This window comes from Paraliobacillus sediminis (assembly GCF_003426055.1).
On the sequence record NZ_QJSI01000002.1, the window covers coordinates 1,153,429 to 1,316,633 of the forward strand.

Consider the following 163,205-nt stretch of genomic DNA (forward strand, 5'->3'; position numbering starts at 1 on the left):
GATTGATTTAGTTCTATTGTCTTGGTCTCTTTATTATAAAAATGGGTCATTAAATTGCTTAAGTTACTGGCGTACATGGCAGACGCATCAAAGGCCACTTCACCAGGGAGGTTGTCAATGCCAATCACGTTAATCCCTTCAATAGTAACGGTCTCATCCACCACAGTACCTTCAACATTACCACCAGAACCAGCAGCCAAATCAATAACAACCGAACCATCTCGCATTTGCTTCAATATTTCTTTTGTGACAATCACAGGCGCTTTTCTAGCAAACAGCTTAGCTGTGGTAATAACTAGATCGGCATTGGCACAACTTTTTACCATCGCTTGTTGTTGCATTTTTAATTGTGCTTCGGTTAATGCATTGGCATAGCCATCCTTATTTTGTCCCGTTTCACCTAAATCCACTTTAACAAACTTAGCTCCAAGCGAGACGACTTGTTCTTCCACAACCGATCTTGTATCAAAAGCTTCCACCCTTGCACCCAATCGTTTCGCCGTTGCAATAGCCTGTAAACCAGCAACCCCTGCCCCAATAACAAATACTTTTGCTGGGGCTATCGTACCAGCAGGTGTCATCATCATAGGAAAGATACGATCTAGCTTTTGCGCACCTAAAATGACAGCCACATAGCCTGCTAAGGATGCTTGGGAACTAAGTGCATCCATTTTTTGAGCCAACGTGGTCCGCGGAATCATTTCCATACTAATTGCATTTATCCCTTGTTTCATTAACCCACGAACCACTTCAGTCTGGTTATATGGATCTAAAAAACTAATGCTGATCGATCCTTTTTTCATTTTCCCGATATCTTCTAGTGATGGTGCATTCACCCATACAAATACATCACCTGTAGACAGCAACGATTCTCTAGAGTCCACAAAACTGGCACCAGCTTTTTGATATGCTTCATCAGAAATCATCGTCGTTAGATTCCTTTCAACTGCAACTTCAATCCCCTCTAGTTGAAGCAATTTTTTGATCGAATCAGGAACCATCGCAACCCGTGATTCATCATTTTCCTTAAGTGCAACTATTCTCATATACACGATTCCTTTCACTCGTTTATTTTGTTACTGCGCTAAATACCTATAAGTTATACGATTGATACCAGGCTTTTCCTACAAAAAATACTATTTAATTGTATAATTAATATATGGTGCCACATCCCGGTTTATGTTGACATAAAAAAAGGAAGCAGGGGACGGTTCTTCTCAAATCGATTATTGTTCTATCATTGTGTTAAGAGTCTTGTACGAGTATAATCTAAAAGGGTTCAAATCTAATAAAAGGTATGATTATATGGATAAACAACAAAAGAGAGAAATTGCATCCCAACAGGCTTTAGCAAAAAAGTTAAAAAAGGCTGAAATTGAGGCAAGAAAAAAAGCAATTAAAAACAGAAAACCGTTTAAAGGATTACAGATTAGACCGACAGTATCGCTTTTTGATGAAGAAGGCAAAGAGGAAGCGGGTGAAAATAACTGGAAAAGATTTGGAATTGATATCCATCCACATGTCACGATTTATTCATCGATTATTTTGATTCTCTTCATTTCTTTAACCTTACTATTCCCCAGTACTGCAGCGGAATTATTCGATAATATTTTAATTAGCGTTACTAAAAATACTGGTTGGTTCATGATCTTAGCTGCTAATATATTTATTGTTGCCGCGCTATATTTTGCTTTCGGACGATATGGAAAGATCGTCTTAGGTGGAAAGGTCGCAAAACCGGAATTCTCAAAATTCTCTTGGTATGCCATGCTCCTTAGTGCTGGTATGGGAATTGGGCTATTATTTTGGAGTGTTGCAGAACCGATCACACATTTCGGGACACCTTCTCCCATGTTTGGTGGTATTGAGCCGAATTCAGCTGCTGCTGCACAGGCAGCTATGGCGAATACCTTCTTCCATTGGGGCATCCATCCTTGGGCAATTTATGCCATCGTTGGTTTAGGACTAGCGTTCTTTTCCTATAACAGAGGGCTTCCCTTGACGATCCGGTCATTATTTTATCCACTTATCGGAAACAAGATTTACGGAATATGGGGGAATATGATTGATATCCTTTCCGTATTAGCGACCCTTATGGGACTTGCTACCTCACTAGGACTTGGTGTTTCACAAGTGAATGCTGGATTAAATCATCTGTTTGATATTAATATTAGCGTCACTGTTCAAGTTATCCTGATTGTTATCATCACTGGTTTAGCAACGGTATCCGTTTTAATGGGGCTTGATGGTGGTGTTAAAAAACTTAGTGAAATTAACATGATTTTAGCAGGAATCTTCCTGGTATTTGTTCTCATTGCCGGACCTACTGTCTTTATTTTAAGTGGATTCACACAAAATATTGGTTACTATATGTCAAACCTCCTTGAAATGAGCTTATGGACGGAGACCTTTAGAGCTACCAATTGGCAAGGTGGTTGGACTGTTTTCTATTGGGCTTGGTGGATTTCATGGTCACCATTTGTCGGTATGTTTATCGCAAGGATTTCCAAAGGGAGAACGGTAAGGGAATTTATTGTTGGTGTTATCTTTATCCCTACTTCTATTTCGTTTCTTTGGATGTCAGTATTTGGCGGAACAGCTATTTTCCAAGAAATGAATGGTATTGGCTCAATATCAACATTTGTTCAACAAAATGAGGCTTTAGCACTCTTTGCCCTGCTAGATAATTTACCATTAGCTAGTATTCTTTCCGTGATTGGCATTATCCTTGTTACGGTGTTTTTCGTTACTTCTTCCGATTCAGGTTCTCTAGTTGTTGATAACCTGACTTCAGGTGGGAAACTAAATTCACCAGTACCACAACGTGTATTCTGGGCTGTTATGGAAGGTGTTATAGCTGCCACACTACTTGTTGGTGGTGGACTCACAGCGTTACAAACTGCTTCGATCATTACAGGGCTACCGTTTACCATTATTCTTATCTTAATGATTTACTCACTAAACATGGGGCTCAAACAGGAGTATGAATTAGAAACATCGGTTGACGTGGCACTACAACAAGTCACCGATGACCATGCCATCAGTGAAGTAATTACTTCAACAGTCCATGATGATGCACTGCTTGATATTGTAACAGAAGTAAAAAAAGAAGAAACAACAACAACAACAACAGACGATGAGAAGAAAGAATAGTTATTTTTATAACAACAGACCACAGCGATTGCTGTGGTCTGTTGTTTGATTATACAAAGCTAATCCCTAAAATGAAAAAGCAAGGATTTCTATTCTCTAAAAAAGAAGAGCCCTTACTATTCCATTATTTTATAATTCAATAGCTATAATATACATTAATGTGCCCCTCATTGGAAAGCTACTATTTTCGATGTACTTAGAAAATCTTCAGTTGTATTATTCCCATTAAATCTCCAATCGCACTACTTGTTCATACAGTGTCTTTCCAATTCGATAATCATTCGCTATGAGAAGTTCAATGTACGGTTTAACCATTTCTATCTTCTTTTTTGCTTTGGCTAATCTTAGGATTCCTAGTGTCCCCATAGGTGTAAGAAAGAAGTTCTTCGCCATATTTCTTGCAGCTATCTCATCAATTAAAACAAAATCTATCTCTAGTGCCATATTTTTCAACAACAGTTGCACCGAAATTTACCACTTGCTGTCACCGTTCACCGTGTTTACCAATAGAAAAAAGGCAACGCAGTTGAAGTGAAAAAGCCTAATCCTCCTTTTCTCTACTGAGGAATTAGACTTTGGACTTCTACGATCGCCAATTTTGAATATCTTTCTATTGAACAGTATGCTTGTACTGTGAAATAAAATCATCTTTCTAAAAATAACAGGAAGTATAAAAATACCATCTTTTGTTAACTATATTAATAACTACAACGAAAGAGGTGTTGTTATTGCCGGACAAGATAGAAGCATTATTCGATTACCTAATAACAAGATTTGACACTGAACCTAGATCAAGACTCCACATTGGTGAAGCAATGGGATGCTGGCTTTACTTCACTGCGTTAGCAGAGGAAGTTCCCATACTTGAATCTGCATTAAATACAACTACTGATAATGTACTTATTGAACTTATAAAAGATGGAATAAAACTTGGTACACATCAAAAAAAAATCTTGGAAAACTTTATGATTAAAGAAGGCATTGCTTTATCTGATACCTCTGGGCATAAGCCAAATTCAGATCCTAATAGTGTTCCACTTGGTGTAAAGGCAACTGATATGGAGATTGCTAATCTGATTTCTGCTAAAGTAGCAACAAACATTATAATGTGTTCTAATAACATTAGTCAGAGTATCCGAAGTGATATAGGACTAATGTGGATTAGATTTCATTCTGAAAAAGCAATTTTAGGGATGGATGTTAAAACTAAAATGAGAGAACATGGTTGGATTAAAGTTCCGCCATATTACTATCCACCAGGGGCACCAAGTAATTAATTGGTGTTCTTTTTTGAACCTTTGTCTTCTATTTCCTGTTACGCAGTATCGGTCTACTAAGAAAAAGAGACAATTACTTAATAAACGTAATCTTTACAGTAGCCTTGAACTGTTCAATAAGCTGTTTAATTGATCTCCTGTTAAAAGTTGATTTTTGTCTATTTATATTGTTTAAATGATACAATTTACATAGCTACAAAAATTCTTGTATTTGAAAGGAGAAATATACTTGGAAAGCTTATTGCAAAAAATAAATTTATTAGATTTAGTGACTGATATAACTGAATATAAGAATTTTGTCGTGTCTGAAGTAAATGATCATGTTTTAAGAATTGCTGTGATTGATGGAGAGTTTCATTGGCATGAACATGACACAGACGAATTATTTATGGTACTCGAAGGAGAACTCATAATTGACTTAGAAAATGATAAAACATTTAAATTACTACCTGGCGAAATTTTCAATGTACCAGCACATACGCAACATAGAACACGATCTAATGGTAGAACTGTAAATCTCTGTTTTGAGAAAAAGGATAACGATATAAATGGATCTTCTTAAGTACCAATTTCATGGTGCTTTTTTAATGCGCAGTTTATGTCAAATAGACAGTAACTTATTGAATCAAATACTTTTTATGCTGCTCTCGTTTTCGCTCATGAGTAATCTTTGCATATCTAAGTGTCGTATCTGGTGAAATATGTCCTAAGAGTTCTTGAATTGCAACTAATTCAGCACCATTATTTAATGGTTAAAGTAGCAAAAGTGTGTTCTAAAACATGGGGACTTACTTTGTCTTGTAAACCTGCATTTTGAGCAATTATATCTATTTCTCTTTGTATTCCTCGTTTAGACAATCTTCTAAAAGGTTTTCTCTCTGTAACCATCAAGGCTTCACAATTATCATCAGGCTAACCCACTTCTTTGAACCTCTATCATTCAAGATTTATTCCCTCCTATTAATTTACTTCGTCCTCTAGTGACTCCGCCATTCATATAACGGGACGCTCTTAGAATAGCGTTGTGACCATATTTATCTCTTATATCATCCATGACGTATCCAATATCATTTTCCTTCGAAAATCCTAAGAAGTATAAAATTTATCAGCCTGTTCCGTATCTGTATGAAGTACCAAAATTTTATAATACCTTTTTGCATCGTCAATTATATTTTTTACCAAAAGGCTTCCAATACCGTTTCTCCTATACTCTTCTACAAGGAAACTGCAGAATTTAAAAAAGGTAAGACAAAACAAAAAGAGTTAGATAAAGCTAAACCGGAAGCTAAGAAGTTTTCATAGACAGATTTGGTGTTTGAATGGGGGATTTTTTTGTTGCCTTTTTTTCAAAAAAGGCAACATGTTGATCTTGGTGAATGAAATTCAACCTTTGTGAATAGCCAGAAAAAACGTCTTATAACGGACGCTTTTTTCTTATTTTTGACATTATACAGCACCAAGCTAGAATCTAAATATATAGACCTTAATTTGTTTCAAAAATAGATTAAGGTATTTCATTATTGACATGAGGTTTAGTTATGCACTATAATAAATTTGTGTTAGTGGCCACTAACGTCTTACTAGGAGTGATGGAATGGTAAAGCCTCAGAAGGACCATAATAGGTGTACAAGTGAGAGGATTTTATATGCTGCTATAGATCTTATTGCCGATAAAGGCTATAAATCTGTGACGACGAAGGAAATTGCCGCGGTCTCGCAAGTCAGTGAAATGACTGTCTTCCGTCACTTTGGGAACAAGCGCTCTATATTGGAGAAGGCAATCGAAAAATACTCTTCAATAAATATCGAGCACGTCTTTTCTAATCTCTTGCAATGGGAATTGCAGCATGACTTGCTGCTGATTAGTCAGACCTACATGTCCGGAATGATCAGAAATGATAAAGTCTTTTTGATCCTAATTAAAGAAGGCACTTCATTGTATGAGCTCGATCACGAGATAACCAAGCATCCAGTGCAGCTGCAAAAATCACTTTCACACTATTTTAGGCAAATGGAGCAAAAGGGAAAAGTGATTTCAGGTGATTCGGATGTGCAAGCAAGTGCTTTTATGCGGATGAATTTGGGCACTTACGCCACGCACTTAATTCATAGGCGTCATGAAAAAACAGTCATTGATGAGCAGCAGATGGAACAGCTTCTGCTAGTCAATACACAGATTTTTGCTAGGGGTTTAACACCCTAGTTTTTTAAAAAACAAAATGTTAGTTATTGCTAACTAACATTTTAAAGTTAAAAGCAAGATGTTAGTTAGTAATAACTAATAAAATAAAACTAAAATTAGAAAAGAGGTTTTTATTTTGGCTAAGTTATTGTATATTACTGCAAATCCAAAAGACGTTTCCGATTCGAACAGCTTAATGGTTGGAGAAGAATTTTTAGCTGCTTATGCAGCCCAGAATCCGGGTGATGAGATCGAGAAGCTTGATTTATTCGCAGCGGACCTTCAAGAAATCGATGCGGACATTTTAAGTGCATGGGGTAAATTTGGTCCAGGTACCGGTGATAGTGATACTGCTGTTGAAAGGGGAAAAGTGCAGAAAATGGGCGCTACTTTAGAGCAATTTTTAGCGGCTGATAAATACGTTTTCGTAACTCCAATGTGGAATTATAGCTTGCCTCCTCGTGTGAAAACATATATTGATTCACTCTTTATTCCAAACAAGACATTTAAATACACGGAAACCGGTCCAGTGGGTATGCTTGAAGGTAAGAAAGCAGTACATGTACACTCAACAGGCGATGTATATTCACAAGGTCCATCAGCTTCAATGAACTTTGGCGACCCGTATTTGAAAGCAGTATTGGGCTATCTCGGTGTTAAAGATTATTCAGCTGTACTGATTGAAGGCACGAAAATATTCCCAACTGAAGCAGAAGCTATTAGAGAAAAAGCGGTTGCACAAGCTCGCGGAGTTGCTAAATCGTTCTAAGTAAAAATCGATGACAACGAAATAGAAAATGATAATGACATTCGGATTATGTCTACTAGGGGTGCATGCAGCTTCCAAACTTGAATTAGAGCAGTAGATGTATTAAAGTGCACTCAAAATACTTTCCGAATCTAACACAATATAAATATTGTTAGATTCACAAAAACAGGGTCGCTGTTATAATTCAATACAATTCAATAGGGTAATTGAAAACTTCGAAATGAAATGATAAACTTATTGCATATCAACTTACTTTAACTTTTAATACTGAACCCATGTGGGATCGGTGATGACTAATGGAAAGCCTTTGGACCGATTGAGACACAGTTCTTTTTTTACTGTGATTAAAAATCGGGCCAGAGGCTCTTTTTGCGTTCGATTCATGGCGAGTTATCAAAGTTCGCAAGATGGAGTATCATACGAAAATCAAGAAGGATATTCCCAACAAGGAGTTATTTTGCACCCTTTTTTATTACTATTTTGCACTAAACGTAAATATAAAAAGGTTCGATTTCCCAACATTTAAATTGGGAAATTAGACCTTTTTTATTATTTCACAAACGTGCCTGATTGCTGAAGATAGAATCGATAGGAGTTAGGTACTTAAAGGAAAGGTTACTTGTTCAACTAATGCACCCGTTAGTTTAAGTGAAATGTTTCATAATAGGTTTCATATTATTTATTTTTAGAGACATTTGAAATAATTGTTGAAACAAGATATTTTGAATCCAGACTAACTCCACATATTAAGCCTGATCCTCGCTGATATTGCCAAGGTATACCTATAAAATATAGGCCATTAATATTCGTTATTCCCCTGTTGTGTATCGGTTTTCCATCATTAGAAATAACACCCTTTATATTAATCCAATCATAATAAGGAACGAAACCAGTAGCCCAGATAATACTTGTGTATTTATTCCAACTTTTATCTATAAAATGAACTTCAGTATTAACGACATGCGTAACTTTAGGTTTTACATCAACTTTTTTATTTCTAATAAGACTTTTTAGTTCTTTTCCGAAAATAGGGTCATTCTGTTTTCGAAACCATTTACCTTTTAACGTATCTGTTCCTGCATACAACAGACCAAATATTTCTAACCAACTAAAAATACTTCTTCCAAGAAACTTTAAAGGTAGGAATTTGAATTTGTGCCCAACTGCTATAGTAACATTATTATCCTTTGCTAATTCAACGGCAATTTGTGCACCTGAATTACCACCACCTACAACTAATATATCAGTCCCTTTCACTTCCTCTTATGAGTGATATTCAAAAGAGTGAAGCTGAAAAATACTCGTCTCCTTTTTTATTACATTTGGTATAAAAGGTTTCTCAAATGCCCCAGTTGCTACTACCACTTGTTTTGCATTAATCTGTCCACTGTTAGTTTCTAAGAAGAATGAACCATTGGACTGTTTATGTAATTTAACTACGTTAGTATTAAACATTATTGGAAGATCAAATTGTTTTACATAGTTATCTAAATAAGCAGCAATATCACCCTTTGTTGGAAACTCTTTTGATAAACCTTCCATCTTCATTCCAGGTAAACTACTATATCTACGTGTAGTAAATAAGATCAAAGAATCATACCTTTTTCTCCAAGAATCGCCAACTTGTTCACTTTTATCTAATATAACAAATGGTATATTTTCCTTCCTTAGATAATACCCCATCGCTAAACCTGCTTGACCTCCACCGATAATCACAACATCATAAGTTAACATCGCTTTAATTCACTCCCCTCAAAACGAGAATATATTCAAAATTCATTTGAATATAATTATAAATGATAAAAAATATAGAATTCCTCTGAATTGATTTGCTCTAATCTAACTATCACTTTCTTATCTCTCCCCTTGGAGGTTAAAATAAAGGTAGAAACTCGCTATCTTATTGAACAATTGCACCCGTTTGTTTAAGAAGGTAAGTGCCGTTAAGGATATACTCCTCTTAAATATTCATACACTTATAATTTTTTTACCAAATCGGTCTTCGATAATAAAAAAAACTCCAAGCGTTGCAAGGATTAAAAATGGAGTTGTGCCATGCGATATTAAGCCAAAGTACGGTAATATTAAAGATAAGAGTACAAGTACCGTAGCTACCATTCGAACAACCAAAAGGTTTTTAGAATATTTTTTTTTATTCAAATCACTTCCTCCTTTCTTAGTGTGTTTTACAACACTCTTCTCCGTTTGTTGAACAAACGTTAAATTATTATCCACCTATAATTTATCCTTCTTACACTAACCTGCCCGTTAGTTTAAGATCAATATTTCACAAACTAACAGTTCTTCATACCAAAATTTTACCATAAATTAGAGGTTTATTGTTCTTATTCTTTAGAAATATGGAAATAATTTCTCTATGACATTTTAAATATATTGGAGGAATAAAGCTATGCACTTAACTAAAGCTTGGGAACATTCAAAAATGAAAAACGAATTGAAGGATTTTCCACCCCACACATTAAATGCTTACCGGCTGCAATCGAACCTCTTAGTCCGTCACTTCCAAGATATCAACCCTCAATTCATTTCAACTCAGGAATTAAAGCATACTTAGCTTCATCCAGCGAAGCATTAAAACCATCAAGTCTTGATCGAGCTGGTATAGATAAAACCATGCACCATCATCAATTGCGCCAAAGTTATGCAACTCATTTGCTAAATAACGGTGCTCCACTTGATGTTATACAAAGTTTACTTGGGCATGAAAATAGTGAAACTACTCGTATCTATGCTCAGTTGAGTGGAAAATTGAGACGAGAATTATATAGAAAATACTTTTAATTCTGTTTAGATTTTTTTAATCCATTGAAATATCTTGGGCTTTTCTCTTAACTCCTTCAACAAACATACTTAATTCTGATAAATAGTCATCTAGAGTAATAGAACTCAAGCCTTTCAGTTTTTTAGCCGATAAGAATAGGCGAATTAACTAAGAAAGTTACCGAAGTTTTGAACAGAAACTTTAATATTTAATTTAGACATATTGATTCAACGATAATGTAGCCTGGCTCTGTCTTGCTTTCTATGACAAATATAGTGTTTCTTATTTTGTGACTTGCACTCTTATTTTTATAAATGAAAAAAGTCCCAATGATTGAACCATCATCAGGACTAAATATTATTATTCTATAATACTTTTTGCAGGTGATTCCTTTTTCAATGTAAAATCATAGGTGGTTTCATTTTCAAACATTGGATCCAAGTAACTGGATTGTGAATCACTAGTTGAAGCACGTTTGAACTCTTGAAAAGAAGTGAATTCTTCTTCTTTCCATACCCAAAGACCTGTTTTCCCCTTTTCTTTATGAAAGACATTTCTTGATAGTACATTATCTTGATTCGTTGTAAAAAAATTGGCGATAAAAATACGAGATGGCCCAGCTGTTAGAATATTTCTTTCTATCACATTGTTTTTTATATCATGCTGTAATAGCAGCTGCCCACCTGCTAGCCCTTTCGTATCATTTCGATAGATAATGTTTTTTGTAATGGAAGAGTTTATTGTTCCTCCCCGATTTTCGTCATATCCACCAATCGATATTCCTGTATAATGGTTGTTATACACAATGTTGTCTGTTATTTGAATGTTATCAGCATATTGTTTTGCATGCTCAGAGGTTGCTTCAATTCCGATATCGCAATTATAAATAGTATTCTTATCAATCGTTATATTTTTCCCACCATCGACATAAACCCCACCGGCATTATATTCTTCTCCATATGCTGGATTACCGTACGAGGATATTTCATACACTTCATTATTTTTAACGATACCATTCCGAACGTAGTCAGCTTTTGGATCATTTGATATACCTTCAAAACCAATTAGATCAATTCCGATATTATCATTTCTGCGAACTATGTTATTTTCAATAGTAAAACCATCGACATTCCCATTAAGAACGAGTGATTCACTCCACCCTAGTTTTAAATCCTCTATTGTATTATTTATAATATGAACATCTTTCATCGGTCCAGTTCCGTATATAGCAATCCCATGGGCATTCCCATCTTCTGCATGCGTTTCTATTTTTCGTACAACATTATTTTCTAACCTAATATGGCTACTTGAGCCTGTTACATACATCCCTATTACAGTTTCATTCGTTAAGTTAGTTGTTAATTCTTGAATAATGAGTCCACTAATCGTGATATAATTTTTATTGTCTATGCTAACAAGAGACGTATCCCCTTCTACATTCTTTACGTCATCACCAGAAAGAACAACCTTGTCTTGATTGTAGGCTTTAAACGTGATTGGTTTTAATTTTGTCCCACTATGCCTAACAATTAGCTTTTCTTTATAGGTGCCTTCTTTTATGTAGACAATCGTCCCCGCTCTTGCTTCTGAAACAGCTTTCTTTAGTGTGCGAAATGGTTTTGATTTAGTCCCATCATTTTGATCATTTCCATTTGTAGCAACGTATATAGCCTTATCATGTGTTGAATCTGTAAAACCAAAAACAATTAAAATAGCTGCTGCAAATAGGTAAAGAATCGTCTTTTTCACTACATCATTCCTTTATAGTAGTTCGTAACTTTCACTTCATATTAAAGCATAGAAATAGCCGTTCAGACAATATGTCTAAACGGCTATTTCGTTTCCCTCTCCCCACCATAACGGTATTGTAATGGTAAACACTGCCTTTTCCATATTCACTTTCTATTTCAACCGTTTCTCGGCAAAGGTCAACAATTTTTTTGACGCGTGTTAATCCGAGTTTATTCGATTAGATGGATTCTCATTCCACTATTTACTTTAAAACTATCATTTATAGGATGATTTAGGATCCTCTCATTTCCCCTGAATTTCGGGAAATACAGACTAATGGTAAACCTTCGTGCATATGAATTTTCATTGGAGTCGTCTCCTAACACCAATAATTTTTTGCTCCTCTACTTCAAGTGCTTCTTTATCAGTATGAAAAATATAGTATTCACGTGAACGTTCTGCTAGATGATGTTTTTTGTATGCTAAATAATAGGTAATTGTTGTTCGACATCATTCTCTCTACTTACATTATACTACTAATTGTAAACTGTTTCTAGACTATACTTTCTAATGCTCCTCCCCTATACTTATATATACAAATCTAAAAATATAAGAGGTGTATCAGTATGAATGACAAACAAGATGTCTTAGATAATGGTCCTTTCTTTCATGGTACTAAAGCGAAACTAAAAATTGGAGATCTTTTAGAACCGCAAAACTTATCAAATTACCAAGACAAAAAATCTAACTATATATATTTCACTGCATCATTAGATGCAGCGAAATGGGGTGCTGAATTAGCAACATCTAAATTAAAAGAAAGAATTTACATTGTAGAATCAATAGGTGATTTTGAAAATGATCCGAATTTAACTGACAAAAAATTCCCTGGAAACCCAACACGTTCTTATAGGTCTAAATCACCTTTGAAAATAATAGCTGAATTAAGTTCATGGGAAAGACATTCCGATGAAGAAATAAATCATATGCTAACATCTTTAAAAAAATTACATGAACAAGGAAAAGCTGTAATATACGATTAATCTTCAACATCTATAAAGTCATAACTTAAATGGGTAGCTTCAGAAAAATGCGGATTTGCAACATTACGCAAATTACAACATAAAAAGAATCGGTTCCTTAAAACGTTTAGGAACCGATATTTTTGATTTGTCTTATTAAGTTAACCTGCCTCGTTAGTTTAAGAATAACATTGTACAAACTAACAGTTATTCCTACTAACTTTTACCCAGTTTTCACTTGATATAATCCAACACTTTTTTCCAGTTAAAGACTTCCTTAATAATGAAAGGTTGTGTATGATAGTCTTATATAATCATGCAACCACTGTATATCTTTGCGTATCGATACTCACAAAAAAAGTATATATACTAATAATTATACACATTTACGAAGTTGTGCTTGTTTAACTATAGCGGCGGGTTAGAAAAAGACTAAAGAATAATGGAGGAATACTAAACATGAACAATATCGAGGCAGTGGTAGATTTCAAAAAGTTAATGGCTATTGAATTACAAATAAACCTTGGTGAGTTAAATTGTAATGCAAGATTTACATTTCTTACAGAATCCGCATTTATAGAAGGGGAAATGAATTTAAAAGAATCTGATTACAATGAAACCACAGCTCCATTGGGTCATTCGTTAATGACTGCTGAAAAGGAACCTAAACTTGATACAACTGGGAAAGACTTCATAAATATCAAGGCTTGTTTTTACCTAAAAGATGTAAAATTAACTCCTTTTACAAACCAAGACAACCCTATTCATCTAAAAGAATTTATTTTATTTTCAGACCATATATTAGGCGTTACTTTAACAGAAGACAATTAAAGTAAGCAGTGGATTAACGTGTAATCCACTACTAATATAAACTCCTATTTTACAGGAATCAAGATTTCTGAATATAAATCAGGACTGGATGGATCTTCATCTGAATATACCTCTAGTTCTGGTGTACCTGCGTGTTTGTAACCACTTGAAGGAAACCATTCTGAAAAAATTTGTTTCCACGCCTTTTGCATAGCATCCGGCATTGGTCCGTGAACCTCAAATACAGCCCATTTGGTTGCAGGGATTTCTAAAGTTGATAATCCATCAGGCGTATTGCCCTCATGTGCTGTACCTATCCAATAATCAATCTGTTGAGAATCTCTTTCTACACATACACCCACTAAACCTTCAACTGGACCATTGTTCAATTTAATCAATCGCTCACTAGTTCCCTCACCGTTTACCTTATCCCACATTTTTGGGATGCCCACTAGATTTTCCTTATTAACCAGTGAAAATTCCCGCTTAATCCCTACAATCTGAAATGCCTCACGTTCAATAATTTTGACCTGCATCGGCTCTGCTCCCTTCAAACTCACCTGTACTACCAGGTGGTTATAAGATTTTAGCTTTCCCGTGTACTTTCGTGCTTCACTTGGTGTTATACCATGTTGCCGTCGAAAAGCCTTTGAGAAAGCTTCAGGAGTATCGTAACCATATTTGTAGGCGAGATCAATAATCTTTGTGTTTGATCTTGTTAACTCATAGGCAGCTAATGTTAGGCGACGACGTCTAAGATAATCACCAACAGATGTATCAGTTAATATCGAAAATGTACGCTGAAAGTGAAAAACTGAAAAATTAGCCTGTTGGGCAACACTTTCTATCGAAATATCATCAAGTATATTATCTTCCATGTAGTCTATAGCTGCCTGTAATGATTCAACCCACGTCATGTTACTCACTCCTTATTTAAACCTTAACAGAGCATTATCTATTAATCCTGTCTTCCCGTGCTTTGCTCGGACAGTATGTTTGAGGTAGAATGGAACGTAAAAAATTAAAAAAAGGCTTACAGAAGCTGGTTTTACAGTGTCAAGACGTCGCATAGGTAGATTAATGCATGAGCTTGGAATCGAATCAACTTATGCACAACCGTCTTTAAACCAATGATCACACAACCAAATGAAGATGACGTTCAAAATCTTTTTAGACAGGAACTTTGATGTTGATGAAGCGATGTCGATATTAGTAAGTGATTTAACATACGTTAGAGTCGGAAAGCAATGGAACTATGTGTGCTTCTTACTAGATTTATATAATAGAGAAATGGTTACAGTGTTGGAAAGGATGCAGCTCTTGTTCGACGTGACTTCGCATCGGTTAAACCGTCATTAGGAACGGTGAAAATATTCCACACAGATCGCGGTTCTGAATTTAAGAACGTCGCCATTGATGAACTATTATGTACGTGAATGACATCCAATGTTCTTTAAGTAATAAAGGAAACCCTTATGACAAAGCAGTTTCCGAATGATTAGAGACATTTTAATTATTGATTTAAGACTTTTACTGCTCGTCGTGCTAAGTCTTTGTTATTAATGATAATAAGGGTAAGTTTTTCTTTGGTTCTCGTTGCCAACTGATAAAACATTCGTACAACATCATAATATGAACTACATGTTGCGTATAGTTTCCCCGAAGCATCATACTGAACATAATCTCCTAATGTTAAAACAACATGATTAAATTCTTGCCCAATAACTTCATGAGCGTTTAATACTGATTGGACGTTATTATAACGTTGATATTTTCTAGGTGTTATTAGATCGTCAGTAAAACTTAGAACTGTAGCCTCCCCTTTGGAGGAATCTATCAATTCCTCTATATAGTGATTTGATGTCCTAATATCATCAAAAGATATAACTTCAATGAAATCTCTAAAGTGGAGATTAGAAGCATGATTGTGCTGACTATCAAATATCTTCTTTATAAAAAGATTAATTTCTTTATTATTCCTTATTTTCCCTGTTAGAACTCTGTTTATAACTTCTGAATTTAATCCTAAAATCTTATTTGCTATATCACTTGTTTTTTCATCAAGATGTAAATATTGTTCTGGATCATAAGAAAAGTATACTTTTATTTTATTTTCTCTAGCATATTTTATTATATATTGGAGTTGATACTCTGTAAGTCTCTGGGCCTCATCGATAAAAATAGCGTTAACCTCTGTTGTCAAATATTCTTGATAGTTTTTTATAGGGGTAATATTCCATCCATAATCTTTTAATTTATAATGACCGATGTTTAATTTAGCACAATGAATAATTAAGATAGATTCTCTTTTATTTTTATAATCTTTAGCTATATCATATAATAATAGCGTTTTTCCTGTTCCCGCCTCTCCTTTAATTGCGTTGAATAATTTATCACTTTTCTCAAATTCCTTTTTAAATCTTTGCTGTAAATCATTTAAAAAGTATTTGTTTCTTATAAACTTTTCAGTATCATTAAATACTGAAACTAGGTACTGTTTCGGTTTAAAAATTTCGTTTATATCTTCCTCTTCCAAATAACTCATCTGCTTTTCTTCTAACCACTCTATAAAACTATCAAAATCTGCTATTAAGTCCAATCGATCATGTTCGGTTGTGTATTCATAAATAGAATTGCTGGATTTCACATATGTGAAAGTCCAAATTTTTCTTCCTGTACTATTCAGATAATAACTATTCTCTTTAAGTTGCTTTTTAATTTTTTCTTCTGTGCTAGTTTCTTTTAATTCAATATTAATAATATAATCACTGGCAACTTTTAAAATATCAAATTGTTTGGATATTTGAGGTATACTATAATCATAGATATAACCATTAAAGATGTTAATCTTGCTATATTTCTTTCGTATTTCCTCAACAAAACTACTTAATGTTTCTAACTCTCTATAATTAATCTTTCTATCATTCAAATAATCTTCGACTAAATTCTCTTTAAACATTAAATTCAATGTTAATAAATTCACTCTTTTAATCATCACAGTGATCTCCTCTACGTTAATAATAAAAACTAGTTTAGATATGGAATTATCCATCAGTTTAACTTACAATCATAAAACGTAATAAACAGTTTAAGATAATAGCGACTATCACATCATGCCGCCCGTGTATTAAAGGAAAAAACATTTTACAATAATTTTTAAAATACACTCAATCTTTTCAGTAAGAAAACCTGCAGAATTTTTTACGAATTCTTTCATCAATTATACTTCTGCAACTACCGGGTGGGGGTTATCAGAGACTATCAATATTATCCCATCCTGAATTTTTATAACAAGTTTATTTTCTATTAACCAATTGTAGAATTTTAATTATAATTAGCAATACAATTTAAAGTCATCAATTATTAGCTGTTCCTTTAGTTGAAGTCATTGCTTCAAAAATCAAGAAAAACTTTTTGTCGCATTTTCAGTTTGTTTCATATCCACCCCATTAGTATTTAACTCCGAAGCAACACCAATTAGTTTTGTAGCTTGTTCAAGATTTGTATCTAAAGCACTTTTTCCGGAGATTATCAAATCAAATTCTTTTAATATTTTATGCTCAAACTCTACCAACACTTTTTGTAAAGAGTGTATATTTGTATATTTATAATTTTCATGTTTTTCCTGATCTAATACCTCTTTAACTACCTTTTTAACATGGACATCATTATACCAAGGCTTCAAAGAATTATTATAGTATTGGGTTAAAAATAAAAAGCTAATTCTACCCACGAATGATTTGTATGTACTATATAATCCCCAAATGTATTCTCCTAAGTATGGTCGATATTTTTCAATTCCGTTTTGGGTTTCTAACATTTGATTCAATGATTCATAATTAACCTCTGAAATATTAAACTTATCTGCCAATCCAGGGTTATGATATTCATCCGGAAGAATAACAGAATAGAAAGTAGACAAAGGGGCAAAAAACTCTCTAGTATTTAATATATCTTCCCATAGATTTTCTATTGCATTCAACCTTTTCTCTTGTGAGTAACCACTTTCTGTTGCGAACGCAGATAATGACGTCTTTATCAATTCATTATTAATACTGATGTTCGCTTTTAATTGCTCAATATCTTCATTTGCCTTTTTTTGGCTAATTATTTTCATTTGGTCACTTGCTATTCTACCTATCCATTTAAGAATTCCAACAGTTATTGTACTACCCCCGACTACACCAAATAATGTTGTCAAAACTAATGTCCAGTCCAATAATTACACTCCTTTACCATAAAATAGGAAAAACTGTTTGATCTTTTAAATAAATACCTTTCCCTCAATTACTTTTATTAACTTTTGAACGTCTTTTTGTGAATCAACAACGTGCATTTTATCATGGCAATTTTGACATAAAGCAATCGTGTTGTAAATAGAATCATAACCCCCACGCGACAACCATTCAATATGGTGCGTATGTAAATGAGGTTCACTCTTTTTATTCTTATAAGGTGCTTCTTTCTCGAAGGTAGGACCGTTTGTTTATTCACTTATCATTTAATTCACATGGCCTCTAATGTGAAGTTAATCAGATTCAATTTCAGCTATCGCTTCCTGCCTTCTACATGAAAAACAGAGTAAAGTATATGAATTTCTAATATTATTTAAAGGTTGATTGCACTTTAGACAATTAGTTATGCCCTTTAATTCAGACTTTCCTTTATTCCCATTTTTCAACTCATTATCTCTAAATGGTATTGTAAATCCTTCCTTATTTTTTTTTAGTATTTTTTTTCCTAACTCTGTAATTACAAGTTTCTTATTGTTTTTTAATTCTACAACTTCTAAGCCTAGTAATATATTTTGAACAATGTTTTCTTTTAAGTAGTATCTTTCTTCCTCTTCATTGTTTGGCATTTTTGTGTATAATTCTATGATATGTAAACCATTTTTCACATCTTCAAGAGACTCTAATATTGTTCTTATCGAGGAGAATACTTGCCAATGATTTTACGGTAGATTTTCAACTTTGTATAAGAGGATCTTTTCTCGCAACTCAATTAAATCATTTATTAGTTGTTCTTCTATATATAAATAAAAAGCTTTCTTTGAATTACAAAGTACCCCTGAATAATCAAATTTGTCACCTATTTTATTAAAAGTTGTTATCATTTTTCCACCATCTACAGTAAAACGATAACTTTTTATTTTATTTCGGACACCAAATAGATCTGAATCTTGAATTTTTGTCTTAATATAGGACAGTTCCATAGTATCACCCCACGAAAAATAATAATTAATAATTAAATGTATTGACTACAATATTTTCATTTAAAATGAACCTTTGCCGAATCCATCATTTGTTGTGTAATAGCTTCTGTTTTATCTTTCGGACACTTACTAGCTCGAAGCTGTCGCTTTATTTTCTTACGCATTTGATCCAAGTACACATAACTTACTCAATTGGTGCGTCAAACCCAGTTAACAGCTTGATTATAGGTTTTTGTCTAAACTTCGTATAGTCTCAGGGATGGTCAATTGTTGACAAAGACCATTCTCTCGCTTCTTCAAAACTCATTGACAATTCATCAATTATCAAATCAGCTATACCAGTTAATGGGCTATCACGAAAATAATCTGATGGTCTTTCGTAGTTGGGGCTAATCCCATCATTTGCCCTTTTAGAAAAACCAGCAAGTAATGCAAAAATTACACTTAAATATTGCTTTATAGAATATCCATATGTTTGTTGGAATGGGGTATGGATATCAATATAATCATTTTTATGAAAGTTTTGAGGGTTACTTGAAATCTCATCAAAGATTAGTACTGACCTAGCTAATGAAGATCCGATTTCAGACTTCGTATTAAAAACTGCATTTGCGAATAAATCATACTTAATATTCCTCGTTCATTAAGCATTCCTTCACAAAGTCTTCGAATATTGAAGATCTTTGCTGCACAGTATTAAGTCTACTACGTAATACTAGGGTGAATCTATCGTAGGCAAGGCATTAAGTGCATTATTCCATGGTAAATCGTCTGTAATTTATCGGTACAATCTTTGGCACTCGGTGGTAAAAATATGTCAGAGGTGGTATATTTCAGTGTCCGTAATCAACTTATTACTTTGCACGAACTACATACTATCTTCTGAGTTATTCCACCATCTGGCACGTCTAGAATCAAAGCTCCCTCTATTTACGTACTTCTAAACGCATAAATCTAATATCCCTTATACCTATAAGGTAATTAAATAGAGGATAAATGCAGTATTAAGTCGAATTAACAATTAAGGAGGTGAAATATATGCCATCTACAGGTGAAAAACCAGGTAAAGGTAGATACTCCTGCCAAAAATGTTTTACAAAAGTAAATTTGGACGATGCAACCGATACATTACCACCATGTCCAAAATGTCACGGAACTGAATACAGAAAAATTTAATTATATAATCTTATGACAGAGCTCTACTTGCCCTGTCTCTTTTTTCTATAGCATATAATCCGTTCTATCATACTATAATTTTACCATATTTCGACATAAAAAAGGGTGTTTGATTAAAATTGTAAATAAACATTCGCAATCAATAAAAATCCAACAAAAAAAGTAATGAACTATCCATCTAGGATTTAGTCCATTACTTTTTAAATCTTACCTATTTAACTCTCTAAAACTTCATTCCACAATCTCCAACAATCGTTCATGTATCTTCCGCCAGTTTTGAGCTAAATCAACCGTGCATATCTTCACGTGAAATCCATGCATATGATAGCTTAGATCAATTGATTTCTGTACTTCCGGGTACAAGAGCATTCCCATTGCTTTCTGACCAGAATAATACGCATCATTATTTAAATAAGCAAAGAGTTGGTAGAGGTGTGCACTACGTACTGTTTCTTTACTCCAATGTGCAGCTAACCCGTCTTTATAAAACTTTGTATCTATTATTATTTTCCTGTCATCTAATGTAAGTGATATATCTGTCTTCATAATTGGAAGTAATTCAGTACTATCTCCTTCTGCAGGCCAGTACATCGTTTCACTTTTTGCAATAGAACCGTGAATTTCTTTTCGATAAAAGTTCTTTACGAAATTTTCAAATAGGCGTGCTACTTTCTGGTGATCACGTGAGAAATTCTGAAACACTTTGTTACTATCGCCTTCATGTAACAAGGTGTTTTCCAAGATGAATTGACAAACATCTAGTATAAACTGATAATGTTGATTGTTTCGATGTAATTTAATCAGTTTGAAAAAACGATGATTAATTTTTATTAGCGACACACTATCAAAATAGGGAAGAATCTTTTTTATCTCGTCTCTATATTGCTTTTCTACTTCTTTATTTCTAGCTAGATAATGCACCGTTGCTTTTATCAACTGATTATGCAGGATATCATGCGACATATCCTCCTCAAGAATATGCATCTTTCCTCTCTTGTGAGAAAAGGACTGAATCGATTCTTTAAAAAGGATTTTCCCACGTATGATTCCAGACTCTTCTTGATTCTCCACATACTCTTTGTAAAAACCTCTTTTGATTAATGCCTTTACCTTTATTAAGAGTACTTTACTTAACAAGTTTAATAAGTCTTTCTCATCTTCCTCATACACCGAAATAACATTCTTCTCGTAAGGATGGTCCCACGCATACACTAGCATGTAATACAGGTTCTTGACGGGAATTCTATTGATGTCGCTCGATGAGATCATCAACTTTATCCTCCTGGTCAAACCAATATTCCCTTAGCAATGGTTCAATTTCCAATCGAACGATACGTTCAAACCAGACTTGTTCATCCTTAATTTCACCATCTGGACAAAAGTAACTGTGCCCTATTTCAAACCCTTTGCCTAGATTCGCATTATCATTAAGTATTTCTTGATTAACTTCTTTCATAAAGATACTCACTTTTCCTATAAAACCATTGCTTATCCCTTTTCCTCTCAAAAATGTTGCAAATGATTCTGTATGAAAACCAGGGACCAAAGTAATAAAAGCAAATCGTCTGCGTAACGCATAGTCAACCATAGCAAGTGATCGGTCAGCAGTATTCATGGTAGCAATGATATAAATGTTTTCAGGAATACAAAACTTCTCTCCGTCATTATTACTATAGGCAAGTTTTAGTTCATGCTCTTTTCCACGTTTATCTGCTTCCATTAGCATCATCACTTCGCCGAAGATTTTAGATAAGTTCCCACGATTAATTTCATCAATAATAAAATAGAAATTTTCTTCTGGCTGTTTTTGTGCTTTTTTACAAAAAGAATAAAATAGACCATCTTGCAGTTCAAAATTCCCATGTTCATTTGGTTTAAATCCCCGAATAAATTCCTCATACGAATAGGATTGATGGAACTGTACCGTCTCAATATATTCTGGATCTTTCTTCCCCATATGTAAGTAAGCTAAGCGCTTTGCAACAAACGTTTTACCAACACCCGGAGGTCCTTGTAATATAATGTTTTTCTTATAAAATAATGATTCAATAGCATCTTCAATTTTCTCTATATCAATAAACAAGTCAGCCTTGACGTCATCAATCACATATGGAACGATTGTTTTATCTTCCGTATTATAAGCTGGTTTTAGTTCACCTATTTCTAATCGGTCAAGTATCTGCTCGACATAGCCTTCATACGAACTAACATTTGTTAATGTCTTCGTGTTAATAGGTAAGTCGGAAGCTTTCCATTTACCCGTTTTTAACCACTCCACATTTCTAAATGAATGGTGTTCACCGTTATCTGGATCATATATATACGGAGAGATTACTAAACCGTAGGCAATTAGCTCATCTTTCCCTCGTTTTATAAAAATATAGTCTCCCTCATTCATTTCTCTGAGGAATTGTTCATTTGCAAGTGCATCATTCGTTGGCGAATAGTCAATGTTATGGATCTCTTTTAGTTTTTCAGTAATTTCTCTTTTATCAGTATATTTTCTTAAATCACCAAGTTCAGACCAACCAATCGAAATTTGGTTCTTTTCTTTAAAATGCTCCCAGAGTTTTCCGTTCTCTCCAGCTGCCAGTAACCAATACTTTGGTTCTTCTATCGTAATCTCTTCGTCTTGAAAATTCAGCTTACTTTTCTCAAAGACGAAACTAAAGAACTGATCGATCTCATAATAAATCGGTAGATCTGTTTGTCTACCAATAATTGTCTCATATTTGTTGGTAATAGCATGATCTTTTAGTACATGTTGGAACTTTATAAATTTTTTCGAGAAAGTATCCCCTCGACTGTAACCTGGATCTAATTCCAATTCATTCTCTACAGCAGCACGATCTCGTTGATTATAAAAACAATATTCTTCTGGAAAGATATTTCCGATCATCTCACTTACAGCGCTCGTACCTATACCAAATAACTTATAATCTGGATTATTTAAAAACTGATCAATTCGATATTCAATCGTATCCTCGCCGTGCACTAAGTAATGAAAGCTATTTTGATACTTTTCTAACGAAGCATTTATATTCCCAAACGCACGACTGCGAGCAATTGCCATTCGATAAGCATTTACATGCGTGCCAATCTTCTGAAAATCTTCCCAAATCATATTTTTAATAAAAGCTGGATCCCGAAATTGTTGGAAAAATGTATAGCTTTCTTTTATGTAATCTAGTTCAGTTAAAAACGCCGTTACTTCGTTTTTATAAAAATACAGGTATTTCTCAAGCAATGGAAGTTCGACACTGTTATTTAAGGTATCTGGGTTATTCCAGTAATACATTAGATACTCGAATTCTTCTTCTTTTAATTTATAGTTGGTGCTCTGCGGTGCTTTAAGAATAAGCAAATTTGTAGTCTCAGGCATTTCCTTTAGTTTAGGTCTAAGCAACATACCTTCTGATTCTGTTAACCTGCACGCTTTAACCTTAAGCTCAACAGCCATATTCTCCCCATCCGTCTCATAAGGGCCATTTACAATCTCTGTTAAAGCGATAACGCCACCACTATTTTTCTCCTCACCATCAGACCGCCAAATTAGTACTTCATCACCAATTTGAATATCTTTCACAAAATGCTTTTGTCTAATAGTCCAGTCAATGACCTTACCCTTTTTAACATAATTATCAATATCATGAATATCTGGATATTTATCATTATTAATACTAAACCGCTTAGGGTTCCCTTGAAAAATCCAACTTGTCATATAATATCCCCCTGCTTTTTGATGGATAAGTATATTTTAACATAATTTAAAAGTAGTCATTATAGTTAGTTCAAATGCCGCTTATAAATGAAACATCATTCTCTTTTAATACTTTCCAATCACTTTTTAAACTTGATTTTGGTAGAACTTCATATACAAATAACCAATTTTGATCAAATTCTTCATCATCTTTTATTAGTTCTCTAGCTAACTTTTTAAATAGTTTAACTTCTGAATTAATTTGCTTCTTTTCGCAATATAAAAACCCTAATAGTAATAATATACAATGATTACTTTTCCTTATATTTTGAAAATCAATACTTAATATATCGAATCTATAAATCAAAGAAAAATAAATTGAATAAGATACGAGCTCATATTGATTATTTCTAGAACCTTCATCATATATTTTTTCCGAAAATTCTTGAATGCTCTCTTTCTTAACATTAAAAGATTCGAACACATATTCTTCTAGTAGTGTAACTAAATAAGGGTAAATTATAGTAAGGTGAAATATAGTTTTTACATAATAATTCATCGCATTATTTGTTAATTTTTTATTTGTTATAACTTTTATCGTATAATTAATAATTGCTGAATTCTCCTTATTGGTATGCATTAACTCAATAGCTAAATCTAAATATGCTTGTACATCCTTAAAGTCCATTACCTTTTTCTCAGTGAGTTTAAGATGAGTATTTAATTTTCTAACCCACCTTTCAGTAGAAGCAATTGGTAGTGGTGTTATACTAGTCTTCTTATGATTCAAGACTAACTTATATTGACGGAGTTGTTCTGATAGGTCAGTTAAAAAGTTTTTGTCCATCTTCATAATTAGTTACATAGCACGTATAATCATCAATATTTCTTATGTATTTCCACCCTTTATTACTTAATTCAAAATCAATGGAAGTCAATAAAATTTCTGATAATATATTAGAAGAATGTGGTCCAATTAAAATACCTTGAGTTTCTCCATTAGAAGTGTTTCTAACAGAAAAATCCAGCTCGTTATACCACACATTTTTGTTACCTCTATTACTTTTAGCTACATTCTTTCCAACAAGTGCCCAGGAAATTGAATGAGTATATATACTAGGAAAGCACGTAGATATATCTGCATTAACTAAATATTTTTTCCCAATAATCAAATCGAGTTCTGGCGTTCCATCCCTTTCAAAATCTTTATAACTCATATTGAAAAGTTTCTTACTGTCTTTCATTTTCCTTATATGAATTCTACTGATTTTATGATTATCATCTTTTGTATTTTTTTCAAAATGGTCAATAATTTTTTCCCAATTATTTTTTAAATTTAAACATAGCCTATGGTATGACATAGGCGTTGGTATGACATAGGCGTTGGTATGCCTAGAGATCGGGGAAGATTAATGTTTCTCATATTTTCATAATAGATATAGGAATGTTCCTTTTTAGTATTAATAAACGTAGGATTATTTGTTCGACAATATTCATAAAATGGCTTTGAAGTTAAAAATGGAGGTAATTTTTCACTAAACATTCCAAATCCCAATAGACCTTCATACAACTCATCACCTGTAATTTCATTCATAAACTCAAAGTTTTTCTTCACCTGAATTCCCTTCTTTCAATTTTTAATTTTATCAATTTATAACCAGCTATCTTCACCCTTCACTTCAACTACAAGCTTTTCATATTGATAATTAATATATTCTAACAACGTTTTATTAAGAGTGAAGAGTAGAATTTCGACCTCTACTTCATGACTATAATGATCTTGTAAAAAGGCTATCCGACAAATAGCAACCGTTTTTTCACCTGATCCAGCAACACCTTAAATTAGCAGATGTCCTGATGGTTCCAATTCGACAATCTATCGTTGCTCTATGTTTAATCTCATGCTGCTTCTCCTTCAACTATTTATAACAAAAACATGTTTTTTACATTTAATTGATTGTAATATCTATTTCTAGTGCTTTATTACCATAATACTAGGATTTCACCATATTTCGACAAGAAATAGTTTATTTGATGGAAATTCTATTAGAAGAGAATGACACAAAAATAGGGACCATCATTTAAGAATAGTCCCTTTTTTATGCTTACTCATTTTTACTCTCAAATGTTATAAACCAATTTTATATCAAGTCATAATCTTTATGTTAATTTCAATACAGGAGGAATCACGCGAAAAATTCTCAATCCCTAAAAATTTCCACAATAATACTTAACATACTATGTTAATCCAATAAGTCTATTTTAAATGATATAGTATCTACTTTATCACCAATGTCACTTATTGAATCATACATTCCATTACCTTGGACCTTCTCTAATTTTTCGTAAATGTCGCTAATGCTATTCCAAGGTCCATTTCCTTTCAACTCATCAATTTTATCATTAAGATCTGATATTGAGTTATATAATCCATTACCCTTCATTTCTTCTAATGAACTATTCATATCTCTCATTTCATCCCTAATATCCTTTAGCACCTCAAGTAATTCATTCATTGTTAAACAACTCCTATTTTATATATTTATTTTCCCACAACTTAGTAATTCATTTTCTGATTAACATCTAAATATTTTAGATGTTAATTCCCCATCCTTCACTAGAAAGAAAGTATATTTACTTATGCTCCAATACCCATATTGGCGTTGCGTCTCTATATCGTATGAGTTAAAGCAGGTTATCTGTTAATCATTCAGGAACATACATCTTCTGCAACGGTAACAACACCCTAACATCATTCGGTAAATTCTCATACCATTTTACAATCAAATCTACTAACTCCTCTAAATCAACCAATCTTACTGAATTATGCTTAGCCACTACAATGGCCTGTGAAGTATATCCACCTGTTGAAACAAATAAACTATTTGCATCAATTGGGTTTGCTCCTAACAATTGTTGAATTTCTGGTGCTGATGCAGAAACTTTTCGATGCTTTACTTGTACCTAAATAATCGGCTTTTCAAATCCAAAAGCATCTTTATATGCTAATACGTCTACACCGCCATCAGGGCCTTTAGGACTTACCTGAACATTATAGTCCATTGCTTGTAAGAGTCCCCCAACCAATTCTTGCATTTGCCATGGGTCTAGTTTATCGACTTTGTCTTGTACCATGACTAAAGCTTTACTAACCAGGTCTTCTATTATTTCACTTTCTTCCACTTCATCAGTTTCTTCAGGTTCAACAAAAGGGTATTCTAATAACTTTTCAATCTCACTTCCCCAATTATCCACACGAAATACTGTTAATATCGAGCCTAAACTATTTCTGGCTGCTTGTGATAATGTATCTCTTATAACTGTTGTTTCTTCCCAATCTACTTTAATGTTATTTGGATAAGCAGGATTACCAACTGTTTCATTATAAAAATGCCCCTCAGTTACTGTTCCTACAAGATATTCTCGTGTTTCTTTGAAGTACGATATAACCATATCACCTTTTTTAATTTCCCTACTAAAGCGCCATACTTGATTTATCCAACTCTTTCTTGTGTTCGGTTTGCTATCAGCAAAAACATCATTAGTTATAGGTGCCTTCCTGAAATATGTCGAATTCAGAAAAATTGCAAAGTGACAACTACCGTATTAATTTTATTTGATTGTAATATCTATTTCTAGTGCTTTATTACTATAATAATTGAATTTTAACATATTTCGATAAAGGATAGTTTATTTGTTGGAAATTCTATAAAAAGAGAATGACACAAAAAATGGACAATCGTTTAAGATTAGTCCATTTTTTAATCTTACTCATTTTAAAAATACATGAAATACTAAACCGGGTACTTACTATCAATCCCCTATCATCGCCCTCAACTCATCAACAGTACCCCAATAATCATCAATCCTTACGCTCTAATCTCTATTACTTTATCAGTATCCACAACCTCTCAAATTGGAAGATCCGTTTCCTCTTCTTGTTTTGGGTATAATAAAATACATCGATTAGCATCCTTGTATGCTGTTACATAAGCGTACATTTGATAGATGTCACTTTGTTGATAACGGGTTTTCCCATGATATGTTGCACTTTTCCATTTCGTATCAATAATTAAATCGTTATTAATTACAAAATCCGGCTTCAATAATACATTGTCTCTACCAGTCTTTTTATTATGTAACAGCCTCATTTCAAACAGATACTAAATCAACATTTTTTAAATGTCTTAAACAACGCTCCAATTGCAATTTCGATGATCCTAGATCCGTATATTTTATTACAATGTGTAAAGCTGCCTTGAAAAGTTGATTTAATGCATTATTCACCGTGTGTTCATCAAAACAACAATATGCTCTTGTTTTTTGAATGGCATTCTGGTGAATATGCTTCGTAAGCTCAAGTTTCCCTTTCATCATATAGAGATTCTCTTCCTGGCATTCATATGTTTTATATATACCTTTCTTTAATTCAATTTAGGTGTTTAATCTATCTAGTCATTATTAAGTTTTTTTACTATTCTTCTTGGCTAGTATTTCTTTACCGTAATTCATCATCTAGCGGTACAATTTCCTCATCTAAAACTTTCCGCCAAGTACGTTTCATCATTTGTGGATATTTGAATGGTTTGACTTCTGGATGAAGTGCTTTATAGGCATCGTAATCTTTACTCTCAATAACACTTTTCATATTCGGTATGGCATCCATACCGATGATACTTCACTAAACGTTTCAATCGTCTGGTTTTTCTTCTCCGTAAAGAATCGTCGCTTAACCGCAAAGATATCTTCTGTTTCATCAATGCCTTCTTGATCAATCGCATTTAGAATACTTCTATAAACAGCCGTGGTTCAACTTATGATGGGATACGTACGGCTGTTATCTATCAAACTGGGGTTAAGCGTAAAGTTCCCATTCCAATAAACCTTATGAAAAACATTCACGCTTTTCCAACACAATCCCCAAGTCAATTTGAATGTAAATGGATCTTCTATAATCATGTTCTTTTGATTAAACCGAATCACTCAAATTCAACTTACAAATCAATCATTACTTTTAAAAACCTTCAAGAGCTACCAATGTACGAAACATATTACGTATTAGAAAAACAGATGCACCGTACTGCAATTTCTATGTATGCTTTCGCCACTGACTAATGATAGACTCTTAATATCAAAGGCTTTTATAAACTCGGTACATCATACACACCCATGTTTATAGGATCAATTCTTTCTTTTATAAAAAGCTTTAAAGCTAGGATTGCAATATCTTCTATTTCATCTTCATAATAGATGATTGTAACCTTCTCTTGATGATCATAGACTTTAATTATACGTTTTTCTAATTCAGTATCAATTTCTGTACAAGGCATTTCAAATCGCAATTAAAATCTCCTCCTTTTTATAAAGATTAACATGAAGCCTGTCGATATAAAGGTTTATTCAAGTTTTGACACAAATTAAACATAATTAATATGTAAATATTAGCTTTTAACCTGCTAAACATTGGTACTATTTTCTTTATACTACTTAAAATTAAATTTCAAAAGAATCCTTTAATAAATAAAAAACATTTATAGCTTTGTTATTTCATTTTCCGATATTTATAAAGTATCATAGTGCAACCATAAGTCGCTTTGTCTTAACATTTACTGATATTCCATACGAATGCAGCAAATACCTAAATTGCTTCATATCTTCCTTTTTAAGTAACTCATCTATGTACCAATATCTAAGATTTTGATTTACTATAAACGGTAAATTATGGATCATAAAATAATTTACCTTAACTTATTTTCAATTTGTTTGTCTTTCATTTTAACTTTTGCCATTGAATTCGGTTTAATTAAAGTTTGAAACAAAATGTGATCTCATCAATTTCCAACTTAGTAATAGACAATATAAAATAGCAATACCCTTAAACTACAAGGGTACTGCCATTCAAATATATCTTCCAATTTGTCTATTAAAATAATAAATCGGAAAATTAATTATATAATTTCATTTGATATATCCTAATCAATTTTCTTTTTTCGTTTTCGATTCCAAAAATAAAATCCACCCAGAACTGGAAGTGCAATAACTCCTGCAGAAATAGCGGTAGTACGTTGTTTCTTTTTCTTTTCTTCTCTTATTTCCTGTCCCTCATAGAATAGTGAATCATATAAAGTTACAGCATCATCACCTACATCATATTCTTCAGTAATAACATATTCATCATTTTCTTGTCCTAATGTTTTTGCATTCTTTTTAATTTCAATTGCTATTTTATTGCTATCATACCCTTCTTTAAACCAGGTTGAGAGCTGCTCCTGTTCTTTATATGTAATATTTTCATAGTCAATTTGTTTAAATGCAAAGTTGTAACCCTCTTCATTTACTTCTTCTCTACGCTTATTAAGACCAGTGTCATACCCTTCTTCAAAGGCCTCTTCGTAAATATCCTTTTGAATGTCTTCAGGTACAACCAATTGACTAACTGTATATCCTAAGGTGTATCCTTCCTTATTGTAATTAGCAATCTCTTTTTCATCTCGTTCTTTAACTCCTATATTATATCCGCTCTCATACTCAACTTGAAGTATTTCTGTTTTAAAAGTATCAGGGATGTTCATTTCATCCAGTTTCAGTCCTTGCTTGTAACCAGTTTCATAACTTTCTTTGCTATTCTCTGCTATTTCCCAGGCGGAAACAAAAGCTGCTGTATATGCATTTACATAAGTATCAGAACTCCCACTGCTATAGGTATACTCTTTGATACTTTTTTCATTAGAAAAAGCGTTTGCACCATCGTTTCCCCCTTTCTTTTCACCATCCTTTTTATCCTTTATTTCTTTTTCTTCTTTCTCAATTTTAGCTAAACCAGCTTCTAACCCTTTAGTATAACCATCTGACCAACCTTCAAGATAATCACTATTAGACTCTGAAGAACTTATATTAGTAGAATCTCTTTTATAACCCATGGATTGTCCCTTGGCATAACCTGTATTGTAACCATCATCGTAATACACCTGTGGATTATAAACAGGCTCTGCTGGTTTAGTTGTTGATTTTGTTGCTGAACTATCTCCCCCATTATGATAGTGATATTCAGTACATAATCCTTTTGCGACAGATTTTGCAGTACAATTGTGACCCCCACTGCTATCTGTTCTACCAGAATGGGCATCTACCGCTATTTGTGATGAAAATAAGAATAATATTGCAAAAAAGTAAATGCATTTTTTCATAGGTATCCCTCTTTTTCTATTGAAATAGTTAGTAAATTAATAGTGTCTCTAATATTTCAATATTAAAATATTTTTCATACCAAATAAACTACTATCTTTCTATAATCCTATCATGATTAGCAGATTTAACATACATAAATATTCCTGTTTTTCTAAAAATTTCATTTCAAAAATTTCAAAAATAAACTGCATTCAAATTTTAGATAGTGTCTAAAATTCGAGTGCAGTTCAAATTCTTGTTTTTATAAAGATTAGAAATGAAATTGTATATTCTATACTTGATGTATATTTCACTTCACGAATAATTAATTTCACTAATCGATTTGTATCTTTTTCATAGACTTATAGCAGGAAATCAGATCAACCACTCCAAAATAATTTTGTTGATGCACGATTAAAAATATCCTAATTTATTCGAAATAATGAAAGTTTGATATCTTTAAATTAAATAAGGATTGTTACTTTTGCCCATTTTCATTTGCTGAAACAAGAAAGGTATCATTATTTTACCCTGTTGAATCATGGTAGAGTTTATATAGAAAAGACTATTTTTCCAAAGTTTAGATGATATGACCGTTAACTTCAGTTGTTCTTCTATAGACACCCATTCGCAATTTGTCATAAATATTCCAATGAAGAAAATGTTCTTTCGTTCATTTACTTTGTCTCAAAGTTCTAGAGGCTTACTCTCCAACCATCCCATCTCCATCATTATCTCGCATATAGGGGTATAACCAATGATCACTCGTTATTGGCATACTGAAACCAGCTGCTTTTGCTTCTTTAATTGTCACCTGTCCATTACCGTTAGTATCAACGCTAGAAATATCACCGTTTGTGTTTGAACTAGTTGAATCGGAAGGCTCACTGTCTGTTAAACCGAGTGATTCATTTACTTCATCAGGATTGACATTGTCAAATGTATCAGCGATTTCGTTACCAATTAAAGTATAGGTATACTGATAACTTGAAGGAATCTGTGTTTCCGTATTGGGATATGTGATAATTGCTTCAAAATTAGTGGCTTCACCTGCGCTACGGATCCCATTTTCCATATAAGCTTGATCACCATGTCGGTTAAGCGTACTCTCTTGTGGTGTAATATTATAAGCATTCGATACCCCTCCGAGAGAATCAGCAATAATATGTCCTTCATCTAAAACGTCACTTTCGACACCAGGAACCTTTGCCTCATCAGAGTAGTATCTACCAGACGATAATACAGGTTCGTTACTGTCATTTTGTAGAATGATTTCTTCAGCAATCACACGTACTAGTTGCCCGTATTCATTAGTAAATGCCCAATATTCACGGTCCCCATATCCAATGTCAACGACGACATCAGATTCACGATCTCCAGACAAATCACCACCATCAACTTCAATATGTTTGTATCCTGAGAACAGGTCATCATTTGTTTCGGTTGGTGTTTTCTTTACTACTGGTTCATCAACAACCTTAGTGGTATCTTCTTCCTTTTCACTATTATTATTTGCATCAGCTGTGGTTACTTCTTCTGGATCTGTTTTTCCATCTGTAATGGAAGCATCTTCTACGTTAGTACAACCAACCATAAAGATGGTCGTTAAAAGTAAGATTAAATAGTTCATTTTCTTTTTCAATTTAAGACTCTCCTATAATAGTTTCAATAACATTACATACATTTTATCACATAATGTTATTAATCCTAAATCCTTGAGTTTTCTCGAAAAAGATTAAAATTGCATGTCAAACAAATAAGAGGTCAGACCCTTCATATGGACAAGTGTCCACGATGAGGGTCTGACCCCAATTCCCAAAGCTAAGTCTAGTGGCCATCAATCCTATTTCTATAAGTGATCGTGCCACAGGAAATTCTAGATTCAATTCATTTGGTGCGTAAATCGGGCAATAACCTTTTAATTTTTGCTTGTACTTATCACTAAAAATATGACCAAGCATTTCTAATTCCTTAACAGCACACAATTTATCAACTGCAAAATAGTTACTATATCCTCTAACTAAGTTTTTCCATTATATTTAGGAATCCAATGTTTAGCGGCTTGTAACCGACTTGACTGCTTCATTCTTTTATGTCGTGGTGTATACGATTTATTCTTTTTCTTTTTTTGGCCAAAACATTCACCCTTTCAATCAAACATTCATTTTAACATAGGGTTTACGTAAAAAAAAAATAAGAATCGAACAGGGACAGACTCTTCATATGACATAGGTCCCGAACCGTCCACCGCTTCCTGCATATAGTAAATAAATAGTCTAAATATCGGGAATAGGTTTCGCAACCATCCTTAAGTAATGGAGGGTTAAATTTGATAAATTTTTATTCTTTTCATGGGACCGTTACCATGATAAGTGATTTTATTATAGTACAAAATAGCGAAGGAGAAGGTTGTTATACATTAATGACCTTAGAAAATGAAATGGGAACAATAGCAAGTTTCGTGGTTTCACCTACAACTTACTTTGTAAATCCTCTAGTAGTGTCAATAGGAGATAAAATAACTGGATATTATGATGGAAATGCGCCGGTCCCTCTTATTTACCCGCCACAATACCGAGCACTTGTCGTGGTAAAACATATACCTACTCAAAGTGTAAAAGTAGATTATTTTGATAGTCAGTTAAATAGTAAAGACGGAGAATTACAATTAAATATTTCTCCATATACCCAAATAGTATTAACTAATGGCCAACCCTTTTCAAGTACCTTTACAAACCGAAATTTAATCGTTATTTACGGCCCTGCTACAAAAAGTATCCCTGCCAAAACTATACCATATAAAATCATAGTTTGGTGTTAGAAGCTTTTATTGAGAATGTTTGTTACGTCTACGTTTATCGATCTTCCGTGAAATTTGTACATGGTTTAGGTACTCGTAGTTTATTACGTGGGGATTATAAGAGCAGTAGCTTTAATATGCATGTTCTGCCGTAGGAACTTCTTCGTAAGTTCCATTTTTATAGTAATCTTGGGCTATTATCATTTCTGCGATTTCCTCAGGTGCTAAACCTCCACCCTTGTGGTTTATTTAATATTATTTCAATATTACTTTCATACTTCTTTATCAATGACTTAGCTTTTATGTTTATATTTTCATTTTTTTCAATGGAAGCAGGGGATGGATCTTCTGTCCCGCCCTTTCAACGGGTTGCGACAAGAGAGGCGTCCCTATGTCTCTCTCTTAATTGAGTAAAACTTTTCAATCTCTGTTAAAATGAACTCATAGGGACAAGGATGAAGCGTTCTATAACTTAGCAGAGGAGAAATTTAAGATGACAAAACAACGAAATTGGGCAGGCAATTATATATACAGTGCCACGAATTGGCATACACCTGAAACGGTTGCCGAAGTGCAGCAACTGGCGAAAAAATGTAACCGCTTAAAGGTAGTCGGTTCTCGTCATTCATTTAACGATATTGCTGATTCAACAGAGAATATGGTCTCCCTTGAGAAACTGAATAAAGTGGTTTCTTTTGACAGCAAGAAAAGCGAAATTACAATTGAAGCGGGGATGAAGTATAGTGAGGTTTGTCAATATCTTGATGGAACTGGTCTGGCACTCCATAACCTTGCATCACTTCCGCACATTTCTGTTGCGGGTGCTTGTGCAACGGCAACACACGGATCAGGGAATAAAAATGGAAACCTGGCTACCATTGTAAGTGCAATAGAATTCGTTAATGGGCATGGTGAGATAGTTTCCATCTCACGTGAAGAAAATGAAGAAGAATTAAAAGCGTTAGTCGTTAGTCTTGGTGCAGCTGGAATTATTACGAAACTTACCCTTGATTTAATACCATACTTTCAGGTAAGACAAGACGTTTATGAAAACTTATCCTTCAAGAATTTCTTTGAAAATGATGAGGCGATTTTCTCAAGTGGTTATAGTGTCAGTTTATTTACCGATTGGGAGAGTGAGAGTTTTAGACAAGTTTGGCTGAAGCGTGCTATTACGGACAAGGATACGGTTAAATTAACACCACAATTTTACGGTGCCAAATTGGCAACTGAAAAATTACACCCTCTTCCTGGTATCGAAACGGAACCCTGTACGGATCAATTAGGTATTCCTGGACCTTGGCATGATCGATTAGCACATTTTCGCGTAGACTTCACACCGAGCAGCGGGCAAGAGTTACAGAGTGAATATATTATCCCACGGAAATATATAGGTAATGCAGTTGAGGCATTGAGTCCATTAAGTAAGGAGATCGCAGCCTTGTTACTAGCTTCTGAGATTCGCAGTATCGCCGCTGATGATCTATGGATGAGTATGAACTATAAACAGGAATCGATAGCAATACACTTTACTTGGAAGGATGATTGGGAAGGAGTAAAGCAGGTGTTGCCAAAAATAGAAACAGCGCTTGAAGCCTTCCATGCTAGACCACACTGGGGAAAATTATTTACCATGGACCCAAAAAAGGTGCAATCATTTTATGAGAAATTGCCTGAATTTAAGAATTTAGCGCAGAAATATGACCCTGAAGGAAAATTTCGCAATGCGTTTTTAAATAAATATATCTTTGGATAAACTGGAAAAAGGGGATCAAACCCTCTGGAAGCAGGGGACGGTTCTCTGCTTCCTTTTTGGGATCTGTTATGCTAATTGGAAATACGATAAACCGAAAATGAATGTGCTGTCGTTTCAATAAATACGTTTAATAGAATCTCTTGAATATGCAATGTTCTTAGATGAGACAAGTAAAGCTCTGCAGGAAAAAGCTACAGATTTGGATGACTTAAAAAGGAATGAGATATCTGGTTTTAAAGGAGATGTAACCTTACTATTTGGTGAATTTCGTCTCCATTTTATAATGATAATGAAATGAGAATAAAGTCTTTTGGAAGCAGAGAACCGTCCCCTGCCTCCTTCCTTAACCTTTTATAACACACCTTTTCTTCTTGTAATTAGATACAAGGCTGCACCGGCAATCATCATGATGCCCAATACCATAAAGTTGAAAATTGGAGTGCTCGTATTAGGAAGTTCATTATTTTTTTCTGTATTTTTCTTTTCTACTCCCTTTTGACCACCGTTATTTACTTTATCATCGTTATTATTGTTAACTGCGTCATCCTTATTATCTTGATCGTTGTTCGAATTAGTTGGATCTGGTTTCTGGTCATCGTTGGAATCTGTCTCTGCAACAATGGATAAAGTCGTGTTTACAATCCCATCTATAAACTCAATGATAACTGTATGATCCCCTTCAGGTAGTGTTTTCAGATAACTATTTAAAATAGTTATCTTCGTACTACCTGGCTCTATCGTGTACATTTTATCGTCAACCTTAACATTGTTAAGGTAAAGATTCTTAAATTCTGTATGGTCAACATCCACAATGATAATCAGATCCTCATCGGTTCCTTGATGCCAAACAGGCTTGCCTGTAATCACATTACCTTCAAAGTCTATATTTCCGGGATCACTTTCTTTATAGTCAGATGCAATAGAACCTATAGATAAAGAGCCAACTTTTTCTCCATCTTTAAATCGATACACTGGTCTTTGTCTATCTTTGGTAAAGCTTGCCTCTGCAATTGCAAATCCTTCATTATTTGAACTAATATTGACATCATTTGCAGGCATTATATGAATTATTTCTGGTTGTTTCTCTCCATTCAATCCTATTTTTGCTGCACGATTATCATATCCATTATCCGCAACAACCCACAATACATTTTCAAACGTATCATAATCAAGCGCCATCGCTCCACCTATTTTTGCGTCAATATCAGCAATTTGTACATAACTTCCATCTTCATTTAAAACATATGCATAAACATGACCATTATCTTCTAATGCCACAAAGAACACACCACTTGAAATTGCACTTGGATAATTAGTTGCATCAAAAACTGTATTCGTATTTTGGTCATAAAGCTTACCAACAACATCTGAGTTGGATACCCATTCTACAGCTTCAATCCCCATATTAGCAGAAACCTGTGGTAATGAAGCAGTTATATCCCACTGCTGTAATGCAACTAAATCCTCGTCTTCTTTATCTGGATCAACTTTCAAAATCGTATTAAAGTTTTCACCCTTAACACTATTATCACGTTCAGAAGCAATATAAACAAAACCATCTTTATCTACTGTTATTCCTTCTGTATCCGGACCTGCTGCACTTGTGTTGTCTGCATCTTGTTGGAACCGAACACGCTTACCGTTTTCAAAACCCTCTGCAAAACTTAACTCTCCATTTTTTGAAACGTCTAAAATCCAAAACGTACCTGTACCATTATCAACGGCATATAATTGGCCATTAAAGAAATCCAAACCCGAAGAATCTTCTAAAAATGTTGGTTCATGGTCAAAAATTACAACTTCACCATTACCTGGCCATGCAATAATTTCAGGTATATCTATAAACTTATTTGGTGCACCAGGTGTTTCTTCTTGTGTATCACTATACTCACTTCCATTTATATCTGGATATACGCCCCAAGTAGGATTTGTATGATCTGTCCATGTTGTCTTGGCTATTAACCTATCATTTTCAAACAGACGTACAGAATCATTCTTTCCGAGTCCAAAATCAAATTTTTCTTCTGTTAATACCAAAAATCCATACGCTGGAATTGTTATACCTTCTGGGATAACATATTGATGTGAATCATCATTGTCTTTCATTACTATTCCAGAAATATCTAAATCTTCACCTGTTGGATTAGCAAGCTCTATCCAATCTGCTCCACCATTTAAGTCTTTTGACTGTACTTCACTCAATATAACAGGATTTATTTCCATATTTGCTTTTCCCTTAGTCGAAGTGGGAAACTCTATTAATTCGCCTGTTCCATCTGGAATACGTGCATATACACCATTTGCATGTCCTTCCCACGAATATTCTGCAATGGTCAAATCATTTTTATTAAAAATAGTGACTTGATCAGCCTTTCCTAAACCAAATGTAAAATGCATATCTGCATCAAAAACGTAATATTCGCCTGGATTAAGAACTGTTCCATCTACTACGGGTTTTATATCAGCAGCATGTCCTACTGGATCATCATCATATATATACCAACCAGATAAATCTACGCTTGTTGTTCCTACATTATAAATTTCAACCCAATCAGTTTCATCATCGTTAGACTCGACTTCATTGATTACAATCTGAGGTTTATACCAATCGTTTTTAATTCCCTTTGTTTCTTTCATTAATACAAACGAACCGGTCCCATCTGGATACCTTCCAAAAGACGCCAATGCTGCATCACCCTCATAACTAGCATGCTCAGTCCAGGAATATTCATCAAGTAAATTCCCTTCCTTGTCATATAAACGGATAGAATCTCCTGAACCAATACCAAGTGCTGCCTCGAACTCACCCGCAACATAAGCACCTGTCTGATCATCATATATCTGACCTAACGTATTTGCATCAACTACAGTCAATTCCCCTGCTTGCAGTTTTGTTCCTTCTCCAAATTTCCAACGATGGTCATTCGAATTGTCACGAATCTCATAACCAGAAAGATCGATCTCTTCTGTTCCTATGTTAATTAACTCTACCCAATCATCCGGCGAAGAATTAATCTCATTTATTAGTAATCTATGTTTAATTGCCTCTTCTTTTTCTAAAATATTTAACTCGCCCTTGGTTGGTTCTTGATCTACAAATTCCCCTGTACCGTCTGGAACTCTTGAATATGTACCAACTGCATGACCTGAATAAGCATACGAATCCAATACCTTATTACTACTATCATACAAAGTAACGCTATCATTTTTGCCCAAAGACAAATTGTCTAACACAACATCATGCTCAATAACAAGAATTTCGCCAGCTTTTAATATAGTATCCTCCCCGATGCGCCATTCCTCATTATCTGCCAGACGCTCTAAACCTTTATCATCTGTAACAAACCACCCACTGATATTTATATCTTTGTCGCCAGTATTAATAATTTCAATCCAATCGATATCTTTAACTGTATCATTGGATTCTATTTCATTAATAAAAACTGAATTATCTACATCTGAAGCCTGTACATACTGTATTGGAGATAATTGTAGCACTAAGGATGCAATAATAAACATCTTTAAAATACCAATTCTTTTCTTTCTATTATCCATTTTTACAACTCCCATTTCTTTTTTGTGATTTTATTAAAGCGTTTGTGTAACGCTATAACCACTTAATTATAAATCACCAATGTAAAATCAAATGTAGATTCATGTAAAATAAACTGATAATTCCGCAAATTATCAGTTTAATGGAAGCAGAGAACCGTCCCCTGCTTCCATATAGACAAAATTTACATCTATTGTTAATATATTTTAAACGGTTAATTATTTTTAACCGTAAAGAGAAAAGAGGGCTATAAAATGTTAGAAAGATATATAATAAAAAATTATACGCAACTTAAAACTATTTCTGATCCTTTAAGAGTGCAAATAGTTATCATGTTAATCGAAAAAGAATCGACTGTCACAGAAATTAGCAAAGAGATTGGATTAGAAAAAGCTAAAGTTTTTTATCATTTAAAAGAATTAGAGAAGCAAAACATGATTGCCATTGTAAGGAAAGAAGAAGTAAAAGGAAATATTCATAAATATTATAGAGCAACACATGAAGGCTTTAAGATTGATAAAAAGTTATTACCTCTAGCCAAGGAGGATGCAGAACATGTCTATAATTCTCTTATCGTACAACAACTTGAAAATACTAAAAAAATAGTTTCTAAAAATAGTCATTTAATAACAGATGATACCAGTATGGCTCAAACTGTACAAATCAACTGTTCAACTAAACAATTTCATTTGTGGAAGGAGAAATACATTCAACTCATAGAGGAATTAGAACAAATGAAAAGCGATAATGACAATCATATTTTTTATATCAATACGACTGCAATAGAAATAGAAAATAAGGTCTTTGAATAGAGACTCAAAGAAGGGATGGATAAAAGATGGATGTGTTAAAAAACAAAAACTTTCTTTCTCTTTTTTGGGGCCGTTTAATTACGAATGCAGGAGACAGTATTTATTACATAACAACCACTTGGTTAGCAGCTACAATAACAGATGATCCGTTTTACGTAGGTGTAACAAGTGCTGTGATTTTGATACCTAAAACCTTACAATTCTTATGGGGACCTTTAGTTGATCGCTGGAATATTAAGCCTGTTCTTATATTTACTCAACTGATTCAAGCGGCTTTGATTCTCTTAATCCCTATTCTCTATTATATGCAAATATTAACTATTTTTAACTTATTGCCTATTGTTTTTGTAGCAGCAATCGTTGCAGAACTTGGGTATCCTGTACAACTAAAAGCTCTTCCTATTATTCTACCTAAAAATCAACTTATTAAAGGAAATTCCTTGTTAGCTATGGCGAATCAATCAGCCGATATTGTCCTGAATGCATTGGCTGGTATTTTATTAGCCATTTTAGGAGTTGCGACTTTATATTTAGTTGATTCGGTTATCTTTACTTTAGCTGCTCTTACATTTTCTTTGATCAAACTTAAAAAAACATCTTCAGATACTATAAAAGTAGAAAAGTTTAGTTTAAAAAATTATGGATTAGAAATGAAAACGGGGTTAAAAATTGTTTTTAAATCGATGATATGGATTTTTCTAATAGCAAATACAATTAGTAATTTTTGTTTGGGAATTATGTATGCCATATTACCTATTTACGCAAACTCACTTGGCGGAGAAGAGAAATATGGATTTATATTAACAGCTATATCTGTTGGGACTGTTTTAGGGGCATTGATTAGCACTAAGCTGAATAAAGTTCCAATTGGGTTATTTATTGCCTCCTCCTTTATTTTAGCTTTTATTCTATGGGGTATTGCTCCTTATATGAACTTTTACGTTTTTCTTTTATTATTTACGTTATCCTGGATACCAGTAGGAGCTGCGAATATCATTATCGGTTCCATCATGCAATCCGTTATTCCTTTATCAATTATTGGAAGAACCAACACTGTTATTTCTAGTTTTTGTGCCATTGCTATGCCCTTAGGTTCTTTAGCTGGAGGATTACTTGTAAGGTATTATGATAGCGGGTTAATTCTTTCCTTATCAGCTATTGGCTATTTAGCGGTTGGGTTAACATGGTTATTAAATAAAAAACTTAGGAATCTTCCTAATAGTGAAATCATTCGTTTTACAGATTTTAATATACCTAGAGAATTAATTGATGTATATGGTGATCTACAAGTGAGCCACAATGACAATTGAAAACTTGGAAGCAGGGGACGGTTCCAAGGTGTCTACGTCCGATCAATTAGGTTGGGAAATTGAAAAAGAAACGAGTTATCCTTTGATCAATAAAAAAAGTGCCAGGTTCCACATCTGGACATATGTCCGAACGTGGTACCTGACACTGAAAACGGGTTATATTTTTCAAGTAGAGACTGACTCATTACGAACTGTGCCAGGCACTGTTCGTATAGAAAAGAGCTTCAATTGAAGGTAAAAATGCGGCGCTTAAAAGATTTCACGACCTATCCAGAGCTAGGAGGGTATGGTCTACTATTAAGCGTGTCCATACAATCAAAATTAGCTGCAATTGCAGTTAATATGAAGAAGATATCAGCAATAGTATCCTCTTCATATGCATCTATTTTAATAAAAGTGTACATTTTTAGAGTGCCATGGTCATTTGGCTAAAGATTTATTAAGGAAAATAGAAAAAACACTACTTTTTCACTGGTCCCGAAACGTCCCCAGCTTCCCATTATTTTGACTAACGTCTATTTTTTGAAATTAAGCTTAAGACGATTATAAAAATAATTGCACCAATTAATGCTGGGATGATTTGAATGCCACCCACTACTGGTCCAACAGTAAATAACCCGAGTTCTCCACCAATCCACGAACCGACAATACCTGCAATAATATTACCTGGAACTCCTCCTGGTACATTTCTTCCGAGAATGCCTCCTGCTAACCAACCAATAAGTCCACCAATAATAATATATATAATAAATTCCATTTTATTCATCTCCAGTTCGCTACTATATATTTTTTCTTGCTGTATACTTAGCTTCTACAGTAGTTGAGGTTTTATAGTGTCAAACGAAAAAAAGCCACCTTTCTTCGTTCTATTTTATGTCCAAGTATTGAATAAAAGAACAAAAAAAGGAAGCAGGGGACGGTTCTCTGCTTCCAATTTGTTTACCCATTTCCCTTATAATACCTACATATTTTTTAAAAGTAACATTGACAATCACATCTACGTTCACTTTCGTTATATCATTGCGAATTATTTCAAATGGCATAACATTACTCTCCTTTTTCGGCGTTTCGTTTTTTAATCATAGCGCACGTTCGCACTTTAGAAAAGATAAACAAATATAATGGATTAGACCCTTCATATGTATAAGTTTTTACGATGAAGATCTGCCCCACTTGTTTCACACTTAACAGTTTCTACAAAATCCATTATCTAAACAAAAAAGACCAGGCGTGAACCGCCCGGCTTTACTTATACCTAAAAGTGCAGATAGTAATGCTTTTATTTTGATATGAACCTTAACTATTCTTCCATTTCATAATATCCGCGGTCTTCTCCATAATACTTGTTGTATCGTTTCTTAAACTTATAGAAAATATAGGAGCCAATTACTTTTACGATCGCATAGCCTGGAATACCAAGAATGACACCGATAACGCCAAATAAATTACCTGCAATTAATAATACAAGAATAATGGTTAATGGATGAATTTTCATCGTTTTCCCCATGATGTTTGGAGAGACAAAATTCCCTTCTAAAAATTGCACTGCAGCCCAAACAATTACTAGCTTTAGCAACATAAATGGCGAGGTAACGATTGCAATAATGGCAGCTGGAATAATAGCGATAGTCGGTCCTAAATAAGGAACAACACTTGTTACCGCTGCGACAATAGCCAATATGAATGCATAATCGAGGCCTATGATTAGGTAACCAATAAATAATAGAATACCAATTACGGATGCGACAATAATCTGACCTTGGATATAAGAACCAACTTGCGTATCGATATTAGTTAAGATTTGCTTGGTATCATCTCTAAATTTCGGTGGAAATAATTTAACAGTAAAACGTTGAAAGCTTTTACCATCCTTTAATAAGAAAAACAAAATAAATGGAAAGGTTATAATAGATACAATCGTACTTGTAATCGTACTAGCAATACTCTGTACCCCTTGAAAACCATTAGAAATATAACTTCCAATTAATTGTGGTAATTCTCCTAATCTCTCCATTACCCAGTTATAACCCTCATCATAATAAGGACCTAAAAAAGAATTCTGCACCCAATTTGTCATGTTATCTCCAAGCTGTTTTAAGTAGTTTGGAAAAGATTGAACTAAATCTTTTATCTGTGCTTCGATAGCTGGAGCAGTTAACAAGATAATTCCAGTTAAGGCACCACTTATACCGAGAATAAGAATGATAACTCCCCAAATTCTATTAATCTTCAATTTCTCAAGTAAGTCTACAATTGGATTTAATAAATAGTAAGCAATAAATGCTAAAATTACTGGAGGTGCTATGGTAGATAAAATGACCTCAAGTGGATAAAAGATAAAAGAAATTTCAGTATAAATATATATGGTAATGCCAACCAAAATGAAAAAAGCTAATATGTAAAAAATATTCTTTCCACCAATTAATTTTAAAAATCTATTTTGTTCCTCCATTTAACACGTCCCCTTAAAAGATAATATACCATTTCTTTTAATGTACCCATAGTGTTGAATAATAAAACCTGGAAGCAGAGAACCGTCCCCTGCTTCCTGCAGACAAATATAATGTTAGAATAGTTGGTAGCGATATAGAATAACTTGAAACAAATACACAAAAATCTATATTATAAATCGAGGTTATGTATAATGAATCAACCGATAGTCACACATACAGAGTCGTGCTACCGAACCGCTGAAGAGAAGGCCACAAGCTACTTTGAAGCGTTATATAATCAAGTAATGCAGAAGACGTATGTCCCTACTCTTACAGAAGACTTTCATCTTTGGAAACAAAATCATATTCGTCATCATTTATTACGCCCGTTTTCTTTTGGACAAAAAAAAGCGGAAAGGTTAGGTTATCATGCGTATATGCAATGGTTGAATAAAACAGGTAAGCTCGATCATTACCTCGAACGAAGTATTGCCTATGTCTATATGAGAGATTTAGGAAAGGCACTCGATGAGACAGCTACACAGTTAAGTATTGAGCGTGCTGTGGAGAATATAAAAGAGCATATGCTAACAGAAATTGGAAACAACAAGAAGGAGAGTTTTAATCAGGTAGGCTTGTATCGTTGGGCTCAAAAAGAAGGATTAGAGTCAGCTACGATTTGGGTGATCAACAAACTAAAGCGCGTAGCTGATCATATTCCTAGCGGGATGGATGCAGCACATGCACAACGTAAATTGATTAAAACGATTGCTGGAGTCGTTATGCACGCTATTGAAGAAATGGATGATTCTATAACAGGAGAAGCCCGTTCGAAAAAATTGGATGAGGCAATTCGATTAGGATATTCGTATGGTCTCACGTATCCATTTATTGATGATCTTTTGGATGCCAATGTCCTTACCTTACAAGAAGAAAAGCAATATTCTAATTTAATCCGTACATCATTAATAACAAGAAATGTACCAGAGTTGAGTAATTGGACAGGTAAGAATAAAGAACTCATTTCATTTATTCATTTAGAACTAAAAGAAGCCTTTGAATATATCAAGGCGCATCAAGACCCAGAGACGATTGATGCGTTTTTTGAGCAAGCTTACGTTTTCTTTCAAGCACAAGAAGTAGATCGTGATAAAGATTTAGCTAATCCAAATTACACGAATGAGGAGCTTTTTATACCAGTCATCTTAAAGTCAGCTTCTTCTAGATTAATCATTCGTTCGGTTATAAGTGCAGAACAAGATGAAGGATTCGACCAACGCACGTTTTATTATGGGATATACAATCAGTTAGCAGATGACTTTACTGATATGTTTGATGATTTAGATGAAGGAGCGGTAACACCTTACACGTATTATTTGACCTATCACGAGAGTCGACCGGATCTGATTAACCCGTTTGAGCTATATTGGGCGGTAATCGCTCATTTAATCCACGATGTATATCACTCCGATCTTAGTACTTGTGAAGTCATTTTAGACCGGGCAATCAATGGTTTAAAACGCTATAAAAATAGAATGGGAAGTAAAGCATACAACGAAGTGATGCAATTGTTTTCTTTTGAACAACCTGAATTTAACCACGTTATTCAACAGATGGTCAAAAAAGCGGATGATGTGGATTTTTTCGATAAATTACTTCGAGATCATATTATTCTAAGTTTAAAAAAACAATCGAGGGAACAGGAAGCGTTTTTAGATACTATCAAACATGTGCGTGGACAAATAAACAATTATTTACCTATTGCTAAAAGTAGTGAATTACCTGTTGACAGTATTGTTGAGGGAGCAAATTATAGTTTAGAAGGTGATGGGAAAAGGTTAAGGCCAATCATGACATGGGTAATGGGTGTAAAAGAATTCGGTTTAGCAGAGTCTGCCATCGTTCCTTTACTGAAATCACTAGAATATATGCATACGGCGTCACTAATTTTTGATGATTTGCCATCTCAAGATAATGCTACCTTCCGAAGAGGGAATCCTACTCTTCATGAAGTACACAACGTCGCAATCGCTGAATTGACAGGACTCTTTTTAACGCAAAAGGCAATTGAAGAGCAAACACACTTAGATCAATTTGACTCACATCTAGTACTTCAATTGATTCAATATACAGCAAAAGTAACAGCGGATATGTGTAAGGGGCAAGCAATGGACTTGGATGCTAAAGGAAAGCAATTGTGTTTAAAAGAATTGAATCAGATGTGCTTTTACAAAACAGGTATTGGGTTTGAAGCAGCACTCGTCATCCCTTCTATTCTAGCTAAAGCAAGTGATGTTGAAATAGCTGCATGGAAAAAGTTTGCTTATCATGCAGGTATAGCATTTCAGATAAAAGATGATTTGCTTGATGTAGAGGGCGATCAGTCTGTAATAGGAAAACCCATTGGGAATGATGCGAACCATGATAAATCCACCTATGTTTCAGTCCTCAGCGTGGAAGGTGCCAAGAAGGAGATGTGGGATCATTACTGCATTGCCCTCGAGTTATTAGAAGAAATCAGTCCTAAAAATCCTTTTTTAAAACACTTTTTGCATTATATAGTAAATCGAGACCATTAACGGTTAGCTTAGTTGAAACTTCATACCCTACAATCCAACAATCGCGAGAAGGTTTTGCAAATTTTCTCGTGTTGGTTCTTCGAGAATAACAAAGGGCCGCTGATTAAAATAGATTAAGCCAAGTAACAGAGGGACCAGTATAATGCTGTAAACAGCAAATAACTTAAAAACAAAACGATTACGGTATTTAATCATATATAATACAAGCAATGGTACTGCTAATCCTACTGTTATGCCTAACAAATTTGCAATAGCATCTAGAAATTCGGCACTCCTATTTGGTATCATATATTGACGATACTCTTCCACCGTGCCAACCGTCACTAAAACAACCCAAGCAACACTTATTCTTTGTTTGACAGTTTGATTCTTCGACATGATCACAACAACTATCCCAACCAATAGTGAAATAACCCCATAACTAAAAAGATGCATCTGCTTATCCATACCAAACATAACATCATAATAAAATTCCATTGTCCTCATCCTTTTAAATTAAGTGTAACCACAGCCGACGAATCATAGACATAGGGACAGGTACACTGTCCCACTCTCTAACCCTTCTACAGAAACAAAGCCGCTTTCAAAACCTAGCTATTAGAGATATTGATAGGAAAAGCAAATGAGTCTCCCGCCTTCAGACAAGAGCGTAATATTATCTGTCCAAGCGCCCTGCATAGCTACTTTTCTCCTCTTCGCTACTGGGTTATCCTGATAATCTGTATAGCTTACTACTAAATTAAATTCTTCTATCATAGCGCACGTTAGCACTATAGAAAAGGTAGTGAATGTTTTAAATAAATTAGCATAAAAGAAACACTTAGAGCTAAAAGAATCTCTGAGTGTTTTTTTATGGCCTATTAAATAAGCAGCAATGTTACTATAATAAATGGAGGCATAATGTATTATTTTTTTAGTTTTATATTATCTGTCGTTCTCACTTCTCTATCATAATTTTTAGGTAGTCAGTGCTGAAGCACTCCATGTGTTTACATCAGTCTTACTTCTTCTCGGCGCTTGGTATACCAGTCCTTGATTGCTAGTGCGGAGTCTAATGGGATGTCTTTGATTTGTTCGATATGGGCTGGAACGGAACGATTTATTGTAGTAACGGAAGCAACTTGAAAATATCTTTGTAATCGTGTTTGGGAATAAGACATTTCAATTACATTTTTTCTTTTCGTTACGAACATGCGGCTTGTTAGACCTCCATGCCACCACTGGACCTGGTCTGCCGACACGGCATATCTCGTATGCATATAATCAAGAATGCGGTGTACAACAATCAAACTCAATAAGGCAATACTAACGATCCACCATGCTTGATCTATTTGAAAAATGTTAGGTTTAAAATACCATAATCCGATGGAGGCCAAAATCCATAGCCAACTCGGCCTAAACAACTTCAACCATAAAGATTTCCTCGGTAACCTCTCTAATTCCTTACTTAACTGATAGGATGGTAATAATTCTTCTATTAACTGATACGCTTTTTCGATTGGCAAAAACGGATAAAGGGAGTTTACATTTACGGAATCGTCGTCTTGATTTGGATTAGCAGTACTAATTAATTTCACTTCTGCCAAACCAAAAATTCGCTTTATCCATGTTTGATTAATTTCAAGACCCTGCACTTTCCGCTTCTCAATAGAAAAATAGCTTTCATTTAATACCCCTCGATCAATATAAATATGACTATCATTAGAAGATATCTCATACTTCCCATAGCGGATAAACGTCCTTACCATACCAAAAACAATCGCCACAACGACTGTCAAAAGGATTACCCCCACAAATACCCACGCATTCGCTAGCAAACCTTGAAACAAGCCCTCCACTTCATTCGTTTTCGGTAAAAAAGGCTGTAAATAGTCATACCCTCCTAAAACGAATGGTAGGATTGCAAGGAAACTTAATGAAGTATAGCTTGCTTTCCACAAATCTCTTCGTCTTGGTGTAAAATGAATGGTTCGATTGGATTTGTGTACTTGCTTCTGTTCTGTTTCATCGTCTTCTTCCTCCGCCTCTTCTATTACCTCTATATCTTCATTTACTTTATCCGAAATTTTGCTTTCACCTGGCTTGACTAGGTTAATCAAAGAACTAGCTTGTTTCTTTGATAACACTTCAAAGTGAATAGCATCATCTTCCCCATCCATTGCTGTTTCAAATGTCAATGAGGTTAATCGAAAGACTTTATGAAAGAGAGTTGTCTTCCTTGTTACGTTTTGTATTCTTGAAAATGGAATGGTACTTGTATGCTTAACGAAGACCCCTTTGTGAAGTTGAAACGTGCGATCCTTCCATTCGTATGTTTCAACAAACCATGCGATGATAATATAACCAATCTGCCATAGAATAGCGAGCAAAAAAGCATACCTTCCATACTCGACTAACCAAAACTCTGAATTCTTTTTTAAAATAAATAAGATTATAGCAATAAAGAGACTATTTTTCACCAAATTAAAGAGACGAAAAACGATCGATAATGGATGATACCTCATCATTCATCCACTTCCTTTAGTTTTGCATATGTTGCTAAAGTTTCTCTTAACTGAAATGCAACAGCTTCTTCTAATACTGGTATCTCGTGCGAAGAACCCATTGTTTCTATTTTGATAGAACGAGTACGATAACGCTTCATAATCGGACCTTGTACCGTAACAACTGATTGTATTTTCGTCATCGGAACAGTCACCCATTCTTTTTCAAATAAACCATAGCTTAATTGAAGATATTCGTCATCAAACTGATAACTCCAGCTCCGATGAAGTAATTCAGGTTCTATGTACGACCAAATGGCACCTAAAATGGTGAGCACAACGAAAGCAATTAGCACCCAAAAAATCCACGATGGCCAAGCAAAAAAATGATCCAACCACAGCAATACCCCTAGTACAACAATTGCGATTATGTTAGAAATTGTTTCAGAAATACGACGTATGATTGGAAATGACGGAGATAAAGAATGTTGCAACTTAATATCACTCACCTGTACCAATTCCCCCTTGCTTTATAGTAAATATATTTGATAATAGTTATACGGTATGATGCTAATAAAAGTTTCATATAAACATGGCAATGGTTCTCTCGTTTACATTCTTCTCGTTAATTTAGAATTTTTTTTAGTATGTTGGAAGCAAAGAACCGTCCCCTGCTTCTTTTCATTATTGAAACAAATGATGAAGTAGTCGATCTTTATCCTCAAAAAATTGTTTCATAATAGTATAATGATATGTATCTTCCAAACTAACTTCAGCCATTCCTTCTTCAGTCAATTGAATGATCAAAGCATTTGGATACGCCATAATGATGGGAGAATGGGTAGATATAACAAATTGAGAGCCTTGATTACAAAGCTCATTGATTCTAGATAACATAGACAATTGTCTTAATGGAGACAAAGCCGCCTCTGGTTCATCTAATATATAGAGACCATTGCCCTGAAACCTTTCCGTAAATGCTGCGAAAAAAGACTCTCCATGTGATTGTTCATGTAATGACTTTCCACCAAAGGAATCGGTGACACTAGCACCAGATGAGGGTTCATTATCTAAATCCTCTATATTGGTTGCAACATTATAAAAGGTTTCAGCTCTAAAGAAAAAATTATCTTTTGCTTTATTAACTCCCTTAACTATCCGGAGATATTGATCTAAATTCGAGTGCGAATTATAACTGGAAAAGTTAAAGTTCAGCGTTCCATCTTCTGGGTTGAAACCCAACGCAATCGCAATGCCCTCTAGTAACGTAGACTTCCCCATGCCGTTTTCTCCAATTATATACGTAACATTTGGATGGAGCTTTAACTCACTCAAGTTCTCGATTACTGGGATGTTAAACGGGAAATCTTGATAGGAAGAAATTAGTTCTTTTTTGAGAGATACTTCCCTAATATATTGCGTATCCTGAGTTAACTTCATATTATCTCAACACCTTTTAATAAGTCAGTAGCTAAAAATACAACAAGGTATTTTATATTGAAGACCCTTAGCTTCATTTTAAGTACAGTTTAACATGATTTTCCAATTAAATTAAACTAGAAAAGTAAAATGAGACAAATCTAATCCTACGTGTATTAAACAGCCGTCATAAAGGAAAGTACTTATTCGCAAGATTTCGAAAATGTGGTGGTAAAAAGCGAATCCATGATGAAAGACTTTTTTTAAACCAGAGTAAAAAAGGAGATGGTTTTTCACTATCATTCTTCCATAATTATACAGAAATGATTGGAGGATGTAACCCTTTTAATTATATTTTCTGAACACTTTATGCAATATTTATAATTCCACACTCAGTATTTTGTTCTTTGCTTACACTGTCTTTTTAGGATAGGTTCAATTGAAATTAAATTTGGGTGACTTGTTATTACTATCTTTTTTCGTTTTTGACGATTCGATTAATGATCATAGCCGAAATTTATCGAATTGGTTATCGTATGCTATTTTCCTTTACACTCATCAGATTTTCTATTTAGAAACCCGAAAACATTACAATTTTTTTGAAGCTTCATAATGGCATTAACTATTTAATTTGGAAATTTTTACAGTATGGAAATTATGTTGAAAGCAGAGAACCGTCCCCTGCTTCCGTCCGTTAATTTTTTTTAATATGACAGACCCTTGTCTTATTTAGAGTGATATAGTAGTTACAGATAGCGAAGGGGGAATTGAAAATGGAGACATGTTCCTGGCCTGGAAATAATCCAATTATGCAAAAGTACCATGACACAGAATGGTGTATACCAACCACATTCGAGCCATATATTTTTGAAATGCTAACATTAGAAGGTGCACAGGCTGGTTTGTCTTGGAGTATCGTACTAGCGAAGCGAGAAGCTTATCAAAAAGCTTTTAATAACTTTGATATTAGTTATTGTTCGACACTGACGGATAACGATTTGACGCATTTACGAGAACACTATACTGTCATTAAACATGCTGCTAAACTCAAATCTGTGAGAAGTAATGCACAAGCTGTTTTAAAAATACAGGAGGAGTTTGGAAGCTTTTCAAACTTTTTATGGCAGTATGTCGATTTTAAGCCACTGATCAATCATTGGGATAACGAAGGTCAAATCCCTGCACAATCTGCATTATCAATTCAGATTAGTAAAGACTTAAAGAAAAGAGGATTTAAATTTATTGGTCCTGTAACGATGTACTCCTTTATGCAAGCTATTGGCATGGTGGATGACCATGTAACAAGCTGTCCGTACCACACGTTAAACAAAGAAAGGAAGATTATAGAAAATGGAATTTAACAACGCATCGAATCGTTCGTTACAAATTAGAAAGGCGTATCACAAGCTTGAGGAAAAACATCATGGCTCAGAATGGTCCGTAGAGGAAGATGCACTTGCATTCCTTACCGATGCAGCACTTGTTGGAAGATTGGCAATGGCGCAACAGGAAAGATGGCCAACTGGGACTGATCCAGAAGCAGATTTAGAACATAAGATTGCGGAGTCCTTTTGGTGGCTGATGGTTTTGGCTGAGCGAATGGGTATTGATAGTGAACAAGCAATGGAGAAATTTTTAAAGAAAAAAGAAGATCAATTCTTATAAATCGAAGTAGGAGGATTTCACATGACCATTAGTAGGCATTTTGAAATCATCTATATCTTATTGGATAGAAAAGTGGTTACTGCAAAAGAACTGGCCGAAGAGTTTGAAGTTTCGACACGAACGATCTATCGAGATGTGGATGTGTTAAGTGGTGCAGGAATCCCTATCTATGCGAATAAGGGAAGAGGCGGTGGGATTTCACTTTTAGAGGGGTATTCCTTCAATGCTTCCATGTTAACGAGTGATGAACAAGAAGACATATTAGTTGGCCTGCAAACGTTAGCCGTCACTGATTTTCCAAATACAGATCTTATCTTAAAGAAAGTAGCGCGGCTGTTTAAAAAGTCTACAGCAAAATGGATTGATGTTGACTTCTCTCCATGGGGAAGTGGGGAAAAGAAGAAACAGCTATTTATTATATTAAGAGATGCCATTATCCAACAGTTCGTCATTCAATTTCGTTATTTTAATTCAAACGGTGAGCAAAGTATACGTGAAGTAGAGCCGCTTCAATTATTATTCAAACAAAATGCGTGGTATCTTTCTGGCTATTGTTTGTGGCGAAAGGAATATCGTATTTTTAAAATAAATCGCATGGATCAAGTGTCTGTTTCAGAGCAAACATTCATCTTGAGACCAACAACAGAAGCGATAAAAAATGCAGAAAACCAAATAGGGGAATCTGCCATACCGATAACGATTCGAGTTTCCGCTCAAGGAGCATATCGGGTCTATGATGAGTTTAACGACCAGATGATTACGCATAACGCAGACGGCTCATACACCGTTGCAGTAAATTTCCCGGTTGATACATGGCTAGATAGTTATCTTTTATCCTTTGGTACATTACTTAAAGACGTTCATCCTCCTTTTTTACGCAAAAGATTGGTGGAAAAGCTTGATGAATTGAAGCAAAATCTCGAATAATTACTATTGGAGGGTTTAATAAATGAACGAACATAACAAAAGTAAAGAAAACAGCAATAACACAAAAAAGACTACCTTGGAGAACATTCCAAACATAGACCATTTTCAGGCTTCTGACTTCCCAGAAATTGTGATGACTCCAGAGACCAACTATATTTCAATCTTAGGATCAGGAGCACCTGGAACTCCCGAGTTTTATCGCAAGAAATCGTTTATTTCTGATCTAGTAAGTACACTAACTTATACGGAACATGTTTCAGATACTTTCCCTATGATCGAAATACTCTACTGGTACCCAGAAGACGCACCAACAGTTGATATTGCGAAATTTTACAGTATCAATCCGATTTCATCTTTACATTATCGAATTATGGCGAAGATTAACGATCAAACTACAATGAATGACATCATACTTGCACGTCGCTCTGCTGGGAGTATAGCTGACACCAACAATGAAGCACTAGAGCTTTTTACGCTTCCAAAACAAATGGTGATTCAAGTGATGCATCATGGACCATTTGCTAACGAACTTGAAACACTCGAACGACTTGGAGCATCGGCTGACCATCACGGAGTAAGTAAAAGTGGACCGCATCACGAAATTCATATAGACCCGTTCACTCGTGATACACCCCAAGACACGCTACGCACAATCCTGCGTGATCCTGTGATCTAGATATTGTTCTTCTGTACAAGCATTTCATTATTTTCTTGTGAAAACTACTTCATTGTAGTCAATAACATGATCTGCACCAATGGAATTAAGTCAAGTAACCTTTAATTACAGCCGCAAGAATGTTCCGTATTTGCCATGTTATTTACCAGTAGTTGCCACGGAATTTACCACTTGATGTCAGTGCGTTTACCAATAGAAAAATGCGAAGAGTTAGGCTTATGGTATTTCCGCAATCATAACTGATTGCGGAATTTCATTATTATTGAACAGCATCGCTGTACTGCGTAGCAAATGGCTCTGTTATCTTTTGTCTTACTTTTTCAATCCGATAGTTTTAGCCAAAGATTCAACAATGAAATTTTTGTATGCTCATAATTGCAGCAACTATCATCTGCAAGTGTAAAATGTAATCTTGTAGCACATTGTCCTCATCACCAACATATATTAAAATATCAGTTTTCATTCATACATTACACTTACGAAATTGGTGCATTTGTAACAGATGAATTGACGACGTTCTCTGATAAAACCAGTTATTCAAAATGAAGTAAAAGCTCAGAAATAGTCTTCAAAAAAAAGCTAGATATCTAGCCCTATCTTTCTGCTACGATAAACAGCAGTTTTATTCATTTTAATCTTTAAACAATTAATTAATATTTGTTGATGTTGATTTGAACTTCTAAGAAAAGGAAAAGTGAATCTCCTGTAAATGTCTTTACTAAATCATAAAATTCTTCTTTAGTAACCTCTTTTTCTCCATTTACCATAGTCTCATATAAACACCAGCGATCCTTATATAAGAGTCCTGAACTTTCATAACCATTCCGCTCATAAAACTTTTTCCTTGTTACCCTTTGCTCAAAATTAATTGCACTTTCATCAATAACTTCTATATTGAGTATTATTTGGTTTTTTGAGTATTTCTCTTTAATTTGAGATAGTACCAGGCTACCATAGCCTTTTGACCTAACATTACTATCTATTGCTAAATACAGAACATATGTTAAATTTTTATGGGTGATTAAATAAGTAAACCCTACAAAAATATCCTTATCGTAAATAGAAAGAAAATCAACATAATTTAGGTTTGCTTTATAGAATAACAAATCCATAGGATGTCGTTCAACTTCAGGAAAAGATATATAATATAGATCTTTTACTTTTTCGATGTCTTTTGAGTTTTTACTTATTGATTCTAATAATAGTTTCATACTATTGAATCCTCCTTTATTTTTCTACTTTCTTCACATAAAAAAACTATAATCTTTATGTTTTAGGATTTCTCCCCTTCCATGTTCTCTATTTGTTTTAACCAGTTGAATACCTTCACAGACGGTGTATTCCTGCGTATTCTATAAGCAAAGTATCATTACGAATCTGGTGAATTTTCATATACTTTGCTCATTTTATTTAATATAAAACCAGTTTACATCCTGCACACGTCGGAAGTACAGAGCTTAAATAAAGTCTATTTGCTGATATAGTTTATGCCAAAATAGTCAACCCATCGTCCTACAAGTGGTGATATAAGTAGTTGTGCCACAGCATGTACGGCGACAAGATAGCCCATCGTTTTTCCCGATAAATGCATAATATTAATAAAAGACGGCATAACAGGGATGATGAGACCTACACCTAGAAATGCAATGAATATATTGCTTAAAAGAATAATTCAAGTGGCTTCTACTCTTTTAGAAGATTTCGTTTAATAAATAGCTAAGGAGCTCATGATAATCAATAATCATGAGCTCCTTGTATCACTACAGAATAAATAAATGCTTAGAAACTGCACAAAATAAAATTAAGATTCACAATTAACCTGAGTTTCTATTTAAGATCAGAACTTTATCGAACTAAAGGGTACTTTACCACAAATCGGATGCCAACAAATCTTCATTGACAATGCTAGTGGAGACAAATCATCAAGAAACGGACTAGACGATGCTTTTGATTTTTTAAGCGTGGAAGACACATTGGTTGTTTGGAAAAGTGCTTCATAAAAACGACCAACTTATTCTTAATTGGTTTCAACTGACATGATTGCCTTTCCACTCATATAAAATTAAAACTACAATTTCTGTCTCCTCTATTCTTTAAAATGAATATATTTCTCCGTCTTCAGGTACTAAAACATTCGAGGAGATTCCTTTTTCATTAATAAAGCTTTTTAATTCTTCTTTTGATAATGCCCAATGATTGACAGCTTCCATATGGACAGAAATGATTTTTGCATCTGGTGCAGCTTTATAAATTTCATAAATGTCATCTTTCCCCATAATTAGAGAACCACCTTCAGGGAATTGAACATCCCCGCCGTTGACAACAATGATTTCTGGTTTTTGTGTTTCAATTACTTCCTGAACATCTTTATACCAAACAGTATCTCCAGCTACATATAAAGTTTTCTCATTTGAGTGTTTGAACACAACGCCGCACACTAGACCAGTAACCTTTAGGATTTCGCCTCTTCCATGCTCACCTTTTGTTTTAATTAATTGAATTCCTTCAAAGACTGTATTCTCTTGTAAAACCTCTACATTTTCGAAGCCTGCATTTCGAATTTCAGTCGCGTCTTCTTCATTTTGGGAAAAGATTTTAATCTCTTTGGGCAGCGTTTCTTTAGCAGCATCATCCCAGTGGTCATAATGTAGATGAGTGACAATAACAGCATCAACATTATGAATGATATCGTCAATAGATATTGGTAAACTAACTAAAGGGTTATTTGAGTTGTTTTGTCTTAATGAAGGGAAAGGCGGGTAAGTGCCTTTTTCTGATAACATAGGATCGATTAAAAATTTCTTTCCCGCATATTCAACGACAATTGTTGCATTACGAATTTGATGTATATTCATATATATTAACCCCTTTATATTTTAAATTTCTTCTGAACAATGTATAGTCTACACTATGGACACATAACAGATACATAGATTAAGTAAAGTCTTTTGACGGTTTGACTTTATTTATGAAAGGAGTTAAATAAATGTTAGATAACACGGATATGCATATCTTGAAGGAACTAACTAAGAACAGTCGGATTACAATGAAAGAATTGGGTGAAAAGGTCCATTTGACTGGACCGGCTACTTCAGCTAGAGTGTCAAAATTAGAGGACAATGGGATTATTGAAGGGTATACCATTAAAGTGAATCAAGTAAAAATGGGGTACATTGTTCACGCAATTATACATATTTATACGAAAAACACGAATCATCAACCTTATCTATCATTTATAAAAGAACAGGTTCAATTCGTCATAAACAACTACAAAGTCAGTGGAGAAAGTTGTTACCTTCTCGAATGCAAATTCCCAAGCAATGAAATATTAGATGAATTCTTGACAGGTTTGAGCAATTTGGCGAGCTACAAATTATCCATTGTTATTAACAAATAGTATCAATAAACATGCGACATTGTGAAGGAATACAGTTAAACAAACGGAGGCATTAATCCAAGAAGGATCGATGCCTTTTAAGTTGAAGTTACTTATTAAATGTAGTGTATTGATTAGAGGAAATCAATGACCGGTCACACAAAGAAAAATCCCTTCTTAATAGACTTAGAAAAGGTTCTTATTAATCAAGAAAAGCCTTCGTTACTTCCTTAAGATAGGGTTTACATCAGTTATCCTTTCAACCTTTGTACTGTGCAGGAAAGGGAATCAATTTTTAAGACCAAAATACAATCTCAGGAATTTTCCGAATTTTAATATGAAACACCATGTAAATGGATATCATTTACTATTTCTATCTATTCAAGAAGCATGAATGGCCTTTTCCTTATAAAATACTCTTTTAAAGAAGTTTATTATTACTAAAAAAGATTGACTTCCATATAATTGGAGGTCAATCTCTTTTAGTTTCTCTTTCAAGCCTTATTTCTAACGCTCAACTTAAAACCTATCCTAGTTACCGTATTAAAGTTCTTGCCCATTTGTAGCAATAACATTTTTATACCAGTATCGATTATCTAAGTGAACACATTAGAGCGATGGGAGAAGCAGTTGACTACGGCGTGGAATTAATGAGCTATACTTCTTGTTGCTGTATTGACTTAGTAAGTCCATCTTCTGGAGAAATGTCTAAGCGTTACGGTTATATCTATGTTGATAAGCAAGAACATAGGCACCTAATCCGTTTTCAACCACGAATAAAGGCACTTGATAACGCCCATATAATTCAGTTAAAGCAATACGAAGACCAACTGGGTCAATCTCCCATCCCAAATCACTAGCTTCTAAGAATGGATTTTTCACACCACCAATTAAATTACCTTGACCGATCTCTTCAGGTGTTTTATGCTTTTTGTCAGTACGAGACATATAGTAACTTAATGAAATGAAATCAACCGTGCTCTCTTTAATTAACTCAAGGTCTCCATCATCTATTTTGAAATTTAACGGCGATTGGAATAAGTCCCCAATGCCATCCAAACATAGATGGGTAAGATACTGTTAGAGTTTACCTAATCAATATTCTAAGTTGTGGTTATTAAAAATGTAATTCCATTAATTTTTTTATAGTTAATCAAAATAAAACATAGTTCGCTTTAAGTTCCCGGCTTTCTTATTCTGTTGAGTATTTATTTTGGGGATAAGGTAAACCCAAATTACCACGTAAAGTGTTTGATTCATATTCCTTACGAAAAATCCCCTTTTCTTGTAAAATAGGTACGACTAAATCAATAAAGTCATCAAATCCTGAAGGATGCTCCTGTCTAATCAACAATAGATCGATCGCTTCTGCCTCGTACCAGTGTTGAATTTGATCTGCTACTTTTTCTGCCGAGCCAAAAAATTTCGGCTTTGGTATTCGATAGTTAGGCATGAGTGACTGTAGCTCTTGAAATTTTTCTTCTGCCTCTTTTTCTGTGCGACCTACAATCGGATTATGTGGAATCGTAATTAGGAAATCATCAGGCGAACGGCCTTCCAACTCCACTCTTCTCCTTAACTCTTTACTGAATGCTTTTGCATTCTCTAAATCATCATAAGGAACAAATACACCGTCAGCATGCTTTGAGGCAATATTCATGAAATCCGGTGATGTGCCGGCTTGGAAAATAACCGGTCTTCCTTGTCTAGAACGGCTAATATTTAAAGGGCCATCCACTGAAAAATATTTTCCTCTATAGTTTAGAGCATGCATTTTTTGTGGATCAAAGAATAGGCCGCTTTTTTTATCTCGTATAAAAGCGTCATCCTCATAGGAGTCCCAAAGACCTTCGACAATCTCTAAAAACTCTTTTTTCATTGGATACAAGTCTGCTTTAGAAAGATGCGTGCGACTATAATTCGCTAGTCCTCCTGGATTAGAAGTGACAGCATTCCATCCTGCTCGGCCATTGCTGATTTTATCAAGAGAAGCCATTTGACGGGCAACAGTGAATGGATCCGCATAGGAAGTTGCAATTGTTGCAGTAAGTCCAATAGAATGAGTCACCATGCTTAAGGCCGATAAAATACTTACACCTTCAAACATACTGAGATAATGTGGAATCATACCTGGTCCAATATGGCTAACATCAGTTAAAAAGATAGCGTCAAACTTTCCTTCTTCTAATCTTTTTGCTTTTTGTACATAGTAATCAATGCTCTCGCTGGCATTAGCTGGCATAGCTGGGTGACGCCAACCCATGTAATTCCAGCCTACCCCATCTATAGTTCCGGCTATTTTAAGTTGTTTTTTTTCTTTCAATAATTTCCCCTCCTTTTCATTTTTTAGTATGTGAAACTGCATGAACACTTAACAAATCAGGAGATGTACTGATTTGACTAGTCGTGTTGTGGTGCTCAGTGAACCAGTATCGGGTATACCCTAACTTATCGGCTAGTTGGACCATCTCTGTTGAATTATTTAGACTTTCAGTAGAATTACTGTCCTGATAAATATTGACGAAATCTAATATAGATAATTTAAAATGTTGTTCATTCATTGATTATATTCTTTCGAAATAAAAATTCAGCTATATATCTCCCTACTTGATTTGGGAAACGCAGCATAAACCGCGCATGAATGCATACCTGTCCTATCGCTACAGTTATACTGATTTTCCCTTTCATAACAGGAAATAACCGCCCCTTCTAAAAATTACGGTCATCTAATCGCATAAATCCTAAGAGGTCTTATAAATACTGACGTTCTCCAGTTTGTGCTGCTTTTTCCACTGTATCAAGAAGCTTATGAAGTTTCACCGCATCCGCAAAACTAGGTGTTAGGGATGTTCCTTCTTGTATATCTTTAGCAAACTTACTGTGCGCCTGAGCGACATTCAGAACAAACCCTGCATCGTTTTTAAGCGAGTCTGGTACCCAGTAATAAGCATCTGGAATCGTTAATTCATGAAGCTCTGCATCATTATCACCTGCACCTTGCAATAGGTGTGATCCAAATTGAATGGAAGCTGGCGCATTGAGTACGATTGTTCCTTTGTCTCCGAAAATTTCAAGAGTGAGCCCTGTTTGGTGCTTAACTCCTCCTTGTATGTGAACGCTAGCTGCTGCACCGTTTGTCAATTTTCCTGTAATCAGTATTTGATCATCTGTCGTTTTTTTAATGACTTTTTGGATATCGATCAATTCGACTTCAGGGAATTGTTGTGCCGTGACAGCTGAAAGCTCCTTAAACTCTCCAAGCATATAGGTAAATGCATCAAGATTATGTCCGCCTACTATAGTGAGCATGTTCCCTCCTATCTTCCGATCAAATAGGTACGCAGTAGACTTGTCAGCAACGCCCCCCATTCCATCAATAGAGATCTTTAAATTAGCTGACAAAACCTTTCCAACATAGCCTTCCGCCAACAAATCTTTCACATAATTGATGGCTGGTGCCTGTCTGGCCTGCAATCCAATCGCATTGGTCAATTGTCGGGACTCCACCCAATCCTGCATTTCGACCGCTTCAGTAGTATTTGAGCCCAGCGGCCATTCACAATAAATTGGTTTTCCAGCAGGAACAATAGCTTTTACTGCATCATAATGTTCCTTTACATTGATGCTAACGACAACCATATCGACATCGGAATTTTGAGCCAAATCTTCCATTTTATCAAAAGCATGCGTTGCCTTAAAGGCATCAGCGCTTTTCTTAGCACTCTCCATATTGCTGGTCCCAACTGCTTTAAGTTCAAGCTCATTCAGGTGCTCTATTGCTGGTATATGTGTCCCTCTAGCCCATCCATTATTAATTGATCCACCTATAATACCTACTCGTACTTTTTTACTCATATAAAACGACTCCTTTTTATAATTATCCTGTAAAACATTAAAATATTTTTTATCCTACTATCAATCCATACACATAAAACACTTGATAATAAGTGTCCACTTGGAAAATAGCTATCTACTTTTTAGCAAATCCTTGTTTGTTTAAATACTCAAACATAAAGGGCAGTCTGCTTCTCTCAAGATGATACTCAATATGATCTTTCCATCCCTTTACGTTCTTGACTGAGAAAGGTGCGCTGACAGGACGATCTCGGTAATATTCTCGCATCTGTTGCTCATAAGATGCTAGTGCCTTTGACAAAGTTATATTTTTCTCTAATTGTCTTTAGTTAAAAATAGAATTATTTACTAACTTAGTAAAATAATAAAGTTGTTTTTCTGTACGTTTTAAAGTTTCCTCATCAATAATTGGTATTTCTCCCTGTTTATCTATTTGTGCATCTACTAAATATATCCCTTTTAAGTTGTGTGCTTTTAACGAGGCCAAAACAGGTTTTAATGCATAGTCTAATGCCATAAGATGTGCTGGACTACCACCAGTCATTAATGGAAGCACTGGTGTTTGTTTTAGTACATCCTGTGGAAGTACGTCAATTAGCGTTTTTAGCACCCCTGAATACGCACCTTTATATACTGGTGATCCAATAATGATTCCTTTCGCATCTTGGAGTAGTGTAGCGATATTCTGAATTTCAGGACTATCATATTTCCCTTCGAACAGAACATCTTTAGATACATCTCTAACCGAAATATGACTTATTGAAAATCCTTCCTTCTCAAGAAATGTACCAAAATAGTTAAGAACCTTCTTAGTTTTTGAATTATCAGAAGGACTTCCAGAAATAATAACAATGTCACTCATAGTTTTTTATCCTTTCATTTAACAAGATTCGATATTTCTATAAATATCGAAATAATATACAAGAATTTTTTTACACATATAGATTTTATAAAAGAAATAAAAGAAAAAAATTTCAATTTGGGATTAAAGTTGGTGCGTATTTTTCTAACACATCATGTTGAAGTCAATAGTAACGATAAGTAACTTCTTTTTTAACAACCAGTAAACCACAGTCAATCAATAATTTTAAATGATGCGTTAATGTGGAACTTAACGTTCTTTGTACTCACTTTGTTAAGTCTACTTGCTCTCCATACTTCTTCCCGAATTCTTCCATCAAATCTATAATTGGAATGAATTCTTCCCTCACGCCTTCCCATGTTATTAGAATAGGGATAGAAGTAGGCAATCCTTTTTAAATCACTCCCATTTTCAACATTGCATCATTTAAAATAAATAAAGCCAACATCATCACTATTCTTAAACTTAGACTTAGACTTAAGCTTAAATACATTCGTTTAGAAAGTCACTAAAAAGTAAGATCAATTATTGCGCCGTGTGTCACATACTTAGAGAAGGTTACTTAACAAAAGTAATCATCTCTAAGTTAATTTTTCAACAGTATGGTTTTACTACGTAATAGCGCTGCTTATCATTTTCTATGCGACCCTACTGTTTTTTTATAAAAACATCAATGCGCTGAATCCCTCTCCTCGTGGTTGACTACCCGTCGAATGAAGAATGCCAGGATCAAGCCGATCAATGCTATAATCATCGTAAACCAGAATACGCTCTGTGATCCTTCCGTCATCGCGTTTGCTATTTCCGTCAGCTTAGTCGGATCAGTTGAACCGTGTAAGTATTTCTCCATACCACCCGTAAGGATACTGATTGCAACCGCTATTCCAATAGCGCCTGCAACCTGCTGCAGTGTGTTTAAGACTGCCGTACCATGCGGGTATAATTCCGGCGGTAATTGATTTAGTCCGTTCGTTTGAGCAGGCATCCAAATCATAGATACCCCTACCATGAGACCGATATGCAAAGCCACGATAAAAGCCACTGAAGAATCAGGGGATAAGGTAGTTAAACACCATAACATGACTGCAACGAGAACGAGGCCGGGGGTAACTAGCCATTTCGGTCCATATCTATCGAATAAACGGCCCACTAGTGGGGATAGGATGCCGTTCAACGCACTGCCCGGCAAAAGCATGAGTCCGGCGATGAAAACAGACAGTCCTGCCCCAGTCTGCAGAAACATCGGCAGAATAATCATGCTCGTCATAACAATCATCATACAGGATAGTATTAAAAGTAGCCCGATGGTGTACATCGGAAACTTGAAAACGCTCAGATTCAACATCGGAACATTCATTAAGTTTTGACGTAGTATGAACAATACCAGCGCAACAAGCCCAACGACAATTGATGTGACTACGACCATGCTGCTCCAACCCTCAGCTCCTTCGCCCGCCTTACTGAAGCCAAAGACAATTCCTCCGAAACCGACCGTTGACAATAAGACAGATAGAAGATCGATCCTAGGCTTTGTGACATCAGTAACGTTTTCCAAATACTTTAACCCTATCAACATTCCTATAATCAAAAGTGGAAGTGATAACCAGAAGATGTAATGCCATGATAAATATTCGATTAATAAACCGCCTATGGTCGGTCCGGTGGCTGGAGCAAACATGATAACAAGTCCGACGAACCCCATTGCCGCACCCCGCTTTTCAGGTGGATAGATGACAAGAACGGTATTAAACAAGAGTGGAAGCAACAAGCTCATACCTACAGCTTGCAAAACTCGGGCTAACATTAACATTTCAAAATTGAATGAGAGCGCCGCAATTAATGTACCAACAATTAAGCTGATGAGCGAACCTGTGAACATCTGTCTTGTCGTAAACATCTGGAGTAACACCCCGCTTATTGGCATTAAAATACCTAGAGTCAACAAGAATCCAGTTGTTAACCACTGTGCAGTTGCGGCCGAAATTTGGAATACTTCCATTAAATTAGTCATTGCAATATTGAGAGCAGTTTCACTGAACATGCCGACGAAACCGCAGATAAGCAGCGATGCCATAATGGCACGCTTATTGTATTGAGTCTTCATTTTTATATCTCCTAATAAATTCATTTAATTAATAACAGTTTATTTTTTACCAAATCCTTGTTTGTTTAAATACTCAAGCATGAATGGCAGTTTGCTTCTTTCAAGGTGATCCTCAATATGATCTTTCCATCCCTTTACTTTCTTTACCGAGAAAGGAGCTTTAACAGGTCGACCTTGGTAATATTCGCGCATCTGTTGATCGTAATTTGCTAATTTTTCTTCATCTAATGGCTGATACTGATTTTCAAACATTACCATCGATTGAGGTAAACGTGGCTTTATTCCAGGTTTCTCTCCAGCAGGATGGCCAATGCACAGTCCCACTAAAGGGATTACATACTCTGGTAAATTTAATACCTCGGTTAATTCTTCAATATTAGCTCTTACCCCACCAATATAGACACCTCCGAGTCCCATTGATTCTGCTGCAGTTAAAGCATTTTGAGCCATTAGCCCAGCATCGAATGTACCTATTAAAAGGTATTCAATATAGTCAAGATCTACCTTTGGTGCAATTTCATGATTCCGGTTAAAATCTGTACAAAAAATCCAAAACTCTGCCGCTTCTTCAATATAAGGCTGATTTACAGAGAGTTGCATCACTTTTTTTCGTAGTTCTGGATCTGTAATTCTAATAATAGAAACCACTTGTAGCAGACTGAATGATGAAGTTTGATTAGCTGCCTTAAAGATTGCATCTCGTTGTTCCTCTGACAGTGGTTGATTTGTAAAAGAACGAATGGATGTATGGCTATGAAGCAATTCAAGGGTATTATTCATTTAAATCCTCTCCTCTATTAATTATTGTTATCTTTCAGCCTTCCGTATTGATAAGGAACGCCCATATTCTCGCGCAGTGTGTTTCCTTCGTACTCCTTGTGGAACAATCCACGTTCCTGCAAAATCGGAACAACCTGTTCCACGAAATCAGCCACGCCATCGTAGGCGATATCCGGCACAACGGAGAACCCATCACTCGCACCGGCCAAAAACCATTCTTCCAGGAAGTCAGCCACTTGCACTGCGGTACCGGCAACTACCGGATGATAATTGATGACCCCATGCGCCAGAACGTCCCGAATGGAAAGTCCCTTTTTCAACAGCTGTAAGGCTCTAGGAGAACGGGGATCCTGTGGATTGGCGTATGCACGCTTCAACAAATCAGCTGGTAAAGGCTGATCAATATTCACCGAAGTCATCGATAGTTGCAATCCAACCATGGAACCAAGGTAGCTGACCCGGTTTGGAATCTCCTCGGGGTTGAAACTCATTAGTTGTCTACGCCGTTCTAACCCTTCTTCTTCAGTCGATCCTATGGAAAACATAAAACCGGCATACATCTTAATGTCATCCGGGTTTCTGCCGAAATGAGCCGCACTTTGCCGAAGTTCTTCTCGGTGTTCACGAGCAGACTTGATGTCAAAAGGATTTGCGTAGACACCAGAAGCGTACTTTCCTGCCAATTCCAACCCTTCAGCTCCTCCACCAGCTTGGAAAATCACCGGCTGTCCCTGTTCCGATGGCGGAATTGGTAATGGGCCGCGGGAAGCATAATACTGTCCTTGAAGATTGATCGGCTGAATTTTGTCCATATCGGCAAATTTACCGCCTTCTGCATCCAACGTCCAAGCGTCTGGTTTCCAACTGCCCCACAGCGCCTGGACAATTTGGACCGATTCATGAGCCTTGGCGTATCGTTCTTTTCGGCTGGCTACCTGCATACCGAAGTTCGCTGCTGCTGGAGTGGATGAGGTCACCGCATTCCAGCCTACACGTCCGCGACTGATGACATCCAGTGCTTTGAACTGGCGCGCTATATTGTAAGGGTAATTGAACGTCGTGGAGTGGGTTGCCACAAGTCCGATATGCTCTGTTTCTCTGGCCACCGCCATCAGGGCCAGCATCGGATCCATCGGAAAACTGGGCGTCTGTGGTCCCAAATCAACGGTTAAGGCCGGTGTATCCGCAATGAAAATCATCTGGAACTTTCCTTTTTCCGCTATCTTCGCCCGTTCCACATAATTGTCCATATTGGTATAGGCTGCCGGATCGGTACCCGGCATTCTCCATGCACTATATTCGCCACCATAGCCGGAAACCATTTGTAATGCCAATTGCATCTCTTTTCGTTTTGTCATGTTGGTATTCTCCTTTATTTTTGATAAGATCTAATCCTTTAAATGAGCCTGCATAGAATTATCGCGTTCACTTTTTCTGTAGAGTAAAACTTGCTAAATATAGTCTTTATGATCAATTTCTATTCCACTTATCACTCTTAGTATCTTTTCCCTAAATGAATATCACCCTTTAAAATAGATTTCTAAGAGGTTGAAAAGATTACTGGTTCATATTCTATTTAGTGCGATTCATACTGTACCAACGATCCCCTCTATTATGAACACTTCCATTTCTTTTCAACGTCCGCAATTGCTTATATATAGAAACTTCCGAAGTAAGTTCTTCCACAGATGGTAAGTTGATCGTTTTTGAGTCTATTTAAAAAACAATCTTTTTTGCACTTATTCCGGGACGTTCTTTTATGCATGTAAGAACGCTATCTTCGAGATTCATAAATTTTCCTGTCACCTATTTAAAATGATTGATGTAAAAAATGAAGTTAAATCACTCCAGTATTTATTTAGCTTACTAATTAAATAATTCCTAATCACCTTGAAATTAATGCTTAGTATTATCGCATATTATTTAGCTTGCTAAACAAATAGTTAGAGAGAACTTAAAACAAATTTCTCTCCATCCGCTTCATTAAATCTCTTAATACCAAACGTTCTTCCGGTGAAATGGCATTCAGCAATTTCTCTTGCTGTTGCTTCCATTTGAAATCAACCGGTTTTTCTAACTCATTCCCTTTGTCAGTTAGATATATCCGCATAACCCTGCCATCTTGTCCATCACGCTTACGGATTATAAAGCCGTTTTGTTCCAGCGATTTGACCATATTGGTGACCGTCGGCGGTTCACACTTCAAATGATCGCACAATTGCATTTGAGTGATTCCATCTCCTGCCCATAAACGGGCGAGCAAATTGTCCTGCCCTACATAAAGGTTAATTTCTCTTAAGCTTTCACTATAATCCCGACGCATCTTGGATGATACTTTATCTAAAGACTCACGGATATCACAATCTAGCGAGACTTTCATAGATTTCCCTCCACTAGTTAATATATATTTAGCTTACTAAATATAACATCGTGAAAATCCATTGTCAACAACTATTTAGCAGGCTAACTAAGTATTTTAATTCATTCACTTTTCAAATACAAAAAGAGACTTCTTCAAGTCATTTGACTTTTAGAAGTCTCGCAAATTTTTAATTACTAATATCGGTCACTTTTTCGGACACCAATATAGATATTTGGTAGTTAAAACGTTGATATAATAAGGTTTTGACACCTAACTTACATCATTCCGCCCGTGTATTAATCTGTTAAATACGTTGAAATACATATTATAAACCCTTTTAAATCAGTATTTTCCCTCAAATAAAATAAATAGAATATGCTGAATACACATATAAACATTAGCACTTATCCTTTATATTATTTACTGTGGACTTATTTTAAAAAGTTCATTCTTCTATTGCATGGCCTATGGTCTTCCACAATACATCCGATTCGGGAATTTCTTATTCAAATGAATAGTATGGTTGTACTGCGCAGTTTAAAAGTACAACCTGATTATAGCTTTGAAACAGCACCATTGTTTGATATCGTGATTATTCCTGGAGGGTATGGAGCTGATCATATTGAGATTGAAAATCCAGTCGTGATTAACTGGATTCAGGCACGAAGTTCACAGACGGAAATACTTGCGAGTGTCTGTACGGGTTCCTTTCTTCTTGCCAAAGCAGGGTTGTTAGATAATAGGAAGGCCACCACACACTGGATGGACATCAAGATTTTACAAATAAAGTTCCCTAAAGTGCATGTACTATCTAACGTAAAATACGTAGACGAAGGAAGCATTATTACTTCAGCCGGAATCTCAGCAGGGATACAGATGAGTCTGCATATAGTAAGACGTTTATTAAGTGAAGAAATCGTTACAAACCGTAAAATTACCTCCTAATTTCATATAAGCTTAAGCTTTTGTATAAAGTAAATTCCATATAGAAAATAGAACTGCAAACATTAAGGAACTTTCCCCTAGCATACCTGCAGTTCAATCTAGTTAAAATTTATTTAATATAATTTACACACCTTTATACACTCTAGCTTCATATGGTTGTAATGTAAAAGAAAATGGAGCATCTATATCCGAAGTCTCATAATTACTGATTAGTTTTTCTTTTACTTCAAACGATACCTTTTCTGGTAACTCAAATTTTACATTTTGATCACTAAAGTTAGTCACTACTAACAATTTTTCCCCTTCATAGTTACGAAGATAAGCATAAATCTTATCATGTTCAGGTAAAATTAACTGATAGACTCCGTATACAATTATTGGATGCGTCTTTCTTAGTTGAATCAACTGACGGTAATAATTATAAATGGAATTTTCATCATTTACAGCTTGCTCTGCATTGACGCTCGTATAATTACTATTCACCTTGATCCATGGTTCCCCATCCGTAAACCCACCATGCTTGGAATCATTCCATTGAAATGGCGTTCTCGCATTGTCTCTTCCTTTGACGTAGATCGATTCCATGACTTTATCATGATCCTCATTACCTTCGATTACTTTTTCCTTATACATGTTCAAAATCTCAATATCCTGATACTCATCGATTGAGTCAAATTGAACATTGGTCATCCCGATTTCTTCTCCTTGATAAATATAAGGTGTGCCTTGCAACATATGCAAGAAGGTCCCAAGCATTTTTGCTGATTCAACACGGTATACTTTATCATTACCAAATCGTGAAACAATCCGCGGTTGATCGTGGTTATTAAGGTATAAACTATTCCAACCAACACCTTGTAAACCGGTTTGCCACTTCGTAATGTTATCCTTTAAATCGGTTAATTCTAAAGGCTTTAAATCCCATTTACCATTTGGTCCTGAATCTAAATCCATATGTTCAAATTGGAATACCATTTGTAATTCCTCACGTTTAGGATCAGTGTATTTTTTCGCTTCTTCTACGTCCACACCAGGCATTTCCCCTACAGTTATCACATCGTAATTAGAAAGTACCTCTTGATTCATTTCATATAGAAACTCGTGGATACGTGGTCCGTTCATAAAAAATTCGCCACCACCAACATATCTTTTCCCTTTAGGATTTGGTGCATCAGGCAACCCTGGTACTTTTGAGATAAAATTGATTACATCCATTCGAAAACCATCGATTCCTTTATCTAACCACCACTTCATCATGTCATAAATTTCCTGACGAAGTTGAGGGTGTTCCCAATTTAAATCAGGTTGTTTTTTACTAAATAGGTGCAAGTAGTATTCATTAGTCGTTTCATCATAATCCCATGCGGAACCACTGAAGTTAGACTCCCAATTGTTTGCTTCTTTTCCGTCCTTACCAGGTCTCCAAATATAATAATCACGATACGGATTGTCCTTCGATTTCTTTGATTCTTGGAACCAGTGATGTTCATCAGAGGAATGATTCACAACAAGGTCCATGATTAACTTCATGTCTCGCTTGTGCATTTCATTTAATAAGTTTTCCAAATCTGTCATCGTTCCAAATTCATCCATAATTGCTTGGTAATCTGAAATATCATAACCATTATCATCATTCGGTGACTTGTAAACTGGTGATAACCAGATGACATTAACACCAAGATTTTTTAAATAATCTAGCTTTTCAACAATACCCTGAATATCCCCAATTCCGTCTCCATTACTGTCATTGAAGCTTCGCGGGTAGATTTGATAAACTACACTTTCCTTCCACCATCCTTGTTTCATGTAGATTCCCCCATTTGATTTAATTTTCCTATATATTTATATTATTCTCTTAGTTAACTTTAAAAAGAATGGCAAGTTACATTGTCAAAATTGCTATTTTAGTGAACCTCTCATAACACCACCAATAATCCATTTTTGTGCAAAGATATAAACGATAATCATTGGTAACATCGCCATTAAATAAGAAGCAAAGGCTAAATTATAATCGGTACTAAATTGTCCTTGGAATGCATATTGCACTAAGGGCAATGTGTATTGACTCGAATCACTTAATATAACGAGTGGTAACATAAAGTCATTCCAAGCAAACAATGCAGTTAAAATCGCAACTGTTGCGTGCATTGGTTTCATAATCGGAAAAATAATTTTCCAGAATACTTGCCATGTGCTTGCTCCATCAATAATGGCAGCTTCTTCTAGTTCAATTGGAATTGATTTTAGAAAACCAACATAAATGAACACGTTAAAGGCTAATTGCATCACGACATTTAAAATGGCAAGTCCGATTAAGTTATCCATTCCCCACATACTTGTTTGCTTTACAATAGGTAACATAATGATTGGAAATGGGATAAACATGGCACTAATAAAATAGAAATATAAAAACTTATAAAACTTCTTGTGCATATTTCTAGCAATTGCATATGCCACAAGTGAATGCGTTAGTAGCACTAAAACAACTGTTATTACTGTTACTAAAACACTGTTTCCTAACGCTCTAAAGAAATTAGTCATCTCAATAGCCGTGAGAAAGTTTGATATTGACCAAGATTCCGGTAATGCTAATAGATTACCAGACATTTCTTGCGGTGTTTTAAACGCTATTGTTATCGTTAAATATAGTGGAAAGAAAATAAAAAGTGATCCAAGAATTAATAACATCGTTACTTTCCAGTTCTTTTTCCCAGTCATGTTATTTCACCTCTCTTCGCTCAAGTACACGTAGCTGGATAAGAGATATTGCTACGATTACAATAAAATAGATAACCGCGTTAGCCGATTGGTAGGCAAATTCTCCACCTTGGAAACCGCCACGATAGATTAATAAAGAAATGGACTCTGTTGATTGACCAGGTCCACCACCAGTTAAGGCAACGATTTGGTCAAATGCCATCAAGAAGTTCTTCATCGCAACAACCATGTTAATCGTGAGAAATGGCGCTACAAGTGGAAAGGTGATTTTCCAAAACTTCGCCCATGGTCCAGCACCATCGATATCTGCTGCTTCATATAATTGATTATCGATCGTCGAAAGACCCGCTAAATATAATAGTGTATTGAACGCTGCAGACTGCCATACTGCTAGGATAACGACACCAATCCAGGCTAAATCAGGGCTTCCTAAGATATTCGATGATAGAAATTCAATTCCCAGAGAATCTCCTAATTCTGGTAGCATGTGTGTAAAAATAAACTTAAAAATATAACCAACAATTAATACACTTAAAATAAATGGTAAGAAATAAGTTGCGCGTAACGTTTTTCGAAACTTAATGTTTGCATTTAGCCCTAACGCAATAAGTAAACTAACAATATTAACAATAATTGTTCCAACTATTGCGAACTTAAAGGTAAATCCATAAGCACTTAGTGCACGTCCATCTTGAAATACGTTCAAGTAATTCTTTAATCCCACTAAATCCCAATTCCCATATCCCTTATAGTCGGTAAAACTATAAAATATTCCTTGTATAGCAGGGTATGTATGAAAGGTGAAAAAGATAGCAAATGCAGGAATCACCATTAATAGAAAGGTATATTTTTTTTTCATTACGATGATCTCTCCTTTATTAATAAGTAGGGTCTCTACAAGAGAGGCCCTAAAATCTTTTAGCGATTGATTACTTTGTCCCACTCAGTCTCTAAGGTTTCAAGTGCTGCGTCCTTATTTTTCTTAATAAGAAAGTCTTGTATTAGATTCTCTGCTGCCATACCAGCTGGATAGTAGTGATCAGGGAAACTTGTTAAGCTATTCTCTTCAAAGTGCACCTTAATACCTTCGAAGGTTGGATCCTCTTGAAAGACATCTTGTACTGCTGTGAATGCTTTTTGTTCGTCAATATAACGTTGTGCAGTTTCTTTGCTTGCCATAAATTCAACAAACTTTAACGCTTCTTCTTTGTGCTCAGTATCTTCATTAACGGTTAAAACAACATCAACGCCTGAAACTAGATCATTTTCTTCTGCATTATCATTTGAAGGTAGTGCAAACGTTCCTAATTCGATATCGGGATTTGCTGCTAAAATTTCAGGAATAGCCCAGTTCCCTTGAATGTAAAACACACCTTCACCGTTAGCATAAGCACTGTTTCCATCCGCATAACCAACACCAAAGTTGTCACCTTGACCATACTCTAGTAATTTCAACATTCTATCAGCTACGACATCATATTCCTCTACAAATGATGCTTCGCCAGCGTTATTACGTTCCGCAAAATCGTCGGCAACTAAGTTACCTGCAACACCATTCCAAATTGGCATTGCTGTCCATGACTCTTGTAAGGTAAAGTAAATTGGAACTTCACCAGCTTCTTGTGCTATATCTAATGTTGCAACAAACTCATCCCAAGTATTTGGAATTTCAATCCCAAGTTCCTCTGCTTTTTGCTTATTGTAAATAACAGCGTTAGCGTTCGTTGCATATGGGATACCGTATGCACCTTCTTCCTCCTGCCCTACTAACTGGCCAAGCATATCCACATAAGAAGATTGAACAGTTCCAAGCACTTCCGAATCAGTGAAGTCATGGAACACACCAGCACGAGCAAGTTCACCATAAGTAGCGTTTCCACCTAAAGACATAATATCGGGTAAGTCATCTTTAGTTAATCTTGTTTTTAAAACTGTATCCGCTTCTGGCGGTGCTTCCAATTCAATCTTAATATTCGGGTTTTGATTTTCAAATTCTTCAATTAACCCGTTATACGTATCAATACTTTCTGACTTATTGGAGAAAAGTTCCAGCGTTACTTCACCATCAGCACTTCCACCATCTCCGTTACCACAACCTGCTAATAATAAGGAAGCTCCTAATCCTATTGATACTAATCCTTTTGTTACTTTTTTCATTATTAACCCTCCATCAATCATTTTTTATTTCAACGTAAACGTTTACGTTGTTAACAAAAGGGAACTAGTCACTTAAGTTCCCTCACACTCTGTCTTTCAACTATTTCATGGGGAAATATTCGACTTTCTACACCTCTTTTTTTATCCATCATTTCAAATACCATTTCTGTTGCTTTTTTTCCCATTTCTACTAATGGTTGAGCAATAGAAGTTAGTGGAGGTATACTCATCTCTGCAATCTTAAGATTATCATAGCCAATAACGGATAACTGATCAGGAACCTTAATGTTCATCTTATAAGCAGCTGACAAGACACCTAGTGCAATTTCATCACTAGCTGCAAACACTGCTGTAATATCGTCTAACTGATGAATTAGTTTCGAGAAACCGTTTACACCATCTTTAAAACTAAAACCATTTTCAGATACAACCCATTCATCTTTCACAGGCAATTCATGTGCTTGCATAGCTTGCATAAAACCATTAATTCTTGGTTGACCAGCAATCATGTCTTCTTTATCTCCACTAATCATACCAATTTTTCGGTGACCTTTGTTAATTAAGTATTCCGTTGCACTGTAAGCAGCATGATGGTCATTAACTTTCACATATGGAACTGGAAACTCGTAAGACTCTGTTGCTAAAAGTACCATTGGTATATCCGTATCCTTAATTAGTTGGTAATAATCCTCCTTGAGTACCCCACTCGTAAAGATAATACCATCAATCTGTTTTTCTTTTAACACTTGCAGATATTGCCTTGTTTTTTGACCCATAGACTCAGTGTGACAAACAATAACGCTGGAACCATGTTGATGTGTTACTTGTTCAATTCCACTAATAAACTCTGATATCAACATACTGGAAATCTCTGGAACTAAAATTCCAATCGTATGTGTCCGTTTATTAATCAATCCTCGAGCTATTCCATTCGGGTGATAACCTAGTTCTTGTATAACCTGAAGAACTTTTTTCTCAGTTTCTTTTGTATATCCAGGTTTATTATTTAGAATTCTTGAAACAGTTGCAATGGATACATTTGCTTTTTTGGCTACATCCTTAATTGTCATATGAAGTACTCCTTAAAAATTCAGTAAACGTTTACATGAATTATAGTATCATGGTAAGGAAGCAATTTCAATAAAAATTAAATTTTTTTTAGATTAAATTCAAAAGATCTACTCTATATTAGAGATGAGAGGTTTAGAAAGTCCTACTCGTAGAGGAACGAATTGGTTAAGGTCATATTATTTGTTCAAAAATGTATATTAATCCCTTGGAACAACACATTAGTAAAATATAAGCATCTTATATGTTTTTATAACAGGTTTCTTATTCAAAACACCAGCTTCATTCAATTTTATTGACAGCCTTTCATACAGGTGTTTCTGATCAGCTTTGTTACACAGTATAAGTCAAATACGACAAAACGATCACCCTAAAAAGTGATCGTCTTGAATAAATAGCATTTATTCACGAGTAGCGTTGTACTGTGTAGTAATGACTTGGTTTATTAATTGTTTTCATCAACATAAGCACCTTAACTCTAAATAAATTAATTCACAACCTTAAAAACGCACACCTTTTTAGTACTCAAATTTACTAAATCATGTCCATAGCGGCCCCTAGTAATTTGAATAGGGATCTAATATATGGGAAAACTTAAAATAGAAAACTTAAAATATGGAGGAATAAAACATGGAGGAATTAGGGGGAAAAATAGATAAACTTACAAATCAAGTGACTGACTTACGAATGGAGTTATGGACCAAGTACACATTATTCACTTGGCAATGGTGGATGCTTCTTGCTGCCTGCATCATAATGTTGGTACTATTCTTTTTATTCATCAAGAAAGAAAGACTTCTTCCCTCCATTGCGTATCTCGGTATCATATACATATTAAATAGAAACTTAGATGATCTTGCAACAGCAATGGATTGGTATGACTATCGAATGCAACTTGAACCGATTATCCCAACAATGTTACCTGCTAATCTTTTTATCATTCCAATTGGACTTACATTAACATACGACAGATATGAGAACTGGAAATCATTTTTGATTGCTTTAGGCGTATTTTCCGCTTTTATATCTTACGTCGCTCTTCCCATGATGAAAGCCGTAAACATCTACCTTGAAAAAAGCTGGAATGCCAATTGGTCTTTTATAAGTCTAGTTATAATGGCTGTTATTTCTAAGGCTGTTATAGACAAAGTTAAATTAAAATATAATGGTTAATGATTTTTCAAAGGACAATAATAGAAAGGACTACCAAATGTCCTTTCTTATTCACAAAAAACACTATCTATAATATCTCATATACTTACTTCTCTAGTTTTTAAGTACATTCCTCACAAAGTACTCTAAAAATAAAGATCTTTGCTGCGCAGTATGCTTGTACTGCGCAGCAAAGATCTTTATTTTTATTACTCTCTCTTCACATACCCATCAAGCTAAATAAACAAATTTCCCCCAAAATGAAAAAAACGTTATTCTTTCAGTAAAATACTTGTGACTTTAAAAGATAAATTGCATTTAAAACGGATGTTAAGTGACAATAAAGTTTTTATAAACACCAAACATCTCACCTTATTAAAGATCCATTTTATGGAAAAATATTTATTGAGCGAACTGGTAGGTTACTTTAAGGAGAGATGTGTTTCAGTTAACATGGTGAATAAAGAAATATAGAGGTGAACGTTATGGTAAGACTAGAGAAAATAGCCGCCTAAAACCGATGTGTTTTTAATTTTAGGAGGTTACTTTAGTAGTATGGGAGATGTATACCTTGACAATTTATATAAAATGAGATATTATCATCTCTAATGACAGTCAGTACTGACAGTATATAGAAATGAGGAGAGCAAATGATCAGCAGTAAAAATTTGAGTAACAATGATAAATTGCTATTGGCAGCGATCGATCTATTCGCGGAAAAAGGCTACAAAGGTGTAACTACCCAGGAAATCGCTACCACGGCCGGATTGAGCGAAAAAACTCTATTTCGTCACTTCGGAAGCAAACAAAACCTTCTTGAAACAGCATTTGACCGTTTTCATTATACCGAAGAAATGACAAAACTTTTTAACGAGAAGCTCGTATGGGATTTGCAAACAGATTTGCTCCTAATTAGCCGAACATATCATGAAATTATGAATCGTAACCGAAAAATGATTATGATCAGTATTAAGGAGGAAGACAATTTACCTGGGTTTCGAGAAAGAAATAAGAAGCCTCCACAACAACTATTCAAAATTTTTACAGATTATTTCACGATAATGTTCGAGAAAGGAAAACTGATTAGAACGAATCCGGATGTGCAGGCGTTTTCTTTCATGGCGATGAATTATGGGGCATTTCTAAACAACTTAGATAACGGCGTTAACTTTCCATCCGTGTCTCTGGAGGAATTTATAATAGAGAGTGTGCAGACATTTACTAGGGCTTTAACCCCCTAGTTTTTTCCCGCACATTATGACAGTCAGTACTGACTGACTAAAATGAATGAATGGTGATGGTTTGAAGGATAGTCTGGCTTAACTAGTAACCATTAGAAACGAGGAAATAAAATGCGAACAAACCATAGAACTCCAAAGGATACTGGCGAGCTTTTAATGCGTATTCTTGTCTTTACACTTATTATCTCTGTCATGAACGCAACGATGTTTAATGTTGCACTTCCGGTTATCAGCAAACAGTTTCAACTTTCACCATCGCAAGTGAGCTGGATCACCACCGGCTATATGATTGTATATGCAATTGGAACAGTCACTTTCGGAAAACTAACAGACAAATACGGTTTAAAGGGTTTGCTGACGTTTGGTCTTTTGATTTTTGCTTTAGGTTCCGTTGTAGGATTAGTGGCTACCCAGTATTGGATGATTATAGTTGCACGTATTATACAGGCGGCCGGCGCATCAGTCATTCCTGCGTTAGCAATGATCGTGCCGGTTCGTTATTTTTCACCTGAAAAGCGTGGTCGTGCGTTAGGTACCTCTGCTATCGGGTTAGCACTCGGCGCAGCACTGGGTCCGATTATTGCTGGGTTCGTGACCAGCGCGTGGAGTTGGCAGGTTCTTTTTGCAATTCCCCTTCTGTCGCTGTTTACGTTGCCTTTTTATCATAGATATTTAGATGATGAGGAAGGAGGCACTGACAAAATCGATTTCATCGGTGGATCGCTTTTAGCAGGAACAGTAGCTGCTCTGTTGCTGGCGTTAACACAAGGGGATATCTGGTTTTTAGTGACTGGGGTTGTTTTATTGATTTTATTCGTATTACGAATTTGTTACGCTAAGGATCCTTTTGTAAAACCGGCTGTTTTTCGAAACAAACAGTATTCACTTGGTCTTGTGATTACATTCGTAATAACCGCAATAGGCTTCGGTATTCCATACATTGCGCCGCAGTTACTCTCAGTCGTAAACCATATGTCACCGGCTTTAACGGGAATCATTATGTTGCCGTCAGCTCTCATGACCGCGCTTTTGGGACGCAAAGGTGGAAAGCTGGCTGATGAGAAAGGGAATTCGGTTCTGTTGTATACAGCGTCAACACTTCTTTTTATTGGTTTCATGTTTTTGTCTTCAGTCGTTGGATTGTCTTCAGTCTTTATTGCGATCTTTCTTATTTTCGGTGTCCTCGGTCAATCATTCATGCAGATTGCCATGTCAAACACCATTTCACGAACGCTACCTAAAGAACATACAGGAATTGGAATGGGCTTTTTCTCAATGCTCAATTTCATTTCTGCAGCTACATCGACAGCTACAATTGGCAAAGTACTTGACTTCGGTACACCGACATTTAGGTTTAATCCAATACCACAAAATAGTGCTGCTTTTGTATACAGCAACATTTTTCTGGTACTTGCCATTCTGGTCGTTGTGATGACAGCAATTTATTATGTACAATTCGGGCGTGTCGCCAAAACTGCTACGGACGAAACGAATTGTTAGGAGAAGTTGAAGATGTAACAGGACACTTTGTGTATTGCGGTTGCTTATATTCTTCATTTTTTAGTATTGAGTAGTGTAGTAACTGAGATGTCTTTAGGGGGGGGTGTCTAAGTTCATTTTATAAGACAACAGTAACGAACTAGCATTTTGATTCATCTTTGCAAAAACAACGTTTATCTAAAATTAGGAGGCAAAACAAATGAAAATTGTAGCAATCATAGGAAGTATACGTAAGGAATCTTATAACTTAAAACTTGCTCAGTTTATGCAAAAACGCTATCAAGAAAAGTTTACTCTTGAAATTTTAACTATCCGAGAACTACCGTTCTTTAATGAAGATATAGAAAATAATCCCCCTTCTGCTGTTATAGAATTTAAAAGAAAAGTGGCGGAAGCTGATACGGTGCTGTGGGTAACCCCTGAATACAATGGGACAATTCCAGGGGTGCTAGGGAATACTATTGATTGGCTGTCTCGTGAAGATAAAGTACTGTTTGGTAAACCATCATGGATTATTGGTGCTACTCCCGGCTTTTTAGGAACGGTAAAAGCCCAATTACATTTACGTGAAATTTTATTTTCACTATCATCACCACTTTTACCAGGAAATGAAGTGTATATTGGTGCTGTGCATCAAAAAATTAATGATGACGGGGAGCTTATTGACGAATCAACAGTTAAATTTTTAGACTCTGTAGTTAATAATTTTCTACTCTGGTTTAACCAGCAAAAAGGGTAATTAGCGAATAAATACAAAAAATAGAAATCCTAATTAAGGAGGAGGATTAACAATGCCTATTGTCACTATTAATATTGCACCTGAGCTTCTCCAAGTAGATAAAGAAGAAGCATATAAAGAAATGCTAAAAGGAGTAACAAAGGCTATCTCAGAAAGTACCAAAGTACCTGCGGAAGCCGTACACATAATGATTAAAGAAATAAGTGTTAACCGTTACAGTATTGCTGGAAAGCTACTTAATGATAAGTAAACTAATCCAAAAAAGCAATCAAATTATACTGTAACTATTTATTTAGCAAGTACTACAGAAACTTATGGAAGCGTTAGTTGTAGAAAAATAAGGTAACTATTTTCGTTATTCCATTAAAGGACGCTTTTTAGGAGTAACGAAAAAGCCCAATTTCTCATTTTAATGCTGAGAAATTGGGCTTTTTTATTTACTTATAGCGCAAAACAATGTTTAAAATAGGTGTGAAATAACTCCTTAAATTACAAATACTTGAAAAGGATGACGTTTTTCATGGACCTCTCGCTTTCTGAAGAATTACATCTATTCTCACAAGAATTACAACGCTTTCTATCTCCTATCGTCCTACAAAAAGTCGCTAAACAGGTGGGTTTTGTACAGCGATCTAGTAAGTATCAAGCAGATGAACTCATCGCCCTTTGTGTTTGGCTTAGCCAAGAAGTGGCCAGTACATCCCTTACGCAACTATGTAGTAAGTTAGAGGCTTCAACGGGTGTACTCATGAGTCAAGAGGGACTCAATCAACGCTTTAATTCAGCAGCTGTCACCTTCCTCCGAAAAGTCTTTACTTCGCTCCTAACACAGAAACTCTGTGCGACAGAATCGCTATCTTCACATATGATTTCTGCTTTCAAACGTATTCGGATTTTGGATGCGACTGTGTTTCAGCTGCCAGGTGCCTTCGCAAGTGATTATCAAGGTTCAGGTGGAAGTAGTAATACGGCAGGGGTGAAGATCCAATTAGAATACGATTTACTGAGTGGCCAATTCTTAAACGTACAGCTAGGACCAGGTAAAAATAATGACAAAACCTATGGCACAGATTGTCTTGAAAGCGTGGAGGCGGGTGATTTATGCCTGCGTGACTTAGGTTATTTTGATTTGCGAGATTTACAAGCCATTCATGAGAAGGAAGCCTACTATATCTCACGGTTAAAGTTGAATACACGCATTTATATCAAGAACCCTGATCCAGAATATTTTAAGAACGGCACGATGAAGAAACAGACCGAATATATTCAGCTTGATATGGCACAAATCATGAAAGAACTGGAACCGGGTGAGACTATGGAAATTTCGGAAGCTTATATTGGCCAAATTCAGAAAGTATCGACACGTGTCATTGTCCATCGATTAACGAATGATCAAACCGAAACACGTCTAAAAAACCAAGCTGTACGCGAGAAAAAGAAAGGTATAGTCATGAAAGAAAAAAGTAAACAGCTAATGGGGATCAACGTATATATCACAAACACACCATCAAAAGAAGTACCAACGAATTACGTGCACGCTCTGTATTCATTACGCTGGCAGATTGAAATTTTGTTCAAAACATGGAAGTCCTTCTTTGAAATCGATGAATATAAAACCATCAAGAAAGAACCTCTAGAGTGCCATTTATATGGACAACTCATTGGGACCTTTGTTCTTCTACCATGTTTCAGATGCGACAGCTCCTGCTGAAAAAGAAAAAACAAGAGCTAAGCGAATATAAATCGATTTGTATGATTAAGGACTATTTTCCATTATTATTTGAGGCTATGTCTGGTAGCACACATGAACTCTTAAAGATTCTCCATCGCCTCTATCAATTACTTAAAAAGAATGGGCGTAAGTGTCACCGTTATCAGAAAAAGACAGTCTTTGATATTCTCGGTATCGCGTATGAAACGACAGTAAAGCAGAAACAAGCTGCCTAGCGAAAAAATCATATTTTAACAGGTTTCTTTGTCATGCTTATTTTTCTGATACTCACCAGTGTTGGAGCAAGGATTGCCATCTATTTTCATATTAAAATTCCTTCCTTAGAGAATATATAAGGTCAGCGAATAGAACGTTTAAATTGCTTTATTATTGGGGGATATTTCGATTTTAAAAATGTGCTTATTGCTTTTTCATATTCCCCCAATGTTCTATATGGAGTAGCGTCAGAAAAATGTGGATCTACCACGTTAAGAAAAAAAGTTCCCAAATGATTTTGGGAACGGAATTAAAAAATGTAAATTAGCCCTTTAATCTGGAACTAGAGGTATTATATAAGCTTACCGAACCCATTCTAATTTAATTAGACTGGGTTTTTATTTGTCGAAATTAAAGGCACAGCCCCTTAGTTGTTTCTTTTCATTGATATTTCCCGAACCCATGCTCACACGTAATATCTAATTTAAGAATGTCATAAAGCCCTTGTTTGGATTCTTCTAACTCTTTTTGCACGTTCTCAATTTCTGAAATTTTTTCTTTGATAATATGTGTTTGTTCATATCTTGACATTCCATTTTTCGAGATCATAGCGTGTATATCATTAATAGAAAAACCAACAGCCACACTATTTTTCACAACAACCAGATGGTGAATGATTTCTGGTGTATAATTCCGATAATTATTCTGGTCTCTCTGTATGTATTCATCAGGGATAATTCCTATTTTCTCATAATAACGGATGGTTGATATTGGGATGTTGATACTTTTTGCTACTTCGCTAATCTTCATAATAAGTCACCTCTTTTTTTCTTGCTATGAAGTATACTTCATAGTTTACACTTACGATAGTGGTTATACCACAAATATAAAAAAAGGGGCTAATAATATGACTTTAAAACAAAACAATTTTGAGAACATTATGAAAGGTCGACATTCTATCCGTAGGTATCAACCAAATTACAAAATACCGAGAGACGAGTTGAATAAGATTATTGAAGATGCGGCAACAGCACCGTCAGCAGCTAATCTACAACCTTGGAGGGTGGTAGTCGTTGAGAGTGAAGAAGGAAAGGAAAAGTTACGTCCTCTTGTTATGTTTAATACCCAACAAAATGATACTTCTTCTGCGATGCTTTTAATCTTTGCAGATAAGAAATACTACGAAAATGCTGACTTCATTTATAATTCGGCTGTTGAACAAGGAAAAATGCCGCCAGAAGTACGCGACAATCAATTAGCAACCATTAAATCTTACTATCCGGCGCTTTCAAAAGAAACAGAAAATGACGTAATTAGATTGGACAGTGGCTTTTTTACAATGCAATTAATGCTGACAGCAAGAGCCTATGGTTATGACACAAATCCAATGGCTGGTTTTGAAGCAGATCAATTGGCAATAGCCTTTGATTTAGAACCTGAGCGATATACACCTGTTGTAGTTTTATCCATTGGCAAGGCAGATGAAAAAGGCTATGATTCTGTACGTTTAAGTCCGGAACAGATTACATTTTGGAGATAAGTAATCATAACAATGTAAAACCATCGAGATCGGCCATCTACTTAAGTCCTGAATTCTAAATACAACAATATTTTAAAAAACGTTCCAAAGTCAAAGTTTTGGGACACATTAAACAGCCATGAATGTTGTTAAATCAATATTCATGGTTTTTCTATGAACATTATTTATACAACTTTTTATAAACTAGGGGCAAAGCCAATTGCTTCAGTATTTTTGCTTATTTGGGACGCTTATTCGGGAGACATTCCGTTAGTAATTGATTCGAACGAATTACTAAAATACCATGCATCATTATCTAGTTTATCTTCCCATCCCACATATACTTCTAATATCCTACTATCTATTTCAACCACACCACAGACAAATCGTAATATATATTCATATTTCATCAATCTTTGTTCAACTTAACTGCCCTATAGTTGAACAAGAAGTGCAATTCCTTATTAAACGAAAGCACCCGTTAGCTTAACAAGTTTCCAAAAAATACAACGAAAGTTAAAAACACAGATAATCCCAATGTAAGAATTACAGTAGTTATGCTTCTCGCCATCCCTTTCCAATCTCGAATACCCGAAAAGCCTAATACACCTAAAACAAATGTCATCAATGTAATATATAAGACCAGATTTAAAGGGTGAGTTCCCATTATGGAATAATCTATTGGACCTGAAAAACAAACGATAAAAAATAATAAAAGACAAATTATTGATAAGATAAATGACCAAATGTTAATCTTTTTCATCATTTGAGAACTCCTCTATTCCTTCATTTTTTTAATGTAACTTTCTCACTAAACTGCTTCTTTAGCACAATAGGTGCTGCAGCATCGACAACTCCTTATTCAATATTTGCACCCGTTAGCTTAATAACCTACATCTCTAATTTTCTCTACTAATAAGCTAACAAGAAAATCATACCCCTTGTCTCCAAAATGAAGTCCATCGTTTCTTATCCCTTTAAGTATTTGGGGATAGTCATCCAAGGCAATCATTTTTGAATAAAAATCGATGAAATAACTTCCAGTATCAACTGCTACTTGTTTTACTGCCGAAGCATAATCGAATAAGATTTCATTGGTTCTAGCAAATTGAACCTTTTCATCAACTGGGGCAGGTGATAATAAAATTGTTCTTTCAGGTTTAATCATTTGAGTGATTTTATAAATGTTACTTTTATAAGTTTCCAAATCCACCATTTTATGAAATGCTGCATCATTTGCACCAAACAAAACTGTCACTAAATCAGGTTTATGTTTAATCACATCATTCTTAATTCTGGAAATAGCATCGATAGTGTTATTTCCAGATACACCAGCATTAATAAATTCAAAACTGTCCAATCGCTCACCTAACTTTGTTGTTAGCATAGGCGTATCCAATCCTTCTTTTCTAGCCATAATACTGTCCCCAAAACATACTAATTTAAGCATCCGACTTCTCCTAATACATTTATTATTTGTTGAACTAACCTGCCAAGTTAGTACAAGAAGCATTGGTCTTGTTGAACAATCGTAACCTCTCACAATCTTTAAGACTTTATAAAAGGCTCGGTTATAAATTAATGTGGAAAAAGAAGAATTATGAAAATCGTATTAAGGTTTCTCAATACTTGTTAATTGACGTTTAAAAGTTGTTCTATATAAACAATACCCATAAAAATTAGCCAGACTGATAATGGAATTGCTAAACTCTTGATTGCTTGTACTAACTTATAATCTTTATTGTTCTTTTGCAGAAACCTATCAGTAATAAAAAACAATATCGAAGCACCTAAACTATAAAATAGCAATACAAGACCAAAAACAACGTGTAAAATACCCGACATAATTATTTCAGGATTACCTTTTCCCATTTTTATTGAAACAAATTGACCAATTTTATCACTTATAATAGAGGTTAACACTCCGTAAATTAAAATAGCTGGAAAACTGTACATCAAATAAACAGGTGTTGTTTCTACAAAGGAAAATAAGTAATCTGGCACTGAAGTGACGGCTTCACCAAAAAGATTAGGTACGATTAATCCCAACAAAATTGCAAATAAAGAGCCAGAGACAGATGCCGAAATGATTTTTCTTGATATAATTTTGTCCACCTCATTCGATAATTAATTGGTATCATTGCATTTTTCTTCAAGCTTACTTTACTTGAAGATGGGAAGGCGAATATCTTATTAAGCAATCGCACCCGTTACTTTAGGTGTAATGTTTCACAATTCTTCTATTAATTCTTTTGTTAATTCTTCTTATATATTTCTTTTTAAGGATCCCTGGTTCAGGTATGTTATTTAATAGCTTTATTAGTGAAGTACACATTTATCGCTTGTAAAGTTACTTTCTTCATCTTCTGGCATTTCCAAATAAGCAGCTGTCATCTTCATAAAGCTTTTAGCATCTGATTCATCTAACAATGATTTCTCTCTTGTTTTATCTAAATCCAGCATAGAATTATCTCCTTAAATTTGATTGAATATAAGTAAATTCACTATAAGAGAGTTTTCCTTTTAAACTATTGTAAAAGTTGAATAAGAATATAGGAGCTATCTAATCGACAACTCCTTTTTTTCGTTTGTTGAGCTGTCAAGTTGCTACATTTCCCTTATTAAGGATAAATCTCAGCTAGCACAATAATTAATAGTTTTTGTGTTTAGATGATTATGCTATAAACATCTGATCCCCCTGTTTAGTTCTTAGTTAAAAAAATCTTTTTTATATAAAACACCCAGATATACTCCTGAAGCAATGAATGCAAAGGAATATTTAAGTAAAAAGAAAATCTGCCACATATATTCTTTCGGGAAAATTATGTCGCACAAAACTACTACAAATAACATAATGTAAGCACTTTTTAAATATATTTGATTTGTTCTTTCGTCAGCTTTACCTATTTTTTTTCGATAAACGTATAACAGAATCAATCCGACTAAAAGCAATACAAAACCGCTGCCAAGAAGCATATTCCAATTACCTGGTGATTGTTCCGCCCAAGTTTTTAAAGGATAAAAGATTGAATTTGATATTTCTGTGCTAGATTTCCACATCTTGATCACTTCCTTTCATATAAGTAAAAATATCGTTAACATCTACGTTAAAGAAATCAGCTATTCGAAAAGCTAAAACAAGAGAAGGAGAATAATTATTTTTCTCCATAACAAATATAGTTTGCTTCGAGACACCGACAGCATCGGCCAAATCTTTTTGCGTCATTCTTTTTAAAACCCTATGTTCATACACTTTATTTTCAATACAATCCTCAAATTTTTTCTTCAAGGTCAACACCTTCCTTTTTTAACTACAATTACATGGTAAACTATAATTTTATAAAAGTAAAGTAAACTTATAAAAAATACACTTATTTCTTTACTTATATAATGTTTACATTTGTCTTCAAAGCAATAAAAAGGGTTATTTTCTAAATGTTGTTTAGAAAATAACCCTTTTGAATATGATCTTAATTCCGCAACGTTATTTTAAATTCTTCCTAAACTAACCTGCCCATTAGTGGAACAAGGGTGCGTTCGTCATATTAAAGTAAAGCACCCGTTTGTTTAATGGGGTTTTATTGAATATCTAATACCATTCTTAATTCATTTGTATCTTTAGGAGAAACAATATAGCCATTTTTTTCGTGACCGATATACATTATTAGGCTTTCTTCCTCTAGATTTCCAAGCAGGAGATGTAATCCTTGAGTATCACCGTTTTCATAACGAATCAATATGTCGTAGTCTGGTTTTTCGTTAGTCGTATCTACATTTTGACTTTTTCCTTTCACACTTTTTAGAACTTCCTCAAAACCTGATAAGGTTTCTTCTTGGTTAATCAAAAGGAAATAGTTTTCACTTAACCCTCCATAACCATTAGATTTAGAAATTGATACATTAGATACATTATTTAATAATGCTATCCCTTCATACTGAGATTGACAAGCAACTAGAGTAACACTACAAAAAGCCAAAAGTACTGTCAATAATAATTTCTTCACAATAAATTTCCTCCCACTAATCCGTTTTACTTAAAAAAACCAGTTCTTTATTAAACTCGACTGCTGTTTTAGAAAGCCAGCCAAACAGCTGCATAATTAAAACTCTAACTTTGTGGGGTCACCACCGTTTTTCTGAGCAGTTTTATAGTAATATTTAATTTTTTTTATTCAACTAAAGCACCCGTTAGTGCAAAATAAAATCTAAGATTTTTTCCTATAATTACATAATTCAATCGATATAGATGCTTTCCAATTCAAATATATTTCGATTATTATAAGCCTTTAATAGTACAAAATATGACTCATTTTCTGATAACTCATTCCAAATTTCATTAATGTTGCCAACCCTTGATTCTTCATTTTCAATTATGTTAAAGGTATTGTATTTGGTAAAGTTGGACTTTTTAACTCCAAAGCCTCCTTCTAAAACAACTACATATTGATTATCATCTTCATTTAATTTCCTAATTTCTATTGTTCCGTAATATGTAGTTGAGGCATTATAAATGAAAAAATAAACAAATAGAAAAACCGACAATAGTAATAAAGCCGAAATAACCGTAATTTTACTTTTACTAATTGCTCTGCTTTTTATGTTACCTATCATTCGCTCTCTCCTTACCACCGTCTTCTTAAATTAACCTGCCAGTTAGCTCAACAAGTAATAGGAGCTGCTACATCAACAACGCCTTGTTCCACTAACGCACCCGTTAGTTTAATATCTAGTTATTACTTAACATAATAGTTTCAGCATTGCCATTCCATTCTACGGTCACTTCTACCTTTGATTCTTCTGTTACTTTTGTGCCACCAAGAGGTGAGTTGTTTGATCCCCCCTTTAAAACACCATTGTCTTGTAATGTAACGCCACTTGAACCAAAGCTACCCGCATTTGTCTCAATCATATATTTAATTTCACCAACAGAATCGATATCGTTGCCCTTATAGCGAAGTTCGAATTTTTGTTCTTCGTACTCATCATCGGGTTGATTTACCTTCAATTCAGCAGACCAAATTTCTGTTTCTCCAAAAAAAGTAAAAGTTTCTGAGTTGCAAGCTGTTAGAAAAAATAATAGTAAGAATAATGCTGAAAGATTTCGAAACATTCCCACATCACCACCTTTGATTTTATTTTTACGAGACTTCATAGCGAAGGGTTTAACTACTTGTTCCACTAACCCGCTTTATTAATTGATTAAAAAATACCTTTTCCATGTTGTACTAAAGCTACCCGTTAACGCAATAACAATGAAGTCCTAATTATATTCACTTTTCGTGTTTCTTCCACATTTTATAGTTATAGATAAATTCAACTAAAAAGGCTATCAGCACAATTAACAGAGACGTTATTTTTAGAGAAAGACCTACTTCTAAGAAGAAAGAGACAACGATGAGAACCAAAATTAGTACTGGATACGCTATCAAGCTTTTCTTTATTCTACTTTTATAAGATAAATTAAAATAATTTTGTCCATATTTACCATCAACGTTTTCACCCTTCGCATCTTTTTTCATGTAAATAATCATAATAATACTTATTAATATCCCAGGAATAATGGTATAAAAATTGATTGCTTCCACTTTTTTACCCCCACATATGTTACATACAGTAAAACAAATTCGATTAACTGATTCATCATTTTTCTTGAAGAAACGCACCCGTTAGCTTAACAACTCTTACTCTCCAAAAGGAATATCTACATATTTTATATACTTATTTGGTTCCATTTCTTGATAAACTCTTACAAAATTTACATTCAATTTAGGATAAGGTATAATTTCCTCTTCTACTGACTTTGCCATATCTTTTAGTTCTTGCTTTGATAATCCATAATTTGTTTTTCCTAATGTCATATGTGGAACAAAATTATCTAATTCAAAATATTTTTCTATTAGTTCTTGTGAAGGTGCAACCGCATTAACTATTTTGCTATGTAATTCAAGAAGGTTGTTTGATGATGCACTTAAATAAAGTATATCCTCTCCAAAAAACATTGGCTTTTCGAGTTTTAGGTGGAATGAATTAGTTTCAGAACACACCTTTTTCACTTTACTTAACCACTTTAAATCTTGTGTTAATCCACCCTGTGCTTTTAATGTTATATGAGGTTCAACTACTTCGTCTATATTGTTATTCTCCCATTTACTGCGAAACGCTGACACTTTGGACTTGTATTCATCCATAGGTACAATACCAATAAAATACTTCAAACAATCAACTCCCATTTAGTTTTCACCTCTTTCATGTTATCGCTTCCTTTCTTAAAGAAGGTAAGCGAATACCTTGTTAAACAATCGCACCCGTTAACACAATAAGCACTGGTGCATCTACTTGCTGGTTTAGTTGAGTATGAACTTATTCCCCTTCATTTTTATCATCGTCATGTATGAAATGCTTTATTTTATATTCCTTAATTCCTAATTCTTTTTTTATCTCCGATACGTCTTTGAGAATTGTATTTGTGTTAATCCAAGCTGCAATAGAACCAATAATTGCTAAAATCATAGCAATTATAATAATTATATCTATAATAATAATCACCACCAATACACCAAATATTTTATTGTTACATTTTACCATAAAAATGTTGAGCCTTATTGAACATTCCTGCTGCGTTAGTTTAAGATCAACATTTCACAAAAAAACAGTTCTTCATACCAAAATTTTACCATAAATTAGAGGTTTATTGTTCCTGTTATTTTGAAGTATGGAGATAATTTCTCTATGACATTCTAAATATATTTGGAGGAATCAAGCTATGCAATGAACTAAAGCTTGGAAAACATTCAAAAATGAAAAACGAATTGAAGGATTTTCACCCCACACATTAAATGCTTACCGATTACAATCGAACCTCTTAGTCCGTCACTTCCAAGATATCAACCCTCAATTCATTTCAACTCAAAGAATTAAAGAATATTAGCTTCATCCAGCGAAGCATTAAAACCATCAAGTCTTGCTCACCGTGTTCGTTTTATTCAGTCATTTTTCCGATGGTTACATGAAGTAGTGCACATAACGGCTAATCCAGCTACCAAGATCAAAGAACCATAAGTGGGGAAATGGATCTCAAAGTTTAGATTTTAGAATCAATTATATAAAGAAGGTACCTTATATCTGATATAGGGTACCTTTAAAGTATTTTCTATTAAGAAAACTCGTTGCTGCGTAGTATTACGTCTAATACGAAAAAGAGACGATCACTTAATAAACGTAATCGTCTCTGTATTTTTTACAGTATGGTTGTACTGTGCATCGATAGCTGCTGTGGAAATCGTGCATTATAATAGGCTTAGTCCTTTTAGTATTTCTAATAAATTTGTCTTGTCTCTATCTTAATGAATCCACCTTGCAGTATCAAAAATGGTTTCTATAAAAATTGTAAATAGGCTTACTTTTTCTTTTTCTTCGCATAAAATTCGGCCGCCTTTTTGCGATTTCCGCACAACTCCATGCTGCACCAGCGTCTCTTTCCTGATTTTGATGTATCGACGAAATAGAGTATGCATTCTTCATGCTCACAATTTCGAATGCGGTCAATAGAGGTATTTTCCAAAGTGTGAATGATAGAACCGATAATATTGTACAATACCTGATCCTCAACTGTTTCTCCTTCAGATACCATTACTAAGATGTTATTCTCTGAATTAATTGTTATGTTAACTTTCAACTTCTCAACAATTTTTTTTAATTGATTGGTTGCATTTAGAGAAACCTCACCTTTTTGTTCTATATCAAACAAAATGATGTTGCAAAGTTTACGGAGTGAATGAAGCTCGATGATTAATGAATTAATTAATTCTTTATTCTCTAAATCGATGGCATCAGACTGTCGTAAAAGATTATTTTCCTTTATCCATTGAAGAGTACTTGATTTATCAGACAAAATGTCAACCTCTTTGTTATTAGAGATATTGGTTGTATTAACAAGGTTTATCCACGCAGTTCCACCTAATGTAAATATTGATTTATCCATAACTTGCTCACCTCGCAATAATTGTAACTGTTAAAATTGCATTTGGTTATCAATTATAATTAGATGAGGTGATAATATGCTAGTGAAATACAAAACAATAAGTGTTAAGGACGTTAATATCTTTTATCGCGAAGCTGGTAATAAGGAGAATCCAACAATTCTGTTACTTCACGGTTTTCCTTCCTCTTCTCATATGTATCGAAACTTAATAACAGAGCTAATGGATCAGTTTCATATTGTGGCACCAGATTATCCAGGGTTCGGGAATAGTGATCAACCAAAAATAGAGGAATTTGATTATACATTTGATAATTTTGCTCTTCTGATCAATGAATTTGTACAGGAATTAAACTTAGAAAAATTTAGTATCTATGTTCATGATTATGGGGCTCCAGTAGGATTTAGATTGGCATCCAAACACCCTGAACGCATTCAAGCCATCATAACTCAAAACGGGAATGCTTATGAGGAGGGTTTATTGTCTGCTTGGGATCCTGTTCGTAGTTATTGGGAAAACCCTAACGAAGAAAATAAAAATAAGATAAAATTTCTTTTATCTGCGGACTTTACAAAATATCAATATACGAAGGGAACTCGTAACTCTGAACTAATTAGTCCTGACGCATGGAATATGGACCAATTGGTTTTGGATCGTCCAGGGAATGATGAAATACAACTTACTTTGCAATACGACTACAGAAACAATCTTAAACAGTATCCCAATTGGCATGATTTCTTTAGAGCCTACCAGCCTCCGACACTTGTTATATGGGGCAAAAACGACATATTTTTCGGACCTAAAGGAGCATTAGCTTTTCAAAACGATCTTAATGACTGCGAAGTGCATTTATTGAATACCGGGCATTTTCCATTAGAAGAAGAATTAGAAAAAAGTGTTTACTTAATAAAAAAATTTTTGCAAGATCGTTTAAATTAACATGATACTCACTGGTGTTAAGGTTTACCGTAATTAATCAAAACTCAAAAATGAACCTTGCAATTCAATTACCTCCTACGGGAAAGACAAATGTCTTCCCCGTAGGAAACAACATATGACCTTTCTCTCTCTTATCAGGCGTGCATAACTAGAAAGTAAGACCTTGCGATAGGAAAGGAGAAGAAGACAAATTCGATAGATCGACGATACATAAACTTCATAACAAGTCTTGTTTAGCAAGAGGACTTATTCTCAACTTATACATAATCTTTATTGGCCTGAAATTGAAGTTAATTGTTGCGCAGTATTTAGTCTAATGGACAGTAACTTATTGAATCAAATACTTTTTATGCTGCTCTCGTTTTCGCTCATGGGTAATCTTTGCATATCTAAGTGTAGTATCTGGTGAACTATGTCCTAAGAGTTCTTGAATTGCAACTAATTCAGCACCATTATTTAAGGTTAAAGTAGCAAAAGTGTGTCTTAAAACATGGGGACTTACTTTGTCTTGTAAACCTGCATTTTGAGCCATTATATCTATTTCTCTTTGTATGCCTCGTTTAGACAATCTTCTATAAGGTTTTCTCTCTGTAACCATCAAGGCTTCACAATTGTCATTCCTGCCTGTTATATATTTACCTAAATGATACATTGCTCTAATCGAAAAATAGACTTCCCTTTGTTTATCACCTTTACCAATAACTAATGTACTCATATTTTGTTGATTGATATCAGCTTTATCTAATCCATGAACTTCAGACAATCTACAACCCGTTGCATACAATATTTCTAGAAAGACACGTTGCCTGACTGTATCGCAGGATTCTCTTAACATTTCTAATTCTTCGATTGATAATGATTTTGGAAGTCTGTATTCATCTTTAGGAGCTTTTAGTTTGGTGGTTGGATCACGCTTAATATATTCTTCTGAAGCTAACCAACTAAAAAAACTCTTTAAAACAGATAATTTCTTTCTAATTGTGCTCATTTTTAAAGTCCCATCTTGACTTAAATACATTCGAACATCTGCTGTAGCTATGTCTTCAGCCTTCTTTTTTACGATATCAGCAAACATACTTAATTCCATGAGGTAGTTGTCTAGGGTAATAGAACTTAAACCTTCTAATTTTTTTGCCGAGATGAACACTTGTATTTTATCCTCAAGGTCAGGATGTACCTCACCTAACTCAACTCTTTGAATATAATACTCTGATAGAACAGTAGATAATTTATTCTTTGTACTTTCCACTTCAATATTAGGATACAAACCTTTTAAAGAAGCCACTAAATCTGATAATATTTGCTCACCTAGATTCATAAATCAACTCTCCTTAGTTCTTATTAGTAACTAAGGATTACCTATTCTTTTAGCAAAAATACCAACTGAGTGAGTATTGCCCCTCGTCTGTCTTTGATTTTATCCTTTGAATAAGAAATAGACGATTACTTTTGGGGTAATCGTCTCATAATGGTTGTCTATAGTTAGTATCCTTGTACTTCGCAGCAAATGCTCTGTAGCTATTTTGTATTTTCTTCTTCATCAATCTCGAAAGTTTAAAAAGAGTTCTGGAACTTTTTTAACAGTCCTTTAACCAATTTATGATTTATCACAAGACTTAAAAATATAGGTGGATATAGCGCTCCAGAGTACCAAAGTTTCCACCCATTATAATAAAAATATCCCGCTTTTACAGAGAGCCATTCAAAGATAACTGCGAACAAAGACCAAAGGAAAATGTAAAACCATTTTTGCGTTACCTTTTTTTCGGAAGGATAATGATTTAGAAACAAAAAGCTTATTGCTGGAAAGTATAAAATGATACCGAGAAGTCCCAGCCATTGAAATCCCTTCTGAAAATAACCATAAAGATGAAGATGCAAATCAAATATCATATCAGTAGTTATACCATATGCATAAGCAAAAAAACATGTCGCATAGATTTCTATTTTACTTAGCTTTTTGGGAACAAAATATGCAATTATGTTAAAAAAGATAAATGCAATAAATATTAGTATCCACAAATTACACACCCCATGACTATGTCGGCTTTGCTTCGGTACTTCTTTATTAGCAGCTTCAGAAGTGTATCCGACTGGTATTGTGGCTCGTTCATATCTCAAAGCCCCTGTTATGCTACTAATATAAACATCAAGTTCTTCATAATAAATTTACTATAATTCCCTTGGCTTTTTATCATCTGCTATAAAATATACAAACATTCGCAATATCATTATTTTCTATTGATATGTAATCCATTATGTGCCTAGTTCGCGTAATCTTCGGGTTTACTGGCATAGAAATACCTTCATAAAAATTGCTCTTTTTATGTTTACACTAGAAGTTATCTTTATTCTGTATTTTTATGATAGAGTATTCTAGATTTATCATCTTCAACTAATCTTCTTCCAAAGATTAGTCTACTCTATTTCATATCACTTATTTTTACATCAAAAATACCCAATAAAGAGATTATAAATACAATTGATATTAACCAAGCTAGGAGAGGTCGTTTGTGGTGTATAGGTAAAATGAAGAAAATAATACCTGTAAATAAGAAAGACCACCACAAATTCCAACCATTATGATATGTGATAAACCCTAATTTACTGTTTATGAATTCTATTGTCATATATAGTCCAACCCATAATAAAAACCATAGGAAACGTTTTTGCCATCCTTCAGGAAAACTTCCCAGATAAATTAACACTGTCGCAGAGTAAGAAACAACCATAGCTAAGATTGTAATCAGAGTATGATTAGGTAATATTAAATCATGAAAAAGCCACATGGACTTATTATAAAGTAGAAAATTATATAGAAAATATCCAATAATGAGGAATAAGATGGTAGAATAATACTTCTTCCAGTTTTTCAAATCTCCCCATATATATCCTGCTATTAAGTAGAAAACATTAATTAAAATGTACATTAAACCATTCCTCCGACTAATCGTATTACTATCCTTTCCCAAGTCAGATATAGTTATAGGGATACACAATAACTTTTTTATCTTATCATTGTGAAGATTTTTGTTACAAAGTATTAGTAAATAAGAAAGACGATCAGCTTATTTGTACTGTTTTCTCACAAATTCATTTAAAAATTAAAAATATTTGCTACGCAGTATTTAGTCAAATACGAAGAAGAGACGATTACTTAATAAACGTATTCGTTTCCGTATTTCTTTATAGTATGGTTGTACTGCCGACAAATGACTTTGTTAATTGGGTAGTGGTTTCCCTTCATAGTCAAGTTAATGGATAGTATGAAATGAAATTAGATTAAACTATATATGGAAAAGGCAACCTGAATTGAAGCGTTGTCCTTTCCAATCCGCATATTGTATTTAACTGTCAGTTCCACTCTATTAAATGCACCCAGATATCCCTATCACTTGAATGGGTAAAATGGGTTACATACCATGTTGATTTTTTAAATATATTGATACATCTTCTTTAACAAAGATTTCATCATGTACAACATTTTGATTTAATAAAGGATGGAGAATGAACGTTGTAGTTTTCTTTTTACTTCCACATCAATTATTAAAGATAAATCATATTTATAAAGTTCATCTACTTCTTGTTTATCTGTAACAAAACCCTCATAACTAAACTCATGTCCTAAAACATATATCGTTAGATTGGAAATGAAATCTTTTCTAACAGCAAGATTTAAAATGGAGAAAAAGGTTGAGTGAACTGATGTCATATTGCTGATGGCTACTTTAGTTGAATATATTTGAACCTTTTTATTATTAATAGAAATAATTTTCATATCGGATTTTAAAGATACTCTAGTTGAATTTCTTCTCTGTTTCTATGAATCGAAGGGACACAGATGATTCAGTATAAACAAGAAGTAAACGTTGCGAAGAGTATAGATATTGATGCTAAATCAGCCCATCTTGTTCCATCGGTTTAAAACATGTCCCTTATCAAACAAATATTGCACTCCATACAATAGATACGCTTTATAGTGTATATATATATAGAATTGAAAATAGTTTAATCGATATAAACGAACAATTTTTAGTTTTTTAAAAAGGGGCATGAAGATAAACGCAAAGATTCCATTAACAAAAGCATTAAGTAATACAAACTTTTTAAAGTTTCCATACGAAATCTTAAGTATCCACATAGAAAGCGGTATATAAGGACCAATATCGAAAGGAAGTTCATCTCTTATAAATGATTTCGGTTTATCATAAAACTTCCACCACTTGCGTTGGTGTCCATAAATATGATTTATAATTTCATAAGTACCTATAATAATACTCGCTATAGAATAGCGCTTTACATTACGCTTACCTATAAACATTAAGGATATCCATGGAATTAATATTATGGTTAGATTAAATAATACGTGACGTTTTGATGTCATAATGATTCACCTCACCTTCAATATGATTAAGATATCCAAATTTAATAAATATATTCAACACCCTAGTAAAATTGCTTTGCAATATAATAACGGTTAAATTTGGATGAAAGCTATCTAATATCATTAGTATATGAACTTTGATATAATAAATAGATTATTAAATTTGGAGTGAATATCATGAGTGACAAAATATCAAAAATCGATTACCTTGATGTTATGGAATACTCTTTGGATCCACTCATCATCCATACTGATTATAGAATCATGTATATAAATCAGGCAGCTGAAGAATTTTTTGGAGCAAAGAAAGTTGAAGTTATAGAGTCTAGCCCTTTGGATATTTTTAAAGAAACTTCTAAGACCGCTATTAGGAAAAGAATACAATCTGCCTACGAACATCCGGCCGATGTTATTGAAGAAACTATATTTAGAATGGACGGAACGACAGTTGATGTTGAACTATATTGTCACCCTTTATTAGTCGGGGATCAAAAAGCCATTCAGACATATGTAAGAGATATAACAGAACGGAAAAAAGCAGAACAGAAACTAATACAGATGATGACACATATAAATGAATTATCCGCAACTCTTGTTCCTCTGGGTAGCGAATTAGCAGTTCTTCCTTTAGTCGGAAATTTTGATGACCAAAGAGCAAGACAGCTTTTAGAGATTATACCAGTGAAAGTGCAGAATCAAAATATAAGCTGTATAATTATTGATTTCTCAGGTATTTATAGTCTTGATCATGTTGTAGCAGATTATCTTTTTAGAATAAACAACGTTTTATCTATACTTGGGGTTCAATCCATTATCACTGGTTTACGACCTGAATTAGCAATGATAGCCACAAACCTCAATCTAGACTTATCCGCTATACCAACAATGGCTACAGTAAAAGATGCACTTTCCTACTTGGGATTAAAAGTTAAAAATAGTAATAACAAGAGGTTTTTTAAAAGGAAATGAAGTCATAATTAGAAGGACCTATGAATAGTATTTCTAACTGTGTTGACTATGTAATTTTTTCTACTAAAATGAAAAAGGACCATTGTAGTCCATTCCTTGCACTCTATTAAGCAAACATTAAATAGCCCATACCTAGGATGTGGGCTATTCTTTGTGATTAAAGAGATTTCCTCGACGCTAATCTTCAACTAATTTACCTTCTAATTAATTGGTTAAATCGGATAGGATAGGTTTTATGCAGCCAACGACTTATACAAGGAACCTTGCGGACAGTTACGCTATAGACATAGGTCTTAAAACCTATTGAAACTTTGAAAAACCAGAAAAAATATGTATAGACTTTTAAATTTTAATAGTGTAAGATACCTATATATTAAAAATGAACTTTCGATACTAGCAAACTTATTGAAAAGTAAGGACGCAAAGCCATGGGTCTACGGTAATGAATGATTACTAGGATTGCCAGGTTACCAAAAAAGGGAATGAACACAAATCCGCCCTTGTATGGCGGTTTTTTTGTTGGAAAGGAAATATAAAATGTTGCCTAATGTAAAAATCAGTGGAGTTAGTACAGTACATCCAGAAGAGGCTTTTAATAATGATTTTTTTATAGAACATTTTGAAAAATTAGGGTTAGAAGTTGAGGGTTTGATGAATCATTTAGGAAGGGGAAACAGATATTTAGTAAATCCCAAAAAAGAAAGTACGATTACTATGGCTATTAATGTGGCCGATAAGGTTATGAAAAGTACGAATACTGCCGCTGATGATATTGATATGGTTGTTTTTGTTTCAGATACCCCAGAATATACTTATCCTAGTAATGCACTTTTTCTTCATAATAAATTAGGAACAAAGAATGCGCATATTGTTTATGATTTGAATGCGAATTGCATTGGAATGTTATCTGCTTTGGATCAAGTAAGTACGTATCTAAAAGCAAATGAATCACTTCAGAAAGCACTTATTATTAGTAGTGTAAATATTAGTAATATCTCTAGAAAAGACGACACCATAACCTATCCCAATTTTGCAGATGGTGCCGCTTCACTTTTACTAGAAAAAACGAGAGATAATGATGGTATTTTGGCATCTAATTACTTTACTAATTCAATACTATCTGATGTTGTACTTTACCCTGCTGTAGGTTTTTCAAATATATTTAATGAAGACATCCCAACTGATGATAAGAGACTAAAATTCATCCCACATGACGTTAGCTTTTTCTCAGATGATTGGAAAAGAATGATTGTTCAGATGTTGGATAATCACCAAATGAATCTTTCAGAGATTGACCATTGGATTTTCTCTCAATTTTCAAGACCAGAAATTGAGGAAACACTAGCTAAATTAGAAATCGGGTTAGATAAGTACACATTTGTAGGTGAAGAATATGGCTATACAGGTGTTACTAGTCCGATATTCGCTTTAGAGCATGCATTAGATAACGGTAAAATAAAAAAGGGAGATAAAGTGGTATTCTGTTCTGTTGCAGTTGGCTACAGTATGGCTTCGATTTTATATCAATTTTAAGGAGGAACAATTATGTTTAAAGTAGAAAAAAATAGTACGAGAAAAGAACTAATCGTTACAGTAGGCGGCTTTTTTAAAGAAGAAGAAGGCGAGTCATTTCTTGCAGATTATAATGAAAATGTGAAGGGTATTGTACCTTCATCTTATAAATTAATAGTTGATTCTACGGACCTTGCAGCTTCCAAAAAAGATATGTTACCTATTTTAGAAGCGTGTTTTAAGCTATATATGTCAAATGGCTTTAAGAATATTGTAATGATAAATCCATCTTCCGTAATTTCCAAAGGTCAAATGCATAAGTTGGCAAAAGTCAGTTCGTTTGAGGGTGTTTTTGTAGATTCACTAGCAGAAGCAAAAGAAATTTAATAGCAGAAGCATAAGGATTTTTTTGGTTTATTAGACTAATCTTTTATTCAAAAAGCCCTCAAAAGTACTGCACCCCGGAAGTTAGATTTAAGAATCTAACTTCTGGGGTGTTTTTTTGTGGTAAAGTACAATAAAAGTTTTAAAATTGCAAAAGAATATTTAGACCTTCGGTAAAATGTCAAGACAAAACTAATTAGATAACCCCTTTTATTTTTCTAGTAATTCACTTTTTTGCTGGTCTTGTTTCCTATTGTCTTTTTTAATAAATCTGCGCATCTACCAAACGAACTAAATTTCTTACAGTTAAGACGAGTGCTCTTTTATGTTGGTGTTTTAGAACCAATTATTTAAAGAAGGTATCTTATATAGGATACCTTTAAAGTATTTTCTCTTAGGAGAAATCCGTTGTTGCGCAGTATGTGTCTACTGTGCAGCAATGACTTTATATTATTAGTTGATCTTGTTCAACATAAGCACCTGTTTGGTTTAACTAACTCACTATCAGCCTTTTTCTAAATTTGCTAAGTTACTTGGCAATGGAAGACTTCATTCCTCTTCCATTTTTATAATTTGTCAATTGTACGTGGAAATAGTTTATATACTCTACAATAGCAAATACATAGATAAACATAGTTAATATAAATCGCGAAAACTCTACCCTTTCTAACACAAAAATATCAAATAATAGAATAATAGGTGCTATACATATGAGAATAAGGTTTATCTTTTTTAGTACGTCTAAAATTTTGTGAAGGTTAGGAAAAATCATTCTTTTAGACTTCAAACTTCTCCACTTTACAAACCAGTAAAAACCACCTTGTAGTAAGATGAAATTTAATATAAAGAATACATATAATATAGAATAACTTTTGTTTGGATTCAAAGCATGATAAAAGAATACAAAATTAAATACAATTATTGCAAAAAATTCTCCAGTAAATAAATATACAAGTCTCTTTTCCAAGTCCTTTTTCAATTTCTTCCCCCTTTGTTGAAAAGCAACAATTCCATCACTTTTTAAAAATAGTTGTATCTTCAATACGAATAGAATGAACCTCTCCACAATTTAAGCAAAATGTATAAATTTTATTAGTTCCTTTAAGTGACATTTTATTTGGCTTTATAGGCATATAATCTGTTGCTTCCGTAAAGTTTACGCTTCCACAATTAGCACATGTTTTATTTTCCATTTACCTTGCTCCTTTACTATTTCAAACTATTATATTTCCCTAAACTAACCTGCATAGTTAGTTCAAAAATGGCAGCGACAGCTTGTTCCACAATTGCACCTGTTAGCTTAATAAAATATAAATTGAAACAAAAAGGCTAAATCCGGCTACAAGGAAAGAATTAATGGCATTTGCATTTCGTTTTTGAAATTCAATAACCCCTGTAATTAAAAGCATAATCCCTAAGAAGAACAATGCATAAGGTATTATTACCCCAGGTATGCCAGTTAACAAACCATAACTTGATAAAGCAACAACAATAATGGATAAAATAAGTCTAAGCATTTTCAACGATATTCCCCCAAAAATATAATTAAGTTTCTCAGAAATTCTTGCTTAATCATAACATTTAATACTATTTATTTGGATAAAAACTGAATACTCCTTCTCCCACTAACCTGCCACGTTCGTTTAACAATGGCAGCTACAGCTTGTTCCATAATCGTACCTGTTTGTTTAAGTGGAAAACTTAACAAAGTTGGATTTTATGCTTGGGAAGTAATAGGAAGTTTAACTTGTAATGGAAAATGGTTACTACCACTCGATTTCACGAATAATACATCATCACCATCAAAAATATCACTTTGTGTATCAATCCCTTTATAATTAGGTGTATAGTGAAAAGCAATTTTATTAATATCGCTATTAGTAATCTTTGAAAGAATATTGTCAATGCTGACTTCTTTTTTACTAACAATATCAAATATATCTATTTGCTTGCCTTCAGCCTTAAAAATTACTATTGCATCTTCATCTTCTATGTAGTAAATATCATTTGCAAACACGTATATACAATAGAACATTAGAAGCCCGTGAGTGTTTTGTGTTCCAAACAGATTCGAAACATGCACTCTTTCGAAGGCAGTTTTATAAATAAAGTTAAGGTCGTCAATATTGCTACTATCAAGTTTACGAATACCTGTTGTGTCAGTTTGAATTGGTGAATATACCATAGAAAACTGATACTCATTAACTGATTGAAAACCAAATTTAGGGTAAAAGTCCAAAACATTAACGAAGTCCAATAGGTTAACTGAAACATTTGCTATCACTTTATCTCCTTCAGCATAAGAAAAGGGGATATAACGGTTATTCCAATAACCCTTTTTATACCAACTTTCAAAGTTTAAACCAAAAATTAAAGTAGCAAGTTCATTAAAAATTTTTCTTAATTCCTCATTATTTTTGTAATCCTTATAGAACCATACTCCTGTCATTTTCCTCCCCATTCCAAGAATTCTTCTATCACTATCCTGCTGCAAAAATCACCATAGCATCCATGTCCATTTCACCTCGTATTCTTTAAATTTTTAGCTTTCCAATAGCGTTATTGAACTATTGCTAACCCGGTTATTTAAGTACATTTTAGATCAACAGTTATCCAAAGTGATTATGAAACCACCAAACAATAAGAATGATACTCACTATTCCCCAAGCTACGGTACTCCATATCCACCAAACTATGGATCTAGTTTTTCTTGAACTTTCCTCTCCTTCTAAATTAGCTGTTATAAAAGCGAGCTTAACCTTCATACTTTTTTTCATAGAAACGAGAACAACAAATCCAGTTATAATGAAACCAATAGTTATCCAAAGTAATAAGTCCACTTTTTATACCTCCTCTCTACTTGAATAAAAGAATAGGAGCTATCGAAGCTGCAACTACTTCTTTTGCTAATACCACCCAGTTCAAATAATCTTAGTTTATTTAGGGAAAATTTCACCCTTATATAAATTTAAAGTAAGATTGTTAATGGTCACTATATAGTTACTATTCCATTCAATGTTAACCTGGTGCATATTATTATGTTTATAAATATTCTTTTTAAACCACAGAGGACCATCTATTACTCCCAGTACTGATATAGAGCTGGCGGCTCCTCCATTTACTGTGTAAAAGTCGATTGTATATTTAGAATCGGGTGATTGTGTTGTTTCAATTGGTTCCCTCATAATTGTAGTCACCGCAATTCCCAATAAGAGAAATGCTGAAAGAGAGAATGAAATTAACACCGTCAGCCAACTCCTAACTTTCGCTCTCTTACTCGTTTTGTCTTTGAAACCAACAATTCCTAAAATAAAAGTGCAAACAGTCATTAACCATAGAACAGAAACAGGTGGCGCTATTGACCAAATTTGGTTAATAGATACATATAAAGAATATAAGGAAAGTGCCAAAAGAAATAAGCATAAAAAGAATGAGCCTAAATTATATTTTTTCTCCAAAAAAACATCTCCTCAATATTCTATAATTTTCACTTAAATTTTGTTCTTCTACTAACCTACCAGTTAGCACAACAAGCAATAGGAGCTGCGACATCAATAGCTCCTTGTTCCACTAAAGCAGCCGCTTATTTAACAACTTTTAATTTACTAATCTATTTTACAAACAAATAGTAGATTGCTGCTATAGCTGCTCCGGCAAATAATGAAAAAACAAAAATATTTACAGCAACTTTTTTATTAAAAGTAATTTCTTTAGCCAAGCTCATCACCACTTTTCTTCTAAATATTTTGTTGCCAATAGCGTCATAATAGAAGCTACATGTTATTATGAAACCTTAACTCCTTTTCCTTTCAAAAACGCATCAATTTGCTGTTTATGGTGATTGTCATGCCATTGAAATCCTGCTATATAATTAAAAATGGTATGCGGATAACCTGAATACTTATCGATCTCTTCTCCATTCAGTGTGAACTTTGCAAAAAACTCCTCCTCATCCTTTTTTCTAAGCTCAGATGCAAGCCGAGTTCTTTCTTCCAGTTTTTGTTGAAGTAAGTGCTGTTGTGATACACCAGATAATGCGTATTTTGTTGCTTGCTTATTTAATGTTTCAAAATCAATACTTTCAATGACTGCATTAGTTTTCATTTGTGGTAACGTTTCTTCACGAATGTACCTATCCCAAAATGATAGATGACTAAAAATCTCCGCTATAGACCATTTACCTTCTGCAATTGGTTCAAAGAAAAGACTCTCTTTAATTGCCTTCAATGAACTTACGTAGAGGTTAAAGCTTTCAAAGTCATTAATTAGGTCTTCTGTTGTGTACATTAATATCCCCCATTCGTTTATTACCTTCCTCCTAAACCATACCGATATAGCAGGCTTAGATGCTTATTCTAATGCAACATTAATTATCGCCAATTTGATTCGATTTTTGAATAGAGCTATTTTTTAGTAATCCGATTTATAATTAGTATGGTATTTGGATTTAAATTTAGCAATGAAGGGAAATAAAAATGAAGGAATACCTACTGATATTAAAACTGCCAATAAATAATAAACAAATGATGTATATAAAAACCCTTCTATTAAAAATAGCGTTAATGTAATTATAGCTAGCATCATCAAAAACACGATAACCTTTGAAGAAGTTTCTATAAAATGTTCTGTATCACATTCCTTGCAATTCATACGTTGATTATTTCCGATTGGGGATTTGATAATTTCGCTCCATTTAAATTTGGTTAAGCATTTCTCGCACCTTTGCACAGTAGAACTACCCCCCTCTTTTAAAATCGCATCTTCATCTAACCTGATGCTTTACTTGAATAAGAATATAGGAGTTGTCGAAGCGATAACTCCTTCTTCAAATACCCAATAGCCGAAGAATGGCTATTGGGTATTTGAATTTAATGTTGCAATTTCTGTTTACGATTTTTATATAATCCGAATATACTTTCAATAATAAACAATATACCTAATATTAAATAAAGTGATGACCTTTCCATCTCATTAAAACCTGTAATTGAAGCTGCCATTAAACATAATCCAAAAATCAAAATAATTGAATGAAACACTAATTTAAACCTTCTATATCCATTAACATATTTTCCTGATTTATTACTTACTTCTTCGACTTTAATCAACCCTCTCTAATAATTCTACAATAAAATAGATACAACTGATGAACCAACCTGGTGTGTTAGTTCAATAAGCAATTGCAACCGCGACATTAACTGTAGCTTGTTCCAAAATAGTACCCGCTTGTTGATGTAGCGTTCAGTAATAATTAAAAACTATAATAAACCTTTTTTGCTATCTTTCCGAATATTAAACATACAATAAAAGCATATATACCTGCGAGGATGTTTGTTAAAAAAGGTGGCTGTTTTAAGGTAAGTGTAGCAATTAACGCCATACCTATAATTGTAATCGTAACCCCACTTATTATAGGTATTAAAGTAAGAAACCTTTGCAACATTTAGATAAACACCTCCTAACAAGTTGAAACATCTTAAATATGCTTCTTATTTTTTATTAAGTAATCCTGCTACGTTAATTTAAGTAGAACTGTTCATCTATCTATTTTAACATAAAATGCCAAAAAGAGGATCGTCGTATTTAGCGATCCCTTGTTATCTATCCACCCGTTAGCGTAACAAACTAAATTATTTCATTTTTGTTTAAAAAAACTAAGGCTGCCGAAAAATATAACATTTTACATATAACGGCCAGTTAGTGAAACAAGGTTGCATTCACCTTATTAAAGTAGCGCCCCAGTTTGTTTAATATCGAAAGCGAATAAAATAAATCAAAAAGATCTTACCAGACTACTATTAAGTTCAAAATTGAAGCAATTGCTAATAGAGTAATTAGAACCCCAATCTTTTTTCTGCTTTCATCCACCAATTCTTTTTCAAGTATTTCACCTATTTTAAGTTTCTTTAAATCATTCCATAATTGATAAAATTTTAAAGAAGATAATATTGTAAAAATCAATGATAAAATCGCTAAAAATATAGACCAATCCAATGAAAGCTCATATAGAATAGAAAAATTACTACCTTTGACTTGTAGCGTTCATATTTTATATGAGGTACTATTGTTTTTTCTTTGTTTATATTCAAAGTTAATGCAATTTAAAAATCAGTCGATTTCTACTTAGACTTTACTGTGGCTATAGTTAAACAAGAAGAGCAATTCCATATTCAAGGAAAGCACTCTTTAGTTGCAGTTAGCCTGTTACTTCAACTGTTATAATGCTTATATTATTAAAGTGATAAATCCAATAAGACCAATCAAATTAAAGATAATACCAACATAGATTTTTCACCTGTCTGTTTAACTTCTGTTTCTTTTATTTCTTACCTTTAGCTCTAAAAGTATAGGTGCTATATTTAGTAAGATAGAAACGATTGTCAAGAACCATAATGCCCTTTCCATACCAGGTACTACATCCATTAAAGCTGCCCAATCTTCCACTTCTACCCACATCGATACAAGACTGTATTCTGCACAAAGTGTTAATGCTGTAAATGATAATCCCATCGCCATAGCAAGCTTATAATCCTTTCCTGCTTTATACATATAAAGATTTATAAAAGTTGCTACTATAGCAATAACGCCTAATAATATCCACATATCTATACCTCCTTTAGATCAACATTTCAGTATCTAACAATTCTTCATAACAATATCATACCAAAAAATTTAGAATTCTTGTTCTTATTAACCATAAATATGTAAATGATTGTTCAAAATACATTGGAGGGATTAAGCAATGCAACTATTAAACTCCGAGAAGTCTACAGAGCTGAGAAACAAATTGAAGGATTTTCACCCCACACCTTAAAGGCTTACCGACTGCAAGCGAATCTCTTACGAACAGTGCCTGCCACTGTTCGTAAAAAAAAGGCTGTGCCCATGGACACAACCTTCTTCTGAATTTACTAATCGTTCCTCATTTCTTCTTTCGCTTCTTCCTTCTCAACCATCTGCTTAATTACTTGATCAATCTTCTCGATTTCAGTGACTGGATCTTTCCACCAATTTCTACTCCAGATCCGGTTGATCTTCCAGCCTTTGCTTTCGAGGAAGCGTTGGCGGTATACGTCTCTTTCTTTTGCTGATGGGGCACTGTGATACATGGCACCATCGCATTCTATCCCGATAATGTACTTCTCAGGATATTTTGGATGGACGATTGCTAAATCAATCCGATAGCCCGACATGCCAACTTGGGTATCTACTTTGTATCCTGCCTGTGTTAAGTGGTCATAGACTTCTGTTTCAAAAGGCGAATCAAATGTCAGATCATGATCCTTACGTTTTGTATTCATATCCGCATTAAGGGTAGCAAGAACGGCTTCTGCAGTTTCTCTTTCCAATTTGGAAACTGCTTGAGCGTACTCCATATAACTTTTTAAGAACCGTGGTCCATCATTTTTTGTATTGGAAACATTTAATTCATGTGGCTCAATACTGGAGAAAAGATGAATTTGCTCTTTTGCACGTGTTACTGCAACATTCAATCTGTTTTCGCCACCTTGTTGGCCAAGCGTTCCGAAGCGATTGTAGACACGTCCTTCTGCATTCCTTGCGTAACCTATCGAGAAGATAATCGTATCTCGTTCATCACCTTGGACGTTTTCAATGTTTTTGACAAAGACGCGTTCATCTAAATCTTTGCTCATTATTTGTTGATAAACAGCATTGAATTCCTCATCCGTTTCGGACAACGCATCAATATAATCATTGATTTTATCTTGTTGTTTTGCGTTAAACGTGATGATTCCAACTGTTTTATTAGGAGCTTTAATTAGCTGTTTTTTTAATAAGGAAACGACTTCTTTTGCTTCAATCTCATTACATTGATTGATCCATCTACCGTCAACTTTATGCCACTGAATGGCGGATGGATCTTGTAAATGATCCACATTCGGTGCAATTTGGATATTGCCATTGTAGAAAGCATGATTCGAAAAGTTGATCAGCTCTTCTGATTTCGAACGGTAATGCCATTGCAACATTCTACTTGGGAAAACACGTTTGGATAAGTTCAGTAGACTTTCGGATTCTTCCAATTCATTATCTTCATCATCCTCATCAACCTGAACCACACCTTTAAACAATGTCGATGGTGGCAATTGCATTTCATCCCCAGCAACAATCACTTTCGACCCTCGATAAATCGCTGGAATACCATTTTCAACCGTACATTGCGAAGCTTCATCAAAAATAACTATATCAAACAGGTCTTTTTCTAATGGAAAAATAGCCGATGCCGTCTCTGGTGAGACAAGCCAAACTGGCATCACATCGAGTAATCCGTTTAATGAATACTTTTGTACAAGCTTTCTTACTGGCCAGACCTGTCTCTTTTTACCTGTTTGATGAATGATATCTTTTATCGCCTTTGCATTGTTGTCTCTAACTTCTGACAACGTATGCAGTAAACGATTTTGAAGCACCTTTGCCGAAAGCACTTGCTTTTCTGCTAATAATTCCTTAAAATCTGTCCGTAGTCTTTCAAATTCTTCTGTCCCTACTTTGAGCAACGACCGATGTTTCGTCTCGATTTCATCTAACCAATGCATATAAGTAGATTGTCTTGCGATATCCACCCATTGTTTATTCAATTCATTATGCTTTTCTAAATCTTTGTCTTTTAATTTATTAATAATCGATTGGACAAAAGGCAGGCTATCATCGTAAATTCGATCCATATTTCGTAAATCTTCAAAGTCCTGGATGACATATTCATGTTGCTTTTCCAGTTCAGATAAAGGAATGTCCCCTTTTGCAATCTGGTCTTTATAACGCGCAATTTTTTCATTTGAAAAGTAAGGCGATAATGCGTCCACTCCAGTAGACATCTCTTCTGATATTGCAGAAAGGTCATAGAGTACGCGTAAGCTTTCGCGTAATTTAGGCCACTCTGTGGAAGACAGTCCTTTAAACTTATCACCTTCTAACAATTCCTCTACAATCGTTTTACCAGTTACAGAAGTCCACCACCATAGACGTAATTTTTGCAGTGTCTTCTTTTCACTTGGATTTAAATCTTCGTAGATTTTATCCAACTTATCGCCTATTTCCCAGCTATATTCAGGTGTGATATTTTCTTGTTCAAAATGGTCTAAAAATGCACTACTTTTTCGTGCTTGCTCCATTGCTTTATGCAACACTTCAACGATCGTTTGCCGATCATGAATTCCCAAGTTTGAAAAGGATTTTCTATCTGTGAGTGGATAAGATTCTTTTCCAAATCGTTCGTAATTGCTTCCATATGAAAAAATAGTAGCTAAAACTTCATCAAAATTCTCTTTATTGAGTGCTTTTAAGACATCTCTTAAATTAAGTGAGACTTCTTGTTTGGTTAACGGCTTTCCTAAACCATATAAGTCAAAGGCACGAAAGCCATGTGGCTGTACTTCGTATAAGCCTTTTGCAATAACGTCTAATTCCGCTTCAATTTTTCTGATTTTCTCTGAAATTTGTTCGAATTTCGTTTCTATTTCATCTGAATAAGTGTCCAATGTCAGCCTAGTGTTTATTTTCTTATAAAGACTTTTTCTATCTTTTTGTTCATCGTGTAATAAACTGATAGTAGAAGATAGACCTAACCCGTCCAGACGTTGATATACAACATCAAGTGCAGCTCTCTTCTGACAAACTAATAGGATCTTTTTATTTTCAGAAATTGCATTGGCAATAACATTAACAATTACTTGTGATTTACCAGTGCCCGGCGGTCCATGGATTACTAATCCTTTTGTTTCTTCTAACTTTTCAATAATTTCCTCTTGGGAAGCATCTGTATCTAGGACAAAGAATTTTTCTTTCTCCGCTTTCTTTGTCTTTGTTTTATCTAATGGCTTACCAGGAAGATTGTCTGATTGATAAGAATACGCCGAAGCCTCAATATTGATTAAATCCTCTACTATACCTAAACCAGCATTATCCTCTTCTGCTAGCTGAATGAAATCTTCATAGTCTTTTAAAAGAGCAGAACTCCCTTGTGGAAAGTGCCCTATAATCGCATGATTATCAAGTTGGAATGCACCTTTTTCAAATGAGGGGATTGTATCCACCTTATAATCTTGAAAACTTTCTATTTCAGTCGACTCCGACCATGCAATGTTTAATGCGTAGCCTTTTAGCCACGTTAACCAATCCGAGAAGTTAATCTCTGTTGCCTTCTTCTCAGCATCTTCATACATTTCGTCTGGTACATAAAGATCACTCATCTTTTGCATGGCTAAAAAGACAGAACGATTAAGCATTGGTTCAACACTGTCCACCGGCTCAAGCGTCCACTTCATACCATGTGTTTTAACACGCTCTAATTTAACTGGGTACAAAAATAATGGCGCTCTTATGTAGGTACCATCTAGCATCGAACCACTAATGAAGGGATAACCAATATAAAGATCATAAATACCTGTCTCTTCTTCAATTGATTTTAAATTACGATATAGTGACGTTAGTTTACCTGTTAAAGCTAACGACTCTTCATTATTCACACTTTGTTTGACTAAATCTATTTTAGTTTTCTTCGTAATAATCGCATCTAAGATTGTCTGTGGATCTTGATCAATCTTTGTGATTGTGCTTATATCAAAAGACCATTTATCATATTTCTTCAACATTCTGATTGATCTATTTCTACGACTTAAATCATTTAACTTATCTTTTAAATACAGCATTTTTTCTTTCATTATTTTCATCACCTAAGTTGGAATTATCTACAAAAACTTCTATAATATAGTATTTTAAATTATACCCGACATTATTCTACATTAAAAGACGAAAGCAAAAATCCCCATCTGAAAGGAGATAGGGATTTCAAAATGCAGCTGTTTGCTGAAGAACGTTATTTGATTTTCTTGTTTAGCTAAAATGATTCGTACAAGTAGTGACTTTTCTTACCAAACAATTGCCAATCTATTGGGATAATTACTTTCCCTTGGAAGATATTCTTACATCATTATTGTTAGGGTAAGTTGTATCAATTATATTTAAACGGGAGGTTTTTTTTATGGAAATTAAAATAGATGATTTAACTGGATCTGAAGTGGTTGAATTGGTAATAGAACATCTACATGATATGACTTTAAATACTCCGTCAGAAAGCATCCATGCTTTAAATTTAGAAACGCTAAGACAACCAAATATCACCTTGTGGACCGCTTGGGAAGGCGATGACTTAACCGGAATGGGCGCTCTAAAAGAACTCGACAGCTCTCATGGTGAAATTAAATCATTGAGAACTTCATCCACATATCTGAAAAAGGGGGTTGCTAGAAGAATGCTTCAGCACATCCTTGAGGAAGCCTTGAAACGAGATTATAAAAAATTAAGTTTAGAGACGGGATCGATGGATGCTTTTTACCCAGCAAGAAAACTTTATGCGAATTTTGGGTTTGAATATTGTGATCCTTTTGCAGACTACAAGAAAGATTCAAACAGCGTTTTTATGACTAAGAAACTTGGATAAGTTCTAACACGAACTTGTCCGAGTTTCCTTTATCAGTTTATATTTACTACTACTTTATCTATTGAAGATCTTCTAAACTAACCTAACTGCGTTAGCCACAGGAAGCAACAGTTCTTAACATACCACCTGCTGCATATATACAAACCTCGCTTGATTCAATAAAACTAACGCATCCGTTAATTGAACTGTAACTTTTAAATTACTCCAATATTTATCATTAGATTGATTGATAAATATTCTACTTTTTAAATCTGTTTCCTGTGTTAATGTATACAAGCATAGTTACAACTATGTCAATAAATAGGACAAGACCAATGATAAATAACCAGTTAATTTCATATGCTTCACTAAATACCCAAAACAACATACTAAAGGACAAAGCGAACATCGTTTTCCCCATAAACTTACTGAGGGCAACAGTATCATATTTCTCTTTTTCTTTTGGAAACATTGTATTATAGCCAGTGATTAGAAAGGATCCTTTGCCATTGATTAGAAAAATCCCCATCACAATAAACAACCCAATTACAAACATCATTCCAATCATTTTTATCCCCCCCAGAACTAATTTAAAAATCTAATTCCCTTATTGTAAGTAAACTAGCTTTTTCATAAGTAAATGAATTTAAAAATTTTCATGAATAATTTCACGTATAATATAACATGATATGTACAAGTGACGCTTAATATAGAGAAAAGCGAAGCAAAAGGGACATGCCTCACAGAAATCTCCGTTAAATTACAATTTAACGAACTATATGTACAGAAACATCTAATTCTAACGTTTGAATCATGAACCCAATAAGTATAGCATTACTCTTGCACGCTTAAGATCAACCAGCTGGGTATCGTACCATCAAAAATAGTGGAATAATAGTACATAAGAATGGAGTGAATTTTACATATGATGAACCTTAAATGGAAAAATGTAGGTTTAGTTACTGGTTTATCCTTATCTCTTATTGTTGCAGGATGTGGATCCAATGAGGATAATGCACAATCTGAAAAAAGTGTTAGTGAAGAACTAGAGTATACAATTACCGGTACAGAGCCTGGTGCTGGACAAACTAAAACAAATGAAGAGGTTTTAGATTCATACGAAAACCTCGCTGGGTGGGAACAGGAACTTTCTTCAGCAGGAGCAATGTTAGCAGAATTAAGTGAAGCTATTGATAACGAAGAGCCCATAATCTTTAGTGCATGGTCTCCTCATTACAAGTTTGCCAAGTGGGATCTAAAATATTTAGAGGATCCAAAAGGTATTTTTGGAGATGCAGGAAAGATTAACACTATTGTTAGAAAAGGCCTAAAGGATGAAATGCCTGAAGCTTATACAATTCTTGATCGCATACAATTGGAGCTACCAGATGTAGAAAATGCATTATTAGAAGCTCAGGAAACGGAATTTGAAGAAGTAGCCAAGGATTGGGCAAATACCAATGAAGAAACCGTAGCAGAATGGACCAAAGATATAGATTCTGTGGATGGTAATGCTATCGAAATCGCTCTTTTACCATGGGATGATGCCATTTTTACAGCAAATGTTGCTAAAATCGTATTAGAACAACAAGGATTTGATGTGACACTTACACGACTTGATCCTGCTATAATGTTTGAGGCTATAGCAACTGGAAGTGCTGATGCTTCATTAGCAGTATGGATGCCAGTAACACACGCATATTTATACGAGCAACACGAAGGTGAATTTGATGATTTGGGACCAAACTTAGATGGCGCAAGGACCGGTTTAGCTGTACCATCTTATATGGATATTGATTCTCTTGAAGATTTAGAACCAAAGGAATAATAATGTACCCTTATTCATCTTGCTAACGAAAGAACCCTACCTATTTAATAGGAGGGTTCTTTCGTATTTTCTATTCTTATGCTGCTATTTTGTTTGTCGGTCTAGGGTCAATTAGATTAGCTTGAATTAATCTTTTTCTGACAGTAATTCCGAGCCAACTAGCTAAATATGCCTTGATCAGTCCAACTACAATGAACGGATAAATCCCTGCCACTAGCGCTTGATTCCAAGTCAAATCCAATATAAATTTCAGCTGAATCGCACCAAATATAAGCGTAATAATCATTCCAACGGTGTTGGCCACCAAAGCCATTGTTATAGTATGTTTTGTTTTTTCTAAAATAAAGCCTGTTACAAATGCTGCGACTATAAAGCCGAATATGTATCCACCGGTTGGACCAATTAATACTTGTAATCCACCTTTAAATCCAGCAAAAACCGGTAAACCTACTGCCCCTAATAAAGCATAACAAGTCATTGCAATCGCACCGTACCTACTACCAATAATCGTTGCCGTTAACCCTACTGCCAATGTTTGGCCACTAATAGGTACAATTGGTAGTGGAACCTCAATTTGTGCCAATACCGCTGTTACAGCTGCAAAAATACCACATAAAATAATTCCTCTTAGTTTTGATTTACTCGTAGTCAAAAGATGATCCCCCTATATGTTTACTATTGTTAACCTAAAAAAACAAAGGTTAACAATAGTAGGTTACCATATTTTTTTGTACAAGGATAGTCTTTTTTATTAGCTAACACGTAAAAATAGCAAGACTTTTAAAGTCATCATTTAGCTCCTGGCACCTTTTCCAACCATTCTTTTTTGATAAGTAATCGCGTGATTTTTTCGGAAAAAGCGCCGGCTTTAGCAAATTGTGCGGAATACGTTGTAACTAAATCATGTTTCATTGCAGCACCAAGAGAAAAGCCATATTGGGACAATAAGGAACCAAATAATCCTGCTACATGCGTTACCATAATTCGATCGGATAACACGCTTTTCTTCGTGTCAGTTATTTCTGCTGATAAACTAGGGGCAATTGGTAATGCATCTTTCTCTAACAATTCACCCAATGCATGATATTGTTTTTTTGCTACTGTTACCCCATTTTGAAATATTTCTGCGATTTCCTCAGAGTCAGCAGTCTGGGTAAAGCCTCTACACATTGTTTCTATGATCATGAGGAGATCCATGATTTGATATAGGTTAGCAAGCTCCATACTATTCAATGGACGATTATCTCCATGCCATCCATTTAAATAAGCGGATTTTTGAATATACTCCGGAGAAGTCGGCGCTGGTAATGTCGGTGTTCTCCAATATAACCCTTTGTTAAGAAGCATATCCACTACTCGCTCATGTAGTTGAATAGTAGAAATCACACAATTACTATGATATTTACGAATATCTACTCTTGTTGCTGAAGCTAACGATCTAGAGTGAAATTCAAGACCTAGACGGGTACCATTATGCAAATAGTACAGCAAAAATCGATCTGAAAACAAAGTTGGCGCGCTTTCATCAATATCCGTTTCTGAAAAGCCAATAGCGTTCGGATACCCATCGTTATTGAGTAATCTTTTCCGTTCAATAAGGATTTCATTTGCACTCTCTAACGCATATGTATATAAATCCTTCATTTCTTCATCCTGTGCTTGCGCACGAAATAATATTAAATACCACTTTGACATTTCATTAATAGAATAACCCGTCCATAGATAGCCAAGTTCAGCGGCGGTAAGAGGCATTTCTTTTGGGCTTCTCATTATCTGGTCCCTTCTTTTTTCATTTTTATATAGGGTCGAAGTAAATAGCTTGCGACTTTTAGTGGGTTAATGCGTGTCGTGTGGAACAACTTTTCGCCCCAGTTACCTTGGAGCGAGTGGATAATTCGGTCCAAACCTTTATTAGATAATTGCTCCATCGACCTTCTTAAAACAATTGAATCTTGATAGCTCTGACGAAGTGGTTTCATTAACTCCTGATATTTGCCTAAACCGCACAAATCATAGGCTGCATAAACTCCACTCAGTATAGAGGCATACTGTCCAAAGCCCATAAAAGGCATCATCGTTCCGAAACAATTCCCAACAAAAAAAGTATTTCCTATTCGTTCTGAGTTGCAAATCCCCATTGGATAACGGGTAATTTGGTACTGATCGGTTATTGGTAGTTCTTGTTTCAACTGCGTACGTACTTTTTCGTAAAAAAGACTCCATAGATTATTAATGTTTACATCCGCATTTTCAGGCAAGTCTGGGATGGCTATCGAGATATTTGCTTTTTTTTCTGAAAGTGGGATAAGATAGCAGTACCCGAAAGGTGCTAGGTCGTAATCAATCCATGTCATTACACTATAACGGTCAAAAGTCCCTTCAACTGTCGCACCTTTTATCGAAACGGTTAAATCTTCTTTGAAATTTCGTGTCTTCTTTACATAATCTCCGTCTCCAGTTGCCATGACCACATGTGAATGTTCATGAAGCAATTGTTCATATGTTTGTTCTGAATTAAAATGAATCGCTGATTTAGTTTGTTGTTCTAGCTGTTTTTCAAATGAATCCTCTTCCCTACCACGAATATTCGTAAAACCTAACTGTCCTTCTATAATTGTCATTTCATTTTTCGAAAAAATCTCCATCTTCTGGATGTTCGAAGTGGGCTTAAGAAAAATTCCATATTCCTCTGACAATGATGCAATAGAATCATGAACTGGTCTTGAGAAAATAGACAGCAGAACTTCTCCGTTAACAAAACGATCTCCAACTTTACTACGTTTTTCATATATTGTTGGCGTAACACCATTTTTTTCAAGCGTGATCGCACATGCTAAACCAGAGAGGCCAGCCCCCATAATAGCAATATCCATTTCAGAACACACCCCCACATATTTTGTATACTAAAAGCCTTCCCTGTGGAAATTAATACATACACTATAATGAGGAAGCAGGGTGAGGAAGCAGGGGACGGTTCTTTGCTTCCTTTTTAAAATTTCACCATATATCACCTTCCAAAAAATTGAGTAATAAAAAAGGAGCACAAGTGGATTATTGTGCTCTTAACTGTATTGCCTATAGACGTAAATCTTGACTCATTAACTCTTCTCCAAACCCAGTCAATACTTTTTAGTCATTGCTACTATTTCGTCGTTAGTCACGACCAATCGTCTCATTTAACTTTTCACGATATTTATCTCTCCACGTTTCTGAATCCTTCACAAGTTCGTCGCAAAAATCAGCCACATCCTCACCTGTAAGGTCAGTGACTTTCTTGCCTTCTGCAGCCCCATGTTCGAAAAGTTCGAGAATGCCACCAAAGATACGTTTGATTTCCTTCCAGTCTGTAGGACTATCAGTGGTCCACATATATTTTTGAATAGCTTTGTAAGCGTTGTGGTACTCACTTGGAAGTGCCTTCGCACGGGCCTCCATCGCTTTCCATTCCCGCTTGTCATCCATACTTCCGATAATTTTTTCAAAAATACTCATATTCATTCTCCTTTTTACTTTATTTTAGTTTTGAGTTCGTTAATTTTGCTTGAAACGAATTCCCACTTCTTCCAAAAGGTTTCAAGATGCTCTTGACCCGCTTCGTTGAGTGTGTAAAATTTTCTTGGTGGTCCCTTAGTGGATGCTTTTTTCTCGATATCTACCAGTTCGTTTTTCTCAAGCCGCATCGTAATCGTATAAACTGTACCTTCAACCACATCAGTGAAGCCAAGGTCTCGCAGCTGTTGCGTTATTTCATAGCCATACGTTTCACCACGGCTGATTATTTCAAGCACACAACCCTCAAGAACCCCTTTCAGCATTTCTGTGATATATTCCAAACTCATCACCCCATTTGTAATTAACTATATTTTTTAATACGCTTTAACTAGGGTATTTAGTATTACTTACTACCAGTATATAGTATAACAAAGTAGTGTCAAATGTCAATCGCATATAAACAAACAAAAAAACACCCTGAAAGGATGCTATTACCCTGTTCCTCGAACAAGTCATGTATGATTATAGAATACTAAATCTCATTCACAATTGATATAATACTTAAGCATTGTTCCTTAGAAGGAGCTTCTCATTGCATACTATTCATCGCATCGTCAAATATTTTTCCAATTTCAAACTTTCCTTCTACACCAATCAAACTACAAATCACTTAAAGAAATGACTTCACCGCTCCCAGCATGGACACCATATTGACAATCTAATTTTCCGCATAAGACATAGTGTTTTTGTTCAAAGTCATAGACATAATAAGGTTTTAGCTCAAACAATTCTTCCATTTTCTTAAATGCCTCTTCTTTCGAGATCGTGACTTTATCAGGTGCTTGAAATTGATCAGTATACATCTCCAACAATGGTTTGTTATCGATATAATTGACTGCTTGAAGGCTCTTCGCATCAATTATAATCACTAATTTTCTTTGGAAGACAAAGATAGGGTTGTCCTGATGGCTAGCTCTTAATACTGCATGAATATAACCTTTGTCTCGATTTAACGTTTTAATTATCCACTTTCCAGTGTCATCAGGGAACTCTTGACGCAATAATTTCTCGACTGCCATCAGACATTTTTCTTCCTCATCCTTTGTAATTGGGAAAGAGGCAGGTGATGGTTCACACGAAAATGCTTGTTCTACTGATACATGTTGATTCAAACTAATCTCTTTCCTATCAAACGGTTTATCGATTGGATCGTTCCAAATAATTGTTTTATCTATTTTCAAATAAGACCTTACATCTACTATGAATTCAAATGGAATCGTTGACATCCCATCATTTGTAATGTAAATTTCATCCACAGCATAAACAGGAATGCGTTTTTCCTGTTCACCGGAAGGGAATTCAACCAAATTCAATTGTTCCATTGCCAAATGTTTTATTTTTTCAAAGGTGAGCGTATACGTTTCTTCTTTAACCATCTCTTTTGAAGTAAATTGACCATCGACTGCAAAGAAAGTCAGCTTGCCTTCCTGATTAAATTTAAGGTCAATATATCCAGAAGGTGAAACCGCAACACCATCAATACCTTCTTTAAAATAAAGTTTTCCTTCTTCCTCTTTATCTAGTTGAAATTGCTTCCCATAGATAAATCCTGTTTCCTGTTCAATCCATTTAATAATAGCTTTTGTATCAAGATTGGCAAACGAAACCCCATTATTTGCATAAGTCTCACCCATGACCAAAATAACACGTTTATATTTATGGCTATTTATATCAATTTCAATAACCGCTGTACCATCAGGGTTTAAATCATCATCCTCTCGTTCCGTTATATGCTTCGGAAACCACTCCATACAAAGTGTATAGTTCGTAACATTGAAAATGTCGACATCTCGTGAAATACTATGACGCTGTAAGTAGTAGTTATCTAAACCAAATTTTGTTTTCGTACGATCAATTAATTCTTCTATTCTTTTATCCATTCACAACGACCTCACTTATAGATTAATAGGAAGCAGGGGACGGTTCTCTGCTTCCTTTTTTGCCCAATCAAATTTTCAAAAACTTAATACTATATATTGTTTGAAGGAGGTGAATACTTATGGGGTGTCAAAGTAATGAAAGTTTTGTGTTGATTGTTGTATTATTTATTCTTTTGATTATTGTTGGTGCATCTTTCTATTCCTAAAGCATAACACGCCATAACCGAATCTTGCAGCGTATTTCTCATTCCTCACTGAAGAGCATATTGTCGGCTCTTCAGTTTTTTAATATGTTTTAAGAATATTATATAGGCATTCACACATTTAATGTAGTCCAAGTTTATAAACAAATGCCTAATGAATAGGATGGTATGGACAAAAGTTGAGGAGTGATATTTTGTATTCTAATGATGAACAACAATATTGGAATAGTATCTATGGTCAAGATACTTATGCTTATTCCATGCCATTTCAATCAAATAACTATTCTTATGGAACTGTAGATGAGAGACAAATCATTCCTGGTTTGCCATGGGCAGGAGGTCAGATGCAACCACCATCAGGTTTTCCAGGTTCACCACCGCCATTTGCACCGCCTGGTCAGGGTCAAGGTCCAGAAGCCGGACCTCCATCTTCACCACCACCATCTTATGTTCCCGCACAAACACAGCAAGCCCAAGCGTTTGCTGTTGATCCTGGGAGTATTAGAAGATGTTTATTCAGATTTACGTATGTATGGATGCGAGGCTTTCAAGAATTTTGGTTTTACCCAATCTTCTTGGGTCGAAATTCTGTTTCTGGATACCGCTGGAATGGATTTAGATGGGTTTATTTCGGAACAAGCTTAAGACAAATCCAGTCGTTCACTTGCGGATAAATTGAAGAATAAAATTAAAAGTGATTGATTGTAGAGAAAGCTATTTAGGCTTGGAGCTAATTCCAAGTCTTTTTTATTTAATGCCAACTAGTTAAATTACTAATCTATTTTTAAGGAAATCAGTTTGATAAGATAAGAAGGATTTTAACGCTTCTTTGTAGAAATTATCTTTAGTATAGAATAGTCTGGTGGAAGCAAAGAACCGTCCCCTGCTTCCTTTAGGAGGTGTTGAGCTAATGGGTATTAACGATAAATCGAAAGCGCATGGATTGTCGTTTCGTCACTTGATTATTGGTGTCGTCATTGTTTTGATAGTGGGATTAATCGTTTTTTTTGTTGGAAGGCAGTGGTTCTTTACCGATGATCAAGGGAAAGAGAAAGTGATCGAGCAGGTTTTAAATGAACAATTTTCTACGGCTGATGAAGCGTTAATTCGTTTAATAGAGTCTCCTGAAAATGCGACGATCTTAGATGGCACAACTAACGCGATGCCAGAAGAGCATACAGCGTTAAATGCCTTTCTTGAAGAAAAGTATGGTGCTTATTTTACAGAAGAGATGTATCAAGAATACCTGACAACCTACGCCTTTATGTATCAGGTGCCAGCTTATTATTCTAATTACCCTTTGCAGACTACTGAAATAAGCCTGGAGAAAAACCAGAACGAAGACGGTTTATACAATTTCACAGTAAATGTTTCTTATGGTGAAAATGAAGAATCACTAGTAAGTGGACGTGCGCGTGTGAACGATACAAAAAAGCTAAACTATTTTGAAATACTAGAGGATGATGGATTGCAACAGGTGCTTAATAATTAAGTAGGATTTGCATTCGTTTTAGTATACGTATTCATCTATGCTGCTAAAAAAGTTCGTGACAAAAGAATCCCATTAGAAAATAATCAGAATAATATTACAGGAAGCAGAGAACCGTCCCCTGCTTCCTAATCACCTTACTATTGGTAGTGTTATTAGAAATATTGATCCTTTTTCAGAGCTTGATTCCATTGAGATTTCGCCCTGGTGTGATTCAATAATGCGTTTAATAATTGAGAGACCTAATCCAGTTCCTGTATCTTTATTTGTCATAAATGGTTTGAATATCGACGACTGTAGTTCAACAGGAATTCCGTTCCCTGTATCCTCAATATACAGGTGATACTGTCCATATTTCACCTTTGAAACCATTCGGATGATTCCTACATGCCCCATCGATTCCGTACTATTTCTAATTAGATTGTAGAATACTTGCTGTAACTGTTTATGATCAACCATTACCTGTGCATTATCAAGTAACAGTTCAAATTGTATCTTATCCGCTCCGGCAGAATCCTTATAATTGTTAATAAACGCTTCAATTATTACTTTTATGTCCGTTTCTGATACTTCTGGTTCAGTTGGTTTGGCAAGTTTTAGCATGTCCTCTACGATGTAATTAATTCGGTCAAGTTCATTAAGCATAAAAGAAACATGGAACTTCTCTTGTTCTTTTTCAGAAAGAGAAACGTTCATAAGACTCATAAATCCTTTAATAATTGTTAATGGGTTACGGATTTCATGTGCTGCACCTGCAGATAACTCCCCAAGCATTGCGAGTTTTTCTGATTGAGACATCCGTTTTTCAATAGCATCACTTTCCGTTATATCTAAAAATTGAAAGACACGTGAACTTACTTCATTCGAATGATTAATGAGTTCTGTTTGCGAAACTAACAATACATATGTTTTAATTTCTGTCTTGTATAGCACTTTTTTATTAAGAATATTCTTTTTATTCCGTACAATTCTCCAAAATGAATGATTTTCAGACATACTAGTATCTGACAAAAGAAGATCACTTATTTCAGCTTTACTCTTCTTTAGTATTATAGCGGCAGCATCATTCAGAATAATTTCTCCAGTTTCATCATTAAGTGTTAGCATACCAATTGTTAAAGCACTCATAATTTGATCGATATATATCTTATCATTATAGACTTGTTCATATAACTCGAAATATTTTTTAAGAACGAATGAAAATGCTACTATCATTATTGTGAATAGCGCTAATCCAAATATAGCGTATAACTCCAATAAGGAAATCAGTACGAAAGCTAATAGATATATGATCAGATAGTTCGGAATTGCTTCTACTAGAATATCTTTTAATAATGCATATAATCGATATTCATATCTAGCCAAGAAAACACAACCAACTATTATAATATTTATTAGGCCATAACTAATAATGGCTAATAAATAGGATACAGCATTTTCTATGTCAATATAGCCCAATTCTCCTCCTGTTAAAATGAAGACATAATAAGAGGTGCTAATCATAATCGTATATGTTGCTAAATTGAATAATTGATCATACCATTTTGTCTGACGATGACTAACATAAGTGGCCAAAACCAAACTGCTACATAATAGGATTAATAATGTCACGTTGATTCCAAATATAAAAACGGAAGCGATATAAATGGATGAATCCAAGCTAAAACTATTACCATTGGGCGGCAATATAATAATATATCGATAGGCTAATAGTAATGAAACGATTAGAAGTATAATTAATCTCCATTCTTTCCAATCATTTATATCCAGTGAAGCCGTAAAGACAGGATGCAAAAAAAAGACACTGCATCCTGTTAGGATAATAAGCCATTTATAGGATTTTTGTAGTATAGTCAAATTAAATCACTCTTTTTATCGTATTTTGTAGAGAATTGTCAAATCATTGTATTTATAATTGTAATTCATCTAATCTAGTAAAGCAATATATAGTTATAAAAGACTAGTTATATCTATAAATAATGGAATAATTGTTATATAATGGTACATAAAACTAAAAAATTGGGAGCGTGTATAGAATGAACAGGATTAACATAATAACCTTGGGTGTAAATGACTTGCATAGATCATTAATCTTTTATAGAGATGGTTTAGGATTTGAAACTTCTGTTAACGAGAAAAGTCCTGGTATTGTATTCTTTAACAATAAAGGAACCAAATTGGCTCTCTATCCATTAGTGGAATTATCAAAAGACATAAATCAAAAAGAACAACTTCCTAGCAAGGGATTTTCGGGTATTACCTTTGCTTATAATGCGACTTCAGTTGAAGAAGTAGATGAAGTAATGAAGCAAGCTGAAAAAGCAGGAGGGAAAATAGTGAAGTCTCCCGAATATGTTTTTTGGGGTGGTTATAGTGGCTATTTTTCAGACCCAGATGGTTATCATTGGGAAGTAGCTTATGCTGCTAATTGGGAATTTGATAATAACGAAATGCTAATCATTAAGTAGGGATTTTAGTTTAATGTCTAGTGTGCTCCCTTTAACTTCAGATCTTTATCAAAGGAGATGCAAATTATGAATTACAAAGTTTTGAAAGATGTAAAAGTAGTGTCTGGATTAATTTCGGCTATACTATTGTCAGTTATTGCAATAGCATTGGCCGTATACAATGTCAGTTATTGGGTGTTTTTTGTCGTGGTGTCCATGGTGCTTCTATTTTTAAGAGTACACAGATCTGATAAGATAATGAAAAATGGATCGTAAATATTTAGGAGATTGTTCAACAAATAATACAATGTAGGTGATTGAACTATGTCTGCAATTACATTTTTAGCGTCATCCAAACCTTTTATAATACCTGATGAAATTCAAACGTATAATAATCGTACTGTCTTTGATTCAATGGAAGATTTTATAAGCCTGACGGTGAGCGAAGTAGATGGATGGGGAGATATGGTCAAAGAAGTTTTTACCTTGCCATACATGTATGAAATCTCTGGTGCTGCTAATCGATTATTTTTATTGTATCTTGAAAAATACATGGAAGAAGGAGAAGTTTTGGAACTTGTACATTTTCCAAATCAACACGATTTTGAGAGTTATCAGAGAAGATTGCTGGATGAGCCTAAACCAATTCTAATTAATGTTAGCCGTTTAATATACCAAAATAATAATGGAACTTATCAGTTAAACCCTAAAAAATGGGTAGAAGAATTAAGTCATAAAAAGTATGTAACAGCATGTGGTATCACAACAATTGTGAAGTATTAATAACTATTTTTTTAAAAAAGCACCTAGTATTCAAAAAAGACATTTGCCCATTTGAAATACCAGGTACCTTCCAATTTACTTAGAGAAAAAATCATTTCATAAAGATATCGAACTGCAAAAAAAGTCTGACGGAAGCAGAGAACCGTCCCCTGCTTCCTTAGATATACTTCAGTCTTCGATTTGTCATTTCGATATCAAATTTTTCGTATCCTTGACTTTCCCCCCAGCTTTCCATGTGCTGATGGTCTGGATGTGTTGGATCTTCGATAATTTCCAGAAACATTTCATAACCATGTTCTCCACCAACGTCTTCAGGTGGTGCATCGCCTTCGCCCGCTAAACATGTCGGATGACTTAGATCATAGTCATTGATAAAATCTTCAACAACAATGTTGTGCCGCCAATCATCGCCAAAGTCATAGATGTATGTTATTTCAGCCGGAAGATAATCTGAAATCCTTTCCCCAGTTTCTATTTTTTCAGGGATGTCCGAATCATGTTCAAGAAACTCTTCATCGCAAACAATATTGGCAACCGGTATGCGATTTTCCTTTGATTTCATTCTGTCAGGATCAAATGGTTTACCTGCAAAAATAGCAAAGTTATGCAGATGATAATCATGCCAGTTAAATATTCTTTGTAGTGTCTTATGTAAATCTGGGAAAGTCATACGCTTTGGAACAACGATTCGACGCCAAATAGAAGCATTCTTCAGTTCCAGTGTCACTTTAAGAACAATCGCTTCTGAATAATAAATTGGTCCCTTTGCCAACCCTTCTAAATCACTACATAACGCTTCATTTGGCTTTACATATTCATTATTTCCACTTCCAACAATCAAACGACTTGCCCGCTTACTTAAAGCAACTTGATACATCGAATTTTGATCTAGATCATCTTCCATAACGTAGACATTCTCACACGCTTTATTTAGTCTAGCAACGCTTTGTCTGTTTTTTGTCGAAGTAAAAGTTATTTCTTTAGACTGAGCAATAAACGCCTCAATAACTTCTTCCTTTATGTTCTCTTTTTGATATATTTCACGAATAGCTTGCACGATCAACTCATCTATTTTTTTGAAATCCTTTGCCTTTAATCCATAAAGCACAATAATATAGCGATTACTATCATTCATCAGTACAAGCGTCTTCCTACGATTCACTGTCAAAATATTCGCATGCCAAGAAAATAACGGTTCTTCTTCTGTAGCCACTGTTGGCTTTAGCTTTAACTCAGTTAAAAGCTTTTTCGTGCATTGAATTAACATATTGAACTCTCCTATTACTATTTTAGAGCATAGCCATCCACTTCAAACGTACGCCATCTTTATTCTATAAATATCATAACATATCGCCTTATCCTAGGATAAGGCTCTTTCTATGTTGATCTACCCTTAATTGTACCCACATAATCCTTATTTAAGTAATATTTCCAGTTCTTCACCAACCGTAACACCTGAAATGAATGCACTTTCTAAACGCGTGCGGTTCGCTATGTCCTGTGGATGAAGAAATGCATCACCTGCTACTAATAAAGGATGTTCAAGGTTCGTATTCAGAAAAGGCTCGCGCAAAAATTGAACTGCCTCTGCATAACGCCATTTTTTCAGTTGACTCGAAATAACAGAGTCAACATCCAAATACGCATTTGTTACCTGCTTTATCTTTTCTAAAATTGCTTCATCGCTCCTATCATCATGCGCTTTGCTCCAATCACCAGTCATATAGACGCTGATAGTTGGCATTTCCGAAATCCCTTTTTTCTCGTGGTCAACAATACGCAACACACCATCTGGTAATTCACTATCAAGGTGCCCATTGTTCGGTAAATTTGTTGGCTGTTGCAAATGAAATAAACCAACAAAGCATGGCTGGAAGACAATCGCGTCAAGCTTCTGTAAAACTTTCGCATCCACCTGTAAGTCATTGTTTTCAAGCAATGTCTTCGCCTGCGGGGCTGGTGCTGTCACAATAACAGCCCTGGCATCAATTGTTTCACCCTCACCTGTTGTAAGCGTGTATCCAGTGGCATTTTTCTTAATTACTGTAATTCTTGTTTGCAAACGTACTGAAATATCCTCTGCTAGCTTTTTTGCAAAAGCATTCATACCATCAACGCTCATATAACGCTGATAATCGTTGCCAAACCAATGCTTCACGCTACCTTTTTCTAGCCACTCGTCAACAAACGCTTGGAACTTTTTAGTTCGTACTGTGAAAAATTGTGCGCCATGATCGACCTTGCCTTTTTCAATTCTACGTGTTGCCATTCTGCCACCAACGCTTCGGCTCTTCTCCACTAGGATGATGTTCTGACAACCCTTTTCCTTTAGAGTTAATGCAGCCATGATCCCAGACAGCCCCGCGCCAATGATTACGATCGGTGCTTGCTCACTCATATAAAAGCCCCCTTTTTACTCTTCTACCTTCTATTGTATATCTTCAAGCAAAATTGGTCACCACAAATGAGGCAACTTCATTAGGCATTTTTCTTTTTTATGATAAAATATAGACTTAAAGATTTCAAAAATGTTTTAAGCCAATGATCTAGGGTAATATCCTAAAGGTAACTTTATAGATATCAAGGTAGGCAGAGGATGTTACAGAACTTAATCTCCTCATTTTAAAAGAAACGGTGGGGATATTGAATGGATATAGAAATTAGTTCTTCTATCTTGAATTCAATAAAAGATCAGATATGTTTACTTGATCATTCAGGTAAAATTATTTACACTAACGATGAATGGATGAATTTTGCCGAGAGTAATAGTGGAGATTCATCAAAGCTTGGTGTTGGGGCAAATTACATGCAAGTCTCGAAAGAAAACACAAAAGTTTCGAACGGTTTACATGCAATTATTAGCTGTGAACTTGATTATTTCACGCATGAATATCCATGTCATTCCCCTCATGTTAAACGCTGGTTTACTATGCAAGCAACAAGAATGAAGGAAAATGAATATGGTATCGAAGGAATTGTAATACGCCATGTTGATATAACAAAACAAAAGCTTCTGGAAATACAGTTAAAAAAACGCGTACATACTGATTCACTAACAAATTTGTACAATAGAAGGTACTTTGATAAAGAATTTCAAATAGAAATGAAACGTTCCAATCGAAATAATAGTTCTTTATCTGTATTGTATGTTGATATAGACGACTTTAAGGGATTAAATGATACTTATGGACATACAATAGGTGACCTCGTATTAAAAGAAATTTCGGTGGTATTTCTTGAAACTACCCGTGACTCCGACACATGTGCTCGAATAGGTGGCGATGAATTTGCCATTATTTTACCCGAAACTTCAAATGAAGAGTTAAGTTATGTATCAGAAAGAATTATTAAGAATATCAATAAGATCAAGATTCAGGAAGACATTTCGTACCCAATAAAAGTGAGTGTATCGATTGGCGGTGCTTCATTTTTAAATGAATCAGATATGAAAGCAATGCTTGAAAAAGCAGACAGAGCCTTGTATGACGCAAAAGATAAAGGGAAGAATCAAATTGTAATTTATTAGCCTGTCACGCTGATCATATAACGTGTTTTGAGCGAATAAACGTGATTTTCAATCGAATTCTGCCTTTTAATATTTGTATATCTTCCAAAATCGGTCACGCTAGCTTTAATCCTTTATATTTCCATTTTTAATGCAATATGTTATAATTTTAGTAAGCTAATCATATACTAATAAACCACAGCGTCAACTGTGGTTTATAGATAAGCGGTTCCCCCAGGGGATCGGCTATCTAGCGATAGACCTCACCTAGTCACTTGTGGGTAAATAGGGAGGTCTATTTTCTATTGATCAACGTTGCGATCAATGCGAGTAGTGCAATCAAGAAGGTGCCAAAACCAAACAGCAGCCTAAAACTTTTATACATACCCATAGGCAACCCCCTTTCAAGTGGGGTTAGCCGACCTCTCCTTAACAGAACATTATCTTACTAGATTATACCATAAAAAAATCATCATTAAAGAACGAATGTTCGATTTTAAAGTGCGTATATTTCCACACAAAAAAAGGTACCTGATAAGTTCAAAAGACATTCGTCCATTTGATTTACCAGGTACCTTTATAGTATAAAAAATCTGAAGGAAGCAGAGAACCGTCCACTGCCTCCCCTTCCAACGTGCGGGTTACAGTTCTTCTCCATTTGTTGCAATTACATTTTGATACCAGAAGAATGATTTTTTTCTACTGCGTTCTAATGATCCGCTGCCATCGTCATGCTTGTCCACATAAATGAAACCATAACGTTTAGACATTTCACCTGAAGAGGCACTTACTAAGTCGATACATCCCCATGACGTATAACCCATCACTTCGACGCCATCCTTAATCGCTTCTCTCATTGCATTAATGTGTCCACGTAAGTAGTCGATACGGTAATCATCGTTGATCGATCCATCTTCTTCGACCTTGTCATAAGCACCTAATCCGTTTTCTACAATAAATAACGGTACTTGATAACGACCATATAATTCATTTAAAGCAATACGAAGACCCTCTGGATCAATTTCCCAGCCCCAATCACTTGCTTTTAGGAATGGATTCTTCACGCCACCAATTAAATTTCCCTGTCCAATTTCTTCAGGTGTTTTATTTTTCTTATCCGTACGAGACATGTAGTAACTGAATGAAATGAAATCTACTGTGCCTTCTTTAATTAACTCTAAGTCTCCATCTAGTATATCTAATTCTATTTTGTTTTCTTTAAAGTAACGGTTAGTAAAGGTTGGATATTCACCACGAACGTGGATATCTCCACAGAAATTATTGAATATACGAGCCTCTTCCTGTGCAAACGTAACATTTTCCGGATTAGAATCAAACGCATAAACCGGTGCATAGATTAGCATACAACCAATCTGTGATTCAGGAATAATCTCATGCCCCAATTGGACAGCTTTTGCACTTGCAACAAACTGATGATGCAGTCCTTGGAAGCTTTCTTGAAGACGTGTTTCTTCATTTTTAGGTGAAAAACCTAGTCCAAGTATCGGCATGTGTGTAGCACCATTTATTTCATTAAATGTTAACCAATATTTCACTTTATCTTTGTAGCGATTGAAAAGAACCGTTACATAACGCTCAAAGTAGTCAACCAGTTTTCTATTTCTCCAGCCACCATATTCTTTAATAAGGTGTAATGGCGTTTCATAATGCGCAATTGTTACTAATGGTTCAATATTATATTTTGCAAGCTCGTCAAAGACTCGATCATAGAACGCTAAGCCTTCTTCATTTGGCTCTAATTCATCACCATTTGGAAAAATACGTGACCATGCAATACTCAAACGAAATGTTTTAAAGCCCATTTCTGCGAATAAAGCGATATCTTCCTTATAACGATGATAAAAATCAATACCTTCGTGATTAGGATAAGTATATTTGGATTTATCCATTTCAAAATCAAAGCCAGTATCTGATAAAAGCTTAAGTCTATTTTCTTTGCCACCAGGTAGTACGTCTGCTAAATTAAGCCCTTTACCGCCTTCATGAAATCCGCCTTCAAATTGGTTAGCAGCAGTAGCGCCACCCCATAAGAATCCTTTTGGAAATACGTTTGACATAATTATCACCTCATAAAATTATTTGATCTAGCAGTCTTTCACCTATTATGTAATGAAATAAGTGAATATATTATATATAAACCTATGGCAATAAAAAAACCTAAGTTGCTTAAGAAATTAGAAGAAACTCCTTCCACCCCTTAAAGCAACTTAGGTTTTGCCTGCTAATCAGTAACAATCCATAAGTTATATATATAATCTATGACTCCAATATAGCATGCTATAAAGTTCATGTAAAGGCTTACGATTTGTTTTTAAACGAAGTTTGATTAAAACCACTTCATTATTTATTTTCAAAAAGAAAATTTGATACTTCCTCCGCTGTTGGTAATGCACTAATCGCACCATTTTTCATTGTGACCATTGCTGCCACAGAATTAGCGTAAGTCCCCATTTCAAATAATTCAGCTCGAGTTAAGTCTAGGATTTTTTTATCTATAGATGAAAATTGATATAAGAATGCGCCAATGAACGCATCTCCTGCTCCAGTCGTATCAATCGTCTGCACATCAAATCCTGACACACTTATTGCCTTTTCACCTATAAAAAACGTCACGCCATCCTTGCCTTTTGTTAGTATTAATAACTGTATAGGTTTAGACAAAAGATGTTTAATTCCTTCTTCTACTGTATCTTTCCCCGTAATAAAGCTTAGTTCATCATCGCTTACTTTTAATACATCCGCATAAGGAATAAACGCTTGAATCGTTTCTGCATATAATGCTTGATCATCCCAAAGGTTCTTTCTTACATTAGGATCAAATACGACTAGTCCGCCTTGTTCCTTCATTTTATTGATTGCTTCAATATGTGCATATTTAACTTCACTTTCAATTAAACTAACAGAGCAAAAATGTAAGATATCATTGTCCGTAAAGGTAATCGTTTTTATATAATCACTTTCTAACAGCATATCAGCACTAGGTTTCCGGTAAAAAGCAAATTCTCGTTCGCCACCCTGTTTTAACGCAACAAATGCTAATGCCGTGTTGGCTTTATTCGTGTGTAACATGTGGGTAACATCTACATTATTTTCAGCTAACACTTTTTTTAAGTAGTAGCCAAACATATCTTCTCCAACTTGACCAATAAAAGCACTCTTTCCTCCCAGTTTTGCAATCGTAGCTGCAACATTAGCAGGTGCGCCCCCAGGTGACTTTTTGAAACTGTCGACCTCACTCATAGGAACGCCTACTTCGTGCGGAATAAAATCGATTAGAGCCTCGCCAATTGTATATACTTTTTTCATCATTAAACCTCTATATCCCATTTATCTAGACGAATAATCTCAACTTCGCCTTCAGCGGTAATTTTTATATTATCCGCCTTTTTTGTTGGATATATAGTAGAAGTTAACGTGTATTTGCCCTGATTTACAAATACTTCTATCGATGCCCTATCTAGGAAAATTTCTAAATCGATTTTATTGTTGTCTGGCTCGCAATAAACGGAGCGCTTAAACACAAGTTCTTCTTCCTTACCAATCAATTTGATCCCACTATTTATCCGATTTAACTCTAAAATATTTGTATCACAATCATAGGTTAACAGTGTTTTTTCATCCACATTGGACCGAACTTCTAAGTCGAGTCTTTTTCCGGATTTTACATCTATTACTAATTCGATGGCACTAACTTGAGCTGATAACGTTTCAAACTCTTTTGCTTCATCTGATAATTTAATAGTATTGTAACTTTGTTTATTCGTATAGTAATTTCTGATTTCTGAAACAGGTCTTTGATAGACATGTTTGTTTTTAATAAAAAGTTCCCTTGGTAACGTCATCGATCCAGCCCAACCATGTTGCTTCGTCTCTGTTGGAATGTTTCTTCCCCACATTTGCATCCAAGAGATCATGATTCTTCTATTTTTGTCATCTTCAATCGTTTGGGGGGCATAAAAGTCTAGACCGTAATCTAATTCTTCCTCTGTTTCTTTTTCAAAAATCCCATTTTCCCAATTCATTTTCCCAGTAATAGCGAGAACAGAGTGCGTATTTAGGAAGTTATTATCCTTTTTAGGTAATCCATCTATAGAAAATAGTAAAACGTCTTTGCCGTCTAATTCAAATATATCAGGGCATTCCCACATTGGCCCTTCATCTTTTGTCCCTTTTAACATAACTGAAACAAACTCCCAGTCTAGTAAATCAACAGATTTATAAAGTAGAATTTGACCTCCGCCATCTTCTGCTTTTGAAGCAATCAAAGAATAATAGAAATCTCCTTTTTTAATTACTTTTGGGTCTCTGAAATCCTGTGGCTTTGCATTTTTAGGTAAATCAGCTTCAGTTATAACTGGGTTTTGTTTAACCTTCTCAAAGTTAATGCCATCTGAGGATACGGCGATACATTGCACTTGTCTCGTATCTTCTTCTGTCTCACCCAGAATATGTCCAGTGTACATCAGATAGATTTTTCCATCTTTTTCAATAGCTGTACCAGAAAAGCAACCATCTTTGTCATACGTTTGATCTGGAGCTAGAGCCACTGGAACTGCTTCCCAACTTATTAAATCTTTACTTTTTGAATGCCCCCAATGCATTGGGCCCCACACTGATTCATACGGATAGTATTGATAAAACAGATGATATTCACCTTTGTAATAAATAAACCCGTTCGGATCATTAATCCAGCCAATTGGTGCCATTAAATGATAATCATTTCTATAATCAGCTATTACACGCTCTCTATTTTCCTCGATGTAAGTATTCGCTTTTTTTAGTGTGTACATTGTTATCCCCCTATAAGTGTGTGTTCAAAAAATCGGTAAATTAGAAGCAAGCAGATCAAGACGGCGAAGTTTCTAAGGACCGGAAGAACAAGCCAACGAAGAGATGCGCCGCTTATCATTTGGTGACTTTTTGAACCTCTATACTAATTTCTTTCTATTTAATTCCGGTTCCAGAACCACCTATTCCCTGAAGTATATATTTCTGCGCAAGGATATAAACGATAATTAGTGGTATTGTTGAAATTGTAAGAATTGCCATTACCTGATTGGTATAAACTGGATCGGTTGTATTTATGTTTGCAATAGCTACTTGCAGTGGAAACTTTTCTGTATCTGTCAGTACCATTAATGGCCATAAGTAATCATTCCAACTTGCGATAAATGATAACGTTCCAACAGTAGCAACTGCAGGTTTAGACATTGGTAGTACTATCTTCCAAAAGATTATCCAATTGTTTGCCCCATCCAATTTGACAGATTCAATAATTTCATCTGGTACAGCCTTAAAAAAGTTACGAAACAGGTAAATAAAAAACAGGTTCCCCATCATCGGTAAAACAACTGCTAATCGTGTGTTAAGAATCCCTAAAGTATGCGCCACAGTAAACTGAGTAATGATTATTGTTTCAATTGGCACAATTAACAACACGAGTAATATACCGAATAATATTTTCTTCCCTCTAAACTCAAATTTAGCAAAAGCAAAACCGGCCATTGCATTAACTACAATAGATCCTACAGTTATTGTTACTGCATAGATCAAACTGTTGAGTACATATTGAGGAACATTAAATCTTGAAAATAATTCTTTATATGTTAGAAACCATTTAGAATAATCAAGTGAGGGAAGCACGGATCGTATCCCGCCCATATCAAGATAAATTTCTGCTTCAGGTTTCATTGAAGAGACGATCATCCATATCAAAGGCATGATAAATATACAAGCTAACAAAATCAGTAAAAAATATTCAAGTGACTTTTTAAGCTTCTTATTCATTACATGTCATCCCCCTTCGTTAATCTACTTTGCAACAGTGTTACAATTCCGATTATTATCCCAAAAACAACAGTCATCGCACTCGCGTATCCAATCATTCGGTCAGAGAATCCCGTTTGGTAAATATAATAGACAGGTGTCATCGTAGAATTCATTGGTCCACCTTGTGTCATAACCATTGGTTGGATAATTAATTTAAAGGCAGAAATCAATGTCGTAATCATAATTAATACAGAAGTTGGCTTTAACAAAGGCAACGTAATATGAAAAAAGTTTTGCCATTTGTTCACACCGTCAATTTTCCCCGCTTCATAAACTGTAGCTGGAATATTCTGAAGACCTGCTAGAAAAATTAACATCTGATAGCCAGCACCCTGCCAAGCAGAAACAAAAACAATGGTCAACATCGCTTGCTTTGGACTACTTAAAAATGGCTGCGGATCAATTCCGATATTCGCTATTAAGCTATTAATCAAACCTTCTGATGGGTTTAAGAGATACAACCACAGTACGGATATAACAACTAATGACAAAACTACCGGAGAAAAGTAAGCTACCTTGAAAAACATATTTCCTTTTCTTGGTTTATTAATTAATAATGCTAATCCCAAAGCTGCACCTACTTGAAGGGGTATGACGAAAACAACAAATAGCGCGATATTTTTTAAACTTTGTATAAAAGTAGGATCTTTAAAGATTTCAATGAAATTTTGTAATCCTACAAATTGACGCTGATCTGGTGTTAATAAATAATAATCCGTAAAAGCATAATAAATGGCCATCAAGGCAGGTATAACTAGGAAAGTTCCTAATAATATTAGTGCAGGTGTTAAAAATGAGTATGCTGCTAAAGTTTCTCTTTTATTAGTATTCATTAGTCAAAACTCCTTTTGAGTATTCCGACTATGAAATATTCAAAGTCGGAATAACCTATCTACTATTTCAATGCTTTTTCTATTTGAGCAGTCTTATCATCTAACAATTTTTGGATATCATCATTTTCTTCATAGTAAAGGGAATCACTTATTGCCTGTTGGAAAACTCTACTAACTTGTGGATAATTCGGTAAAACTGGTCGAGCATGAGCCGAGTTTGCGTTCTGTTGAATCAAGACGTTCATTTGAGGTGAAACTTTATCTTGCACCGCTTCAACCACTGAATGAGATGCCGGAAGCACACTATTTGCTAAAGTGATTTCCGTTAAAGATTCTGTAGAAGTCATGAAATCAATCAACGCACCAGCCGCTTCCTGCTTTTCAGATGAAGCAGCCATTGCATACTGCCAACTTCCTGATGGAGAAACTAACTCGTTTGTATCTGGAGAAGTTGGGTATGGCATAACACCATATTCTACATCTGGATAGTCTTCCATTTCTGCAATTGTCCATGATCCACCAAACTTCATCGGGTACTCACCAGTATGAAATCCTTTTTCAACTGGAGTAATTGTCGTGTACCCCTCTTCAACAAAATCCTGAATAAATGTAAATGTTTTAACAGCGTTTTCATCATTAAAATAACCTTCCGCTGTCGATCCGTCTTCAGACACTATGTTTCCACCCTGTGACCATAAAAATGGCGAGAATGCGTACATTAACCATTCACTATTATCATCAAATCCCATATCAATCGCAGCTACATCATGCGCATCAACTAACGTTTCACTTAAATCCATAAATTGATTCCAATCCCACGGTTCTTCAACTGTTGGTAAAGTAGATAAATCAATACCTGCTTCTTCTAACATTTGCTCATTATAGAATATCCCAACACCAGATTCCGAATACCCTACAGCATATAATTGATCATCATAGGTACCTTGTTGAATAATACTCGGCAATAAATCATCTTTATTTGTTACATAATCACCAATTGGCGCAATCATTCCGGCCTCGGCATATGCCGCTGTATTAGGTCCATCCAAAGTTAAAATATCCGGTAATGTATCAGTTGTTAAAGCGGCATTAATTTTATCTTCGTATCCGCCACCAGCACCACTCCTTGGTATAAACTCAATCTTAGCGGAGTATGTTCCTTCAAACTCTTCATTAAATCGATCAATAGTATTTTGCATTGCTTCCCCTTCAGGCGTTTCATCTGAAGTGTGAACCCACATGGACACTTCATTACCACCTGCTCCCGAAGATTCATCCTCACTACCACATGCTGTAACAATAATTGCCATCAAAATTAAAATAGTCGTAATTATAACTTTTTTCATTTCTAATTACCTCCCTATATCGTTTGTAACCGCCTACATTTATATTGTATGTCATCCGGTACCACATGTCAACCGGATGACATACATTCATAAAAAAAAGTCAAATCAATTGAAAGATTTAATAAAAAGGACCCCCTCTGTTAGGTTGTCTCACTTTCTATCAACCTAACAGGTAAGTTGGTTTCCATCTGACTATGACCCGCTTCACCATTTATTTCCTTCAGTAAGATTTCAATAGTCTTCTCAGCAATTTCTCTTATCGGTTGTTGAATCGTACTTAATTCAGGCAGTAACAATCTAGTTGTCTCTGTTCCGTCATAACCAATCACCTTAACATCAGAAGGGATATTTATTTTTCTGATTTTAGCTTCTCTCATGACTGCTGCGGCAATTAAATCATCACTGGCAAAAATACTATCTACTTGCGGATTTTCATCGAATAATTGCTTAATGACTTCTTGATTATCCCCTTTTGTTTCATAAGTTTTAGGAGTTAATTGATTCTCCCGCATAACATCATCATATGCCTTTCTTCTTAAATTAGCTGGAGTTTCTAAATAAATCGGACCATTAATATGAATAATATTTTTACAACCTTTACGAATTAATAACTCTGTGGCTTGTCTTCCACCATCATAATTATCACTTGAAACAACAGGAATATTATCTGATAAATAGCGATCAACCCCAACAACAGGGAGAGTAGGTATATCATATTCCTCGACTCCTCGATTATGAGCACCAGCTATGATCCCGTCCACTTGATTTCTTTGAAGCATCCTTAAATAGCTTCTCTCTTTATCCTCTTGCCCTAGACTATTACACAGCAAAATCTTATATCCTAAAGATGCTGCGATATTTTCTAAATGAAAAACAAGTTGTCCATAAAAAGGATTCGTGGTAGTTGGAAAAATAACACCAATTAAGAATGTTTTCTTTATAAACAGGGACCTTGCAACATCATTAGGAAAGTAATTAAGTTGTTTCATTGCTTCATCAACTTTTATTCTAGTCTTTTCTCCTATATAACCTCGATTATTTAAAACTCTGGAAACAGTTGTTGGTGAGACACCAGCAACTTTAGCAACATCTGAAATTTTTGGCTTCAAAATTAATTCTCCTATCGGTAATTTTTCTATATATATTTAGCGGTTACATTTGCTAAGGTGATGATAATCGTACCACATTTCCAGTTAAAGGTGGTAGTATTTAATCTAGTTACAAAGTCGACTGTACATATCGTAATTTATTAAAATGTATGATTTTGAAAAAAGTTTCTATTTTAATTGTTCTCCGATCTAATAGTGTTTTTATCTTAGTGACTCGACATCCATAACGTCCTAAATTAAAGGTGCAAACAAAATTTTTATTATTCATTATCCCCCTTCAACTTTCTAGTACAGAAATCAACGCTTGACACTTTACTGTTATGTCTTTCAAGAACTTCTTTTATTTTTTATATGCTAGTATGATAGAAAACCCATTGCCCTAGTCTAATTCCACTAACACCTATTTGATTTTTTGTCCACAAACTTCAGGAATACCTTATTAGTCAAAACATCTTTTCATTTAATTAAAATCATCTATTCACTTTGTATGAAATTTACCGTAAACACCTAGATCATCTCGTTCTATTACAAACACCTGCAAATCAATTTCTGGTACGAATTTCTATGAGCTTTCATATGCTAACACACAAGGAGTTTTTGGTATAAAGGAAAATATAAAGACCAATTCAATTGCGATTTAGTCGCATAATTGGTATGTTTTTGAACCTTTCTCCATCAAATAGGACTGCTGTGCATTTCTGTTGGTTTTAAAAAATATAATTTTCGTAGAGGTGATGCAAAGTGACGAGAGTAAAATATACAGACAGTGACGTTGATTTAGTTGCAAGGATGATGCGAGCCGAAGCCGAGGGTGAAGGGAAACAAGGAATGCTTATGGTTGGCAATGTAATTGTAAATCGAGCAAAAGCTAATTGTTTAGATTTTAAAGATTTAAGAACAATACGTGATGTGATTTTTCAAGTTCAAGGAGGGAATTATTCTTTTGAAGCAGTGCAAAAAGGGAATGTTTTTTATAATAGAGCAAGAGGTGTAGAGAAAAGATTGGCCGAAAAAACCTTAAAATATTGGCGAGAACATCCTTCCAAGTATGCACTTTGGTATTTTAATCCATATGGTGAATGTCCTCCAACATGGTACGGTCAACCACTTACCGGACAATTTAAACAACATTGTTATTACGAACCTATCGCTGATACATGCGAAGGTGCTTATAGGTATTAATTTCGGGGATGATTTTATAATTAACTACTCATACAAAAAACACACATGTATTTCCATCCTAATGACACTACCAAGCAAATTGCTGGTAGTGTCATATCTTATTGTGTTTTGTGCTAAGTCTAATTGGATCGCTAAAATCATTAATATTACAACAGGTAAATTTATACAAAAACCCAAAAATGTATGATAGAATACGGTTACATATAATCCAATTTAACTATTATTTCTTTTTTCAATTAAGAAGTTTAGGCGGTAGAAAAAATGAAAATAGTTTTAGAATCACTACGTTTTTACTTAATATTTTTTATATTTGGAACAATTTTGACTTTTATAACTCATCTTGTTTTTTTCACTATTGGTGTTGATCCTGAAAAATTTAGTTGGATTGCAATTGTTGGCGCATTTATCTTCATGTTTGTTCTATATAGAAATAGAGGTTGGGGGAAGAAATATAATAACTTAATTCTCTGGAGTTCTGTTATTTTGATTGTTCTCTTCATATTGGTAATTCCAGATACATCTCCTACACATTTACACACATCTATATATGTTTATTCGTATGGTTTTCCAGATGCCTTTTTAACTTTATATATTGAAGATGGTACTTCATTCATTATTCCAAATTTATTTTCTAAAAGAATTATGAATTGGGATGTGTATTCATTTGGTCTCCTTGTCAATTTCATCGTAATGTATTTATCTTTGCAATTCATATTTAAATACGTAACTAAAGAAAAGATATTGTGACCGTTATTTATTAGGGTAGCATTCGGGCATTACTTATACCGTTTACAATACTTGTTGAGTAAAGATCTTCATATGTTACTTTTACTCAACTTTATTTGATTACTTAATTCCCAAGCTATCAATAGGCATCCAACAGCGATTAAAATACCGTGTAAAACACGAAAAGGTTGTTCGACCATAAATTGAGGTAAATACAATGTCATTCCTATCGCTAGGGGAACACCACTCCATTTTAAGATTTTTGCAGATTTCCAAAGTGTTATTGCAACAATAATAGATGAAATTGCAAGCAGGACGAGTCCAATAATAAACATAATGAGACCTGGACCTGAGCGTACAATAGTTTCTAGACCAACTAAACTTTCATTCTGTTGTTTTAAAGCCTCATATCCTATTGCATGTAGTCCAAATGTCTCTCCACCATAGTAAGGTAGTGTGAAACCTATTCCTATTATTGATAGTATGACTGCTGAATATGCTGGTGAATTTGTGGTTGTCTTTTCTAAAGATTTCTGTATTCCTAGAAACCCTATTGGTAGGAAAGTGAAAGCAATCATTGCTAGTATATGCGCTATCATCCATTCGGTAGATGCAAAAGCTACGGCTCCTCGCATGGTTAACTCATCAGAGAACGGACGAATAATTGGGTATATTGCAAACGCAATTCCCGAGATTACAAATGAGAGAATACTAAATCTAATTCTTGTCATATTAATCCACTTCTCCTTTCTTACTAACTCCTAGTTTTTTCCTCATTTACTAATGTAACATTTAATGAAGTTGATAAAAGTTTTAAGAGATTAAAGGTGAACAGAGTTAGGAGATATTAGTTTGATTATAATATTTTCTCTAAATCCTTGTGTCTCCCCCATTTTCTTATCATTACTTTACTTCTTAATCTGATCTCCCTTGCTTTTGAACCATTGAATGAATACCTTCGATAAAAGTATCGATTAAAATGGAGAAGCTACTTTCAAGATTAACAGACATTTGGAAGCCTCCAGTTCTATCTAATGAACTAAAACCATGTAAAATACTTCTCAAACCTCTCACGATGTGAACGATCATGTCTTCTTCTAATTGGTAATCTTGAAGGACTTGCACTACAAGATTCAATATGGCGTTCTGCGCATCCTGTAGTTTTTTGTCCGTACTATCTGGAATACGATTGGTCGCATCGTAAAGTCCGGGATGAATTTTTGCAAAGTCAATATACGCCCGAGAGAGTGCACGAACAGCTTCATCACCTGTTCTCCCAATTGCAGCTGGCAACATGTTAACATAAAGTTGTTCTGTACCATAAATTGCTAATTCCTGTTTCACGCCCTGTAAACCATCAAAGTGGTTGTATAAGGATGGTGGTTTAATATGCAACTCCTGAGCTAGCAAATTAAGGGAGAGTTGGTCAAGTCCATGCAGATCAATAAACTCCGTTGCCTTTTCAAGGATGATGGTTCTATCCAACTTTGTTCTACTAACCATTTTTTTCACTTCCTTATTTATGATATTAGCTGTCGCTTGGCTTCTTCAATAGCCCTATCCATGTGTGCTTCAGGACTTTCTAACATATTACCATGTCCTACAGCTATTAAACTGGGATTTAATGCTCTTAGTTTCTGAACACTTACTAAAGCTTCTTCTCTATTCCATGTGGCCAAGGCTGGAAAAGGAAATAAGGGCTTCATGATGCCCGAGACAGCTATGCCCCCTCGAGTTTGCATAGCATCTCCCACCACCAAGCTACCATTTCGTATGTCGAGAAGGGTAATGGATCCTGGTGTATGACCTGGTGAAGCAATCACTTCCAAAGAACCGATTCGATCACCTTCCGAGAGCAAAACATCTGGCTGTGTTTGAATTCTTTTCGGTACTCCTCCACGAATTGGGCTGTCTAATTCAGTCGGAAGTAAAGTAGTATCACCAGCCAATAAACGTGCATCCCTCGTTGAGATATGAACACATAATTCCGGTATACTTGCTTTTAGCATATCTAACGAACCAACATGATCACTATGAGCATGTGTCAAGATGATGTTCGTGATCGGCTTTCCAATTTTTCGGGCAGCTAACAGAATTTTTTTGGTACAGTAAGGCATAGCTGCATCAATCAATGTAACGTTATGTTCTTCCTCTACCAAATAACAGTTAACTGGAAATAACCGGGGCATAAAAGATATTTGATGTAATTTCACTTTACTGGTCATTTTCACGTTTTATAATCCTCCTTCAACAACATAAACTAATCTAATTAGTATTTTAACTAATTAGATTAGTTTATGCAAGAATAAATTATAAAAAAACATAAAGCATATAAAAGATAATTGTTAAAAATCACAGAATAATAATGTCTAATAACTAGGAGTGGGCTATCTAGCACTTACTTTATTTCAATCAGCCTTGCTCTGAGGACTATAGTACAATAAGAAATAATCTACTCTAATTAATACTCTGTCAACTCAATAAATGTCTCATTATCATAAATGCTCGATAATAGTGGATCATTGTATGCTGTATCCTTCAATGTATCGTTTAATTCTATCGATCTAGCTAATCCCTCCAATCCGGAATCTATCTCTCCTTGTTGCACAAGTGCTACACCTTTTCCGTAATATCCAATTGCTTCATTTGGAAATTGCTCAATAACAGTGTTATAAACTTCTTCAGCTTCTTTAAAATTACCCGCATGTGTAAGCATTAAGCCTTTATAATCTAAAGCATTTACTGGTTGTTCTGACTCAAACTCAATAATCTTGTTTAAATATGGAATCGTATCACTATATTCCTCTAAAGAATCATGGAGGTAGACCAGATACCATAATGCGTCGATATCTTCGGGATAGGCTTTTATGTATTGTTCTAAATAAGGGATTCCTTTTTCATCTTCGTATAAAAAGTAAAGCGAAACGCCTTTTCCATATAGCGCATAAGGTGCACTAGCATCGATTGCTAAAGCTTTATCATAATACTCTAGCGCTTTTTCATACCTTTCAAGCATATAATGCGCATTTCCCATGTTGATAAATTGTTCTGGTTCCTTGTCACTAATATCAATCGCTTTTTGTCCAGCAACAATGGCTTGTTCGTATTCGCCTAGTTCATTTAATGACAAAGCCTTGTTATTAAATGCACCATCCATTTGGTTATCCAGTTCAATTGCTTTGTTTAGTGATTGTATTGCTTCTTCATATTGCCCAATAAAATTCAGAGCATAACCTTTCTCGTTATACAGTATTGGATCTTCAGGGTATTTTTCCAATCGTTGATTCACATCTTCTAAAGCTAAGTCATACTGTTCTTTTTCATACCATTTATCATATTTTTCTCTCGAAAATTCAGGATCTGTAGCACTTAAAAGGTTGCATCCTGAAAGAATAATAAATGAAAAAACAAATAAAGACCAAATTTTTTTATTCATTCTATCACTTCCTTTTTTCAATATAATTATCTTTAGCTAATGTTAGTGAAGTATCCTTTCAGCTATGTTTAATAGACACTTCAATTCTATCTAACCATTCATTTATTAAACTATTAAAAATTTGTGGTTGTTCCATTTGTAAATTGTGACCCGCTTTATCCAATATAGCAAAAGTTCCTCGTGGATGTTTGTTTATAAGATCAAGGGCATCTTTAAATCCAACAGTTGCGTCTTGTCTTCCTAAGAAGAAAACACTAGGTTTATCAAAATCAGACTGATCAATTTCAAAAGTAAAGCCATATTTACTCTGAACCTTATCTAAAAACTTTTCATCCGCAATTTCACAACCACTTAAAATTTCTTGGTTGTATCTTAGCCAAGTGTATGCATCAAGCACAACATTATTGCTACTAAAACCTTTTAATTCTTCCTTTGATAATTTTTCAATAAAACTTTTTTCTATGTTTAATATTTTATGTTTTTCAACTGTTCTTTTTTCTGCTGACGGTATAATTACGGGACAAATAAATGCCGCACCGAGTACCTTTTCTTTTTGCTTTTGAATAACGCCTCGAGTTAAGTAACCGCCATAAGATTCTCCAGCAATTAAGTATGATTGATTCGGAATGATAGCTTGAATAAATTCTAAAACAGCATCCAGCATGTCATCCGAACTACTTATATCACTATAATTTTTCGTTACTCCCATACCTGGCAGATCAATATAAATACGCCTCCAACCATCTCTCTTTGAAAAAACAGGCTCCATACATCCAGTCATTAATCTATGGTCGGGAGAATAACCATGTAGCATTATAATTGGTATCCCTTCCCCAAAATCTTTATAATGTATGTCTGCTTGGCGAACTTTGCAATATGGCATATGTAGTCCCCTCTTTCACAAAAAAGTCCTTTTAATCTAGATGTATTTCATTATACACTATTGTGGTTATTTTCCTTATCATAAAAAAAGCACCAACTTCTAATTAATAGAAATCAGCGCTTTTCATTAGCTATTCGTTTAACGTGACGCTTTTGGCGGTTGACATACGTCGCATTTGCGTTGGTTTTTATTTTTGAATTTCGTGAAGTTTTTTTCGAAATTGTTACCACAAGAACATGTGAATAACAAGTTTTGAGAAAAACCATGATATTCCGTTGTTAACAACTTACTATCTGAATTCTTCTCAACAAAATCTTTAATTTTATCAATTGTCCATCGTTTATTCATTCTCTTACACCTCCATATATATCATTAGTCGGAGGCATTTCTTTGCATCCGTTCCATTATCAGCAAAAGTCATCATTACCCTAAGTTGTTCATTATAACATGACTAGTCTCGTACATAACAACTGAATGTTTTTCTTAGATCATCACGTTTCACTGTATGTACAGCTGATCATAATTAAGAAGCATTGTTATCAAATATCTGTTCAATGAATTGATTATCTATATTCAACCAATCAATGCCGAAATATGCTAACAGGCCAAAAAATGTACTCCATGCTGTCACACTGATAGTTATCCAAATTGTGACTTGTTTTTTGGACCCACCAAAGGCTAAACTCAAAAATGCGGATAAATGGCTTCCAACAAAAAATGGCCCAAGAAGAGCTAAGCCAGGCGGACCGTACTTTTTCCATAGTTTCCTGGCACGAATGGAACGCTTATTGTCGTACTTCCCATTTTTCTCTCGCCATGCCTTGATTTTGTCAACAAAGATAATCACAATATAAACAGTCAATAAATTACCTAATATCGCCAATAACAATACTGGAATAAATGCTAGGCCTGCATAAGTCGCGATTGGCGTTAAAATGATCGCTTCTACAAATGGCATAGCAGCAAGTAAAAAAACCAATATATACATCGATAATAATTCCATGATTTCCAATAAAATCCCCCTAAATATATGTTAGTTATACGAATAGCATAACACCGTATGAACAGAATTCAAATGAGTTTATTAATTTTGGTGGGTACGTTTTTGAGCAGTAAATCCTCCCCACGGCTTCACTACATAATAGTGCCACTCATAAACATCCAGAAGTTTATGACGAAATGAAAAATAATTACAGGTAGTAGACCACCAGATTTCAGTGTTAATCCTGTCATGTAGATACTTCCTAAGCCAAATCCCAAACAAGCAAGTATTGGTATACCTAGAGCATAATGGTACAATCCGAAGCTGAAACTAGTCACAATTAAAGCTGAGACGACTCCCATCGATTCAGTAAATCGACTTAAAATAAATCCTCTCCACATCACTTCTTCTAAAGGTGCATTTACTCCTGCAAATAATAAGCTATACAATAGAAGCTCCCTAGTAAAGTTCACATTTGGCAATACATTAATAGTCACTATAAAAATGACACTTGTAATAATGGAAAAAATACTAATAAAAAACCAAATGGGAGGATGGTCAAACCCCCTCCATATCCAAGGGAAAGAAATCCGCGCTTTAAAATCACCCATTCTCCAAAAGTGGATTGGCTTCTTATCATCAATAAGTGCTGTTGATAATAGCAAGAGAATATAAATAACGAGAAGAAGTCTAGTAGAAATCTTTGCAATCTCGAGTGAGAAACCCTGTTCCATTACCCACATAATCAAAGGTTTTTGAATAATTTGAAACAGCATAAAACCAACTATAAATGCACAGCATGTCAGTACTATATTTTTTAAATTCCGAAAAAAGTACATCATAATAAACAAACTTACAATTAATAGAATCATAGCTAAATAAGATGGGTACAGTTGTATCGTTACTACACTTCCAGAAAACATAATAAATAAACTTAGATTATAGAAAAAGGTTTTATCCAGTCCAATCTTTTGCACGTTTAATTTTGGCATCATTTATTTAATCCTCTCAAAAAACAGAATACTTCTGTGTACAAACTGAAAATGGATAAGATTATAATCACATTATTTTAAAATAAATGTCTTTAATTTGTAGTTTAAAAGAGAAGATATCTAGAAGTAGGCAATCAATCTTGCTGAAGTAATCATCTATCAAGATTTAATTATACATGACTTTGTACAATAAAAACCCAGTTCTATATCGAAACTGGGTTTTGGTTCTTAGTCACATATGTTTATCTATCGGATAGTACTTGTTTAATTCCTTCAAAGACCGTGTCATCAAAACCTGCCTCAAATGAATGCTGCTTTCTAACTCCGCTACCAAAATGATATTCATCAGCTCCGACTGCATCATCTAATTCTTGCAAATTGTCTAATTTCACACCACTTCCAGGCAGTATTGCCGGACCATTTAATTGATGTTGCAATTGCATTAATTTTTGCAACGACAGGGTACCTTCCAAACAGCTAGCTGCACCACCAGAAGTCAATATTCTCTTAATATTATTCCGATAAGGCACTAATGATTGATAAGCTTCCAATTGGTCTTCTACTTCATCAAATGCGCGATGAAAGGTTACATTTAGATCTGGAAATTCCTTAAATAGATCAGTAAGAAAAGCTGTATCTATTTTATTATTCTGATCAAGTGCCCCGATTACAATTCGGTAATGACCTATTTCGTATAAAGACGCGATATCTTCCTTCATTGCTTCCTTATCAGTTGAACTATACATAAAACCATAGTTGTGCGGTCTGATCATAACTTGAACAGGGATTTGTACATCTTTCAGCGTTGTTTTTATCGTTCCATACGATGGAGTTAAACCGCCCAATTGAATAGCCGAAACTAGCTCGAGTCTACTAGCCCCTAATTTCTCCGCTTCTATTGCATCATTTTTATTTTGCACAATACATTCTATCAATTAAAAAACGCCTCTTTTCCTGTTACTAGTTTATAAAAGGTTCATCCCTTCGCTAAGGGAACGGTTCGTACAAACCTCATTGCATACAAACCGATTCTGCTTTCTCTAAAGCAAGCAATAAATTTACGAAAATAGTACAAACACGTAAGCCTTTATTCAGTAACTTCAATCAAGAGTGCGCCACCCTTTTGCAACAACATCCACTATATGAAATAAATGTTAACACCTCACATGTTTGCGTTTAAAACCAATTCTTCCTCTATCAATTTCTTTTTGAATGCTTTCGTTAGCGTTTAGGAAACTGTTCTTTTTCTTATTCCGTTTAACTTCTACTATGCCTACTTCCTTTGCAGTCTCGACTGCTTTTTCATGTAGGGGTAAATATGAAATACCCACGGTGTTCAGAAAATTATTCATAGCGGACTTCGCTCGTTCTGGCGAGTCATGAATCGAACTCTTGACAAGATCAAGCATATTAGAAATCTTGCTTTCTGAAAATGCATCGTCCTTACGATTTCCCAAAAGCCAACAGTAACAGCTCCATCCAGCTGACATTCTTAGCTCGTCACCGCTTGTAATCCATTTATCAGCAACGGTTTCTGCAATATCTGACTCTGATAAAGTTACTGCAACCACATAATCAGATAGCATGTAAAAATATGCTCCATCCATCCAACGATTAAAATCTGATTCGGTCATCGCTTTTGGATCTGCAATAATACCTGCAAAGTACATTGCATCATAGTTACCCGTGTTATAAAGTTCTTCAGCTAACCGTTGATTTATTTTTATTTTCTTGACGATTGGTTTCATAGCACCTGTAGCCACACCAAAAAGTGGCTCATTCGCACCATTTGATAGGTACATTTTTTTAGTTCGTTCCTTACCTAGTGCTTCAAGTTCTTGCATTACTGTTTCAAGATCCATCGTATTTTACTTCCTTCCTACATGTAACAACTCGTTTATAAACCTCTATTTATGTATTTTTATTTTTTCTTATTGCTACATAATAGATATGACATCCTTTAGCTATCTATTTATTTTTCTGACGATACAAATCAACTGATTTATACCCTTGTGATAGGATATCGACCATTTGAGCATGGCGTTTATCACGTGTTTTCTGTTGCTTAGCTGAAAAGATATAACGCGCCCAATCCCTTTGATAACCTGCAGTTAAATCCTGATAGAACTTTAGTTCATTTGGGTGATCTGTTAATAGCTTTTCCACATCGCTCACATTAGCATCGTAATCAGCTACACACTGACTTGCAGCAGATGATTTTTTCACTTTCTTCTTTTCGCGTTTTAAACCAACGACAGTAAATACATCATCCATGCTTACCATCCGAGAAAATTTCACATCACTTTTACCTATATAGCCATCTTCGCCTACTTTCATTGCTGGAAAGATAGCATCTCTGTGAACAAACGTATCATACCGCTTGTTCCCTTTTTTCGGATAGGCAAAAAATAAGTATCCTTTTTCAAGTAATTGTCCCACATCAATGATATGTGCAGTATGGTTCACCATTTGCTCAACTGTTTCAACAAAGATGAAAATAGCATCATGATCTCGCGTTAGTTCCGTCTTATATCCATTAAATAAAGCATAATCGCTTGGTTGATCAAGAACAGCAAGATTATTATATTTCTTCAAGTTTAATTTATCACTAATTGTCATAATAATCCCCTCTACGATTTAATAACATATACACCATTGGTTACTTCTGTACTATCTGAATAAGGTTGCCACATGTATCATCGAAAATAGCCATAGTAACTTCGCCCATTTTAACTGGTTCCAAAGTGAATTTCACGCCGTGTTTAATTAATCTATCGTACTCTTTATGAACATCTCCAACGCCAAACATGGTTACAGGGATGCCATCTTCGAATAGTTTTTTTTGATACGCATTGGCGGCTGGATGGTTATTTGGTTCGAGGATAAGCTCGGTACCTTCCTCATCCCCAGGAGTAACTAGTGCGATCCACCTGAATTCTCCTGCAGGAACGTCATGCTTTTTAACAAATCCCAACGTTTTTGAATAAAAATCCAGCGCCTTTGCTTGATCTTGTACAAATATACTTGTAACAATAATTCTCATATTATTTTTGCCTCCTATGTTTTATCATGTATCATGCGATGAACAAGATATTAATCCTTTTTCCTAGGTTATCCGTATTGACGTTCACATTTACCCATTCGCGAAAAATTTATACTTTTAGTGAGCCACGGAAACCCCTTGCACCGTAGTAGGAATCTGCGCCATTGTGGTACATAAAGACAGTGTCATAACGTCGATCACAAAAGATAGCTCCGCCAAGTTTTCTAATATTAGCAGGTGTTTGCACCCAGCTCGACGTTTTCATATCGAAATTCCCAAGTTTCTGTAGTTCTCGGTATTCTTCCTCAGTCAAAAGTTCTATCCCCATGGCATTTGCCATATCGATAGCGTTATTTTCGGGTTTATATTTTTTCCTTGACTCCAGGGCTTCAAGGTCGTAACAAACACTTCTGCGGCCTTTAGGACTTTCCACTGCACAATCAAAAAAGATATATGCATCCTTACTCTTATCAAACCCTACAACATCGACTTCACCACCAGTTGCTTCCATTTCATTGAGCGACCAGAGCTTTTCAGAATTAGCATCCAGCTTTGCCTGAATTTTATCCCATTCAAGATCTTTATGACGGTCCATATTTTTCTCAAAACGGTCTTTCAGCACAGTTAGTAATTCTTCTCGTTGTTCTAGTGACAATTCCTTTTTATTGCTTTTTGTCATGTTAGTGGCCCACCTTATTAAATTTATTTAAGTATGCTATTTGTTAGTGCAACAACTATAAATATTGTGTTAAATGATATTTATACATTTCAATTGCATCTATATTTTCTTCTAATACAGCTATTGTTTTAGGAGTGGGATTTGTATAAATAATTGGATAGTCCACTTCATCCAATTTCTCTTGTGTGGTAAAAGCTAATCGTTCTTCATCAATTGAAAATTGAGCATCGATTCCCTCTTTATTGCCACGAGTATCTAGCCTTATCCATCTTTTAAGTGATTTAAAATAAACAGCATTCAAAGCATGAATACTATAACCTTTATCTGGCGTATCAAACAACATTAATCGTTGATAACAGAAACCTGTTGGTATTCCCTGAGCACGCAATAAAGCTGCTAATAGATTAGTTTTAGCATAACAAATTCCTTCTTTGTATTTTAACACATCTGATGCAATGCAAGTCACACGTTCCCCCTGAATATCCCAAGAGTGAGATATTTCATCACGGACAAATTCAAAGGCTACTTTTACTTTTTCAACCTCTGTTTGCGTCGCGCTAAAAAGTTCCCCAACCTTTTCCTTGATCAATGAATTAGAGTAATTAACTTCATTTCCTTCCCGCAAATAATCTTCTAATTTGTCTGACTCACAAATCATTTCCATTAGATTCTCTCCTTTATTTGATTAGCAGTTAAACAAGAAATAATATGCAAGAACAGCAATCAGTGTTTACCCAACCCTTTTGTTATTTTTAACATCGCGTATTCAATCTAGATTTAAGTTGAAAATAACTCCAAAATGCGAACAGTGACTGGCACTGTTCGCAATGAGTCATCACGTATTAATTCTTATTTCTAAAAAAGTACATCGTTAAAGGTCCAAATACAAGGAGTAATCCAATTGAAATATAAAATACCATCATGATATCGTTTAGTGCAGCCGTACCATGAATTAAGCTACGTACGGCATCAACGACAAAGGTGATTGGGTTAATTTCAACAAATTTCTGTAGCCAATTAGGCATAGTCGTTGGGTCTACAAATACACTACTTAAAAAAGTTAATGGAAATAAGATCATCATACTCATGGCCATCAGTGCTTTTTCAGTACGTACAATAATCCCGAGCATCGTCCAAATCCAAGAAAGACTGAATGCGAAAAACAGCAGCAACAAAACGCCTAAGACCACACCGACAAACCCTGCCTCTGGTCTAAAACCTAAAATATATCCGAGGGTAATCATAATCGTAGATGCAATTAAATAGCGAACAGCATCAACGGCCAGTGCACCGACTAATACAGCTGGTCTCCAGATCGGTAATGTTCGAAAGCGATCAAAAACGCCTTTCTCGATATCTTTATTCAAATCAAGTCCAGTATACATTGTAATCATCGACACAGTCATAACGAGAATTCCAGGTAGTACAAAGTCTAAATATTCCCCAGTTGAACCTGAAATCGCTCCACCAAATAGATAGGTAAACATTAATAAAAAGATGACAGGGAATACCGTTACATCAAATAATTGTTCAGGTACATAGCGAATTCGTAATAACGCTCGCCATGCAAAAGTAGTAGAAGCATTTATCGCACTCGGTTTTTTTGGACGTGCTATTTTCGTTATCGCTTCTTCAAAGGAGTGTTGATCATTTTTGGCCATTCGCTTCGTCCCCTCCTTCGCTTTCTGGTAGTTTCCCAGTTAAAGTAAGGAAAACTTCATCCAAACTAGGCTGGCTCATCGAGAATTCCTTAATTTGAACAACCGCATTTGCCAATTCTCCTATCGCTTTAGCCGCTTTTGCGTGTTCTTTTATCGGAACAGTTAAGGATATTTCCCTTAAATTTGCTTCTGGCGATTGATCTAGCTGTTCTTCAAATATCTTGGTAGCTTTCGCTAATTCCTCAATATCATCAAAGTGTACCGTTAAACTTCCAGCACCAATGGATGCTTTTAATTCTTTACTCGTTCCTTCTGCAATTAATTTACCTTGATCGATTACACCAATTAAATCAGCCAATTGGTCCGCTTCTTCTAAATATTGCGTTGTCAAAAAAACAGTCGTACCGTTTTTTACTAACGCACGAATAATATCCCACACTTGATTTCGACTTCTAGGATCAAGTCCAGTTGTTGGTTCATCTAAGAAAAGCAGGTCTGGTGAGGTAACAATACTTGCAGCAATATCAATTCGACGCCGCATGCCTCCTGAATACTTCTTGACCTGACGTTTACTGGCTTCCTCCAATTTAAAAGCTCTTAATAAGTCATCCGCTCTTTTTTTAGCCTCTTTACTAGTAAAACCGACTAAACGACCGATGAAAACTAAGTTCTCTCTTCCCGACAGTTCCTCATCAACAGATGCAAATTGGCCAGTCAAGCTAATCGATTGTCTGACAGAATCCGCTTCTTGAACGAGATCATAGCCCATAACTTTAGCTTCACCCTCATTAGGCTTCAATAATGTTGCAAGCATACGAATCATCGTCGTTTTACCAGCACCATTTGGTCCAAGAAAACCATAGACAATTCCCTTTGGCACTTTTAAACTTACTCCATCGACAGCACGATCTTTGCCAAAAAACTTCGTGAGATTCGTCGCTTCTACCGCATATGTATTGACATTCTTCTCCATTAGCTATTCCCCTTTTTTTATTTATTCATGGTTGAAAGACGATCTCTTTTTAAGTTGATTAAATTTCCATCACTTAATTACGTATAACAATATCATACCAAAAAACACTCTTCTATCCCAGCAAATATCTTCGTTCTGCAATCCATTCAGTTTATAACAGGCAATTTCCATGGGACAACCTTAAATGATTGACATATCGAAATAACTCGATATATAATACTCATATGAAACAAATAGAATTATTTAAAGTATTATCAAATGAAACGCGGCTTAACATTTTACAGTGGTTGAAGGAACCGGAGAAGCATTTCCCTGAGCAACAGGCTCATCTTCCAAAGGAGGTAAGTATCGAGGGTGGCGTTTGTGTTGGTGATATTCAAGAAAAAGCGAGAGCTTCTCAATCTACGGTTTCCCATTACTTGAATATGATGCAGAAAGCTGGGCTTCTCGAATCTGTTCGCTATGGCCAATGGACGTATTATAGAAGAAACGAAGAAACAATTCTTCAATTAGCAGAATTTCTTAAAACAGAAATCTAGAATAGTAAGATTTCTGTTTTAAAACTACTTTAATATCGATTATTCTAGATATCTAGATAGTATGAAGTTGATAGGTAAAATGAAGTTACCTGTCTACGGACTAGCTTTTGGCTTTTTATAAAGTTAATTTTTCATTCTGGATATCTATATATATTTTTCGAACAACATAAAAAGAATCCCAGCAACTAATAGAAAATGGAGTGAAAATTGTATGACTCGTAACATAAACGAAGATTCACTAAGTACGAAACAAAAAATTTTGGCATTCACACTAACATTGCTTACCTTTGTGATGGGGACAAGTGAGTTTGTTATCGTAGGTTTACTAACAGAGGTCTCTACTGATATAGGAATAACTGTCGTAACTGCTGGAACATTGGTATCAGGATTTGCAATTGCTTATGCAATCGGTACACCTGTATTGACCGCCTTTTTAAGTAGGTTCTCAAAATATCCACTCATGTTGATTCTGATAGCAATCTTTATCTTAGGAAATGTCGTGAGCGCGCTAGCAGGTACCTACACGATTTTATTTGCTTCTCGAATTGTAACTGCAGTTGTAAGTGGTGTATTGACTGCGTTGTCTATGTCAATTGCTAGTGATGCAATGCCAAAAGTCAAGAAACCAGCTGTTATCGCTTCTATATTTGCCGGTTTTACGATTGCGAATGTCTTAGGGGTACCTCTAGGAACCTTTATCGGACAATTTGCTAGTTGGCATATGACATTTTGGTTAACTGCACTTCTCGGCGTTATTGCATTTATCATTAGTATGTTGGTTCTACCAAGGAATTTAACAAGTTCTAAGAGTTCTCTAAAGGATCAACTCAGCTTGTTTACACATCCTAGAATTATCTTAGCCTTTTTTATTCCTACTTTTGCAATCTCGGGAACTTATACCATATACACTTATATTACACCGATTATAGAAAACGAATTGGCTATTCCAACAAGGTATGTAAGTATCGTCTTGCTTGCCTATGGTGCATTTTCAATAATCAGCAACTTTTTAGCAGGTAAAATTGCTAGTAAAAATGGCATGCGTAAACTACGCTTTATATTCATTATTCAGGCTGTCATTTTGACTTCACTATATTTTACAATGTCTTTTACCATTGCAGGCCTTATAAGTATTATGTTAATGGCAATAATGATTTATGTAATGAATGCAACCATTCAATTATATTTAATGGATTTAGCAGAGAAGCATTCTCCAACTGCAAAAGACTTTGCTTCTTCCTTAACACCAGTAGCTGTTAATATCGGCATTGCATTAGGTTCTACCTTGGGCGGATTAGTTGTAGCAACAGGAAGTTTAGAACATCTTTCATGGGTTGGAGGACTAGCAGCATTAATTGCCTCTGGGTTAGCTTTTATTAGTTATAGCCTAGATAAAAAGGATAAACGTTCTGAAATAACGAGGCACGGATAATAGCGTTTATAAACCATAAATTAAACTCATTTACACTTTACGTACGTTAAAAATATTGATTCCAAAATTGATCTAACCTAGCGTACTTATTTTGTGCGTTTTAGTATATACTTTCGACATTTTCTAGTAAAATAAAAGTACATGCTACACTAAAGGAGAGATTAAACATGGCACATAAATCTGATAATCTTGATAATATAGACAAAGAAATGCAACAAGCAAGTGAACATTATTCGGATGAAAAGTTTTGGGGGAAGTTGAAAAAGTTCGCTAAGAAGGCTGGTTCTTCCGTGGTTTATGCCGTGTTACTGTTATATTATACGCTCCAAAAACCGGAAGTACCTACCAAAGCAAAAGCCGTTATTATCGGTGCATTAGGATATTTTATCTTACCACTAGACTTAATTCCAGACTTTGTTACTGGTGTTGGTTACACAGATGATCTTGGTGCTCTTGGGTTTGCTTTGTTCCAAGTGGCGATGTATATTGATGACTCGATTAAGTTAAAAGCAAAAGACAAGTTAACAGAATGGTTTGGGGATAAGGTTGATACTTCAGCTATTGACTTAAAAATTAATTGAAACCCGTTCAGTTAAAAAAGGGACAAGGCTCATTGCGCCTGCCCCTTTTTTGTATTGAATTTTATTTTGATCACTTCATATAGCGATAATCCATCAAACGATGTAGCATAGCAACTTCTTGTAATAATTCTTCGCCAACATTCGTTTCTTTTACCTTTTTCCGCTTTAATTCCTTGTCTACTAATCTTTTAACGGATAACACATCTGCACCATTTGCTAGTATTTCTTCTTTTGAGTTAAATTTTTTGTGGGCAACAAGCTGCATCCCATACGAATTATATAATAACGTGTATCCTGCAATTCCTGTTTTTGATTGATATGCTTTAGAAAAGCCACCGTCAATCACAATCAGTTTTCCATTTGCTTTAACCGGATTTTCACCGTTAATTTCTTTTACCGGTGTATGTCCGTTTACAATATGGCCTTGATCTGGATTAAGCCCAAATTCCGTTAAAATTTTTCGACATGTATCCTCATTCTCTCGTAAATGGTAGTAAACGTTCTTCCTCTCTTTGTGTGTTATCTCATCCGTGATGAAATACCTCTCAAAGGTCGTCATTTCTTTTTTTCCAAAGAGGGATGAATGTTCCCCTGTCCATAAATACCAAACCATATCTGTTGCCAAATCATCTGTATTTTCAGGATGTGCAAAGGCATTCCGTAAATAATATTCAAAGATATCAAACAGTTCACGACCCGCGTAGGTCTTATCTTCAATAACCATTTCCTCCATATTTCCTTCTTCATCTAGTGGAATACAGCCATGAATTAATAGATTTCCATTATATTTTAAATAGAGACTACCTTTCTTCATCAAAAAGCGCATATGTCGGGCAAACTTCTCTGACTTCTGGACAGAAAATAATAATCGGTTCATTACTTCCTCTTCTTCTGCTAACAATTGATCAGGCTTTTCAGGATTAATTGTTGCAAAACAACTATTTTCCAGTGGATAGGTTTCACCTTGAATCGTTATTTCATCCTTATCATAATCAATTTTCTCCAGTAATAGCCTGTCTGACATCTCAAAGTAGGCACGCCTCTTTATGATAGGACTCTCCAATTTGAACTGGATCATTGTAATGGCTTGATGTATCTTCGTGATTTGTAATTGTTCATGATCTGATAGTTTATCCCCGGAATCTACTTTTGGCCTAAAGGCTGGATTATCCTGATAGTATTTCTCCGCAAGATTGAGCAGTGGTCTAAGGTTTATTCCATACACATCTTCAATAATATCTAAATTGTTATACCGCGCACTGATACGAATAATATTAGCAAGACAAACTTTTGATCCCGAGAAAGCACCTAGCCATAGTACGTCATGATTCCCCCACTGAATATCCACAGAATGATAATTAGCAAGTGTATCCATCACTTTATCTGGTTCAGGTCCACGATCATAAATATCCCCCACTACATGTAGGTGATCGACAACCAGTTCTTGGGTCGTATAACTAAGGCCAATTATCAGTTTATCAGCCTGACCAAGGGAAATAATTTGCTGGATGATTTTTGTATAGTACTCTTTTTTATTTATGAATTCATCCGTCTTATATAAGAGCTCTTCTATGATATAAACGAACTGTTTAGGCAATGCTTTTCGCAACTTTGACCGCGTATATTTAGAGGATGCATAAGCAATAAGCTCCATCATATCTTCAATTATTTCTCGATACCAACTATGTAATGCTTCGTCGTTGTTAAAATCATTCTTTATTAATTGTAATTTCTCTACTGGATAGTAAACTAATGCAGCAAAATCATTGATTTCTTTATCAGTTAACTGATCTTTAAACAGGTCCGTTATTTTCTCTTTGACCCTGCCTGACCCATTTCGTAATACGTGTTGAAAGGCTTGATACTCGCCGTGTAAATCACTTACAAAATGCTCTGTTCCCTTAGGAAGATTAAGAATTGCTTCCAAATTAATAATCTCGGTTACTACTTTTTCTTCGCTGTCATAACTTTGAGCAAGTAAATCCAGGAATTTTTTATTCACTTTTGTTCCCCTCTCAAATCGCATCATTATTTTTTTTGAAAATTATTATTCGCATCGAGCATTCTCCCTTACTCGCTTCTTCAACACGAATAATTATGTATACTTTTTTCTGTAACTACTAGCATAGCATAAATTATCAGAATTTTTAATCAAACGTTAATTTTAGATTAACTCTATCACATTTTTTAAAATTCATCTTGACAAGTAGAGCAAATACTAGTATTCTCAAAATTAAGATAACTACAAACAAATAATCTTATCCAGAGAAGTGGAGGGACTGGCCCTTTGAAGCTTCAGCAGCAGACTAACAAGTACTGTGCTAAATCCAGAAGCGTATTGCTGAAGATAAGAGGAGAAACCGTTAATTCAAACCTCTTCTTTTCACAAGAAGGGGTTTTTACTTTTTATTTAACGTTCTTCCTAAGGAATGTCGCGTATGGATCAAGTTTGTTTGTCATCTTAAAACTATTCGGAAGAGGGGAATTAAAATGACAAAAACAGCAACAAAGGCACCATTTAGAGCAGACCATGTAGGAAGTTTACTAAGACCGGAGAGTATCCATCAAGCACGTAAGCAACTTGCTGAGGGAGTAATTAGTAAAGCTGATTTACACGAAATAGAAAATAAAGAGATTAAAAGAATCGTCGATAAACAAATCGAAGTTGGATTAGAAGCTGTAACAGACGGAGAATTCCGTCGTAGATTCTGGCACACAGATTTCTTAGAGCACTTACAAGGTGTTGAGGGTTATGTACCTAACGAAGGTTTTCAATTTAAAGGTGAAGAAACAGAGCGCTATGATGTACGTGTTATTGGAAAAGTAGCATTTAATCCAGCTCACCCGCATATTGAGGAATTCAAAATATTTAACGAGATTGTCGGAGGACGTGCTATCGCTAAGCTAACAATTCCAAGTCCAAACCAATTGTTCAACGCTGGGATTTTAAATGCTGCTATTTATCCTAATATTGACGATTACGCAGAAGACGTAATTACAGCCTATCGCGATGCAATAAAAGCTTTTTACGATGCTGGCGTTCGCTACTTACAATTAGATGACGTGTATATTGCAGGACTTTCTTCACCAGATATCCCGTTTAACGAGGGAATCCATTCAAGAGAAAAATTAATTGACCTAGCTCTACACGTTGTTAACAGTGTATTAGAAGGTAAACCAGAAGATTTAGTAGTTACTACACATCTATGCCGTGGAAACTACCGTTCAAAATGGGCATTTACCGGCAGTTATGACCTGATCGCGCCTAAACTTTTAGCTAATGAAGCAGTAGATGGTTTCTTCCTAGAATATGATGATGAGCGTTCTGGCGGTTTTGAACCATTAGAAAACGTTCCAAACGACGGACCACGCGTAGTCTTAGGCGTTTTCACATCTAAAACTGGTGAACTAGAAGATAAAGAAGTAATAAAAGCTAGAGTAGCAGAAGCTTCTAAATATGTACCACTTGATCAACTATGTATTAGCCCACAATGTGGCTTTGCTTCAACTCACCATGGTAATCTTTTAACAGAAGATGAGCAGTGGAATAAGCTAAAACATATTGTCGATGTATCGAAGGATATTTGGAAATAAACTTTAATTGAAGCGTCCCTAGTGGGCGCTTTTTTTGTTAGTTGTATTAAAAGAGGTCATACAGCTGTTTCCACGTGAGTGGCATTGTCTGTATGACCCTTTTCAATTCCTTACAATAAATTATTTATTTGTTTGGTAAGTTGATTAAATTTTTCATCAAGTTCTGGATATCCACTATCTTTTGGCGTCATGAAACTAAGCTTCCCTAGTACTTCTTGTCTTTCTGTTTCAAGTGTTAGACGCAATTTATCTGGCTCACTTTCTTGACGATTGCTTGCTTCTTTCGATTGTTTCACAATACTTTCATTTGAAAAAAGGAGTTGCTCATTTGTCGTTTTATCAAGAAAATACGAATCATGTGATACAACTAATAGTGTACCATTATAATCTGCTAATGTATTTTCAAGTTGTTCACGTGATGGCAAGTCTAGATGATTGGTTGGCTCATCGAGAATTAGTACGTCTTTTTCCTCTAGTATATACACCATTAATTTGCACTTCACACGTTCTCCCATACTCATATGAAGGATTGGTTCTCGCCATTGGGAAGAAGTAAATCCTAAATGCTGCATTAAATTCTGTACTTTTCCTCTTGCTTCGAACGTTTCTTTGAAAAATAGCTGTTCTGGCGTATTTTCCAATGGTAGGTCAAACACTTCTTGTGTTAAATAACCAATCGTCGCAGCTGGCGAAAGCCATACCTCGCCCTCAGACAGCTCGTCACCAACGAGTATTTTTAGAAAAGTTGTCTTGCCACTACCATTTGGACCAATTAATCCAACTTTTTCCCCGTGTTGAATAGTGAAAGTCACATCCTTAAATAGCGTTTGATCGCTAAATCTCTTTGTTAAACCTTTCACTTCTAAAAATCGTTTCCCAACCTTTGTGTTCGCTCTAATTGAAAACTGTACGTCGTATTCCGGCTTAACCTGCTCTACTTTGGCTTTTTCGAGTTCTTTATCCAAACGCTTTTGTTTTGATTTTATTTGTTTATCCATCCGCTTTGCTTTCACTCGATAATGTTCTTTATAGCCTTCTTTTTTTGTCGATTGTGCATGTGCTTTACTCGACCATGAAGTGAGCTCTTTCATTTGATTTTCAATTCGTTCCACATTTTTCTGTTGTTTCGTATACTCATGTTGCTGCGTAAGTCGTTTTTGTTCACGAAATGCCATGTAACTCGAATAATTGCCTTTGTGTTCGATAAGTTTCTTATCTTCAATTGACCATATCTTTGTTGTGACAGCATCTAAAAAATAACGATCATGCGAAACCAGAATAATTGTACCCTTATATTTTACTATTTCTTCTATTAAAAGTGTCGTACTTTGCTGATCGAGGTGGTTAGTAGGTTCATCCATTAATAAAAGATCAGCCTCTTCTGCAAATCCATGCGCAAGTCGTGCTTTTAACTTTTCACCACCACTTAATCTAGCATACACATGATCCGGCACGTGCCATTTATGAAGTAACGTACTTTCACGTGTTGTCACTTCTTTAGGAGCGTGTGACTCGGTTTCTTGTTCGACAAAAACGGTTGTGAGGTTCATTTCTATCGATTTTACGTTTCCTTTTGTCGGTAACAACGCTCCCGTAATTAGTTGTAATAAGGTTGACTTCCCTGCACCGTTTTTTCCAATAACACCGATAATATCACCTGTTTGGATACTAACATTTATATCTTCAAAAATCGTCTGATCAACTATTTCATAATGAACCTGTTGCAATTTCACTAGTTCTTTCATACACAATTCCCTCTCTTTATAGGGAGAACAAAAAAATCCTCCCAATTTATTTGGAAGGATTAGTCATAGTAATACATTCTCTGAACAAGCTATTGATCCGTTTTTAGAAAATGGCAGACTAATCCTATTTCGTGTGATTTGAAATATAAAATTTCAAACTTCAAAAATAAGATTAGATTTTCATTGGTCAGCCATCGTCCCTTCTTTATTTATTGTAGTTAGTATAACATAACTACATTAACTTTAAAATAAGATTAGTAAATGGCTCTAGTTTTTCAAACATGTTAAACCGCTCCTATTACAAATCGCTTATTCTGACAATCTCACCTATATTATAGCCCATCCAGACCCCAATAAATGGGAGACCATTGATAAAGTCAAATCTTACATAGTTAAAATCCGGAACAAATAATGTTACTGTAAAACCAACACTACTAATACTGATTATGACAGCTTCTATTATTTTTCTTCGCTTCCAACGCTTCTTCCCTAAACGATATTTGTCATATTCTAACACACGCCTGGTAGTCTTTGTGCCGATTGTCTTTCCTGTTTTTAGAGTATAGAAAATAGAAGTTGTAAAGAACCAGAGAAGTACGCAAACTAAACCAATAAGAACGAAAGCCTTTCCGTTCATTAGAAGATAAACAAACAGAACGAAAGATAAAAGCATATAGAGATTGCCCTGGACTAATTGAATCTTTTTCAAACGTTTAACTTCATTTATATCCCATGCTGTTTCAACCATTTTATCCTTCCCTTCAATTGATCAACTTCTTTAACCTTTTTGCTACGTTTAAGAGCAATCACTCACAACAAAATAGTAACATAACATTAGAACAATTCTTTACATATTATAAAAAAATCCACAAAGGAACTTGTCCTAAGTAGAATTTTTTATTAGTAATTACTTATATTTTCGGTAGGTGTTTGAATGATAACTGGATTTTTACTAGGATCTAACCATTTCATGATTTTGACTACATTTGCTTCTGATGTAGCGGTACAACCAAGTGTATAGCTATTTCCTATGTGGAAAAAGATCGCACTACCTTTACCCGGAGTACGTTGTGTATTGTAGTTAATCACAAATCCATTCGCATAAGCTCCGATTTTCATATTCTCGGCACTGTTCCATTGTCCTTGTGTTTTACTTTTGGATTGCCACGTATTGTAGAGTGAAGAATCTGAGTCATCTACCCAAACATCATCATCGGTGATATTCCGAAATGGTAGTTTTGTTCCAGGATTTCCTTTTGTGCCAAAAGCTGTTCCAATCGTGTATTTGCCAATCGGAGCCCTTTTATCTCCTTCTACCTTATTAGACGCAAGTCCATTCTTACCAACATGTCCTGAGACATTTAACACAGGTTGCCATTTGCCATTCCCATCTTTTTCAAATGTTTGAATCGTCGCATTACTTGTATTTGTGCCGTTCGTCGTTACAAGAATAAGTTGCTTATTCTTGTCGACTGTTTTCAATCCATCAGCGACATTTGAAGTCTCTTTTGGCTTCGATTCTTCTTTCTTTGTTGTGGATGGCGTTGAAGTAGATTCATTCTCAGTAGTCACTGCTACTGTTGTTGTCTTTTTAACTGCTGGCTTCGTGTCAGAAAGGTAATTGCTAGAAACCCAACCTGTTTGATTAGCAAACTCAACTTTACTCCAAGAACCATTTGTTTCATACACCGTCACTTCTTCCCCTTCCGTCACCGTATCAATAGCAGAATGGTTTGTACCAGCACCGCTCCGCACATTCAATGAACTAATTGTAATATATTGAGTTATAGGCTTTGAAAGAACAGTTGTTGCAGCAGTTGCTTCTTCATCTGCCAATGTCTCAACATCCGAATCTTTTACTTCTTCTGTTTCAATCCTCACTCTTGGATGACTAGATAACGCGTGAACTTTGCTAATAATGAAGAAATTTTTTTTAGGATCTAGACGGTTTTCATTACATTTACTAACGAGAATTAATCATGACTTTCCTATTATTGTATATCCTATTACTATATGCTAATTTTACAACACTATTTTCCATAGTCAACAGCAATCTATGATTAGTCACTTAAGATCAATATATTAGATTAGTAGAAAACAAGAATAGTTCATTTACACTGCCAACATTTCTTGAAACTTTTTCCTATTTCGATCGTATATAATAATAAGGAATTATAAATAGCATGATACGCAATATTTTGATTGGAGGTTATTCAATTGTTATTTCAGATTATAATTATTTCTTTGTTTGTTCTTTTTGCAGTTGCAGGGTTCTTCTTTGTAATTAGATTCGGTAGCTATAGTGGTATAATCGGAGATGATAATCCATTTCTTCAAAGAGATTTAGCTAAACGCAGAAAAAAGTTTGGGGAAAATAATGAAGATGCTGATAAAACAGATACGGATGAAAGTGATGACGAAGAATAGCTACACCTTACAATCCTCTGTATGCTAATACAAGTTGATTGTATTAAACCAAAAGCATAAGGAGCAAGATTATGAACCAAGATGATCGAGATCGAGATCGAAAAAGTTTAGAAGAACATCAGAAAAATCCAATGGGAAATTTTGCAGACTCCGTTAACCACTCCAAGACTGGTGATTTAGGAGCATTAGCAGGAGGTGGTTGTCTCACTAAGATTATCACTCTACTAGTCATTGTTGTTACTTTTCTTATATTGTCTCAATGTTCGATTTAGTCTAATAGCTTGATAAGATATATTACTATTCAATAAACCCTTAGTACTATTAAAAATGGCCTACTTATATCTAAGACTGTTTGATCAAATAACTGTGACACAATTATCAAATTGATCTTCTGAAATTACTTGAAAGCCGTTTCTTCTCAATAAAGCGGTAGTTACCCCAACATTATCTAATTCATAATGTTGTATAGCATGCTTCTCAGAAAACATTCTCGCTAATCTAGTCTTTCCACTTCCAACTGAATCTATAATATGTATTTTTTCAGGGATACTTTTGTTCAAAAGAACCACCGCCATTGTTTTCATTTAGTATTTACTTATTCTTCATTTTTTTGTCTTTATATTCAAAATAGAAAGTAATTGTTGCTCCTATCACAATTCCTATCGATGCTAAATAGGAGAAACCTAATATAGGTCCACGACCATTTTCTGGCGTTATAATAGCTTTTTCTATCCATAATACGATTAACACAATTATAAAACCAAACCATCTCATTGCTTTAATCCCGTTCTTTTTTTGCTGTTGACTCATATTTAAAACTCCTAACCAGTATTTCTAGTTTCCCTTAACTTATCCATACCTTTAAAACTATTTTAACATTAAATAACAATGTTATCTGATGATATTTGGAACAATTATCATTAGTTTACTAATTTCATGTAGTTAAAAAGAGCTATCAAATTAAGAAGAAACAGCAAAAAGGGTATTACAGAAGTTTCTGTAATACCCTACATTTATTTACTTCTTATAGTATGCTCATAAAATAAGTAAGATTGAACACAACAATTACAATTATAACAAGCAAGCCAATCGTTAATTATTTACCAGATTATTGATCACCTTCATCGGTTGAATCAATAGTGTCGGCTGTCTCCTCTTCTGTTGATTCGCTACTATCTTCATTTTCATCCGTGTCATTAGTTGCATCATCAGTATCTGTGGATTCCTCTTCCTCTGTTTCACCGCTATCTTCTGTTTCTTCTGTTGATTGTTCTTCTTCATTCGTGTCATTAGCCGCATCATCAGTATCCACTGATTCCTCCGCCTCTGTTTCACTACTATCTTCCGTTTCTTCTGTTGATTTTTCCTCTTCATTCGTGTCATTAGCTGCATCATCAGTTCCAGAGGATTCCTCCTCCTCTGTTTCACTACTACTTTCCGTTTCTTCTGTTTGTTCCTCTTCATCAGAATTAGTATCAGAATCGGTAGAATCACCATTATCTTCTTCATTCTCAGTGTTAGATGGTGGTGACAAATTAGGAATAAACTGATCCGATACGGCCGATGGTTCATAACCTTTAAGGAATAGTTCTCTCACTACTTGATCATCAGGTGTGAATTTACTAGCTCGTTTAACTGGATTTGATCCCTTTTCGACCTCTATTTCTATTACATCATCAGGACGTTCGAAATTAGGTGTATCCTCCCCAGAAACCTCACGCATCAAGTTATTAAATAACTTCTGTGCAGTCTTTCGTTCCGTTTGTGTTAAAGGATTAGAACGGTCTTTATACCCTGTCCATATAGCTGCCGTATATTGCGTTGTATACCCAGCAAACCAAGAGTCAGGAGCACCGCCAGAATCAATGTTATTAGCTTGTTTAAACGCATCTGTATAGTTAGTAGTCCCTGTTTTTCCAGCGATCTCTAAACCAGGAACTGCTGCAGCGGTACCCGTACCTTGTGGGTTTTCAACTACTTCTTTTAACATATCTGTAATCATATAAGCCGTAGAGGCTTTCATCGCAGCATTTGTTTCGTATGAAAATTCTTCTATTGATCCGTCTCTACGTTCAACTTTAGTAATGGCATAAGGCTCATTATAAATTCCTGCATTTCCAAACGCAGCATAAGCACCAGCCATTTCCATAGGATTAGTACCAGTACTATCTCCTCCAATAGCCGCACTTTCATAAACTTCATTATCATCATAATTCAAGCCGAGTCTGTTTACGAATTCAACAGCATTTTCATGTCCTACTTCGTTAAATACTTTAATAGCAGGGATATTCCGTGAATCCCAGAGTGCCTCACGTATAGAGATTGCTCCCTTAAACGCACCATCCCAGTTTTTTGGCTTTCCACCGTCTTGATATTCAAATTCTTCGTCTTCTATAATATGGGCTGTTGACCATTGTTTATTTTCAATAGCAGGAGCATAATCTAATAACGGTTTAATTACGGATCCAGATTGCCTGTTAATATCTGTTGCAAAGTTAAAGCCTCTCTTCACCTCAGCCCCGTAGTTTCTGCCACCTCCAATCGCTCGAATGGCACCTGATTTTGTGTCTAATAACGTAACACCTGCTTGGAAGGGCTGGTTGTTTTTATTAGCTGGAAAGTCGATAATATCTTCTGTATTTAGAATCTCTTCCAAATGACTTTGTGCGTCGGGATCTAAGGTTGTATGAATGCGAAGTCCATCTTCATAAATATTATAATCTCCCTTTTCACCCAGCTGCTCAATCACATAATCAATAAATGCCTTGTAACCTTGGTTGGTTGTTAATTGCGCGCGGTCTTCCTGATTTCTCTCCACAACATCTTCCATGATTGCTACTTGTTGCGCTTCTTCCATTTCCTCAACAGTTATTTGATCATGGTAATTCATTAAATAAAGTACCGTATTACGTCTTTCCTTTGCTTTCTCGGGATAATCATATGGATTATAATTATTAGGACTTTGTGGTATCCCTGCTAATAAAGCAGCCTCTGATAGCGACAATTCGTCAATACTTTTATTAAAGTAATAGTTAGCTGCTGTCTCTATTCCGTATATACTATCTGAATAATACGTTTTGTTAAGATACATCTCCAAAATCTCAGACTTGCTATATTCTTGTTCAAACTTAAACGCAAGCCATGCTTCTTGAGCTTTACGCTCTAAAGATTTCTCAGGTGTTAAAAATGACTGCTTAATCACTTGCTGTGTAATTGTACTTGCTCCTTCAGAACCAAATCCATCTGTAAAGTTAGCAAATACTGCTTTACCTAGTCGAATGGGATCTACACCATAGTGATCATAAAATCTAACGTCCTCCGTAGAAAGTACTGCTTTTTCCACGATTGATGGAATCTCCTCATAATCTATTAGTTCACGGTTCTCTGTACCGAGTCTAGTGATAACCTCTCCATCTTTGTCTAATACTTCAGAAGCAATTGGATCGATTAAGTCTTCTTTATTTAGTTCAGGTGCCTGACTCGCGTAGTATGCGAATAAGCTACCACCTGTCACTGTTACAGCAAAAGTTAGCAAAATTAAAGTAAACAGTATTTTAAAAAATAATGATTTCTTCTTTTTTGATTTGTCATTTTGTGTTTTATTTTGTCGTTTTTTCTTTTTTTCTATCCGTGAGTTTTTATGGACCAAGAATTATACCTCTCCTTTACTAATTAAGCCGTTGAGTCAATCATGCACTTCAATAATAAATAGTACTTATTTATGAGTCTCTTATGTTTACCCTAAACTGACTGGTTTTGAACATTTTTAACGAATAAATTTGCATTAGCTTAATTCAGATGTTGCTACTGTATTCAAATGAAACCAAAAATGCAACTAAGTTATATAAAAAAAGCATTTTCATCTCATTTGAGATGAAAATGCTTTTTACTTAGCTTAGCGACGTCCTACTCTCGCAGGGGCAAAGCCCCAACTACCATGAGCGCTGAAGAGCTTAACTACTGTGTTCGGCATGGGAACAGGTGTGACCTCTTCGCTATTGTCACTAAACCATTTTGAAGTTCATGTACCTTCAAAACTAGATAAGAATTACAACAAGACAACATAAACATATATATTATAGTTAAGTCCTCGATCTATTAGTATTCGTCAGCTACACGTGTCACCACGCTTCCACCTCGAACCTATCAACCTCATCGTCTCTGAGGGATCTTACTCTAAAAAGATGAGAAGTCTCATCT

Annotated in this window: 164 protein-coding genes, 2 rRNA genes, 8 pseudogenes and 2 riboswitches (1 of these 176 running past the window's edge); of the genes and pseudogenes, 51 read left to right on the plus strand and 123 right to left on the minus strand. The window is 34.8% G+C overall.

Annotation, left to right across the window (positions count from 1 at the left end):
- Positions 1 to 1,046, minus strand: partial view of an NAD(P) transhydrogenase subunit alpha gene (locus D2K60_RS11830; RefSeq protein ID WP_117170186.1) — the 5' portion only. 85 nt of this gene lie to the left of the window's left edge; only the first 1,046 of its 1,131 coding nucleotides appear in the window; its start codon is at positions 1,044 to 1,046; its stop codon lies off the left edge, out of view.
- A gap of 259 nt (positions 1,047 to 1,305) precedes the next feature.
- Between D2K60_RS11830 and D2K60_RS11835 the strand changes: the two genes are divergently transcribed.
- Positions 1,306 to 3,153: a BCCT family transporter gene (locus tag D2K60_RS11835; RefSeq protein ID WP_117170187.1), complete on the plus strand. Its 1,848-nt coding sequence runs from the start codon at positions 1,306 to 1,308 to the stop codon at positions 3,151 to 3,153.
- 225 nt (positions 3,154 to 3,378) lie between these two features.
- On the opposite strand, the gene D2K60_RS11840 is transcribed toward D2K60_RS11835, so the two are convergent.
- Complete coding sequence (locus D2K60_RS11840; protein ID WP_240335337.1) at positions 3,379 to 3,597, minus strand: PIN domain-containing protein; 219 nt, start codon at positions 3,595 to 3,597, stop codon at positions 3,379 to 3,381.
- 275 nt (positions 3,598 to 3,872) lie between these two features.
- On the opposite strand from D2K60_RS11840, the gene D2K60_RS11845 reads away from it, so the two are divergent.
- Together D2K60_RS11845 and D2K60_RS11850 are read left to right on the plus strand one after the other, a co-directional pair.
- Positions 3,873 to 4,430, plus strand: a complete 558-nt coding sequence (locus D2K60_RS11845) for a DUF3231 family protein (protein WP_420818826.1) — start codon at positions 3,873 to 3,875, stop codon at positions 4,428 to 4,430.
- A 241-nt stretch (positions 4,431 to 4,671) separates the two neighbouring features.
- The gene (locus D2K60_RS11850) at positions 4,672 to 4,992 is read left to right on the plus strand and encodes a cupin domain-containing protein (protein ID WP_117170405.1); all 321 of its coding nucleotides are present in this window, start codon (positions 4,672 to 4,674) and stop codon (positions 4,990 to 4,992) included.
- 524 nt (positions 4,993 to 5,516) lie between these two features.
- On the opposite strand, the pseudogene D2K60_RS11860 reads toward D2K60_RS11850, so the two are convergent.
- A pseudogene (locus tag D2K60_RS11860) lies at positions 5,517 to 5,654 on the minus strand (GNAT family N-acetyltransferase); the annotation flags it as partial.
- Between the two features lie 370 nt (positions 5,655 to 6,024).
- Here D2K60_RS11860 and D2K60_RS11865 point away from each other — a divergent pair.
- Together D2K60_RS11865 and D2K60_RS11870 are read left to right on the plus strand one after the other, a co-directional pair.
- A complete protein-coding gene (locus D2K60_RS11865) occupies positions 6,025 to 6,633 on the plus strand; it encodes a TetR/AcrR family transcriptional regulator (protein ID WP_117170191.1) in 609 nt (202 codons plus the stop codon).
- Between the two features lie 115 nt (positions 6,634 to 6,748).
- Positions 6,749 to 7,381, plus strand: a complete 633-nt coding sequence (locus D2K60_RS11870; protein ID WP_117170192.1) for an FMN-dependent NADH-azoreductase — start codon at positions 6,749 to 6,751, stop codon at positions 7,379 to 7,381.
- A gap of 675 nt (positions 7,382 to 8,056) precedes the next feature.
- On the opposite strand, the gene D2K60_RS21205 is transcribed toward D2K60_RS11870, so the two are convergent.
- From D2K60_RS21205 to D2K60_RS11880, 3 genes are all read right to left on the minus strand, one after another.
- On the minus strand, positions 8,057 to 8,638 hold the full coding sequence (locus D2K60_RS21205; protein WP_338048371.1) for an NAD(P)/FAD-dependent oxidoreductase: 582 nt from the start codon (positions 8,636 to 8,638) through the stop codon (positions 8,057 to 8,059).
- A gap of 6 nt (positions 8,639 to 8,644) precedes the next feature.
- Positions 8,645 to 9,115, minus strand: a complete 471-nt coding sequence (locus D2K60_RS21210; RefSeq protein ID WP_338048372.1) for a flavin-containing monooxygenase — start codon at positions 9,113 to 9,115, stop codon at positions 8,645 to 8,647.
- A 234-nt stretch (positions 9,116 to 9,349) separates the two neighbouring features.
- Entirely contained in the window at positions 9,350 to 9,616 is a 267-nt protein-coding gene (locus D2K60_RS11880) for a hypothetical protein (protein ID WP_117170193.1), read from the minus strand.
- A 375-nt stretch (positions 9,617 to 9,991) separates the two neighbouring features.
- On the opposite strand from D2K60_RS11880, the pseudogene D2K60_RS21330 reads away from it, so the two are divergent.
- Positions 9,992 to 10,183, plus strand: a pseudogene (locus D2K60_RS21330) (tyrosine-type recombinase/integrase); the annotation flags it as partial.
- Between the two features lie 340 nt (positions 10,184 to 10,523).
- Here D2K60_RS21330 and D2K60_RS11890 read toward each other — a convergent pair.
- Positions 10,524 to 11,876 carry a right-handed parallel beta-helix repeat-containing protein gene (locus tag D2K60_RS11890; RefSeq protein ID WP_240335338.1) on the minus strand — a complete coding sequence of 451 codons (1,353 nt, stop codon included), beginning with the start codon at positions 11,874 to 11,876 and terminating at the stop codon, positions 10,524 to 10,526.
- A 644-nt stretch (positions 11,877 to 12,520) separates the two neighbouring features.
- Between D2K60_RS11890 and arr the strand changes: the two genes are divergently transcribed.
- Entirely contained in the window at positions 12,521 to 12,937 is a 417-nt protein-coding gene (gene arr / locus D2K60_RS11895) for an NAD(+)--rifampin ADP-ribosyltransferase (RefSeq protein ID WP_117170195.1), read from the plus strand.
- A 438-nt stretch (positions 12,938 to 13,375) separates the two neighbouring features.
- Complete coding sequence (locus tag D2K60_RS11900) at positions 13,376 to 13,747, plus strand: hypothetical protein (RefSeq protein WP_117170196.1); 372 nt, start codon at positions 13,376 to 13,378, stop codon at positions 13,745 to 13,747.
- A 44-nt stretch (positions 13,748 to 13,791) separates the two neighbouring features.
- On the opposite strand, the gene D2K60_RS11905 is transcribed toward D2K60_RS11900, so the two are convergent.
- Complete coding sequence (locus D2K60_RS11905; protein WP_117170197.1) at positions 13,792 to 14,643, minus strand: AraC family transcriptional regulator; 852 nt, start codon at positions 14,641 to 14,643, stop codon at positions 13,792 to 13,794.
- Between the two features lie 103 nt (positions 14,644 to 14,746).
- Here D2K60_RS11905 and D2K60_RS21335 point away from each other — a divergent pair, with 103 nt between their 5' ends.
- Entirely contained in the window at positions 14,747 to 14,860 is a 114-nt protein-coding gene (locus tag D2K60_RS21335) for an IS3 family transposase (protein WP_420818827.1), read from the plus strand.
- Between the two features lie 379 nt (positions 14,861 to 15,239).
- Here the strand turns inward: D2K60_RS21335 and D2K60_RS11910 are convergent, their stop codons facing one another.
- The 5 genes and pseudogenes from D2K60_RS11910 to D2K60_RS11930 all read right to left on the minus strand — a co-directional run bounded on the left by D2K60_RS11910 (position 15,240) and on the right by D2K60_RS11930 (position 18,941).
- Complete coding sequence (locus D2K60_RS11910) at positions 15,240 to 16,721, minus strand: DNA/RNA helicase domain-containing protein (RefSeq protein ID WP_162880773.1); 1,482 nt, start codon at positions 16,719 to 16,721, stop codon at positions 15,240 to 15,242.
- A 405-nt stretch (positions 16,722 to 17,126) separates the two neighbouring features.
- The gene (locus tag D2K60_RS11915) at positions 17,127 to 17,945 is read right to left on the minus strand and encodes a hypothetical protein (protein WP_117170199.1); all 819 of its coding nucleotides are present in this window, start codon (positions 17,943 to 17,945) and stop codon (positions 17,127 to 17,129) included.
- Positions 17,946 to 17,990: 45 nt separating this feature from the next.
- Positions 17,991 to 18,155: pseudogene (locus D2K60_RS11920) on the minus strand (HNH endonuclease); the annotation flags it as partial.
- Between the two features lie 99 nt (positions 18,156 to 18,254).
- On the minus strand, positions 18,255 to 18,626 hold the full coding sequence (locus D2K60_RS11925) for a hypothetical protein (RefSeq protein WP_117170201.1): 372 nt from the start codon (positions 18,624 to 18,626) through the stop codon (positions 18,255 to 18,257).
- A 54-nt stretch (positions 18,627 to 18,680) separates the two neighbouring features.
- Positions 18,681 to 18,941, minus strand: a complete 261-nt coding sequence (locus tag D2K60_RS11930; RefSeq protein WP_117170202.1) for a hypothetical protein — start codon at positions 18,939 to 18,941, stop codon at positions 18,681 to 18,683.
- 1,038 nt (positions 18,942 to 19,979) lie between these two features.
- On the opposite strand from D2K60_RS11930, the gene D2K60_RS11935 reads away from it, so the two are divergent.
- Entirely contained in the window at positions 19,980 to 20,117 is a 138-nt protein-coding gene (locus tag D2K60_RS11935; RefSeq protein ID WP_117170203.1) for a zinc ribbon-containing protein, read from the plus strand.
- A gap of 231 nt (positions 20,118 to 20,348) precedes the next feature.
- Here D2K60_RS11935 and D2K60_RS11940 read toward each other — a convergent pair whose 3' ends face one another.
- From D2K60_RS11940 to D2K60_RS21215, 10 genes and pseudogenes are all read right to left on the minus strand, one after another.
- Complete coding sequence (locus D2K60_RS11940) at positions 20,349 to 21,386, minus strand: 5-methylcytosine restriction system specificity protein McrC (RefSeq protein ID WP_117170204.1); 1,038 nt, start codon at positions 21,384 to 21,386, stop codon at positions 20,349 to 20,351.
- A complete protein-coding gene (locus D2K60_RS11945; RefSeq protein WP_117170205.1) occupies positions 21,361 to 23,838 on the minus strand; it encodes an AAA family ATPase in 2,478 nt (825 codons plus the stop codon). Before D2K60_RS11945 ends, D2K60_RS11940 begins: the two co-directional genes overlap by 26 nt.
- Positions 23,839 to 23,908: 70 nt before the next feature.
- A complete protein-coding gene (locus tag D2K60_RS20940) occupies positions 23,909 to 24,505 on the minus strand; it encodes a hypothetical protein (protein WP_240335306.1) in 597 nt (198 codons plus the stop codon).
- 136 nt (positions 24,506 to 24,641) lie between these two features.
- Positions 24,642 to 25,034, minus strand: coding sequence for an RNA-directed DNA polymerase (locus D2K60_RS20945; RefSeq protein WP_240335307.1), 393 nt, complete (start codon positions 25,032 to 25,034; stop codon positions 24,642 to 24,644).
- A 119-nt stretch (positions 25,035 to 25,153) separates the two neighbouring features.
- Positions 25,154 to 25,432: a hypothetical protein gene (locus D2K60_RS20950; protein ID WP_240335308.1), complete on the minus strand. Its 279-nt coding sequence runs from the start codon at positions 25,430 to 25,432 to the stop codon at positions 25,154 to 25,156.
- Between the two features lie 628 nt (positions 25,433 to 26,060).
- Complete coding sequence (locus tag D2K60_RS11960; RefSeq protein WP_117170206.1) at positions 26,061 to 26,333, minus strand: hypothetical protein; 273 nt, start codon at positions 26,331 to 26,333, stop codon at positions 26,061 to 26,063.
- A gap of 190 nt (positions 26,334 to 26,523) precedes the next feature.
- Positions 26,524 to 27,396: pseudogene (locus D2K60_RS11965) on the minus strand (restriction endonuclease).
- Between the two features lie 332 nt (positions 27,397 to 27,728).
- On the minus strand, positions 27,729 to 27,923 hold the full coding sequence (locus tag D2K60_RS20955) for an McrC family protein (protein ID WP_240335309.1): 195 nt from the start codon (positions 27,921 to 27,923) through the stop codon (positions 27,729 to 27,731).
- A gap of 46 nt (positions 27,924 to 27,969) precedes the next feature.
- Complete coding sequence (locus D2K60_RS20960) at positions 27,970 to 28,251, minus strand: 5-methylcytosine restriction system specificity protein McrC (RefSeq protein WP_338048374.1); 282 nt, start codon at positions 28,249 to 28,251, stop codon at positions 27,970 to 27,972.
- A 64-nt stretch (positions 28,252 to 28,315) separates the two neighbouring features.
- On the minus strand, positions 28,316 to 28,483 hold the full coding sequence (locus D2K60_RS21215; protein ID WP_205418606.1) for a hypothetical protein: 168 nt from the start codon (positions 28,481 to 28,483) through the stop codon (positions 28,316 to 28,318).
- A gap of 173 nt (positions 28,484 to 28,656) precedes the next feature.
- On the opposite strand from D2K60_RS21215, the gene D2K60_RS21340 reads away from it, so the two are divergent.
- A complete protein-coding gene (locus D2K60_RS21340) occupies positions 28,657 to 28,932 on the plus strand; it encodes a competence protein ComK (RefSeq protein WP_420818828.1) in 276 nt (91 codons plus the stop codon).
- 26 nt (positions 28,933 to 28,958) lie between these two features.
- Here the strand turns inward: D2K60_RS21340 and D2K60_RS11985 are convergent, their stop codons facing one another.
- From D2K60_RS11985 to D2K60_RS11995, 3 genes are all read right to left on the minus strand, one after another.
- Positions 28,959 to 29,159, minus strand: coding sequence for a hypothetical protein (locus tag D2K60_RS11985; protein ID WP_117170209.1), 201 nt, complete (start codon positions 29,157 to 29,159; stop codon positions 28,959 to 28,961).
- 630 nt (positions 29,160 to 29,789) lie between these two features.
- Complete coding sequence (locus D2K60_RS11990) at positions 29,790 to 31,004, minus strand: YHYH domain-containing protein (protein WP_117170210.1); 1,215 nt, start codon at positions 31,002 to 31,004, stop codon at positions 29,790 to 29,792.
- Positions 31,005 to 31,687: 683 nt separating this feature from the next.
- On the minus strand, positions 31,688 to 32,626 hold the full coding sequence (locus tag D2K60_RS11995) for a DNA/RNA non-specific endonuclease (RefSeq protein ID WP_205418607.1): 939 nt from the start codon (positions 32,624 to 32,626) through the stop codon (positions 31,688 to 31,690).
- A gap of 687 nt (positions 32,627 to 33,313) precedes the next feature.
- Between D2K60_RS11995 and D2K60_RS12005 the strand changes: the two genes are divergently transcribed.
- Positions 33,314 to 33,805: a hypothetical protein gene (locus D2K60_RS12005; protein ID WP_117170212.1), complete on the plus strand. Its 492-nt coding sequence runs from the start codon at positions 33,314 to 33,316 to the stop codon at positions 33,803 to 33,805.
- A 472-nt stretch (positions 33,806 to 34,277) separates the two neighbouring features.
- Positions 34,278 to 35,540, plus strand: a complete 1,263-nt coding sequence (locus tag D2K60_RS12010) for a D-arabinono-1,4-lactone oxidase (protein ID WP_117170213.1) — start codon at positions 34,278 to 34,280, stop codon at positions 35,538 to 35,540.
- Positions 35,541 to 35,891: 351 nt separating this feature from the next.
- Here D2K60_RS12010 and D2K60_RS12015 read toward each other — a convergent pair whose 3' ends face one another.
- Positions 35,892 to 39,095 (minus strand): lamin tail domain-containing protein, encoded by a 3,204-nt coding sequence (locus tag D2K60_RS12015; protein WP_162880774.1) that lies wholly within the window; start codon positions 39,093 to 39,095, stop codon positions 35,892 to 35,894.
- Positions 39,096 to 39,347: 252 nt separating this feature from the next.
- Here D2K60_RS12015 and D2K60_RS12020 point away from each other — a divergent pair, with 252 nt between their 5' ends.
- From D2K60_RS12020 to D2K60_RS12035, 3 genes are all read left to right on the plus strand, one after another.
- On the plus strand, positions 39,348 to 39,905 hold the full coding sequence (locus D2K60_RS12020; RefSeq protein WP_117170215.1) for a winged helix-turn-helix domain-containing protein: 558 nt from the start codon (positions 39,348 to 39,350) through the stop codon (positions 39,903 to 39,905).
- A gap of 26 nt (positions 39,906 to 39,931) precedes the next feature.
- Positions 39,932 to 41,215 carry an MFS transporter gene (locus D2K60_RS12025; RefSeq protein WP_117170216.1) on the plus strand — a complete coding sequence of 428 codons (1,284 nt, stop codon included), beginning with the start codon at positions 39,932 to 39,934 and terminating at the stop codon, positions 41,213 to 41,215.
- Positions 41,216 to 41,455: 240 nt separating this feature from the next.
- On the plus strand, positions 41,456 to 41,647 hold the full coding sequence (locus tag D2K60_RS12035; RefSeq protein WP_240335343.1) for a hypothetical protein: 192 nt from the start codon (positions 41,456 to 41,458) through the stop codon (positions 41,645 to 41,647).
- Between the two features lie 76 nt (positions 41,648 to 41,723).
- Here D2K60_RS12035 and D2K60_RS12040 read toward each other — a convergent pair whose 3' ends face one another.
- The 3 genes from D2K60_RS12040 to D2K60_RS12045 form a co-directional block, all read right to left on the minus strand.
- On the minus strand, positions 41,724 to 41,972 hold the full coding sequence (locus D2K60_RS12040) for a GlsB/YeaQ/YmgE family stress response membrane protein (RefSeq protein WP_117170218.1): 249 nt from the start codon (positions 41,970 to 41,972) through the stop codon (positions 41,724 to 41,726).
- A 109-nt stretch (positions 41,973 to 42,081) separates the two neighbouring features.
- Complete coding sequence (locus D2K60_RS20700; protein ID WP_162880775.1) at positions 42,082 to 42,258, minus strand: hypothetical protein; 177 nt, start codon at positions 42,256 to 42,258, stop codon at positions 42,082 to 42,084.
- 257 nt (positions 42,259 to 42,515) lie between these two features.
- Positions 42,516 to 43,667, minus strand: a complete 1,152-nt coding sequence (locus D2K60_RS12045) for an AI-2E family transporter (protein WP_117170219.1) — start codon at positions 43,665 to 43,667, stop codon at positions 42,516 to 42,518.
- 192 nt (positions 43,668 to 43,859) lie between these two features.
- On the opposite strand from D2K60_RS12045, the gene D2K60_RS12050 reads away from it, so the two are divergent.
- Positions 43,860 to 46,226 (plus strand): polyprenyl synthetase family protein, encoded by a 2,367-nt coding sequence (locus D2K60_RS12050; protein ID WP_117170220.1) that lies wholly within the window; start codon positions 43,860 to 43,862, stop codon positions 46,224 to 46,226.
- A gap of 27 nt (positions 46,227 to 46,253) precedes the next feature.
- Here the strand turns inward: D2K60_RS12050 and D2K60_RS12055 are convergent, their stop codons facing one another.
- The 4 genes from D2K60_RS12055 to D2K60_RS12070 all read right to left on the minus strand — a co-directional run bounded on the left by D2K60_RS12055 (position 46,254) and on the right by D2K60_RS12070 (position 50,149).
- Complete coding sequence (locus tag D2K60_RS12055) at positions 46,254 to 46,703, minus strand: VanZ family protein (RefSeq protein WP_117170221.1); 450 nt, start codon at positions 46,701 to 46,703, stop codon at positions 46,254 to 46,256.
- 512 nt (positions 46,704 to 47,215) lie between these two features.
- Positions 47,216 to 48,733, minus strand: a complete 1,518-nt coding sequence (locus D2K60_RS12060) for a PH domain-containing protein (protein ID WP_240335310.1) — start codon at positions 48,731 to 48,733, stop codon at positions 47,216 to 47,218.
- Entirely contained in the window at positions 48,730 to 49,218 is a 489-nt protein-coding gene (locus tag D2K60_RS12065; protein ID WP_117170222.1) for a PH domain-containing protein, read from the minus strand. Before D2K60_RS12065 ends, D2K60_RS12060 begins: the two co-directional genes overlap by 4 nt.
- A 175-nt stretch (positions 49,219 to 49,393) precedes the next feature.
- Entirely contained in the window at positions 49,394 to 50,149 is a 756-nt protein-coding gene (locus D2K60_RS12070) for an AAA family ATPase (RefSeq protein ID WP_117170223.1), read from the minus strand.
- Positions 50,150 to 50,901: 752 nt separating this feature from the next.
- On the opposite strand from D2K60_RS12070, the gene D2K60_RS12075 reads away from it, so the two are divergent.
- From D2K60_RS12075 to D2K60_RS12090, 4 genes are read left to right on the plus strand one after another with little or no spacing between them, the layout of a single operon-like run.
- A complete protein-coding gene (locus tag D2K60_RS12075) occupies positions 50,902 to 51,489 on the plus strand; it encodes a DNA-3-methyladenine glycosylase I (protein ID WP_117170224.1) in 588 nt (195 codons plus the stop codon).
- On the plus strand, positions 51,479 to 51,793 hold the full coding sequence (locus tag D2K60_RS12080; protein ID WP_117170225.1) for a nucleoside triphosphate pyrophosphohydrolase family protein: 315 nt from the start codon (positions 51,479 to 51,481) through the stop codon (positions 51,791 to 51,793). The genes D2K60_RS12075 and D2K60_RS12080 overlap by 11 nt, the downstream gene beginning before the upstream one ends.
- Positions 51,794 to 51,814: 21 nt before the next feature.
- Entirely contained in the window at positions 51,815 to 52,720 is a 906-nt protein-coding gene (locus D2K60_RS12085; RefSeq protein ID WP_117170226.1) for a helix-turn-helix transcriptional regulator, read from the plus strand.
- Between the two features lie 22 nt (positions 52,721 to 52,742).
- Positions 52,743 to 53,396 (plus strand): GyrI-like domain-containing protein, encoded by a 654-nt coding sequence (locus D2K60_RS12090; RefSeq protein WP_117170227.1) that lies wholly within the window; start codon positions 52,743 to 52,745, stop codon positions 53,394 to 53,396.
- Positions 53,397 to 54,046: 650 nt separating this feature from the next.
- Here D2K60_RS12090 and D2K60_RS12095 read toward each other — a convergent pair.
- From D2K60_RS12095 to D2K60_RS12105, 3 genes and pseudogenes are all read right to left on the minus strand, one after another.
- Positions 54,047 to 54,607, minus strand: a complete 561-nt coding sequence (locus tag D2K60_RS12095; RefSeq protein ID WP_117170228.1) for a GNAT family N-acetyltransferase — start codon at positions 54,605 to 54,607, stop codon at positions 54,047 to 54,049.
- A gap of 278 nt (positions 54,608 to 54,885) precedes the next feature.
- Positions 54,886 to 55,068, minus strand: a pseudogene (locus D2K60_RS12100) (MFS transporter); the annotation flags it as partial.
- A 421-nt stretch (positions 55,069 to 55,489) separates the two neighbouring features.
- The gene (locus D2K60_RS12105) at positions 55,490 to 56,251 is read right to left on the minus strand and encodes an MBL fold metallo-hydrolase (RefSeq protein WP_117170229.1); all 762 of its coding nucleotides are present in this window, start codon (positions 56,249 to 56,251) and stop codon (positions 55,490 to 55,492) included.
- Positions 56,252 to 56,382: 131 nt separating this feature from the next.
- On the opposite strand from D2K60_RS12105, the gene D2K60_RS12110 reads away from it, so the two are divergent.
- A complete protein-coding gene (locus D2K60_RS12110; protein ID WP_117170230.1) occupies positions 56,383 to 56,793 on the plus strand; it encodes an Lrp/AsnC family transcriptional regulator in 411 nt (136 codons plus the stop codon).
- Between the two features lie 566 nt (positions 56,794 to 57,359).
- Positions 57,360 to 57,518, plus strand: a pseudogene (locus D2K60_RS20970) (family 1 glycosylhydrolase); the annotation flags it as partial.
- Position 57,519: 1 nt separating this feature from the next.
- Here D2K60_RS20970 and D2K60_RS12120 read toward each other — a convergent pair.
- The 9 genes and pseudogenes from D2K60_RS12120 to D2K60_RS12165 all read right to left on the minus strand — a co-directional run.
- A pseudogene (locus D2K60_RS12120) lies at positions 57,520 to 57,786 on the minus strand (family 1 glycosylhydrolase); the annotation flags it as partial.
- 178 nt (positions 57,787 to 57,964) lie between these two features.
- Positions 57,965 to 59,095, minus strand: coding sequence for an NtaA/DmoA family FMN-dependent monooxygenase (locus tag D2K60_RS12125; RefSeq protein WP_240335311.1), 1,131 nt, complete (start codon positions 59,093 to 59,095; stop codon positions 57,965 to 57,967).
- Between the two features lie 16 nt (positions 59,096 to 59,111).
- Positions 59,112 to 59,333: an LLM class oxidoreductase gene (locus D2K60_RS12130; protein ID WP_117170233.1), complete on the minus strand. Its 222-nt coding sequence runs from the start codon at positions 59,331 to 59,333 to the stop codon at positions 59,112 to 59,114.
- A 190-nt stretch (positions 59,334 to 59,523) separates the two neighbouring features.
- The gene (locus tag D2K60_RS12135) at positions 59,524 to 60,627 is read right to left on the minus strand and encodes a Gfo/Idh/MocA family protein (protein ID WP_117170234.1); all 1,104 of its coding nucleotides are present in this window, start codon (positions 60,625 to 60,627) and stop codon (positions 59,524 to 59,526) included.
- Positions 60,628 to 60,952: 325 nt separating this feature from the next.
- Complete coding sequence (ssuE, locus tag D2K60_RS12145) at positions 60,953 to 61,489, minus strand: NADPH-dependent FMN reductase (RefSeq protein WP_117170235.1); 537 nt, start codon at positions 61,487 to 61,489, stop codon at positions 60,953 to 60,955.
- A 670-nt stretch (positions 61,490 to 62,159) separates the two neighbouring features.
- Positions 62,160 to 63,617, minus strand: coding sequence for an MDR family MFS transporter (locus D2K60_RS12150; RefSeq protein WP_420818820.1), 1,458 nt, complete (start codon positions 63,615 to 63,617; stop codon positions 62,160 to 62,162).
- Positions 63,618 to 63,632: 15 nt separating this feature from the next.
- Entirely contained in the window at positions 63,633 to 64,373 is a 741-nt protein-coding gene (gene nfsA, locus D2K60_RS12155) for an oxygen-insensitive NADPH nitroreductase (protein WP_117170237.1), read from the minus strand.
- A gap of 17 nt (positions 64,374 to 64,390) precedes the next feature.
- A complete protein-coding gene (locus D2K60_RS12160; protein ID WP_117170238.1) occupies positions 64,391 to 65,731 on the minus strand; it encodes an NtaA/DmoA family FMN-dependent monooxygenase in 1,341 nt (446 codons plus the stop codon).
- A gap of 596 nt (positions 65,732 to 66,327) precedes the next feature.
- A complete protein-coding gene (locus D2K60_RS12165; protein WP_117170239.1) occupies positions 66,328 to 66,753 on the minus strand; it encodes a MarR family winged helix-turn-helix transcriptional regulator in 426 nt (141 codons plus the stop codon).
- A gap of 438 nt (positions 66,754 to 67,191) precedes the next feature.
- Between D2K60_RS12165 and D2K60_RS12170 the strand changes: the two genes are divergently transcribed.
- Entirely contained in the window at positions 67,192 to 67,680 is a 489-nt protein-coding gene (locus D2K60_RS12170) for a DJ-1/PfpI family protein (RefSeq protein WP_240335312.1), read from the plus strand.
- 123 nt (positions 67,681 to 67,803) lie between these two features.
- Here the strand turns inward: D2K60_RS12170 and D2K60_RS12175 are convergent, their stop codons facing one another.
- From D2K60_RS12175 to D2K60_RS12195, 5 genes are all read right to left on the minus strand, one after another.
- Positions 67,804 to 69,486 (minus strand): glycoside hydrolase family 13 protein, encoded by a 1,683-nt coding sequence (locus D2K60_RS12175; RefSeq protein ID WP_117170241.1) that lies wholly within the window; start codon positions 69,484 to 69,486, stop codon positions 67,804 to 67,806.
- A 93-nt stretch (positions 69,487 to 69,579) separates the two neighbouring features.
- Entirely contained in the window at positions 69,580 to 70,398 is an 819-nt protein-coding gene (locus tag D2K60_RS12180) for a carbohydrate ABC transporter permease (protein WP_117170242.1), read from the minus strand.
- A 1-nt stretch (position 70,399) separates the two neighbouring features.
- Positions 70,400 to 71,257 carry a carbohydrate ABC transporter permease gene (locus tag D2K60_RS12185; protein WP_117170243.1) on the minus strand — a complete coding sequence of 286 codons (858 nt, stop codon included), beginning with the start codon at positions 71,255 to 71,257 and terminating at the stop codon, positions 70,400 to 70,402.
- A gap of 59 nt (positions 71,258 to 71,316) precedes the next feature.
- The gene (locus D2K60_RS12190) at positions 71,317 to 72,555 is read right to left on the minus strand and encodes an ABC transporter substrate-binding protein (RefSeq protein ID WP_117170244.1); all 1,239 of its coding nucleotides are present in this window, start codon (positions 72,553 to 72,555) and stop codon (positions 71,317 to 71,319) included.
- Between the two features lie 68 nt (positions 72,556 to 72,623).
- Positions 72,624 to 73,625 carry a LacI family DNA-binding transcriptional regulator gene (locus D2K60_RS12195; RefSeq protein WP_117170245.1) on the minus strand — a complete coding sequence of 334 codons (1,002 nt, stop codon included), beginning with the start codon at positions 73,623 to 73,625 and terminating at the stop codon, positions 72,624 to 72,626.
- 628 nt (positions 73,626 to 74,253) lie between these two features.
- On the opposite strand from D2K60_RS12195, the gene D2K60_RS12200 reads away from it, so the two are divergent.
- The 6 genes and pseudogenes from D2K60_RS12200 (at position 74,254) to D2K60_RS12225 (ending at position 80,202) form a co-directional block, all read left to right on the plus strand.
- Complete coding sequence (locus tag D2K60_RS12200; RefSeq protein ID WP_117170246.1) at positions 74,254 to 74,796, plus strand: CBO0543 family protein; 543 nt, start codon at positions 74,254 to 74,256, stop codon at positions 74,794 to 74,796.
- Between the two features lie 629 nt (positions 74,797 to 75,425).
- Complete coding sequence (locus tag D2K60_RS12205) at positions 75,426 to 76,016, plus strand: TetR/AcrR family transcriptional regulator (protein WP_117170247.1); 591 nt, start codon at positions 75,426 to 75,428, stop codon at positions 76,014 to 76,016.
- 111 nt (positions 76,017 to 76,127) lie between these two features.
- Positions 76,128 to 77,516, plus strand: coding sequence for an MFS transporter (locus tag D2K60_RS12210; protein ID WP_117170248.1), 1,389 nt, complete (start codon positions 76,128 to 76,130; stop codon positions 77,514 to 77,516).
- Positions 77,517 to 77,715: 199 nt separating this feature from the next.
- Positions 77,716 to 78,255: an NADPH-dependent FMN reductase gene (locus D2K60_RS12215; protein ID WP_117170249.1), complete on the plus strand. Its 540-nt coding sequence runs from the start codon at positions 77,716 to 77,718 to the stop codon at positions 78,253 to 78,255.
- Between the two features lie 52 nt (positions 78,256 to 78,307).
- Positions 78,308 to 78,505, plus strand: a complete 198-nt coding sequence (locus D2K60_RS12220; protein WP_117170250.1) for a 2-hydroxymuconate tautomerase — start codon at positions 78,308 to 78,310, stop codon at positions 78,503 to 78,505.
- A gap of 270 nt (positions 78,506 to 78,775) precedes the next feature.
- Positions 78,776 to 80,202 (plus strand): annotated as a pseudogene (locus D2K60_RS12225) (IS4 family transposase).
- Between the two features lie 421 nt (positions 80,203 to 80,623).
- On the opposite strand, the gene D2K60_RS12230 reads toward D2K60_RS12225, so the two are convergent.
- Complete coding sequence (locus D2K60_RS12230; RefSeq protein ID WP_117170251.1) at positions 80,624 to 80,992, minus strand: helix-turn-helix domain-containing protein; 369 nt, start codon at positions 80,990 to 80,992, stop codon at positions 80,624 to 80,626.
- Positions 80,993 to 81,089: 97 nt separating this feature from the next.
- On the opposite strand from D2K60_RS12230, the gene D2K60_RS12235 reads away from it, so the two are divergent.
- Positions 81,090 to 81,722 carry a nitroreductase family protein gene (locus D2K60_RS12235; protein ID WP_117170252.1) on the plus strand — a complete coding sequence of 211 codons (633 nt, stop codon included), beginning with the start codon at positions 81,090 to 81,092 and terminating at the stop codon, positions 81,720 to 81,722.
- A gap of 230 nt (positions 81,723 to 81,952) precedes the next feature.
- On the opposite strand, the gene D2K60_RS20705 is transcribed toward D2K60_RS12235, so the two are convergent.
- From D2K60_RS20705 to D2K60_RS12300, 14 genes are all read right to left on the minus strand, one after another.
- Positions 81,953 to 82,111 (minus strand): hypothetical protein, encoded by a 159-nt coding sequence (locus D2K60_RS20705; protein ID WP_162880776.1) that lies wholly within the window; start codon positions 82,109 to 82,111, stop codon positions 81,953 to 81,955.
- A gap of 71 nt (positions 82,112 to 82,182) precedes the next feature.
- Positions 82,183 to 82,467, minus strand: coding sequence for a hypothetical protein (locus D2K60_RS12240; protein ID WP_117170253.1), 285 nt, complete (start codon positions 82,465 to 82,467; stop codon positions 82,183 to 82,185).
- 117 nt (positions 82,468 to 82,584) lie between these two features.
- On the minus strand, positions 82,585 to 83,151 hold the full coding sequence (locus tag D2K60_RS12245) for a GDSL-type esterase/lipase family protein (protein WP_117170254.1): 567 nt from the start codon (positions 83,149 to 83,151) through the stop codon (positions 82,585 to 82,587).
- 182 nt (positions 83,152 to 83,333) lie between these two features.
- The gene (locus D2K60_RS12250) at positions 83,334 to 83,816 is read right to left on the minus strand and encodes a hypothetical protein (RefSeq protein ID WP_240335314.1); all 483 of its coding nucleotides are present in this window, start codon (positions 83,814 to 83,816) and stop codon (positions 83,334 to 83,336) included.
- A 204-nt stretch (positions 83,817 to 84,020) separates the two neighbouring features.
- Positions 84,021 to 84,164: a hypothetical protein gene (locus tag D2K60_RS20710; protein ID WP_162880720.1), complete on the minus strand. Its 144-nt coding sequence runs from the start codon at positions 84,162 to 84,164 to the stop codon at positions 84,021 to 84,023.
- Between the two features lie 246 nt (positions 84,165 to 84,410).
- Positions 84,411 to 84,761: a DUF2178 domain-containing protein gene (locus tag D2K60_RS12255; protein ID WP_117170255.1), complete on the minus strand. Its 351-nt coding sequence runs from the start codon at positions 84,759 to 84,761 to the stop codon at positions 84,411 to 84,413.
- Positions 84,748 to 84,990, minus strand: coding sequence for a helix-turn-helix transcriptional regulator (locus tag D2K60_RS12260; protein WP_117170256.1), 243 nt, complete (start codon positions 84,988 to 84,990; stop codon positions 84,748 to 84,750). The genes D2K60_RS12255 and D2K60_RS12260 overlap by 14 nt, the downstream gene beginning before the upstream one ends.
- Before the next feature lie 289 nt (positions 84,991 to 85,279).
- Complete coding sequence (locus tag D2K60_RS12265; RefSeq protein WP_117170257.1) at positions 85,280 to 85,705, minus strand: hypothetical protein; 426 nt, start codon at positions 85,703 to 85,705, stop codon at positions 85,280 to 85,282.
- Positions 85,706 to 85,934: 229 nt separating this feature from the next.
- On the minus strand, positions 85,935 to 86,312 hold the full coding sequence (locus D2K60_RS12270; RefSeq protein ID WP_117170258.1) for a hypothetical protein: 378 nt from the start codon (positions 86,310 to 86,312) through the stop codon (positions 85,935 to 85,937).
- A gap of 115 nt (positions 86,313 to 86,427) precedes the next feature.
- Entirely contained in the window at positions 86,428 to 86,811 is a 384-nt protein-coding gene (locus D2K60_RS12275) for a hypothetical protein (protein ID WP_117170259.1), read from the minus strand.
- A 160-nt stretch (positions 86,812 to 86,971) separates the two neighbouring features.
- Entirely contained in the window at positions 86,972 to 87,286 is a 315-nt protein-coding gene (locus D2K60_RS12280) for a hypothetical protein (RefSeq protein WP_117170260.1), read from the minus strand.
- A 96-nt stretch (positions 87,287 to 87,382) separates the two neighbouring features.
- Entirely contained in the window at positions 87,383 to 87,916 is a 534-nt protein-coding gene (locus D2K60_RS12285) for a 2'-5' RNA ligase family protein (protein WP_205418608.1), read from the minus strand.
- Positions 87,917 to 88,061: 145 nt separating this feature from the next.
- Complete coding sequence (locus D2K60_RS12290; protein WP_117170262.1) at positions 88,062 to 88,247, minus strand: hypothetical protein; 186 nt, start codon at positions 88,245 to 88,247, stop codon at positions 88,062 to 88,064.
- A gap of 850 nt (positions 88,248 to 89,097) precedes the next feature.
- Complete coding sequence (locus D2K60_RS12300; RefSeq protein WP_117170263.1) at positions 89,098 to 89,682, minus strand: CGNR zinc finger domain-containing protein; 585 nt, start codon at positions 89,680 to 89,682, stop codon at positions 89,098 to 89,100.
- A gap of 76 nt (positions 89,683 to 89,758) precedes the next feature.
- Between D2K60_RS12300 and D2K60_RS12305 the strand changes: the two genes are divergently transcribed.
- Complete coding sequence (locus D2K60_RS12305) at positions 89,759 to 90,619, plus strand: alpha/beta fold hydrolase (RefSeq protein ID WP_117170264.1); 861 nt, start codon at positions 89,759 to 89,761, stop codon at positions 90,617 to 90,619.
- A gap of 328 nt (positions 90,620 to 90,947) precedes the next feature.
- Here D2K60_RS12305 and D2K60_RS12310 read toward each other — a convergent pair whose 3' ends face one another.
- From D2K60_RS12310 to D2K60_RS12325, 4 genes are all read right to left on the minus strand, one after another.
- Positions 90,948 to 91,937, minus strand: coding sequence for a tyrosine-type recombinase/integrase (locus tag D2K60_RS12310; RefSeq protein ID WP_117170265.1), 990 nt, complete (start codon positions 91,935 to 91,937; stop codon positions 90,948 to 90,950).
- A gap of 236 nt (positions 91,938 to 92,173) precedes the next feature.
- Complete coding sequence (locus D2K60_RS21345; RefSeq protein WP_420818829.1) at positions 92,174 to 92,650, minus strand: CBO0543 family protein; 477 nt, start codon at positions 92,648 to 92,650, stop codon at positions 92,174 to 92,176.
- A gap of 392 nt (positions 92,651 to 93,042) precedes the next feature.
- A complete protein-coding gene (locus D2K60_RS12320) occupies positions 93,043 to 93,549 on the minus strand; it encodes a CBO0543 family protein (protein WP_117170267.1) in 507 nt (168 codons plus the stop codon).
- A gap of 560 nt (positions 93,550 to 94,109) precedes the next feature.
- The gene (locus D2K60_RS12325; protein WP_162880777.1) at positions 94,110 to 94,331 is read right to left on the minus strand and encodes a hypothetical protein; all 222 of its coding nucleotides are present in this window, start codon (positions 94,329 to 94,331) and stop codon (positions 94,110 to 94,112) included.
- Between the two features lie 849 nt (positions 94,332 to 95,180).
- Between D2K60_RS12325 and D2K60_RS12335 the strand changes: the two genes are divergently transcribed.
- The 3 genes from D2K60_RS12335 to D2K60_RS12345 all read left to right on the plus strand — a co-directional run bounded on the left by D2K60_RS12335 (position 95,181) and on the right by D2K60_RS12345 (position 97,871).
- A complete protein-coding gene (locus tag D2K60_RS12335) occupies positions 95,181 to 95,972 on the plus strand; it encodes a PAS domain S-box protein (RefSeq protein WP_117170270.1) in 792 nt (263 codons plus the stop codon).
- A 385-nt stretch (positions 95,973 to 96,357) separates the two neighbouring features.
- A riboswitch (cyclic di-GMP riboswitch) is annotated at positions 96,358 to 96,447 on the plus strand.
- A 44-nt stretch (positions 96,448 to 96,491) separates the two neighbouring features.
- Positions 96,492 to 97,505: a ketoacyl-ACP synthase III gene (locus D2K60_RS12340; RefSeq protein WP_162880778.1), complete on the plus strand. Its 1,014-nt coding sequence runs from the start codon at positions 96,492 to 96,494 to the stop codon at positions 97,503 to 97,505.
- A 12-nt stretch (positions 97,506 to 97,517) separates the two neighbouring features.
- A complete protein-coding gene (locus tag D2K60_RS12345; protein WP_117170272.1) occupies positions 97,518 to 97,871 on the plus strand; it encodes a hypothetical protein in 354 nt (117 codons plus the stop codon).
- Between the two features lie 1,010 nt (positions 97,872 to 98,881).
- On the opposite strand, the gene D2K60_RS12355 is transcribed toward D2K60_RS12345, so the two are convergent.
- From D2K60_RS12355 to D2K60_RS12405, 10 genes are all read right to left on the minus strand, one after another.
- The gene (locus D2K60_RS12355) at positions 98,882 to 99,061 is read right to left on the minus strand and encodes a hypothetical protein (RefSeq protein ID WP_117170274.1); all 180 of its coding nucleotides are present in this window, start codon (positions 99,059 to 99,061) and stop codon (positions 98,882 to 98,884) included.
- A 102-nt stretch (positions 99,062 to 99,163) separates the two neighbouring features.
- Positions 99,164 to 99,385 carry a DUF3953 domain-containing protein gene (locus tag D2K60_RS12360; protein ID WP_240335340.1) on the minus strand — a complete coding sequence of 74 codons (222 nt, stop codon included), beginning with the start codon at positions 99,383 to 99,385 and terminating at the stop codon, positions 99,164 to 99,166.
- A 200-nt stretch (positions 99,386 to 99,585) separates the two neighbouring features.
- The gene (locus D2K60_RS12365) at positions 99,586 to 100,362 is read right to left on the minus strand and encodes a GNAT family N-acetyltransferase (protein WP_240335315.1); all 777 of its coding nucleotides are present in this window, start codon (positions 100,360 to 100,362) and stop codon (positions 99,586 to 99,588) included.
- Between the two features lie 115 nt (positions 100,363 to 100,477).
- Complete coding sequence (locus tag D2K60_RS12370) at positions 100,478 to 100,708, minus strand: hypothetical protein (protein WP_117170277.1); 231 nt, start codon at positions 100,706 to 100,708, stop codon at positions 100,478 to 100,480.
- A 96-nt stretch (positions 100,709 to 100,804) separates the two neighbouring features.
- Entirely contained in the window at positions 100,805 to 101,326 is a 522-nt protein-coding gene (locus D2K60_RS20980) for a DUF5412 family protein (RefSeq protein WP_240335316.1), read from the minus strand.
- A gap of 325 nt (positions 101,327 to 101,651) precedes the next feature.
- A complete protein-coding gene (locus D2K60_RS12380) occupies positions 101,652 to 102,155 on the minus strand; it encodes a DinB family protein (protein ID WP_117170278.1) in 504 nt (167 codons plus the stop codon).
- 123 nt (positions 102,156 to 102,278) lie between these two features.
- Entirely contained in the window at positions 102,279 to 102,596 is a 318-nt protein-coding gene (locus D2K60_RS21350) for a TIGR04104 family putative zinc finger protein (protein WP_162880779.1), read from the minus strand.
- Positions 102,597 to 102,736: 140 nt separating this feature from the next.
- On the minus strand, positions 102,737 to 102,865 hold the full coding sequence (locus tag D2K60_RS21150; RefSeq protein ID WP_275896251.1) for a hypothetical protein: 129 nt from the start codon (positions 102,863 to 102,865) through the stop codon (positions 102,737 to 102,739).
- 1,303 nt (positions 102,866 to 104,168) lie between these two features.
- A complete protein-coding gene (locus tag D2K60_RS12400) occupies positions 104,169 to 104,468 on the minus strand; it encodes a hypothetical protein (RefSeq protein ID WP_117170282.1) in 300 nt (99 codons plus the stop codon).
- Between the two features lie 308 nt (positions 104,469 to 104,776).
- Positions 104,777 to 108,547, minus strand: coding sequence for an AAA domain-containing protein (locus D2K60_RS12405; protein ID WP_117170283.1), 3,771 nt, complete (start codon positions 108,545 to 108,547; stop codon positions 104,777 to 104,779).
- A 320-nt stretch (positions 108,548 to 108,867) separates the two neighbouring features.
- On the opposite strand from D2K60_RS12405, the gene D2K60_RS12410 reads away from it, so the two are divergent.
- Positions 108,868 to 109,326, plus strand: coding sequence for a GNAT family N-acetyltransferase (locus tag D2K60_RS12410; protein ID WP_117170284.1), 459 nt, complete (start codon positions 108,868 to 108,870; stop codon positions 109,324 to 109,326).
- 238 nt (positions 109,327 to 109,564) lie between these two features.
- Here the strand turns inward: D2K60_RS12410 and D2K60_RS12415 are convergent, their stop codons facing one another.
- Positions 109,565 to 109,873: a DUF3784 domain-containing protein gene (locus D2K60_RS12415; protein WP_117170285.1), complete on the minus strand. Its 309-nt coding sequence runs from the start codon at positions 109,871 to 109,873 to the stop codon at positions 109,565 to 109,567.
- Positions 109,874 to 110,230: 357 nt separating this feature from the next.
- On the opposite strand from D2K60_RS12415, the gene D2K60_RS12420 reads away from it, so the two are divergent.
- Positions 110,231 to 111,133, plus strand: coding sequence for a glycine betaine ABC transporter substrate-binding protein (locus tag D2K60_RS12420; RefSeq protein ID WP_117170286.1), 903 nt, complete (start codon positions 110,231 to 110,233; stop codon positions 111,131 to 111,133).
- Between the two features lie 76 nt (positions 111,134 to 111,209).
- Here the strand turns inward: D2K60_RS12420 and D2K60_RS12425 are convergent, their stop codons facing one another.
- From D2K60_RS12425 to D2K60_RS12450, 6 genes are all read right to left on the minus strand, one after another.
- Positions 111,210 to 111,785 (minus strand): biotin transporter BioY, encoded by a 576-nt coding sequence (locus D2K60_RS12425; RefSeq protein WP_117170287.1) that lies wholly within the window; start codon positions 111,783 to 111,785, stop codon positions 111,210 to 111,212.
- Positions 111,786 to 111,922: 137 nt separating this feature from the next.
- The gene (locus tag D2K60_RS12430) at positions 111,923 to 112,903 is read right to left on the minus strand and encodes a DUF3231 family protein (RefSeq protein ID WP_117170288.1); all 981 of its coding nucleotides are present in this window, start codon (positions 112,901 to 112,903) and stop codon (positions 111,923 to 111,925) included.
- Positions 112,903 to 114,006, minus strand: a complete 1,104-nt coding sequence (locus tag D2K60_RS12435; RefSeq protein WP_117170289.1) for an NAD(P)/FAD-dependent oxidoreductase — start codon at positions 114,004 to 114,006, stop codon at positions 112,903 to 112,905. Before D2K60_RS12435 ends, D2K60_RS12430 begins: the two co-directional genes overlap by 1 nt.
- Before the next feature lie 280 nt (positions 114,007 to 114,286).
- Entirely contained in the window at positions 114,287 to 114,625 is a 339-nt protein-coding gene (locus D2K60_RS12440) for a DUF1048 domain-containing protein (protein WP_117170290.1), read from the minus strand.
- A gap of 14 nt (positions 114,626 to 114,639) precedes the next feature.
- Positions 114,640 to 114,966, minus strand: a complete 327-nt coding sequence (locus tag D2K60_RS12445; RefSeq protein WP_117170291.1) for a PadR family transcriptional regulator — start codon at positions 114,964 to 114,966, stop codon at positions 114,640 to 114,642.
- Between the two features lie 318 nt (positions 114,967 to 115,284).
- A complete protein-coding gene (locus D2K60_RS12450; RefSeq protein WP_117170292.1) occupies positions 115,285 to 116,565 on the minus strand; it encodes a hypothetical protein in 1,281 nt (426 codons plus the stop codon).
- A gap of 119 nt (positions 116,566 to 116,684) precedes the next feature.
- Here D2K60_RS12450 and D2K60_RS12455 point away from each other — a divergent pair, with 119 nt between their 5' ends.
- The 3 genes from D2K60_RS12455 (at position 116,685) to D2K60_RS12465 (ending at position 118,260) form a co-directional block, all read left to right on the plus strand.
- Positions 116,685 to 116,771: a YjcZ family sporulation protein gene (locus D2K60_RS12455; protein WP_112180303.1), complete on the plus strand. Its 87-nt coding sequence runs from the start codon at positions 116,685 to 116,687 to the stop codon at positions 116,769 to 116,771.
- A gap of 191 nt (positions 116,772 to 116,962) precedes the next feature.
- Positions 116,963 to 117,442: a hypothetical protein gene (locus tag D2K60_RS12460; RefSeq protein WP_240335317.1), complete on the plus strand. Its 480-nt coding sequence runs from the start codon at positions 116,963 to 116,965 to the stop codon at positions 117,440 to 117,442.
- A 236-nt stretch (positions 117,443 to 117,678) separates the two neighbouring features.
- On the plus strand, positions 117,679 to 118,260 hold the full coding sequence (locus D2K60_RS12465) for a hypothetical protein (RefSeq protein WP_117170293.1): 582 nt from the start codon (positions 117,679 to 117,681) through the stop codon (positions 118,258 to 118,260).
- Between the two features lie 129 nt (positions 118,261 to 118,389).
- Here D2K60_RS12465 and D2K60_RS12470 read toward each other — a convergent pair whose 3' ends face one another.
- The gene (locus D2K60_RS12470) at positions 118,390 to 120,114 is read right to left on the minus strand and encodes a two-component system sensor histidine kinase NtrB (RefSeq protein WP_162880780.1); all 1,725 of its coding nucleotides are present in this window, start codon (positions 120,112 to 120,114) and stop codon (positions 118,390 to 118,392) included.
- Positions 120,115 to 120,293: 179 nt separating this feature from the next.
- On the opposite strand from D2K60_RS12470, the gene D2K60_RS12475 reads away from it, so the two are divergent.
- Together D2K60_RS12475 and D2K60_RS12485 are read left to right on the plus strand one after the other, a co-directional pair.
- On the plus strand, positions 120,294 to 120,725 hold the full coding sequence (locus D2K60_RS12475; RefSeq protein ID WP_117170295.1) for a VOC family protein: 432 nt from the start codon (positions 120,294 to 120,296) through the stop codon (positions 120,723 to 120,725).
- A 303-nt stretch (positions 120,726 to 121,028) separates the two neighbouring features.
- Complete coding sequence (locus D2K60_RS12485; RefSeq protein WP_117170297.1) at positions 121,029 to 121,487, plus strand: hypothetical protein; 459 nt, start codon at positions 121,029 to 121,031, stop codon at positions 121,485 to 121,487.
- 157 nt (positions 121,488 to 121,644) lie between these two features.
- On the opposite strand, the gene D2K60_RS12490 is transcribed toward D2K60_RS12485, so the two are convergent.
- Together D2K60_RS12490 and D2K60_RS12495 are read right to left on the minus strand one after the other, a co-directional pair.
- Positions 121,645 to 122,754, minus strand: coding sequence for a plasmid pRiA4b ORF-3 family protein (locus D2K60_RS12490; protein WP_117170298.1), 1,110 nt, complete (start codon positions 122,752 to 122,754; stop codon positions 121,645 to 121,647).
- A gap of 147 nt (positions 122,755 to 122,901) precedes the next feature.
- Positions 122,902 to 123,885: an NAD(P)/FAD-dependent oxidoreductase gene (locus D2K60_RS12495; RefSeq protein WP_117170299.1), complete on the minus strand. Its 984-nt coding sequence runs from the start codon at positions 123,883 to 123,885 to the stop codon at positions 122,902 to 122,904.
- A 249-nt stretch (positions 123,886 to 124,134) separates the two neighbouring features.
- On the opposite strand from D2K60_RS12495, the gene D2K60_RS12500 reads away from it, so the two are divergent.
- Complete coding sequence (locus tag D2K60_RS12500) at positions 124,135 to 125,013, plus strand: GGDEF domain-containing protein (RefSeq protein ID WP_117170300.1); 879 nt, start codon at positions 124,135 to 124,137, stop codon at positions 125,011 to 125,013.
- Positions 125,014 to 125,287: 274 nt separating this feature from the next.
- Here the strand turns inward: D2K60_RS12500 and D2K60_RS20985 are convergent, their stop codons facing one another.
- The 8 genes from D2K60_RS20985 to D2K60_RS12540 all read right to left on the minus strand — a co-directional run bounded on the left by D2K60_RS20985 (position 125,288) and on the right by D2K60_RS12540 (position 134,130).
- Positions 125,288 to 125,383 (minus strand): putative holin-like toxin, encoded by a 96-nt coding sequence (locus D2K60_RS20985; RefSeq protein ID WP_117170301.1) that lies wholly within the window; start codon positions 125,381 to 125,383, stop codon positions 125,288 to 125,290.
- A 250-nt stretch (positions 125,384 to 125,633) separates the two neighbouring features.
- Complete coding sequence (locus tag D2K60_RS12510; protein WP_117170302.1) at positions 125,634 to 127,070, minus strand: glycoside hydrolase family 1 protein; 1,437 nt, start codon at positions 127,068 to 127,070, stop codon at positions 125,634 to 125,636.
- Positions 127,071 to 127,353: 283 nt separating this feature from the next.
- Positions 127,354 to 128,319: a carbohydrate kinase family protein gene (locus D2K60_RS12515; RefSeq protein WP_117170303.1), complete on the minus strand. Its 966-nt coding sequence runs from the start codon at positions 128,317 to 128,319 to the stop codon at positions 127,354 to 127,356.
- 2 nt (positions 128,320 to 128,321) lie between these two features.
- On the minus strand, positions 128,322 to 129,803 hold the full coding sequence (locus tag D2K60_RS12520) for a glycoside hydrolase family 32 protein (RefSeq protein WP_117170304.1): 1,482 nt from the start codon (positions 129,801 to 129,803) through the stop codon (positions 128,322 to 128,324).
- A gap of 154 nt (positions 129,804 to 129,957) precedes the next feature.
- On the minus strand, positions 129,958 to 130,800 hold the full coding sequence (locus D2K60_RS12525) for a carbohydrate ABC transporter permease (protein ID WP_117170305.1): 843 nt from the start codon (positions 130,798 to 130,800) through the stop codon (positions 129,958 to 129,960).
- Entirely contained in the window at positions 130,800 to 131,675 is an 876-nt protein-coding gene (locus D2K60_RS12530; protein ID WP_117170306.1) for a carbohydrate ABC transporter permease, read from the minus strand. Before D2K60_RS12530 ends, D2K60_RS12525 begins: the two co-directional genes overlap by 1 nt.
- 62 nt (positions 131,676 to 131,737) lie before the next feature.
- Positions 131,738 to 133,021, minus strand: a complete 1,284-nt coding sequence (locus D2K60_RS12535; protein ID WP_117170307.1) for an ABC transporter substrate-binding protein — start codon at positions 133,019 to 133,021, stop codon at positions 131,738 to 131,740.
- A 140-nt stretch (positions 133,022 to 133,161) separates the two neighbouring features.
- Positions 133,162 to 134,130 carry a LacI family DNA-binding transcriptional regulator gene (locus D2K60_RS12540; RefSeq protein WP_117170308.1) on the minus strand — a complete coding sequence of 323 codons (969 nt, stop codon included), beginning with the start codon at positions 134,128 to 134,130 and terminating at the stop codon, positions 133,162 to 133,164.
- Between the two features lie 741 nt (positions 134,131 to 134,871).
- Between D2K60_RS12540 and D2K60_RS12545 the strand changes: the two genes are divergently transcribed.
- Both D2K60_RS12545 and D2K60_RS12550 read left to right on the plus strand, forming a co-directional pair.
- Positions 134,872 to 135,312, plus strand: a complete 441-nt coding sequence (locus D2K60_RS12545) for a cell wall hydrolase (RefSeq protein ID WP_117170309.1) — start codon at positions 134,872 to 134,874, stop codon at positions 135,310 to 135,312.
- Positions 135,313 to 135,573: 261 nt separating this feature from the next.
- Entirely contained in the window at positions 135,574 to 136,059 is a 486-nt protein-coding gene (locus D2K60_RS12550) for a hypothetical protein (protein WP_117170310.1), read from the plus strand.
- A gap of 68 nt (positions 136,060 to 136,127) precedes the next feature.
- Here D2K60_RS12550 and D2K60_RS12555 read toward each other — a convergent pair whose 3' ends face one another.
- The 16 genes from D2K60_RS12555 to D2K60_RS12630 all read right to left on the minus strand — a co-directional run bounded on the left by D2K60_RS12555 (position 136,128) and on the right by D2K60_RS12630 (position 148,687).
- Positions 136,128 to 136,769 carry a hypothetical protein gene (locus tag D2K60_RS12555; RefSeq protein WP_117170311.1) on the minus strand — a complete coding sequence of 214 codons (642 nt, stop codon included), beginning with the start codon at positions 136,767 to 136,769 and terminating at the stop codon, positions 136,128 to 136,130.
- 184 nt (positions 136,770 to 136,953) lie between these two features.
- A complete protein-coding gene (locus D2K60_RS12560) occupies positions 136,954 to 137,541 on the minus strand; it encodes a TetR/AcrR family transcriptional regulator (protein WP_117170312.1) in 588 nt (195 codons plus the stop codon).
- 17 nt (positions 137,542 to 137,558) lie between these two features.
- Positions 137,559 to 138,269, minus strand: a complete 711-nt coding sequence (locus tag D2K60_RS12565) for an MBL fold metallo-hydrolase (protein ID WP_117170313.1) — start codon at positions 138,267 to 138,269, stop codon at positions 137,559 to 137,561.
- Between the two features lie 230 nt (positions 138,270 to 138,499).
- Positions 138,500 to 139,474, minus strand: a complete 975-nt coding sequence (locus D2K60_RS12570) for a tetratricopeptide repeat protein (RefSeq protein WP_117170314.1) — start codon at positions 139,472 to 139,474, stop codon at positions 138,500 to 138,502.
- Positions 139,475 to 139,532: 58 nt separating this feature from the next.
- Positions 139,533 to 140,357 carry an alpha/beta fold hydrolase gene (locus tag D2K60_RS12575; protein ID WP_117170315.1) on the minus strand — a complete coding sequence of 275 codons (825 nt, stop codon included), beginning with the start codon at positions 140,355 to 140,357 and terminating at the stop codon, positions 139,533 to 139,535.
- Between the two features lie 138 nt (positions 140,358 to 140,495).
- Positions 140,496 to 140,705, minus strand: coding sequence for a hypothetical protein (locus D2K60_RS12580; protein WP_117170316.1), 210 nt, complete (start codon positions 140,703 to 140,705; stop codon positions 140,496 to 140,498).
- Between the two features lie 175 nt (positions 140,706 to 140,880).
- Positions 140,881 to 141,360, minus strand: a complete 480-nt coding sequence (locus D2K60_RS12585; protein ID WP_240335342.1) for a small multi-drug export protein — start codon at positions 141,358 to 141,360, stop codon at positions 140,881 to 140,883.
- 131 nt (positions 141,361 to 141,491) lie between these two features.
- Entirely contained in the window at positions 141,492 to 142,334 is an 843-nt protein-coding gene (locus D2K60_RS12590) for a CPBP family intramembrane glutamic endopeptidase (protein ID WP_117170318.1), read from the minus strand.
- 239 nt (positions 142,335 to 142,573) lie between these two features.
- Positions 142,574 to 143,266 carry a copper homeostasis protein CutC gene (locus D2K60_RS12595; protein WP_117170319.1) on the minus strand — a complete coding sequence of 231 codons (693 nt, stop codon included), beginning with the start codon at positions 143,264 to 143,266 and terminating at the stop codon, positions 142,574 to 142,576.
- Positions 143,267 to 143,485: 219 nt separating this feature from the next.
- A complete protein-coding gene (locus tag D2K60_RS12600; RefSeq protein WP_117170320.1) occupies positions 143,486 to 144,193 on the minus strand; it encodes a DNA alkylation repair protein in 708 nt (235 codons plus the stop codon).
- A gap of 106 nt (positions 144,194 to 144,299) precedes the next feature.
- Complete coding sequence (locus D2K60_RS12605) at positions 144,300 to 144,950, minus strand: YdeI/OmpD-associated family protein (protein WP_117170321.1); 651 nt, start codon at positions 144,948 to 144,950, stop codon at positions 144,300 to 144,302.
- Between the two features lie 40 nt (positions 144,951 to 144,990).
- On the minus strand, positions 144,991 to 145,374 hold the full coding sequence (locus D2K60_RS12610; RefSeq protein WP_117170322.1) for a VOC family protein: 384 nt from the start codon (positions 145,372 to 145,374) through the stop codon (positions 144,991 to 144,993).
- 109 nt (positions 145,375 to 145,483) lie between these two features.
- Entirely contained in the window at positions 145,484 to 146,053 is a 570-nt protein-coding gene (locus D2K60_RS12615) for a DUF4256 domain-containing protein (RefSeq protein WP_117170323.1), read from the minus strand.
- 55 nt (positions 146,054 to 146,108) lie between these two features.
- Positions 146,109 to 146,717: a transglutaminase-like domain-containing protein gene (locus D2K60_RS12620; protein ID WP_117170324.1), complete on the minus strand. Its 609-nt coding sequence runs from the start codon at positions 146,715 to 146,717 to the stop codon at positions 146,109 to 146,111.
- Between the two features lie 178 nt (positions 146,718 to 146,895).
- Positions 146,896 to 147,714 (minus strand): ABC transporter permease, encoded by an 819-nt coding sequence (locus tag D2K60_RS12625; protein WP_117170325.1) that lies wholly within the window; start codon positions 147,712 to 147,714, stop codon positions 146,896 to 146,898.
- Complete coding sequence (locus D2K60_RS12630) at positions 147,701 to 148,687, minus strand: ATP-binding cassette domain-containing protein (RefSeq protein WP_117170326.1); 987 nt, start codon at positions 148,685 to 148,687, stop codon at positions 147,701 to 147,703. The genes D2K60_RS12625 and D2K60_RS12630 overlap by 14 nt, the downstream gene beginning before the upstream one ends.
- Before the next feature lie 224 nt (positions 148,688 to 148,911).
- On the opposite strand from D2K60_RS12630, the gene D2K60_RS12635 reads away from it, so the two are divergent.
- The 3 genes from D2K60_RS12635 to D2K60_RS12645 all read left to right on the plus strand — a co-directional run bounded on the left by D2K60_RS12635 (position 148,912) and on the right by D2K60_RS12645 (position 151,239).
- Positions 148,912 to 149,226, plus strand: coding sequence for an ArsR/SmtB family transcription factor (locus tag D2K60_RS12635; protein WP_117170412.1), 315 nt, complete (start codon positions 148,912 to 148,914; stop codon positions 149,224 to 149,226).
- 211 nt (positions 149,227 to 149,437) lie between these two features.
- Positions 149,438 to 150,658: an MFS transporter gene (locus D2K60_RS12640; protein WP_117170327.1), complete on the plus strand. Its 1,221-nt coding sequence runs from the start codon at positions 149,438 to 149,440 to the stop codon at positions 150,656 to 150,658.
- Between the two features lie 209 nt (positions 150,659 to 150,867).
- A complete protein-coding gene (locus D2K60_RS12645; protein WP_117170413.1) occupies positions 150,868 to 151,239 on the plus strand; it encodes a YkvA family protein in 372 nt (123 codons plus the stop codon).
- 70 nt (positions 151,240 to 151,309) lie between these two features.
- On the opposite strand, the gene D2K60_RS12650 is transcribed toward D2K60_RS12645, so the two are convergent.
- Positions 151,310 to 153,241: a fructose-1,6-bisphosphatase gene (locus tag D2K60_RS12650; protein WP_117170328.1), complete on the minus strand. Its 1,932-nt coding sequence runs from the start codon at positions 153,239 to 153,241 to the stop codon at positions 151,310 to 151,312.
- Positions 153,242 to 153,494: 253 nt separating this feature from the next.
- Positions 153,495 to 153,593: riboswitch (SAM riboswitch) on the plus strand.
- Positions 153,594 to 153,729: 136 nt separating this feature from the next.
- Between D2K60_RS12650 and D2K60_RS12655 the strand changes: the two genes are divergently transcribed.
- Positions 153,730 to 154,833: a 5-methyltetrahydropteroyltriglutamate--homocysteine S-methyltransferase gene (locus tag D2K60_RS12655; protein ID WP_117170329.1), complete on the plus strand. Its 1,104-nt coding sequence runs from the start codon at positions 153,730 to 153,732 to the stop codon at positions 154,831 to 154,833.
- Positions 154,834 to 154,943: 110 nt separating this feature from the next.
- On the opposite strand, the gene abc-f is transcribed toward D2K60_RS12655, so the two are convergent.
- From abc-f to D2K60_RS12670, 3 genes are all read right to left on the minus strand, one after another.
- Positions 154,944 to 156,578, minus strand: coding sequence for a ribosomal protection-like ABC-F family protein (gene abc-f, locus D2K60_RS12660; protein WP_117170330.1), 1,635 nt, complete (start codon positions 156,576 to 156,578; stop codon positions 154,944 to 154,946).
- Between the two features lie 298 nt (positions 156,579 to 156,876).
- The gene (locus D2K60_RS12665; RefSeq protein WP_117170331.1) at positions 156,877 to 157,326 is read right to left on the minus strand and encodes a hypothetical protein; all 450 of its coding nucleotides are present in this window, start codon (positions 157,324 to 157,326) and stop codon (positions 156,877 to 156,879) included.
- A 152-nt stretch (positions 157,327 to 157,478) separates the two neighbouring features.
- On the minus strand, positions 157,479 to 158,459 hold the full coding sequence (locus D2K60_RS12670) for an SH3 domain-containing protein (RefSeq protein ID WP_240335319.1): 981 nt from the start codon (positions 158,457 to 158,459) through the stop codon (positions 157,479 to 157,481).
- A gap of 336 nt (positions 158,460 to 158,795) precedes the next feature.
- Here D2K60_RS12670 and D2K60_RS12675 point away from each other — a divergent pair, with 336 nt between their 5' ends.
- Entirely contained in the window at positions 158,796 to 159,005 is a 210-nt protein-coding gene (locus tag D2K60_RS12675; RefSeq protein ID WP_117170332.1) for a hypothetical protein, read from the plus strand.
- A gap of 71 nt (positions 159,006 to 159,076) precedes the next feature.
- The gene (locus D2K60_RS12680; RefSeq protein ID WP_117170333.1) at positions 159,077 to 159,277 is read left to right on the plus strand and encodes a DUF6366 family protein; all 201 of its coding nucleotides are present in this window, start codon (positions 159,077 to 159,079) and stop codon (positions 159,275 to 159,277) included.
- 84 nt (positions 159,278 to 159,361) lie between these two features.
- Here D2K60_RS12680 and D2K60_RS21220 read toward each other — a convergent pair whose 3' ends face one another.
- The 5 genes from D2K60_RS21220 to D2K60_RS12705 all read right to left on the minus strand — a co-directional run.
- The gene (locus tag D2K60_RS21220) at positions 159,362 to 159,565 is read right to left on the minus strand and encodes a P-loop NTPase family protein (RefSeq protein WP_117170334.1); all 204 of its coding nucleotides are present in this window, start codon (positions 159,563 to 159,565) and stop codon (positions 159,362 to 159,364) included.
- A 31-nt stretch (positions 159,566 to 159,596) separates the two neighbouring features.
- Positions 159,597 to 159,815 carry a hypothetical protein gene (locus D2K60_RS12690; protein WP_117170335.1) on the minus strand — a complete coding sequence of 73 codons (219 nt, stop codon included), beginning with the start codon at positions 159,813 to 159,815 and terminating at the stop codon, positions 159,597 to 159,599.
- A gap of 298 nt (positions 159,816 to 160,113) precedes the next feature.
- Complete coding sequence (locus D2K60_RS12695; RefSeq protein ID WP_117170336.1) at positions 160,114 to 162,654, minus strand: transglycosylase domain-containing protein; 2,541 nt, start codon at positions 162,652 to 162,654, stop codon at positions 160,114 to 160,116.
- Between the two features lie 244 nt (positions 162,655 to 162,898).
- A 5S ribosomal RNA gene (rrf, locus tag D2K60_RS12700) occupies positions 162,899 to 163,014 on the minus strand.
- A 69-nt stretch (positions 163,015 to 163,083) separates the two neighbouring features.
- Positions 163,084 to 163,205 (minus strand): 23S ribosomal RNA (locus D2K60_RS12705); the annotation flags it as partial.

Bases quoted from the DNA above. Each gene is read 5' to 3' on its own strand.
- D2K60_RS11835 (WP_117170187.1), top strand. From the start codon at position 1,306: ATGGATAAACAACAAAAGAGAGAAATTGCATCCCAACAGGCTTTAGCA.
- D2K60_RS11840 (WP_240335337.1), bottom strand. From the start codon at position 3,597: ATGGCACTAGAGATAGATTTTGTTTTAATTGATGAGATAGCTGCAAGA.
- D2K60_RS11865 (WP_117170191.1), top strand. From the start codon at position 6,025: ATGGTAAAGCCTCAGAAGGACCATAATAGGTGTACAAGTGAGAGGATT.
- D2K60_RS21210 (WP_338048372.1), bottom strand. From the start codon at position 9,115: ATGTTAACTTATGATGTTGTGATTATCGGTGGAGGTCAAGCAGGTTTA.
- arr (WP_117170195.1), top strand. From the start codon at position 12,521: ATGAATGACAAACAAGATGTCTTAGATAATGGTCCTTTCTTTCATGGT.
- D2K60_RS11900 (WP_117170196.1), top strand. From the start codon at position 13,376: ATGAACAATATCGAGGCAGTGGTAGATTTCAAAAAGTTAATGGCTATT.
- D2K60_RS11905 (WP_117170197.1), bottom strand. From the start codon at position 14,643: ATGACGTGGGTTGAATCATTACAGGCAGCTATAGACTACATGGAAGAT.
- D2K60_RS11910 (WP_162880773.1), bottom strand. From the start codon at position 16,721: ATGATTAAAAGAGTGAATTTATTAACATTGAATTTAATGTTTAAAGAG.
- D2K60_RS11930 (WP_117170202.1), bottom strand. From the start codon at position 18,941: ATGGAACTGTCCTATATTAAGACAAAAATTCAAGATTCAGATCTATTT.
- D2K60_RS11935 (WP_117170203.1), top strand. From the start codon at position 19,980: ATGCCATCTACAGGTGAAAAACCAGGTAAAGGTAGATACTCCTGCCAA.
- D2K60_RS11940 (WP_117170204.1), bottom strand. From the start codon at position 21,386: ATGATCTCATCGAGCGACATCAATAGAATTCCCGTCAAGAACCTGTAT.
- D2K60_RS11945 (WP_117170205.1), bottom strand. From the start codon at position 23,838: ATGACAAGTTGGATTTTTCAAGGGAACCCTAAGCGGTTTAGTATTAAT.
- D2K60_RS20940 (WP_240335306.1), bottom strand. From the start codon at position 24,505: ATGGACTTTAAGGATGTACAAGCATATTTAGATTTAGCTATTGAGTTA.
- D2K60_RS20945 (WP_240335307.1), bottom strand. From the start codon at position 25,034: ATGAGTTATAAAGATTTTGAAAGGGATGGAACGCCAGAACTCGATTTG.
- D2K60_RS11960 (WP_117170206.1), bottom strand. From the start codon at position 26,333: ATGAATGAATTACTTGAGGTGCTAAAGGATATTAGGGATGAAATGAGA.
- D2K60_RS21215 (WP_205418606.1), bottom strand. From the start codon at position 28,483: ATGGATGCCATACCGAATATGAAAAGTGTTATTGAGAGTAAAGATTAC.
- D2K60_RS11990 (WP_117170210.1), bottom strand. From the start codon at position 31,004: ATGAAAAAATGCATTTACTTTTTTGCAATATTATTCTTATTTTCATCA.
- D2K60_RS12010 (WP_117170213.1), top strand. From the start codon at position 34,278: ATGACAAAACAACGAAATTGGGCAGGCAATTATATATACAGTGCCACG.
- D2K60_RS12015 (WP_162880774.1), bottom strand. From the start codon at position 39,095: ATGGATAATAGAAAGAAAAGAATTGGTATTTTAAAGATGTTTATTATT.
- D2K60_RS12020 (WP_117170215.1), top strand. From the start codon at position 39,348: ATGTTAGAAAGATATATAATAAAAAATTATACGCAACTTAAAACTATT.
- D2K60_RS12025 (WP_117170216.1), top strand. From the start codon at position 39,932: ATGGATGTGTTAAAAAACAAAAACTTTCTTTCTCTTTTTTGGGGCCGT.
- D2K60_RS12035 (WP_240335343.1), top strand. From the start codon at position 41,456: ATGCGGCGCTTAAAAGATTTCACGACCTATCCAGAGCTAGGAGGGTAT.
- D2K60_RS12040 (WP_117170218.1), bottom strand. From the start codon at position 41,972: ATGGAATTTATTATATATATTATTATTGGTGGACTTATTGGTTGGTTA.
- D2K60_RS20700 (WP_162880775.1), bottom strand. From the start codon at position 42,258: ATGCCATTTGAAATAATTCGCAATGATATAACGAAAGTGAACGTAGAT.
- D2K60_RS12045 (WP_117170219.1), bottom strand. From the start codon at position 43,667: ATGGAGGAACAAAATAGATTTTTAAAATTAATTGGTGGAAAGAATATT.
- D2K60_RS12050 (WP_117170220.1), top strand. From the start codon at position 43,860: ATGAATCAACCGATAGTCACACATACAGAGTCGTGCTACCGAACCGCT.
- D2K60_RS12055 (WP_117170221.1), bottom strand. From the start codon at position 46,703: ATGGAATTTTATTATGATGTTATGTTTGGTATGGATAAGCAGATGCAT.
- D2K60_RS12060 (WP_240335310.1), bottom strand. From the start codon at position 48,733: ATGATGAGGTATCATCCATTATCGATCGTTTTTCGTCTCTTTAATTTG.
- D2K60_RS12070 (WP_117170223.1), bottom strand. From the start codon at position 50,149: ATGAAGTTAACTCAGGATACGCAATATATTAGGGAAGTATCTCTCAAA.
- D2K60_RS12075 (WP_117170224.1), top strand. From the start codon at position 50,902: ATGGAGACATGTTCCTGGCCTGGAAATAATCCAATTATGCAAAAGTAC.
- D2K60_RS12080 (WP_117170225.1), top strand. From the start codon at position 51,479: ATGGAATTTAACAACGCATCGAATCGTTCGTTACAAATTAGAAAGGCG.
- D2K60_RS12085 (WP_117170226.1), top strand. From the start codon at position 51,815: ATGACCATTAGTAGGCATTTTGAAATCATCTATATCTTATTGGATAGA.
- D2K60_RS12090 (WP_117170227.1), top strand. From the start codon at position 52,743: ATGAACGAACATAACAAAAGTAAAGAAAACAGCAATAACACAAAAAAG.
- D2K60_RS12095 (WP_117170228.1), bottom strand. From the start codon at position 54,607: ATGAAACTATTATTAGAATCAATAAGTAAAAACTCAAAAGACATCGAA.
- D2K60_RS12105 (WP_117170229.1), bottom strand. From the start codon at position 56,251: ATGAATATACATCAAATTCGTAATGCAACAATTGTCGTTGAATATGCG.
- D2K60_RS12110 (WP_117170230.1), top strand. From the start codon at position 56,383: ATGTTAGATAACACGGATATGCATATCTTGAAGGAACTAACTAAGAAC.
- D2K60_RS12130 (WP_117170233.1), bottom strand. From the start codon at position 59,333: ATGAATGAACAACATTTTAAATTATCTATATTAGATTTCGTCAATATT.
- D2K60_RS12135 (WP_117170234.1), bottom strand. From the start codon at position 60,627: ATGAGTAAAAAAGTACGAGTAGGTATTATAGGTGGATCAATTAATAAT.
- ssuE (WP_117170235.1), bottom strand. From the start codon at position 61,489: ATGAGTGACATTGTTATTATTTCTGGAAGTCCTTCTGATAATTCAAAA.
- D2K60_RS12150 (WP_420818820.1), bottom strand. From the start codon at position 63,617: ATGAATTTATTAGGAGATATAAAAATGAAGACTCAATACAATAAGCGT.
- nfsA (WP_117170237.1), bottom strand. From the start codon at position 64,373: ATGAATAATACCCTTGAATTGCTTCATAGCCATACATCCATTCGTTCT.
- D2K60_RS12160 (WP_117170238.1), bottom strand. From the start codon at position 65,731: ATGACAAAACGAAAAGAGATGCAATTGGCATTACAAATGGTTTCCGGC.
- D2K60_RS12165 (WP_117170239.1), bottom strand. From the start codon at position 66,753: ATGAAAGTCTCGCTAGATTGTGATATCCGTGAGTCTTTAGATAAAGTA.
- D2K60_RS12175 (WP_117170241.1), bottom strand. From the start codon at position 69,486: ATGAAACAAGGATGGTGGAAGGAAAGTGTAGTTTATCAAATCTACCCG.
- D2K60_RS12180 (WP_117170242.1), bottom strand. From the start codon at position 70,398: ATGACTGGGAAAAAGAACTGGAAAGTAACGATGTTATTAATTCTTGGA.
- D2K60_RS12185 (WP_117170243.1), bottom strand. From the start codon at position 71,257: ATGAAAAAAAAATATACCTTTCTATTAATGGTGATTCCTGCATTTGCT.
- D2K60_RS12190 (WP_117170244.1), bottom strand. From the start codon at position 72,555: ATGAAAAAAGTAACAAAAGGATTAGTATCAATAGGATTAGGAGCTTCC.
- D2K60_RS12195 (WP_117170245.1), bottom strand. From the start codon at position 73,625: ATGACAATTAAGGATGTAGCCAAAAAAGCAAATGTATCCATTGCAACT.
- D2K60_RS12200 (WP_117170246.1), top strand. From the start codon at position 74,254: ATGGAGGAATTAGGGGGAAAAATAGATAAACTTACAAATCAAGTGACT.
- D2K60_RS12205 (WP_117170247.1), top strand. From the start codon at position 75,426: ATGATCAGCAGTAAAAATTTGAGTAACAATGATAAATTGCTATTGGCA.
- D2K60_RS12210 (WP_117170248.1), top strand. From the start codon at position 76,128: ATGCGAACAAACCATAGAACTCCAAAGGATACTGGCGAGCTTTTAATG.
- D2K60_RS12215 (WP_117170249.1), top strand. From the start codon at position 77,716: ATGAAAATTGTAGCAATCATAGGAAGTATACGTAAGGAATCTTATAAC.
- D2K60_RS12220 (WP_117170250.1), top strand. From the start codon at position 78,308: ATGCCTATTGTCACTATTAATATTGCACCTGAGCTTCTCCAAGTAGAT.
- D2K60_RS12230 (WP_117170251.1), bottom strand. From the start codon at position 80,992: ATGAAGATTAGCGAAGTAGCAAAAAGTATCAACATCCCAATATCAACC.
- D2K60_RS12235 (WP_117170252.1), top strand. From the start codon at position 81,090: ATGACTTTAAAACAAAACAATTTTGAGAACATTATGAAAGGTCGACAT.
- D2K60_RS20705 (WP_162880776.1), bottom strand. From the start codon at position 82,111: ATGAAATATGAATATATATTACGATTTGTCTGTGGTGTGGTTGAAATA.
- D2K60_RS12240 (WP_117170253.1), bottom strand. From the start codon at position 82,467: ATGATGAAAAAGATTAACATTTGGTCATTTATCTTATCAATAATTTGT.
- D2K60_RS12245 (WP_117170254.1), bottom strand. From the start codon at position 83,151: ATGCTTAAATTAGTATGTTTTGGGGACAGTATTATGGCTAGAAAAGAA.
- D2K60_RS20710 (WP_162880720.1), bottom strand. From the start codon at position 84,164: ATGCTGGATTTAGATAAAACAAGAGAGAAATCATTGTTAGATGAATCA.
- D2K60_RS12255 (WP_117170255.1), bottom strand. From the start codon at position 84,761: ATGTGGAAATCTAGCACAGAAATATCAAATTCAATCTTTTATCCTTTA.
- D2K60_RS12270 (WP_117170258.1), bottom strand. From the start codon at position 86,312: ATGATAGGTAACATAAAAAGCAGAGCAATTAGTAAAAGTAAAATTACG.
- D2K60_RS12275 (WP_117170259.1), bottom strand. From the start codon at position 86,811: ATGTTTCGAAATCTTTCAGCATTATTCTTACTATTATTTTTTCTAACA.
- D2K60_RS12300 (WP_117170263.1), bottom strand. From the start codon at position 89,682: ATGGATAAATCAATATTTACATTAGGTGGAACTGCGTGGATAAACCTT.
- D2K60_RS12305 (WP_117170264.1), top strand. From the start codon at position 89,759: ATGCTAGTGAAATACAAAACAATAAGTGTTAAGGACGTTAATATCTTT.
- D2K60_RS12310 (WP_117170265.1), bottom strand. From the start codon at position 91,937: ATGAATCTAGGTGAGCAAATATTATCAGATTTAGTGGCTTCTTTAAAA.
- D2K60_RS12320 (WP_117170267.1), bottom strand. From the start codon at position 93,549: ATGTACATTTTAATTAATGTTTTCTACTTAATAGCAGGATATATATGG.
- D2K60_RS12325 (WP_162880777.1), bottom strand. From the start codon at position 94,331: ATGACATCAGTTCACTCAACCTTTTTCTCCATTTTAAATCTTGCTGTT.
- D2K60_RS12335 (WP_117170270.1), top strand. From the start codon at position 95,181: ATGAGTGACAAAATATCAAAAATCGATTACCTTGATGTTATGGAATAC.
- D2K60_RS12345 (WP_117170272.1), top strand. From the start codon at position 97,518: ATGTTTAAAGTAGAAAAAAATAGTACGAGAAAAGAACTAATCGTTACA.
- D2K60_RS12355 (WP_117170274.1), bottom strand. From the start codon at position 99,061: ATGGAAAATAAAACATGTGCTAATTGTGGAAGCGTAAACTTTACGGAA.
- D2K60_RS12360 (WP_240335340.1), bottom strand. From the start codon at position 99,385: ATGCTTAGACTTATTTTATCCATTATTGTTGTTGCTTTATCAAGTTAT.
- D2K60_RS12380 (WP_117170278.1), bottom strand. From the start codon at position 102,155: ATGTACACAACAGAAGACCTAATTAATGACTTTGAAAGCTTTAACCTC.
- D2K60_RS21150 (WP_275896251.1), bottom strand. From the start codon at position 102,865: ATGGCAGCTTCAATTACAGGTTTTAATGAGATGGAAAGGTCATCACTT.
- D2K60_RS12400 (WP_117170282.1), bottom strand. From the start codon at position 104,468: ATGTGGATATTATTAGGCGTTATTGCTATAGTAGCAACTTTTATAAAT.
- D2K60_RS12405 (WP_117170283.1), bottom strand. From the start codon at position 108,547: ATGAAAGAAAAAATGCTGTATTTAAAAGATAAGTTAAATGATTTAAGT.
- D2K60_RS12410 (WP_117170284.1), top strand. From the start codon at position 108,868: ATGGAAATTAAAATAGATGATTTAACTGGATCTGAAGTGGTTGAATTG.
- D2K60_RS12415 (WP_117170285.1), bottom strand. From the start codon at position 109,873: ATGATTGGAATGATGTTTGTAATTGGGTTGTTTATTGTGATGGGGATT.
- D2K60_RS12420 (WP_117170286.1), top strand. From the start codon at position 110,231: ATGATGAACCTTAAATGGAAAAATGTAGGTTTAGTTACTGGTTTATCC.
- D2K60_RS12430 (WP_117170288.1), bottom strand. From the start codon at position 112,903: ATGAGAAGCCCAAAAGAAATGCCTCTTACCGCCGCTGAACTTGGCTAT.
- D2K60_RS12435 (WP_117170289.1), bottom strand. From the start codon at position 114,006: ATGGATATTGCTATTATGGGGGCTGGCCTCTCTGGTTTAGCATGTGCG.
- D2K60_RS12440 (WP_117170290.1), bottom strand. From the start codon at position 114,625: ATGAGTATTTTTGAAAAAATTATCGGAAGTATGGATGACAAGCGGGAA.
- D2K60_RS12450 (WP_117170292.1), bottom strand. From the start codon at position 116,565: ATGGATAAAAGAATAGAAGAATTAATTGATCGTACGAAAACAAAATTT.
- D2K60_RS12455 (WP_112180303.1), top strand. From the start codon at position 116,685: ATGGGGTGTCAAAGTAATGAAAGTTTTGTGTTGATTGTTGTATTATTT.
- D2K60_RS12465 (WP_117170293.1), top strand. From the start codon at position 117,679: ATGGGTATTAACGATAAATCGAAAGCGCATGGATTGTCGTTTCGTCAC.
- D2K60_RS12475 (WP_117170295.1), top strand. From the start codon at position 120,294: ATGAACAGGATTAACATAATAACCTTGGGTGTAAATGACTTGCATAGA.
- D2K60_RS12485 (WP_117170297.1), top strand. From the start codon at position 121,029: ATGTCTGCAATTACATTTTTAGCGTCATCCAAACCTTTTATAATACCT.
- D2K60_RS12490 (WP_117170298.1), bottom strand. From the start codon at position 122,754: ATGTTAATTCAATGCACGAAAAAGCTTTTAACTGAGTTAAAGCTAAAG.
- D2K60_RS12495 (WP_117170299.1), bottom strand. From the start codon at position 123,885: ATGAGTGAGCAAGCACCGATCGTAATCATTGGCGCGGGGCTGTCTGGG.
- D2K60_RS12500 (WP_117170300.1), top strand. From the start codon at position 124,135: ATGGATATAGAAATTAGTTCTTCTATCTTGAATTCAATAAAAGATCAG.
- D2K60_RS20985 (WP_117170301.1), bottom strand. From the start codon at position 125,383: ATGGGTATGTATAAAAGTTTTAGGCTGCTGTTTGGTTTTGGCACCTTC.
- D2K60_RS12510 (WP_117170302.1), bottom strand. From the start codon at position 127,070: ATGTCAAACGTATTTCCAAAAGGATTCTTATGGGGTGGCGCTACTGCT.
- D2K60_RS12515 (WP_117170303.1), bottom strand. From the start codon at position 128,319: ATGAAAAAAGTATATACAATTGGCGAGGCTCTAATCGATTTTATTCCG.
- D2K60_RS12520 (WP_117170304.1), bottom strand. From the start codon at position 129,803: ATGTACACACTAAAAAAAGCGAATACTTACATCGAGGAAAATAGAGAG.
- D2K60_RS12525 (WP_117170305.1), bottom strand. From the start codon at position 130,800: ATGAATAAGAAGCTTAAAAAGTCACTTGAATATTTTTTACTGATTTTG.
- D2K60_RS12530 (WP_117170306.1), bottom strand. From the start codon at position 131,675: ATGAATACTAATAAAAGAGAAACTTTAGCAGCATACTCATTTTTAACA.
- D2K60_RS12535 (WP_117170307.1), bottom strand. From the start codon at position 133,021: ATGAAAAAAGTTATAATTACGACTATTTTAATTTTGATGGCAATTATT.
- D2K60_RS12550 (WP_117170310.1), top strand. From the start codon at position 135,574: ATGAAAATAGTTTTAGAATCACTACGTTTTTACTTAATATTTTTTATA.
- D2K60_RS12555 (WP_117170311.1), bottom strand. From the start codon at position 136,769: ATGACAAGAATTAGATTTAGTATTCTCTCATTTGTAATCTCGGGAATT.
- D2K60_RS12560 (WP_117170312.1), bottom strand. From the start codon at position 137,541: ATGGTTAGTAGAACAAAGTTGGATAGAACCATCATCCTTGAAAAGGCA.
- D2K60_RS12570 (WP_117170314.1), bottom strand. From the start codon at position 139,474: ATGAATAAAAAAATTTGGTCTTTATTTGTTTTTTCATTTATTATTCTT.
- D2K60_RS12575 (WP_117170315.1), bottom strand. From the start codon at position 140,357: ATGCCATATTGCAAAGTTCGCCAAGCAGACATACATTATAAAGATTTT.
- D2K60_RS12580 (WP_117170316.1), bottom strand. From the start codon at position 140,705: ATGAATAAACGATGGACAATTGATAAAATTAAAGATTTTGTTGAGAAG.
- D2K60_RS12585 (WP_240335342.1), bottom strand. From the start codon at position 141,360: ATGGAATTATTATCGATGTATATATTGGTTTTTTTACTTGCTGCTATG.
- D2K60_RS12590 (WP_117170318.1), bottom strand. From the start codon at position 142,334: ATGATGCCAAAATTAAACGTGCAAAAGATTGGACTGGATAAAACCTTT.
- D2K60_RS12600 (WP_117170320.1), bottom strand. From the start codon at position 144,193: ATGGATCTTGAAACAGTAATGCAAGAACTTGAAGCACTAGGTAAGGAA.
- D2K60_RS12605 (WP_117170321.1), bottom strand. From the start codon at position 144,950: ATGACAATTAGTGATAAATTAAACTTGAAGAAATATAATAATCTTGCT.
- D2K60_RS12610 (WP_117170322.1), bottom strand. From the start codon at position 145,374: ATGAGAATTATTGTTACAAGTATATTTGTACAAGATCAAGCAAAGGCG.
- D2K60_RS12615 (WP_117170323.1), bottom strand. From the start codon at position 146,053: ATGACAAAAAGCAATAAAAAGGAATTGTCACTAGAACAACGAGAAGAA.
- D2K60_RS12620 (WP_117170324.1), bottom strand. From the start codon at position 146,717: ATGGAAATGATTTGTGAGTCAGACAAATTAGAAGATTATTTGCGGGAA.
- D2K60_RS12625 (WP_117170325.1), bottom strand. From the start codon at position 147,714: ATGGCCAAAAATGATCAACACTCCTTTGAAGAAGCGATAACGAAAATA.
- D2K60_RS12630 (WP_117170326.1), bottom strand. From the start codon at position 148,687: ATGGAGAAGAATGTCAATACATATGCGGTAGAAGCGACGAATCTCACG.
- D2K60_RS12635 (WP_117170412.1), top strand. From the start codon at position 148,912: ATGAAACAAATAGAATTATTTAAAGTATTATCAAATGAAACGCGGCTT.
- D2K60_RS12640 (WP_117170327.1), top strand. From the start codon at position 149,438: ATGACTCGTAACATAAACGAAGATTCACTAAGTACGAAACAAAAAATT.
- D2K60_RS12645 (WP_117170413.1), top strand. From the start codon at position 150,868: ATGCAACAAGCAAGTGAACATTATTCGGATGAAAAGTTTTGGGGGAAG.
- D2K60_RS12655 (WP_117170329.1), top strand. From the start codon at position 153,730: ATGACAAAAACAGCAACAAAGGCACCATTTAGAGCAGACCATGTAGGA.
- abc-f (WP_117170330.1), bottom strand. From the start codon at position 156,578: ATGAAAGAACTAGTGAAATTGCAACAGGTTCATTATGAAATAGTTGAT.
- D2K60_RS12665 (WP_117170331.1), bottom strand. From the start codon at position 157,326: ATGGTTGAAACAGCATGGGATATAAATGAAGTTAAACGTTTGAAAAAG.
- D2K60_RS12680 (WP_117170333.1), top strand. From the start codon at position 159,077: ATGAACCAAGATGATCGAGATCGAGATCGAAAAAGTTTAGAAGAACAT.
- D2K60_RS12690 (WP_117170335.1), bottom strand. From the start codon at position 159,815: ATGAGTCAACAGCAAAAAAAGAACGGGATTAAAGCAATGAGATGGTTT.